The sequence below is a fragment of the Streptomyces sp. NPDC050439 genome (assembly GCF_040655335.1).
Taxonomy (GTDB): Bacteria; Actinomycetota; Actinomycetes; order Streptomycetales; family Streptomycetaceae; genus Streptomyces.
This window is the reverse complement of the sequence record NZ_JBFAJT010000005.1, coordinates 107,553-334,069: the sequence shown is the minus strand read 5'-3', so window position 1 is coordinate 334,069 and position 226,517 is coordinate 107,553. Positions and strand designations below refer to the sequence as shown.

Sequence of the window (226,517 nt, the reverse complement as noted above, 5' to 3'; positions counted from 1 at the left end):
GAAGAGCACCGCCGCCGACAGCGACATCCCGGCGAAGAACTGCGGGGCGCCCGCGTGGCCGAGGCCCCTGGGCGCGTGCACCCAGTTGAACCAGGCGGCCGCGCCCGCGAACGTCCACACCAGGAGCCGCGAGCCGAGCGCCGCGTCGCCATGGCTGGCCTCGCGCACGGCGAGCACGGAGCAGAACATCGCCGCGCCGTCGAGCCCGAACGGGACCAGATACTCCCAGCCGCCGGTGAGGTTGAGATTCTGCCGGCCGAAGCCGACAAGGCCGTGGAAGGAGAGTGCGGCGGCGACCGCCGCGCAGCAGAACAGCAGAACGTACGAGGCCGTTCCGTAGATGGCTTCCTTGCGCCTGCGGCGCTCCTCGCTGCGTTCCCAGGAGTCGTCGCCGGAGGCTCCGGCTGCCGCCTTCTGCCCGGCGCGCTTGCCGCGTGCGAGTACCGCCACCGCCACCAGCATGCCCAGGAGCAGGACGCCACCCGGAAGCAGCCAGTCCAGCGATATGTCGGTCAGTCTCATCTGGGGTCCCTTGCGTCGCGGTAGGGCGTTCGGGCGCCATAGTGGCCCAATCCCGATGACCCCCAGAGGGGTTTTTGGGCAAGAAGACGCCAAGGGGGGTGCAAAGGGGTGCGGCGCGCGCCGTTTTGCTCGAACTGGGGGCCCGGCACGGGAAGTTGAGTTCGATTAAACGGACACGAACGGGTGGTTCAAGGGGGAGGGGGTGCGGTTTCGGCTCGGGCCGAGGCTCGGGTCAGGCGGCCGCGGCGGCGCTGAGGCGCGCGACGCGTTCCGCGTCGCAGGTGCGCGGACAGGTCACGCAGGTGTCCTCGGGGCGCAGCGTGTAGAACATGCAGCAACTCGCGCGGTCCCGCGTCGGCAGGGACTCGCCGTTCGGCCCCCGCAGCTCACGGAACCCCGCCGTGCCCACGTACGGCTTGGTGGCGCCGGGGAGCAGCCGCTCCAGCTCCGTCGTGGCCCGCTGCTCCTCGCCGAGGAGGTGGGCGATGTACCAGAGCCCCTCGACGATCTCGTCCGTGGCGACGCTCCACAGGGCGCGCGAGCGGCGCCGCATCCGCGGCCCGAAGGCGTCGAGGAGCGGTCCCAGGTGCTCGGCGACGGAGGCCCGCACCTCCGCGCGGAGGGCCTCCTCGTCCGGCACGACGCGGGCGCCCGGGAGCGCGGCGGCGGGATCGCCGGGCAGGCAGGCGAAGCCTGTGCTGCGTACGGCGAGGCGGCCGAGGGTGCGCTGGAAGGACACGTTCTCCACGGGGTAGCGCGGCACACGGCGGTGCAGGAACCACGGCATGGTGATGAGGAGGGTGGCGGGCCAGGCGTAGCGGTGCAGCGCGAAGCTCGCGATGACGTCCGGGCGCCCCGCCTGTCCGTAGTCCCGCAGAACCTGCGCCTCGTCCCACGCCATGAACGCGTTGAGGTCGGCCCCGCCCTCCGCGAGCCGGGCGGCGGTGACCCAGCCGTCGCCCTGTGGGGCCTGCTCGCGTTCGCCGAGCTCGGTCACGAGCAGTCCGGGGAACACTTCGGTGAGGCGGGCATAGGCGTCCGCGAGGGCGCTCGGGGCGCGCTTCGCCAAGGTGGGAACGGACATGCGGGGACCACCGAATCACGATCGATTACAGGTAAGCCTAACCTTACCCAGAATGATCGAGGTTTCAACTGCGGGGCTGTCCGCCTATGGTGCCTCTCGTACCTTTCGGACCCGGCGGACTTTGGGGTGGACTCGTGGAGCAGGCCAGAGCGCATGACGCGTACCGCTCCGCCGTCCGTGTGCCGGAGCAGGTGCGGGCGGCGACGGCTCGCGACGCGGCTCGCGGTGAGCACACGCATGGGGAATCGGCCGTACGGGTGCCGGTGCCCGCGCCCCGCAAGACGGTGCAGCGGAATTCGGTGCGCGGCCAGATCCTCGACGCCCTGCGGGACGCGCTCGTCGGCGGCGATCTCGCGCCCGGCGAGGTGTACTCGGCGCCCGTGCTCGGCGAGCGCTTCGGGGTCTCGGCGACCCCGGTGCGCGAGGCGATGCAGCAGCTGGCCATCGAGGGGGCGGTGGAGGTCGTGCCGAACCGCGGCTTCCGGGTCACCGAGCGGAGCGCGCGGGAGCTGGGGGAGCTGGCGGAGGTGCGGGCGCTGATCGAGGTGCCGGTGATGTTGCGGCTCGCCCGTACGGTGCCTGCCGCGCGGTGGTGTGAGTTGCGGCCGCTTGCCGAGGCGAGTGCGGTGGCTGCGGCGGGCGGGGATCTTGCCCGGTACGCGGAGGCGGACCGGGCCTTTCACGGGGCGGTCCTTTCCCTCTCGGGGAACAAGCAGCTGGTGCAGGTGGCGGACGATCTCCATCGGCGGTCGCAGTGGCCCCTCGTGAGTGGGCCCGTCCATGCTCGGCGTGCGGATCTTGTGGCTGACGCGGCGGAGCACATGGCTTTGCTGGAGGCGTTGGTTGTGCAGGATCTGGCCGTTGTCCAGACCCTGGTGCGGGAGCACTTTGCGGGGGCGGGGGGCTAGGTCAGGGCGGTCCCTGCGGGGCTTTCCCCAATCCCACCCCTTCCCGAAACCAGGGGGCTCCGCCCCCTGGGCCCCCGAAAAGATGGCCTCAAACGCCGGCCGGGCTGAGATTTCCCCGAGCCGGGGAAATCTCTAGCCCGTCCGGCGTTTGAGGACGAACTCGGCGGAGTTAAGCCGCAGGCGCCGGTGGTGACAGATGCTGGGCCAGCCAGGACGGGACCCCGCCCATCAGGCGGAAGAGGCGGGCCGCCTCGGCTCGGAGGCGGCCCGCCTCCGGTTCGGGTTCCGTGTCGGCGAGAGCCGCCAGCGCCGGAGCCGTGCCCACCAAGTACCCCAGCTCCTCCCGGATCCGCAGCGACTCCGCGAACCCGTGCCGCGCCTCCGCCAACTCGCCCTCGCGCAGGGCGAGTCCGGCCAGATGGCGCCACGTGAAGGAGAGCAGGAGAGGGTCGGAATGCGCCGTCGCGCCCGCATGCGCCCGACGGTAGGCCGCCCGCGCCGCCTGAGGTGAGTCCGAGATGTGCTCGGCGATGAGGCCCCGGCGGAAGTCGAGCAGGGGGCGTCCCGGCGTGTTCGGGGCGAGGAGCGCCGCCGCCCGCCCCAGTGCCGTACGCGCCTCGTCGGCCCGGTCCCGTACGGCGAGCACCGTGGAGGCGTACGCGAGCTGGCCGCGCTCGCAGGCCGCGGCCCCGCGGTCCTCGTCCCGCACGGCCAGCGCCTCGGCGGTCCGCAGTCCGTCCTCCGCCTCGGCCCAGCCCTCTCCCGTGAACAGGCACCGCTCCACCAGGAGTGAGGTTCTCTGCAGGGCGGGCCCCGGTCCCTCCCGCGAGGCGAGCAGTGCGGCCGCGTCGGTCCAACAGCCGCGCGAGCGCAGCCGCCATACCGCGGTCTGGAGTGGATCGTCCCCTGCAGTCGTTCCGGAACCAGACATGGCGGTATGCGCCACGTTGCCCTCCCCGAGCACGCCATTGAGCTGTTGAGTAGTGGGCGCATCTCAGCATGGATCGGCGCACCCGGCCAAGAGGCTGGGTGAAAGATTTCACAAAGGGCGGGCCATGAAAGGTGTTTGCCGCAGGTCGCCCGTGTCAGCTCATGCGCAGTGCCAGGAAGAAATCGAGCTTGTCCTCGAGGCGCGAGAGGTCACGACTCGTCAACTGCTCGATACGGCCCACTCGGTAGCGCAGCGTGTTGACGTGCAGGTGCAGTCGCGCCGCGCAGCGGGTCCAGGAACCGTCGCAGTCGAGGAACGCCTCCAGGGTCGGGATGAGCTCCGCCCGGTGGCGCCGGTCGTAGTCCCGCAGCGGGTCGAGGAGGCGGGCCGTGAACGCGCGGCGCACGTCGTCGGGGACGAAGGGAAGGAGGAGGACGTGCGAGGCCAGTTCCTGGTGGCCCGCCGCGCAGACTCGTCCGGGGCGCGCCGCCGCGACCCGGCGGGCGTGCCGGGCCTCCTCCAGGGCGCCGCGCAGGCCCTCGGCCGAGTGCACGGACGCGCTGACGCCGAGCGTGAGGCGGCCGTCGCCGTCGAGGCCCGCCGAGAGGGGGTCGCGGACGGACTCCAGGAGGGAGTCGGCAAGCAGGCCCGTCTCCGAGCCGTCGTGCTCCGTGGAGACCGCGGGCAGCGGCACGAGCGCGATCGCCTCGTCACCCGTATGGGCCACCGCGATGCGGTCGGACGGTTCGGGGCCCGCCGACAGGGGGTCGACGAGGATCTCCTCCAGGAGGGACTGGGCCACCGGGCCGCCCTCGATCTCGCCCCCGTCCCACTCCACGCGGGCCACCACGACCTGCCAGTGCGGTGCCGCGCCCAGGCCCGGAAGCAGCACGGGGGCGGCGACCCGCAGGCGTGCCGCGATCTCGGCGGGGGCCGCGCCCGTCTGGACGAGTTCGAGGACTTCCTGGGCGAGTCTGCGCCGTACGGTGCGTGCGGCGTCGCGCCGGTCGCGCTCCACGGCGATCAGCTGGGTGACGCCCTGCAGCAGGTCGAGCCGCTCCTCGGGCCAGTCGCCGGCGTCCGCCTCGACCGCGAGGAGCCAGTCCGAGAGGACCGTCTCGCGGACGTCGCGCAGCGCCGCCGTGCTCGCCGCGGTGGCCGCGGAACCCGAACCGCGCCCACTGCTCCGGATGGGGAACAGGGAGTACGTCGAGCCGTCCACCTGGACCCGGTGAGGGCCCCGGCGCCCCGTACGGGCCGCGGCCAGGTGTTCGCCCGCCAGACGCGCGCACACGGCCGCGGGCAGGGCGGGGCCCGCGGCGCTCGACCCCGCGATGGCGCGGCCCGCGGGGGACAGGACCCAGGCCCGCAGGTCCAGGTCGGAGCCCAGCAGGTCGAGGACGACGTCGGGGCCGCCGCCGGTGGGGCCCGAGGTCATCAGGCGGCGGTGCCGGTCGACGACGGCGGCCAGGTCACCGGCCCGCTCGCCGGACACCTGGCGTACGACGTGCTCGGTGATCGTCGCGAAGGCGACCGACTCGTTCACGGCGAACAGCGGCAGACGGTGCCGGGCGCAGGCCTCGACGATGTCGTCGGGGATGTCCCCGAGCTCGGCCTCGCCCGCCGCGAGCGCCGCCACTCCGGCGCTCGCGAGGGTCCGTACGAAGGGCTCCGTGTCCTTCGCGTCGCGGCGCCAGGCGAGACCGGTCAGGACCAGCTCACCGCCCGCGAGATACCGGCTGGGGTCGCGCAGGTCCGTGGTCATCACACCGCGCACGGTGCGGTCGAGCTCGTCCTCACCGCCGAGCAGCCGCAGGCCCAGCGCGTCGGTGTCAAGGAGTGCGCGCAGCCGCATGGTGGTCGCCGCCGATCTTGTCTCGAATGGGATGTACAGACAGTCCGTGTCTGTCGACTCTGTGTGGACCGGAGCCCCCGTGTCCTGGGGAGCCTCCGGTTTCCAGGGGGAAGCCGCGAGGTTACTGAGGCCCGTTCTTCATACGAATCTACAAGACGCGCGCCTTGGCCAGCCAACTCCTTCATGGTTTCGGTGACTGACCCCATCGGACGCAGGGGCGGTGTACTTGCCCCACTCCGCGTTAACAGCACATGAACGAGCAGTCGAGGGACGAATGGCCCCAGTGGCCGGAACGAAGTCCCTTGAAGCGAACGACCCACGATACGAAGAAGAGAGCCTCATGGACTTCCTTCGCCCCGCCAGCTGGGAGGAGGCGCTCGCCGCCAAGGCCGAGCACCCGACAGCTGTGCCGATTGCGGGTGGCACCGACGTGATGGTCGAGATCAACTTCGACCACCGTCGTCCCGAGTACCTGCTTGACCTCAACCGCGTCGCCGAACTGCGCGAGTGGGCGGTGGGCGAGGAGACGGTCCAGCTGGGCGCCTCGGTTCCGTACACCACGATCATGGAGGAGCTGCGCACCGAGCTCCCCGGCCTCGCGCTCGCCTCGCACACGGTCGCATCGCCGCAGATCCGCAACCGCGGCGGCGTCGGCGGCAACCTCGGCACGGCGTCCCCGGCCGGTGACGCCCACCCGGCGCTGCTCGCCGCCGACTGCGAGGTCGAGGTGGAGTCCGTACGCGGCTCGCGCCTCATCCCGATCGACGAGTTCTACACCGGCGTGAAGCGCAACGCCCTCGCCCAGGACGAGCTGATCAAGTCCGTCCACATCAAGAAGGCGGACGGCCCCCAGCAGTACTCGAAGGTCGGCACCCGCAACGCGATGGTCATCGCCGTGTGCGCCTTCGGCATCGCGCTGCACCCCGAGACCCGGACCGTACGGACCGGCATCGGATCCGCGGCCCCTACGCCCATCCGGGCGAAGGCGGCCGAGGAGTTCCTGAACGCGGCGCTCGACGAGGGCGGCTTCTGGGACAGCAAGAAGATCATCACCCCCTCGATCGCCAAGCAGTTCGCGGAGCTCGCCTCCGGTGCCGCCAACCCGATCGACGACGTCCGCGGCACGGCGAACTACCGCCGGCACGCCGTCGGCATCATGGCCCGCCGCACGCTCGGCTGGACCTGGGAGTCGTACCGCGGCAACGGCCGCAGCACTGAGGGAGTCGCATAATGCGCGTGAACTTCACGGTCAACGGCCGTCAGCAGGAAGCCGACGACGTGTGGGAGGGCGAGTCCCTTCTGTACGTGCTGCGCGAGCGCGTGGGGCTCCCGGGCTCCAAGAACGCCTGTGAGCAGGGCGAGTGCGGTTCCTGCACCGTCCGTCTCGACGGCGTACCGGTGTGTTCGTGTCTGGTCGCCGCCGGACAGGTCGAGGGCCGCGAGGTCGTGACCGTCGAGGGCCTGGCGGACTACGCCAAGCACCGCGAGGACGCCCACCCGGGCGGCGCCTGCGGCTCCGTCTGCGGCGGCACCAGCCTCCAGGAAGCCCGCCAGTGGCAGGCGAAGGGCACCGACGGCCAGACCGGCGAGGGCGGTGAACTCTCCCAGATCCAGCAGGCGTTCATCGACGCCGGCGCCGTCCAGTGCGGGTTCTGCACCCCCGGTCTCCTCGTCGCGGCCGACGAGCTCCTGGAGCGCAACGCCTCGCCGTCGGACGCCGACATCCGTGAGGCGCTCTCCGGCAACCTCTGCCGCTGCACCGGATACGAGAAGATCCTGGACGCGGTCCGCCTGGCGGCCGCCCGTCAGGAAGAGACGGTCTGATCATGGCTGGAACGAAGACCACCACGGGCGCGCCCACCGAAGTCACCCAGAAGCACAACAAGGGCGGCATCGGCGAGTCCACGCTCCGCCCTGACGGCACCCTCAAGGTCACCGGCGAGTTCGCGTACTCCTCGGACATGTGGCACGAGGACATGCTCTGGGGCCAGACGCTGCGCAGCACCGTCGCGCACGCCGAGATCGTCTCGATCGACACCGTCGAGGCCCTCAAGACGCCCGGCGTCTACGCGGTGTTGACGTACGACGACCTGCCGGCCGAGATGAAGAACTACGGCCTGGAGCTCCAGGACACCCCGGTCCTCGCCCACGGCAAGGTCCGGCACCACGGTGAGCCGGTCGCCCTCGTGGCCGCCGACCACCCGGAGACAGCCCGCCGTGCCGCCGCGAAGATCGTGGTCGAGTACAAGGAACTGCCCGTCATCACCGACGAGGCATCGGCGACCGCGCCGGACGCCGTCCTCGTCCACGAGGGCCGCAGCGACGAGTACATCAAGCACGTCCCGCACCCGAACATCGTGCACAACCAGCCGATCATCCGGGGCAACGCCGAAGAGGCCGCCAAGAAGGCCGACTTCATCGTCAAGGGCGAGTACACCTTCGGCATGCAGGACCAGGCCTTCCTCGGCCCGGAGTCCGGCCTCGCCGTACCGGCCGAGGACGGCGGCGTCGACCTGTACGTCGCCACCCAGTGGCTGCACTCCGACCTCGAACAGATCGCCCCCGTCCTCGGCCTGCCCGAGGACAAGGTGCGCATGACGCTCTCCGGCGTCGGCGGCGCGTTCGGCGGCCGCGAGGACATCTCGATGCAGATCCACGCCTGCCTCCTTGCGCTGCGCACCGGCAAGCCGGTCAAGATCGTCTACAACCGCTTCGAGTCCTTCTTCGGCCACGTGCACCGCCACCCGGCGAAGCTGTACTACGAGCACGGCGCCACCAAGGACGGCAAGCTCACGCACATGAAGTGCAAGATCGTCCTGGACGGCGGCGCCTACGCGTCGGCCTCCCCGGCGGTCGTGGGCAACGCCTCCTCCCTGTCGGTCGGCCCGTACGTGATCGACGACGTCGACATCGAGGCGATCGCCCTCTACTCGAACAACCCCCCGTGCGGCGCGATGCGCGGCTTCGGCGCCGTCCAGGCCTGCTTCGCCTACGAGGCGCAGATGGACAAGCTCGCCGACAAGGTGGGCATGGACCGGGTCGAGTTCCGCCAGCTCAACGCCATGTCGCAGGGCACGCTCCTGCCGACGGGACAGCCCGTCGACTCGCCGGCCCCGGTCGCCGAGATCCTGCGCCGCGTCAAGGCCCGTCCGCTGCCGCCCGAGCGCCAGTGGGAGTCCAGCGAGGGCGCCGACGTCCGCGCGCTGCCCGGCGGCCTGTCCAACACCACGCACGGCGAAGGCGTCGTCCGCGGCGTCGGCTACGCGGTCGGCATCAAGAACGTCGGCTTCTCCGAGGGCTTCGACGACTACTCCACCGCCAAGGTGCGCATGGAGGTCATCAACGGCGAGCCGGTCGCGACCGTGCACACCGCGATGGCGGAGGTCGGCCAGGGCGGCATCACCGTCCACGCGCAGATCGCCCGCACCGAGCTCGGCGTCCAGCAGGTGACGATCCACCCCGCCGACACCCAGGTGGGATCGGCCGGTTCGACGTCCGCGTCCCGTCAGACGTACGTCACCGGTGGCGCCGTCAAGAACTCCTGCGAGCTCGTCCGCGAGAAGGTCCTGGAGATCGGCCGCCGCAAGTTCGGCTCGTACCACCCGGCGTGGGCCACCGCCGAACTCCTCCTGGAGGGCGGCAAGGTCGTCACCGACGGCGGCGAGACCCTCGCGGACCTGGCCGAGCTGCTCGAAGGCGAGAGCGTCGAGGTCGAGGCCGAGTGGCGGCACCGTCCGACCGTGGCCTTCGACAAGAAGACCGGCCAGGGCAACGGCCACGTCCAGTACTCGTTCGCCGCGCACCGCGCGGTCGTCGAGGTGGACACCGAGCTCGGCCTGGTCAAGGTCATCGAACTGGCCACCGCCCAGGATGTCGGCAAGGCGCTCAACCCGCTCTCCGTCGTCGGCCAGATCCAGGGTGGCACCACCCAGGGCCTGGGCGTCGCGGTGATGGAGGAGATCATCGTCGACCCGAAGACCGCGAAGGTGCGCAACCCCTCCTTCACGGACTACCTCATCCCGACCATCCTCGACACGCCGACCATCCCGGTCGACGTGCTCGAACTGGCCGACCCGAACGCGCCCTACGGCCTGCGCGGCATGGGCGAGGCACCGACCCTCTCCTCGACTCCGGCCGTCCTCGCGGCGATCCGGAACGCGACGGGTCTGGAGCTGAACAAGACGCCGGTACGTCCCGAACACCTGACCGGGACCTGACCGGCTCCTGTTCCCACGATCTCTCCGGGCGGCGCGCGCCTCCCTCGGGAACGTCACACTTCCTACCGCTCGCGCCGCCCGGAGAACCCCAGTACCGCACCGCTCGCGGTCATCGCAGTACCTGAGCAGCACCCACGCATCACCACGCGTCACCCACGCAGCACCCACGCTCTTCGGAGCCCCAGTTCGTCTCGGGCCGTCCCCCGGGTCGTGCGCCCAACGCAGCATCCCAAATCCCGCAGTCTCCACAGGCCCAACCCTCTTGTGAACCGCCTGTTGCGGGTGCCCCTTTGAACCTTGGGAGTTAGGCACCATGACCCAGCAGTCAACGGAGCCGAAGACCAGCGCGGAGGACGCGGGCAATGGCTCGCGCGTCCCCGCCGGCAGGTCTTGGCTGGACCGGTATTTCCACATAACGCACAGAGGATCGACCGTCGGCCGGGAGGTGCGCGGCGGCATCACCACCTTCATGGCGATGGCCTACATCATCCTGCTCAACCCGGTGATCCTCTCGGTTCCCGACGCCACGGGACACCGCCTCGACGGTGATCAGCTGACCACCGCCACCGTCTTCGCGGCGGCCGCCACCACCATCGTCATGGGCATCCTCGGCAATGTGCCGCTGGCCCTGGCGGCGGGACTCGGCGTCTCCGCCGTGATGGCCTTCCAGGTCGCCCCGGAGATGACCTGGGGCAACGCCATGGCGATGTGCATCATCTACGGCGTCATCATCATCCTGCTGGTCCTCACCGGCCTGCGGACCCTGATCATGGACGCGATCCCGCTGGCGCTGAAGCACGCCATCACCATGGGCATCGGCATGTTCGTCACGCTGATCGGCCTGGTCCAGGCGGGCTTCGTCACCTCCATGCCGTCCAAGCACGGTGACATGGGCGCGAAGCCGATCCAGATGGGCATCGACGACAAGCTCATCGGCTGGCCCGTCCTGTGCTTCGCCGTCACCGTCCTGCTGATCTTCCTGCTGCAGGTCCGCAAGGTCCCCGGCGCGATCCTCATCGGCATCGTCGGCGGCACCGTCTTCGCCGCGCTCGTCCACCAGTTCGCGGGCATGTCCGAGAAGGACTGGGGCCTGAACGCCCCGGAGATCGACGGCTCCGTCGTCTCGTCGCCCGACTTCGGGCTCTTCGGCGAGGTGTCCTTCAGCGGCATCGGCGACATCGGCGGCATCACCGTCGGCGTCATCGTCTTCACCCTGGTCCTCGCCGGTTTCTTCGACGCCATGGGCACCATCATCGGCATCGGCCAGCAGGCCAACCTCGCCGACAAGGACGGCAAGATGCCGGGCCTGAACAAGGCACTGGCGATCGACGGTGCCGGTGGCGTCGTCGGCGGTCTCGCCGGTGCGTCGGGCCAGACGGTCTTCGTGGAGTCCACCGCCGGCGTCGGCGACGGCGCGCGCACCGGCTTCGCGAGCGTGGTCACCGGCCTCGCGTTCACGCTGTGCCTCTTCTTCACCCCGCTCGCGCAGCTCATCCCGACGCAGGTCGCGGCCGCCGCCCTGGTGGTCATCGGCGCGATGATGCTGAGCAACGCCCGGCACATCGACTGGACCGACCAGGCCACCGCCATCCCGGTGTTCCTGACCACGGTCCTGATGCCGTTCACGTACTCCATCACGGTGGGTATCGCGGCCGGTGTCATCGCCCACGTCCTGATCAAGGCCGCGCAGGGCAGGGCACGTGAGATCGGCTGGCTCATGTGGGTGCTCGCCCTCGTGTTCCTGGCCTTCTTCGCGCTCCACCCGATCGAGAACTGGATGGGCGTCAAGTAGCCCCTCCAGGCCCTCACACACCCGTTAGGAGACGGACATGCTGGACATCGCCGAAGAGCTGAACCGGTGGGTCGAGCAGGGACGCGACTTCGCCGTCGCCACCGTGGTGGCGGTCGGCGGCAGCGCGCCCCGGCAGCCCGGTGCGGCCCTGGCCGTCGACTCCGACGGCACGGCCATCGGCTCCGTCTCCGGCGGGTGTGTGGAAGGCGCCGTCTACGAACTGTGCCAGCAGGCACTCGCTGACGGCGAAAGCGTCCTCGAACGCTTCGGATACAGCGACGAGGACGCCTTCGCCGTGGGTCTGACCTGCGGCGGCATCATCGACATCCTCGTCACCCCGGTCCGCGCGGACTCCTCCGCGCGGCCGGTCATCGCGGCCGCGCTCGCGGCCGCCGCTTCCGGCGAGGCCGCGGCCGTCGCCCGCATCACCTCCGGCCCGGCGGAACTCGTGGGCCGCGCCCTTCTCGTACGGTCGGACGCCGACGCCCCTCACGAGGGCGGGCTCGGCGGACATCCCGAGCTGGACCGCACCGCCGCGGGCGAGGCCCGCGCCCTGCTGGACGCGGGGCGCACGGGCACGGTGGAGATCGGCGAGGACGGCTCGCGCTGCGGGCAGCCGCTCACCCTCCTCGTCGAGTCGAGCGTCCCGCCGCCCCGCATGATCGTGTTCGGCGCGATCGACTTCGCGTCCGCGCTCGTCAAGATCGGCAAGTTCCTCGGCTACCGCGTGACCGTCTGCGACGCGCGGCCCGTGTTCGCCACGGCGGCGCGGTTCCCGGACGCGGACGAGATCGTCGTCGAGTGGCCGCACGAGTACCTGAAGCGCACCGAAACCGACGCCCGCACCGTCCTGTGCGTGCTGACGCACGACGCCAAGTTCGACGTGCCGCTCCTCGAACTGGCCCTGCGCCTCCCGGTCGCCTACGTCGGCGCGATGGGATCGCGCCGCACGCACGAGGACCGCAACAAGCGGCTGCGCGAGGTCGGCGTGAGCGAGTTGGAACTGGCCAGGCTGCGCTCGCCCATCGGCCTCGACCTCGGCGCGCGCACCCCGGAGGAGACGGCCCTCTCCATCGCCGCGGAGATCGTCGCGAACCGCCGGGGCGGCAGCGGGGTCTCGCTGACGGGCGCCCACACGCCGATCCACCACGACGGCTCGGGGCGGCCCGCCGGGCGGATCGGGTCCGTGGCCTGACGCGCCCCTGCTGCTACCTTGCGTCACGACTTGATCACTTCGTGACGCAAGAGGAGCATTCGTGAAGGTCGCCTGCGTCGGCGGCGGGCCCGCCGCCCTCTACCTCTCGATCCTGCTCAAGCGGCAGGACCCGTCCCACGACATCACCGTCCACGAGCGCAACCCGGAAGGCTCGACGTACGGCTGGGGGGTCACCTACTGGGGCGGCCTGCTCGACAGACTCCGTGCCGGCGACCCCGAGTCCGCACGCGCCATCAGCGAGCACTCGGTCCGCTGGAGCGACGGCGTCGCCCATGTCGGCGACCGCACGACGGTCCACCACGGCGACGAGGGCCACGGCATCGGGCGCCACCGGCTCCTCGACATCCTCACGAGCCGGGCCCGGTCCCTCGGCGTACGCGTCGAGTTCGAGCAAGAGATCACCGACGCGGCCCAGCTTCCCGACGCCGATCTGGTCGTCGCGGGCGACGGCGTCAGGAGTGCCCTGCGCGAGCGCCACACGGACCACTTCGGCGCCGAGGTCACGCTCGGCCGCAACAAGTACATCTGGCTCGGCACCACCAAGGTCTTCGACTCCTTCACCTTCGCCTTCGTGGAGACCGCGCACGGCTGGATCTGGTGCTACGGCTACCGCTTCAGCGACGAGAGGAGCACCTGTGTCATCGAGTGCTCCCCGCAGACCTGGACGGGCCTTCGCCTGCACGAGGCAAGCGAGGCCGACGGGCTCGCCCTCCTGGAGCGGCTCTTCGCCGGGCCCCTGGACGGGCACCGCCTGATCGGCCGCGCGCAGGCCGACGGCAGCGCGCAGTGGCTCAACTTCCGGACGCTGACCAACCGGACGTGGCACCGCGGCAACGTGGTCCTGCTCGGGGACGCCGCGCACACCACGCACTACTCGATCGGCGCGGGCACGACGCTCGCCCTGGAGGACGCGCTCGCCCTGGCGGACGCCCTGCGGGACAACACCGACCTCACCGCCGCCCTCACGCGCTACGAACGGGAGCGGCGCTCGGCCCTTCTCTCCGTCCAGAGCGCGGCCCGCTACAGCGCCCGGTGGTACGAGAACCTGCCGCGCTACATCGGCCTCGACCCGGCCCAGATGTTCGCGCTGCTCGGTCAGCGCCACTCACCGCTGCTGCCCCACATCCCCCCGCAGCTGTACTACCGGATCGACCGCGCCGCCGAGCAGCTGGAGCCCCTGCGCCGGATGAAGCGGTGGCTGGGCCCGAGGGTCGCGCGGACCCTGCACGGGCGGGTACGGGCCTCGCGGGACTGAACAGGGCGCCGGGCCCTCGCGCTCCTCACGCGAAGGGGCGCGGCGGGGGACCGGAGAGCAGCCCGTCCACGGCCCGCCCGAACATCCGTCGTCCGGCGGCCGCGAGCACCCTGTCGAAGACCGCCGGCAGCCATCGCACGCGCAGTTCCTCCCGCCAGAGCACCGTCGAACCGGTCCCCCCGGCCCGGGGGGACACCTCGATCTCCGCCCACCCCGTCACGAACGACCCGCGCTTCTCCAGCCGACACCGGCCGCCGCCCGCCTCGGCCGGAAGCCACGTCACGACCTCCATCACGTCGTCGAAGCCGACGGGACCGAGCCCGCTGCGGGCGACGAAGACCGTGCCCTCGCCGTGGGGCGGCGGGGTCCGCACGACGACCCGCGTCAGCGGGACCACGTCGGCGTGCCGCTCCCAGGTGGTGAGCCGGCGCCAGACGTCGTCGGCGGGCAAGGATGATTCCCGGTCGATACGGAAGAGAGCCACACGGCGATCCTGCCAGGCTACGGGCGGTAGACCATGCCCGGCTCGGCCTTTCCCGGCGCGAGCAGCTGCGGAACCGTCACGAAGACGTAGCCGCGCTTCTTCAGCTCGTCGATGATGCCCGGCACCGCGGGCACCGTGCCCTTGTAGATGTCGTGCAGCAGGATGATGCCGTCCCGCTCGGTCTGGTCGATGACGCGCTTCTTGATCAGTGCGGAGTCGTTGGTCGTGTAGTCCTTGGCGGTCACGCTCCACAGGACCTCCGAGAGGCCTTCCTCGCGCGAGATCTTGTTGACGTCCGGGTTGGTGCGGCCCTGCGGCGGGCGCATCAGCGTCGGCTTGTGGCCGATCAGCTTCTCTATCGCCTCGTTGGGCCTGCGCAGTTCCTCGCGCGCCTCCTCCGGCGTGATGTCGGTGAGGATCTTGTGCGACCAGGTGTGGCTCGCCACCTCGTGGCCCTCGGCGTCCATGCGCTTCACGAGCTCGGGGTGCTCGGCTATGTGGTTCTTGCCGAGCAGGAAGAAGGTGGCGGGCACCTTCTCCTCCTTGAGGATGTCGAGCAGCCGCGCCGAGTTCTCGCTGGGCCCCGCGTCGAAGGTAAGGGCCACGCACTTGATGCTGCGGCAGTCGACCGTCCCGACCTTTGCCCGGCCCTTCACGCCCACCGAAGGCGCGTCCTTGCGCACGGAGCTGGGGGAGGTGGTGTCCACCTTGGTGCAGCCCGTCAGGGCGACGGCCATGACCGCGGCGGTCATGGCCGTCATGTAAGCGGCTCGGCGGAACCCTGCGGCGGATCTCTTCATCTTGCTTTGTGCAGCGGACATGCGAGCACTATACATAGAGTGTATATACCGAGTGTATAGAGGGGTCCTGACGAGTCCGCTCACCCCGGCTGCGCTGCTCTAGCGGCCGCTCACCAGGCCGTCCATCCAGGCCTCGACCGCGGCGGAGTCGCGCGGCAGACCGGCTGACAGGTTCTCGTTGCCGTCGGCCGTGACGAGGATGTCGTCCTCGATGCGGACCCCGATGCCCCGGTACTCCTCGGGCACGGTGAGGTCGTCCGGCTGGAAGTACAGGCCCGGCTCGACGGTGAGCACCATGCCCTCCTCCAGCACCCCGCCGACGTACTCCTCGGTGCGGGCCCGCGCACAGTCGTGGACGTCCAGTCCGAGCATGTGACCCGTGCCCGCCATGGTGAAGCGGCGCTGCAGCGCGAGCTCGAAGACCCGCTCCGGGTCGCCGTCGAGCAGGCCCCACTCGACGAGCTTGTGCGCGAGGTGCCGCTGAGCCGCGTCATGGAAGTCGCGGTAGGCGGCGCCCGGCTTCACGGCGGCGATGCCCGCCTCCTGGGCCTCGAACACCGCGTCGTAGATCGTGCGCTGCAGCGGGGTGAAGGTGCCGTCGACCGGGAGGGTGCGGGTGACGTCGGCGGTGTAGAGGGTGTGGGTCTCCACCCCCGCGTCCAGGAGCAGGAGTTCGCCGGGGCGCACCGGGCCGTCGTTGTCCTGCCAGTGCATGATCGTGGCGTGCTCGCCCGCCGCGCAGATCGAGCCGTAGCCGATGTGGTTGCCCTCCAGGCGGGCGCGGCGGAAGAAGGTCCCCTCGATCCAGCGCTCGGATGTGGCGACGGCGGTCGCCAACTCCCGTACGACATCGGTGAATCCGCGGACCGTCGAGTCCACCGCCTTGCGCAGCTCGCCGATCTCCCAGTCGTCCTTGACCAGGCGCAGGCCCGAGAGCGCCTCCTCCAGCTCGGCGTCGCGCTCCTCGTCGGTCGTCACCGCCTCCTCCAACCGCGGGTCGTGGCCGCGCACGATGCGGGTCGGCACGCCGGGCGACGCGGCCAGCTCGGCCGGGGCGTCGCGGACGTCGCGGCAGGGCAGGCCGAGCAGCAGCTCGGACTCGGCGAGGCTGCGCCTGCGGCCCATCCACAGCTCGGCCGTCATGCCGGTCCAGAACTCGTCGCTGTCCCGGCTGTCGCGGGGGAGTTGGTACAGGTGCGCGTCATGACCCTCGCCCTCGCCCTCGGCGCGGGGTTCGAGGACGAGGGCGCAGTCCCTCGCCTGGTCGCCGGTCATGTGGACGTAGGCGGAGTACGGGCGGAAGGGGTAATGGTCGTCGTTCGAGCGGACCTTGAGCTTGCCCGAGGGGATCACCAGGCGCTCGCCCGGGAACATCGCGGAGAGGGCGGCGCGGCGGCGCGCCGCGAGCGGGGTCTGCTCGGCGGGACGCAGGTCGCGCTGCTCGGTGTCGGCCCAGCCCGTCCGCATCAGGGCGGAGAGCTCCTCGGAGATCTCGGGATACAGACCGTTCTTGCGGGGGCGGGACGCCTTCTTCTCGCTCATCGGGTTCACCTTTTCTCCCCGTTCCGGGGCTCGTGGCGCAGTGCTCTGGGGCGGTTCCGCCAGCGTAGAGACCCTTGGCCCGTAAGGGAACATGTGACATAGTACTGGCGTGACAAAGCGGCTGACCTGCGATGTTGTGGTGGTCGGCGCCGGGATGGTGGGCGCCGCCTGTGCCCTGTACGCGGCGCGCGCCGGACTCTCCGTCGTCCTGGTGGACCGCGGCCCGGTGGCCGGCGGCACGACCGGATCGGGCGAGGGCAACATCCTCGTCTCCGACAAAGAACCCGGCCCCGAGCTCGAACTCGCCCTGCTGTCAAGGCGCTTGTGGACGGAGCTCGCGGCGGAACCGGGCATCGGCGCGAGCATCGAGTACGAGGCCAAGGGGGGCGTGGTCGTCGCGTCCAGCGGCGAAGGGCTCGCGGCGCTGGGGGAGTTCGTCAGGGGGCAGCGTGCGGCCGGGGTCGACGCCCGGGCCGTCGCGGCCGACGAACTGCACGACCTGGAACCCCATCTCGCTCCTGGGCTGGCGGGTGGCGTCCACTACCCGCAGGACGCCCAGGTGATGCCGTCGCTGGCAGCGGCCCAACTGGTGCGGATGGCAAGGAACGTGAGCGCCGAACTCCGCACGGGGTGGGAGGTCACCGCCGTACTGCGGACCGCGGGCGGCGAGGTGCGCGGGGTCCGCACCGACCGGGGCGAGATCCACGCCCCGTACGTCGTGAACGCGGCGGGCACCTGGGGCGGCGAGCTCGCCGCCCTCGCCGGAGTCTCCCTGCCGGTGCTGCCGCGGCGCGGCTTCGTCCTGGTCACCGAGCCGCTGCCGCGCAGGGTCCGGCACAAGGTGTACGCCGCCGACTATGTGGCGGACGTGGCCAGCGGGTCCGCCGCGTTGCAGACGTCGCCGGTGGTCGAGGGCACGGCGGCGGGGCCGGTCCTGATCGGCGCGAGCCGCGAGCGGGTCGGTTTCGACCGGAGCTTCTCGCTGCCGGTCATGCGGGCGCTTGCGGCGGGGGCGACGCGGCTCTTCCCGTTCCTCGCCGACGTCCGGGCCATGCGCGCGTATGTCGGCTTCCGCCCCTACATGCCGGACCATCTCCCCGCCATCGGGCCCGATGCCCGGGTGCCGGGGCTGATCCACGCCTGCGGTCACGAGGGCGCGGGGATCGGACTCGCCGCCGGTACGGGCCACTTGATCGGCCAGGTGCTGAGCGGCGCGCCACCGGACCTGGACCTGACCCCCTTCCTCCCCGACCGTTTCGACGCCCGCCCGCCCGAGGAGGCGCCATGAGCACACGCACCCCCCTGAAGCTGGTCCGCGCCCGCCCGGGACCACCGCACACCGTCACGTTCGACGGCCGGGAGATCCCGGCCCTGCCGGGCCAGACGGTGGCCGCGGCGCTCTGGTCGGCGGGCATCACGGCGTGGCGCACGACGCGAGGAGAGGGCGCGCCGAGGGGCATCTTCTGCGGGATCGGCGTCTGCTTCGACTGCCTGGTCGACGTCAACGGCCGCCCGAACCAACGGGCTTGCCTGGTGCCGGCGGCGCCCGGAGACGTGATCAGGAGCGGAGGTGGGGACGTTGGGTGACGGCGGCGGTGCTGCGGGACCGGTCCGCCTGGGGTGCGGGGCCGCTTCGGCCTCGGAGTGCCGCGAATCGTGCTCCGGGCAGACTCACCGGCACGTCCCCTCGCGTCTGCTGCCGACTGCGGCTATTCGCTGGTCGCTGCGGGGTAATCGGGTGGGTGGGCGGGAAAGCTTGTTCGTTCGGGGTGGGATGCGGGGCTGCGGGTGGGTGGGCGGGAGAGGCCCGTTCGGCAAGGGGCGGATGCAGGGGGTCGGGCGGTGACGCCGGAGGCAAAGCCGCCCCGCACGCTGGCGGTGATCGGCGCGGGCCCCGCAGGCCTCGCCGCAGCGCTGGCCGCCGCGCAGCGGAACGTACGGGTCACGGTGATCGACTCCGCCCCGCAGGCAGGCGGGCAGTTCTACCGCCAGCCCGCGGCCGCGCTCGGCGCCCGCCGCCCGCAGGCCCTGCACCACCAGTGGCGTACCTGGGAGCGGCTGCGGGACGGCCTCGCGGAACAGATCGGGGCGGGCCGCGTCACCCACCTGACGGAACATCACGTCTGGTTCGTGGAGTGCGTAGCGGGAGGCGGCGGCTTCGCCGTGCAGGCGCTCCTCGGCCCCGAGCAGGAGGAGTCCGTGGCGGTATCCGCCGACGCCGTGCTCCTCGCGACCGGGGGCTACGAGAAAGTCCTGCCGTTCCCCGGCTGGACCCTGCCCGGCGTGCTCACCGCGGGTGGCGCGCAGGCCATGCTCAAGGGAGGGCTCGTCCTTCCGGGCCGCACCGTCGTCGTGGCCGGAACGGGCCCGCTGCTCATGCCCGTCGCCGCCGGCCTGGCGGCAGCCGGCGCCGAGGTGGCCGCCCTCGTCGAGTCCGCAGGGCCCAAGGCCTTCGCGCGGCACGCGGCCACCCTCGCCGCCCACCCGTACAAGCTCGCCGAGGGTGCTCAGTACGTCGCCCAACTCCTCGGCCACCGCGTCCCGTTGACCACCGGACACGCCGTCGTCGAAGCGCACGGCAAGAACGCGCTGGAGGCGGTGACCGTCGCCGCGCTCGACGCGGCGGGGCGGGTGCGCCCCGGCACCGAGCGGCGCATCGACTGCGACACCCTCGCCGTCGGCCACGGCATGCTGCCGCACACCGATCTCGCCGAGGGCCTCGGCTGCCGTATCGACGGAGTGGACGTCGCCGTCGACGCCGAGCAGCGCACCGATGTCCCCGGCGTCTGGGCCGCAGGCGAGGCGACAGGCATCGGCGGCGCGGCCCTCTCCCTCGCCGAGGGACACATCGCCGGACGCTCGGCCGCCGCCCGGCTCCGGGGCAGCGCACCTGACCCGCGCACATGGGCCGCCGCAGCCAAGGCACGTACGAAAGCACGGGAGTTCGCCGCCGCGATCCAAGCCGTGTACGAGCCGCCCGCGCACTGGGCGGAGCAACTGCGCGACGACACCCTCGTCTGCCGCTGCGAGGAGGTTCCCGCGGCGGCGGTCCGCGAGGCCGTCGAGGAACTCGGGGCCACCGACGCGCGGACCGTGAAACTCCTGACCCGGGCCGGCATGGGCTGGTGTCAGGGCCGCATGTGCTCGGCGGCCGTCGCCGGGCTCGCGGGCTGCGAGGAGCGGTCCGCGCGGCGGCCGTTCGCCAGACCGGTACCGCTCGGCGTGCTCGCACAGGCACCCGACGAAGACGAGCAGACCTCCTCCTAGGACCCAGCCCCGCACCGCACTGAAGGGACCTCGCCCATGAACGTGTCCGCAGACAGCCCCCGCCCCTGGCACGGTGTTCTCGTCGCCACCGCCCTGCCCCTGAAAGACGACCTCTCCGTCGACCACGGCAGCTACGCCGAGCACTGCGCCTGGCTCGTCGGGAACGGCTGCGACGGCGTCGTGCCCAACGGATCGCTCGGCGAGTACCAGGTGCTCACCCCCGAGGAGCGCGCCGAGGTCGTGGCGACCGCCGTCGCGGCGGTCGGCGGGAGCCGCGTGATGCCCGGCGTCGCCGCCTACGGCTCCGCCGAGGCCCGCCGCTGGGCCGAGCAGGCCAAGGACGCGGGCTGCGCCTCGGTGATGCTGCTCCCGCCGAACGCCTACCGCGCCGACGAGCGCTCCGTGCTCGCCCACTACGAGGAGGTCGCGAAGGCGGGGCTCCCCGTCGTCGCGTACAACAACCCCATCGACACCAAGGTCGACCTGCAGCCCGAACTTCTCGCGCAGCTGCACGGCGAGGGGTACATCCACGCCGTCAAGGAGTTCTCCGGCGACGTCCGCCGCGCCTACCGCATCGCCGAACTCGCCCCGCAACTTGACCTGTTGATCGGCGCCGACGACGTCCTGCTCGAACTCGCCCTCGCCGGCGCCAAGGGCTGGGTCGCGGGCTACCCGAACGCACTGCCCGCCGCCTGCGTCGAGCTCTACCGCGCCGCCGTGACCGGAGAGCTGACCACGGCCAAGGAGCTGTACCGGGAACTGCACCCCCTGCTGCGCTGGGACTCCAGGCCCGAGTTCGTACAGGCCATCAAATTGTCCATGGACATCGTCGGACGGCACGGCGGCCCCTGCCGTCCGCCGCGGGTGCCGCTGCTCCCGGACCAGGAGAAGGCCGTGCGCGCCGCCACCGAACGGACGGCCGCCGCCGGGCTCGCCTGACGCCTCCGCACGGCCACCTACGAAAGGGCTCCGCCATGCGCAGCAAACTCGTCCTGCACGCGGTCGACTCGCACACCGAAGGCATGCCGACGCGGGTCATCACCGGCGGCATCGGCACCGTACCCGGCGCGACGATGAACGAACGCAGGCTCCACTTTCGCGAGCACCGCGACGACATCAAGCAGCTCCTGATGAACGAACCGCGCGGTCACGCGGCCATGAGCGGCGCGATCCTCCAGCCGCCCACCCGGCCCGACTGCGACTACGGCGTGATCTACATCGAGGTCTCCGGCTATCTGCCGATGTGCGGGCACGGCACCATCGGCGTCGCCACCGTCCTCGTCGAGACCGGCATGGTCGAGGTGGTCGAGCCGGTCACCACGATCCGCCTGGACACCCCGGCGGGCCTCGTCGTCGCCGAGGTCGCCGTCGAGGACGGCGCGGCGAAGGCCGTCACGCTCCAGAACGTGCCGTCCTTCGCCGTCGGACTCGACCGCAAGATCACCCTGCCCGACGGCCGCTCGGTGACATACGACCTGGCCTACGGCGGCAACTTCTACGCGATCCTGCCCCTAGACCAGTTCGGCCTCCCCTTCGAGCGCGGCCGCAAGGACGACATCCTCGCGGCGGGCCTCTCGCTGATGGAGGCGATCAACGCCGAGGACGAACCGGTGCACCCCGAGGACCCGTCCATCCGCGGCTGCCACCACGTCCACCTCCACGCGCCCGGCGCCACCGCCCGTTACTCCCGGCACGCGATGGCCATTCACCCCGGCTGGTTCGACCGCTCGCCGTGCGGCACGGGGACCAGCGCGCGCATGGCCCAGCTGCACGCGCGCGGCGAGCTGCCCCTGGAGACGGAGTTCGTCAACGAGTCCTTCATCGGCACGCGCTTCAGCGGACGGCTCCTGGGGACCACCGAGGTCGCGGGCATCCCCGCGGTCCTGCCCAGCTTCACCGGCCGCGCCTGGGTGACCGGCACCGCGCAGTACCTCCTCGACCCGGACGACCCCTTCCCCGCGGGCTTCGTGCTCTGACGGGCCGGGATAATAGCCACTCGTAGCACGTGACATTGCACCCAGGAGGAACCGTCCCCATGGCCGCCCGGCGCAATCCCGCCCCGTCCGCCGCCCCCGCCGCCCTGCCCAGCCTGGGCGGCACGCGCAGCAGCTACCGCGAACGGGTCGCGGACGCGCTGCGCGCCGCGCTCATCGCGGGGGAGCTGCGCGCGGGCGAGGTCTACTCGGCGCCCACCCTGGCCGTGCGCTTCGGTGTCTCCGCGACCCCGGTCCGCGAGGCCATGCTCGACCTCGCCAAGGAGGGGCTCGTCGACACGGTGCCCAACAAGGGCTTCCGGGTCACCGCGGTCTCCGGGAAACAACTCGACGAGTACAAGCACATCCGCGCGCTGATCGAGATCCCCACCACGGCGGAACTCGCCACCTCGGCGGACCCCGCCGACCTCGAAGCGCTGCGCCCCACCGCGCAGGCGATCGTCACCGCGGCGGCGGACGGCGACCTCATCGCGTACGTCGAGGCCGACATCCGCTTCCACCTCGGTCTGCTCGCGCTCTGCGGCAACGACCACCTCGTCGAGGTGGTCGGCGACCTGCGCAAGCGGTCCCGACTGTACGGACTCCAGGCGCTCGTCGACGCGGGCCGGCTGCAGGCCTCGGCGGAGGAGCACCTGGAGATCCTCGACGCGCTGCTCGCCCGCGACGAGGAAGCCGTCCGCGCGGTGATGACCCGCCACCTCGGTCATGTGCGCGGACTGTGGGCGGCCGAATAGCTCAGGAGTGGTGGTTGGGGATCAGGAACAGATGGATCGACTGGTCCTTCTCGCGGTGCCGCTCGCTCGCCGCGCCCTTCTTGGCCCGGTCGGACACGATCACCACATAGTCGGCCGAGACCCACGACACGCCCTCCGCGGTGCCGTAGACCGTCCGGCCCTTGGCGTCGGTGGGGAGGCGGTAGACGGTGCCTTCGTCGACCTCCCACTTCTTCATGGAGATGCGGCCCACCCACAGCGCCGACGACGCCTGCGACAGCACGGCGATCCGCCCGTCCCGCACGGACACGCTGCTGTAGTCCTCGAAGGGCAGTGACTCGGGCAGCCGGATCGTGGAGGTGTGGATCCAGCGCTTGCCGCCCTGCCGGAAGACCTGGATGCGTCCGCCGCCCGGCGTCCTGCCCTTCTTGCCGCCCGCGCACCGGTTGCCCTCGCACAGCGCCAGGAGGTGCGCCGAACCGGAGCGCTCCACCCACTCAAGGCCCTCCATGCCCTTGTTGGCGTCCGCCACGTCGAAGTCGAGCAGCGTCGAGCCGCACGGACGCAGCTTGTCGTCGAACTCGTGGACGCGGGCGCGGAAGCCCTTGGGCTTGACCGGCTCGGCCTCGCTCAGCGTGAAGTAATGGTCGCGCTTCTCGTCGTGGGCGAGATCCTCGTATCCCTCGTTCGCCTCTGACTTGCCCGTCTTGCCGGACTTCTTCGTCCTGGCGGGCTTGAGCACGCCGTTCTCCGGCGCCTTGGGCGACAGTTCGCTGCTGACCCGGATGAGGGAGGTCAGGTTGTCGCAGACGACGAGGAAGGCGCCGTCCCGGTAGAGGACACCGCTCGCCTCCAGGCGGGAGCCCGCGCCGTCCCCGATCAGGTCCTTGATCTTGGCTTCCTTCACGAGACGGAGCTCGTGCGAACGATCGGGCTTGGCCGACTTCTTCGTTGCGGTCATGAGGGCAGTACCTCCGTCGCGCCGGGGAACGACGCCCCGCTGGCGCCGTTGGGATAGGTCTTGCGCAGCTCGGCGAGCTGTTGACGTGCGTGGTCGTAGCGCATGCGCGTGTAGTGGAAGATCCCGTACGTGAACTGCGAGCCGCGGCTCATCTCCCACTGCCGGTAGCCGGCGCGGTACACCTCGTCGTTGGTGAACTGCCGCCCGGTGAAGGGCTGTCCGTGCGGGCTCGTGGACTCGCCGTAGGCGGCGGACGCGACGAGCTGCCACAGACCGTCGGACCGCCCGGACCCCTCCGCGCCAAGGAGCGCCGCGACCTGTTCGGGGCCGAACTCCGTGTCCAGGAGGTACTCGAGGTGATCGAGGTAGTACTGGCAGAAGTCGTGGTGGCGCAGCAGGTTGGTGAACAGCGGGATGCGTGACTCCTCGTGCGGCGCGTGCGTGATCCGGCAGTAGTTGCGGCTCATCGCCGGCCAGTCGAGCAGGTCCGTGTACTGCCACCGCGTCGAGAAGAAGTCGATGCCCGAGCTGTTGTCGTAGTCCCAGGGGATGAACGTGAAGTACGGGCGGACCATGAAGCCCGTCGGGTCGCCGAGCCGCCCCGCGTTGTAGAGGTAGTAGTTCGACGGCGTCGCGAAGTAGTTGTCCCAGCTGCCGAGCAGGACGTTGGCACCCGCCCAGCGCAGGAAGGCCGGCACGTTCAGTGTCTGCTCGACCGCCTCGCGGAAGGCGTCGGAGGCGAACCGGTCCTCGCCGCCCGCGAGATGGACGCCGTTGATGGTGCGCACCAGAGCCGCGAGGTCGTCGTAGGTGTTGGTGGAGGGATCGTCCTCGTTCGTCTTCAGGCGGTACGTGCGGTCGTCCTCCAGGCTCCCCGCGGTGAAGTACTGCCGACCGCTGTCGGCGCCGTCGGTGCCGGGGCGGTGCTCCAGGGTCGCGCAGCCGACGTCGCCGCAGTACGCCTTGTAGAGGTTGCCCTCCGCGTTCTTGCCGAAGTGGTCCTTCAGGAACTTCTTGTCGACCTGCTCGATGACCGAGTACAGACCCATGTAGCGGTCGTTGAGGTGGAACGTCGCGTACGTGTGCTGCGCCGCCGGGATGCCCGCGCGCTCCAAAAGCCGCCAGGCGACGGCCTCGCGCATCTGCGACGGGTCGTTGTACATCGCCTTGAGGTTGACGCGCTCCATGCCGTAGAGCCGGTCCTCGCTCTCGCCGACCTCGAAGTTGATCTTCCAGGAGCGCTTGGGCGCGCGAGCGGTCATGTTGCCGCTGTTGACCATGGAGAACGCCGCTGTCGCGAGCAGCGTGTCGTTCGGGGCGTTGCTCCTGGCCAGGGTCAGCCGGGCGCCCTGCGGAGCCTCCATCACCTCGTCGGCCGTCAGGACGCCGGGCGGCCAGCCGGTGACCTTGACCTGATACATGTCCTGAGCGAAGAACTCCGCTTTGTTCTCCGCCGAGTCGAGGTACTCGTCGACGATCCGCCCGACCGGGGTGAGCTGTCCGTCCGCGTCGAGAAGGACCAGGCTGCCGTCGGCCGAGGCGCCGGCCAGGTCGCCCTGCTCGGCGAGCAGCAGGTCGTACAACGCGCTGAACTCGGCCTTCGTCCGCAGCGAGGCGTCGGCGGGTCCCGCTGCCGCGTTGGCCCGCTCGGCGAGCCGCCGCCCGGTGCCCGCGGGGAGTGCGGAGACCGCGATGACCTGGTTCTTGAACGCGTCCCGGAACGTGCCCTTGCCGATGGTCCTGTCCACGACGGCCTCCCTGGGATTCCTGGCGTGAACCTTCCTCTCTACGCCCGGCGCGACATGACCGCCAGACCGATATCCGGCCTGGCGGTCACGCGTCGTGGGTATCAGTCGTCGACGGCGTCGAGCACGTCGCCCAGGTCCACGAACTTGAAGCCGGTGGAGGGCCGTTCGGCGTCGCCGGGAGCGTCGTGGCCGTCCTGCACGACGAGCAGTCCGTGCGGGAACGCGGCGCCGAGCGGCTTGTCGAGGACCGCGGCGCCGTCACATTCCTCGGAGCCGTCGAGCGTGGCGGAGGCGGCGGTGACGCGGAAGCCGCCCTCGTACTCGTTGCGGTCCGACACCTCACGGTCGTACGCGGCGAAGGTGTTGTCGCCCTGGCTGGAGGCCAGCAGATAGCCGTCGCCGTCGCCTTCGTCGAGCAGCGTCAGACCCTCGACGTCGGCCTTGAGGCGCTTGCCGCCGAAACCGGGGTCGGCGCCCGCGGTGCACTCCTCGGTCGCGGGGTCGTACGTCGCGGGAACGCCGTACTCACGCACCTTGTCGACCAGCCGGGGCTTGCCGGTCAGGTCGGCGCGCAGCCGCCAGATGCCGACGTCCTCCTGGCCCGCGTAGAGGGTGCCGTCGGCCGGGTCCACGACCATGCCCTCCACCTGCGGCAGTTCACCCGGCTCGCCGCACGGGGTCCATGAAGTGCCGTTCGGCAGGCGGAAGTCGGCGGGCAGGTCGAGGGTGCGGACCTTGCGGTAGCCGACCTTCCCGTCGCTCTTCGGGGTCAGTTCGAGGAGCGCGAGCCGGGTCCGCTCCCGCTGGCTGACCAGTGCGTACGAGCGGCCCGAGGAGGGGTCGGTCCAGGTCGCGAGGCCGTACGCGGTGCGCTGCTCGTTTATCTCCTCCTGCGAGGAGGAGAAGACGGGCGCCGCCGAAGGGTCGGTGACATCGGTGAGCGGGCCGCCGGGGCGTTCGCGGTCGATGCGGTAGACGCGCAGCCGGTCGTTGCCTCGGTCGCTCGTCACGGCCAGGTCGGCGCGGCCCGCCGACAGCCGCATTCCGTGCACCAGGTCGACGTTGTTGAAGCGGCCGGGTGCGTCATCGGGTCCGGGCGCCGCGGGCGCCGGAACGGACTGCACCTCGCGCGCGGAGAGGTCGTACACGCGAAGCCCGCCCTGCTTGGCGGTGGCGACGACCAGGCTGCGGCCCGGGTCGGCGGGGTTGCGCCAGATCGCCGGGTCGTCGGCGTCGGCGTTGCCGCCCGCGTCGTCGTCGTGCAGGGCGGCGGTCTCGGCGCGCGGCTCCACGGCGGGCAGTGCCGTGGCCGCGCGGGCGCCGGGGCTCAGGGGTGCGGTCGCCGCCACCGCCGCGAGGGCCGCGACGAGAGCGAGGCGGGTCAGGGCGGGGCGGGTGAGGATGGCGAAGGAGGGGTGGGGTCTGCGGGGCTCGGCCATGAAGGGATCCCTTTCTGTCATGGGTACCGCAGGACGAATCCACTCTGTGATCTTGCCGTGAAGACTTGGCGTCGGATGGTGCGTCGCCCGGCGGTCCGCGAAGTGAACGGAGTGTGTCGCCGGACACGTACGTGTTCGTAGAATGTGCGACCTCTAACGGCAAGTGGTAAACCGGCTGTTCGAGGTGACGAACGTCTCGGAGAAACGCGGGTCGGCCGAGGCCTCGGTACGGCGCTGTCCACGGCCCGGTGAAGGAGTCCTGCGTGTGAGCCCCGACGCACCATCCGACTGGCCCCGCGAGAACGGGCGTCCGGCGCCGCTGCCGGCCGCACCGTCGTTCCCCGTCGGCTCGTCCGTACCGCCCACGGCGGCCGCGGCGCGCGGCTATGTGCGGTGTGTCCTGCGGTACCGCGCGGGCCGAGGCGAGGGGACGGTCCGCGATCGTGTCCTGACCGACGTCCTCCTCGTGGTCTCGGAGCTGTTCACCAACGCGCTGCGGCACGGCGGCGGTGTCACGCGGTTCGAGGTGAGCACGGAGGCCGACGTCCTGCGGGTCACCGTGGGCGACCGCTCGACCGACCTGCCCCAGCAGCGCCACCCCGCCGACCCGGGCACGAGAACGGGCGAGACGGGCGGATACGGTTGGCCCCTCATCCGCGAACTGGCCACGGAGATCGACCTCGTCCTGGAGCGCGGCGGCAAGCACATCACCGTCACGCTGCCGCTGAACTGAACAGGTCTCAACTGATCCCGGGTTCCCGGTTTGGCCGAACGTACGCGTGGTACCCGTGCGCCCAAAGGGCCAAGTGCCGCAAATCGCCGTGGATGGGGTGAAATCCCCGCAGGGAGGGAGGTGGGGTTCGCATCGCGTGCCCATCGTCATGAACGCACCGGAACAGCTGGAAACGAAGACGCGCATCGCACCAACGGTCCTGGCCGACGCCTGGGTCACCGCGCCACACCCCGTGGTCGTCGCCGACGGCGCGGGCCGGGTCGCGGCCACGAACGAGGCCGTGCGGCTTCTCCTGCCGACCGCGGCGAACGGCACGGCCTTTCACGAGGCCGCACCGCGATGGCTCGCCGACGCGCACACCCGGCTGACCGCGGCGGACCCCCGGGCGGCCGACGGTGCCGAGCCGGACGTCGTACGCGGCGAGATCGGCGAGCGGAGCTACGAGGCCCGCCCCGCCCGGCTCGACGGCACGCACTGGGCATGGTGGCTGGCGGAGGACACGCACCGGCGCACCGCGGAGGACGACCTCCGTGCCGAACGAAGACGTACGGCGCTGCTCGCCGACGCCTCCCAGCAGCTGCTGTCGTCCCTCAACGTCGAGCGGTGCATGGAGGTGACGGCCACCATGGCGGCGGGACACCTCTGCGACGCGGCGACGGTCATCGCGCCGGGCCGCGGCAACGTGCACCCCATGACCAGCACCGGACCGGCGGGGGAGGTCACCCACTCCACCGTGGAGATCGACCTCGCGGAGGTGCCGGGCCTGAGTGAGGCGATGCAGGGCTTCCCGCCGGTGCCCTCACGATGGATCGACCCCGCGACGCTTCCGGAGTGGGCCGTGCCCGCCCATTTCACCGGCCCGGTCTGCTCGGTGCTGATCACCCCGCTGCCCGGCCACGGCGTGCCGGCGGGCGTCCTGATGCTGCTGAGGTCCACCGAGCGCAGCGCGTTCAGCGAGGCCGAGGAAGTCTTCGCCCGGGTCTTCGCCGCCCGCGCGGGCGCGGCCGTCTCCGCGGCACGCCTCTACGCCGAGCAGAGCGCCATCTCCCGCACGCTCATGCGCGACCTGCTGCCGCCCGACCTGCGACCCGTGCACGGCGTGGAGTTCGCCGGGGGATACATCGCCGCGGGCGCCGGAGAGCACATAGGCGGCGACTTCTACGACGTACATGCCGGGCAGACCCCGGAGGACGAGACGCTCGCCGTCCTCGGTGACGTCTGCGGCAAGGGCCTGGAAGCGGCCGCCCTCACCGGCAAGATCCGCAACACGGTGCAGGCGCTGCGGCCCATGGGCCACGACCACCAGCAGCTGCTCAGCCTGCTCAACGAATCGCTGCTGCGGACCGAGCACACCCGGTTCGCGACGCTGGCGCTGGCCTCCGTGGCCCGCCGCGGGAACTCCGTGGACCTGCGCGTCACCAGCGCGGGCCACCCCCCGCCGCTGATCGCCCGCGCGGACGGCAGCGTCGACGAGGCCGACACGAGGGGCACCCTGATCGGCGCCCTGCCGCAGGTCACGTCCAGCACCGCGCATGTCCGGCTCAAGCCGGGGGAGGTGTGTCTCCTGTTCAGTGACGGCATCGTCGAGGCCAAGGGAGGGCCGTTGGGAACGGAGATGTTCGGTGAGGAGCGGCTGTCGCGGGCGCTCTCGGAGTGCTTCGGCATGGTGGCCGAAGCCGTCGTGGAACGGGTGCAGATGCTGGCCTCGCAGTGGGTGGGCCGAGGTTCCCACGACGACATGGCGGTGGTCGCCATAGCCGCCCCGCGCCACCAGCACCTCAGCGCCGTGGACGGACACACCCGAGGCAGGTACACCGGATGATCGCTCCCCTTTCCGATCTGACCAAAGGGCCTGCGCTGGACGTGATGTCCGATCCGCTCGAAGTCGCCCGCGCGCAGCTGTGGGACGACGTGCGCGAGGGCGACGAACTCGCGGCCACCCGCACGGTGCGCGCCGCGGTCGAGGCGGGCAGCGGATACGAGAGCGTCCTGCTCGACCTCATCGCCCCCGTACAGGCGCGGGTCGGCGTCGAATGGGCGGCGAACCGCATCAGCGTGGCCCAGGAGCACGCCGCGACGGCCATCAACGACCGGGTCATCACCCTCACGGCGGACGCCGGTCTGTCGCTCCCGGACACCGCACGGCGACGCGGCCGTGTCACCGTCGCCTGTGTGGACGGGGAGTGGCACGCCCTGCCCGCGCGGCTGCTCGCCGAGGTGCTGCGCCTGCGCGGCTGGCAGGTCGACTTCCTCGGCGCCCACACCCCCACCCCGCACCTGGTGCGGCACCTGCACCACCATGTGCCCGACGTGGTGGCGCTCTCCTCGTCGATCCCGACGAACCTCCCGGTCGCCCATGCCGCGCTCACCGCCTGCCAGGCCGTGGGAACCCCGGTGCTCGTGGGCGGCGCCGCCTTCGGCCCGGAGGGGCGGTACGCCAAGGCTCTCGGCGCCGACGCCTGGGCGGCCGACGCGCGCGACGCCGCCGATCTGCTCGAACAGGGCCTCGCACGGCCGAAGGTGATGCTCCATCAGGCCGTGGACGACCTGCCGCACCTCAGCGACCAGGAGTACTCGATGGTCGCCCGCAGCCGGGGTGAGCTGGTCAGGGAGGTGCTCCGCGAACTGGAGGAGCTCTTCCCGCCGATGGCCCACTACACGGCGCAGCAGCGGCAGCACACCGCCGAGGACATCGCGCACATCGTGGACTACCTGGCCACGGCGCTCTACCTGGACGACGACGGACTCTTCGCCCGGTTCCTCGACTGGACGGCGGACATCCTCACCGCGCGGCACGTCCCCGCCCGCAGCCTCCTCCTCGCCCTGGACGTCCTGGGCCGAAGACTGGCCGACTTCCCGCGCGCCACGCGCGTTCTCGACACCGCCCGCGATGCACTCGGCGCTCGGCAGGCGTGCCCCAGGAGCGGAGAGACCGTATGACACGCCCCGCGTCCCGCCCCGTGCCCCGTCTCGACCTGCGCACCGAGTTCCAGCAGGGCGTCGTGACCGTCCACGTCGGCGGCAGCCTGGAATACGGGGTGACCGACAGCCTCGTCGCCGCCGTAACCGAGCAACTCGACCTGGCCGCCCGCACGGGAGGCCACGCGGTGCACCGACTCGACCTCGAACTCGGGGAGTTGACGTTCGTCGACTCCATGGGTCTGGCGTCCCTGCTGATGGCCCGGCGCGTCACGGACGCCCGCGGTGTCACCCTCCGGCTCAACCGCCGCCCCGACTGCCTGGACCGTCTGCTGCGGGTCACCTGCACCTTCGACCACCTCACGGCCGCCACCGCACCCGGAAACGCCTCGGCGCCCGACCGGGCCGCGGGCGGGTCAGGCACGCCCGACCTGCGGGGCGAGTGACGGACCCAGCAGCCGCGTCATGGCCTCGGCGGCGCGCACGGCGGCGTCCGCGCAGCAGTTGTTGAACAGGACGTGGACCCGCTCGGTCCGCTCGGCGAGCGTGCGCAACCGGGGGACCCACTCGGCGAGTTCGTCGTCGGCGTACGCGTACCGGAAGCGGTCCTCCTTGCTGCCCCGCCCCCACGCCGTACTGCGGCCGTGGAAGCGTACGACGGACAGCCGCGGCGAGGTCACCGGTGCCCCGGGAGGCAGCGCGGACGGCAGTGTCGGGTTCATGTCGACGCCGACCGCCGCCATGCCATGGCCGGCCAGCAGGCTCCTGGTGGCCTCGGCCTGCTCCGCACGCCACCAGTCGGGGTGCCTGAACTCGACGGCCACCGGCCACCCCTGGGCCCGTTGGGCGGTCAGGGCGAGGACCTCCGCGGCCCTGTCGCCGGGCCGCAGCCACGGCGGGAACTGGAACAGCACGCTGCCGAGCCGGCCCGCCTCGCGCAGCGGCTCGATCCCGGCGGCGAACCGCTTCCACACCTCGTCGAGCAGACCCGGGTCCCGGGTCTCGACCGGTCCTCTGTCCCGCAGGTCGCCGGGGAGCGCTGCCGGGCGTGTGGGGTGCCCGGTGAGCAGCGAGAAGGCCTTCACGTCGAACGTGAAGGTGTCCGGCGTGCGTTCGGCCCACAGGTGGCTGTTGCGTTCGCCGGGCAGCGCGTAGTACGTCGAGTCGACCTCGACGACGGGAAACCGCTCGGCGTAGTACCGCAGCCGCCCCTCCGCGTCACGCCGCCCCTTCGGATACCACCCGCTGCGCACGAGCGCCGGATCGGTCCACGAGCACGTCCCCACAAGAATGTCGCCCATGGGACCCCGGTACCCCCGAGGGGCGCGAGCCGGGCATGGCATTTCTCACGTGACCGCCACCGCCCGCCCGAGTAGGGTCGGGGGCTGCGTGAGACCAACGGCCGCACCGGCCCCACCCGGTAGGCCGCGGGCAGTACGGCGGGCCCCTGGGCCCGCACCCCCCACACACAAAGAGTCGCGCGTGCGCGGCCGCAGATCAGGAGCATCAGTGCAGGGCACCCCCCACATAGCCAGCACACCGCATGACGGGCGATTGCCGTCCGTGTCGGCGTACCCGCCGGGCGCCGCAGCCGCGCAACTTCCGGTGTTCATCGACCGATCCGGGTGGCGCAGACGCACGCTGCAGGGCCTCGGGCTGCTCGTGGGCTGCGGCTGCCTCGGGTATCTGCTGTTCGCGGGCACGGTGATCAGCGGGCTCTGGCAGCCCGTCGGCACGCACCCGCCCAGTACGGACGCACCGGCGTCCTCCGGCGCGGGCACCTCCGCGGGCACGTCAACGGACACCTCGGCGGGCAAGTCAGCCCGCTCCTCCAGATCCGACCCGCCGGCCGGAGGCCCGAAGCAGTGAGCGGGGGCGCCGCCGATGTCCGCCGCCCACCGCGCGGACACTGGCTCGTGCTCCTGCTCGTCCTCCTGGTGGTCGCCGTGGCCCTCCTCTTCGAGGGCTGGACGACGCACCAGGTCGATGCCGCGCGCACCAAACCGCCGTGCACCCGGCCGATCCCGCGCGCGGCCGACGACGGGAAACCACTGCTGCGGTTCGGCCCGCAGGGGGTCACCACCGAGGCCATGCCACCGGGCACCGTCGCGCTCACCTTCGACGGCGGGCCCGACCCCGTATGGACGCCGCGCCTGCTCGCCCTGCTGCGCGACCACCACGCGCCGGCCACCTTCTTCGTGCACGGCAAGGACGCGGCCCGGCACCCCGCACTGATGCGGCGCATCCTGCGCGAGGGCCACGAGGTCGGGTCGTACACCTACAGCGGGGGCGACCTCGGCGTCGCCTCGCCGTTGCGCGCCCGGCTCGAACTGTCGCTCACCCAGACCGCTCTCGCGGGCGCGGGCGGCGTCAACACCACCCTGCTGCGGCTGCCGCACACCACTGCCGCGGACACGCTCTGCGGCCCGCAGTGGCCGGCCGCGAGGCGTGCGGCCGAGCAGGGATACCTGGTCGTCGCGTCGGACCGCAAGGACCGCAAGCCCTGGAAAGGCCTGGTGACGCAGCACAGCCAGACCGACCTCGGCTACCGCGAGGCCGAGGAGCTGTTGCGGGACCGCCGGGTGAAGTCGTTCACGACCGTCAGCGGCGGTCTCGGCCGGCCTTCCTTCACCGAAGGGGTCCCCGTCGCGAAGGAGATCGAGGGCCAGGGTCTGATCTGGTCGCAGCGGCTCGGCAAGGCCTTCCTCACCGTGATGGTGTGGACGCTGACCCTCGCGGGCGTACTCGGCGTGCTGCGGATGCTTTTGTTCGCGCTGTTCGCCCGGCTGCACGTGCGCAGACTGCACCGGTTCCGGCCCGGCGCGCCACGGCTTCGCGAGGTGCGGGACCCGGTGACGGTCCTGGTGCCCGCGTACAACGAGGAGGCCGGTATCGCCTCCACCGTGTACTCGCTGCTCGCCTCCACGCATCCGCACTTCCAGGTCATCGTGATCGACGACGGCTCCACCGACGCCACCGCCGACATCGCCGAGGAGATCGACGACCCACGGGTGACGGTGATCCGGCAGCCCAACGGCGGCAAGCCGAGCGCCCTCAACACCGGCCTCGCGCACGCCCGGCACGACATCGTCGTGATGGTCGACGCGGACACCATCTTCGAGCCCGAGGCGCTTGCCCGGCTCGTCCAGCCGCTCGCCCACCCCGCGGTCGGCGCGGTCAGCGGCAACACCAAGGTCGGCAACAGGCGCCGCCTGCTCGGCAAATGGCAGCACCTGGAGTACGTGCTCGGCTTCAACCTCGACCGGCGGATGTTCGAGGTCCTCGAATGCATGCCGACGGTGCCGGGGGCGATCGGGGCGTACCGCAGGGACGCGCTGATGGGCGTCGGCGGAGTCAGCGACGAGACCCTGGCCGAGGACACCGACCTGACGATGGCGCTCTGGCGGGCCGGCTGGCGCGTCGTCTACGAGCAGTCGGCCGTCGCCTGGACCGAAGTGCCCAGCAGCGTGCGGCAGTTGTGGCGCCAGCGCTACCGCTGGTGTTACGGCACCCTCCAGGCGATGTGGAAGCACCGGCACGCCGCGGTGGAGGTGGGCCCCGCGGGACGCTTCGGCCGCCGGGTCATGCTCTACGTCACGCTGTTCCAGATCGTGCTGCCGCTGTGCGCGCCGGTCGTGGACATGTTCGCCCTGTTCGGGGCGCTGTTCCGCGACCCCGTGGAGGCGGCACTCGTCTGGTTCGGCTTCCTCGCCGTGCAGTTGGTGACCGCCGCGTACGCACTGCGGCTCGACCGTGAACGGCTGCGCGTCCTGTGGGTGCTGCCCCTCCAGCAGTTCGTGTACCGGCAGTTGATGTACCTGGTGGTCATCCACTCCGTCACCACGGCGCTGCTCGGCACCCGCCTGAAGTGGCACAGCATGAAGCGGACCGGCACCGCCGACCCGTACCTGGTGGAAGCGCCGCCGGGAATGCCGCCGGAAGCGCCGCCGGAAGAGGCGCGGCCGAGTCTGCAAGGGAGTGGACGATGACAGATGCCCTCCGTTTCGCCGAGCGCCCCAGCTCGCACTACGGACCGCGACGCGCCCACGCCCGGCAGCCGAAGAAGCGCAGGAGACTGCGGCGGGCGGTGCTCGTCCTGCTGACCGGCGCGCTCGTCGCCGCTGGCGGGACCTACGGCTGGGCCGAGACGAGCCTCCAGCGCGAGGTCGACCTCGGCAAGTACGGGAACCGCCCGGCACCCGGCGCGGGCACCAACTACCTCATCGTGGGCTCGGACAGCCGCGACGGTCTCTCGGAGGACGCCGTGCAGGACCTGCGCGCCGGCGGGGGCGGCGGGCGTCGCACCGACTCGATGATGCTGCTGCACACCGGCGCCAACGGAACCAGCATGGTCAGCCTGCCGCGCGACTCCTGGGTCACGGTGCCGGGCCGCCTCGACACGCTGACCGGCAAGACGAAGCGGCCCGAGGGGGACAAACTGAACGCCGCCTTCGCCTACGGCGGCCCCGAGCTCCTGGTGCACACCGTCGAGCGGAACACCGGCCTGCGCATCGACCACTACGCGGAGATCGGCTTCGCCGGTTTCGTGAACATCGTCGACGCCGTCGGCGGTGTCCGCATGTGCCTGGACCGCGACATCAAGGACAAGAAGTCGGGCGCCGACCTGCGCAAGGGCTGCCACACCCTGGACGGCAAACAGGCCCTCGCCTTCGTCCGCCAGCGCCACCAGGAGAGGGAGGGCGACCTGGGCCGGTCGAAGAACCAGCAGAAGTTCCTGTCGACCCTCGCGCACCAGGCCGCCCGGCCCGGTACCCTCTTCGACCCGACGGAGATCGGTCCCGCGATGCGGGCCGGGCTCGACACGCTCATCGTCGACAAGGACATGAGCCTGCAGGACCTGGGCGAGATGTTCCGCGCCGTGCAGAGCGTCTCGGGCGGTCAGGGCACGCGGCTCAACGTGCCCGTGTCCGGCTTCGGCGTGCCCACCTCCAAGGGCAACGTACTGAAATGGGACGCCGAGAAGTCGGCGCGGCTCTTCGCCGCCCTGCGGAAGGACCGCCCGCTGACCCCGCTGAAATGACTCACACCATCTCGGGCTGCGGGTCCGGCGGCCGGAGTGCCGGTGCGGGCTTCGGCTCCCACGCTCCGGTGGTCCGTACGTAGCCGTAGATCACCGAGAGCATCGACAGGATGACGAGAGGGCCGAACACCCACGGGTGGGCGGCCATCTCCATCGGCAGCCAGCGGTACGACACCAGGAGCGCGGCGAAGACGGCCGTGCCGTAGGCGACCAGCTGGACGCCCGACCGGTGCCAGCCGCGGTCGAACGTGCGGAGCCCCGCCTCGACGGTGAGCGCGAACACCACACCGGCGACGAGGTCCACGCCGTAGTGGTAGCCGAAGCCGAGCGTCGCGCTGAGCGTGCAGACCAGCCAGAACGTTCCCGCGTACCGCAGCAGGCGCGGGCCCTTGCGGGAGTGGATGAAGATCGCGGTGGCCCACGCCGTGTGCAGGCTGGGCATGCAGTTGCGCGGGGTGATCCCGTCGTACGTCACCGGGTGCGGGAGGCTGACCGGCGGCAGGGTGTGCGGCCACAGGTCGGCCACCGCCCACTGCACGCCGCCGGTGCCGGAGGTGCCGGGGCCGTAGGCGAAGATCGGCCCGACCACCGGGAAGATCATGTAGAAGGCGGGCCCCAGGAGGCCGATCAGCAGGAAGGTGCGCACGAGGTGGTGGCGTGGAAAGGCGCGGTCGGCCGCCACGTTGCGCAGTTGGTACAGGGCGACGGCGACGGCCGCGACCGCGAGCTGGGCGTAGACCAGGTCGAGCACATAGGTGCTGACCGGCCCGGAGGCCTCGAGCAGCCGCCCCGCCAGCCACGACGGGTTGCCGAGCGCGTGATCGGCCATCGCCACGTAGGGGTCGAGCACGTCCGGGCGGGTCTTCGACGTGATGAGCAGCCAGGTGTCGCCGGTCTTGCGCCCGGCCACGAGCAGCAGCCCGAGCCCGACGCCTTTGAGCAGCAGAATCCGCTCCTCACCGGTGCGGCGCGTGATCGCGAAGACCGCGCAGCCCAGCATCGCCCACAACGCCCCGTTGCCGAAGAACTGCCCCTCGGGCACATCGGCGTCCACCGCCCACCGCACCGCCACGAAGACGACATCGACGCCGACCGCGAACCCGGCGGCGATGAACCGCTGCCGCCAACTGAGCACCACCATCATCAAGGCGAGCCCGCCGTACAACGGCCCCGGCTTGGGCGGAAAGACCACCTCACGCACCTGATTGGCAACCGGCCCCGGCACACCGCCATAACGCCGCGCGGCGATCTCCAGCGCAACGAGAAACACGAGGGCCACCGTGGCCGCGGTGGCCCAGAGGATGGTTCTGCGGCTTATTCGCGGAGATGTCCGCGAAGGCATAGGTATCAATTGTCTGGCCGATTTGGTAGATGGTGGAGCGGTTATGCGGGCGCTGGTCGCGAGGCCGATCATGCCATTGGGCGGACCGGTGGCTACAACCAGTCCCGGCGCTTGAAGATGAAGTACAGGCTGATGCAGACCAGTGCCATCAGGGCGATCGCGAAGGGGTAGCCGAATGCCCAGTGCAGTTCTGGCATCTCGTCGAAGTTCATGCCGTAGATCGTTCCGACGAGGGTCGGGGCGAAGAGGATGGCGGCCCAGGAGGAGATCTTCTTGATCTCCTCGTTCTGTTCGAAGCCCGCCTCCGCCAGCGCCCTCATCTCCGCGTTCTGCTGCTGGGTGACCAGGGTGGAATTGACCGTCAGGATGTCGGTGAGGGCCTGGCGGAAGCCGTCGACGCGTTCGCTGGTGTGCGTGACGTGGTCGGCGACGTCACGCAGGTAGCGCTGGAGTTCCTCGTCGGTGCGGTACTTCGCGAAGCCCGCCATCAGGGAGTGCAGCATGGCCACCAGGGGGCGGGTCGCCCGCTGGAACTCGACCATTTCCCGGGAGAGTTCGTAGATGCGGCGCGAGACCTCCGGGTCGCCGCTGAAGACCTCGGTCTCGATCTCGTCGATGTCGTTCTGGACTCCGGCCACCACCGGGGCGTACCCGTCGACCACCGCGTCCAGGATCGCGTACAGGACCGCCTCGGGGCCGAGCCTGAGAAGGTCCGGGCTCTCCTCCATGCGGCGGCGTACGGCGGTCAGGTCCGGGGCGGCGCCGTGGCGCACCGTGATGACGAAGTCGGGGCCCACGAACACGTGCAGCTCGCCGAAGTCGACCTCCTCCGGGGCGTCCAGGTAGCGGGCCGCGCGCAGGACGACGAAGAGGGTCTCGCCGTAGCGCTCCAGCTTCGGCCGCTGGTGGGCCTCCATCGCGTCCTCTACCGCCAGCTCGTGCAGGTCGAACTCCGCTGCCAGGGAAAGGAGTTCAGCCTCCGTGGGGCGCGCGAGACCGATCCACGCCATGCCGTCCTGCTGCTCGCGCAGCTCCCGGAAGGTGTCGGCGAGGCTCGCGGGCGTCGCGACACGGACCCCGTCGCGGTAGAGCGCTGCCTGTACGACGCTCGCGGGTTCCGGCGGGGAGGGGGGTGCGGGCTCGGCCTCGGGGGTTCCGGGGCCTTCGTTGCCCGCGGCCGAGGAGGCCTTGGCCGGGGCGGTCCACCGCCAGCCGTGCCTCTTCGCGATCGGTGCGGGCCGGGGCCGGCGTTCCGCCATGCTGGCTGCCTCCGATGTCGAACGTGTGTCTAGATGGCTCCGAAGCAGGATATACGTCCCAAAAGTCGCGAGCGTGGCGCCATCTCGACGTGTTTACGGACAGCCGATGTCCGCAAGTCCCGCTAGCGTGCCAGGTATGACGAGGATGCGGGAAAGCCGGCCGGAAATGCAGAAGGCGGAGGCCGCTCGGCTCGAAACCCTGAGGGCGGAGGCCGATCGGCTGGAGGCAGAGAGGGCGGAGGCTGTCGCCGAGGGGCGGGGCGGCAGGACGCGGGCCGGTCAGCGGCCGACTCCCAGGACGCCGGCTGTTCAGCGGCCGACTCCGAGGACGCCGGCTGTTCAGCAGCCGACTCCCAGGACGCCGACCGGTCAGCAGCAGGCCCTTATGGCCACGGCCCCCCAGCCCAAGGCCGACGCGGGCGTCACCGACACCACCGACACCACCGACACCACCGACACAGCCGCCCACCCGCACCCCGCCCCCGTACTCAGCACGCGCGCCCTCAACCGTGCCACACTCGACCGTCAACTCCTCCTGCGCCGCTCGGCCGACCTCTCCGTCGAGGGCGCCGTCACGCACCTCCTCGGCCTCCAGGCGCAGAACGTGAAGCCGCCCTACTTCGCCCTCGCCGCCCGCCTTGAGGGGTTCGACCCCGAGGACCTGTCCGCGCTCCTCGCCTCGCGCGACCTCGTCCGCATCGTCACCATGCGCTCCACCATCCATCTGCACACCGCCGACGACGCCCTCACCCTGCGCCCCCTGGTGCAAGGCGCGCGCGACCGTGAGCTGCACGCCTTCCGCAAGGGCCTGACCGGCGTCGACCTGGCGGAGCTCGCCTCGCTCGCCCGCGCCGCCGTCGAGGAGGAGCCCCGCACGATGAAGCAGCTGCGGGAGATCCTGCTGCCCCGCTGGCCCGACGCCGACCCGCAGTCCCTCGCCGTCGCCGCCCGCTGCTCGCTGCCGCTGGTCCAGGTCACCCCGCGTGGCCTGTGGCGGCGCAGCGGGCAGGTCGCGCTCACCACCGCCGAGCACTGGCTCGGCCGCCCGAGCGAGCCGGTGCCCACGCCCGACGCCACCGTGCTGCGTTACCTCGCCGCCTTCGGGCCTGCCTCGGTCAAGGACATGCAGACCTGGGCGGGGCTGACGCGGCTGCGGGAGGCCTTCGAGCGGCTTCGGCCCCAACTGCGTACCTTCCGCGACGAGAACGGCGTCGAACTCTTCGACCTCCCGGACGCGCCCCGCCCCGACGCGGACACGCCTGCCCCGGTGCGCTTCCTGCCCGAGTTCGACAATCTCCTCCTGTCCCACGCGGACAGGTCCCGGATCGTGCCGACCGAATACAAGGGCCGCACCTGGAAGGGCAACTTCGCCTACAACGTCTTCCTGGTCGACGGCTTCCTGGCGGGCGTATGGCGCGTCGAGGAGGGGGCGGGAGCAGGGAAAAGGACGGAAGAATCGAAGGGCTCCGGCGTCCTCACCATCGAGCCGTTCGGCACCCTGACCAAGGCGCAGCGGAACGAACTCACGGACGAGGCCGAGCGACTGCTGAGCGGGCCCATGTATCCGGCGGCGACCACCACGTACGACATCCGCTTCGGGACGGTCATCGAGCGGTGAGGGGCGGGAGGCGGTGAGGGGCGGGGGACGGGGAGGGGTCTCAGTCCGCCCGGCCCGTCGCCGCGACCGTCACGCCCAGCCCGATCATCGTGACCCCACCGGCACCGCCGATCATCGACAGGCGTCGCTCCGAGCGCGCGAACCAGCTGCGGGCCGCGGACGCCGTAAGCCCCCACAGCGTGTCCGTGACCAGCCCGATGCCGATCGGGACGAGCCCGAGAAGCAGCATCTGCGCGGGCAGATGCCCCGCCGAGTGGTCGACGAACTGGGGCAGCACCGCCGCGAAGAACACGATGCCCTTCGGATTCGTCACGCCGACGAGCGCGCCGTCCAGGACCGTGCGCACATCCGTACGGGCCTCACCGGGAGCCGCCGTCCCCATGGACTCGGCCCGCATCTCCTTGCGGTGCCGGAAGGCCTGCACGCCGAGGAAGACCAGGTAGGCGGCCCCCGCCAGCTTCACCGCCATGAACACCGCGGCCGACCGCTCGACGAGCGATCCGACGCCGAAGGCAACCGCGACGACCAGGACGTACGACCCGAGGAGGTTGCCGAGCGCCGTCGCCATGGCGGTGCGTCTGCCGTGGGCCAGGGCCCGGCCGATCACGAACAGGACGCTCGGCCCCGGGATCACGATGACCAGCAGCGACATGGCCGCAAAGGCGAGAAAACGATCCGTGGACACCATGCCCATCACCCCCTCCTGGCCTCCAGGGCCCGTTCAACCCGCACGGCCGTGGAATCCGCCGTCAGTGTCACCCCGCGATCCGCTCACGGCAACAACCCCACCCGCCGCGCCGCCACCACCGCCTCAAGACGCGTATGCGCCCCCAACTTCCGCATGGCGGAGCGCAGATACCCCTTCACCGTCTCCGGCCGCAGGCCCAGCCGCTCCGCCGTCGCCGCGTTCGTCGCGCCCCCGGCCACGCAGGCGAGGACGTCCACCTCGCGCGGTGCCAGGCCTACCGCGCGCTCCCGGGCGGGCGGCACCGTCGCGGCCGAGGCCAAGCGGCCGCACACCGCCAGTATCTCCGCGCGCAGGGCCGTGTCGGCGATGCGCGGGGCCAGTTCCCGCAGCGCCCCGTGCGCCTCGCGGACCTGCTCCCAGGCTGCCCCCGCGCCCGCCTGCGGCTCCCGCGCCGCCGCGATCAGCGCATGCACCTCGTCCCGTACGACAAGGGCCTGCTCCACGTCCCGCGCGGCCGCCACCGCCGCCGACAGCGTCCGGTCGCCCAGCGGCTGGGCCGAGCGCAGGGCCCCGTACAGCACGCCCCGCACCCTGCGCCGTACGACCACCGGCACCGCGAGCACCGAGCGCAGCCCCTCCGCGGCCACGGCACTGTCGTACTCATGGCTGATGTGCCGCGAGTCGTGGTAATCCGTGACCGCACAGGGGCGCGAGAGCGCGACCGCCTTGCCGCCGAGCCCGTTCCCCGAGGACACCGCGAGGCCGCACAGCGCACGCGTCCCCGTGCCCGTCAGCTCCCCGATCCGCACCTGGCGCTGCCCCTCGACCAGGCCCCCGAAGGCCACCGGCAGCCCCGTGCCGCGCCGCAGCCGCAGCAGCGCGGACCGCATCTCGACCGCCTCGCCTCCGTCAGCCGTCACGCGTCAGCCCTTTCGCTCCGGGACACCCCCGTCCGGGGGTGGTGAGACCTGCATCACGAATTACACGATGTTACGTAGCGTCCGGCAATGACCCCGGCGACGAGGAGAGCACGATGACGACGACGGACACGGCAGGCACCAGTGGCTCCGGTGGCACCAGAGGCACGGAACAGTTCCGCACGGCTCGGGACTTCCTGCTGCGGCACCGCGAGGACTATGAGGCCGCGTACGAGGGTTTCGCCTGGCCGCGGCCCGAGCGGTTCAACTGGGCGCTCGACTGGTTCGACGTCATCGCCAGGGACAACGACAGGACCGCTCTCCACATCGTCGAGGAGGACGGCCCGACCACCCGCCTCTCCTTCGCGCAGATGTCCGCACGCTCCGACAAGGTCGCCAACTGGCTGCGCGCCCAGGGCGTCCGCGCCGGTGACCGCGTCGTCGTGATGCTCGGCAACCAGGTCGAGCTCTGGGAGATCGCCCTCGCCGCGATGAAGCTGCGCGCCGTCGTCATCCCGGCGACGCCCCTGCTCGGCCCCGTCGACCTGCGGGACCGCATCGACCGCGGGCGGGCCAAGCATGTCGTCGTACGCCCGGAGGACGCGTCGAAGTTCGACGACGTGCCCGGCGACTACACCCGTGTCGTGGTGGGCGGCGACGTGCCCGGCTGGATCGCGTACGCGGGCGCGGACGACGCCCCGGAGGCCTTCGAGCCCGACGGCGTCACCCGCGCCGACGACCCCCTGATGCTGTACTTCACCTCGGGCACGACGGCCCGCCCGAAGCTGGTCGAGCACACCCATGTGTCGTACCCCGTGGGTCACTTGGCGACGATGTACTGGATCGGGCTCAAGCCCGGCGACGTACACCTGAACATCTCGTCCCCGGGCTGGGCCAAGCACGCCTGGTCGAACCTCTTCGCGCCCTGGAACGCGGAGGCGACGGTCTTCATCCACAACTACACGCGCTTCGACGCGGGCCGGCTGATGGCCGAGATGGACCGAGCGGGCGTCACCAGCTTCTGCGCACCCCCCACGGTGTGGCGCATGCTGATCCAGGCCGACCTGACCCAGCTGCGGACACCGCCGCGCGAGGTCGTCGCCGCGGGCGAACCGCTCAACCCCGAGGTCATCGAGCAGGTGCGGCGCGACTGGGGCGTCACCATCAGGGACGGCTTCGGGCAGACGGAGACCGCCGTACAGGTCGCCAACTCGCCCGGCCAGGAGCTGAAGCCGGGCTCGATGGGCCGCCCCACGCCCGGCTTCGTCGTGGAACTCCTCGACCCGGTGACGGGCGAGCCGGGAGCGGCGGAGGGCGAGATCTCCCTCGACCTCGCCACGAACCCGGTCGGCCTGATGGCCGGCTACCACGGCGACCCGGAGCGCACCGCGGAGTCGATGGCCGGCGGCTACTACCGCACCGGCGACATCGGCACCCGCGACGCCGACGGCTACATCACGTACGTGGGCCGCTCCGACGACGTCTTCAAGGCGTCCGACTACAAGATCTCCCCGTTCGAGCTGGAGAGCGCGCTCCTGGAGCACGAGGCGGTGGCGGAGGCGGCGGTGGTGCCCGCCCCGGACGCGCTGCGGCTCGCGGTGCCGAAGGCGTACGTCGTCCTCGCCGCCGGACACGAACCCGGGCCGGACACGGCGAAACTGCTCTTCGAGCACTCCCGTGCGGTCCTCGCCCCCTACAAGCGGCTGCGCCGCATCGAGTTCGGGCCGCTTCCCAAGACCGTCTCCGGCAAGATCCGCCGGATCGAGCTGCGCGAGGCGACGGCTGCGGGCTCCGACGCCGAGTACCGCGAGGAGGACTTCCGGTGAGCGAGACAGGTGCGTTGATGAGCGAGCTCTCCTATGCCCACGGCGTGAGTTCCACGCCGCTGCTCGGTGACACCATCGGGCGGAACCTCGACCGGGCCGTCGAGGCCTGGCCGGAGCGGGACGCGCTGGTGGACATGGCGGCGGGGACGCGTTGGACGTACGCCGAATTCGGGGAAGCCGTCGCGCAGTTGGCGCGGGGCTTCATGGGCGTTGGGGTCGCCAAGGGAGATCGCGTCGGCATCTGGGCGGTGAACTGTGCCGAGTGGGTGCTCGTGCAGTACGCCACCGCGCGGATCGGCGCAATCATGGTGAACATCAACCCCGCCTATCGGGCACACGAGTTGGAGTACGTGCTCAAGCAGGCCGGGGTCACGGTGCTGGTCGCCTCGCAGGCGCACAAGTCGAGCGACTACCGGGCGCTCGTGGACCAGGTGCGGCCCAGTTGCCCCGAGTTGCGGTCGGTGCACTACATCGAGGACGGCTCGTGGGACGCGCTGCTGGACGCGGCGACTGAGGTCACGTCGAGTGAGCTGACGCTCCGTGAGGCGGAGTTGAGCTGCGACGACGCCATCAACATCCAGTACACCTCGGGCACCACGGGCTTCCCCAAGGGGGCGACGCTCTCCCACCACAACATCCTCAACAACGGCTACTGGGTGGGCCGGACGGTCGGCTACACAGAGCAGGACCGAGTCTGCCTGCCCGTTCCCTTCTATCACTGTTTCGGCATGGTGATGGGAAATCTGGGGGCCACATCCCACGGTGCCTGCATCGTCATCCCGGCACCGTCCTTCGACCCCGTGGCCACGCTGCACGCGGTGGAGCGCGAGCGGTGTACGTCGCTGTACGGCGTGCCGACGATGTTCATCGCCGAGCTGAATCTCTCCGACTTCGCGACGTACGACCTGAGTTCGCTGCGCACCGGCATCATGGCGGGCTCGCCCTGCCCGGTGGAGGTGATGAAGCGGGTGGTCGCCGAGATGCACATGGAGGAGGTCTCCATCTGCTACGGCATGACGGAGACCTCCCCGGTCTCCACGCAGACGCGCCGCTCGGACGACCTGGAGCGGCGGACCGGCACGGTGGGGCGCGTGCTGCCGCACATCGAGGTGAAGGTGGTCGACCCGGTCAGCGGCGTGACGCTGCCACGGGGCGAGTCCGGCGAGTTGTGCACGCGCGGCTACAGCGTGATGCTCGGCTACTGGAACGAGCCGACGCGGACGGCGGAGGTGATCGACGCCGGGCGCTGGATGCACACCGGTGACCTGGCGGTCATGCGGGAGGACGGGTACGTCCAGATCGTCGGCCGCATCAAGGACATGATCATCCGGGGCGGCGAGAACATCTACCCGCGTGAGATCGAGGAGTTCCTCTACGGCCACCCGAAGATCGCCGATGTCCAGGTGGTGGGGGTGGCCGACGAGCGCTACGGCGAGGTCCCGCTGGCCTGCGTGATCCCACGGGACGCGGACGATCCGCTGACGCTGGAGGAGCTGCGGGCCTTCTGCGCGGGGCAGCTGGCGCACTACAAGATCCCGGCCGGGCTGCGCATCCTGGAGAGCTTCCCCATGACGGTGTCGGGGAAGGTGCGCAAGATCGAACTCAGGGAGCGGTACGGGGCTGAAGCCCACCCGGGCTGAGGTCGCGCCGCATGGCGACGCGGGGCCAGCGGTCGAGGCCGAGCTCGGCCTCGTGGGCGCGGATCTTCCGCAGCCCCGGGGTGAGTTCGGCCTCGGCGAGCACGCGGAACCCGATGCGGGCGTAGTACGGCGCGTTCCAGGGGACGTCCTTGTAGGTGGTCAGGGTCAGGGCCTCGCTGCCTGCCTCGCGGGCGCGGTCGGCGGCGTGCTCGATCAGGGCCTCGCCGATGCGCCGACGCGCCGCCCGCGGGTGCACGGAAACTTGCTCGACGTGTTCCACACCGTCCACCGGCTCACTGAGCAGGTACGCGACGAGACTGCCACCCGCCTCAACGGCCACCCACGCCCGGCCTGCCCGACGAAACCCTTCCAGAACCGCAATACTTGGGGGTTCGTCATCGGCGATCGCACCCATGCCGAGTGCCCGAAAAGGCTCACCCGCGGCACGCTCAACACCCTGAAGAACGGAAAGCTCGTCTGCTGCGACGGGACGGATGTACATGCGCTGAGTATGACGCCCTCGCACCCGCCACCCGCAGATTTCCCCCCGAAGCACGACACGCCGGTTGCCACCGGGCGTCCACCCACCGGTTGCCACCGGGCGTCCACTCGCCGGTTGCCGCCCGGCGGACACCTGCCTGGTCACCCGCGGGAGACCCGCCTGGCCCCTCGGCGGATGCCCCGTCCGGTCACCCGGCGGAGATCCGCCCGGTCACCTGGCGAACACCCGCGTGACACCTGCCTGGTCAGCCGACGGTCACTCGGTGTGGTCGCTGGGTGGATGCCCCGTCCGGTCATCCGGTGGAGTCCCATTTGGTCTCGCGGCGAGCATCTGGCGTGGTCGTCCGACGGTTACTCGGTGTGGTAGCCGGTCGGACACTCCGCCCGGTCACCCGGCGGAGACCCGCACGGTCTCCCGACGGACACCGGCCTGGTCGCTGGACGGAGACCCCGCCCGGTCGCCCGGCGAGTACCCGTCCGGTCTCCCGACGGACACTCCGCCCGGTCATCTGGCGAACGCCCGCCCAGCCACCCGCCTGTCACCCCCCGGGCCTGCTCACCCGACGCCCCCCGGCCCAGTCACCCGAGGCCCCCCGGCCCACTTACCCCGCCGCGATCAGCTCCGCCGCCGCGCTGTTCACCGGCTGTGGTGTGCCCGTGAGGTCGATGACGAATAAGGGGATGGAGAGTTCGTCGGCTCGGGTGCGGGCCCGTTCCTCGTAACCCGCCAGGGAGAAGCAGACGCACGTGACGGAGTCGGACATCGCGCTGAGCCACAGGCATTCCACGTCACGCAGGGTCGTCGGCTGCACGGACGGTTCGACCAAAGCGATCACTCCCCGCGCCGACACCCGTACCCCCGACGGCGCCCGCCTGACCGCTCCCCGGATCTCCGCGTAACCGAGCCACCGCAGGTACAGACCCGCCACCGTCACCGCGTCCCGCGCCGTGCGGACCGGCACCGGCTGGAAGGCGGGCCTGGGCGTGGGCGCCGTCCGGGGGAGCGGGATGTGCGCCGGAGGGGCAGGAGTGGTCGGAGCGGTCGAGGGCGGCGCCGCCGGAGTCTCGGGCTGCTCCGGACCCGTCGGGGAACTCGAAGGCGCCTGTACCGAGCGCACCGGGATGCGCAGTACCGCCCCGCACGCGCACCCCAGCTCCGGCTGCGGCCACTCGCCGCGGCGGCCGCACATCCGGCACCGCACGGTCACCCACTCGTCCGCCCACGTCCGGTCCGTCACCGGCAGCACCGTCGCCCCGCGTGCCACCGGCGGCACCACGGGGGCGCCGCACGCGCAGGGGTAGGACGGCGGGGCGTACACATGATCGCGCCGGCAGACCGGGCACCGTACCGGGACGCCGCTCTCCGTCATCACCCTCACCCGTCACGTCAGTGCTCGCCGTCACCGCTCGACGGTTCGTGACGTCCATCGTCCACCAAGTGGGCTTGATACGGCAGCCAGTTGGGCCAAGAGCAACGTGCCCGCCAGAGTCAGCGCGCGGCGCCGGCTGCCCGGCAGGGGGAGGCCCGCCATGCGCGCGACGGTGCGTGGGGCCGGCCTCGCCGTGGGGTGCCCGGCGAGGCAGGCCGTGACCAGCGGCAGCAGCTCCTGCGGCACGCCCGTCAGGTCCGGGTCCTCGCCTCCGGCGTCGAAGGGCCCGCGCCCCGCCGCCGCGAAGGCGAGGACCGCGCCGAGCGCGAAGACGTCCGAGGGCGGCTTGAGCGCCGCTCCGTGCGCCGTCGCCACGAGCTCGGGTGCCGCGTACCCCGGCCTTCCCAGGTGTCCGGCCCATGCCGCGCAACCGGCCAGGCCGAAGTCGGCGACGCGGGGGCCGTCGGCGGCAAGGAACACATTCGACGGCCGCAGGCCACCATGCACGAGCCCCGCCCGGTGGATGTCGTCGAGCGCCCCGGCGAGGGCGTTCGCCAGCGTCCGCAGTTCCGGGATGGGGAGGAGCGGGCCGCCGAGTTCCCGCACCCGCGTGGCCAGCGTCGGGCCCGCGACGTACTCCGTGGCGAGCCAGGGCACCTCGGCACGCGGGTCGGCGTCGACGAGTGCGGCGACGCGAGGCCCCCGTACCGCAGCGATCGCCTGCACCTCGCGGCCGAAGCGCCTGCGGAACTCCTCATCACGGGCGAGAGAGGCACGCACCACCCGCAGCGCGACCGCCCGCCCCGCCCCGTCGTGCGCGAGGAAGACCCGCCCGAGGCCGCCCTGCCCGAGCAGCGGCCCCACCCGCCAGCGGCCGTGGCTCGGCGTGCCCTGCCCCGCAGGGGACGCGTCCGGTGAACTGGCCACGCTCGACCCCCCCCCGATGGTGTGGCCCGAATTCACTGCTGAATTCAACGACTGGGACGCGCCCCTCGACCGGCCCGGTTCCCGGACAACTCTTGACGGTCTCCACTGCTCCCACCTACATTGCTTCCATATAGCAGAACTAAATTTCCACAATGCGGAAACAGAAGCTCACCGCGGGGCGCGACGGGAGCCGGATCCGCCAGCCGAACCCGCCGGCCGAGAGGTCGGCGCAGCTGTCGAAGCTGTTGTCGAAGCAGGAGAACCCCATGGCTCGTATGACCGCTGTCCGCGCGGCAGTTGAGATCCTCAAGCGCGAGGGCGTCACCAACGCGTTCGGTGTCCCGGGCGCCGCGATCAACCCCTTCTACAAGGCGCTGCAGGAGGGCGGTGGCATCGACCACACGCTCGCCCGGCACGTCGAGGGCGCCTCGCACATGGCCGAGGGCTACACCCGCGCCAACCCCGGCAACATCGGCGTCTGCATCGGTACGTCGGGCCCCGCGGGCACCGACATGATCACCGGTCTGTACTCCGCGACCGGTGACTCCATCCCGATCCTCTGCATCACGGGCCAGGCGCCGACGCACCTGCTCCACAAGGAGGACTTCCAGGCCGTCGACATCGCGACGATCGCCAAGCCGGTCACCAAGATGGCCGTCACGGTCCTGGAGGCCGCGCAGGTCCCCGGCATCTTCCAGCAGGCGTTCCACCTGATGCGCTCGGGCCGCCCGGGCCCGGTCCTCATCGACCTGCCGATCGACGTCCAGCAGACCGAGATCGAGTTCGACATCGACACGTACGAGCCGCTGCCGGTCTACAAGCCGACCGCGACCCGCGCGCAGATCGAGAAGGCCATCACCTTCCTGGTCGAGTCCGAGCGTCCGCTGATCGTCGCCGGCGGCGGCATCATCAACGCCGACGCCTCCGACCTCCTGGTCGAGTTCGCCGAGATCACCAACACCCCGGTCGTCCCGACCCTGATGGGCTGGGGCACCATCCCCGACGACCACGACCTGAACGCGGGCATGGTCGGCCAGCAGACCGGCCACCGCTACGGCAACGCCACGTTCCTGGAGTCGGACTTCGTCCTCGGCATCGGCAACCGCTGGGCCAACCGTCACACCGGCTACAAGCTGGACGTCTACACCCAGGGCCGCAAGTTCGTGCACGTCGACATCGAGCCGACCCAGATCGGCAAGATCTTCGCGCCGGACTACGGGATCGCCTCCGACGCCAAGGTCGCCCTGGAGCTCTTCGTCGAGGTCGCCAAGGAGCTCAAGGCCGCGGGCAAGCTCCCCGACCGTTCCGCGTGGGTCGCATCCCACCTGGAGCGCAAGGAGACCCTGCAGCGCCGCACGCACTTCGACAACATCCCCATGAAGCCGCAGCGCGTCTACGAGGAGATGAACAAGGCCTTCGGCCCGGACACGCGCTACGTCACCACCATCGGCCTCTCGCAGATCGCGGGCGCCCAGATGCTGCACGTCTACAAGCCGCGCCACTGGATCAACTGCGGCCAGGCGGGCCCGCTCGGCTGGACGATCCCGGCCGCGCTGGGCGTCGCCACCGCGGACCGCGACACCCCGGTCGTCGCGCTCTCCGGTGACTACGACTTCCAGTTCATGATCGAGGAGCTGGCGGTCGGTGCGCAGCACCGCATCCCGTACGTCCACGTCCTGGTGAACAACGCCTACCTGGGCCTCATCCGCCAGGCCCAGATCGGCCTGGACATCAACTTCCAGGTCAACCTGGAGTTCGAGAACCAGAACAGCCCCGAGCTGGGCGTCTACGGCGTCGACCACGTCAAGGTCGCCGAGGGCCTGGGCTGCAAGGCCATCCGCGTCACCGACCCGAACGAACTGGGCGAGGCCTTCGAGCAGGCCAAGAAGCTGGCCCAGGAGCACCAGGTCCCGGTGGTCGTCGAGGCCATCCTGGAGCGCATCACGAACATCTCCATGAGCCCCACGGCCGACATCAGCGCGGTCAAGGAGTTCGAGGAGCTCGCCACGGAGCCGGGCCACGCGCCCACCGCCATCCGCCCGCTGAAGGTCTGACGGCAGCACCACAAGGCCCACTGAGGGGCGGTCCACCCGAGCGGGGTGGACCGCCCCTTTAGTGTGTGCGGATGGAAGAGCTGGAGGGGCTGCAGGTCATGACCTGTACGGACGCCACAGCGCTGGACGCCTGGCTGGTCGAGCACCACGCCACCGCGCCCGGCGTATGGCTGAAGGTCGCCAAGAAGGCCTCGGGCCTGGCGTCGGTGACGTGGGCAGAGGTGGTCGAAGTGGTGCTCTGCCACGGCTGGATCGACGGCCGGCGCAGGTCGTACGACGACGTGTACTACCTGCAGAAGATCACCAGACGCCGGCCGCGCGGCCTCTGGTCGAAGGTGAACGTCGAGAAGGCGGAGGCTCTGATCGCCGCAGGGCGCATGCGCGAGGCGGGCCTCGCGGAGGTGGCCGCTGCGCGGGCCGATGGGCGGTGGGAGGCGGCGTACGCGTCCCAGCGGACCGCGACCGTGCCGGACGATCTGGCGGCGGCGTTGGCGGCCAGTCCCGTGGCGCGGGAGACCTTCGAGGGCCTCGGCAAGTCGGACCGGTACGTGGTGTTGCACAGGCTGATGACGGCCAGGACGCCGGCTACGCGGGCTGCCCGCCTGGAGCGGATGGTGGCGAAGCTGGCTTCGGGCGAGAAGGTGCGCTGAGGCCGGCCCTACCCTGCGGGCACGTCGTGGTTGCTCGCGCAGTTCCCACGCACCGGCAGACAAAAAAGAGCGGCGAGTACGGGACCGTCCGTACTCGCCGCTCTGGCTTCGGCGGGAGGAATTTGTAGCCGTCCGACCGCGCGCGACTGGCGGAACATGCATACGCGCTGCCGGACGGAGTCATAGGGGCCCAGGGGGCCAAGGCCCCAAGGCTCAAGGCCCAGGGGCCAGAATCGGCTGGGACCGCGGCGGCCGCGAATGGACCGGCGGGTTTCCCTTCCCTCAGGTCGAGAAGGGAGCCGCCTGACCTTAACCACCGCACTGGCTCGCGAAGCCGCCGCGGTCCTCGTCCGGCCCGTGCATCACGGGACCACCCCTCATCCGGGTCCGTGATGCCGCGGGCGCAGCACCGGGAAACTGACCTCCCGTCAATTCCCCGGCGCAGTCCGGGAGTTCTGTGAGGCTTAGTCCTCGCGCAGGGCGCGGACAGCCTCCTCCACGCGCTTGCCGTACTCGGCGTCGGCGGCGTGGAAGTGCGCCAGGTTCTTCTCGATGACGTCGTCACGGCTGACCTGCGAGAGGCCGCCCGCGATGTTCGCCACCAGACGCGCCTGCTCCTCGGCCGACATCAGGCGGTAGAGCTCACCCGCCTGGAAGAAGTGGTCGTCCTTGGTGTGCAGCGGCGCCTCGTGCGTGCCCGTGTGGCCGTTGACGGCCAGCGGGGCGGAGAGCGGCTGACCGGTCTCGGCGGGGCCGTCGTACGAGTTGGGCTCGTAGTTCTTGCGGTCGCGGCCGTAGGCGTTGGCCGCCATCAGACCGTCGCGGCCGTAGTTGTTCGCGGTGGTCGCCTTCGGGGCGTTCACCGGGAGCAGCGTGTGGTTGACGCCCAGGCGGTAGCGGTGCGCGTCCGCGTAGGCGAACAGGCGGCCCTGGAGCATCTTGTCGGGCGAGGGGCCGATGCCCGGAACGAAGTTGTTCGGGGAGAAGGCGGCCTGCTCGACCTCGGCGAAGACGTTGTCGGGGTTGCGGTCGAGGACCAGACGGCCCACGCGCTGCAGCGGGTAGTCGCTGTGCGGCCACACCTTCGTCAGGTCGAAGGGGTTGAAGCGGTAGTCCGCCGCGTCCGCCGCCGGCATGATCTGCACGTGCAGCGTCCAGGACGGGTTCACGCCACGCTCGATGGCCTGGAGAAGGTCCGTCTGGTGCGAGTTGGCGTCCTTGCCCGCGAGCTCGGCGGCCTGCTCCGACGAGAGGCTGCGTACGCCCTGGTTCGTCTTGAAGTGGTACTTCACGAAGAAGGCCTCGCCCGCCGCGTTCGTCCACTGGTAGGTGTGCGAGCCGTAGCCGTTCATGTGGCGGTACGACGCGGGGATGCCGCGGTCGCCCATCAGCCACGTCACCTGGTGCGTCGCCTCGGGGGAGTGCGCCCAGAAGTCCCAGACGTTGTCCGGCTCCTGCTTGCCCGTGAAGGGGTCGCGCTTCTGGGAGTGGATGAAGTCGGGGAACTTGATCGGGTCCTTGATGAAGAACACCGGGGTGTTGTTGCCGACGAGGTCGTAGTTCCCCTCCTCGGTGTAGAACTTCAGCGCGAAGCCGCGCGGGTCACGGACCGCGTCCGCACCGCCGAGGCTGTCCGCCACCGTGGAGAAGCGCAGGAAGGTCTCGGTGCGCTTGCCGACGGTGTTCAGGAAGTCGGCCGAGGTGTACGCGGTGACGTCGTCGGTCACCTCGAAGTAGCCGTATGCACCGGATCCACGCGCGTGCACCACACGCTCCGGGATGCGCTCGCGGTTGAAGCGGGCGAGCTTCTCGAGGAGGTGCTGGTCCTGGAGGAGGATCGGGCCACCGACGCCGGCGGTGGCTGAGTTCTGGTTGTCGGCGACAGGGGCGCCGGACTCGGTCGTGAGCACACGCTTCGACATGGTGGCGGAGTTGACCTTCCATACGGACTGCTGAAACTGCTGAGGTGTCGTGAGCGTAAGTACGCCTGAACAGCTACGTCAACAGTTTGTTGAAGTTGAGGTTAGGGTTCCGGGCCGCGGCGACGCCTGGGCGCGACAGGACAGGTGTCAGCGCCACCGCGGCCCGGAAGTTGAGGGAGCTCGTGAAGCCTGGGCTTCTTAGAGCTCGGCGCCCGAGAGGCGCTCCACGCCGCGCAGCAGCGCGGAGTGGTCGAGGCCGCCGTCACCCTGCGTGCGCAGCGAGGCGACGAGCTGGGCGACCACGGCGCCGACCGGGAGCGAGGCACCGACATTGCGGGCGGCGTCGGTGACGATGCCCATGTCCTTGTGGTGCAGGTCGATCCGGAAGCCGGGCTTGAAGTCGCGCTTGAGGAAGTTGTCCTTCTTGCGGGTCAGGACGGTCGAGCCCGCAAGCCCCCCGTTCAGGACGTCGAGGGCGGCGGTCAGGTCCACCCCGGACTTCTCCAGGAAGACGACTGCCTCGGCGCACGCCTGGATGTTCACGGCGACGATGAGCTGGTTGGCGGCCTTCACGGTCTGACCCGAGCCGTGCGGGCCGCACAGCACGATGGTCTTGCCGAGGGCGTCCAGGAGCGGCTTGGCCTCGTCGAAGTCGGCCTGCTCGCCGCCGACCATGATGGAGAGCACGGCCTCGATGGCACCGGCCTCGCCACCCGAGACGGGGGCGTCCAGGACGCGGATGCCCTTGTCCTTGGCGGCCTTGGCGAGGTCCACGGAGGTCTGCGGGGTGATCGACGACATGTCGACGATCAGCGCGCCCGACTTGGCGTTCTCCAGGATGCCGTCCGCACCGTACGCGATGGCCTCGACCTGCGGGGACGCGGGCACCATCGTGACGATGACGTCGGCGTCCCTGACGGCCTCGGCGATGGACTTGGCGACGGTGCCGCCGGCCGCGGCGAGGCGGTCCAGCTTGTCCTGCTCAAGGGTGAAGCCGGTGACGGAGTAACCAGCCTTGATCAGGTTCTCGGACATGGGGGACCCCATGATGCCGAGTCCGATCCACGCGATCTTGGGAAGGTTGCTCATGAGGGAGCCTTTCTAAAAGCTTGTCTACGTCGACGAATCGGGTGCTGGGTGCTGGGTGCTGGGTGCTGGGTGCCGGGTGGGCGGGTGGGCGGGTGGGAGACATCCGCCGCGAAGCGGCGGTCTAGCTCGCAGCCGGCAGCCAGCCGAAAGCCTCAGCACTGGGCCGGTCGCCCGCCTTGTACTCCAGGCCGACCCAGCCCTCGTATCCGGCCTTACGGAGCTGATCCAGCAGCTCCTCCAGCGGAAGCGACCCCGTGCCCGGGGCCCCGCGGCCAGGATTGTCGGCGATCTGCACGTGCGCGGTCTGGGCCACGTACTGATCGATGACGGCCGGCAGGTCCTCGCCGTTCATGGACAGGTGATAGAGGTCCATGAGGAACTTCGCGTTACCGAGCCCGGTAAGGGTGTTCACCTTGTCGACCACGGCGATCGCCGCGTCCGCGCTGACGATCGGGCAGCGCGGCGACTCGGGCTTGTTGAGCGCCTCGATCAGCAGCACCGCACCCACGCGGTCGGCCTCGCGGGCCGCCAACGCCAGGTTCTCCAGGGCGAGTTCGTCCTGGACCGCGGGGTCCACGCCCTCCACCCGGTTGCCGTACAGCGCGTTGAGCGCCTTGCAGCCGAGGGACTCGGCGAAGTCCGCGGCGACCGAGAGGTTCGCACGGAACTTCTCGCTCTCCTCGCCCGGAATCGACAGGGCGCCGCGGTCCGGTCCGGGCAGCTGCCCGGCGTAGAAGTTCAGGCCCACCAGCTGTACGCCGGCGTCCGTGATCGCGGCCCGGAGGGCGTCGAGCTCGGACTGCTCGGGGGTGGGGGCGTCGACCCAGGGCCACCACAGCTCGACCGCCGTGAAGCCCGCCGCGGCGGCGGCCGCGGGGCGCTCCAGGAGCGGGAGTTCCGTGAAGAGGATCGACAGGTTCACATTGAAGCGCTGGTCGGAGTATCCCATGGGGCTTCCGCGCTCCTTCCGTATAGCGGAAGTTAATTTCTGTCTGATGGAAGATTGCCGTCGAGGATCCGCCCTTGTCAAGAGGGGGCTGCCGGAAAATCACCCCGCGGCAGTAGGTTGTGCGCGTGCGATTGAGAGTGGAGTTCACGACCGAACCCTTCGACCTGGACGAGGCGCCCGCCCATGCGGTGGTGGCCCGTGACGTCATCCAGGGGGCCGAGCTCGACGCCGTGGACGTCGGCCCCTTCGGCAATACCGCGGAAGGCGGTGCGGACGAGGTCCTGACCGCCGTCGACGCGCTGCTGCGCAAGGCCCTGGAGGCGGGCGCGACCCGCGTCTCCCTCCAGGTGAACGTGCTCGGAGAGTCGGGGGAGGCCGTCGAATGACCGGTGCCAGAGACGACCACGGGCCCTTCGTGGCCGCCGTGAAGCCGCTCGTGGACGCCATGGGCGGCGAGATGGTGCCCCCCGACGAGGCGGGCACCGACGACGTCGTCCTCGCCTGGCGGGGCGAGGACGTGGTCGCCGTGCGCCTGCCGCAGCTCGCGGACTCCCTGGACCACATCCTGCTGGCCCTGGAGCGCAAGCGCGGCATGCCCCTGTCGGACCTCGACCGCAAGGCCAAGCAGGAGGTCGTACGGATACTCGAGGCGCGAGGCGCCTTCGCCGTGCGGCACGGGGTGGAGACGGTCGCCGGCGCGCTCGGCGTATCGCGCTTCACCGTGTACAACTACCTGAACCGTTCCACCTGACCTCACAGACCGCGCAGACCTCGCAGGTCAGAGCGCTCCAGAGGGCCGCCGTCCGTTAACCGGACGGCGGTTTTTGTTTCTCGAAGTTTTCAACAAAGTGTTGACGTGGTGTTTCGGCTGGCGTTAGCTATCCGCAGCCCGTCCAGCACAAGGCCTTACGGCCACGGAGGCACCCGTGACTTCGAGCTCGACGCCGGGCCTTGCCCGGTTCAACGCCTTGCCGGAGACTGCGGCCACCGCCGCTCTCCACGAGGCCTGCGCCTCATCGGCCTGGGGAAGCACACTGCTCTCCCAGCGCCCTTTCCCCACCGTCGAAGCCCTCTTCGCCGCCAGCGACGCCGCCATGGCCGAGCTGACCGCCGAGGATCTGGCCGAGGCGATGGCCGGGCACCCGCCGATCGGACGCCCGAAGCCCGGGGACCCCACGTCGTCGCGTGAACAGCGCGGCATGGCGGGGGCCTCCGAGGAACTCAAGGCCGAGATGCTCGAGCTGAACCTGGCTTACCAGGACCGGTTCGGACATGTCTTTCTGATCTGCGCCACCGGGGCCACCGGTGAGCAGATGCGTGACGCGATGAAGGCACGGATCGGCAACACGGCCGAGGCGGAGCGCGAGATCGTGCGCACCGAACTCGGGAAGATCAACCGAATCCGGCTGACCCGTCTCGTAGAAGAGGACAACGACTGATGAGCACTGACACCACCGCCTCGGTGTCCACGCACATCCTGGACACCAGCGTCGGGCGCCCCGCCGAGGGCGTCGCCATCTCGCTCACCGCCCGCAGCGGCCGTGACGCCGAGTGGGTGGCGCTCGGTGGCTCCGCGACCGACGCGGACGGGCGCTGCAAGGACCTCCCGGCCCTGCCGGAGGGCACGACCCACGTACGGCTCGACTTCGAGGTCGAGACCTACTTCTCCAAGAAGCAAGCCGAGGCGCAGCAGGACGCCCCCCGCGTAAGGGACAGCGGTGCGAGCGACGTGTTCTTCCCGGAGGTGGCGATCACGTTCGCCGTCACGCCGGGCGAGCACTACCACGTACCGCTGCTGCTCAACCCGTTCGGCTACTCCGTTTACCGAGGGAGCTAGCAGACATGCCCACGATTCTCGGCCAGAACCAGTACGGCAAAGCAGAGAACCGCGTCGTCAAGATCACGCGGGACGGCGACACCCACCACATCAAGGACCTGAACGTCTCGGTCGCGCTCTCCGGCGACATGGACGACGTCCACTACTCCGGCTCGAACGCCAACGTCCTGCCGACGGACACCACCAAGAACACGGTGTTCGCCTTCGCCAAGGAGTACGGCATCGAGTCCGCCGAGCAGTTCGGCATCCACCTCGCCCGTCACTTCGTGACGACGCAGGAGCCGATCCACCGCGCCCGCATCCGCATCCAGGAGTACTCCTGGGAGCGCATCGCGACCTCGGACAACAACTCCAAGTTCATCGGCTCGGACGAGGTGAACCACTCCTTCGCCCGCAAGGGCCAGGAGCTGCGCACCACGCAGATCACCTTTGACGGCGAGAACTGGGAGATCATCTCCGGGCTCAAGGACCTCACGGTCATGAACTCCACCAACTCGGAGTTCTGGGGCTACGTCAAGGACAAGTACACGACGCTGAAGGAGGCGTACGACCGCATCCTGTGCACCGACGTCGCCGCCGCCTGGCGTTACAACTGGACCAGCGACGCGGACCGGATGCCCAACTGGGAGAAGTCGTACGAGCAGGCCAAGAAGCACATCCTGCAGGCCTTCGCCGAGACGTACTCCCTCTCGCTGCAGCAGACCCTCTACCAAATGGGTTCGCGCGTCATCAACAGCAGGAGCGAGATCGACGAGATCCGCTTCTCGCTGCCGAACAACCACCACTTCCTGGTGGACCTCGAGCCCTTCGGGCTGAAGAACGACAACGAGGTCTACTTCGCGGCGGACCGCCCCTACGGCCTGATCGAGGCCACGGTTCTCAGGGACGGGGTCCAGCCGAAGATCCCGGTCGACATGACCAACCTCTGACGCGGGACGCGCGCCCCCGTCCGTCCGCAGCGGACGGGGGCGCGCCACACCGGAGGGAACAGCAGCAATGGCACAGCCTGCAAAGGGGCCGGCGAAAGGCCCGCGTTCCACCCCATCGGAGCTGACCGACGGAAGAGCAGACTCGACTCCCGACTGTCACCCGGTGGACGAAAAGCTCCACCCCTCGCGGCTCGTCCCCGCCGCACTCCAGCACATCGCCGCCATGTACGCGGGCGTCGTCACTCCGCCGCTGATCATCGGGCAGGCCTGTGGCCTCGACACCGTGGCCCAGACCCGGCTCATCGCGGCGGGACTGCTGATCGCCGGACTCGCCACCATCCTCCAGACGCTCGGCGTCAAAGGATTCGTCGGCAACCGGCTCCCCTTCGTCAACGCCGCCTCGTCGGCCGGCATCGCGCCCATCCTCGCCATCGCCGAGACCAACGCCAAAGGCGCACAACTCCCGGCCATCTATGGCGCGGTGATGGTCGCGGGCGTCTTCTGCCTCGCAATCGGCCCCTTCTTCGGGCGCCTCCTGCGCTTCTTCCCGCCGCTGGTCACCGGCGTCGTCATCACTCTCATCGGCGTCACGCTGATGCCCGTGCCCGTGAAGTGGGCGCAGGGCGGGGACGACACCGACCCGACGTTCGGCGACATGAAGTACCTGGCGCTCGCCGCCTTCACCCTCGTCGTGATCCTGCTCTTCCAGCGCTTCGGTCGCGGCTTCCTCAAGCAAGTCGCCCTGCTGGCAGGCATGTTCATCGGAACGCTCGCCGCGATCCCGTTCGGGATGGCCGACTTCACCTCCGTGCAGACGGCCCCGCTCGCCGCCCTGCCGACACCCTTCGCCGCCGGAGCTCCCACCTTCCAGCCCGCCGCGATCCTCTCCCTCTGCATCGTGATGCTGGTCCTGATGACCGAGTCGGCGGCCGGCATGCTGGCCCTCGGCGAGATCTGTGAGCGCGAGACCGACGGGAAGACCATCACCCGCGGCCTGCGCACCGACGGCATCGCGACACTCGTCGGCCCCGTCTTCGGCGGCTTCCCGACCTCCGCCTTCGCACAGAACGTCGGCGTCGTCTCCCTGACACGTGTCCGCAGCCGCTATGTGGTCGCCGTCGCCGGTGGCGCGCTCATCGTCCTCGGCGCCTTCCCCGTACTCGGAGCGGTCGTCAACGTGGTCCCCATGCCGGTGCTCGGCGGCGCGGGCATCGTCCTCTTCGGCTCCATCGCGGTGAGCGGCATCCGTACGCTCTCCGAGGCCGGTCTCGACGACAGCTCCAACATCATCCTGGTGGCCGTCGCGCTCGGAGCGGGCATCATCCCGCTCGCCGCGCCCACCTTCTACGCCGAATTCCCGGCCTGGGCGCAGACCGTCCTCGGCTCCGGAATCAGTGCGGGAGCGCTGGCCGCGGTCCTGCTCAACCTGTTCTTCAACCATCTCGGCACCCGCGGCCCCGCCGCCGCGGCACTCAAATCTTCCTAGGGTCATGCCGTGCCCTCCCCCAAGCTCTTAAGGAGCAGGGGGGACCCCCATTGCCACAATCAAGAGAAGGAAGAAGCACCATGGCAGCACCGGCAGACCTGCAGCGCATCGTCATCGAGAACTGTGCCATCGCGACCGTCGACGCCGACGACACCGAGTACGCATCGGGATACGTCGTCGTCGCGGGCAACAAGATCGAGTCCATCGGCGCGGGCAAGGCTCCCGAGGGTCTTGAGAACGTCGTACGCCGTGTGGACGGCACCGGTCACCTGGTGACCCCCGGCCTGGTCAACACGCACCACCACTTCTACCAGTGGATCACCCGCGGCCTGGCCACCGACCACAACCTCTTCAACTGGCTCGTCGCGCTCTACCCGACCTGGGCGCGCATCGACGAGCAGATGGTGAAGGCGGCGGCCCAGGGCTCGCTCGGCATGATGGCCCGCGGCGGTGTCACCACCGCGATGGACCACCACTACGTCTTCCCGAAGAACTCCGGTGACCTGTCCGGTGCCATCATCGGCGCCGCGAGCGACATGGGTGTCCGCTTCACCCTCGCCCGCGGCTCCATGGACCGCAGCGAGAAGGACGGCGGGCTGCCGCCGGACTTCGCCGTCGAGACCCTCGAAGGCGCGCTCGCCGCGACCGAGGAGACCGTCAAGAAGCACCACGACGCCTCCTTCGACGCGATGACGCAGGTCGCCGTCGCGCCCTGCTCGCCGTTCTCCGTCTCCACCGAACTCATGCAGCAGGGCGCCGAGTTGGCGCGCCGCCTCGGCGTACGGCTGCACACCCACGGCAGCGAGACGGTCGAGGAGGAGAAGTTCTGCCACGAGCTCTTCGGCAAGGGCCCCACCGACTACTTCGAGTCGACCGGCTGGCTCGGTGACGACGTGTGGATGGCGCACTGCGTCCACATGAACGACTCCGACATCGCCGCGTTCGCCCGCACCGGCACGGGCGTCGCGCACTGCCCGTCCTCCAACGCGCGTCTGGCGGCAGGCATCGCCCGCGTACCGGACATGTTGAAGGCGGGTGTCCCGGTCGGCCTCGGCGTCGACGGCACCGCCTCCAACGAGTCCGGCGAACTCCACACCGAGCTGCGCAACGCGCTGCTCATCAACCGCCTCGGCGCACACCGCGAAGCGGCCCTGAACGCGCGTCAGGCGCTGCGCCTCGGCACCTTCGGCGGCGCCCAAGTCCTGGGCCGCGCAAGCCAGATCGGGTCCCTTGAGCCGGGCAAGCTCGCGGACCTGGTCCTCTGGAAGATCGACGGCATCGGGCACTCCTCGATCGCCGACCCGGTGACCGCCATCGTCTTCGGCGCGGCGGCCCCGGTCACGCTCTCCCTCGTCAACGGCCGCCCGATCGTCGAGAACGATCGTCTGCTGCACGTCGACGAGGACGCCATCGCCCGCTCCGCGCGGGACGAGGCGCAGCGACTCGCGCGGATCACCGCCGGGAGCTGACACCTGGAACTCCGGTCAGGGGGGACGGCCCTTGACCGGACTTGAGCAGCCGAGCGGGTTGCTCAAGTGCCGCCCCGGAACGTGGCCCAAAGCTTCACGTTCCCGGGGCGGTCAGTACTACCTCACCGCACTACCTGGGCGCACCACTCACAACTTCATACCGAGCAGGTCCTTGCACGACGCATCACCTCCCAGAAGCGAAAAGTGCCGGCAGAGCCGCCGTACTGGAAAACAACCGGAGGAGCCACAGTGGCCACTCAGCCCAGGTTCACCAAGCAAGGCACCACCCCAGGCACCACCCCAGGCAACACCCCAGGCACCACCCCAGACCCATCCGACGTCGACGGCGAGAGCGCCATATCGGGCGAGAACGCCATACATCCCGTCGACCAGAAGCTTCCGCCGCTCAAGATGGCGACGACCGGCCTCCAGCACGTGGCGGCCATGTACGCGGGCGTCGTCGCCCCGCCGCTCATCGTGGGCGCGGCGATAGGCCTCTCCGCGAAGGAACTCACCTTCCTGACCGGAGCGTGTCTGTTCACCGCGGGCCTCGCCACCTTCCTCCAGACGCTCGGCATCTGGAAGATCGGCGCCCGCCTGCCCTTCGTCAACGGCGTCACCTTCGCGGGCGTCGCCCCCATGATCGCGGTCGTCGAATCGACCGACAACAAGGACGACGCGCTCCCGATCATCTTCGGGGCGGTGATCGTCGCGGGAATCCTCGGCTTCATCGCGGCGCCGTTCTTCTCGAAGCTGGTCCGCTTCTTCCCGCCGGTGGTGACCGGCACGGTCATCACGCTCATCGGCATCTCGCTCATGCCGGTCGCCTTCGGCTGGGCGCAGGGGCCGGTTCCGGGAGCCGACGACTACGGCTCGATGAAGAACCTCGGCCTCGCGGGCATCACGCTCGTGATCGTGCTGCTGCTCCGCCGCTTCACCACCGGCTTCGTCAAGCAGATCGCCGTGCTCCTCGGTCTTGTCCTCGGGACGCTCATCGCGATCCCGTTCGGGGTCACCGACTTCAGCCCGGTGGGTGACGCGGACATCGTCGGCTTCCCGACGCCGTTCCACTTCGGCGCACCGCAGTTCGCGGCGGCGGCGATCGTGTCCCTGTGCGTGGTGATGGTGGTCTCCATGACGGAGTCGACCGCCGACATGCTGGCGCTCGGTGAGATCGTGGACCGTCCGGCCGACGAGAAGACCATTGCGGCGGGCCTGCGCGCGGACTGCCTCGGTTCGGCGGTCAGCCCGCTCTTCAACGGCTTCATGTGCAGCGCGTTCGCGCAGAACATCGGCCTGGTCGCGATGACGAAGATCCGCAGCCGGTACGTCGTCGCCGTGGGCGGCGGCTTCCTGGTCTTGATGGGCCTGTGCCCGATGGCGGCCTCGCTCATCGCCGTCGTACCGCGGCCGGTGCTCGGCGGCGCGGGTGTCGTCCTGTTCGGTTCGGTCGCGGCGAGCGGCATCCAGACGCTGGTCAAGGCGAACCTGGAGCGTGACAACAACGTATTGATCGTGGCCGTCTCACTGGCCGTCGGCCTTATCCCGATCGCGGCGCCGGAGTTCTACCACGCGTTCCCGGAGACCGCGAAGATCATCCTCGACTCGGGCATCTCCACGGGCTGTGTCGCGGCGGTGCTGCTGAACCTGGTCTTCAACCACATCGGCAAGCGGGGCGAGGACGACGACGTGACCAACCCGATGGAGCCTGGGGGAGAGATCGCTGAGCAGAGGGTTCACGAGGAGCGCGAGGTGCACAAGGGGTCTTCCCCGGCGGGGGCCCACTGACGTAACGTGCGTGACGCCGCCCGCATCGCGGAAGTTACTTTCCAGTCGGAGTAGTGGTCGGCTCCGCCGCGCGCCTCGTGAACTCCCGCGCGGCGGGGCCGACTTCCGGCGTCACGCACACGGAAGAAGCGCCACCATGAGTTCTCAGCCTCGCCCTGCCGAGAAGGCTGTTGTCCCGGCCGCACCGGACGCCCCGGCCGTCGAAGTCCATCCGGTGGATGAGATCCTGCCGCCGGGCCGGATGCTCGTAGCCAGCCTCCAGCACGTCGCCTCCATGTACGCGGGCGCGGTCTCGGTCCCGCTCGTCGTGGCCGTCGCCGCGAAGATGTCGCCGGGGGACACGGCCGTGCTCATGGGCGGCAGCCTCCTGATGGCGGGCATCGCCACGCTGCTCCAGACGCTGGGCATAGGCAACTTCATCGGGTCCCGCCTGCCGTTCGTCAACGGCGTCTCGTTCGCGGGTGTCGGCGTGATGCTGACGATCATCACGACGCAGGGCGGCGTGGAGGCGGGGATGCCGGTCGTCTTCGGGGCGATCATCGTCTCAAGCCTGTTCGGCTTCCTGGTCAGTTCGTATTTCTCGCGACTCGTCCGCTTCTTCCCGCCGGTGGTGACGGGTTCGGTCATCACCTTGATCGGCGTCTCGCTGATTCCCGTCGCGTACGACTGGATAGTGGACGACTCGTCGACGGGCACGCCGGAGCCGGGCAGTATCGGCCTGGCGGGCGCGACGGTCCTGGTCATGCTGCTGCTCCAGCGCTTCACGCGGGGCTTCCTCAAGCAGATCAGCATGCTCTTCGCGATGATCTTCGGTACGTTGCTGGCGATTCCGATGGGCCTCGCGGACTTCTCCAAGCTGGACGACGCGGCGCTGGTCGGCATCCCCTCGCCGCTCCACTTCGGCGCACCCGAGTTCAACATCCCGGCCATCATCTCGATGTGCGTGGTGATGCTGGTGATCCTGACGGAGTCGACGGCCGACATGATCGCTCTGGGCAAGATCGTCGACAAGGAGGTCGACGAGAAGACCATCGCGCGCGGGTTGCGCGCGGATGCGCTCGGCTCGGCTCTGAGCCCGCTCTTCAACGCCTTCCACGCGAGCGCGTTCGCGCAGAACATCGGCCTGGTCGTCATCTCCAAGGTGCGCAGCCGGTTTGTGGTGGCGCTGAGTGGAGGCATCTTGGTGCTGATCGGCCTGAGCCCGGCGGCAGCGGCACTGATCTCGGTCGTGCCCATGCCGGTCCTGGCGGCGGTCAGCCTCTTCCTGTTCGGCTCCATCGCGGTCAGCGGCATCCAGACCCTACTCCAGGCGGACCTGCACAGGGGCGACAACGCCCTGATCGTGGTGGTCACCCTGGGCGCGGGCCTGGCCCCCGCCCTCTCGGACGGCTTCTACGACGCGTTCCCGGCTTGGGCGCAGATTGTCCTGGGGTCGGGGATTTCTACGGGGTGCTTGCTGGCGGTGGCGCTGAACTTGGTGTTCAACCACTTGGGGGGTGCGGCGCGTTCGGGGGGTGCGGCGTGTTCGGGGAGTGCGGCGTGTTCGGGGAGCGCGGGGAGTGCGGCCGAGGTGGAGGCTGTGGGCACGCACTGAGGTGGGGTGGGTGGCCGGTGGGGGCGCGGGATTCCGACGTGACCCTCGGGACGGCACGTTGATGGCGCATACGTGCCAGACCGGGGTCGGGTGGGCCTGGTGGAGTCGGAGCCATGCCTACATCAACACCGGAGCCGCCGGGCGCGGCGGAGGATGGGCCTGAGTTTGCGCCCGGGTCTGCATCCGCGTCCGTGTCCGCGTCTGAGCCTGCGTGTGCGTCTGGTCCTGTGCCGCCTGGGTCTACATGGGGGCCGGTGTCGGCGGCGGGGCTTGCATCTGGGTCTGTGTCCGGGCCTCTGTCCGCGTCGAGATCCACCAGGCCGCGGTCACCCAAGGCGACGCGCTGGCCCGGCAGTTCCTCGCCTGTGCCTGGGGCTGTCCCTGCGCCTGCGTCGGCCCCTGCGCCCGGGTCCGCTCCTGCGCCTGGGGCTGTCCCTGTGCCTGCGTCGGCCCCTGTACCCGGGTCCGCTCCTGCACCCGCGTCCGTCCCCGCACCCGTATCCGCCTCAACAGACGTATCTGCGCTCGCGGTTGTGTCTGGCTCGGCGGCCGCAACCCCAGCCGCCGTCTCTGCCACAGCGCCCCCGGCCGCCCGGGCTTCCGGGCGTTCGTGGCGAGGGGGGTGGGGTGCTGTGCTGGCCGTGGCGGCGGGGATTTTTGTCATCGTCACCACCGAGATCCTGCCGATCGGGCTGCTCAGCCCCATCGGCGTGACCTTCGGGATCTCGGACGGTACGGCGGGGCTGATGATGACCCTGCCCGGCATCCTCGCCGCCGTCGCCGCCCCGGTCGTGACGGTCACGACCCGACGCGTCGACCGGCGTCGCATGCTGTGCGCCCTGGTGTTGGTGCTCGCCCTGGCGGACTTCCTCGCCGCACTAGCCCCCGGCTACTGGCTGATGATGGTCTCCCGCGTACTCCTCGGACTCGTCATCGGCGCCTTCTGGTCCATCGGCGCGAGCCTCGCGTCGCGGCTCGTCCCCGAGGCGCAGGCCGGCCGGGCGACCGCCGTGATCTTCGCTGCCGTACCGCTCGGCTCCGTGCTCGGGGTGCCGGCGGGGACGTTGCTCGGCCAACTGGTCGGGTGGCGTGCCGTGTTCGCGGTGATGGGTGGACTGACGTTGGCTGTTCTCGCTGCACTCGTGCTGTCCTTGCCGCCTCTGCCGCCGCAGAACGTCACCCGGCTGGGTGTGCTGCGCGAGTTGCTGCGCTCGCGGCGCGTACGGGTCGCCGTCGCGGTGACCTTTCTCGTCGTGACCGCGCACTTCGGTACGTATACGTACGTCACCCCGTTCCTGGAGGACGTGACCGGCGCGAGCCCACGAGCTATCACCCTCTTCCTGCTCGCTTACGGCGCCGCCGGCATCCTCGGCAACTTCCTCGCGGGAGCGTGGGTGAGTCGCGCCCCGCGCGGCACGTATGGCGTTGCTGCGGGGTTGATCGCGGGGGTGCTGTTGCTGCTGCCGGTCGTGGGAGCGGCTGGTGCGCCTGGTGCGTCTGGCGCGTCTGGTGCGTCTGGCGCAACTGGGTACGGCGGTGCGCTCGTGCTGCTTGTGATGTGGGGCGTGGCGTACGGCGCTGTGCCGGTCTGCTCGCAGACGTGGTTCGTGAACGCGGCGCCGCGGGCGCCTGAGGCCGCGTCGGTGCTGTTCACGTCGTCGTTCCAGGCGACGTTCGCGTTCGGTGCGTTGGGGGGAGGGGTGGTCGTGGACGCGGCATCGGTGGGAGTGGTGATGGTCCTTGGCGGGGGCGTTGCGTTGCTGGCGGCCTTGATGGTTGCCGGGGCCGCCCGGTTGGTCTGAGGGTGGCGATTACGGGCCGGGAGTAAAGGGCGCTCCGCTGCGCTACGCGTCGGCTGCGCCGATTCCGCTCCGCTCCACCCTTGACTCCCACCCCTCCACCGCACATGAACCCTGGGCCGGGCGGCCGAGGGGTGAGGCTCCTCGGGACTGGGGGATGGGTGGTGGGGTTTGGGGGCCGGGTGCGGATTGGTTCTTCCGGGTGGGCCGGGAGGGGTGGGGTGCAGGAAAATCCCGTGGGGGTGCCTTGTTGGTGGTGTGGGGGTGGGAAATTTTTGTGGGGGTGTCAGGGGCGGGTTGCGTACGTCAGGAAGCGCCGCCCGGGGTTCGAGTGGAGGGCGAGTTGGGGGCCCTCGGGGTTCTTGGAGTCGCGGATGTGGATGGTGGTGGCGGGGGAGGTGGCCACTTCGACGCAGTCGCCTGATCCACCGCTGCTGTACGTGCACTTGCGCCAGGCGAGAGCCACTTCGACGCAGTCGTCGCCCGAACCGCCGCTGTAGCTCCTCTTGAACCAGATCAGTTCAGACATCACGGGTAACCCCCGACGCTCGCGTTCAGATCCCCGCCGAATCGCCCATGATCACGGTCCGTTACTGTCGCTGTCTACCCTTTGCGCTCGTACGCATACGCAGCGTACGAGTCTGGTTGCTGGTGGGGTGGGGATGCGTACAGCCACGGTGGCCCCATGTCACTGAGAGCCCAAAGCCCCACCCCCGTAGCCACATTCAGGCAACGCCGCAGCTCAACCCCTCGCGGCGCTCGTCTCGCCCGGCGGTTGGCGAGGTACCACCTCGACGAGTGGGGCGTGCCGTACGGCAGTGAGGTGTCGGAGGCCGTCGTGCAGATCGTGGCCGAGCTTGCGGCCAACGCGGTTACGCACGGTCGTGTGCCGGGGCGGGACTTCGAGCTGAGGATGGTGAGGAGTGGGGGTGTCCTTCGCGTTGAAGTTGATGACACCCGGGGGGAGGGCGGGTCCGCGCTTGCGCGGCAAGTAGCGCCGGCCGACGCGGAGTCGGGGCGGGGGCTTCTTCTTGGGGCTGCGCTTGCGGACGCGTGGGGTGTTGTCGAGCGGGGGGTTGGTAAGACCGTGTGGGCGGAGGTTACGTTGCCGTCGCCGGGGCCCTGTCCGTTGCCAGTTTGATGGCCAGGGCGCCTAGGACCGTGCCCATTACGTAGCGCTGGGCTCGGAGCCAGGTCGGGCGGTGGGAGAGGAAGATTGCGATGGTGCCCGCCGCCATGACTATGGCCAGGTTCACGATCAGGCTGATGGAGATCTGGAGGCCGCCCAGTGCGAAGCCCTGGAGGAGGGTGTGGCCCGCGGTCGGGTCGATGAACTGGGGGATGAGCGAGACGTACATGATGGCGACCTTCGGGTTCAGGAGGTTCGTCAGCACTCCCATGGTGAACAGGCGCCTGGGGGAGTCGGGGGCCAACTCCTGGTGGGAGAAGACCGATATGCCGCCCGGCTTGAGTGCCTTCCAGGCGAGCCATGCCAGGTAGGCCGCTCCGGCGAGTTTGACCGCCAGGTACAGCTGGGGGACGGCCAGGAAGACAAGGGACAGGCCCAGGTTGGCCGCCGTCAGGTAGACGAGGAAACCCACGGCCACCCCGGCCAGGGAGATCGCTCCGGCGCGCCTGCCCTGGGTGATGCTCCGCGAGACGAGGTACATCATGTTGGGGCCGGGGGTGAGCACCATGCCGAGGGACACCACTGCGACGCCGAGCACCGCGTTCATTCCGATCATTCTGCAAGCATCGGGCGGCTGCACGGTCCGGCACCAGCGATGAATTCTTCATGTAACCCGTAAGCGTTGCTTCATTGGAGCTCTTCTCATCGGCGCGGGGCCTGTGGTGGGGCCCCGCGCCGATGTGTGGGGGGTGCGGGATCAGTTGATGCGGTACGGGTCTCCGTACACCTTCCACTCCAGTGGCGTGTTCAGGTTCAGGTTGCCGTTGGTGAGGAACACCCGTTGTGCCGTGTCGACTCGGCTCGTGTCCTCGTGGGCCTCCTCCTGCTTCATCGCCCAGACGCGTGCGTCGAGGAACGCGTGGAGGTAGGCCGTCTCGTCGCCGCCCTGGGCCGGCGGCTTGGCCGAACGCAGTGCGCGCTTGCGGATGTTGCGGAAGCTGGTGTTGTCGCCGCCGTCGCCGTGCATGACGATCGCGTCGTAGTACGCGAACTGGCCGAGGACGCCGATGCCGTCCGCCTTGCCCTGTCCGACCGCCGGGTTGAAGTAGACGCGGTCGCGCTCGTCGTTCTGTGCCCGCTGGAACTCGGGGTCGGCCGCGGCCCTTTCCCAGTCGCCCTTGTACGTGGGGTCGAGGCCCTCGTGGGAGTCGGTGCCGTCCACCTCGCGCAGGGCGGGGAGGTACTTGGCGAGGATGTTGCCCGGCTTTCGGCGGGTGTAGAGCTCGACCAGGTCGAGCATGTCGCCGGTGCCCGAGCAGAAGCCGATGATCCCGGCGGTGTAGCCGCGGCCGTCGCCGATGTCCTCGCAGTAGCGGTAGTGCTCCTTCCAGTTGAGGCTCGAGTTCTCCGCGCTGCACACGATCTTCATGGCGATCTCCTTCTTCGCCGGGTCGTCGAGTCCGCTGGCTTTTGCGGTGGGAGTCGCGCCCGCCGTTCGGGTGGCTATGACGGGGCCTGCGATGAGTGAGGCGCCGAGGATCGTGAGCAGGGTGCGGCGTGAGGTGTGGGGCGCCGGGGCGCGGTGGGGGGTGGGCACGGGACCTCCAAGGTGGGGGAGTTCGTCGATCCGACGGTTCTTGGCTCTTCCGCGTACTGTTAGGAAGGTTTACTACCAGAGATCGGAGGTGACGTATACCCGTCAAGGAGGGGGGAGTTGGGGATCTTGGGGAGGGTGGGGTGCTCGGCTAGTTGGTTTGGGTGAGGCGGGCCTGTACTTGAACTGCGACTTTGTACGTGTTCCCTGTGGGGCGGGTCGCGAGGCGGCCTGGGTTGCGGATCCAGCCGTCCTCGATGGCGAACCAGTCGATGGTTTTGGGCGGGCGGTTCTCGGTGAGTGCCGTGCGCAGTTCCTTGAAGTAGGTCTCCCAGCGAAGGTGGTAGAGGCCGCCTACCAGTCCGGCCCACTCCCGGTTGGCGTAGTCGCGCAGGCCCGCGTCCGCCCCGGATCGCGTGCCCCAGACGGTGAGGAGCGACAGCTGGTCGTAGGCGAGGTGCTCCTTTTCTGTCGCGTCCGCGCCCCATGAGCGGGCGTCCGCCACCCAGCGGCCCAGGAGGTGGCGGGAATCCGTGGATGTGAGTTTGTCGAGGAGGGTCATCAGGTCCAGCCAGGTGCGGGTCAACTGGTCGAAGAGGGGCTCGTTGCGTTTGTCGTACGCCTGCTTGATCTGGGGGAGCAGTACCCGGCTGCGGTTGGAGAGCGCCTGGCGTGCCACGTCCAAGAGGTCCTGGCGGTAGGCGGAGGAGTTGCGCAAGGTGCGGCGTACGGCGAGGAGTTGGGTCAGTGCGGGTTCGAAGTCGGATGGGGTGTAGCGCATGGTCTTTGGTGACCAGGCCGCCGCTGACTTCGCGTCCAGGGCGGGGCGTGCGCCGAAGAGGCCGTCCGCGCCCTCGGCCCACTGGTCGGCGCGGGTCGTGCCGTACGCGGTGCGGCGCAGGGTGTCCCAGGCTGCAGCCGCGTGGGGGTCGGCGGCGCCGTAGCGGGAAACCGACCAGTCGGCGAACCAGGTGGGGAGGTCCAAGGAGCCTGTGCGCCACGGTAGTTCGGAGAAGAGCTCGAAGGCTGCCGGGTTGTTGTCCGCCGCCTCCGGCATCAGGGAGATGCCGCGCAGGGCGCTGTTCTTCTTGGTGCGCCACTTCTCGTAGAGCGCCGCCCAGTCGGGGGTGTTGGCGCCGAGTGTGGTGTGGCCGCCGAAGTTCCAGATCGAGCCGAAGGTGTAGGGGGTGTCGTTCCAGTCGGACTCGCGGTCGGTGATCTTCGAGAAGCGGTCGGAGAGGCCGTCGACCACCAGCATGCGTGACTTGTCGACGGCGTCGACGATGGCCTTGGGCGGGTTGCTCTGCCAGCCGAGAATCACCCAGGTGGCGCCCGGGTGCGCGGACTGGAGGGCCTTCTCGACTGCCTTCGCGGCGTCCGGGACCGGGACGTCGCCCGGCTTTCCGCCCTCGTGCAGGAGGTCCATCTTGTACATCGTCGATGAGCCGAAGAGGTCGTCCTGTGCGCGGTAGAAGGCGGCGGCGACCCGGGTGAAGTGCTCGGTGCGCGGGTCGAGCCAGTCAGGTCGCGTGAAGCCGACCCAGTCGCCCTGGGGCACGGTGCGCGCGCCGGGATTCTTCGCGGTGAAGCCGGGCGGGACCGTCCCGAAGTAGCCGGGGAACACCGGGGTCATGCCGAGTTCGCGCAGGCGGTCGGCGATGCGTCGGCCCAAGGTGGCCCGTCGGGTGAGGAGTTGGGAAGAGACGGGGTGCGGGAACGACGACATGTTCTGGAGCAGCCACCATGGCTGGTGGGCCGGGGCCGGGATCCACTCGCGCAGCTCCTTGTCGGAGTAGCCGAACTCCTGGAACACGCGGTGGTAGAGCGCGTCGGCGCCGACGTACACGAGAACCTCGTTGTAGCCGTGCAGTGCGAGCACGTCGATCTCGCGCTCCCAGTACGACCAGTCGTGGTACGCCCCCGTGTAGCCGTCGTTCGTGTCGTTCAGGACGAAGCGGTGGGGGGTGTTGGCGCTGCCCGTCATGGGTTTGTCGAGGCCGGGAAGGCGGTCGGGCAGGCTCAGTTGAGAGCCCGCCCAGGTGATGTTCGCGTGGGTCTTGTGCTTCAGGTAGTGGTGGAGCGCTTTGAGTTGGACTGCGGGATTGCTGCCTGTGACCGTGATGCGGCCATCTCTTCCTGCTACGCGGAAGGTGTCGGCTGGGCCCTCGGTCACGAACGTCAGTTGTTTGTGGTGGCCGGGCAGCAGGCGCCGGGCTGCCTTGAGTGCGGGGGGCGCGGAAGGCGGGGCGCCGTCTGCGGTGGAGCCGGAGCAGGCGACGGCGGCGCCGGTCGTTCCGGCGAGGGCGGTGAGGAAGGTGCGGCGGGCCAGGGGCATGACGTAGGGATACCCTCCCGGATCGGCGGTGCTCGGCATCGGCGGGGCGTGTCGACGGCGCACCACGATGAACCGGGCCCGCATCATGGTCAAGGACGCGCAGGAGCCTTGCGTGAGCCGCCCTAACGGTCTCCGTTTCGAAAGTCGAAGCGCGGTGTTACCGTCGGCGGATGTCCGCACCGCTGCCCGGCCGGCCCACCCCCGCCTCCACCACCGGCCGCCCCCTGATGGCCGCGCTCGACCTGTTCGGGCGGCGCTGGAGCCTGCGGATCGTGTGGGAGCTGCGGGCCGGGCCGATGGGGTTCCGTGCGCTGCGGCAGCAGTGCGACGCCATGTCGTCGAGCGTGCTGCGGCAGCGTCTGACCGAGCTGCTCGAAGCCCGGCTCGTGCATCAACTGCCCGACTCTTCCTATGCGTTGACCGCCCTGGGGCGCGAGGCCCATCAAGCCTTGCTGCCCCTGGACGGATGGGCGCGGCGCTGGGCGGAAGAGGTCAGCGTGAACTCGGCAGCGGATCAGCCGTGAGGGCTTCGCGCATGAGCGACACGGCGGTCCGCAGCGTGCTGAGCGGGCGGATCAGCAAGGTGGCCTCCGTGAGGCGTCCCTGGTCGTCGACCTCCTGCACGAACGCGCCGTAGACGGTCTCGTCCCGGACGCTGCCGTGGAACGTCGTCACGCTGTGCCGTCCGCCGTCCTCGGTGAACTCCTGGACGGGCTCGATCCCGGTCAGGCACTGGCCGAGCTTCGGGAACAGGTGCGCCACGTCGTCCCTGCCGCTGTAATCGGCGACCGGGCTGTGGAACACGACGTCCGGCGCGAGCGGGAGGTCAGCCTTGCCTGGGGCGGCGGGTGCGAGCAGGTCACGTACGTCGAGGCTCATCGGTGTAGGTCCCTCCTGGGCGTGTGATTCGATTTTCGAATCGTACGGGCATGAGGGGCGTCGCGGGAAGTCCATGAGGCCGTCCCCGGAAGTCCAGGTGCGGGCAACTCCGGCGCTGGGTTTGGGACTTCGTCCCACGGCCGTGGGCGTTCCGCCCCGCGTGGTCCGGCTTCAGGTCCCGGCGTCGGCGGTGGTCCATGCCCATAGATGGCCTTGCTCCCGCTGTCTTACGTTCGCAATCGGCGCCGCTCGAAGCTGACATCGCGAGGCGCCCATTCCCTTCGGAGAAAGGCAGCAGATGAAGCGTGTGCACAGGACCGCGGTCAAGGCCGAGATAGTCCGCGAACCCGGGGCGAAGGAAACCACCCACCGGAAACTCATCGATACGCCGGACGGCGCCGACCGCTTCGTCCTCACCGAATTCGAGGTCGCGCCGAACGGCTCCACACCGCCCCATTTCCACGAGTGGGAGCACGAGATCTATGTGCTCGAAGGCTCGATGGGGCTCGTCATGCCCGAACTCGGAAAGACCGAGGAAGTCGGACCGGGCGACGCCATATTCATCCCCCGGGGCGAGCCCCACGGCTTCGTCACGGGACCGGACCAGACCTGCCGGTTCCTGGTCGTCGCCCCCTGCGAGCGGCCCCCGGTACGGAACGTGTTCCTCTCCGAGGACCCGTACGAGTACACGCAGAACCCCGAGTACGTGAGCCTCGTGGAGGGCGGCAGGTGAGCGCCCCGACGGCTGCCGCCCACCGTGGCGCCCTCGCTCCGTACGAGGAAGCGCCGGACCCCGGTCCGCTCCTCGCCCTGAACTTCGGCTTCGCCCGCGCCAGAGTCCTCGGCACCGCCCTGGACCTGGGGGTGTTCACCGGCCTCGCCCGGGGCCCGCGCGCCACGCGGGGGCTGGCCGCCGAGCTGGGCTGCGACGCCGCCGCGCTGCGGGGGCTGCTCGCCGCCCTGGAGGAGCTGGGCCTGGTCGCCGGCGGCGGGGCGGAGAGCTGGACGCTCACCGGCCTGTCCCGTGCCTATCTCGTCGAGGGCGGGCGCGGCTATCTCGGCGGCCACTTCGCCGACGTGCTCGCGGAGTGGGACCGGTGGGGCGGCCTCACCGAGCTGGTGCGCAGAGGCGGGCACGGTGGCGGGGAGCTGGGTAGGCCCGGGAAACGGGGGCTGTTTCCGGGGATGTTCGCCGGGATCTTCCCGGTGGGGGTGCGCACGGCGTTCCGTGCCGTGCGGGAGCTCGGCCTGCGGGACGCGGGCCACGTCCTGGACCTCGCGTCGGGCGCCGGCGAGTGGGGCATCGCGCTGGCCGCCGCCGCCCCGGAGGCACGGGTGGTGGCCCACGACGTACCGGAGCTGCTCGGCGCCGCGCGTGAGCGGGCCACGGAGTTCGGTGTGGGGGAGCGGTTCCGTTTCGTCCCCGCCGACTTCGGTGGGGAACAGGCGCGCCGTATCCCCAAGGCGCCCTTTCCCGCCGGTTGTTTCGACACCGTTGTGCTCGCCCATCTGAGCCGCTTCGCGGGCCCTGACGCCACCGAGCGCCTCGTCCAGGAGTGCGCACGGCTGCTGCGGCCCGGCGGCACCCTCCTGATCGTCGACGTCATGCGCCAGGAGCCGGGGCGGCCCGCCCTGCACCGCCCGATGATCGCGCTCAGCCTCCTGGTGAACACCGGGGCGGGCGGGGTCCAGGAGGAATCCGCGTACCGCGCGGTCATGGAGAAGTACGGCGTGACGGCAAAGGAGTCCGTCACGCCCGGCCTCATCACCGTTCTGACAGGAGAAAGGCGTCAGTGATTCACGTGCAGGAAGCATTGCGAGAAGTGGTGGTCACCGGCCTGGGTGTGGTCAGCCCGGCCGGGATAGGGACGGAAGCGTTATGGGCGACCATCTCGGCGGGGAAGAGCGTCACGAAGCCGTTGTCCGGCATCACGAGTTCGGCGCTCTTCGGGGACTTTGATTTTGTCTCGGGCTCGATCGCCGAGGTCCCCGGATTCGAGGAGCAGATACCGGGGCTCCCGAATGAGGTGCAACGCCTCGACCGGTACACGCAGTTCGCCGTCGCGGCCGCCTACCAGGCCGTACGGGACGCCGGGCTCACCCAGGGGACGTACGACCCCGAGCGCGCCGGCCTTTCGCTGTCCACGGCCGTCTGCGGCACCCCGAAGATGGAGGAGGAGTTCCTGAGGGTCACCGACGAGGGCCGTAAGCCCGTCGACCCGGCCAAGGCGGGCCGCGACCTCTACCTGGCATCCATGTCGAACACCCCCGGCACGGTCCTCTCGGCGCTGCTCGGCATGCGCGGCCCGTGCGTGACCCTGTCCACGGGGTGCATCGGCGGCGTCGACGCGATCGGCCACGCCTATGAGGCGATCCGCCACGGGGAGGCGGACGTGATGATCGCGGGGGCCACGGAGGCGCCCATCACCCCGGTGACGGTGGCGTCCTTCGAGATCATCAACTGCCTCTCGCGCGCCCACGGCGACCGCCCCGAAGCCGCGTCACGCCCGTACGACGCGGGGCGCGACGGCTTCGTCCTCGGCGAGGGCTGCGGCATCGTCGTACTGGAGTCGCGCGAGCACGCCGACCGGCGCGGCGCCGCGCCCTACCTGACGGTCGACGGCTTCTCGCACACCTCGAACGCCGCGCACATGACGGATCTGCTCTCCGACGGCGAGGACCTCACCCGCGCCATGACACAGGCCGTCGCGGAGGCCGGCCTGCGTCCCGAGGACATCGACCACGTCAGCTCGCACGGCAGCTCCACCCCGCAGAACGACACCTGCGAGACCAGCGCCCTCAAGCTCGCCCTCGGCGAGCGCGCCCGGCAGATCCCGGTGAACTCGGCCAAGTCGATGGTCGGCCACGCCCTGGCCGCCGCGAGCGCCATGGAGATCGTGCTCTGCGCCCTCGCGGGCAAGCACTCCTTCGTCCACCCGACCGCCAACTACGAGACCCCCGACCCCACTTGTGACCTCGACTACGTCCCGGGCGAGGGCCGCCCGTGGCACGGCGAGGCGATCCTCAAGGGCGCCAGCGGATTCGCGGGGCTGCACGCCGCGCTCGTCACGCGGGCCGTGCGGGAAGGGGCGCACCGATGAGCGTCGTCATCACCGGCATCGGCGCGGTCACGCCCGCAGGCACCGGCATCGACCCGCTCTGGGACAGCGCATGCGAAGGCATCCCGCGGGTCGCCGCCATCGACCGCTTCGACGCCTCGGAGTACGCCACGTCGGCGGCGGGCCAGTCCGACTTCGACGCGGGCGCCGAACTGCCGTCCCGCTTCGTCAAGCGCACCGACCGCTTCACGCACCTGTCCGTGCACGCCGTGCGCCAGGCCCTCGCGGACGCCCGGATCACCGTGGGCGGAGAGGCGTCGGCCGAGCGCACCGGGGTCATGGTCGGAAACATCCTGGGCGGCTGGGAGTTCGCCGAGCGCGAGCTGCGCCACCTGTGGACCGACGGGCCACGCGCGGTCAGCCCCTACCAGGCCACCGCCTGGTTCCCGGCGGCGCCACAGGGCAACATCTGCATCGACCAGGGGATCAAGGGCCCGGCGCGCACGTTCGTCGCCGACCGGGCCAGCGGTGCGTACGCGCTGATCGGCGGGGCCGAGGCGCTCCTGCGTGACCGCGCGGACGTCGTGATCGCGGGCGGCGTGGAGGCACCCCTCTCGCCCTACGGCTGGCTCTGCATGGAGACCAGCGGCCTCGGCGCCAAGTCCCGCGGCTCGCTCGCCCCGCACGAGCTGTACCGGCCGTTCGACGCGGGCCACGGCGGCAGCGTCTTCGGCGAGGGCGCGGTGTTCCTGGTCATGGAGCGCCGCGAACACGCCGAGCGGCGCGGGGCACGCATCCTGGGCGAGCTGGCCGGCTGGGGAGTCAGCACCGACGGCTACATGCCGTACTACACCGTCGAGCCGACCGGGCAGGTGCTCGGCCGCGCCATGCGGACCGCGACGGAGCGCGCCGGGATCTCCGGCGGTGACATCGCGGCGGTCTTCGCACACGGCTCGGGCATCCCCTTCGAGGACGTGACGGAGGGCTACGCGCTGCACGAGGCGTTCGGCCCCTCCGTGGCGCGCCAACTCCCGGTGACCGCGCCCAAGTCGGGCTTCGGGCACCTCCTGGGTGCCGCGGCGCCCGCCGACGCGGCCCTCGCCCTGCGGGCGATGCGCGACGGGGTGCTGCCGCCGACGGTGAACCTGGACCATCCGGCTCCCGGGATCGACCTCGACCTGGTCGCCGGGCAGGCACGTCCGGTCGGCGACTGCGAGCACACGCTGGTCGTCTCGCGCGGTCTCGGAGGTGTCAACGCATGTCTGTTGCTGAGGCGTTGAACGCGCGGGGCGCTGTGCCCCGGGCGGCCGGAATCCGGGCGGTGGGCATCGACGTCGTCGACGTCGAGCGCCTGCGCGCCATGACCGAACGGCGTGGACAGCGGCTCGCGGAGCGCTTCCTCACCGTCAACGAACTGGCCTTGTGCGACGGCGCGTCGCCCCGCCACCGGGCCTCCCGCATGGCGGGCCGCATCGCCGCCAAGGAAGCCGTGCGCAAGGCGCTCGGCGGCCACGGCGAAGGCCTCGGCTGGCGGGACGTCGAGATCGGCCGCGAGGCGTCGGGCGCACCGGTGCCCCGGCTGACGGGCCGGGCCGCCGAGGCCTTCCGGCGCGCCGGCTACAGCGGGCTGCACGTGAGCATCTCGCACGAGGCGGGCGTGGCCGTGGCGATCGCCGTCGCGGTGGCGGACTGACGGCAGTCGACCACAAGACCCATCACCTTGAGGAGCAAGTGAGTCACATGGACATCCGCGAGAACGTCGTCACCGTCATGCGCGGTGCCGGATTCGAGGGCGAGGAGCTGACCGACGACCGGCGCCTCGCCGAGGACCTCGACATCGACTCGACCGAGCTGGTCGAGATCGTCGTCGCCCTTGAGCAGCACTTCGGCGTCAGCATCGACGCCGACGCCGAGGGCGGCTTCCGCACCGTCGGGGACCTCGTCGACCGCGTGGGGCGCCTGCTGCCGGCAGGCGCCGCCACGGTGGGGAGCTGACACGATGCCCAGGATCGAGAACAGCGTCGTGATCGAGGCCGACGCCCCGCGCGTCTTCGACATCACGAACGACATCGGCCGCTGGCCCGACCTCTTCGACGAGTACCGGCACGCCAAGGTGGTCTCCCAGGAGCGGGAAGGCCGCTGGACGGAAATCCTCTTCGAGCTGACCAACCCCGAGGGCGCTACGTGGAGTTCGTGGCGCCTTCTGGACCACCGCGAGCTGACGGCGGTCGCCGAGCGGCGCGATCCGCTCTTCCCGTTCCGCTACATGCACCTCAAGTGGAGCTACCGGCAGGTGCCCGAGGGCACCCTGATGACCTGGGTCCAGGACTTCGAGGTCGACGACGCCTTTGATGTCCCGCTGCCGACCGTCGTGGAGCGCATGCAGCTGCACACCCGGCAGAACCAGGCGGGCATCAAGCGGAAGATCGAGTCCGGGGCCTGAGTCCCCCGTGCCCATCGCCGTCACGGGGGTCATCGCGATGGACCACCTCATGACCTTTCCCGGCCGGTTCCCGGAGCGGCCGGGGGCTCCCCGGGCCCGGGAACAGCCGGGGGCGCGCCGGCCACACGTCGCGTCGCTGGCCTTCCTCGCCGAGCGGCTTCGGATACGCCGGGGCGGCGCCGCCGCCGACCTCGCCTACGGTCTCGGCCTCCTGGGGCTCGACCCGGTCCTGGTCGGCGCAGTCGGCTCCGACTTCGCCGACTACCAGGTGTGGCTCAAGCAGCACGGCGTCGACACCGAGTCCGTCCTCGTCGTACCGGGCGAGCACACCGCCCGGTACGTGTGCGCGACCGACACGGAGGGGGAGCGCATCAGCACCTTCCGGCCGGGGGCCATGCGGAACTCGGCCACCCTCTCGCTGCGTCAGGTCGCGGAACGCACGGGCGGCATCGGTCTGGTGGTCGTCGAGCCGGGCGATCCGGCGGCGATGCTCCGGCACACCGCGGAATGCCGTGCGATGGGGCTGCCGTTCGTGGCCCACCCCGCTTGGCAGATCGGCGGGATGGGGCGTACGGATCTGAAGTACTGCGTCTCGGGCGCGAGTTGCCTCGTCACCGACGAGGGCGAGGCGGCGCGGCTGAGGGAGCGCACCGGCTTGAGCGGTCCGCGGATTCTCGAACGGGTCGGGGTGTGGGTGACCACGCTCGGCGCCGCCGGGGTGCGGATCGAACGGGCCGGCCGTGAACCGTCCCTCGTCCCCGCCATCGGCTCGGTCACCGTGGCCGAGCCGAGCGGGGCGGGGGCCGCGCTCCGGGCGGGCCTCGTCGCCGGGATCGCCCGGGGTGCACCGGTCGGGCGGGCCGCCCAACTGGGGTGCGCGCTGGCCTCGTTCGCGCTGGAGACCTCCGGCACGCAGGAGTACGCGCCGGACGTACGGCGCCTCCTCAACCGGGTCAGGGAGGCGTACGGGCAGAGGGCGGCGGTCGCGATCCGCCGCCTGCTCACCTACGCCCCGTAAGGCGTCATCGACCGAAGAATCCAGCCAGAGAGAGGGGCCGACCATGTACGTGGACCTGAGTATCCCCATCGACCGCCGAGCGCCCGGCGTGGAGTTCGAGCAGTGGCTCCACCAGGACGGCATCCGCCACCTGTCGCGCAGGATCAGGGCGCTGCCGGGGGACAGCCGCGCGGACCGGCGGCGCAACTACTGGCGCTGGCTGACCGGCGCCCGCAGGCTGCGCGCACGCGATGTGCCCGGCGGCTGCTTCCTCTCCAACGAGTTCTACCGGATGTCCGTGCACCAGGGCACACACGTGGACGCGCCCTTCCACTACGGCCCCGAGTGCGCGGGCCGGCCCGCGAAGAAGGTGCTCGACCTGCCCCTGGAGTGGTTCCGCGGGCCGGGTGTCGTCCTCGACGTACGGGAGTGCGGGCGCGGGGGGCGGGTTACGGCCCGCGACGTCAAGAAGGCGTTGCACGCGGCCGGTTCGGAGGTGGGGCCCGGGACGGTGGTGCTCTTCCGCACCGACGCGGACCTGCGTCTGGGCACGCCCGCGTACTTCACGGAGTCCACCGCCATCACGCCCGAGGCGGTCGACGAGCTCCTTGATCTCGGGGTGAAGGTGCTCGGCACGGACTGCTGGAGTTTCGACGGGCCCGCCCGCGCGATGGTGGAGAACTTCTACGGGACCGGGGACCCCGCGGCTCTCTGGCCCACGCATATCCATGGCAGGAAACGCGAGTTCATCCAGATCGAAGGGCTGGCCCGCTTGCGGGACCTCCCGCAGAACGGCCGCCCCTTCACCTTCATGGCGTTCCCCATCGCCCTTGCCGACGCGGGCGCGGCATGGTGCAGGGCCGTCGCCGATTTACCGGAACCGCATTGAACGGGTCAATTGCCCGGAAAATGGGGACGAGTTCCCGAGCGGTGTCAGGGAGATGGCCGTCCGGTGCGTCACGGGTCCGTCGCGAGTCCTCCGGGGCTTCCCAGGGAGCGTTTCGCGTACAGGACGGTCTGGACGCGGTTCGGGGTGCCCAATTTGGCGTAGATACGGCTCAGATAGTTGCGCACGGTCTTCGGGCGAATGCCGAGAACGGTGGCGATGCAGTCGGTCTCGTGGTCGTCGGCGACCATGGACAGGATCTGCCGCTCGCGCTCCGTCAGCGTCGACAGGGCCGCGTCGTCGCCGCGGTGGCGGCCCGCCATGAGCTGCAGGATCGGGCCCGCGGTGGCCGCGGTGAACGCGGCGCCGTCGCGGTGCACGGCGAGAAGCGTCCCGCGCAGTTCGGCCGCGTCGATGCTGCGGGAGAGATAGGCGTTGGCCCCGGCCACGAAGGCCTCGCGCATATAGACCGGCTGCTGGTTGGAGGAGAGGATGACGATGCGCACGTGACCGGACTCGCGGCGAATGGCCCGGATCGCGTTCATCCCGCCCGTACCGGGCACGGCGAGTCCCATCACGACGATCTGCGGGCGCTGCCTGCGTAACTGCTCCAGTGCGGTGGCCGCGTCATGGGCCATGGACACCACAGAGAATTCCGTAAAGCCGTCGAGAAGCTTTCGGAAGCCTTCGAGCACGAGTTGTTCGCTGTCGACGAGCAGGATCTTTATCGATGACATGATGGCCCCCGTTTGGCTGATTTCCATCGTCGACGAATTATCCGCCTGAACCGATGCTACACCACTCGCACAAAGGTTCTTTCGGTGAATAGTCAATAGAGAAGGCAGGCCTGCGCGGGTTATATCGGAGTCACAGATTCCTTTCACGGGCTGATCGGAATTCGCTTGAAATCAATAGGGAGGTGGGGCTGGCGAGGTGGCGTGGGATCGCTCGGCGTAGTCATCGGAGCGATGGCGCATGATCGCGCCAACATCTGTCACATCAGGGTCAGTTGGGCGCATTGACATCCGATGTATTCGACCCTACGTTCCCGAGCGACCCGTCAACCTCAGGGAGCCGCCCCCATGCGCACACAGCTCAGCCGCACCCGGCGCAGAGTCGCCGGGACCGCCCTGCTCCTCGCCTCGGCCCTCGCCGCGACCGCCGTACCCTCCGCGGTCGCCGCCCCGACGGAACCCCCCGCCGCGACCTCCCCCACGGCCGAACGGCCGGCGTCCACCGGCCCCGGAACCGACCACGCCACCGACGACCCCTTCACCGCCGACCGCACCAACTGGTGGCGGCAGGACCGCTTCGGGATGTTCATCCACTTCGGCGCGTACTCCAACCTGGAGGGCGAGTACAAGAAGGCCGACGGCTCCGTGTGCCGTGACGCCGAGTGGATCCAGCGCCAGTGCGACATCCCGAAGGCCGAGTACGAGAAGCAGGCCGCGGCCTTCGACCCCGCCGACTTCGACGCCAAGGCCGTGGTCAAGGCGGCCAAGGACGCCGGAATGCGCTACATCGTCATCACCTCGAAGCACCACGACGGATACGCGATGTGGCCCACGAAGGTCAACGACTGGAGCCTGCGCGACCACTCGTCCTTCGACAAGAACCGCGACATCCTAGCCGAGTTGAAGAAGGCATCCGACGACGCGGGCATCAAGTTCGGCTTCTACTACTCGATCTGGGACTGGCACGACCCGGACTTCCCCGACCCGGCCACCTTCCCGAAGTACGAGAAGCGGATGCGCGCCCAGCTCAAGGAGCTGGTCGACACCTATGACCCCGCCCTGCTCTGGTTCGACGGCGAGTGGGACACGGACAAGCCCCACAACCCCTGGACGGCGAAGGACGGCGAGAAGCTGGAGGCCTACCTCCGTGACCTCGACCCGGACCTGATCATCAACAACCGCGTCGGCAAGCGCCGCGTCGTCGACGGCGACTACGGCACCCCCGAGCAGGAGATCCCCGGCGCCCCGGTCGACGGCCAGCTCTGGGAATCCTGTATGACCCTCAACGGCCACTGGGGCTTCGCGCGCTACGACACCGACTGGAAGTCGTCGGCGACGCTGGTCAGGAACCTCCTCTCCACGACGTCCCGCAGCGGCAACTACCTCCTGAACGTCGGCCCCGACGCCCGCGGCCGCGTGCCGCAGCCCTCCGTCGACCGCCTGAAGCAGATGGGCGACTGGCTGCGTACGGCAGGCCAGGGCAACGCGGTGTTCGGCGCACGCTTCGGCGGGCTCGTCGAGGAGCCGTCCTGGGGCTCGGTCAGCCGCAAGGGCGACAAGCTGTACGCGGCGGTCACCCGGTGGCCCGCGTCCGGCGCCGCCCTGCACCTGAAGGCGCGTACGGACTTCGACGTCACCTCGGCGCGGGTGCTCGGCAGCGACCAGAAAGTGGCGGTCACCAGGTCCGGTGACGGCTTCGACCTGAAGCCGTCCGGCGCCGCCACCAACGACACCGCCACGGTCATCGAGCTGAAGGTGGACCCGGGCCCGACCGCCCGCCCCGGCAAGGGCAAGGGCCTGAAGCAGGAGATCTTCGACAACGCCGAGCTGAGCGGCACCCCGAAGATCACCCGCACCGACCGCTCCATCAACCACGCCTGGAAGTACGAGGGCTCACCCGCGGCGAGCATCCCCTCCGACCGGTTCGGCGTCCGCTGGACCGGCACGCTGGAGCCGCGCCGCTCGGAGACGTACACGCTGACGACCGTCTCGGACGACATGGCGCGGGTGTGGGTCGACGGCAAGCTCGTCATCGACTCGTGGACGCCGCACGAGCCGAGGATCGACAAGGCGCAGGTCGCCCTCACCGCGGGCAAGCGGCACTCGATCAAGGTCGAGTACGCGGAACAGACCGGCGAGGCCCACATGAAGCTGCTCTGGTCCAGCCCCGGTCAGGAACAGCAGATCGTGCCGGCGTCGCAGTTGTACGCGCGCTGAGCGAGCCGGGCCCCAAGTCCCGCGGAGTCAGGACTTGGGGCCCGCCCCGCGAGGACCAACGGCAGGCACCTTCCGTTCCGCGAATTGGGCAGTGTGGATCGACGTCCGACTGGGCAGACGACCGTTCGTCGATCCCTGACCTCCCAGGTCAGGCGGTTGATGACAGCCATTGCCGAACAAGAGAGTGACTGCACCGTGAGCGCGCCCGAAGCCCCCGAAATACCGGCACCGCCAGCTCCGGAGGCCGTGGCCCGGCACCGTGCGCTCTTCCGTGCGATCCACCGCCGCAAGAATCCGCGGCTGCGTCAGTCGGACATCACGGTCACCGAAGAGGCCCAGGTGCGGCGGGCGGTGAAGGCCACCGCGCTCGGCAATGCCATGGAGTGGTACGACTTCGGTGTCTACGCCTACCTCGCGGTGATCATCGGCAAGGAGTTCTTCCCCTCCGGCAACGACACCGCGCAGACGCTCTCCTCGCTGGCCACGTTCGCCGCCGCGTTCCTGGTGCGCCCCATCGGCGGCATGGTCTTCGGGCCGCTGGGCGACCGCGTCGGCCGCAAGAAGATCCTCGCGCTGACCATGATCATGATGTCGACGGCGACCCTGGCGATCGGCCTGATCCCGTCCTACGCCACCATCGGCGTCTGGGCCCCGGTCCTGCTCGTCCTCTGCCGCATGGTGCAGGGCTTCTCCACGGGCGGTGAGTACGGCGGCGCCGCGACCTTCATCGCCGAGTACGCGCCGGACAAGCGCCGCGGATTCTGGGGCTCCTTCCTGGAGTTCGGCACCCTGATCGGCTACACGGTCGCGGCGGTCCTGGTGACCGCGCTGACCATGGGGCTCAGCGACGACACCATGCAGTCCTGGGGCTGGCGCATCCCGTTCCTGGTGGCGGCGCCGCTCGGACTCATCGGCCTCTACCTGCGGCTGAAGCTCGACGAGTCGCCCGCCTTCCAGAAGATGGCGGAGGCGGAGAGCGGGCCGGCCGCCGAGCGCCAGAAGAAGTCCCTCAAGGACTCCTTCTTCGGCCAGTGGAAGGCGATGCTGCTCTGCATCGCGCTGGTGGCCGCGTTCAACATCACCGACTACATGCTGCTGTCGTACATGCCGACGTATCTGACGCAGCTCGGCTTCGGCGAGACCGGCGGCCTGATGTCCATCGTGGTCGTCATGCTGATCCTGATGGCGCTCATCAACTCCGTCGGCCGCCTCTCCGACCGCATCGGCCGCAAGCCGGTCCTGATGGCGGGCTCGGTGGGCTTCTTCGTCCTTGCCCTGCCGGCCTTCCTCCTCATCAAGCAGGGCGGCACGGTCGCGGTCTTCTCGGGCCTGCTCATCCTGGGTCTTGCCCTGGTCTGCTACCTGGGCGCCATGTCCTCGTCGCTCCCGGCCCTGTTCCCGACGGACGTGCGCTACGGCTCCCTCTCCATCGGCTTCAACATCTCGGTCTCGCTCTTCGGCGGTACGACCCCGCTGGTGGTCGCGGCACTGATCGGCGCGACCGGCAACGACCTGATGCCCGCCTTCTACACGATGCTCGCGGGCCTGGTCGGCATCATCGCGGTGGCCGCGATGAAGGAAACGGCCCGCAAGCCCCTGGAGGGCTCCCCGCCGTCGGTCGCGACGCCCGAGGAAGCCCGCGCACTGGTGGCGGCCCAGCGCCCCTGACCGTCACGCACTCTCATCGGCGCCCGTCCTCCAGGGCGCCGATGGCCTCGGTCAGCCACTTCTTCTCCTCCGTGCCGGTGGCGCGCGCGATCCGGAGCATGCCCTGACGGAAGAGGTCGGGCGTCTCCTCCGCCGCCACCGGCTTTCCGTCGCGGTAGAAGAAGCTCGCCGGTGTGTCGAGGAAGGCCTGGCGGCGGCGGAGCACGGCGGCCTGCTCGGCCGGGTCCGGGAGGTGGCGCAGGAACGCGAGCAAGGTGAAGAAACGCTGCCCGTCGGTGATTTCGGCGTCCTTGGGGGCGCGGAGCCTGGCGAGGAGTTCGTCTCGTCCCGCCGCGGTGAGGGAGAGGATGCGGCGCGGCGCCGCGCTCTTGCCCGGTTCCGTGCGCTGCTCGACGAGACCCGCCTTGACCAGGCGGGTGATCGCCGGATAGAGCGCGCCGTCGCTCACTGGCCGGATGTGGCCGCTGAGGCCCTGGATGCGGGACTTGAGGTCGTAACCGTGCAGGGCCTCCTCGTGGAGAAACCCCAGGATCGACAGCTCCAGCATTGAGTTGAGCCCCTTCCGCGTACGCGCCCGTCGTCGGGTGTGCCCTTGTCCGGCCGTGCGGTTGATGCTATCTCTTTCCGCTGTACCTCGAATCGAGGTACAGCGGAAAGAGGGGGATGGATGGCAGGCGCGGCAGCACCACCGATGGACCACAGGCGCAGACTGGTCGCACTCGCGTACCCGGTCTACTTCGAGCTGCTCGCCGGGGTCACGGCAGGAATCATCAACATGGTCTGGGTGGCCCGGCTCGGCGGAGCCGCCGTCGCCGCGGTGGCCGTCGCCACGAACGTCGAGAACCTGCTGCTCGGCGTCATCCTCATGGCCGGGTCCGGTACGACGGTCCTGGTCGCGCGGGCCAGGGGAGCGCGGGACCCGGCCGCGACACGGTCCGCGGTGCGCGGCGGCTGGGCCCTGTGGGCACTGATCACACCGGTCGTGGCCGTCGGCGGCTATATGTGCCGGGAGCCGCTGGCCCGGTTGGTGCTCGGCGGAAGTGACGGGGACGCGCTCGCCCTGACGACCGGCTACTTCGCGATCGCGCTGCCGGGCATGGCGGTCTACTTCGCCACCAGTGTCGTCGACGGAATCCTCAAGGGCGCGGGCGACACCCGCACCCCGATGCGTCTCGCCCTGCTGGCCAACGGCCTCATCCTCGTACTGGACCCGCTGTTCATCCTCGGACTCGGACTCGGGGTGCGCGGAGCGGCGATCGCCACGGTCATCGGCCGGACGGCGGCTCTGATCTGCGGACTCGTGGCGCTGCGCCGCCGGATGCGCGAGGAAGCGCGCGATCAGCCGCAGCCGGTCCGCGACCGGCGGACCGGTTCGAGCCGCGTGAGCCGCGTGAGCCGCGTGAGCCGCGTGAGCCGCGTGAGGCGCCTGGCCGCCGACGCGCGCGCCACGGCGGCGACAGGGCTTCCGATGTCCGCCGACTTCGTGCTCCGCATGACGGGCGCCCTCGCCCTGATCGCGGTCGTGGCCAGGATCGGCGTGGGCGAAGTGGCCGCGTACGGGATCGCGACGAAAGCAATGTATCTGGCGACGATGGCCTTCTACTCCGTGCGCCAGGCCGCGGCCATCCACACCGCCCATCTGCTGGGCACCGGCAGTGACGAGCGGCGGGCCGTCGGGCGCCAAGCGGTGCTCGTCGCGGGGGTGTTGGGCGTCGGAGCCGCCCTGCTGCTGCTCGCCGCAGGGCCATGGATCATGCGGGCGTTCGGAGCCGAGGGCGAGGTGGCCGACGCGGGGGCGCTCTATCTGCGTTGCCTGGGGCCGTACTTGGTGCTGCTGGCCTGCTTCATCGCCCTGGGCGGGGTGTTCGAGGGCAGCGGCGGGAGCCCGGCCCTCGCCCGCATCACGGGATGCGGGGTGGTGGTGCAACTGGGCCTCGCGTACGCCCTGTCGGGCCTGGGGCTGCCGGGTGTCTGCCTGGCCATGGCGTTGTCCATGGCCGTGCAGTGCGCGGCGGTCGGGCGGCTCTACCGGCGTGCGGGGCGTACGGCTTCGGGATGCCCCGCACGGCGCGAGCCGCGGTCGGGCGGTGCCGGGGTCAGTCGCAGAGGCGGCGCGTGGTGAGGGAGCCGCCCGCGTTCTCGTCGTCCGTGCCGAGGGCCGCGAGGTCGGAGCCGGGAACGCACTGCAGCGCCTCGATCTTGTAGCCCTCGAACGTGTCCAGGAGTTCGGGCGACTCGGAGACCGAAAGAAGCACCCCGCCGTCGCGGGTGACGGTCAGCTTGCCCGCGTCGCTCACGGCGGAGTCGAACGGGCCGTCGTCACCGGCGTCGGACGCCGAACTGACCAGAAGGCGGCCCGACTTGGTCACCTCGATGTCCGAGGCGTGGCGCACCTCGCCCTTCGGGTAGGGCGCACGGAGCGTCGCCTTCTGCACCTCGCCGAACTCGGAGTCACCGTAGGAGCTGATCGAGAACGGGGCCGCGTACAGCGTCGCGGGGCGGTCCGTGCCCTCGCCCCGGTCCGCCCAGACCGCCGCCATCTTCCCGTTCCGTTCGGTCAGGGTGAAGCTCTCGAAATTGTCGCCGGCGCCGATCGCGGGCAGCGGTGTGATGTCGAGGACCTTCGCGGCCTCCCCGGCGTCGGTCAGCTTGACGTGGTAGGCGATCCCGCGGCTGGCGACGGCCACGAACTCGTCGGTCGTGCCCGGCACCGCGTCGACCGCCTCCAGGTCCACGGGCTCGATGCCGTCCTGCCAGGTGATCGCCGCGACCTCGGCGGGGCGGCCGACGCGATGGGTCACCTCCGCGATGCGGTTCTCGCCGGGCCGCTTGTTGTCGCGCACGACGAGAGCACGAAGATGATCACCCGAACGGTAGGTGACGGCGAGGCCGCTGATGCCGGACTTCACGTCGTCCCCGACCTGGTGCCACCGGCCGGCCTCCGGCTGCGCCGTGGACAGACCGGTGCCGAACACCATGGCAACTCCCGCGCCCAGTGCGGTCATTGCGGTCAGAAGGGTCTTACGCATGGTCAGGGACCTCTCGCTCGATGTGCGACGCGCGTAGATTTTCACGGCTCGCCGGACCGTAATGGCCCGGCCGACCGCGAGGCAAGGGGAGTACCTGGTTCGGTCTAACCAGCGGACGGGCTCACGCCGTCGTGGGCTCGCGGTGTTCCTGCTCCCGCTCGCGTCCGACGGTGCCGACGGCGGTCGTCGCCTCGCGCCCGGGGCGCAGCAGCGTCACCGCCAGGGCGAGGCCCGCGGCCGCGATGCCCGTGGCCACCCAGAAGGCGAGGCGGTAGCCGTCGGCCGTGGCCGCCACGGTCTGCCCGCCGTCCGCGAGCAGGTCCTCCGTGCGTCCGGCCGCCAGCGTGGTCAGTACGGCGAGCCCCAGCGAACCGCCCACCACCTGCGTGGTGTTGAAGAGCCCGGAGGCAAGACCCGCGTCCTCCTCGCGCGCCCCGGACATCGCGAGCCCCGTCACGGCGGGCATCGCCGCCGCGAACCCGGCGCCGAGCAGCAGCATCGCGGGGAGCACGTCGACGACGTACGACCCCTCGGCGGGCAGCCGGCCGAGAAGGGCGAGGCCGGCCGTGATGAGGACGAGCCCGGCGAGCAGCGAGCGGTACGGTCCGAAGCGGCCGATCAGCCGGGCGGACAGGCCCACCATCAGGACACCGATGGCGACGGGCGCGGGCAGGAACGCGAAGCCCGTCTGCAACTCCCCGTAGCCGAGCACGCGTTGGAAGTAGAGCGCGCCGATGTACTGGAAGCCGTACATGCCCGCGATCATCAGGATCTGCACGGCGTTGGCGCCGGTCAGGGTGCGGGAGCGGAAGACGCGAAGCCGCAGCAGAGGGCGGGCCGCGTACTGCTGCCGCACGGCGAAAGCGGCGAACAGGGCGAGGGAGAGGGCGGCGAGCGCGAGCGTGGCGGGCGTCCCGTGCTCCGCGGAGCCGACGATGGTGTAGACGGTGAGCATCAGGGCGCCGGTGACGAGTGCCGCGCCCGGGTAGTCGGCGCCCCCGGCCAGGCCCGTGCCGCGGTCGGCAGGCAGGACGCGTACCGCGGCCACGAGTGCGACGACCCCGACCGGCAGGTTGATCAGGAAGATCCAGTGCCAGTTGAGGGCCTCGGTGAGCGCACCGCCCAGGAACGTGCCGAGCGCGCCGCCCGCGGCGCCGACCGCGCTGAACACCGCGATGGCTTTGGCCTGTTCACGCGGCTCGGGGAAGAGCGCCACCAGCATGCCGAGCACGACGGCCGAGGTCATCGCCCCGCCGACCCCCTGCACGGCGCGTGCCGCGATGAGCAGCCCCTGGTCGGTGGCGACCCCGCACAGCACGGACGCCGCGGTGAACACGGCGAGACCCGAGACGAACATCCGCTTGCGGCCGATGAGATCACCGAGCCGTCCGGCGAGCAGGAGCAGGCCGCCGAAGGCGATGAGGTAGGCGTTCACGACCCAGGCGAGGCCCGGTGCCGAGAAGCCGAGATCGCTCTGGATGGCCGGCATCGCGACGGTGACGATGTTGCCGTCGATGATCGTCATCAAGAGGCCCGAGGACAGCACGGCGAGCGACGCCCGGCGGGAACGTGAGGGGGTGGACGGTTTCTGGACCCTGGCCTCGGACATGATGAAAACCTCCATGAACTGCATAGGTGCACGACTTGTAACGGGGCTCATCGTGCGTGACCATGGAGGCCGGGAGAAGGAGGAACTTCAATGTCCCAAGGGAACACGGGTGTTACGGCGCAGGTCGTGAACGCGCAGGCGTGCCCGCTGCGCGAAGTTCTTGACAGGGTGGTGGGGAAATGGAGCATCCCGATCCTGGTCGCGGCGGCCCACGGCCCCATCCGCTTCACGGAACTGGAGCGCAGCATCGACGGCATCAGCCGCCGCATGCTGACGCTGACCCTGCGGAATCTGGAGCGCGACGGCCTGCTCACGCGCACGGTGCATCCGACGGTCCCGCCGAAGGTCGAGTATGAACTGACGCCGGTGGCCGAGGAGTTGCACGGCACGCTGCTGACCCTGACGGGCTGGGCCGAGCGGCACCGGGTGACGATCGCGCAGTCACGGGCGGACTACGACGAGAAGCGGGGGCTGGTGGAGGCCTGACCCCGAGGTGCCACCCCGAGGCCTGACCCCCGCCTCGGACGGCCGCGGGGCGGAAAGCCGGTCAGAGGCCGAGCAAGCCCGGATCGCTCGCCAGCGCCCGGAAGTACTCGCGCGGATCGGCCACCATCCGCCGTTCGTTCAGGTCCAGGAGGCCACCGACGGCCAGCACCTCGGCGGCCTTCGTGCCGTCCGCTTTGCGCACATGCTGCTCGATGCGGAACGTCTTGCGCTCACCCCAGATGAACTCGCAGGTCACCTCCACCTCGTCGCCCGCGCGCAGCTCGCTGAAGTACCGGATGGTGTTCTCCAGGGCGACGGGCCCCACCCCCTTGGCGAGCAGATCGGCCTGCTCGATCCCGGCCGCGCGCAGCACCGACCAGCGGGCGTGCTCGGCGTACTGCAGGAAGACGGCTTGGTTCAGATGGCCCTGCGCGTCCGTCTCGTACCCACGGACGCTGATGCTCACGGAAAACGGCTCCGACACGACATTCCCTTCAACGGTTCTTCACGGTCACTTCTATGCCCGGCCTCTTCGGGGCGAGGCGAGGAGATAGCGCGCGCCACCGGCCCGCTCGGCATGCTCGCTGACCTGCCAGCCCGCCGCCTCCAGCGCGCCCGCACAGGTCCGCAGGCCCTCCGGTGACGCGTCGTGCACGGCGACGGCCTCGGGCTGCGGGGTCGCGCCCACCCGATAGCCGTCGGGCCCGGGCCGGCAGCCCGCGGCCTCCAGGGCGAGGGCGGCGGCCTGCACCAGATGCGTCCGCTCCCAGGCACACGGGCGGTCCCGCGCGCCGTCCGGGTTGGTCATGCGGCGCATTTCCAGGAGGCCTTCCCAGGCGCTGCGTACGTCGCGTGCGCGGGCCGCCGGTCTTTCGGTGTCCGGCGGCGGCGCGGGCTCGGCGCCGGTGCGGGCGGCGAAGAGGCCGGACGGAGCGGGGGCGGCCGGGGGAGGGCCCGGGGCCTCGGCGACGGGTTCCTGTGCGCCTTCCCGCAGGCGATGGCCCGTGGGCGTCAGGAAATAGGCGTGCGGCGGACGGGGGTGCCGGAAGGCGAGGCGGTGCCGCACGAGCCCCGCCAGCTGTGCCTCGCTCCCGGTCAGCCGTCCCGTCGCCGGGTCGGCGGCCTCGATGATGCGCCGCTGAGCGGCTGTCGGAGGCTTCGTCATGCGCCCACCTCTTCCCCAGGTCCTGCTGCCTGGTTCCGATAGTGCCTCGCGCCACTGACAACGGCCGCGGAACGTCGGCTGTCCGCGGCCCGGCGGCTCAGCGAATGGTGCCCGTGGCGGGGTCGACCACCTTTTCCACGACTAGTTCGAGCGTGCGCCGGTCGTCGTCGGCGCTGCCGCGCTCGTCGGGCGTGCCGGGGTACGTGTCGAGCAGCACGTCCGTGGCGCCGAGCTCGGCCAGCGTCTCCAGGTCGGCCCGGAGCTGGTCGGGGCTGCCGTGCCCGAGGGGGCGGTCGGCCGTGTCCGGCTGCGCGGTGAGCTTGAGCTGGAGGCGGGGCACGAGGTCCGGCGTGGGGCGCCCGGCGGCCTCGGCCTCCGCCGCGATGCGGGGCAGCGCTGTCCGCAGGACGTCGAGGGTCGGCATGAACGGGTGCCAGCCCTCGCCGAGGCGGGCAGCGCGGCGCTGGGCGGCGGGGGAGTTGCCGCCGACCCAGACGGGCAGGGGCGTCGCCGGGGCGGGGGCGTTGCGGATGTCCTCGTAGGCGACGTACCGGCCCTTGAAGGAGGTCGTCTCCTCGGCCCACGCGGCGCGTATCGCGGTGAGGTACTCGTCGGTGAGGGCGCCGCGCTCCTCGAAGGGGACGCCGAGGGCCTCGTACTCGGCGCGGGACCAGCCGACACCGGCGCCGAGGATGAAGCCCGCTTCGTTGAGCTGGTCGATGTTGGCGGCGAGGCGGGCGGTCTGGAGCGGGTGGCGGTAAGGGATGACGGTGATCGTCGTGCCGAGACGCAGCCCCGGTACGCGGCCCGCGAGATGCGCGGCGAGCACGAACTGGTCGTAGAAGGGGGCCGGATAGACCGAGTGCACGTCGGGGGTGACCGTGATGTGGTCGGAGATCATCGCGAGGCCGAACCCGAGGTCACGGGCGTCGGTCGCCTGGCGGACCAGGGAGTCGGGGGTGGTGCCGGAGCCGAAGTTGAGGAGATTCACGCCGTATCGCATGGCGGCAAGTCTTGATGATCTTCGGGGTGTGTGTCGAACCGAGTCGAATCGATTCGAACCGAGGGCAGGCCCCGTCCGGGCCGGCCGGGGAAACCGGCAGGCCCGGACCTCTGTCGCTCGTGCTACTTGCTCATGGCGAAACGCATCAGGGCCTGCTCGTCGCCCTGCTTGATCTTGCCGGTCTCGTTGATGACCTGGAGCTTCCAGGCACCACCCTCCCGGACCGCCTTGGCCACGGCGCAGCCGTTGTCGTTCGTGAGCAGGCTCGGCCAGATGTCGGCGACCTGCTGGGTGCTGCCGCCCGTGGCGTCGTACACCTTGAAGCTGATGTTGCGCGCGTTCTGGAAGGCGCTGCGCTTCTTGTACGCGGCGGCGACGAACACGATGGACGTGATGTTGTCCGGCACGCGCTCGAACTCGACGGTCACCGTCTCGTCGTCGCCGTCACCCTTGCCGGTCTGGTTGTCGCCGCTGTGCACCAGCGAGCCGTTGCCCAGCGGGTCGAGCGAGTCGAGGCCCGCGAGCCGCACCGGGTCCGCACCCGCCATCGCGATGGCGATCAGGTCGAGGTCGGTGCCGGCCTTCTGCCGGAGCTTGCCCAGAACTCCACCGCTGCTGCCGACGGTGGGGTCCCACGACACACCTATGGACAGACGGGTCACGCCGCCCAGATCCGCCGGTCCGTCTTCCTTCTTGAGCGTGATCATTCGCGATCCTTCTTGGTGGTGAGAGCTGTGGTGAGAGAGCTTTATGGGACAGAGTGTGCCTGGTTTTACGGACGAATGTTCCAGCTCGCCACCACTGGGCGGCCGTGCTCCGTGCTGAGACGGCAGACCGTCCCCGTCGCCAACTGGAACAACGCCCCGCCCGACACCGGCAGTCCGAGGCGCCGCGCGGTCAGCACGCGCAGGAAGTGGGAGTGCGCGAAGAGGACCACGCTGCTCTCGTAGTTGGCCAGCGCGGCGTCGACCTTGGCCAGCATCCGGTCGGCCCGCTCGCCGACCTCTTCCGGGGTCTCACCGGGGTGCTCGGCGGGGCCCGGGGCCACTCCGTCCGTGAACAGATACCAGTCGGGGCGGGTGCGATGGATCTCCACCGTCGTGACCCCCTCGTACGCCCCGTAGTCCCACTCGCCCAGGTCGGGGTCCACCCGGGCGTCCGGGAACCCCGCAAGCTCCGCCGTCTCCCTGGCCCGCTTGCGGGGGCTCGTGAACGCCGCCCCGATCCGGAACCGCCCCACCAGCGGTGCGAGCCCCCGCGCCTGATCCCTGCCGTTCTCGGTGAGCGGGATGTCCGTCCAGCTGGTGTGCCGGCCGTTCATCGACCACTCGGTCTCGCCGTGCCGGACGAGCAGCAGGTCACCCATGGTGCGGAACTTCCTGTCTTTCGGGGGTCTGTCGGGGGTCTGTCAGGGGTCCATCGAGGTCTGTCGGTGGTGGCCGGACCGGCGAAAGGCCGGTCCGGCCACCACCGAGACTAGATCCCCGCAGGTACGCGCGGCGGGCGGCCCGACCCGCGCGTCAGGCAGTAGCCCCCGATGCCCGCCAGGGCGCCGAGCACGCCGCCGCCCGCGGTCCACAGCCAGCGCGACGACCACCAGGCCGACGCCCAGCCGTCCTCCGGCTCCCTGGACTCCGCCGCCATGTCGGTGCCGATGCCCGGCACCAGGGGCTTCGCCAGCGAGCCGTCCACCGCCTGCGCGCCGCCCGCGTCGCTCGACGTCACCTTCGTCTCGGCCCGCATCGGAAGACCCAGGTCGTCCGCCTTGAGGCCGGTGACGGTCAGACGCGCGTAGTACGTGCCGGGCAGCGGGTCGTTGGCCCACGGCTCGGCCGACGCGCGCACGGTGCGCAGCGTGCAGGACAGCTCGACCGCGGCGGCGTCCTGCGCGACCGTCTTCGTCTGCGCGCCGAACCGGCACGCCTGGCGGCGCCGCAGCCCGTCGTACACGTCGACCTGCCAGGTGGAGTCGCCGTGCCTCGCGGCGTCCTCGGGCAGCTTCACCGTGGCGTGCACGGTGGGGCGCTGTCCGATGTCCGCGGGGAACGACCAGTACAGGTAGTCGCCGGTGGAAGCCTCCGCCGTCGCCTCCTGGTCCAGCTGGATCGGTGTCGCCGTACGGAAGGACGTACCGGCCTCGGTGGGCGCGGCGGACTTGTCGTCACCGTCGTCGGCACCGTCGGCGAAGGCCGCTCCGGCAGTCCCGGTCAGGGCGAGCAGCGCGGCACCGGCCAGCAGGCCGGCCCGGCTCAACACACGTGTCGTACGCATCAGTTGGTCCTCCAGACCGCGAAGCGCCAGCGCGAGAGCCAGCCCCAGACCAGACCGGCGACGAAGCCGGTGAGGATCAGTGTGCCGAGCAGCCACCAGCCGTTGCCGAGACCGAAGGACGCCACGTCCGAGGCCTCGTCGGGCGCGTCCACCAGATCGACGGCGAGCTCTACGGGGAGTCCCGGGGTCGTCTTGACGGAGGAAGGTGCCGAGTAGGAGTTGCTGACCTGGAGGCACACGGTCTCGGCGGCGGGCTCGCCGCCGTCGTCACCCTCGCCCTCGTCGTCGTCCGACTCCGGCTTCGGATAGCGCAAGCCGGTCGAGATCACGTCCGTACGTCCGTCGCCCGCCTCGGAGCCCCGCACGATCTCGCGGCCGTGCACGGTCGAGGCCCGCAGAAGGACCCCGTAGTCCTTGTTCACCGCGCGGTCGGCGCCGACGCTGACGGAGGCGCGCAGCTCCTGGCCGGGCCTGACGTCGACGCGGTACCAGCGGTGCTCGCCGAACTTCTCGCGGTCGGTGTAGACACCGGCCTTCAGTTGGGGGGCGTCGGTGCACTGGGCTGCGCCCTTGGTCGCCACCGGAGTGGCGACGGGGTCCGCGGCGCGGTCCACCAACTGCTTGACCCGGCCCGAGAGTTCATCGGTGTGCCGCACCGATGTGTACGTCCCGCCGGTGGCCTCCGCGATGCAGCTCAACTGGTCGCGGGTCTTGGCGTCCGGCACCAGGCCGAGCGTGTCGATGGTGAGATGGATGCCCTCGGCGGAGATCTTGCGGGCCACCTCGCAGGGGTCGAGCGGCTGGCAGGTGTCCTCGCCGTCGGAGATGAGGACGATCCGGCGGCTGCGCTCCTTGTTGTCGTCCTTGAGGTCGTCGGCCGCCTTCAGGAGCGTGGGGCCGATCGGCGTCCAGCCGGTGGGCGCGAGCGTGGCCACCGCGGTCTTCGCCTCGGTGCGCCCCGCGCGGTCGAGCTCCGCCACCGGGTAGAGGAGCTCGGTGTCCTTGCACCCCGTCTTGCGGTCGTCGCCGTGGTAATTGGCGCCCAACGTGCGTATGCCGAGCTGTACTTCGTCCGGCGTGGCGTCGAGCACCTCGTTGAACGCCTGCTTCGCCGCCGCCATCCGGGACTTGCCGTCGATGTCGCGGGCGCGCATCGAACCGCTGACGTCGAGGACGAGCTCGACCTTGGGCGAGGGCTGTGCGGGTTCGTCGTCACCGGCGGAGGAGGCGGCGGCGGGGCCCGCCGTGCCGAGCCCGGCGGTCAGGGCGGCGAGCAGGGCGAAGGCCCAGGCCGCCGGCCGATGTCTTGTGATCATCGCCGGATCTTATTGATCTTGGCGTGCATACCCAAACCGGCGGATGGGTATGACCCTTCACCGCCTCAGCCCAGGCACCGGCTCACCGCCTCAGCTCGCGGCCCCCGAACGCCCCGCCGCCGTCGGCCTGCTTCCACCACGTCTCCAGCGCCGTCTGGTCCATCGTGTGCCAGGCCGGTGTCTCCTCGACGAGCGCGTGGCCGAGGCGCCGTCCCAGATCGACCATCGCCGCACCGGCGACGCTGCGGTCGGTGTCGTAGGTGTCGAGTGCGTCCGCCCAGGTCGTGGCCGTGGCGAAGGCGGACTCCAGGACCGTCGCGTCCTGCAGTGCCTTGACCGCGCCCGCCCCGGTGTGCGGCCGGGCGACGGTGGCCGCGTCGCCGGTCAGGAGCACGCGGCCCTTGGTGTAGCGGGGCGCCGTGTAGTCGTACATCGGCTGGAGGAAGAGCTCGGCGGGGGTGGTCGTGCGGATGAGGTCGCCCCAGTAGGGCGGCAGCAACTCGTCGCACACGTACGTGAGATGCGAGGCGAGGGCCTGCGTGAGCCCGCCGGGCGGCAGGCTGGTGGGGGCGGTGAGGCGCAGGTCGAGACCGAGTCCGAGGTCGAGGCCCGGTGGCGGTGCCGTATAGAGGACCCAGTTGACGCGGTGGCCGCCCACCCCGTCGGGGATGCGGTAGACGATGACATGACCGCCGGGGAAGACGACGTACGCGCAGTCCTCCTGGGCCCACAGCCCCGGGTCCGGCAGCCGGTCGGCCGGGAAGGCGCCGCGCCAGGCGAGGTAACCGGCATACGCGGGACGGACGCCGGCGAACACCCCCGCACGGACCACGGAGCGGTAGCCGTCGGCGCCGATCACGAGGTCGAAGCGCTCGGTGCCGTCGGCGGTGACCACCTCGGCGCCCGCCGGGTCACCGGCACCCGCCGCGCCCGTTCGCACCTCGTCCACCGCCACGCCCGCGCGGAAGCTCACGGAAGCGGGCACGCGACCGCGCAACTCACGCCACAGAGGACCCCAGTTGTACGTGCGGAAGGCGAACGGCATCGCCCCGATCTCCTGCCCGAGCGGGCCCGCCGCCGACCCGCCCCGCACATACCAGCGGCGCCGCTCCAGCTGCACCCACGGCATGTCCGCGTCCAGGTATCCGGCGGAATCCAGCTCCGCGTAACGGGAGTTGTGCACCGCGAGCCCGACCCCGCGGTCCGCCAGACGTTCCGCCGCCCGCTCGTACACGGTGATCTCCGCGGCGCCACCGCGGTGTGCGGCGAGTGCGGCGGCGCATCCGGCGATGCTCCCGCCCACGACGGCGACCCTGCCTCCACGCATCATCGCGCCATCCTGGCAGCAAGGGTGACCCGCTGTCAGTGCAGGGACACCCCACGTCCGGCGAAGAACGGTTCGAAGTCCGAAAGTGACAGGTCCGCCGTCCGTGTCCCGGCGTCGATCCCCGACGGGTTGTGCAGATGCAGACCGCCGTCCGCGGAACGCCCCGTGACCAGCACCAGGTGACCGCCCCGGCCGGGGGACGGCCGGTGCGGGCGGCGGATCTCGTAGTGCACCGAGACCATGACCGAGCGCCCCTCGTCGAGCAGGCCGGTGATCTCGTCCACCGTGAGGTGCCGGTGGACCGTGGCGTTGACGCCGTGCACGTCGCGTACGTACTCCGCGAACGGGGCGTAGATCAGCCCGCGGATCGTGCCGCCCTCACCCTCTGCGGACTCGGTGTACGCGCCGTACTTCAGCGCGCCGTCCCGCAGCTCGAAGAGCGAGGGCGCGGACGGGCCGAGCGCCATCCGCAAACAGGTCAGGCCGCACAGGTGGCCGCACCAGCGCGCGTAGTCGTCGAGGGTCGCGGCGCCCGATTCCGCCCAGGCCGGGTCGGCCGCGCGGTCGAACCCGTCGTACACGATGGGCCCGACGAGATCGGGCGAGGCGAACTGGGTCAGGGAAGGGACCTGGCAGGCGGAACAGAGAGACACACGACCCCCGTCGTCCGGTGGCGTCACCGGTCACATCACTGGCGGTACCCGCTGAGGAAGCGGCCGATGCGGCTGATCGCCGCGTCGAGGTCGTCAGCGTATGGGAGCGTCAGGATGCGGAAGTGGTCGGGGCGCGGCCAGTTGAAGCCCGTGCCCTGCACGACCTGGATCTTCTCCTGGAGCAGCAGGTCGAGGACGAACTTCTCGTCGTCGTGGATGGGGTGGACCTTGGGGTCCAGGCGCGCGAAGGCGTAGAGCGCGCCCTTGGGCTTCACGCACGAGACGCCGGGGATCTCGTTCAGCTTCCGCCACGCCATGTCGCGCTGCTCGTACAGCCTGCCGCCCGGCACGGTGAGCTCGTGGATGGATTGCCGGCCGCCGAGTGCGGCCTGGATGGCGTACTGGGCGGGGGCGTTCGGGCACAGGCGCATGGAGGCGAGCATCGTCAGGCCCTCCAGGTAGCTCTTCGCATGCTGCTGCGGGCCCGTGACGACCAGCCAGCCCGAGCGGAAGCCCGCCACGCGGTAGGTCTTGGAGAGCCCGCAGAAGGTCAGCACGACGAGGTCCGGGGCGAGCGCGGCGACGCTGTGGTGCACGGCGTCGTCGTACAGGATCTGGTCGTAGATCTCGTCGGCGAACACCATCAGGCCGTGGCGGCGCGCGAGGTCGAGGATGCCCTCCAGGATCTCCTTGGGGTACACCGCGCCCGTGGGGTTGTTCGGGTTGATGATCACGACGGCCTTGGTCCGGTCGGTGATCTTCGACGCCATGTCGTCCAGGTCGGGGTACCAGTCCGCGGACTCGTCGCACGTGTAGTGGACGGCCTTGCCCCCGGAGAGGGTCGTCACGGCGGTCCACAGCGGGAAGTCCGGGGCGGGGATGAGGACTTCGTCGCCGTCCTCCAGGAGGGCCTGCACGGCCATCGTGACCAGCTCGGAGACGCCGTTGCCGAGGAAGACGTCGTCCACGGAGACCTCGTCGAGGCCGAGCGCCTGATAGCGCTGGGCGACGGCGCGGCGGGCCGAGAGGATGCCGCGCGAGTCCGTGTAGCCGTGCGCCTGGGGGAGCATCCGGATCATGTCCTGGACGATCTCCTCGGGCGCCTCGAAGCCGAAGAGCGCGGGGTTGCCGGTGTTCAGGCGCAGGACGCTGTGGCCCGCCTCCTCCAGGGCGTTGGCGTGCTCGATGACCGGGCCCCGGATCTCGTAACAGACCTCGCTGAGCTTGCTGGACTGCCGGAACTCCATGCGCTGTGCCTCCCGTGACGTGAGTTACTTGGTTTTACCAAGCGGGAGCTTGGAAAGTCCAACAACTTGCATAGACTGTGCCGCATGGGTCGCATGCCACCTGCCGCCAGGTCCCGCCGAAGCTATGACCAGTACTGCGCCGCCGCCCGCGCCCTCGACGCCGTGGGCGACCGCTGGACCCTGCTGATCGTCCGGGAGCTCCTGGCCGGCCCGCGCCGCTACACCGATCTGCACGCCGACCTGCCGGGCGTCAGCACGGACGTCCTGGCGTCCCGGCTCAAGGACATGGAGCGCGAGGGCCTGACGACGCGCCGCCGCCTCCCCCCGCCCTCGGCCGCGTACGTCTACGAACTGACCGAGCGGGGCCGGGAGTTGCTGCCGGTCCTCCAGGCGCTCGCCGCCTGGGGAACCCCCGCCCTCCAGGAGCGCGCGCCGACGGACGCGGTCCGCGCCCACTGGTTCGCGCTGCCGCTGCTGCGGGTCCTTGCGGGGCTCGGGGTGGAAGGGGTGGTCCAGGTCCGCCTGGACGAGGGGGAGTTCTACGTACGGGTGGGAGGTGCCGCCGAGTCGTACGGCGACGGGGCCGCCCCCGAAGCCCCCGACGCGCTCCTCACCCTTGACGCGGAGGCCTGCGTCGAGGTGGGCCGGGGCGCGCTGACGGTCGCCGAAGGGGTGCGGGCGGGCCGCGTCGAGGTGTCCGGCGAGGGCATCCTCGCGAAGGCCCTGCGCGCGGGCTGAACCGGCGAAACCGGATCGTGGTCGCAGCGGCCACCCGCATACAGTTGCCGTGTGCTGCGAGAAGTGACTGCTGTCCGGTATGTGAACCCGCTGCGGACCGGGGGCTCCGTGCCCGGCGTCGTCGAGACCGACGACCTGGGGACGTACGTCGTGAAGTTCACCGGTTCGGCGCAGGGCCGCAAGGCGCTGGTCGCCGAGATCATCGTCGGTGAGCTGGCCCGCCGCCTCGGCCTGCGCTTCCCCGAGCTCGTCCTGGTCCACTTCGACCCGGCGGTCGCGGCGGACGAGCCGCACCAGGAGGTGCAGGACCTGCTGCATGCCAGCGCCGGGCTCAACCTCGGCATGGACCTCCTGCCGGGCGCCGTGGACTTCACCCCCGAGGCGCTCGACGTGGACCCGCTGGAGGCGGGCAAGGTGGTGTGGCTTGACGCCCTCACCGCGAACGTCGACCGCACGGTGCACAGCTCGAACCTGATGATCTGGCCCACGTCCGGCCTCCAGCAGCCACGGCTGTGGCTCATCGACCACGGCGCGGCCCTGGTCTTCCACCACCGCTGGGGCGCGTCGGCACCGGACAAGGTCTACGACTTCCGCCATCACGCGCTGGGCGGGTACGGACCGGACACGCGGGCCGCCGACGCGGAGCTGGCGCCGCTCGTCACCGAGGGGATGCTGCGTGAGGTCGCCGCGCTCGTGCCGGACGCGTGGCTGGCCGATGAGCCGGGGTTCTCGTCACCCGACGAGGTGCGAGCGGCGTACGTGGACTTCTTGCTGGCCCGCGCGCGGGCCTCGGCGGAGTGGCTGCCGGTGGACTTTCCCAGCCGGGGGGAGCTGGCCGCGGCCGATGCTCGGCGCGCTGCCGCCACCGAGCGGGGCCGACCGGCCTGGCTCAAGCGGGTGCCCGATCTGCACGGGGAGCCTGCGGCCGAGCAGGACTGGTCGCGGCACATCGGTTAGTACGTGCGGGCCGTCGAGGGCTGGTCGCGCAGCCCCTGAACAGCAAAGCCCCCGGCGCTGTGCGGTGCCGGGGGCCTTGCCTGCGGTACGGGCGAACGTCAGCGCAGCTGCTCGTATGCCGGGAGGGTCAGGAAGTCCGCGTAGTCCGCGTCCAGGGAGACCTGGAGGAGGAGGTCGTGGGCCTGCTGCCACTTGCCGGCCGCGAAGGCCTCCTCGCCGATCTCGGCGCGGATGGCGTCCAGTTCGGCGGCGGCCACCTCGCGGGCCAGGTCCGCCGTCGCGGTCTGGCCGTTCTCGAAGACGACGCCCGCGTTGATCCACTGCCAGATCTGCGAGCGCGAGATCTCGGCGGTGGCCGCGTCCTCCATGAGGTTGAAGATGGCGACGGCGCCCAGGCCCCGCAGCCACGCCTCGATGTAACGGATGCCGACCTGGACGGCGTTGACCAGGCCGTCGTACGTGGGCTTCGCGTCGAGGGAGTCGATGGCGATGAGGTCGCCGGGGGCGACGCTGACGTCCTCGCGCAGGCGGTCCTTCTGGTTGGGCTTCTCGCCCAGGACCGCGTCGAACGACTTCATCGCGATCGGGACCAGGTCCGGGTGCGCGACCCAGGAGCCGTCGAAGCCGTCGCCGGCCTCGCGGTCCTTGTCGTTCTTGACCTTCTCGAACGCGACCTTGTTGACCTCGGCGTCCTTGCGGGACGGGATGAACGCCGCCATGCCGCCGATCGCGTGCGCGCCGCGCTTGTGGCAGGTGCGGACGAGGAGTTCGGTGTACGCCCGCATGAAGGGTGCGGTCATCGTCACGAGGTTGCGGTCCGGCAGGACGAACTTCGAGCCGCCGTCGCGGAAGTTCTTGACGATGGAGAAGAGGTAGTCCCAGCGGCCGGCGTTCAGGCCCGACGCGTGGTCGCGGAGCTCGTAGAGGATCTCCTCCATCTCGTACGCGGCCGTGATCGTCTCGATGAGGACCGTGGCGCGGACGGTGCCCTGCGGGACGCCGACGTAGTCCTGCGCGAAGACGAAGATGTCGTTCCAGAGGCGGGCCTCCAGGTACGACTCCGTCTTCGGGAGGTAGAAGTACGGGCCCTTGCCGAGCTCGATGAGGCGCTTGGCGTTGTGGAAGAAGTACAGGCCGAAGTCGACGAGCGCGCCGGGGATCGGGGTGCCCTCGAACTGCAGGTGGCGCTCGTCCAGGTGCCAGCCGCGCGGGCGCATGACGACGGTGGCGAGCTCGTCGGCGTCCTTGAGGGAGTACGACTTGCCGCTGCGGTCGTCCGTGAAGTCGATGCGGCGCTCGTAGGCGTCGGTGAGGTTCAGCTGGCCCAGGATCACGTTCTCCCAGGTGGGGGCCGAGGCGTCCTCGAAGTCCGCGAGCCAGACCTTGGCGCCCGAGTTCAGGGCGTTGATGGTCATCTTGCGGTCGGTCGGCCCGGTGATCTCGACGCGGCGGTCGTTCAGGGCGGCCGGGGCCGGGGCCACCTTCCAGGAGTCGTCCGCGCGGATCGCGGCGGTCTCGGGAAGGAAGTCGAGCGTGGAGGTGCGGGCGATCTCGGCGCGGCGCTCGGAGCGGCGGGTGAGGAGCTCGTCACGGCGGGGCGTGAAGAGCCGGTGCAGCTCGGCCACAAAGGCGAGGGCCGCGTCGGTGAGGACCTCCTCCTGCCGCGGCAGAGGCTCCGCGTCGACGATGGCCAGCGGGGACTGCGCTGGTGCGGACATGAGCTGTCACTTCCTTCAGCGAGCTTCACAGGTGGTGCCGCGGCGGCCGCCGGGCATTCGCAGTGACACTCAGTGCCACAGGAGCCGAGATACGGCCGTGGACCCCACATGAGGGAACGGGTGCTTCTGAACAGTGGATACTAGTTTCCTCATAGTGGAAGTTCAATCGTCTGTTGATGTCGAGATTCTCTTCATCGACAGAACGTGTCGCTGAGTGCCATGCCGGTCACTCAAGGTGGATCAGGTCGGCGGGTGTGTCGATGTCGTACGCCTGGGCCACGTCCCCGCACTCGACGAGTGTGATTTCTCCCGTGTGTTCCTTCAGATAGGCGCGTGCCCCGCGGTCACCTGTCGCGCTCGCCGCGATGCCCGCCCAGTGGTCGGCGCCGAAGAGCACCGGGTGCCCGCGCTCGCCGTCGTACGCGGCGGCCGCGAGGGTGGCGGGGGAGCGGTAGGCGGCGTGTACGCGGGCCATGGCGGCGGGGCCGATGCCGGGCTGGTCGACGAGGGAGATGAGGGCGGCGTCCGGGGCGTGCGTGGTGTCCCCGGCGTCGCGGAGTGACGTCAGCCCGGCTCGCAGCGAGGAGCCCATGCCTTCCGCCCAGTTGGGGTTGTCGATCAGCACGCATCCGGGGAGGTGAGCCTTCTCCCGTACGACATCGGCGTCCGCGCCGAGCACCACGTGCACGCGCGTGCAGCCGCCCTCGCGCAGTACGCGGACCGCGTGTTCCACGAGGGGGCGCCCCTGGTGGTCGAGCAGCGCCTTCGGCCGGCCGCCGAGGCGACGCCCGCCGCCCGCGGCGAGAAGAAGTCCGGCGATCATCGGATTCGTCATGGCTCCTGCATACCGCACCCTGCGCGTGCAGTCCCGGCGGCCGGGGGCCTCCTGGTGACGGAGGTGGCGTGTTCCGGCCATAAAGTGGCGCGTCCTGCTTCTCGTGGCGTTTACTGGCCCGCGGCCCTCAGGCGTCTGACCAACGCCGTCCGGGGTCGGCAAGATCTGAACGAGTACGTACGCACGACATCGTGCGAGGGGGAGAGCTGTGTTGCGGAGCGTGGGGCAGAGGCGAGTGACCGGCAGAGACGAGGATCCGCGCGTCGCGGAGTTGGGCACGGCGGTGTCGCGACTGCGCCGTGAGCTCGCCGCGCATCCGGCCGAGTTTCCCGACCGGGGCATCGCCGAGGACGAGCTCGCGGCGCTGGCCGCGATGGCCCGGAGCGGCGCGCCTGAGGTACCGAGGCTGCGACGCTCGCTGCTTCTGGTCGCGGGGGCGATCGGCTCGGTCAGCGCGTTGGCCTCGGGGCTTGCCGCGGTCAGGGGAGCGGTGGAGCTTTTCGGGGACGGGGGGTAGGCCGCCTGGCCTTGGCCGGCGTATATCACCGGCTCCGCCGAGTTCGTCCTCAAACGCCGGACGGGCTGAAACCCCTGTCCCCGGGCGTGCTGCTGGAAACCCCCGTCCTCCCGTCCACCAGCTCCACCACCCTGTCTGCGACCGCCAACCGGGCCCGGTCGTGAGTGACCAGGACCGTTGCCGTCTTCCACTCGCGTGTGAGGCGGCCCAGTAGGTCGAGCACCTCGGCGCCCCGCTCGTGGTCCAGTGCGCTGGTCGGCTCGTCGATCAGGAGTACCTCGGGCTCGTTCATCAAGGCTCGTGCGATGCCCACCCGTTGGCGTTGGCCGCCCGAGAGTTGGTGTGGGCGCCTATGTGTGTGGCCCGCGAGGCCGACCGTGGCCAGCAGCTCCCGGGCTCGCTTCCTGGCCCCGCCCCCGCGTCCGTCCAGGTGCGCCATGAGTTCCACCTGCTCCAGCGCCGTCAGTGAGGGAAGCAGGTTCGGTTGCTGGAAGACGATCCCCATCCGCCGCCGCCTCAGCTCCGCACGTTCGGCCGCCGACAGCGACCCCGTCTCCGTGCCGCCCACCATCACCCGGCCCTCGTCGGGAGTCACCAGCGTTGCCGCCACGGCCAGCAGGCTGGACTTTCCGGAGCCTGAGGGGCCGACGACCGCCGTCAGGGTTCCGGCGGGGACGTCCAGGGTGACGCCGTCCAGTGCGGTGAGGCGTCCATCGCCGTCGGCGTACGTCAGCGTGATGTCTTCGAGGGACAGACTCATCGGGCACTCCCCAGCGCGGTCAGCGGGTCTACGGCGGTGATCCGCCGGACGGACAGGCCCGCGCCGAGCGCCCCGAGGGCGATCATCACGGCGGCGGGCCACAGCACGGTCGGCGGATCGAGCACGAAGGGGACGTCCCCGCCACTGATCGCGGAACCGACCACCGCCGCGATCCCCGTCCCAAGCGCCGTCCCGGCGGCCAGCATCAGCACGGCCTGGCCGAGCGCGTCCCTGAGCAGATACGGCGTCGACGCGCCCAGCGCCTTCAACACCGCGATGTCACCGGCCCGTTGAATCGTCCACACCGTGAAGAACGCTCCTATGACGAGGGCGGAGATCACGAAGAGGAAGCCACGCATGAGCTGCAGAGACCCGTTCTCCGCCTGGTAGGAGCCGATCGCGGTGAGCGCGCCGTCGAGCGTCCTCGTCTCCGTGCCCGCCGCCTTGTCGCCGGCCGTCGCATCGAACCCACCGCCGGTCCGCAGCGCGATGACCGTGGCCTGCTCCTCCAGCGACGTACCCCGGTGGCCGAGCCCCTGCCAGTCGTCGAGCGCGGTCCATACGACAGGCGTGTGGCTGTACGAGGCGTCCGACGCGACCCGCGCGACCCGCTCCTCCACCCGGCTCCCGCCAAGACGCACCGTGTCCCCGGCGCCGACCCCGAGGTCCGCCGCGGCCTTCTCGGAGAGCACGGCCTCACCCGGCGCGACCCCGGCCGGCGCGATCCCGGAGTCCGGCTCGACTCCGAACGCGGACACCGCTGCCGAGCGGTCGCCCGCGGTGGCGTTGAGGGTGCTGATGCCGATCGGCTCGGCGGACCGTACCCCTGGCTGCGCCGCCCACCGCTCCCAGGCGCGCTGTTCCAGCTGGGAACTGGTGAAGGAGACGGACTGGCCGGCCGGCGGCGCGGCGAACGCGAGGTGGTCGGCCGGGAGGCCGGTGATCGCGGAGGTGTTCTCCCTGGCGAGCCCGGTGGTGAGCCCGGAAAGTAGCCCCACGAGCAGAGTGATGAGTACGACGACGGCCCCCATCAGGGCGAACCGCCCCTTGGCGAACCGAAGGTCTCTCCATGCGACGAACATGCCCCCACCCTGCTTCCGCGCGCACGCCCAGGGCATCGCGCCACAGCACGCTTCACCCGAATCGAAGGGGGGAGCCCACGATCAACCTTTTGGTTGAGGGGCCTCGGGGCAGCTCCGCATACGCTGGAAGGTCCGATGAAAGGCCCGATGAAAAGCTCGATGAACACCTCCGAAGCTGCCGAGCCCCTGGCGGGCCCGCGCCGGCCCACCCCCGTCACCCTCGTCCTGCGGCTCTGCCTGCACGCCCTGCTCGCGGGGCTGCTCGCGCTCGCCGCCGTGCGGGCCCTGGCCGACGGAGCACCGCGGGCCGGGGCTGTCGTGGCGGCCGTGCTCGTCGTGGGCGGCGTCTACGTGGCGGGCACGCTCAGCCCGGCCGTGGCGCGGTCGCAGCGGGCGGCAGCGGTGTGGCTCGGCGTGCTCGGCCTGAGCTGGGCGGCGCTGCTCGTCCTGTCGCCGGACGGGCTGTGGACGGCCTTCCCCCTGTACTTCCTGCAGCTGCACCTGCTGCCCGTGCGCTGGGCCCTGCCCGCCGTCGCACTGACCGCCGCTGCCGCCATCGCCAGTTTCGTGGCGCACGGCTCGCCCCTGTCGCCCGGCAGCTTCATCGGGCCGCTGCTCGGCGCGGCCATGGCGGTCGCCACCGTCCTCGGGTACGAGGCGCTGTACCGGGAGAGCGAACGGCGCCGCCACCTGATCGACGAGCTCATGGCCACGCGGGCAGAGCTCGCCGCCGCCGAGCGCACCGCGGGCACCCTCGCCGAGCGCGAGCGCCTCGCCCGCGAGATCCACGACACGCTCGCGCAGGGCCTCTCCTCCATCCAGCTCCTGCTGCGCGCCGCCCAACGCGCGCTGCCCGCGGGGTCGCCCGCCGCGCCGCACATCGAGCAGGCCCGCGCCGCCGCGCAGGACAACCTCGCGGAGGCCCGGCGCTTCGTGCGCGCCCTCAGCCCGCCCGACCTGGAGCACGGCTCCCTGGCGGGAGCCCTTGAGCGGCTCTCCGCGTCCGCGTCGCCCGGCTCCGCCCTGCACGTCCAGTTCACGGTGAGCGGCACACCCACCGAGCTGCCCACCCCGTACGAAGTGGCCCTGCTCCGCACCGCCCAGTCCGCCCTGGCCAACACTGTCCGGCACGCCGCCGCGGGGCGTGCCGAGATCACCCTGAGCTTCATGGACACGTCGGTGTCCCTGGACGTCGTGGACGACGGCCGCGGCTTCGACCCGGCGTCGGCGCCCCGCGGGGACGGCGGCTTCGGGCTGCCCGCGATGCGGGCGCGCGCCCGGTCCCTCGGCGGGACGCTGAGCGTGGAGTCGGCGCCGGGCCAGGGGACGGCCGTCGCGGTCACCCTGCCGCTTCCGACGGGGGCCGTCCTGACGGGAGCCGGTCCCACGAGGGCCGACCCTGCGGATGTCGGTCCGTCGGGGGCCGTTCCGGCGGGGGAATTTCCTACGGAGGCCGGTCCGCCGAGCGGCGCCCCGGCGAAGGCCAGACCGACCGGGGTGGGCTCGACGGCCTCCGCTCCGACCGCCTCTGCCCCGACGGAGGACGGGCTGTGAGCGCCGGGATTCCGGAGCCCATCCGGCTGCTCCTCGCGGACGATCACCCCGTCGTCCGCGCCGGACTGCGTGCGGTGCTCGACACCGAGCCCGACTTCACCGTCGCGGGGGAGACGGCGACGGCCGAAGCAGCGGTGACGCTCGCCGCGACCGGCGGGTTCGACGTCGTCCTGATGGACCTTCAGTTCGGGGCGGGCATGCACGGGGCGCAGGCCACGGCCGCGATCGCCGCCGAGCCGGGCGCGCCCCGGGTGCTCATCCTGACGACGTACGACACGGACGCCGACATCCTCGCCGCGGTCGAGGCGGGGGCCGCCGGATACCTCCTGAAGGACGCGCCGCCCGAGGAACTCGCCGCGGCGGTGCGGACCGCGGCCGCGGGGCAGTCCGCGCTCGCTCCCGCCATCGCCCACCGCCTCATGGACCGGATGCGGGCGCCCGGGGAGGCCCTGACCGGGCGCGAGCTGGAGGTGCTCAGGCTGGTGCGGGAGGGGTTGTCCAACCTGCAGATCAGCAAGCGCCTCTTCCTGAGCCAGGCCACTGTGAAGTCCCATTTGGTGCACATCTACGCCAAGTTGGGCGTCGACTCGCGCACGGCGGCGGTAGCCGTGGCGACGGGGCGCGGGCTGATCCGGGGCGGCGCGGGCTAGGGCCCTTCTGACGGATCTCTGTGGCGTCGCGACGCCCGGCACGCACTCTCGCCGCACGGCGCAAAGGGACAGGTGGCTCCGCCACATGACCCTTCACACCGCGCGCCGAGCGCACGCACCGAACGCCGCTCCTTCTCCCACGGAGATCCGTCAGAAGGACCCTAGTCAGGATCCCGCGATGCTTTCCAGCATGCGCTGCTGGTGCCGGTGGCCGATCGTCTCGTAGCCGATCACCGTGACGAACGGGGCGAGCATGACGACGAGCAGGCACACCGCGATCGCGACACCGGCCGCCGAGAGCAGCACCGCCACGGCGAGCACGGCGAGCGTGAGGCCGATGAGCAGCAGGTGGAAGCGGTCCGTGGCGGAGAGCAGCAGGGTGTGCAGGAGATAGACCATCAGCAGGTAGAGACCGACGGGGAGGGCCAGGGACAGGACGACGGCGACCTCGCCGATCTTCGCGTGGTGTTCCAGGTACAGCCCTGCCACGTGCAGCCCCGCGCCTGCTCCGGCGATGCCGACGTAGAGGGGGATGTGTCCGTAGCCGAAGAGATATCCGCGGTTGCGGCGGTGGGTGAGGATGTCTCCGAAGGGGGTGGCGAAGTACACCCACCACATGCCGAAGGTCAGACCGACTCCGGCGACGACGACGGCTACGGCGTTCACGCCCCACTGCGTGCCGTCCGCGCCGCCCAGGAGTTCGCCCGACGAGGCGATGGTGCCGACGACGCCTTCGCCGAGGGTGATGATGGCGAACAGGCCGTAGCGTTCGGCGACATGGTGGGGGTGCCAGGGGGTGCCTCCCGCGCGGCCCTGGGTGAGGAGCGGCAGCGCGAGCTCCAGCACCCCCAGCACGACGAAGGCGGCCAGTACGGCGGCGAGCGGCAGCTCGGTGAAGCCGACGACGATCCACCCGGCCTGGGCGATCACGGTCCAGCGGATGTTGGCTGTCCCGACCTTGTGGAAGGAGGGAGAGTCCCGGCTCGCCCGCCACCACTGCGCCACCATCGCGATCCGCATCACGACGTAGCCGATCACCATGGCCCGCAGTTCGAGGTGGTCGCCCGCGTCGAGGGAGTGGAACATCGCCGGCAGGCCGAGCGAGAACACGACGACGCCGATCATCTGGAGCATCGTCAGGGCGCGGTAGAGCCAGTCGTCGGTGGCGAAGGCGGAGGCGAACCAGCTGAAGCTGATCCAGGCGACGCTGATGGCGAACATGGCGAGCAGGAACGCGAGGGTCGCCTGGCCGGCGTGGCCCTCGGCGAGCATCTCGGCGAACTGGGACGCGGCGGTGCCGACGGCGACCACGAAGGTCAGGTCGAACAGCAGCTCGAGCGGTGAGGAGGCCCGGCCGTGTTCCTCCGGGTCACGGCCGGTCATCGGTACCAGGCGGTGCGCGAGACCGCTCCGGCCGGCGGCGCTGGTTGCTTCGGAGTCACTCATGCGCCGCATGATGCCTGACTTGGCGTCACCGGCCGGGGGGCGCCGCGCGGCGCCGAAGCATTCGGTGGGACTACGCGGCAGGACCCGAGCTGGCCAGCGCGGCGGACAGTTCCACCGCCACCTCCTGAAGGACCGGGACGATCTTCTCCACCGCGGCCTCGGTCACGCGGCCCGCCGGGCCGGAGATCGAGATGGCGGCCGCCGTGGGGGAGTTGGGGACCGACACCGCCAGGCAGCGGACCCCGATCTCCTGTTCGTTGTCGTCGACCGCGTAGCCCGCGCCGCGGACCACCTCGAGCGCGTCGAGGAAGCCCTCCGGGGTGGTGATCGTCTTCTCCGTGGCGGCGGGCATCCCGGTGCGGGCCAGGAGCGCGCGCACCTCGTCCGGCGGGGTGTGGGCGAGCAGGGCCTTGCCGACGCCCGTGGAGTGGGGGAGGACCCGGCGGCCCACCTCGGTGAACATCCGCATGGAGTGCTTGGACGGCACCTGTGCGACGTACACGATCTCGTCGCCGTCGAGCAGCGCCATGTTCGCGGTCTCGCCGGTCTCCTCGACCAGGCGCGCGAGGTAGGGGCGCGCCCAGGTGCCGAGGAGGCGCGATGCCGATTCGCCGAGGCGGATCAGGCGCGGGCCGAGGGAGTAGCGGCGGTTGGGCTGCTGGCGTACGTAGCCGCAGGCGACCAGGGTGCGCATCAGGCGGTGGATCGTGGGCAGCGGGAGGCCGCTGCTCGCGGAGAGCTCGCTCAGACCGACCTCGCCGCCTGCGTCCGCCATCCGTTCGAGGAGGTCGAAGGCGCGCTCGAGGGACTGGACACCACCGCTGGCAGCGGGCGGCTTGGAGGCGGCGACTTCGGTGGAGGCGTCGCTGGCGCTTGACGTCGGCACGGCGCAGTCCTTTCGGGGCTGACGGGCAAGGCAGCAGCCTACCGGGCGGTTCTTCGCGAGGTCCCTCTGCGGCCCTTGCGTCATCGCCGGTCAGGGCCGTCCAGGGACCGGTCGGGGAGCCTTTGTCCGCTTCTCCGCCGTCACGCCCGGTGATCGTTGGACGGCCCGGTTGTGCGTAGCTACGTTCTGGCCTGTGGAATTCTAATTCCACTTTGTGGAAACGTCCAGTGTGCTCGGGATGGCCTCTTGACGGTTCGGGGTCGGCCGTGAAGACTCGTTCAACAGAACGTTGAATTCCGTTTAGCGGAAACGAATGGTCTGTGTAGCGGAAAAGAACGAACACACAAGCAACAGCGAAGAGAGGGCGTTGAGGACGTGGACGTAGAACTGGTGCTGCGCTCGACCCGCGTGATCACCCCGCAGGGAACCCGCGCCGCGTCGGTCACGGTCTCCGGGGGGAAGATCGCGGCCGTACTCGCACACGACGCCGACGTACCGGCGGGGGCCAGGGTCGAGGACTTCGGGGACGACGTCCTGCTGCCCGGCCTCGTCGACACGCACGTCCATGTGAACGACCCGGGCCGCACGGAGTGGGAGGGCTTCTGGACCGCCACCCGAGCCGCGGCCGCCGGCGGCATCACCACCCTCGTCGACATGCCGCTCAACTCCCTGCCGCCGACCACGACGGTCGACAATCTGCGCACGAAGCAGGACGTGGCCCGCACCAAGGCGCACATCGACGTCGGCTTCTGGGGCGGCGCCCTGCCGGACAACGTCGGCGACCTCAAGCCCCTGCACGACGCCGGTGTCTACGGCTTCAAGTGCTTCCTCTCGCCGTCCGGCGTGGACGAGTTCCCGCACCTGGACCAGGACCGCCTCGCCACCTCCATGGCGGAGATCGCGGGCTTCGGCGGGCTGCTCATCGTGCACGCCGAGGACCCGCACGAGCTGGACGCGGCCCCGCACAAGAGCGGCCCCAAGTACACGGATTACCTGGAGACCCGTCCGCGCGTCTCCGAGGACGTCGCCATCGAGGGCCTCATCGGGCTCGCCAAGCGGCTCGGCGCCCGCGTCCACGTACTGCACCTGTCGTCCTCCGACGCGCTGCCCCTGATCGCCGCCGCCAGGCGCGAGGGCGTCAAGATCACCGTCGAGACCTGCCCGCACTACCTCACGCTCACCGCGGAGGAAGTCCCGGACGGCGCCAGCGAGTTCAAGTGCTGCCCGCCCATCCGCGAGGCCGCCAACCAGGACCTGCTCTGGGACGCGCTCGCCGACGGCACCATCGACTGCATCGTGACGGACCACTCGCCGTCCACCGCCGACCTCAAGACCGACGACTTCGCGACCGCGTGGGGCGGCATCTCCGGCCTCCAGCTGAGCCTCCCCGCGATCTGGACCGAGGCCCGCAAGCGCGGCCACAGCCTTGAGGACGTGGTGCGCTGGATGTCGACGCGCACCTCCGAACTGGTCGGACTCGACCAGAAGGGCGCCATCGAGGCCGGCCGCGACGCCGACTTCGCGGTCCTCGCGCCCGACGAGACCTTCACCGTGGACCCCGCGGCGCTGCAGCACCGGAACCGAGTCACGGCGTATGCGGGCAAGACCCTCAACGGCGTCGTGAAGTCCACCTGGCTGCGCGGCGAACGCATTCTGCACGGCGGCGAGTTCAGCGAACCCGCAGGCCGACTTCTGGAAAGGAACAACTGACACCGTGACGGCGCAGAACATATCCTCTTTGGCTTCCTTCACCGGCGACGCGAGCCCCTACGGCGGCGGCGACCCCTACGCGGACTACCGCACCGCGGACTTCCCCTTCACCCAGTACGCCAACCTCGCCGACCGGCAGCTCGGCGCCGGTGTGATCGCCGCCAACGACGAGTTCTTCGCGATGCGCGAGAACCTCCTCCTCGCGCACCCCGCCGTGTTCGACCCCGAGCACTTCGGTCACAAGGGCAAGGTCATGGACGGCTGGGAGACCCGCCGCCGCCGTGGTGTCTCCGGCGAGCACCCGTGGCCCACCGCCGACGACCACGACTGGGCGCTCGTACGCCTCGGCGCCCCCGGCGTCGTGCGCGGCATCGTCATCGACACCGCCCACTTCCGCGGCAACTACCCGCAGGCCGTGTCCGTCGAGGGCACGAGCGTGGACGGTTCGCCGACCCCCGAGGAACTCCTCTCGGACGACGTGAAGTGGACGACCCTCGTGCCCCGCACGGCAGTCGGCGGCCACGCGGCCAACGGCTTCGCCGTCGACCTGGAGCAGCGCTTCACGCACCTGCGGGTCAACCAGCACCCGGACGGCGGCGTCGCCCGCCTGCGCGTCTACGGCGAGGTCGTCGCCGACCCCAAGTGGCTCGCCGCGCTCGGCACGTTCGACGTCGTGGCCCTGGAGAACGGCGGCCAGGTCGAGGACGCGTCCGACCGCTTCTACTCCCCGGCCACCAACACCATCCAGCCGGGCCGCTCCCGCAAGATGGACGACGGCTGGGAGACCCGCCGCCGCCGCGACAACGGCAACGACTGGATCCGCTACCAGCTGGTGGGCCAGTCCGAGATCCGTTCGATCGAGATCGACACGGCCTACCTCAAGGGCAACTCGGCCGGCTGGGCCGCTCTTTCGGTCCGTGACGGCGAGGACGGCGAGTGGGTCGAGGCGCTGCCCCGCACCCGCCTGCAGCCCGACACCAACCACCGTTTCGTCCTGGACGCCCCGGTCGTCGGCACGCACGTGCGCATCGACATCTTCCCGGACGGCGGCATCTCGCGCCTGCACCTCTTCGGTTCGCTGACCGAGGCGGGACAGAACCGCCTGACGGCACGTCACCAGGAGCTGGGCGGCTGAACCGGAGCCGCTGAGGCCCGCTGAAGAACGTGGGGCGCACCGGGTGGCAAGCCCCGGTGCGCCCCATCACCATGCCCGCGCGCCGTTACGCGGAGTGCCCGCCGTCGACCACGAGCTCCGCGCCCGTGATGAACGAGGCGTCCTCACCGGCGAGATAGGCCACGAGCGAGGCCACCTCATCGGCTGAGCCGAACCGGCCGAGCGCGGCCGCCGCCTTCTGGGGCTCGGCGAACGGCCCGTCCACCGGGTTCATGTCCGTGTCGATCGCGCCCGGGTGGATCACGTTCACAGTGATCCCGCGCCCGGCGAGCTCCCGCGCCAGGGGCTTGGTCATGCCGGAGAGCGCCGCCTTGCTCATCGCGTACAGCGTGCTGCCGCCCCCGCCCACGTACCGGACGAGCGCCGATCCGGTGGAGATGATCCGGCCGCCGTCGGCCAGCCTGCCGGCCGCCGCCTGCGAGGCCAGGAAAACCGCGCGTACGTTGATGTCGAGCACCCGGTCGACGTCGGCGAGCGCCAGGTCCTCGATGGGGCCGAGCACCCCGATGCCCGCGTTGTTCACCAGGATGTCCAGGCGGCCCAGGTCGTCGGCCGCGCGCTCCACGGCTCCCGCGGCGTCCCCGGGGTCCGCCGCGTCGGCCTTGACGGCGAACCCGCGCCGTCCCGTCGACTCGATCTTGGCGACGACATCGAGAGCGGCGGCCTCTTCCTTGACGTACGTGATCGCGACGTCGGCGCCCTCCTGGGCGAGCCGCAGCGCGATCGCCGCGCCCATGCCGCGGCTGCCGCCGGTGACGAGAGCGGTCTTGCCGGTCAGAGAAGACATGTCCTTCAACCTCATTCGCGTGGTTATGGTGCGTGATGCCTGAGAAGTGCTTGTGGGTTCAATGAAAGCGGGCGGCGTGCTCCGTCGCTGGCGGGAAATGGACACCGCTTTTCCGGCGGGGGGGATACGGTGATCGACCGCGTGAGAGCCGCCGAAGTCTCCACATCGCCGCATCCGTTGGAGACCGTGCCCGTGTCGACGCTCACCGTTCCCGCCGCGCCGCCCGCGGCGCGCCGCGCCTGGCTCACCGACCTGCCCGTCCTGCTCGTGGCCGTCGTCTGGGGCGCCAGCTATCTCGCCGCCAAGGGCATCACGACGACGCACACGGTCGTCGCCGTCCTGGTGCTGCGGTTCGCCGTCGTGTTGCCCGCGCTCGTGGTCGCCGGATGGCGCGGCCTGCGCGCCCTGACGGCGCCGCAGTGGCGCGGGGCGGGAGCGCTCGGCCTGGTCCTGAGCGGGATCTTCCTCCTGGAGACGTACGGCGTCGTCCACACCTCGGCGACCAACGCGGGCCTCATCATCAGCCTCACCATGATCTTCACCCCGCTCGCCGAGGCCGCGGTGACGCGGAAGAGGCCGCCGCGCGCCTTCCTCGCCGCGGCCGGGCTCTCCGTGCTCGGAGTGGTCCTGCTGACCCAGGGCGGCGGCTTCACACGGCCCTCGGTGGGCGACGGCCTGATCTTCCTCGCGGCCCTCGCGCGCACGGTGCACGTCCTTGCGATGTCCCGGATCAAGGCGCTCCGGGATGCCGGAGACTCGGCGTCGCTCTCGCTCACCACCGTCCAACTGGGCACCGCTGTGGGCGTGTTCGCGGTCCTCGCCGCCGCGGGCACCGGCGCGACGCCCTGGAACGTGGCCGCGGACTTCGGCGCGCGCGAGTGGGCCGGACTGCTCTTCCTCTCCGTGTTCTGCACGCTCTTCGCCTTCTTCGTGCAGATGTGGGCGGTGCGCAGGACGTCCCCCTCGCGCGTGAGCCTGCTGCTCGGCACGGAACCGTTGTGGGCGGCCGCGGTGGGGATCGCGCTGGGCGGGGAGCGGCTGGGCGTGGTGGGTCTGGTGGGGGGTGTGCTGGTTCTGGTGGGGACCAGCTGGGGCCGCGGGGTGCGGTGATACCTTCCGGGGTCGATCACACAGGGGGAGCCCATGAACGAGTACTTCGAGCAGGATTTCGCCGCGGCCGCGGAGAAGCGCCGTATCTGGGGCGCGGCGCTGTTCCTCGCCGCGGGCATCATCTGGGCCGTGCTCGCCTGGCAGTTGATGGTGCCGTTCAGCGACGGGGACGACGACTCGTCGAGCAGCCGCAAGTGCCAGTCGGTGCTCTTCTACGAGGGCGACGCCCCGACATGGCACGACTCCACGTGGGAGGACTGCCGCGCGCAGCGCCGGTGGCCCGAGATGCTGGGCTGGCTGGGGCTCTCGGTGCCGCTGTCGGTGGCAGGCGCGGTGCTCTGGACCGGCGGGACCACCAGTCTGCGGATGCGGGAGTACATGGCGCAGCACCGCATCGCCGCCGCGAAGAGCGCGGCCGCCGACGCGAAGAAGGACTGACGAAGAACCGGCGGCGCTCGGTTAACTCCCGGAAAATTCACCGCACTTGGCGTTGACACCACGACCTCTACGCGCGTCACACTGGTCGCATGCGAATCCCCCCACGAATCGTGAGCATCACCGCCCTTGCCGCCGCCCTGCTCGTCGGCGGCCCCGTCGCCGCCTCCGCGAGCGCGGTCCCGGACCACCACGCCCCCGTCTCGACGGCGTACTCCATCACCGCCGTCGGCGACATCTGCTACTCCGCGCTGCCCGCCCAGGCGCACGACACCCTGGACCTGATCGAGGCGGGCGGCCCCTACCCGTATCCGCAGGACGGCACCGTCTTCCAGAACAGGGAAGGCATCCTGCCCTCCCAGGGCTCCGGCTACTACCACGAGTACACCGTGAAGACACCGGGCTCACCGGACCGCGGCGCCCGCCGCATCGTGACCGGTGAGAAGAACCAGGAGGACTACTACACCGCCGACCACTACGAGTCCTTCGACCTGGTCGACCACTCCTGCTGAGCCCACCCGGTCGGCACGGTGCTCACCGGCCGGTCTTCTTCCGGCTCTCCGCGACCGCGAACAGCGCGAGCGCCAGCACGATCAGCGTGACGCCCGCGTAGATCTCGTGTCCGTCGAGGAACCCGATCCGCCGCACGATGCCCCAGCCGCGCAGCCGGCCGGTCAGCTCGTGCACCAGGGTGACCACGCCCTGGATCAGGAGAAGGACGGCGAAGACCGCAAGTACCTGCTTCATGCCGAAGAGCCTCGCCCCCTGGGCCCCCCACGCACATCGGCCACGGGGCGAGGACTCTTCCCCCGGCACCCTCCCAAAGTCTCCGTGTGCGCGACTTTGGTAGTCGATCGCACCCGGAGGGCACCCGGCACCCCCGGCAGTGCGTAGATTTGTCGACCATGAGCGGCAATCAGCCCCCGTCGGACCCCTCGGCCTCCCTGTCGAGGCGTCCCTGGGCGCTGCCCTCGGCCGTGGCCGCCGAGTTCGACCCGGACCACACGGCACGCGAGGGCAAGCGCGGGCCCCGGCGGACCGCGCGCGACTGGCTGGTCGACTTCGCCTGCTTCTTCGTGGCCGTCGTCATCGGCATGGTGGGCGCGGACGCGGTCAGCAGCAACCCGAACGTCTCCAGCGGTGCGGCCGACGTCGACCAGCTGATCGGCGCCCTGGCCTGCGCCGCCGTCTGGCTGCGCAGGCGCTGGCCGGTCGGCCTCGCCGCCGGTCTGGTCCTGGTCAGCCTGGTCTCGGACACCTCGGGCGGCGCGGGCGCCGTCGCGCTGTTCAGCCTCGCGGTGCACCGGCCCTTCCGGTACGTCGGCTGGATCGGCGGGGTCTCGATCTGCCTGATGCCGTTCATCTACTGGATGCGGCCCGACGCCGACCTGCCCTGGCTGGTCGCCGTCCTCATCGGCATGCTGATCAACGCCTCCGTCATCGGCTGGGGCATGTTCGTGCGCTCGCGCCGCCAACTCCTGCTGAGCCTGCGCGACCGCGCGATCCGCGCCGAGAACGAGGCGGCGCTCCGCGCCGAACAGGCCCAGCGCCTCGCCCGCGAGTCCATCGCCCGCGAGATGCACGACGTGCTGGCCCACCGGCTCACCCTGCTCAGCGTGCACGCGGGCGCCCTGGAGTTCCGCCCGGACGCGCCACGGGAGGAGATCGTCCGCGCCGCCGGAGTCATCCGGGAGAGCTCGCACGAGGCGCTGCAGGATCTGCGCGAGGTGATCGGCGTCCTGCGCGGCGGCAGCGGCGACGGCGAGGCATCGGGCCGGCCGCAGCCCACCCTCACCGCCCTGGAGACCCTGGTCGCCGAGTCGCGCGACGCGGGCATGAAGGTCGCGTTCGACCACCGCGTCACCGACCCGGCCGCCGTGCCCGCCGCCGTGGGCCGCACCGCCTACCGCATCGCCCAGGAGGGCCTGACCAACGCCCGCAAGCACGCCCCCGGCGCCGAGGTGACCGTCTCGGTGTCCGGCGCCCCCGGCGAAGGCCTCACCCTGTCGGTGTGCAACCCGCCGCCGCCCGGCGACGTGCCGGACGTCCCCGGTTCCGGCCAGGGGCTGATCGGCCTCACCGAACGGGCCACGCTGGCGGGCGGCCGCATCGAGCACGGGCCCGCGCGGGACGGCGGCTTCCGCGTCGACGCCTGGCTGCCGTGGGACGCACCCTCCGCTCGCGCCGACGGGCTGTGAGGGCGGCACCCGCCCGACCCGTCCGGCGGGCGTGATCGAGGTCCTGGGATCTCGTTACTGTGGGCCCATGAACCCGATCCGCGTGCTTCTCGTCGACGACGACCCGCTGGTCCGTGCCGGTCTGTCCTTCATGATGGGCGGCGCGGACGACATCGAGATCGTCGGCGAGGCCGCGGACGGCTCCCAGGTGGCTCCGCTGGTCGGCGAACTCCGCCCCGACGTCGTCCTGATGGACATCCGCATGCCCACGATGGACGGTCTGGCGGCGACAGAGGCCCTGCGCAAGCGCCCCGACGCACCCGAGGTCATCGTCCTCACCACGTTCCACGCCGACGAACAGGTGCTGCGGGCCCTGCGGGCGGGAGCGGCCGGCTTCGTCCTCAAGGACACCCCGCCCGCCGAGATCGTCGCGGCGGTAAGGGCGGTCGCGGCGGGGGAGCCGGTGCTGTCCCCCACGGTGACGCAGCAGCTGATCACCCGGGTGACGGGCGTGGATCCCCAACAGGGCCGCCGTGAGCGGGCGTTGGACCGCCTCGCCCTGCTGGGGGAGCGGGAGAGGGAAGTGGCTGTCGCGGTGGGCCGGGGCGCGTCGAACGCGGACATCGCGGCGGAACTCTTCCTGAGCGTGGCCACGGTCAAGGCCCACGTCTCCCGCGTCCTGACGAAGCTGGACCTCAACAACCGGGTGCAGATCGCGCTGTTGGCGCATGACGCGGGGCTGCTCGACGAGGTCGAGTAGCCCCGTGAGGCGCCGGGATCGGCCGTGATCCGCCGGACGGGATCAGCTCCCGTCGATCTCCGCCATCCGCACCAACCGCCCTTCCCTGCGCGACAGTTCGCACGCCTCGGCCACGCGCAGCGCCTCCAGTGCCTCCCGCCCGTCGCACGGGTTGGTCCGTTCGCCGCGGACCACGTCGACGAACGCCGCGAGCTCCGCCTCGTACGCGGGCGTGAAGCGTTCGAGGAAGCCGGGCCACGGCTTCCCGGGGGGCGGCGGGCCCGAGGGCTCCACGGACGACAGGGGAGTGCGGTCGTCGAAGCCGACCGCGATCTGGTCCTCCTCCCCGGCCAGTTCCATCCGTACGTCATAGCCCGCGCCGTTGCACCGCGTGGCCGTCGCCGTGGCGAGTGTGCCGTCGTCCAGGGTGAGGACAGCCGCCGCCGTGTCGACGTCGCCCGCGTCGCGGAACATGGAGGGACCGGCGTCCGACCCGGTCGCGTACACCTGAGTCACCTCGCGGCCCGTGACCCACCGCAGCATGTCGAAGTCATGGACCAGGCAGTCGCGGTAGAGCCCGCCGGAGAGCGGGAGGTACGCGGCCGGCGGCGGCGCCGGATCGGAGGTCATCGCCCGGACGGTGTGCAGCCGCCCGAGCCGCCCCGACCGCACGGCCTCGCGCGCCGCCGCGTACCCCGCGTCGAACCGGCGCTGGAAGCCCAGTTGCAGCACCGTGCCCGCGGCCTCGACCTCCCGGAGCGCGGCGAGCGTACCGGGCAGGTCGAGAGCGATGGGCTTCTCGCAGAAGACCGGAAGCCCCGCACGCGCCGCCTTGCCGATCAGTTCGGCGTGCGCGGAGGTCGCCGCGGTGATCACCACCGCGTCCACGGCAGCCGTCCGGCCGCTGCCCGTGAAGACGTCGTCCACCGACGGCACGGAGGCCGCGCCGATCCGCGCGGCCAGCCCGGCGGCGCGCCCGGCGTCCGCGTCGGCGACGACCAGTGACTCCACCTCCGGATGCCGCTGCAGAGCCGCTGAGTGAAATGTGCCGATACGGCCCGTTCCGATCAATCCGATGCGCATGGACCAACCCTCGCGACGCCCCGCGATCCTGTCAATCCTTTGTCCGGACAACAGAACTTCAGAACTTCCCGTCATCATTCCCTGCGACTACGCTCGCCACGTGCCCAAATCTGCCGACAAACCAGCCGTGGACCCGACCGTCTCGCTCCAGCTCGGCGTCGACCGCAGCAGCCCGGTCCCGCTGTACTTCCAGCTGTCCCAGCAGCTGGAGGCGGCGATCGAGCGCGGTGCCCTGACCCCGGGCACCCTGCTCGGCAACGAGATAGAGCTGGCCGGACGCCTCGGGCTCTCCCGCCCGACCGTCCGTCAGGCCATCCAGTCCCTCGTCGACAAAGGACTGCTCGTGCGCCGCAGGGGCGTGGGCACCCAGGTGGTGCACAGCCAGGTCAAGCGCCCGCTGGAGCTCAGCAGCCTCTACGACGACCTGGAGGCGGCGGGCCAGCGCCCCGAGACCCGCGTCCTGCGCAACTCCGTCGAGCCCGCGTCCGCCGAGGTCGCGGCCAGCCTCGGCATCGCGGAAGGCGACGACGTCCACCTCGTCGAGCGGCTGCGTCTGGCCCACGGCGAGCCCATGGCGTGCCTGCGCAACCACATCCCGTCCGGGCTGCTCGCCCTGGACACCGCACACCTGGAGGCGACCGGCCTCTACCGCCTGATGCGGGCCGCGGGCATCACCCTGCACAGCGCGCGCCAGTCCGTGGGGGCCCGCGCCGCCACCGCCGGCGAGGGCGAGCAGCTCGGCGAACCCGCGGGAGCCCCGCTGCTCACGATGCAGCGCACGACCTTCGACGACACCGGACGCGCGGTCGAGTTCGGCTCGCACATCTACCGGGCCTCGCGCTACTCCTTCGAGTTCCAGCTCCTCGTACGCCCGTAATTGCAGACCGGCCGGACATACGTCGGCGGGGCCGCGGTGCATGTGCACCGCGGCCCCGCCGCAAGGGAGGTCACGCGCCGGAGGACTTCTCGGCGGCCTCGGTCTCGGTGGAGGCGCCGGCCGTGGTGAGCGTGCCGCCCGCCGTCTCCAGGTGGGCCCGGACGAACCACTGGAACTGTTCGAGGGCCCGCAGCTGCTCGATCAGCAGATCCTCGGTGGCGGGGTCGATCTCGCCGACCTTCTTGATGGCGGCGCGCACGTCCTGGATGACGCCGGTGTAGACGAGGTCCAGGGCGCCGAGGTGGGCTATGGCATCGGCGCGGCCCACGCTGTAGTCCTCCCACGTGCGCTCCTTGACCAGGGCGCCGGGGGTGCCGTACGCGATGCCGCCCAGGGCGGCCAGGCGCTCCGCCGTGTCGTCGGCCAGGTCACGGACCCGGTCGACCTGCGGGTCGAGCATCTGATGCACGGCGATGAAGTGCGGGCCGACCACGTTCCAGTGCACGTGCTTCAACGTGAGGTGGAGATCGTTGAGCGCGTGCAGGCGCTGCTGCAGCAGCTCGATGACCGTGCCGGCCTCCCGCACCGTGATGCCAGGGACGGTGTACTTGGGGGTGGCCTCGGAAGTCAACGGAATGCCTCCTGTCTCGTATGTCCTGTACGGGCTTATGTCCACCTGGTGCCCCGGGTGGACGCCGCTACACCCGCACCTGCCCGGAAGGTCCGAATCGAGGTCAGTCGTCGGTCATCAGCCCGGCGCGGAGCTTGTTCACGACGCGGGTGATCAGCCGGGAGACGTGCATCTGCGAGTAGCCGAGCTCGTCGGCGATCTGCTGCTGGGTCTGCTCCTCGACGAAGCGCAGATGGATGAGCGTGCGGTCCCGCTCGTCGAGCTCCGCGATCAGCGGGGCGAGGGAGTGGAAGTTCTCGACGAGCTCGAAGGACCGCTCGTCGACACCGATGAAGTCGGCGAGCATCGTGTCGGACTCGTCGTCGGCGCCGTTGACCGCGGCGTTCAGGGAGATGGCGTTGTAGCCGTTGGAGGCCTTCTGCGCCTCGGCCACCTCGGAGGGCTTGAGCTGCATCAGTTCCGCCAGCTCGGCCGTCGTGGGCAGGCGGCCCAGGCGGGTGCGCAACTCCTCGGTGGCCTTCGACAGTTCGAGACGGGCCTCCTGAAGGCGGCGCGGCACGTGCACGGCCCAGGAGGTGTCGCGGAAGAACCGCTTGATCTCACCGGTGATGTAGGGGACGGCGAAGGAGGTGAACTCGACTTCGCGGGTCAGCTCGAAGCGGTCGATCGCCTTGATCAGGCCGATGGTCCCGACCTGGATGATGTCTTCCATCTCCTGCTGGCCCCGGTGCTTGAACCGGGAGGCCGCGTAGTGCACGAGGGAGAGGTTCATCTCGATCAGGACGTTGCGCACGTACTGGTACTCGTGCGTGCCCTCCTCGAGCTGCGTGAGGCGGTCGAAGAAACGCTTGCCGACCTCCCGCGCGTCCCTCGGCGCGATGGAGGAGGGGTCCGTGTACGCGCGTTCAACGAGGTCGTCTCCGGCCTTGGCGACCGGCTCCTGCGTCTGCTCCTGCGCCGCGGTGATCATGCGTTCCGCTCCTTGTTAAGTTCGAAACTTCCTTCGGCGTCGGCCCGTGTACCCCACCGATCGACACCCACACACACTCATTTCCGACTCATTTTTTTACCGCATAAGTCCCGTGGTGCGGATGTTTGCCGGGCGGCTCGGCGGTCAACCGGAGTGACAGCACACGTAGTCGATGCCAAGGAGCGTGAGCGGCCATGACCGCCAACGAGAAGGCCAAGGCGAAGACCGAGCAGGTCACCGGTGCCGCGAAGAAGGCCGCCGGACGCGCCGTGGGCAACGAACGGCTCACCGCCGAGGGCCGGGCCGAGCAGAAGAAGGGCGACGCCCGACAGGCCAAGGAGAAGACGAAGGACATCGGCAAGCACTGACCTCACCGGTCACGCAAGCGCCGCAGGGGCGGCCCCGTCTGACGGGGCCGCCCCTGCTGCTGATTCCGGCTCGCCTGATACCAACTGGCCAACGGTCGTAAGAATGTTCTGACAAATCCATTGACGCTGCCGCGCGCCCGCCGCTAGAACTCCCACCAGCCGCACTCGGGCGGCCGGGAGAAGAGGTGGTCCCACCATGCGCAGTCCCACCATGCGTACAGCGCGTACGGCGCGCACGGCAGCAGCTCTCGTGGCGGTGGTCGCGCTCGCGGCCGGGTGCAGCGGCTCCGGCGGCAAGGACGACGAGGACAAGTCGGGTGACGGCGGGGGAGACGGCAAAGGCGTGAACACGCCCCGCCTCAAGATCGCGATGGTCACGCACTCCGGCGAGGGCGACACCTTCTGGGACATCGTGCAGAGCGGCGCCAAGCAGGCGGCCCGCAAGGACAACGTCGAGTTCCTCTACTCCAACGACAAGGAGGCCAAGGGACAGGCCGAGCTCGTCCAGTCGGCGATCGACAAGAAGGTCGACGGCATCGTCGTCACGCTGGCCAAGCCCGAGGCGATGAAAGCGGTCCTCGGCAAGGCCGAGGACGCCGGGATACCGGTCGTCACGATCAACTCCGGCGGCGAGTTCTCCGCCGACTTCGGCGCCCTGAGCCACATCGGCCAGGACGAGTCCGTGGCGGGCGAGGCGGTCGGCGACGAGCTCACCGAACGCGGCAAGAAAAAGGTGCTCTGCGTCATCCACGAACAGGGCAACGTCTCCCTGGAGCAGCGCTGCGCGGGCGTGAAGAAGACCCTCAAGGGGTCGGTCGAGAACCTGAACGTCGAGGGCACCAACGCGCCCAACGCCCAGTCCTCCATCAGTGCGAAACTCCAGGCGACCAAGGGCATCGACGCGGTGGTCACGCTCGGCGCGCCGATCGCCGCCCTCTCGGTGAAGGCCAAGGAGGACTCCGGCAGCAAGGCCGAGGTCGCCACCTTCGACCTGAACGCCGAGGTCGTCAAGCGCCTCAAGGCCAAGGAGGTCGGCTTCGCCGTGGACCAGCAGCCCTACCTCCAGGGCTACCTCGCCATCGACGAGCTGTGGCTCTACAAGACCAACGCGAACGTCCTGGGCGGCGGCAGGCCCGTCCTCACCGGACCCGCGATCGTCACCGAGAAGGACGTACCGAAGCTGGAGAAGTACACCGCCCGCGGCACCCGATGAACACATGCGTGATCCGCGTGGTCGATACTTGGGCGGCTGGGGCCGGGGATCCGGACCGGCCTCACCGAGGAGCAGAGCTAGAAGGGCACGGCGTCGTGGCAAGGGTTCAGACAGGGGTACGTGCGGTGGGCGCCGTGCTGGTCGCGGTGCTCGGGGTATCCCTCGCGGGGTGCAGCAGCACCGGTGGCAAGCGGGCCGAGGACGCGCGCAAGGCGGCAACGGCACGCGGCAAGGCGGCGGTGAGCACGCCGGAGTGGACGTTCGGCATGGTGACCCACTCGGGTGACGGTGACACGTTCTGGGACATCGTCCAGGAAGGCGCCGAAGAGGCGGCCCGCAAGGACAACATCAAGTTCCTCTACTCCCACAACGCCGAGGCCCAGCAGCAGGCCCAGCTGGTGGACTCGTACATCGACAAGAAGGTCGACGGCATCATCGTCAGCCTGGCCAAGCCCGCCGCGATGAAGGGCGCCCTGGCCCGCGCGAAGAAGGCCGGCATCCCGGTGATCACCGTGAACTCCGGCTCCGCGGAGTCCAAGGAATTCGGCGCGCTCACCCACATCGGCCAGGACGAGACGATCGCGGGCGAGGCCGTCGGCGAGGAGCTCAACAAGCGCGGCAAGAAGAAGGCGCTCTGCATCCTGCACGAGCAGGGCAACGTCGGCCACGAGCAGCGCTGCGAGGGCGCCAAGAAGACCTTCGACGGCAAGATGCAGAACCTGTACGTGACCGGCACGAACATGCCCGACGTGCAGTCCTCCATCGAGGCCAGGCTCCAGTCCGACAAGTCCGTCGACTCGGTCGTCACGCTCGGCGCGCCCTTCGCGGACACCGCGGTGAAGGCCGCCGACAGCGCGGGCAGCAAGGCCGAGGTCGACACCTTCGACCTGAACGAGAAGGTCGCGGCGGGCCTGAAGGACGGCACGCTCGGCTTCGCCGTCGACCAGCAGCCCTACCTCCAGGGCTACGAGGCCGTGGACCTGCTCTGGCTCTACAAGTACAACGACGACGTACTCGGCGGCGGCAAGCCGGTCCTCACCGGACCGCAGATCGTCACCAAGAGCCAGGCCGCCAAGCTGGAGGAATACGCGAAGCGAGGGACGCGATGACAGCCACAGCCCCGGCGCCCGCGCCATCCCCGGGCTCCCCGGACACGAAGACGGACGAGCGCCTCCTGAAGGCCTCGCCGCTGAAGAAGCTGATGGGCCGCCCGGAGCTCGGCTCCGTCGTCGGCGCCATCGCCGTCTTCGTCTTCTTCTCGGTCGCCGCGGACAGCTTCCTGCAGGCCACCAGCCTCGCCACGGTGCTCTACGCGGCATCGACCCTCGGCATCATGGCGGTGCCGGTGGCGCTACTCATGATCGGCGGCGAGTTCGACCTGTCGGCGGGCGTCATGGTGACGACCTCCGCGCTCATCTCGTCGATGTTCAGCTACCAGATGACGGCGAACGTCTGGGTCGGCGTGCTCGTCTCGCTGCTCGTCACCCTCGCGATCGGCGTCTTCAACGGCGTGATGCTGACGCGCACCGACCCGCCGAGCTTCATCATCACGCTCGGCACGTTCTTGATGCTGACCGGCATGAACCTCGGCTTCACCAAGCTGATCAGCGGCACGGTCTCCACGAAGTCGATCGCCGACATGGAGGGCTTCACCTCCGCCAAGGACGTCTTCGCCTCGACGATCACCATCGGCGGCGTCGACTTCAAGATCACGATCCTCTGGTGGCTCGGCCTGATCGCGGTCGCCACCTGGGTCCTGCTCCGGACCCGCGTCGGCAACTGGATCTTCGCGGTCGGCGGCGGCGAGGAGGCGGCCCGCGCGGTCGGCGTCCCGGTCGCCGCGACGAAGATCGGCCTCTACATGGGCGTCGCGTTCGGCGCCTGGATCTCGGGCCAGCACCTGCTCTTCTCGTATGACGTCGTCCAGTCCGGCGAGGGCGTCGGCAACGAACTGATCTACATCATCGCGGCCGTCATCGGCGGCTGTCTGATCACCGGCGGCTACGGCTCCGCGGTCGGCGCGGCCGTCGGCGCCCTCATCTTCGGCATGGTCAGCAAGGGCATCGTGTTCGCCGAGTGGAACCCGGACTGGTTCAAGTTCTTCCTCGGAGTGATGCTGCTCCTGGCGACCCTGCTCAACCACTGGGTCCGCAAGCGCGCGGAGGCGACGAAGTGAGCACCGAATCGACCGCAGTCACCGACGCCGTGCCGGAGCCCGGCCGCACCCCGCTCGTCGAGCTCGACGACGTCAGTAAGTACTACGGCAACATCCGCGCCCTCGAAGGGGTCTCCCTGGAGGTCCACGCGGGCGAGATCTCCTGCGTCCTCGGCGACAACGGCGCGGGCAAGTCGACCCTCATCAAGATCATCGCGGGACTGCACCAGCACGACGCCGGGTCCTTCCGCATCGAGGGCGAGGACGCGAAGCTCAGCACGCCGCGCGACGCCCTGAACCACGGCATCGCCACGGTCTACCAGGACCTCGCCGTGGTCCCGCTGATGCCGGTCTGGCGCAACTTCTTCCTCGGCTCCGAGCCGACGAAGGGCGCGGGCCCCTTCAAGCGTCTCGACGTCGATCTCATGCGCGAGACGACCCGCGCGGAGCTCCTCCGCATGGGCATCGACCTGCGCGACGTCGACCAGCCCATCGGCACCCTGTCGGGCGGCGAGCGCCAGTGCGTGGCGATCGCGCGCGCGGTGTACTTCGGCGCGAAGGTCCTCGTCCTGGACGAGCCCACCGCCGCGCTCGGCGTCAAGCAGTCGGGCGTCGTCCTGAAGTACGTCGCCGCGGCGCGGGACGCGGGCCTCGGAGTGGTCTTGATCACCCACAACCCGCACCACGCCTACCTGGTCGGCAACCGCTTCGTCCTCCTCAAGCGCGGCACGATGTTCGGCAGCTACGCGCGAGACGAGGTGACCCTCGACGAACTGACCCGCCAGATGGCGGGCGGCTCCGAACTGGACGACTTGCGCCACGAACTGGAGAAGAGCTGAGCAGGGCCCCGTCAGGGGCGCGGGGAACTGCGCGCTCAGCCCAGGCCGGCCTGCGGACGAAGACGAACAGGCGGAAGCAGGACAGGCCCCCGGCACACCGTTGAGCCACAGGTCCAGCGCAATGGCACAATCGTGCCGATGAGCACCTACCGCGATCTCGCACACCGCGGCTCCGCCCGAGCCACCGTCCTGCGGACCGTGGGCACGCGTGAGCGCCGATCACATCTGACGGCGCCCCGGGTGCCCACCGTCGGCATCGACATCGGCGGCACGAAGGTGATGGCGGGCGTCGTCGACGCCGACGGCAACATCCTGGAGACGCTCCGCACGGAGACCCCGGACAAGTCCAAGAGCCCCAAGGTCGTCGAGGACACCATCGTCGAACTGGTCCTGGACCTCTCCGACCGGCACGACGTGCACGCGGTGGGCATCGGCGCGGCCGGCTGGGTCGACGCGGACCGCAACCGCGTCCTGTTCGCCCCGCACTTGTCCTGGCGCAACGAACCCCTGCGTGACCGCATCTCCGGCCGCCTCGCCGTGCCCGTGCTCGTCGACAACGACGCGAACACCGCCGCCTGGGCGGAGTGGCGCTTCGGCGCCGCCCGCGGCGAGGACCACCTGGTCATGATCACGCTCGGCACCGGCATCGGCGGCGCGATCCTGGAGGACGGCCAGGTCAAGCGCGGCAAGTTCGGTGTGGCGGGGGAGTTCGGCCATATGCAGGTCGTCCCCGGCGGCCACCGCTGCCCGTGCGGCAACCGCGGCTGCTGGGAGCAGTACAGCTCCGGCAACGCGCTGGTCAGGGAGGCCCGCGAGCTCGCCGCGGCCGACTCGCCGGTCGCGTACGGGATCATCGAGCGGGTCAAGGGCAACATCCCCGACATCACCGGCCCCCTGATCACGGAGCTGGCCCGCGACGGCGACGCGATGTGCGTCGAGCTCCTCCAGGACATCGGCCAGTGGCTCGGCGTCGGCATCGCGAACCTCGCGGCGGCGCTCGACCCGTCCTGCTTCGTGATCGGCGGCGGCGTGTCGGCCGCCGACGACCTCCTGATCGGTCCGGCGCGCGACGCCTTCCGCCGCCAGCTGACCGGCCGCGGCTACCGCCCCGAGGCCCGTATCGCCCGCGCCCAGCTGGGCCCCGAGGCGGGCATGGTGGGCGCGGCCGACCTGGCACGACTGGTGGCCCGCCGCTTCCGCCGCGCCAACCGGCGCCGGGTGGAGCGCCACGAACGGTACGAGCGGTACGTGGAAGCGCGCCGCACCAACGACCGCACCTCTCAGGGAACCCAGTAAACAGATGACCGTCCCCCGCCAGCCCTCGTCCCCGGACTCCGCGGACTCCCCGGATCCCGCCGACGAGGGTGGCCGCCCCCGCGAGGGCCGCCGCCACATGCTCCGCCGCCGCTGGCTGACGGCCACGATCATCGTGCTCCTGATCGGTGTGCCGGCCGGCTATCTGGTGATCTCCGCGAACCAGAGCCGCAACAGCGGTCGTGACAAGGAGGCCAAGTACTCCGCGACCGGCCTCACCGCCGGCTGGCCCTCCAAGGTGCAGCGCCGTCTCTACGACGTGCCGATCCCGCACTACTCCAGGGAAGTCGCCTACTACGAGACGAACAACTGGCGCACCAGCCGTCTGTACGCCCAGTTCCTGACGAGCAACGAGGGCCTGGACAAGTTCCTCAAGCAGATCGGCTCGAGTACCGAGGAGCTGGAGAAGAACGACATCACCATCAGCAAGCGCGACCGCAAGGTGGTCGGCTGGGAGTTCACGGACCCGGGCCCCTGGCTGGGCCTGACCCATGTGCAGAAGGACCCGGTGCCGACCCTGGACGTGGTGGTGAACCGCGTCAACGCGGAGCACCCGATGGTCTATGTAGTGTCTACGACAACCCCGTAACTGGCGTGTTTCATCGGCGAGTTGCCCGAGGGGCGGCTCGTACGATGGCGCCCATGATCTCCAGAGAGACGTCCGCAGGGACATCCGAAGAGGAGTACGACAGACGCCGGCGCGCCCAGTGGTTCGCGGGGGAGGCGCGCGCGGACGGGGTGGCGCGCAGGGACATGCTGCGGCTGCTCGCGGCGGCGGGGGCCGCGGCGACGCTGCCGGTGACGCTGGGCGCACCCCGCGCTCAGGCGGCCGAGTCCGCAGTCGCGGCCGGGATCGTGAAACCGCTCCCCGATGACCGCTTCACGATCCGCGGCACGAACGCGGAGACGAAGTTCGAGGCGCTGGCGCGGACAGGCTTCCACACCCCCGCGTCGCACTTCTTCGTGCGCAACCACACGGCGACGCCACGCCTGGACGCCAAGACGTGGAGCCTGCGGATCTGGGGCGACGGCCTGAAGGGCGGCAGGACCACAGAGTTCACGCTCGCGGACCTCAGACGCCTCCCGTCGACGACCCGCACCGCCTTCGTCGAATGCGCGGGCAACGGCAGAAGCTTCTTCACCACCCAGCAGGGCCAACCGGCCTCCGGCACGGCCTGGACCCTGGGAGCGATCGGCAACGCGCGCTGGCGCGGCGTGCGCCTCTCCGAGGTCCTGCGCCGGGCAGGCGTCTCCCGCCACGCGGTGGACGTGATGCCGAGCGGCCTGGACGCGGAGTACGTCACGGACGACGGCACGAATCTGGGCCGGGTCCGCCGCCCGCTGCCGCTGGCCAAGGCGCTGGACGACGTGATCCTGGCGTACGAGATGAACGGCGCCCCGCTCCCCGCGGACCACGGCCACCCGGTGAGGGTCCTGGTCCCGTCGTGGGTGGGCATCGCGTCGATCAAATGGGTGGGCGACATCGAGGTCTCGGCCACCCCTCTCTACTCGCCCTGGAACACGCAGTTCTACCGCCTGTTCGGCGAGGCGTACCCCCCGGAGGGCAGCGCCCCGCTCACCCACCAAACCCTGAAGTCCGCCTTCGAACTCCCCTGGAACGCAAGCCTCCCGGCGTCCACGACCCACCACCTCACCGGCCGCTCATGGTCGGCGACGGGCGCGATCACCCGCGTGGACATCAGCACGGACGAGGGCCGCACCTGGCACCCGGCCCGCCTCAAGGACACCCCCCACCGCGCCACATGGACCCGCTGGACCACCCCCTGGCACCCAAAAACCCCAGGCCCGACGACACTCCTGGCCCGCGCCACGGACACCACGACCCACACCCAGCCGAAGACGACGACACACAACACCCAGGGCTACCTGTTCGACGCGGTGATACGGCATGCGGTGAGGGTGGTGTGAGAATGCTGGTCGGCCAACCGAGGGAGCATCGCAGGTGCGCGTCCTGATATCGCCGTCCTACGGCAGTCCCGAGACGCGTCGGCACTGGGCCGACACCCTCGCGCAGCAGGTGGACTTCACCGACGCCCGGTACGCCGAAGCGCTCACCGCTCAGCAGCGGACAACGCTCTTGGAACTGCACCCGCAAGGCGCTGCCCGGTTCTGGGGCGCCACGCCCAGCCACGACAAGAAGATGCAGGATGTCGACACCGGGGATGTGGTGCTCTTCACGGGAGAGAACCGCGTGCGGGCAGTGGGCGAGGTAGGGGCAGTCTTCCGGAACCGCGATCTGGCCGACCGTTTGTGGCCCCCGTCCCCGGACGGCAAGAGCTGGCACACCGTCTACTCACTGCTGGATCTCGCCGACGCCTCCATTCCGTACGCCGACCTCAATCTGGCGATCGGCTACAAACCAGCGCACAACTTCCCCGGCCAGATGGTGCTGCGGAACGAAAAGGCACGCTCGGTGCTTGAAGAGTTCATGATCACTCCGGGGACGGAATGGAGCCGGGGAGCGCAGGACGCCGCGCCGCGCGTCGACGAACAAGTCCGGCAGGCCGTCCGCATCGCCGCGCTGGAGGAGCAGCGCACCCGACGGACCTCGTTCAGTCGAAGCAGGCGCCTCGTGGTCGTCAATCGCCACGAGTCCAGCCTCGTCAGCGAGTTCAGGCAGCACCTCTTGGCCGAGGGGCGCACAGCGGTTCGTTTCTACTGTCCCGGCGGCATCAGCGATCTCTACGTGACCGATGACAGCGGGTCCGAACTGATAGAGGCCAAAAGCAACGCCGGTCACACATACGTCCGTGAGGCGCTGGGGCAGTTGCTGGACTACGCACCGCACAGCCCACAGGGAGCAGACCGCCTCAGCGCACTGTTCCCGGACCGCCCGGCCACGGGGGACGTCGCTCTGCTGCATCGCTACGGAGTCGATTGCGTCCACCGCGTGGCTCGGGGGGTCTTCAAGAAGTCACCGGCGCCGAAGGGGTGCCGGGACCGGATGCGTGAGATGTGGTCGGGGCGAAACCAGTGAGCGCAGGGCCGAGGGTGACTAGGCGGCGTCTGTGGGCTTCGTGCGCCCGGCTTGGCGCACCACCAGAGGCGTGACCACGGTCGTATGGAACCGGTCGACTGCGGAGTCCACACTGCGGATGAAGCCGGACTCGGCGTTCCCTCGCGTGTTTCCCACGCTCTTGGAGAGAGAAAGCCGGAAGCCGGTGATGCGTTCGGATCCCGCCGGGAGCAGTTCACCGGGTTCGGGACGCAGCCGCTCCAGCGTGCCACGCGGTCCTGCGGCCTCGCCCTCAAGGAGGGTCTGGACGTGCAGATCCGCAGGCGCCTCACTGAGCTGCTTCATCAGACGCTTCACCCAGGTGAGCGGGTAACCCTGGTCCGGTGCCGGGATCTCGAGGGACGTCCTCAGCTTGCCCAGTCGAAGATCGGCGCTGATTGCCAGGACGCCGGGTGCTCCGTCGACACGTACCTCGGCGTGCAGTCGCCCGTCCTCGCACAAGCGGTTCGCCAACTCCGCGCGGCGTGACTGCGGGTCGGTCCCGCGCTTGGCGCGCTGCATGGGTACGACCTTCGCGCCGAGTTCGCCGCCGAGCCGCAGACAGACCTGTCTGATCAGGCGCTCCCAGCTCTCCACTACAAGAACGGTGCGTGGATCGCCGGGGCAGAGAGTCTCGTCGTCGATGCCCTTGCGCACGGGGACCCAGGCCGGCCCCATGTTCTGGAATCCGTGGCACCCGGAGTTCTCGTGCTGGAGATAGTGGAGCAGCTCCTGCAACAGCCATGCGTGGGCCTGATGCCGTACCCCTTCGTGCCGAATCAACATCTGGGCCTGATGCGCCACTTCGGCCCAGGAGAGGTGCCAGAGCGCGACCTTGTGTTTGCGGCGCCCGTCGATCTTGACGTCGACGAGTGGGCTTCCCTCCAGGGCCACGTCGTTGGAGATGGTGATGACGGCTTCATACGCACGTCGGGCGGCGATGTCCATGTAGTCCTGGATCTGCTCGGCCCTGAGGGAGTTCCCATTGGTCTTGGTCTCCACCAAAGCCGTCCACAGCCGCCCGGCGCGCTCGACGCGAATGACTCCGTCCGGGCGCTTCGGATTCTCCCCGTGCGGGAGAGTGACTTCCGTGAACGTCTCCATACGGCCTGCCGGGGCCCCGAAGGCGGCGGTGAGACGACGCCCGAACTCGGGAACCTGGGTCATCACGGACAGCAGGATCGACGTGGCCCTCGTCTCGCGCTCCTTGTCGCTCTTCAGCGATGCCGCGGGGAAGAGCCGTGCGGCTCGCCATGAGTCGTTCTCCGCCAGGGAGACCTTCGGGGCCTTGGGAAGCGTGACCTTCTTCTTGGCCGTACGCAGGCGGCGGGCGGGGGCAGGCACGGGTGATTCCGGTGTGGGATCAGGTGCGGCCACCGGTTCTTCTGTGGTTGGAGCAGCTTCGGCCGTCGTCTGTGGGGGAGCGGGTTCCACCGCCTCATCCACTGTCTCGTCCGCGGCTTCCTGGTCGTCGTCCTCGTCGATGTCGATGCCGTAGTCGGTGGCCAACCCGGCGAGGCCCGTGTCGTAGCCCTGCCCTACGGCCCGGAACTTCCACTCGTCGTTGCGCCGGTAGATCTCGCCGAAGACGAACGCACTCTCCACGCTCGCGTCCGTGATGGCAAAGCGGAGTACGGCGTCACCGGATCCGTCCGTAAGCGTGAGGCGCAGGTCCTCCAACTCGCCGAACTGGGCGCGCTGGTGACGGCTCGCGGCGATGACGATGCTGTCGACATCGGCCGGGAGAGCGCTGAGGTCCAGCTGGATCCGGTCCTCGTTGCCGTTCTCCGTCGGGGTCAGCCCCAGAAGATGGACGCTGCCGTCCGCCGCGGCCGGGTTGTTGTAGAAGAAGAAGTCGCCGTTGCTGCGAACCTTCCCTTTCTCACTCAGCAGCAGCACGGATACATCTGCATCGCCGTGGCCGGTCGGGCTGCTCCAGCTCAGGCTGATGATGACGGAGTCTGCGTTGTCGCTGAGAGCGGACAGAGACGCGTTGGCACCTTTGATGATTTCATGCAAGGCGATCCCCCCACGGGATGGCAAGGCTGTAAGGACGCGGCCATACAGCCTTTGTTGGGCACGAGATGAAGCTCTCCCCAAGAGCTTGCGGCGAAGCCTACTCGCCTTGCTTGTGTCGCCTGGCCTGAACGGGAAGAACGGAGCACCCGGCGACGGGACGTCGCCCAGGCCGTTCAGGCCGCCCAGGCCCGCAACAGAGCGGCGCCGCCCGAGAAGCATTCCGTCGGGGACCGATATCGACTCGAGGGTATTCGTGACGGGGCCGCGCGGAAATTGGAACCTTTTCCGCTCGGACGGAAACGCTCCGCCCATAGGGGACCCGAAATGGATGGCGCTGACGGAATGAAGTAGTGCGACTTCCTCTAATCCCGGCCTTGGCGGCGGAATCCCTGGTGAGGTTGAGGGGACGCGCCCTCATACACGGCCGCCGCCACCCCCAAGTCCTCCCAGGCCATGCCCGCGGACTTGAACAGGCGTGGGCGTTCACCGGGGAGCTGGACCTCGCCGCGTACCAACTCGTCCAGCGTCCGCAGGTTCTTGACGTCGAAGGCGCCGGTGGCCGTCGCCAGGACGATGTCGCCGCATTCCCGTAGGGCGACCTCGTGGGATTCCGCCACCACCAGCGCGCGGGCCGGGAGTTTTTCGTCGACCTCTCGGGCGTCCGGTTCGTGGGAGCCCACCGCGGCCACCGTCGCGTGGGGCGGGAGCAGGGTGCTGTCGAAGAGGGGTTCGCGGGACGTCGTGCAGCAGCAGACCACGTCGGCGGTCGCGACGTCCGCCGGAGTCGCGGGCGCCGCCGAGAGGCCCTCCTTGCGGCATCGGTCGACGAAGGCCGCCACGCGAGCGGGGGTGCGCGCCACGACGTCCACGTGGGTCAGCGTCGGACGTACCGCGCGGACCGCCTCCACATGGCCCCAGGCCTGCGGACCGGTGCCGAAGACCAGGAGGCGGCGGGCGTCCGGGACCGCCAGGTGTTTGATCGCGGCGCCCGACACCGCGGGGGTCCGCAGGGAGGTGAGCGCGATGCCGTCGAGGAGGGCCAGGGGTGTGTGGGTCGTGCCGTCCAGAAGGAGGTACAGGCCCTGGACGCGGGGGAGATCGCGTGCCGTGTTCTCCGGGGTGACCGTGGCGATCTTCACCCCGGTGTACGCCCTCGTGGCGGACGGCATCAGGAGGAGCTGGCCGCCGGGTACGTCCACCACGCCGCGCGGCGGCTCCGCCTCCGGGTCCAGGCCCGCCCTGAGGACGGCCTCCACCGCCTCGATCGCCGCGGACATCGGGACGTACCGGGCCATCGCATCGGCGTCGATGTAGGGCGGAGCCTCACTCATCGCTGGTTCCTTTCGGGGGCGGGCAGTTCAGGAGCATCTGCTTGTATCTGCTCGCATTTGTCGCGCGCAATCCCGTGAAGATCCCGTGACGTGGACAGCTGTCCCTGCGAGAGCTTGTGCACCCTCTTACTCGCGCGTCAGCTCCGCCCGTTAGCGTAGAGCGGTGAGCGAGACGACTACCCCTGCCCTCCAGTACCGCTTCGACGGCCCCGAAGACGCCCCCGTGCTGATCCTCGGCCCCTCGCTCGGCACCACCTGGCACATGTGGGACCGGCAGGTGCCCGAGCTGGTCAAGCAGTGGCGGGTGTTCCGCTTCGACATGCCCGGACACGGGGGCGCCCCCGCGCACCCCTGCGGCTCCGTCGGCGACCTTGTGCAGCGGCTTCTCGTCACGCTCGACGAGGTCGGCGTGCAGCGCTTCGGGTACGCGGGCTGCGCCTTCGGCGGCGCGATAGGGGCCGAGCTCGCCCTGCGGCACCCGCAGCGCGTCGCCTCCCTGGCGCTGATCTCCGCCTCGCCCCGCTTCGGCAGCGCCGACGAGTTCCGCCAGCGCGGGGTGATCGTACGGAGCAACGGCCTCGACCCCATCGCGCGCACGTCCCCCGACCGCTGGTTCACGCCCGGCTTCGCCGCCGCGCAGCCCGCCATCACCGACTGGGCCGTACAGATGGTGCGGACCACCGACCCGGGTTGCTACATCGCCGCCTGCGAGGCCCTGGCCGCCTTCGACGTGCGTGCCGAGCTGGGCCGGATAGGAGTGCCCACCCTCGTCCTGGTCGGGTCCGAGGACCAGGTCACCGGGCAGGGCGAGGCCCGTACCCTCGTCGCCGGCATCCCCGACTCCCGCCTCGCCGTGGTGCCGGGCGCCTCCCACCTCGCCCCCGTCGAGCAGCCCGCCGCCGTCACCGACCTTCTCGTACGGCACTTCTCCACCGCCTGGCAGCTCGCACCCGACGCCACCGGGACGCACGCGGCGATCAGCGCGACCCCGGCCAAGCCGGTGCTCGCCCCGCCGCCGCCCGTCTTCCCGGTGGCCGAGATCGGGCCCATGGAGCAGCCGGAGGCCGTGGGCGACGGCCGCCCCGACCTCTACGAAGCGGGGATCAAGGTCCGCCGCGAGGTGCTCGGTGACGCGCACGTAGACCGCGCGCTCGCCGCGGCCGACGACTTCTCCACGGACTTCCAGGAGCTCATCACGCGCTACGCGTGGGGCGAGGTCTGGAACCGCCCCGGCCTGGACCGGCGCTCCCGCAGCTGCGTCACCCTGACCGCGCTCGTCGCGGGCGGCCACCTCGACGAGCTGGCCTTCCACACCCGCGCCGCCCTGCGCAACGGCCTCACCGCGCAGGAGATCAAGGAAGTCCTTCTCCAGGCGGCCGTCTACTGCGGTGTCCCCGCGGCGAACTCCGCCTTCAAGGTCGCCCAGGCCGTGATCCGCGAGGAAACCACGCCCCAGGAGTGAGGCGTAGCAGGATGGGGTGATGACGACTGCCGCGAAGCGCATCAAGCTCACCAAGAAGACGCACGCCTGTGTCCGCCTGGAGCGGGACGGCCGGAGTCTGGTCATCGACCCGGGCGGCTTCAGCGAACAGGACGCGGCGCTCGGCGCCGACGCGATCCTGGTCACGCACGAGCACCCCGACCACTTCGACGAGGAGCGGCTGCGGGCCGGTCTGGAGGCCGACCCCGCGGCCCAGATCTGGACCCTGCGCTCCGTCGCCGAGAAGATCTCGGCGGCCTTCCCGGGGCGGGTGCACACCGTCGGGCACGGCGACACCTTCGAGGCCGCCGGATTCGACGTACAGGTGCACGGCGAGCTGCACGCCGTGATCCACCCGGACATCCCGCGGATCACCAACGTCGGCTATCTGGTGGACGGTTCGGTCTTCCACCCGGGCGACGCCCTGACCGTCCCCGAGCAGCCGGTCCAGACGCTGATGCTGCCGGTGATGGCACCCTGGAGCAAGATCTCCGAGGTCATCGACTACGTGCGCGAGGTCAAGCCGCAGCGTGCCTATGACGTCCACGACGCCCTGCTCACGGACCTGGCCCGGCCGATCTACGACTCGCAGATCGGGTCCCTCGGCGGCGCCGAGCACCTGCGGCTCACGCCGGGGGAGTCCGCCGATCTGTGACCGGCGATCTGTGACCGCCGATCTGTGACCGGCGACCTGTGACCGGCGATCTGTGACCGGCGGGCCCGGCACTGTCAGTGGCGTTCGGTAGGTTGGGAAGCATGCGCATTGCCACCTGGAACGTGAACTCGATCACCGCTCGGCTGCCCAGGCTCCTCGCCTGGCTGGAGAGCAGCGGTACGGATGTGCTGTGCATCCAGGAGACCAAGACCACCGCGGAGCAGTTCCCCGCCGCCGAGCTCCGCGAGCTCGGGTACGAGTCGGCGGTGAACGCGACAGGGCGGTGGAACGGCGTCGCGCTGGTCTCCCGCGTGGGCCTCGAGGACGTGACGACGGGCCTGCCCGGCGGCCCCGACTACGACGGGGTCCAGGAGCCGCGCGCCATCTCCGCCACCTGCGGTCCCGCCCGCGTCTGGTCGGTGTACGTGCCCAACGGCCGCGAGGTGGACCACGCGCACTTCGCGTACAAGCTGCGGTGGTTCGAGGCGCTGAAGTCCGCGGTCGCCGCCGACGCGGCGGGCTCCCGCCCCTTCGCGGTCCTCGGTGACTTCAACGTGGCGCCGACCGACGCGGACGTGTGGGACCCCGCCCTGTTCGAGGGCGCCACGCACGTGACCCCCGCCGAGCGCGCGGCACTCGCGGCACTGCGGGAAGCGGGCCTCTCGGACGTCGTGCCGAGGCCCCTGAAGTACGACCACCCGTTCACGTACTGGGACTACCGCCAGCTCGGCTTCCCCAAGAACAGGGGGATGCGCATCGACCTGGTGTACGGGAACGAGGCGTTCGCGAAGGCCGTGTCGGACTCGTACGTGGACCGCGAGGAGCGCAAGGGCAAGGGTGCTTCGGACCACGCGCCGGTCGTGGTGGACCTGGACGTGTGACCGTGTGAGCGTGTGTGCGTGTGAGCGTTTGACCCGTCGGTGACGGCCGGGGAAGCCTCCCCGGCCGTCACCGACGCCCACTCTCCCTACGGCTGAAGCAGCCGCAGATCCACCGACTCCGCGATCGCGGCGAGCCCCGCGTCCCCGGGATGCAGATGGTCCCCGCTGTCGTACGCGGCCAGCATCCGCGCCGGGTTCGCCGGATCCCGCAGCACCGCGTCGAAGTCCAGGACGGCGTCGAAATCGCCACCGCCGCGCAGGTAGTCGTTGACCTTCACGCGTTCCGCGTCCGCCGCCGCCGTGCACAGGGACTCGCCCTGGCAGGGTGCGATGGTCGCGGCCACCACGCGCAGGCCCCGCGCATGGGCCCGCCCGGAGATCTCCCGCATGCCGGCGATCACCTGATCCGCCGACGCGCCCCACCGCACGTCATTGACGCCTTCGAAGACGACGACCGTACGGGCCGACGTCTGGGCGAACACATCTCGGTCCAGGCGGTGCAGCGCGCTGATGCCGCCCGTGTCGGTGGAGACACCGTCGCCGGGGTAGCGGTCCGCGACCACGCGGTTCGCCGAGATCCCCTGGTTCAGGACGCCGAAGCGCGGGACCTCGTCCTGCTGGAGCAGCCGCGTGGCGAGGACGTTGGGCCAGCGGCGGTTCGCGTCCTGCGTCGACTTCACGCCGTCCGTGATGGAGTCGCCGAGCAGCACCACCGACCCGGGCCCGCCGCCCACGTCGACACCCGTGAGCAGCGGCCAGGTCGTGATCGTCGACGTGTACGCCGCCGGGGAGCCGTCCGCCGCGTGGTCGCCGGGGCCGCTCACGTACGAGCGCTGGATGGCCTGGCTGTGCACGGGCGCGGCCGTCACCGTCTCCGGGAGGTGGAAACTCACCAGGAGATTGGTGTCCTCGGGTACGTCGAAGGCGAGCGGATCGCTGAACGCCTGTGCCCCCGCGGGGATTTCGGTGCCCGCCTCGCCCCGGAAGGACAGCGGCCGCGGCTCGCCCCGAGCTCCCGCCCCGGACTCCTGCACCGCCACCGTCGCGCTCCCGATCCGCACCGGGGCGGAGGCGAAGGTGTTGTCGAGCCTGATCCGCACCCGAGGCCCACCCGTGCTGGTGTGGACGACCAGTCGCACGGTCCGGTCGGTCCACGGGCCCACCGCCGTGTAACCGGCCGTCGACGTCGACCAGCTGCCGGTCCACCCCTTGGCCGGCTGCCGCACGGAGAGCGCGAAGACGTGCAGATCCGGGGCGCCCGGATCCTTGGGCAGGGTCACCGAGGCGACCTCGCGCCCGCGCGCCACCGGCACGGTCACCACGTACAGCCGTGTCTTCTCGGCGAGTTGGCCGCCCGGGGTGTTCACGTGCGGCAGCGCGACCGCCTTCGTGGCGAGCGGACCCGAGCGCCAGTCCGGCGCCGTCAGGCGGTACGTCCCCTTGCCGCCGTCCCGGTAGCGCACCGTCCCCGTACCGCTCGCCTCGCCGCCGGTGCCCGCGACCAGGAACGCCAGGGCGTCCCCGCGCCCGCGCACCCGCACGGACTGCCCGTCGGCGCGGACGTTGTCCTTCTCGCCTGCGGCCGTGCGGGGCAGGGTGAGGCGTGCGCCGTCCACGGCCAGCGAACGGCCCGGGGTCCAGCCCGCCGCGTCGAGATCCCGCGCCGAGAGCGAACCGCCCGAGCCGTCGAAGTCCGCCTCGCCGGGCCGCGCGTCATCGCTGATCGCCCGGTTGTCGAAGAGCCGCTCCAGGGGGAGCGGCCCGGGTCTGTGCGGGGCGGCCTGCGCCGTCGCCGTCGCCACGGGCATGGCGCCGCCGATCACCGCGAGTACGGCGGCCGCACCCCAGATACGTGAGATACGCGAGGTACGCGAGCTGCGTGGGCGCACACCAGACCCCTCCCTTTGGCTGAAGCTGACGTGACGACAGGTGCGCCATGAAGCTAAGGAGGCGGGAGAGAAGCGTCAATGAGGTGCGCGTGAACATGACCCGAACTCACCGCGATGCCGCAGTGGGCAGGGCAGCGCGGGCGCGTACGAAGTCGGCAGCCACAACAAACCGCCTCAGCTGTTTGTCACGAGTGATCCGCCTCGTGCCTCCTCGTCACTCGTGGCCGCCGCAACCGTCCCCGCACCCGAACGGGGTGAGGCGCGTCAGCGTCTCCGGAGCAGCAATGCACGGGAGTTGAAGGCTCCAGAACCTGCCGAGCGAGTGCCGGGACAGCCACTGGAAGTCGTCACGGCCCAGGACTTCGAAGCCGACGGTCGCCGCCACCACGGCGGCCACGATGCTCTGTCGCGAGGTGCCGGGTGAGAGCGCGTCCTCCCTGGCCGCCTCGGCGAGCAACCGCTGGACGCAGAGCTGCCACTCCTGCCGCAGATCGGTCCGGCCGCCGCCATGTCCCGCGCAGTTGAGTCGGAAGCCGGCCTTGACCACGGGGTCGGAGCGAAGGAGTTCGGCAAGCGTGTGAGAGGTGTCGATCAGACACTGGAGGGGCGAGGTGCTGGCGCGGTAGACACGCCGCGCCGCGTCCCGGAGCGCTCCGGAGGCCTGGCTCACCACCTCGGTGGCCAACGCCTCCTTGTTGTCGAAGTGGAAGTACAGCGCCCCCGAGCTGACGCCCACTTGACCGCTGACACTCGTGAGGTTCGTGCGTGTGAAGCCGTGCCGGTCGAAGGCGTGGGCGGCCGCGACGATCAGCTGCGATCGCGTCCGAACGGCCCGTTCCTGCTTGGTCATGAGGGTTCCTGGTGATTCTCGGGCGGGTGGTCGAAGGGTGGCCCTGGCCGTGGGCAGGGTGAGGTCGGCAGTCCCATGAACATTATTAAAACCGCCAAGCGCGTTTGCTTTCTACGGCATGGAGGAACCTCGCCGCAGCGCCACAGGGTCCGGGAGTGCCAAAGCCCCTACAGGTGGCGGCAGTTCACTCGCATATGTCCAGATTGGGTCTGATGGTGGCGCGCGTGTTGACGTGTCCGCCGTCTTTGACAAACCGGCGCCAAGGTTTGTAAAGTCCTCCCCGACTTGACGCGTTGACGCGAGGTAGTAGCTGAGCTGCATCGATCGAGGGGGAAGAACGATGAATCAGAGTGCGGCAAGCCTTCTGGAACCTCATATATCGACCTCACGCGACATGGGGGCGTCCGTGCTGGTCCGTTCCGCAGGCGTCACGGGGCGAGATGCTCGTGGCGCGTCCGACGTGTGGCGTGTGCTGGTCGCCGAGAACAACGTCGACGACGCCAACAGCCTGGTGAGGGGGCTGCGCAGGCACAGCCACGAGGTGGAGCACGTGACGACGGGCCGCGCGGCTCTGGCTTCCTACGGGACGGCCGACCTGATCCTGCTCGATCTCGAACTGCCCGACCTGGACGGGCTCGAGGTCTGCCGGGACATCCGGCAGGTCAGTGACATCCCGATCATCGCCGTCACAGGCCGCGGCAGCGAGCTCGACCGTGTGCTCGGCCTGCAGGCAGGCGCCGACGACTACTTGGTGAAGCCTTATGGATTCCGGGAGTTGATGGCCCGTATGGAGGCCGTCATGCGCCGCGTCGTCCGGCGGCCGGCGTCCACCGCCGGTGCCATCTGCCACGGGCCTCTGAGCATCGACGCGGGAGCCCGCCAGGTCAGCCTCGAAGGTCGGTGCATCGAGGTCACGCGCAAGGAGTTCGACCTCCTGTACCTGCTCGCCTCGCATCCCGACACGGTCATCCCCCGCAAGCAGCTCATGCAGCGGGTCTGGGGCGACTCGTGGTCCCGCAGAACCGTCGACACCCATGTCAACAACTTGCGCAACAAGCTTGGTTACAGCGGATGGATCATTACCGTCCGAGGAGTTGGATTCCGGTTCGGGCACGAATGACGGCCGATCAATTCCTTACCCGGCCCCGGAATTCGCCGAGAGACCTTCGGAGACGACAGTGACGCACGGCACCGCCGCCCGCCCGGCCACGAACACCCTGTGTGAGGGCGACGGTTGCAAGTACCGCGTGGCGTCCGGCGCGGGGCGTCGCATCGCCCTGCGGGGGCAGCACTTGTGCCCGGTGTGCCGGGAGGAATTCTCCGTACAGCTTGGTCGGCTTCCCGGGCTCTACGAGGAATGCGGGGCCGTGTGGGGTGGCGGCACGCCGCAATTCCCGTCCGACCGGACAAGCGGTGGATCAATTCCGGGAATTCCTTCCCATGACGCCGCGGCCGATGTGCGCACCTCGATTCTCGCCACGCTCGGTTCATGGTGCCGACTTGTCGCCGAAGAGCAGGGCCTTTCCGTTCCCCGAGGCTCCGTCGTGCCGCTCTGTGCTTTCCTCGTCCGTCACGTCGACTGGCTCGTCGCCCACCCGGCCGTCGCCGAGGCGACCGCGGATGTCGCGGTGCTCGCCCGCCGGGCACGCCTGATCGCCCACGAGGAGCGGCTGCGCACGGTCCGCGTCGGCCCGTGCGCGACGCAAGGCTGCCAGGGGCAGCTGACCGTTGACGTCGATGCTCCGGTCATCTTGGCCACCGGGATCCGGTGCGACCAGAACGCCGAGCACGTCTGGGGGCGGCAGGAATGGGCGGAGCTGAGCCGGAGGCTCACCCAGGTGCGCGAGCAACGCGTCGGCCGCATCCCCGACTTCGAGCAGAACGCACGCGACAGCTTCAGGAAGCGCACGCGAGGCACGGTCTGATCCGCCTTCCCCAAGAACCTCACTCCCTTCACAAGGCCCGGTCGGCAGCCGCCGATCCGGGCCTTTCCGCACGCTCCGACTGACCTGCCGTCCTGACCGGCATTTGACATTCCGCTGACCCTTCACTGGTATTCCCTTTCGCGGATCCGTCGGCTTCCCGAACCCATTCATGACGCAACTTCACCAACGCATGACATGGGAAATCTTGAAACGGACTCCCTGGGCGAAGAAGCTTGTGAATAGCTTCCGCTGCTCTTTGCCGAGCTGCCGGGTAGGGATTCGACGATACCCAAGGAGATGCGTATGGATGCTGCAGTGATTGTCGTGGGGACGGGACCGGCCGGACTTGTGCTCGCCGGTGAACTGCGACTCGCGGGAGTCGATGTCATTGCCCTTGAGCGTCTGCCGGAGCCCACCGGCGAGTCCCGCGGGCTCGGCTTCACCGCCCGCACGATGGAGGTGTTCGACCAACGCGGGCTGCTGTCCCGCTTCGGTGATCTGGAGACCAGCGACGTGGGCCACTTCGGCGGCCTCCCACTGGACTTCGGGGTCCTCGAAGGCGCGCAGCAAGCGGCCAAGTCCGTCCCGCAGTCGCAGACCGAGGCCGCGCTCGAGGCCTGGGTGAAGGAACTCGGGACGGATCTGCGGCGCGGTCATGAGGTGATGTCCATCGACGACGACGGTGACGGCGTCGAGGTGGGCGTGCGCGGCCCCCGGGGTGAATACACCTTGCGGACCTCCTACTTGGTCGGCTGTGACGGTGGGCGGAGCTTGGTACGCAAGACGGGCGGCTTCGACTTCCCCGGCACCGCGTCGACCCTGGAGATGTTCCTCGCCGACGTGGAGGGGCTCGACCTCGAACCCCGCATGATCGGCGAGACGTTCGACGACGGCATGGTGATGGTCGGCCGGCTGCCGGGCGGCATCACGCGCCTCGTCCTCTGTGAGCGCGGAACCCCGCCGCGCCAGCGACTGGGCTCTCCGTTGTACGACGAGGTGGTCGTCGGCTGGAAGCGGGTGACGGGCCAGGACATCTCGCACGGCAGGCCGGTCTGGGTCAGCTCCTTCGGAGACGCCTCCCGGCAGGTCACCCAGTACCGCCGCGGCCGGATCCTGCTCGCCGGGGACGCCGCGCACATCCATCTGCCCGCCGGTGGCCAGGGCATGAACACCAGCATCCAGGACGCCATGAACCTCGGCTGGAAGCTCGCGGCCGTGGTGCGCGGCAAGGCGCCCGAAGGTCTGCTCGACACCTACCACGACGAGCGGCACCCCGTCGGACAGCGGCTGTTGATGAACACCCGCGCCCAGGGGCTGCTGTTCCTCAGCGGCTCCGAGGTGCAGCCGCTGCGCGACGTCCTGGGCGAGCTCATGCAGTACGAGGACGTCAGCCGCCACCTCGCGGGCATGGTCAGCGGTTTGGAGATCCACTACGACGTCGGCGGCGGGCGGCACCCGCTGCTCGGCCGTCGGATGCCCGACCTGGAGCTGACGGGCGCCGGCTCCAGGACCCGTGCCGCCGAACTGCTGCACCCCGGCCGGGGTGTGCTGCTCGACCTGGCGGACAACGCCGTGCTGCGGGGGAGAGCGGCGGGCTGGGCGGACCGTGTGGACGTGGTGACCGCAGACCCGCACGGCCTGACCGGCGACAGCCCGCTCGTGGGCACCACAGCCGTCCTGGTCCGCCCGGACGGCTACGTCGCCTGGGCCGCCCCCGGCAGCCACGACGACCTGCCCATGTCCCTGGAGCGCTGGTTCGGCCCGTCCCGCCAGGCGGCTCGGCCGGTCATGGCCAAGCGCTTCTACAACTGGGAGGCCTCCCAGTGACGGGTCGCCGCGTCGTCATCACGGGGATCGGTGTCGTCGCCCCGGGCGGCATCGGGACCAAGAACTTCTGGGGTCTGCTCAGCGAGGGCCGCACGGCGACGCGCGGCATCACCTTCTTCGACCCGGAGCCCTTCCGCTCCCGGGTCGCCGCCGAGATCGACTTCGACGCCGAGGCGCAGGGCCTGAGCCCGCAGGAGATCCGGCGCATGGACCGCGCCGCGCAGCTCGCCGTCGTGGCGACGCGCGAGGCGGTCGCCGACAGCGGCGTGGAGCTCGGGGCCCACGACCCCCACCGCGTCGGCGTGACCATCGGCAGCGCGGTCGGCGCGACGACGGGGCTCGACGAGGAGTACCGCGTCGTCAGCGACGGCGGCCGGCTCGGGCTCGTCGATCACGCGTACGCGGTGCCGCACCTCTACAACTTCCTGGTGCCCAGCTCGTTCGCGGCCGAGGTCGCCTGGGCCGTCGGCGCCGAGGGCCCCTCCACCGTGGTGTCCACGGGCTGCACCTCCGGCATCGACTCGGTGGGCCACGCGGTGGAACTCATCCGCGAGGGCAGTACCGACGTCATGATCGCCGGGTCGTCGGACGCGCCGATCTCACCGATCACGCTGGCCTGCTTCGACGCGATCAAGGCCACCACCCCGCGCCACGACGCACCCGGGGAGGCATCACGGCCCTTCGACAACACCCGCAACGGGTTCGTCCTCGGCGAGGGCTCCGCCGTCTTCGTCCTCGAGGAGCTGGAGAGCGCGCGGCGCAGACACGCCCACATCTACGCCGAGATCGCGGGCTACGGGGCGCGCAGCAACGCGTACCACATGACCGGTCTGCGGCCCGACGGCGCGGAGATGGCCGAGGCGATCCGGGTCGCGCTCGACGAGGCGCGGATGAACGGCGACCAGATCGACTACATCAACGCGCACGGCTCCGGCACCAAGCAGAACGACCGGCACGAGACCGCGGCCTTCAAGAAGGCCCTCGGCGACCACGCGTACCGCACGCCGGTGAGCTCCATCAAGTCGATGGTGGGCCACTCGCTGGGCGCGATCGGCTCCATCGAGATCGCCGCGTCCGCGCTGGCCATGGAGTACGACGTGGTGCCCCCGACCGCCAACCTGCACACCCCCGACCCGCAGTGCGACCTCGACTACGTGCCGATCACGGCGCGCGACCAGCGCACGGACACGGTCCTGACCGTCGGCAGCGGGTTCGGCGGATTCCAGAGCGCCATGGTGCTCGCCAACCCCGAGAGGAAGGGCGCATGACAGCCTCCGCCGTGGTCACGGGCCTGGGCATCGCAGCCCCCAACGGCCTGGGCACAGACGACTACTGGGCGGCCACCCGCAGCGGCAAGAGCGGCATCGGGCGCGTCACGCACTTCGATCCGACGCCCTACCCGGCCACGCTCGCGGGCGAGGTCCCCGGCTTCGTCGCCGAGGAGCAACTGCCCAGCAGGCTCCTGCCGCAGACCGACCGGATGACGCGCATCGCGCTCGTCGCCACCGACTGGGCGCTCGCCGACGCGGGCGTCGAGCCGGAGAAGATGTCCGAGTACGACATGGGCGTCATCACGGCGAGCTCGTCGGGCGGCTTCGAGTTCGGGCAGGGCGAGCTGGAGAAGCTGTGGGGCAAGGGCAGCCAGTACGTGTCCGCGTACCAGTCCTTCGCCTGGTTCTACGCCGTCAACAGCGGCCAGATCTCCATCCGCAACGGCATGAAGGGCCCGAGCGGGGTCGTCGTCAGCGACCAGGCGGGCGGCCTCGACGCGCTCGCCCAGGCACGCCGCCAGATCCGCAAGGGCACCAGCCTGATCGTCTCCGGGTCCATCGACGCCTCCATCTGCCCCTGGGGCTGGGTGGCGCAGCTGGCCGGTGGCCGGCTCAGCACCGAGGACCAGCCGAACCGCGCCTACCTGCCGTTCGACGCCGACGCCGCGGGGCACGTGCCCGGCGAGGGCGGCGCGATCCTCGTCGTGGAGGACGAGGAGGCCGCCCGCAGGCGTGGCGCGAAGATCTACGGCTCCATCGCGGGGTACGGCTCGGCCTTCGACCCGAGGCCGGGCAGCGGACGCGAGCCAGGACTGCGCAAGGCCATCGAGATCGCACTCGCGGACGCCGACGTGGCCCCCGAGGACGTCGACGTCGTCTTCGCGGACGCCGCCGCCGTGCCCGAACTCGACCGTGTCGAGGCGGAGGCCATCAACGCGGTCTTCGGCCGCGGCGGAGTCGTCGTCACCGCGCCGAAGACGATGACGGGACGGCTCTACTCGGGTGCGGCCCCGCTGGACGTCGCCGCCGCGCTGCTCGCCATCGACGAGGGCCTGATCCCGCCCACGGTGAACGTCGCTCCCGACGCCGCCTACGGCCTCGACCTGGTCGTGAACCAGCCGCGCCCCGCTGACGTGCGCACCACGCTCGTCCTCGCCCGCGGACAGGGCGGCTTCAACTCGGCCCTTGTCGTCAGCGCCGCCCGCGGCCATGCGGATGCGAGGCGTTGACCATGCCGTCGCACCACCTGGATCACCGGCTGGACAGCCAGGTCATCGTCGTGGGCGCCGGTCCCGTGGGCCTGATGCTCGCCGGGGAGCTGCGGCTCGGCGGCGCCGACGTCATCGTCCTGGAGAGCAGAAAGGCCCCGACAACGGAGTCGCGGGCCTCCACCCTGCACGCCAGGACCATGGAGATCCTCGACAGCCGCGGCCTCCTGGAGAAGTTCGGCACCCCGCCGAACGAGCCCCGCGGCCACTTCGGCGGAGTCCCGCTCGACCTGACGCTGCCGAGCCCCTACCCCGGGCAGTGGAAGGTTCCGCAGACCCGCACCGAGGAGGTCCTCCAGGAGTGGGCCCTGTCCCTCGGCGCGGATCTGCGGCGCGGGCACGAGGTGCGCGCGCTGTCCGTGGAGGACGACCACGTCGAGGTCGAGGCGGCGGGGCCCGAGGGCGCCGTGCGGCTGCGCGCCCTGTGCGTCGTCGGCTGCGACGGCGAGAACAGCGCCGTGCGCCGCCTGACCGGGGCCGACTTCCCCGGTACGGACGCCGGGCGTGAGCTCGTCCGGGCGGACGTCGACGGGATCGACGTACCCAACCGGCGCTTCGAGCGACTGGAGAAGGGGCTCGCCATCGCGGCGCGCAGGGACGACGGCGTCACGCGCGTCATGGTGCACGAGTTCGGCCGCCCGGTCGGCGCGCGCACCGGCGAGCCGTCGTTCGACGAACTGTGCGCGGTGTGGCGGCGGGTCACCGGGGAGGACATCAGCGGCGGGACCCCGCTGTGGATCAATTCCTTCGGCGACGCGAGCCGCCAGCTCGCCCGGTACCGCGAGGGGCGGGTGCTCTTCGCCGGTGACGCGGCGCACCAGCAGATGCCGATCGGCGGCCAGGCCCTCAACCTCGGCCTCCAGGATGCCGTCAACCTCGGCTGGAAGCTGGCCGTCCAGGTCGCGCGCAAGGCGTCGGACGGTCTCCTCGACAGCTATCACGAGGAGCGGCACACGGTCGGGCAGAGGGTCCTGACCAACATCAAGGCCCAGGCCATGCTGCTGCTCGGCGGCCCCGAGGTGGAGCCCGTGCGGGCGGTGGTCGGCGAACTCGTCGCGAGCCGCTGCGGACGGGAACACCTGGCGGGCATGATCTCGGGTCTCGACGTCTGCTACGACGTCGGAGAGGGCCCATCCCCGCTCTTGGGGGCCCGCCTTCCGCACACCGAACTCGCCGTTCCCGAGGGCCTGGTGACGACGACGTCCCTGCTGCGTACCGGCCGAGGTCTGCTCGTCGACCTGCGCAACGACCCAGAACAACACCCCGCTGTACGGGAGTTGAGCGCGCCTTGGCGCGACCGGGTCATCGTCACGGCGGCCCGTGCGACGTCCGGCACGGAACTGGAAGACGCCGGCCTGGTCCTCGTACGCCCCGACGGACATGTCGCCTGGACGGGCACGGAAGCGGACGGTCTGCGTGCCGCTCTGAAGCGCTGGTTCGGGACGACACAAGCCGCCACATCAGCCGACCACAGGAGGAACAGCATGAGCAGGCTTGAAGGAAAGACCGCCCTGGTCACGGGATCGAGCCGCGGCATGGGCCGCGCGACGGCCCTGCGCCTCGCACGCGACGGCGCACTGGTCGCCGTGCACTACACCAGCAACAAGGAGGCCGCCGAGGAGACCGTCGCCACCATCGAGAAGGAGGGCGGCCGGGCCTTCGCGATCCGCGCCGAACTCGGCGTCCCGGGAGACGTGCACGAGCTGTTCCTGGGCCTGGAGGAGGGCCTCAAGGAGCGCACGGGGTCCACGACGCTCGACATCCTGGTCAACAACGCCGGCGTCATGGGCGGTGTCGCCGCGGAGGAGACCACCCCGGAGGCGTTCGACCGTCTCTTCGCGGTCAACGCGCGGGCGCCGTTCTTCATCATCCAGCGGGCGCTGAAGAACCTGCCCAGCGGCGGCCGCATCATCAACATCTCCTCCGGCCTGACCCGGTGCGCCAACCCGTCCGAGATCGCCTACGCGATGACCAAGGGCGCGGTGGAGCAGCTGGCCCTGCACTTCGCCAAGCACCTGGGCCCGCGCAACATCACGATCAACAGCGTGGCACCCGGCATCACCCGCAACGGCACCCCCGTGTTCGACATACCCGAGGCCGTCGAGCAGATGGCGGGCCTCTCCGCCTTCAACCGGGTCGGCGAGCCCGAGGACATCGCCGACGTCGTCGCCTTCCTCGCCTCCGACGAGGCCCGCTGGATCACCGGCTCCTTCGTGGACGCCACCGGCGGCACCCTCCTTGGCTGACGTGACATCCACGACCACGGCCGCGCCCCCTGCCCGCGCGGCCTGGAGCCCTCGCCTGTGGGGCCTGGTGATCGTCCTCGCGGGCAACATGCTCGTCGACGCACTCGAGGTGTCGGTGATGGTGGTGGCCGTGCCGTCGATCGGCGCTGACCTGCGTCTCACGCCCGCTGCCGCGCAGTGGACGATGACGGGTTTCGCCGTCGGTTTCGGCGGTCTGCTGCTGTTCGCGGGACGCGTCGTGGCCCTGCTCGGCCGACGGCGCGTCTATCTGTGGGCGCTGTTCGGCTTCGCGGCCGCCTCGCTCGTCGCGGCGTTCGCCGGTGATCCGGCGACGCTGCTCGCCACCCGCGTCGTCAAGGGATTCTGTGCGGCGCTGACCGCGCCGACCGGCCTCGCCATCATCGGCGCCATCTTCACGGCGGGGCCAGGCCGGGACCGGGCGGTGTCGGTGTACTCGCTCTTCGGGGCGTGCGGCTTCACCGCCGGGCTCGTCCTGTCGGGACTGCTCACCGAGGTGGGCTGGCGCTGGACCATGGTGTTCCCGGCTCCGGTCGTCCTCGTACTGCTCGTCCTCGGCCGGACGCTGATCCCCGGTGACATGGACGCGCGCGTCGAAGGGGGCCTGCGCAAGGGGCAGTTGGATTTACCGGGGGCGCTCGCCCTCACCGGCGGGCTCCTCGCCGTCGTCCTCACGGCCGTCACCGCCGCGGAGCGGGGATGGGCCGACGCGCGGACCCTGGACGCGGCACTGGCGGCCCTCGGGCTCTTTGCGGCGTTCCGCATCGCCGAACACCGGGCGGCGCGGCCGCTGGTGCGGGCCACGCTGCTCCGCGACGGGCCGCTTCTCCGCGCGTCCGTGGGCGCGGCGGCACTCAACGGCTCCTTCCTCGGGCTGCTCTTCGTCGTCACCCACCAGTGGCAGGCGGCACAGGGCTGGGGGCCGCTGCGGACGGGCCTCGCGCTGCTGCCCGCGAGCGTGCCCCTTGCCTTGACGGTCCTTTCGTCGGGTCGCATGGTGCAGCGGTTCGGCGCAGCCCGGCTGATCGTCCTCGGCGCCACCGCGCCCCTCATCGGATACGTCCTGTACCTGCGGGACCCCGCGCACGCGACGTACACCACCGGAGTCCTGCCCACGCTGCTCCTGGTGGGGGCCGGCTTCGTGTGCGCCTTCGCGGCGCTCAACACGCAGGCGACCGCGGGCGTCGCACCCGCCGAGCGCGGCCCCGCCGTCGCGACCTACCAGACGGCGGTGCAGACCGGCGCCGTCCTGGTGATCGCGCCGACCGCCGCGCTTCTGACGGCGTACGGCAGCCGCCCGGCGATGGTTCTGGTGACCGGGGTCGGCGCGCTGGGGCTGCTGGCCGCGCTGAGGGCTCCGCGCCGATCGTGAAGTCCGCGCGACCTCAGGGCAGTTGAGGAAACCCCCACCTACGCCACCACACATCCAAGAGAAGGACATCTCCATGCCCAAAACCATGCTGGTCACCTGCGCCACCGGCAACGTCGGCCCGCACGCCGTCGCCGAGCTGCAGAAGACCGGCGTCACCGTCCGTGCCCTGGTGCTCAAGGACGACCCGAACATCGGCCGCCTCCCGGAGGGCACCGAGATCCACTATGGGGACCTCGCCGACCCCGACAGCTTGGACACCGCGCTCGACGGCGTTGACGGCGTCTTCTGGATGTGGCCGTTCTTCGCCCTCGACGTCACCACCGCACCCGCCGTGCTGCGCAAGATCGAGGCGCGGGCGAGCCGTGTCGTCGTGGTCTCCTCGGTCGGCGTGCACATCGGTCTGGAACCGGTCGACAACAACTGCCACGCGTATCTGGAGGCGCTCGTCGAGAAGACGACCCTTGACTGGACGTTCCTGCGCACCACGGGCTTCCACGCCAACGCCCTGGGCTTCGCCGGCCAGATCCGCCAAGGCGACGTGGTCCACTTCCCCTACGGCGCCGCCACCCGCACATCTGTCCACGAGGGCGACCTCGCCGCCGTCGGCGCCGTCGCACTCACGAGTGAGGGCCACACGGGACGGAAGTACCTGGTGTCCGGGCCGCAGCAGCTGTCACAGGAGGGCCAGGTCCGCGTCATCGGCGAGGTCATCGGCCGGGAGCTCCGCTGGCAGGACATCGAGCACGACGCCGCCCGCCGGGCCATGGTCGACACCGGCTGGCCACCCTCGTACGCGGAGGGCGCACTCGACTACTTCGCCATGCTGACGAAGGAGCCCGAGGTCGGGTCCACGGCCGTGGCCGACGTCACAGGGCGCCCCGCCCGTACGTTCCGCCAGTGGGTCGAGGAGCGGGCGGACGCGTTCCGTTGACCCCGCACCGGGGTCCGGTTTCCGGGCGGTACTCAACGAATGACAGAACCTCGGTCAGGCCAGGGTCAATTCCGGGCGACGACAGTTGACGCGGTTGCCGCGCACGAAAGAGGCTTTGGCAGCTGCCCTCGCTTATCGGCTGCCCTCGCATTGTCCACGCCGGCCGGAGTCCATCCAATCGGTGGCGCGGTCACGCAGGCCTCGCAACGAAATTCCGTACTCGGGAGAAGAGTTAATGCGCGTCCTATTCATCAGCACTCCTTCCGCGAGTCATTTCACCCCGCTCGCGCCCCTCGCCTGGGCGCTGCGCGGCGCCGGACACGAGGTGGTGGTGGCGGGGCAGCCGGACATCGACGAGACCGTCCGCGCCTCCGGGCTCGTCGGTTTCCAGACCGGTGCGGCGTTCGACGGCGAGGCCTATCTGCTGGGGGGCCTCGAGCCCTGGCAGCGCCCGCTGGACGTACGCCCCCGCAGCGCGCTGCGGGTCGACGGCTACGCACACGCGTGGTCGGTCCACGCGAGGCGGGTGGTCCGCGACTACCTGGACTTCGCGCGGTCCTACCGTCCCGATCTGATCGTCGGCGACCCGCTGGAGTACAGCACCCTGATCATCGGCAGGGCGCTCGACGTGCCGGTCGTCCACCACCGCTGGGGCGTCGACAGCCTGGCGGGTGCGGCGCGCGGCTTCGCGCGGGAGCAACTGCGGGAGCTGTGCGCGGAACTCGGCGTGGGCGCCCTGGCCGACCCGGCCGTCCTTCTCGACCCCTGCCCGCCGTCGCTGCAGATGCCGGACGCCGAACCGGGGACGCCGATCAGGCATGTGGCGTACAGCGGCAACTGGGGGCTGTCCGAGACGTTCCCGTGGGAGGCGCGGCAGGACGGTGTGCGCCGCGTCGGTCTCTCGCTCGGCGGGACGCTGCGGCTGAACGGCACCGGATTCGTCATCCGCCTGCTGCGGGCCATCGGTGAGATACCTGACATCGAGGTGCTCGCCACGGTGCCCGCGGAGTTCGAGGGCTTGGTCGGCGAGGTGCCGGGCACCGTCCGCTGCGTCGGTGCCGTGCCGCTCGGCCTGCTCCTCGAACAGTGCCGGGCCGTGGTGCACCACGGCGGCTCAGGCACCTCGATGACGGCGACGCTCGCCGGGCTTCCGCAGCTGGTGCTGCCGCAGATCGCCGACCACTTCGGCTGCGGCGACCGCCTCGCGGGTCGTGGCGCCGCCGTCTCGCTGGAGACCGCTGAGTCGCAGGACTCGCCCAAGCAGCTGCGGGACGCCCTGACCGAGCTCCTCGACGACCCCCGGTACGCGGCTGCCGCAGGGCGGCTGCGCGCGGAAATGCTGCTGATGCCCAGCCCGGCCGCGGTCGTCGCGGACCTGGAGAACCTCTGAGGAGCTGGAGCCGAAGTGCGCATCACCGAGCTGGAGATTCCCGGGGCCTTCGTCATCACCCCGGAGCATCTGCGGGACGAGCGTGGATCGTTCTACGAAGCGCTGCGGACCGAGGAACTGGAGAAGGCAGCGGGCCGCCCCTTCAACACGCGGCAGATCAACTACTCGGTCTCCCGCCGCAACACACTGCGGGGCATCCACAGCGTCACCAACCCGCCGGGGCAGGCGAAGTTCGTCACCAGCGTCCGCGGAGTCCTCCGGGACATCCTGGTCGACCTGCGCCTGGGGTCGCCCACGTACGGCCGCCACGTGAGCAATGAACTGGACGCCGACGCGGGAACCTCCGTGTTCGTTCCCGAGGGCGTCGGTCACGGCTTTCTCACCCTCACCGACGACGCCTGCATCTGTTACCTCCTTTCCACGGCCCATGTGCCGGGCACGCAGGTCGACATCAATCCGCTGGACCCTGAACTCGCCCTGCCCTGGGGCTTCACCGAGCCGCCGTTCATCTCGGACAAGGACGCCAAGGCGCCGACCGCGGCCGAGGCCGCGGCCGCCGGACTGCTCATGCCCTACGAATAGCACGGACGCGAAATCCACTCGGAATTGAGTCAGCTGCGAGTACCGAAACGAGGAGGACGTATTCATGAAAGCACTTGTGCTGTCGGGCGGGTCGGGCACCCGCCTGCGCCCGTTCAGTTATTCGATGCCCAAACAGCTCATTCCAATAGCCAACAAGCCGGTGCTCCAGCACGTCCTGGAGAACATCCGGGATCTCGGCGTCACCGAGATCGGCGTCATCGTCGGAGGCGGTGCCGAGCAGATCGAGGCGGCCGTCGGCGACGGCTCCGCCCTCGGCGTCCGGATCACGTACATCCCGCAGGAGAATCCCACCGGACTCGCCGCCTGCGTCGCGCTGGCCCGGCCCTTCCTCGGGGACGACGACTTCGTGATGTACCTCGGCGACAACATGCTCCCTGATGGCGTGGGGGAGATCGCCGGGCAGTTTGCGACGGACCGCCCCGCCGCCCAAGTGGTCGTCTACAAGGTGGCCGACCCCACCGCCTTCGGCGTCGCCGAACTGGACGCCGAAGGGCGCGTGACCCGCCTGGTCGAGAAGCCCAGGGAGCCGCGCAGCGACCTCGCCCTGATCGGCGTCTACTTCTTCACCCCGGCCATCCACGAGGCCGTCGACTCCATCGAGCCCAGCGCGCGCGGCGAACTGGAGATCACCGACGCCATCCAGTGGCTCCTCACCCACGGCGCCGACGTGCGCGCCAGCCAGTACGAGGGCTACTGGAAGGACACCGGCCGCGTCGACGACGTGCTCGCCTGCAACCGCAAGCTTCTGGACGGCGTGAAGCCCGACGTCGCGGGCGAGGTCGACGCGCAGAGCGTCATCACCGGCCAGGTCGTCGTGGAGGCCGGTGCCCGCATCGTCCGCTCCACCGTCGAGGGCCCGGCGATCATCGGCGCGGGAACGCTGGTGGAGGACAGCCGCGTCGGCCCCTACACCTCCATCGGCAAGGACTGCGTCCTGCGCGGCACGCACATGGACGCATCCATCGCGCTCGACGGTGCGACGGTCACCGAGGTCCGAGGTCTGCACGGTTCGGTGATCGGACGGTCCGCGACCGTCGAACAGGCGGCCCAGCACCGGCTCGTAGTCGGTGACCACAACAGCGTAGAGGTGGCAGCATGAAGGTCTTGGTCACAGGCGGAGCCGGATTCATCGGCTCGCACTATGTACGCACCCTTCTGCAGGACGAGTATCCGGGCTGGGAGGGCGCCGACGTCACCGTCGTCGACAAGCTCACCTATGCGGGCAACCGCGACAGCCTGCCGGCCGACGACCCCCGCCTGACGTTCGTCCAGGGCGACATCCTCGACGGTGATCTGCTGCGCCAACTGCTGCCCGGCCACGACGCCGTGGTGCACTTCGCGGCCGAGTCGCACGTCGACCGTTCCCTGGAATCGGCCGCGGAATTCGTCCGCACGAACGTGCTCGGCACCCAGTCCCTGCTCGAAGCGGTCCTGGCCAGCGGTGTCGAGCGTGTCGTGCATGTCTCCACCGACGAGGTCTACGGCTCCATCGACGAGGGCTCCTGGACCGAGACCTGGCCCCTGGCGCCCAACTCCCCGTACGCCGCCTCCAAGGCCGCGTCCGACCTGGTCGCCCGCTCGTACTGGCGCACCCACGGGATCGACCTGTCGATCACCCGCTGCTCCAACAACTACGGGCCCTACCAGCACCCCGAGAAGCTCATCCCGCTCTTCGTGACGAACCTTCTCGCCGGGCTCACCGTGCCGCTCTACGGGGAAGGCGCCAACGTCCGCGAGTGGCTGCACGTGGACGATCACTGCCGCGCGATCGCCCTCGTGCTGAACAAGGGTGTGGCCGGCGAGATCTACAACGTCGGCGGCGGCAACGAACGCACCAACCGCGCCATCACCGAGCGGCTGCTCGAACTCACCGGCCGGGACTGGTCCAGCGTGCGCCGTGTCCCCGACCGCAAGGCGCACGACCTGCGTTACTCGCTCGACGAAACCAAGATCGCGGAGCAGCTCGGGTACGCACCGCGCGTCTCCTTCGAGCAGGGCCTGGCCGACACCGTGGCCTGGTACCGGGACAACACCGAATGGTGGCAGCACTCCAAGGCAATCGCCGCGGACCGGGCTTGACGGAGCATCACCTCAGGAAGGGCACGACATGAGCCTGCACACCGAACTCGTCATGGACGGGGTGCGCAAATACCACCGGGACGTCGAGAACGAGAAGCGCTTCGTTCCCGGCACCACCGAGATCTGGCCGTCCGGCGCCGTCCTCGACGAGGAGGATCGGCTCGCCCTGGTCGAGGCGGCCCTGGACATGCGGATCGCGGCGGGCAAGAGCTCCCACAAGTTCGAGTCGCAGTTCGCGCGCAAGCTCAAGCGGCGCAAGGCTCACCTGACGAACTCCGGCTCGTCGGCGAACCTGCTCGCCACCTCGGCGCTCACCTCACACCTCCTGGAGGACCGGCGCCTGCGCCCCGGCGACGAGGTGATCACGGTCGCGGCGGGCTTCCCCACGACCGTGAACCCGATCCTGCAGAACGGCCTGGTGCCGGTCTTCGTCGACGTCGAGATCGGCACGTACAACACGACGGCCGACCGGGTGGCCCAGGCCATCGGCCCCAAGACCAAGGCGATCATCATCGCGCACGCGCTCGGCAACCCCTTCGAGGTCGCCGAGATAGCCCAACTCGCGGACGAGCACGACCTGTTCCTCATCGAGGACAACTGCGACGCGGTCGGCTCGACGTACGACGGCCGGCTCACCGGCACCTTCGGTGACATGACGACCGTCAGCTTCTACCCCGCGCACCACATGACGATGGGTGAGGGCGGCTGCGTCCTGACCTCGAATCTGGCGCTCGCCCGGATCGTGGAGTCGCTGCGCGACTGGGGCCGCGACTGCTGGTGCGAGCCGGGCGAGAACAACAAGTGCCTCAAGCGCTTCAAGTACCAGATGGGCACGCTGCCTGCGGGCTACGACCACAAGTACATCTTCTCGCACGTCGGCTACAACCTGAAGGCCACCGATCTGCAGGCCGCGCTCGGTCTGACCCAGCTGGCGAAGCTCGACGACTTCTGTGCCGCACGCCGCAAGAACTTCAAGCAGCTGTACGACGGTCTCGAAGGCCTCCCGCACCTGATCCTGCCGCAGGCGACCCCGCGCAGCGACCCGAGCTGGTTCGGGTTCGCCCTCACTGTGCCGCCCGAAGCACCCTTCACCCGAGCCGAGCTGGTGGACTTCCTGGAAGGCCGCAAGATCGGCACCCGCCGACTCTTCGCCGGGAACCTCACTCGCCATCCGGCCTACATAGGCCAGCCGCACCGCGTCGTCGGCGAGCTGACCAACAGCGACATCATCACGGAGCAGACCTTCTGGATCGGCGTCTATCCCGGCCTCACCGAGGAGATGCTCGACTACGTCATCTCCTCGTTCAAGGAGTTCGTGGGAGCCCGTGGATGACCATGGAAATTGTCGGAAACGGCTTCCTTGCCCGGAACCTCAGGCCCATCGCCGACCGCCACCCTGACACTGCCGTCCTCGCGGCCGGTGTCTCCTGGGCGGGCGGCACATCGGACAGCGACTTCGCCCGGGAGGCCGAGCTCCTTGCCGAGGTGGCCGAGCGGTGCCGGACCACCGGGCGCCGGCTGCTGTTCTTCTCCACCGCGTCCACGGGGATGTACGGAGAAGGAGGCGTCACCGGACGTGAGGACAGCCCCGTCACTCCCTGCACCCCGTACGGGGCGCACAAGTTCGCACTGGAGCGTCAGCTCAAGGCCTCCGGGGCGGACTATCTCATCCTGCGCCTCGGCCACCTGGTGGGGCCGGGGCAGCCGCCGCACCAGCTGATGCCCTCGCTGCTCCGGCAGGTCCTCGAAGGCGTGGTCCGTGTCCTGAGGGGCGCCACCCGCGACCTCATCGACGTCGCGGACGTCGTGACGATCATCGACTGCCTCCTGGAGCGCGGCGTCCGCGGCGAGACGGTCAACGTGGCCTCGGGAGAGGCGGTGCCGGTGGACCACATCGTCGACCACCTCCAGGAGCGGCTCGGCCTGGACGTCGATCGCGAGTACCGGGACGCCGGGGCGCACCACGTCATCTCCACCGAGAAGCTGAGGCGGCTCGTGCCCGAGACGGCCCGGCTCGGTTTCACCCCGACGTACTACCGGCAGGTCCTCGACGCCTTCCTCGACTCCGCGGGCGTCGGCCGAGGGGCCGCCGAATCCACGGTGTCCTGACCCCCGCCTCCTTTCCTGACCGCCGCGTCCCCGATCCCGCAAGGAGTGAGCCATGTACGCCCCACCCTGCAGACCGACCCCCCGGCCAACCACGCTGACGTCGCGCGACGACCCGGCCGTCGCGCACCGCATGGCGCGGTCGGCCGCGACGGCACAGGGCACGCGACTGCGCACGGACGACTTCGCCGACTGGCTGGACGAGCGCCGCCGCGCACACCACTTCAAGATCGACCGCATCCCCTTCAGCGGTCTGGACGGCTGGTCGTTCGAGGCCGCCACCGGGAACCTCGTGCACCGCAGCGGCCGCTTCTTCACCGTCGAGGGCCTGCACGTCACTCGCGACACCGGCCCGCACCGCGAGTGGTACCAGCCCACCATCAAGCAGCCCGAGGTGGGCATCCTCGGCCTGCTGGTCAAGGAGTTCGACGGGGTCCTGCACTTCCTGATGCAGGCCAAGATGGAGCCCGGCAACCGCAATCTGCTCCAGCTCTCGCCGACCGTCCAGGCCACCCGCAGCAATTACACCAAGGTGCACAAGGGCGCCGACGTGAAGTACATCGAGTACTTCACGCAACCGGACCGCGGCCGGGTCATCGCCGACTCGCTGCAGTCCGAGCACGGCGCCTGGTTCTTCCGCAAGAGCAACCGCAACATGATCGTCGAGGCCGTCGACGACGTCCCGCTCGACCCGGACTTCTGCTGGCTGACCCTCGGCCAGATCGGCGAACTCCTGGGCCGCGACAACGTCATCAACATGGACACCAGGACCGTCCTCGCCTGTGCGCCGCTGCCGCAGGAGGACGAGGGCGCCCTGCACTCGGACACCGACGTCCTGTCCTGGTTCACCGCCGAGCGCGCCCGCCACGACGTCCACGCGGAACGCGTTCCGCTGGACGAGGCGAGCGGCTGGAAGCGCGGCGACATGTCCATCGACCACGAGGGAGGCCGGCACTTCAGCGTGGTGGCCCTGCGCGTGGAGGCCGGCAGTCGAGAGGTGACCGGCTGGACCCAGCCTCTGTTCGAGCCGCACGGCATCGGTGTCACGGCCTTCGTGACGCGCGAGATCGGGGGAGTGCCGCACGTCCTGATGGAGGCGCGCGTCGAGGGCGGCCTCCTGGACACGGTGGAGCTCTCGCCCACGGTCATGCACACCCCTGGCAACTACGCCCACCTGGAAGGCGAGTACCGCCCGCCCTTCCTCGACCTGGTCCTGGCCGCGACCCCCTCGCAGATCCGGTACGAAGCCGTGCACTCGGAGGAAGGGGGCCGCTTCCTCAACGCCGAGAGCCGCTACCTCATCATCGACGCGGACGAAAAGACGGTTCCCGTCGAGGCACCCCCCGGCTACTGCTGGATCACCCGTGATCAGCTCAACTCCCTCCTGAAGCACGGTCATTACCTCAATGTGCAGGCCCGCACCCTGCTTCTCTGCCTCAATGTCCTCGCGGGGCGGTCCTGATGGCGGACAACGGCGTACGCGTCGGTCTGCTGGGCTGCGCGGACATCGCCCGGCGGCGCATGCTGCCCGCGATGGCGGCCATGGACGGCGTGCACATCGCTGCGATCGCCAGCCGGAACTCGGACCGGGCCAAGGAACTCGCCGAGCCCTACGGCGCCGAGCCCGTGCACGGGTACCAGCGGCTGCTCGACCGCGACGACATCGACGCGGTCTACCTCCCGCTGCCCGCCGCCCTGCACGCGGAGTGGACCGAGGCGGCGCTGCGCGCGGGAAAGCACGTACTCGCCGAGAAGCCGCTGACGACCGACCTGGAGAGCTCCCGCCGACTCGTCACGCTGGCACGGGAGTCGGGGCTCTTCATGATGGAGAACGTGATGTTCGTCCATCATCCGCTGCACGACGCGGTGCTCAAGCTAGTCGCCGACGGCGCCATCGGTGAACTGCGCGCCTTTCAGGCCGCGTTCGCCATCCCGCGCCTTCCGGATGACGACATCAGGCACCGAGCGGACCTCGGCGGCGGCGCCCTCTGGGACACCGGTGTCTACCCGGTCCGGGCCGCCCTGCACTTCCTGGGGGACGGCCTCGAAGTCCGCGGCGCGCTGCTCGGCCGGGGCCAGGGCCGTGAGGTCGACACCTCGGGGCAGGCGCTCCTGGGCACACCCGGCGGCATCGGAGCCCGGTTGATCTTCGGGCTCGACCACGCCTACCGGTCCTCGTACGAGCTGTGGGGGAGCGAGGGCCGCATCACCGTGGAGCGCGCGTTCACGCCACCCGCGGACTTCGTGCCGGAGATCCACGTCGAACGCCGCTCCGGGACCGAGGTGATCGAGCTGCCGCCCGCGGACCAGGTCGCCCGCACGGTCGCGGCCTTCGTGGAGGGCGTGCGAGCACGGTCCACCCCCGATCCCGTGTGCCTGCGGCAGGCGGAGCTGCTCGACGGGGTGCGCCGGGCCGCAGGTGACCTGGCCTAGCGTCCCTGGCTCGGCAGGTCGCCGGGCCACTCCTCAACTCCGCTCTGTTCAGCGCTGATTGCTACCGCCTCCGGAAAGGGCGACTACCTTGAAGCAGAACGAGATCCGCCGCCTTGACCGGGTGATCATCCGTTTCGCCGGTGACTCGGGTGACGGCATGCAGCTCACCGGCGACCGGTTCACTTCGGAGACGGCGTCCTTCGGGAACGACCTCTCGACACTGCCGAACTTTCCCGCCGAGATCCGTGCTCCTGCCGGGACACTGCCGGGTGTCTCCTCCTTTCAGCTGCATTTCGCCGACCACGACATCCTCACGCCGGGTGACGCGCCGAACGTCCTGGTCGCGATGAACCCGGCCGCGCTGAAGGCGAACCTTGCGGATGTTCCCCGCGGGGCCGAGATCATCGTCAACACCGACGAGTTCACGCCGCGCGCGATGCAGAAGGTCGGCTTCGCCGAATCGCCGCTGAGTGACGGGTCATTGGACGCCTTCCAGGTGCATCCGGTGCCGTTGACGACGCTGACGGTCGAGGCGTTGAAGTCGTATGGCCTGTCGCGCAAGGATGCGGGGCGCAGCAAGAACATGTTCGCGTTGGGTCTGCTGTCGTGGATGTACCACCGGCCGACCGAGGGCACGGAGAAGTTCCTGCGGACGAAGTTCGCCAAGAAGCCGGACATCGCCGAGGCCAACATCGCTGCGTTCAGAGCCGGTTGGAACTTCGGTGAGACGACCGAGGACTTCGCGGTCTCGTACGAGGTCGCTCCGGCGACCAGCGCCTTCCCGGCCGGGTCGTATCGGAACATTTCGGGGAACCTCGCCCTGTCCTATGGCCTGATCGCAGCGGGCCGGCAGGCGGATCTGCCGCTCTACCTGGGCTCGTACCCGATCACTCCGGCCTCGGACATCCTGCACGAGCTGAGCAAGCACAAGAACTTCGGTGTGCGCACGTTCCAGGCCGAGGATGAGATCGCGGGCATCGGGGCGGCGCTGGGTGCGGCTTTCGGCGGCTCGCTCGCGGTGACCACGACGTCGGGGCCCGGTGTGGCGCTGAAGTCGGAGACGATCGGCCTGGCGGTGTCGCTGGAACTGCCGCTGCTGATCGTGGACATCCAGCGCGGCGGCCCCTCGACCGGACTGCCGACCAAGACCGAGCAGGCCGACCTGCTGCAGGCCATGTACGGACGCAACGGCGAGGCACCGGTGCCGATCGTGGCACCGAAGACGCCGGCGGACTGCTTCGACGCGGCACTGGAGGCGGCCCGGATCGCTCTGACCTACCGCACCCCGGTGTGTCTGCTGAGCGACGGCTATCTGGCCAATGGCTCCGAGCCCTGGCGCATCCCGGAGCAGGCACAGCTGCCAGATCTGCGCGTGCCCTTCGCCTCCGGGACGAACCATGTACTGGAGGACGGCACCGAGGTCTTCTGGCCCTACAAGCGCGACCCGGAGACTCTTGCGCGCCCTTGGGCGATCCCCGGCACGCCCGGTCTGGAGCACCGCATCGGCGGCATCGAGAAGCAAAACGGCACCGGCAACATCTCCTACGACCCGGCCAACCACGACTTCATGGTCCGCACCCGCCAGGCCAAGATCGACGGCATCCAGGTGCCCGACCTCGAAGTCGACGACCCCGGCGGCGATGCGCGCCTGCTGGTCCTTGGCTGGGGCTCGACCTATGGGCCCATCACCGCGGCGGTACGCCGCCTGCGGGCCGCCGGACACAGCGTGGCGCAGGCCCATCTGCGCCACCTCAACCCCTTCCCCCGCAACCTGGGCCAGATCCTCCGCGGCTACGACCGCGTGGTGATCCCGGAGATGAACCTCGGGCAGCTCACGACCCTGATCCGCGCCCGCTACCTCGTCAACGCCCAGTCCCACACACAGGTCAACGGCATGCCGTTCAAGGCCGAACAGCTCGCCACCGCCCTCCAGGAGGCCCTCGATGCGCGCTGAGGCACTCACCCTCATCCCCAGAACCGACATCCCCCTGGCGGCCAAGGACTTCAAGTCCGATCAGGAGGTGCGCTGGTGCCCCGGCTGCGGTGACTACGCCGTGCTGGCGGCCGTGCAGGGCTTCATGCCCGAGCTCGGCCTGGCCAAGGAGAACATCGTCTTCGTGTCGGGCATCGGCTGCTCAAGCCGCTTCCCGTACTACATGAACACCTACGGCATGCACTCCATCCACGGCCGCGCCCCCGCCATCGCCACCGGACTCGCCACCTCGCGGCGGGACCTGAGCGTGTGGGTGGTCACCGGGGACGGCGACGCGCTGTCCATCGGCGGCAACCACCTCATCCACGCCCTGCGCCGCAACGTCAACCTGAAGATCCTGCTGTTCAACAACCGGATCTACGGCCTCACCAAAGGCCAGTACTCCCCGACCTCCGAAGTCGGCAAGATCACCAAGTCGACGCCGATGGGCTCCCTGGACGCGCCCTTCAACCCCGTCTCCCTCGCCATCGGCGCGGAGGCCAGCTTCGTGGCACGGACCGTGGACTCCGACCGCAAACACCTCACCTCCGTACTGCGCGAGGCCGCCGAACACCCCGGTACCGCGCTGGTGGAGATCTACCAGAACTGCAACATCTTCAACGACGGCGCCTTCGAGGTCCTCAAGGACAAGCAGCAGGCCGAAGAGGCGGTGATCCGCCTGGAGCACGGGCAGCCCATCCGCTTCGGGGCTCCGCTGGAGAGCGGCCTCGGCTCCAAGGGCGTCGTACGCGACCCGGCGACCGGCGATCTCAAAGTTGTCCCGGTCACGTCCGAGACCGAGTCCCAGATCCTGGTCCATGACGCGCACTCGACCTCGCCGACGCTGGCCTTCGCGCTCTCCCGCCTCGCCGACCCCGACACCCTGCACCACACCCCCATCGGCGTCCTCCGCAACGTCGAGCGGCCGGTCTACGACACCCTGATGTCCGATCAGCTCGACACCGCCATCGAACAGAACGGCAAGGGCGACCTGGCCGCGCTGCTCGCGGGCGGCGACACGTGGACCGTCGTCGGCTGAAGGCACCTCATGAAGACGTTCCGCTCGCTCGCCGTACGCAACTTCCGTCTCTTCACGGCGGGGCAGGTCGTCTCCGTGGCGGGCACCTGGATGATGGTCGTCGCCCAGGACTGGCTGGTGCTTTCCCTGAGCGACGACTCCGCCACCGCCCTGGGCATCGTCACGGCTCTGCAGTTCACGCCGCTGCTGCTGCTCACGCTCTACGGCGGGCGACTCGCCGACCGCCACGACAAGCGGCTCCTGCTCACCGTCGCGAACGTCGTGTCGGGTCTCTTCGCGCTGCTCCTGGGGCTCTTGGTGCTCGGTGACCGGGCGGTCCTGTGGCACGTCTACCTCTTCGCGTTGGGCCTCGGCATCGTGAACGCCCTGGAGATTCCCACGCGTATGGCTTTCGTGAGCGAGATGGTCGGCGCCGATCTGCTGCCGAACGCGTCGGCGCTCAGCGCTGCGTACTTCAATGTGGCCCGCATCGTGGGACCCGCCCTCGCCGGCCTCCTGATCAGTCGCCTCGGCATCGGCGAGGTGATGGCGCTGAACGCGGTGAGCTACGCGTCGACCGTGGTGGCTCTGCGCATGATGCGACCCGAGGAGCTGCACAGGCCCCTACGTGCGGCGTCCCGCGCGCGAGTCGTCGACGGGCTTCGTCATGTGCGGAGCCGCCCGGATCTCATGCTGCCGCTGGCGCTCGTCGCGGTGATAGGCGTGTTCGGTTTCAACTTCCAGCTCACGCTGCCGCTGCTCGCCAAGACCGAGTTTCACTCCGATGTCAGCGCGTTCGGCCTGCTCACCGCGGCCCTGGCCGTCGGTTCCCTCGCGGCTGCGGTCGTCACCACCGCGCGTCGCGGGCGCCCCACGAGCCGTACGGTCCTGGTGGCCGCGCTCGGTTTCGGCGTCCTGGAGACGGCCACCGGCCTCGCGCCCTCCTACCCGGCGGTCGTGGTCCTGCTCGTGCTCACCGGCTTCGCGACGGTCTGGTTTGCCCAAGCGGCCAACCACCGCGTTCAGCTCGGCACGAGCCCGGAGTACCGCGGCCGGGTGATGGCGCTCTACACCCTGGTCTTCCAGGGCTCCACACCGCTCGGCGCCCTGTTCGTCGGCCGACTCAGCGAGGAGGCGGGCGCGCGCTCGGGGCTCTACGTCGGCGGGGTCGTCTCCTGCGCGGCGGCCGTCGCCGCGCTCCTGGCCGACAGGGGGCGGCAACGCTCCGGCGTCAAATGCCCATCCGGGCGCCGATGCCGTCGAGCACACAGTCCAGACCCGACTCGAACTTGGCCTGTGGGTCTCCGAAGTGGCCGCCGGCCAGAGCACTGCGCTGATACGTGGGGTACCGGCCGGTGCCCACCAGCCAGGTGAACTCCGGGGCCATGGCCAGCTTGACGTCGTCACTGTGCGTCCAGCCCTGCCCCTTCATGAGGAGCTGCATGGACACCTCGGTGTACGAGCTGCCGTACACGTACGCGTTGACTGTCTCAAGCACGGCCATGCTCAGCTTGGGGCCGAGGCCAGCGGCATCCAGTGCGACGAGCGCGTGCTCGGTGACGGCGAGGCGGTTCGGGGTCGGGGCGAACATGGCCCTCGGTGAGGAGAGCTGGGAAAGCCACGGGTGCGTGAGCACCAGCTGGCGGGTGTTGATGGCGAGCACCCGCATCGTCTCGCGCCAGTCGCTCGGGTCGTCGGGGACCTTCAGTTCGCCGTAGACCGTGTCGACCATCAGCTCAAGGACGTCGTCCTTGCCGGACACATACCGGTACGCCGCCATCGGCGCGACCTCGAGTTCGGTGGCGAGCCGTCGCATGGTGACGGCCTCGATCCCCTCCGCATCGGCGATCGCGACCGCGACCGACGCGATCCGGCCGGGCGAGAGTGCGAGGGCGCGCGGTGCGGCCACCGGCCGCTCCAGCCGCTCCCACAGGGAGATCCTTTTCTTGTCGCCGACCTCGCACTGAGACGTGGTGGGGGACTGCTTCTCTCTGGCCACGGGTGTGGCCTCCTTCCCGTTCACCTGCATACAGCGTATCAGCCGTAGACAACGTACACGCCGCTGTGTACGTTGTATTTGCCGCTGGATACGTCGTACACAAACGATCGGGTATTCCGCTGTACGCGGCCCGTGTCCACCACATTCGATTGGGGAGTCGCGATGGCGACCACAGAAGCCGGAGAACCGGACACCAGGGCAAGCGAACCAAGGTCCCCGGCGCGCCAACGGTCGCTCTACTTCGGTGTCTTCGGGCTGATGCTCGGCATGTTTCTCGGCATGCTCGACGGCTTGATCGTCGGCACCGCGCTGCCCACGATCGTGGGCGACCTGGGCGGTCTCGACCGGCTCTCCTGGGTGGTGACGGCCTATTTGCTCGCCACCGCCGCCTCCACACCGATCTGGGGGAAGCTCGGCGACATGTACGGCCGCAAGGGCTCGTTCATGACCGCGGTCGTGATCTTCCTGGCCGGCTCGATGCTGTCGGGGGCGGCCCAGGACATGAACCAGCTCATCGCTTTCCGGGCCGTCCAAGGACTCGGAGCGGGCGGCCTGATGGTCGGCGCGCTGTCCATCATCGGCGTACTCGTGCCGCCGCGCGAGAGCGGCAAGCTGCAGTCCATGCTCGGCGTGATGATGCCGGTGGCGTACATCTCCGGGCCGCTCATCGGCGGGTTCTTCACGGACCATCTGAGCTGGCGCTGGGTCTTCTACATCAACGCACCCCTCGGGGCGATCGCCCTGGTCGTGGTGGGCCTCGGCATCCGGCTGAATCGTGAGCGCTCCAAGGCGAAGATCGACTACTCGGGCGCGACGCTCCTCGTCACCGGCGTCCTGGCGCTGACGCTGCTCTCGACGTGGGGCGGCAACAACTACGAGTGGATCTCACCGGAGATCGTCGGGCTCGCCGCCGTCGCGGCCCTGTCGTTCGCCTGGTTCGTACGGGTGGAGAAGCGGGCCGATGAGCCGCTGATCCCGCCGCGGCTGTTCGGCGACCGGAACTTCACCGTCGTACAGGTGCTCAGCTTCCTTGTCGGCGCGGTGATCTTCGGCGCGACCAACTACCTGCCGCAGTACATGCAGTTCGTGCAGGGGATGTCGCCGACCGCGAGCGGCATGCTGCTGCTGCCCCTGATGTTCGGCATGCTGGCCGTGCAGATCACCGTGGGCCGGCTGATCAGCAAGACGGGCAGGTACCGCATCTACCCGATCCTCGGCGGGGTCTTCAGCGTGGCGGGCACCCTGGTCCTGCTGTTGCTCCGGGTGGACACTCCGGTGGCCCTGGTCTCCGGCCTCACCCTGGTGCTCGGCCTCGGCCTCGGCTTCATGATGCAGAGCACGGTGCTCATCACGATGAACAGCGCGGAGCCCCGCGACATGGGCGCGGCAAGCGGCTCCGTCACGCTGATCCGTACGCTCGGCGGCTCGCTGGGTGTCGCGGCCCTCGGCGCGGTGTACGTGAACAACCTGGCGGAGGAGCTGACCGCCCGGCTCGGCTCCGCGGAGGGCAAGCAACTGTCCGAGGACGGCAACAGCATGACTCCCGAGCTCTTGAAGGCCATGCCGGACCGGATCCGGGACGCCTACGAGGCGGCGGTCACCAGCGGTCTGCAGGGCACCGTCATCGGTGCGGCAGCCCTGGCGGTGCTCATGTTCGGGATCTCCTGGCTGATCCGCGAGGTCCCGCTGCGGACGGAGACCGGGCAGGAGCCCGGGGGCGCGACGGAGGAGGCGGAGCATGCGGAGAAGGCAGGGAGCGCCTGACGGACACTCACGGTGTTTCAGGTCCGGTGTTCCGCGGTCAGCCGCTCCAGGACGGGGACGATGTCGTGCGGGCTCGGTGTGGCGAGCATGTCCTGACGCAGACTCCGGACGCCGTCCAGAAACGACGGATCGTCCAGGATATCGACGAGCTGCTTGCGCACGGTGTCCACGTCGAAGGGGTCATTGTCGATGACCAGGCCCGCGCCCTGTTCGGCGATGTAGCGTCCGATGTCGGTGACGTGCGGTCCGTCCTCCGCGCAGACGAGCTGCGGGACCTGGTGCGCGACGGCGGCGGCGAACGTCCGGCCGCCGCCGTGGTGCACGACGGCCGAACAGGTGGGCAGGAGCAGGTCGAGGGGGACGTACTCGATGACGCGCACGTTGTCCGGCACGGTGCCCACGTCGGCGAGCTGCGAGTCGTCGAGCGTCGCCACCACCTCGATGTCCAGGCCGGACATCGCCTCCACGAGACCGGAGAGCGGAAACCTGCCGGCCCCGGCAAAGGACTTCCGCATGCTCACTCCTGCGGACAGCGCCACGCGTGGCCGCTGCGGCGCCTCCCAGAGCCACTTGGGGAGCGCGGCGGAACCCGTGAACGGCACCGACCGGACCGGTACGTAACGCAGGTCCACGGGCAGGCGCATCCGCGTCGGCATGGGGTCGATGCTCCACTGGCCGACCAGCAGGTCCTCGGAGAACTCGAGCCCGAACCGACCGAGTGAAGCGCGCATCCGCTCGGCCATCGGGTCAGAGCTGGAGCCGGACTCCACACCGGTGAGCCGCAACTGCTCCCGGGTCCAGCCGATGTCGTCGACCGACCACAGGAAGCGGGCGTGCGCGGCACCGCTCGCGCGGGCGGCGACGGCACCGGGAAAGAACATCGGGTCCCAGATGACGAGATCGGGGCGCCAGGAGCGGGCGAAGGCGACCAGGTCGTCCATGGACGTGGTCCCGGTGGGCGCGGAAGGCGGGACGGTGAAGAACTTCATGAACGCACTCAGCAGGGGGCGCGGAGGCAGCGGCTTGCGCGCGTGCCACGGAGGGGACGTGTCCTGAAGGGCGTCGCCGAGCGCAGTGAGCAGGGTGGTGCCTGCCTCCGTCTCCTCGGCGATCCCGGCCAGCAGGCCCTCCTCTCCGATGGGGACACACGTGAGACCGGCTCCGGTGACGGTGTCGACGAGCTCCGGGGGAGTGGCGACCCGGACCTGGTGCCCCGCGCCGATCAGTGCGCCGGCCAGCGGGACGGCCGGATAGAGGTGCGCCGTGGCCGGCACCATCGCGAACAGTGTTTTCATGCCAGATCTCCGTTGGCGGGTGGCGGGTGGCGGGTCAGAGCCGTTCCAGCTCGCGGACCACGTCGGAGGGAAGGGGCAGCCCCGCGATCTCCCGCGCGAGCACGCGCGCGCTGCGCCGGAAGGAGGCGTCGCCCAGGATTCTCTCGGCGGCCGCAGCGGTGTCCCGCGGACTGTCCTGGCCCGGCACAAGGGTCAGGGCGGAGCCCTGGGCCGACAGCCGCCGCGACGTGGGGATGGCCAGCGGGCCGTTGGGAAGCACGAGTTGGGGAACACCCGCGTTCATCGCTGTCATCATGGTGACCCCGCCCCCGTGATGGATCATGAGGTCCGTGGTGGGCGCGACGACGTCCAGCGGGAACCAGCCAGACCGGATGGCCGGGGATTCGGCGCGCAACTCGGCGGCGATGTCCTCCGGTGCCGCGACTACCAGCTCCACGTCCAAAGCGCCGATGGTCTTCGCCATGTCGCGCAGGAAGGTGAAGCTGTTGTCGTGGCCACGGAGCGAGGCCCTGCTCCCCGACGTCAGACAGACGCGGGGCCGGTCTCCCCTGGCGTACATCCAGGGTTCGAGGATCTGCTGCTGATTGCCGGGCCTCCAGCGCATCAGCTGCGCCGGGGGCGCGCCCGGAGGCCGCAGTGCCGGTGGGCAGATGTCGATGAGCAAGTCGGGCTCCGGAAGCCGGTCGAGGCCCATCTCCCTCAGTTCGGGACGGAGTTCCTCGTCGGCGCCGGGGTGGATCGTGTCCGCGTCGGAGATGTCCCACGCCTGGCGTACGACGGGGATGCCGAGGCGTGCGCCGAGCAGTCCGGCCGCGTACGACATCGTGCCGCCGACCACGAGGTCCGGCCGCCAGTCATGTGCCAGGTCGATGAGCGGCCCGAAGTTGGCGGCGGCCATCCGCGCGAAGGCCCGTCCGGCGAACGGGCCCCCCTCGGCGGGGTCGGTGGGCAGGGTGAGCTCACGTCCCGACCGGTCCTTGCCGATGAATTCCCACAAGGGGCGTTCGGTCAGGGGCACGGCCGGCAGCCCGACACCCACCACGGCGGGCATGGCCTGGGCGTGAGCCGCCATGAAGACCTCGTGGCCGCTGTTGCGGGCCGCGGTGGCGAGCGGTGCCAGGGCGTAGACGGTCGCCGAACTGCCGGAACCGACAAAGAGAATGCGCATGAGGTGTCCCACCCTTGAGGCCGGTGAACCGGCGGTGATCTTCTCTACTGGGCTCGGCGGCCGGTCTTCGCGAGCTGCTCCAGGTCGGTGACGACACGCGCAGGCGACGGCATGCCCTCCATCTCCGCGCGCAGTTCGTGGGCGGCCTTGGCATATCGGGGCTCCGTGAGCAGTTCGGTGAAGGAGTCCCGCAGCGACCGCGGGTCGTTCTGCGCGTCGGCGTCGTCCAGGGCGATGCCCGCACCCGAGTCGGCGATCCGGTCGCCGTGCGCGAACTGGTCGGCGAACTGCGGCAGCACGAGCTGCGGCAGGCCGAAGGCGGTGGCGGTCATCGCCGTGCCCGCGCCACCGTGGTGGACGACCGCGTCGCAGGTGCGGAGCAGCAGGTTCAGTGGCACCGGGTCCACCAGACGCACCGAGCCGGGCAGTGGTCCGAGATCGTCGCGATGACGGGCGTCGACTGTCGCGAGCACCTCGACGCCGGGCCGGTCGCCGAAGGCCTGAAGCATGCGGCGGACCAACGGCACACCGTTCATGTCCAGAGTGTGGCCGCCGAGCGTCACGGCCACCCGGCGCACGCCGGGATCGGCACGGTGGTGAGCGAGCCACCGGGGCAGCCCGCCGTTCCCGTTGTACGGCACGTGCCGGATCGGGGCTCCCGTGGTGGTGGCGGGCAGTTGTAGCGAGGGCGGGCAGGGGTCGAGCACCAGGTCGGGGCCGGGCAGCTCCGCGAGGCCGAGCCGCTCGCACATCGACCCCAGGGCCTGTCGCGCCCGGGTGTGCGCGAGGTCCGACATGGGGTCGACCCCCCACCGGTGGCGCACGACCGGGGCGCCGGTCAGCGTCCCGACGATCGGTGCGCTGAACTCCAGCGGATCACACACCACCAGGTCGGGGCCGAAGAACCGGGCCATCTCCAGGTAGGCCTCGCAGAGGTAGCGGGTGTGCAGGGACCAACCTGTACCGGCGCCCGTCATCCCCTTCTCGATGTCGGCGCGGGAGGCGCTCTCGATGGGGCGCCTGCCGTCCTTTGCGGCACCGGAGAGGAAGTCCTCCACGTGATAGGCGGGCCCGATGCTCACGCCGTTCAGACCCGCGGCCGCGACCGCGGGCAGCACATCGGGCTGGCCGGCCACCAGCACCTCATGACCCGCGGCCCGCAGTGCCCAGGCCAGCGGGACCATCGGGGTGAAGTGCGTCGGGACGGGGGTGGACATCAACAGAACGCGCATCGGGTCTCCTTGGGTGGCGGTGGAGCTCTCAGTCCGCGGGGCGCCGACCCCAGGCGGTGACCAGCAGAGCCGTCAGGTCCCTTGCGGCGGGCGTGCCGAGAGTGCCCAGGAAGTCGGCGAGCTGTTCGGCCGTCACCAGGCCGCTGTCGACGAGGTTCTGTCCCTCCTGCCGCATCCGCAGCCCGATCAGTTCGTCGTCGGCCGGTGACTGCCCGGGGCCCGCGGCGGTGAGGTGGGTGCCGACCGAAGTGAGGCCGGTGCGGGTCAGGGCGGCGGGCAGCCCGCGCGCCCAGCTCATGTCCGCGCCGACGGCCTTCATACGGTCCACGTAGCCGCGCAGCAGAGCGCGGCCGACGGCGGTGGGTGCTTCGTCGGCGGGCATGTAGTAGAAGTCGCCCACGACCAGCCAGCCGCCCGGCGCCAGCCAGCCGCGGGCCCGCGCGAGTGCGGCGTCGGGGTCCCGCAGGTGCTCGAGCGTGGCGCGCGTGAAGACGAGGTCGAACGAGTCCGGCGGGAATTCCAGTTGGTCGATGTCGGCCTGCCGGACGGTCAGGTTGGCGGCGTGCCCGGCGTCGAGGAACGTCGTGTCGGCGTCGACGGCGAGCACGCTGCCGCGGTGCGCCCGCTCGGCGAGCCACCGGCTCATCGAGCCGGCCCCGGCGCCCAGTTCGAGGCAGCGCCAGGCCGGATCGAAGGGCAGGCCGTCGAGGACCTCGGCGGACGAGGGGTCGTACTTCTTCTCGAAGAGCCGGAGCTGGCCGAGCGGGGACATGACTCCGGTGGTCAGCGAGCCCGTACTTCCTGCACCCGCCGCCGGCCCGGCCGCCCCCGCGTAGGCCTGTTCCTGCCTCGTGCGGTTCGCCGGGGCGTCCACGCCGGCGCGCAAAGAGTCCTCGGTCAGCCACTGCGGTGGGTTGACGAAGGACGTGTGCGACACGACACCGGGCCGTTCGGACAGGGTGCGCAGCGGGCTGTCGGCAGGGCAGCTCTCGGCCGCGGCGGCATGGTGCTTCTCCTCGGCCCACTCGACGCAGCTGACCACCGTCGTACCGTCGGGGCTCAGGTGGAGCCGGGCCGAGAGGAAACCCTCGCGCCCGCCGACCCACCCCCGCATTTCTGCGGCGAGCAGGTCGACGAGCGCCTGGGCCGTCTCGGCCGCGTCGGTGCGCAGCTCCTCGCAGACGACGTGACCAACGGGCGGGCAGCTGACGGGGGTAGACGTCATGACCGCCTCCTCCGGCGGTGTCACTTGCGGTGCCGCGCGGTCAGTTCCTCGAGCACTGGCACGATGTCGCCGGGGCTTGGGACGGCCGCGGCCTCGTCGCGCAGCTCTACCGCACCCTGAAGGAAGGACGGCTCCTCCAGGAGGCGCACGATCCCCTCCCGTAGCCGCTGCGGGCCGAACTCCACGCTGTCGACGACCAGTCCCGCACCCCGCTCGGCGAGGTGCCCCGCGATCGCCTTCTCGCCCCAGAACTCCATCGGCACCACCAGCTGCGGCACGGCGTGGGCCACGGCGGCCGCGAACGTCCCGCCGCCGCCGTGGTGCACCACGGCCGAGCAAGAGGGCAGCAGCAGATCGAGCGGGACGTAGTCCGTCATGCGTACGTTGGCGGGGATCGGCTTTTCCGACGCGTACCGTTCCGCGTCCAGCGTCGTCACCAGCTCGATGTCCAGGTCGGCGACCGCGTCGAACAGCTCGGGCAGCGTGACACCGCTCTCCTGGAACAGCTGCTGGCCGCGCCCTCCCACGCCCAGGGTCAGGCACACCCGGGGCGCGCGCACCGGCTCGCGCAGCCAGTCCGGCAGCGCGGACGTCCCGTTGTAGGGCACCCGGCGCACCGGCACCTGGTCAACATCGAGCGGGAGACGCAGGCCGGGCAGTGTCGGGTCGATGGTCCACTGGCCGAGCAGCAGTTCCTCCTCGAAGGCGTACCCGAACTTCTCCAGCATGGGCGCCATCAGGTCGGTCACGGGGTCCGCCTCGGTGGGCCTGGCCGCGAGCCGCTCCCGCGACTTCGCGCGCAGCCAGGCGATGTTGTCCCGGCCCCACAGGAGGCGGGCGTGCGCGGCGCCCGATGTCTTGGCGGCGACCGGGGCGGCGACGCTGAACGGGTCCCAGATCACGAGGTCAGGGCGCCAGCTCTCGCAGAACGCGACCAGGTCCTCCAGGGCGCCGCGGGACACGTGGAGCCGGCTCAGGGTCTCGGCCCACTTCCGGGCCCACAGCTCGCCGTCGCCGTTGTCCTCGCCCACGTCCAGGGAGAGCTGGGAGTTGAGGACGTTGAGCATGTCGGGGTTGGTGGCGAACTCGATCACACGGGTGAGCTGTTCCGTGACCCCGACCGGCACCGTCGTGAGCCCCGCGGCGCCGACGGTGTCCGTCATGCCGGGGTGCACGGCCACCCGCACCTGGTGGCCCGCACCCTGCATCGCCCAGGCCAGCGGCACGATCGGATGGATGTGGGACACGCCGGGGAAGGGCACGAACAGGACACGCATGCCCGTCTGTCGCGCCACCGCCCGCGCCACGGGCGACACGGCGGTCGTCACGTCACCACCCAGCTGGTCGCGCAGCGAGTCCTCCAGTGAATGCCGGGGCTGCCAGCCGAGCACGTCGCGGGCCCGGGAGATGTCCACCTGCTGCCACTCGGCCCCACCGACACCGGCCCCCTGCTCGGCGGGCCGCTCACGTACCGCGTCCGGTACGCCGCCGAACGCGACGAGCCGCTCCACGAGATCCCGCACCGGGACGGCCTCTCCCCGGCCGATGTTGAAGACCCGGCCCACGGCCTGCTCACCCGCGTCGGCCACGGCGAGCACCGCGTCGGCGACGTCGCGCACGTCCACGTAGTCGCGGCGGGCGACGAGCGGGGTGACCTCGAGCGGCGCCGGCACCTCAGCATCCCTTGTGTGCCGCGCGACGTGGGCGGAGACGAGGCCGAGCAGACTCGTGGGAGGGGTGGCGGGGCCGCAGACGTTGACGATCCTGAGCACGGCGGCCCGCAGCCCGTCCTCGCGCACGGCCTTGAGGACGGCCTGCGAGCCGAGCAGCTTGGTGCGCCCGTAGGCGGTGATGGGCGCCGTCTCGTGGTCCTCGGCGGTGCTGGTGCCCTCGGGCGCGGGACCGTACTCGTGCACCGTGCCCAGTTGGATGAGCAGCGGTCCGTGCGCGCAGCGGGCCACCGCGTCGGCGAGCCGGGCGGTGAAGTCGGCGTTGATCCGCCGCATGCCGTCCTCGTCGGACTGCCAGGCGATCCCCGCCGCGTTCACCACGATGTCGGGGCGGGTGTCGGCCAGCAGCCGGTCCAGCCGCGCGGGCTCGGCCGCCGCCAGATCCAGGGTGACGGACGAGCCGTCGCCTGACGCGTTCCGCGCCACGCGTACCGTCTCGATGCCCGCCGCCTCGAACGCCGCCGCGATCCGGCGGCCCAGGAACCCGGTGCCGCCGAGTACGAGTGCTCTGCGCTCTGTGCTCATGTAGATCCTCCTCGGAAGGGCCGCCGGGAATCCACGCGGCCGGAGATGACACAAGTGAGGGGCGCGCGGTCTCCCACGCGCCCCTGACCTGAGGTGGGTGACGTCAGACGATGTACGGGTTCCGTACGCGCGCCTCGCGCAGTACGTCGGCCCACCACACGAGCCGGTCGAGCAGCTTCTCGGCGGCGGCGTCGCTGCCCTCGGGGCTGACCGGCTCGCCCTCCTTCTCGAAGTCCGCCCACGCGTTGTGGAAACTGAGCGACTCCCGCACGGTCATGGAGTGGACCTCGGAGAAGATCTGGCGCAGGTGCTCCACAGAGCGCAGACCGCCGCCGACACCGCCGTAGGAGACCAGGCCGACGGGCTTGGCCACCCATTCGGCGCGGAACCAGTCGATGGTGTTCTTGAGCGATGCCGGAACGGCGTGGTTGTACTCGGGCGTCACGACGACGAACGCATCGGCCTTGACGAGCCGCGCCTGGAGACCGCTCCATACGGCGGCGACCTCCGCGGGCGCCTGCTGGCCGAAGGCCGGCATCTCCAGCGGCAGCGGGTGGTCGAGGAGGTCGATGACCTCGGCATCGACGTCCCCGTGCAACTCCGCCTGCCCGGCAAACCATTCGGCCACGGTGGTACCGAACCGACCACCGCGGACGCTGCCGATGATGATGGCCAGTTTGATCGGCTTCTCAGGCATGCATAAACCTCTCGGGACGTGAGTGCCACAGGCAGTGGGCTGGCGGCTGGCATCAACGGTCTTCGGGCCGCTGATGGGAGTCAACGCACTTCACCTGGAATTGACACAGCTCTGTCCTGGTCTGATCCCTGGCCGTGTGGGGCTACTGGCCGACGCGCTCCCGCAGTTCCCCGCCGCGTGGCCGGATTCGCATCATTCCGTGATCAACTGACGCAAGTTACATTCGTTGGACCGGGGGAGCAGAGGCACCCTCACGGAGAGGCCGATCATGAACATCTCCTTCTTCGGCAGGTGGCGCAGGCAGCAGTCCGCCGACCGGAGCCCAGGACTCGCCACGGCGTTCGGCGAGGATCCGGCCGGGGTGGCCGAACTCCTCGCCGAATGCGAGCTGCTGCGCTCCCAGGCGGCCACCGCCGGGCTCGAACTCGACGATTCCCCCGCCTCGTTGACCGCGCTCGACCAGCTCCTGCCGCGTTGGCGCGATGATCCCGAGCTGTTGCCGTGGCTCGGCAACGACGCGGGGCTTTACCTCGGTTCGGTCATCGTCCGTGTGGTGCCCGGCGCCACCTGGCACGTCTGGCCCGGCGGCAGCCCCGTCGTGCTGCTGGCGTCGGGGCGCGAGATCCAGGTGGTCGAGGCGGGGCTCGACTGGGCGGTGACGGGTGCTCCCGAGCTGTCCCAGGTCTACGCGGAGGCGTCGGAGGCGTAGCCGCGGGATGACGTAACTGGAAATACGGTTAATGCCCATACGTGCGTGTCGTCCAGTAAGTCCCGTTTTCGCGTGGATAGTTTGCGCGGACCGACACCGCCGAGAGTGGGCAGGGCAGGGCATGGCCGTCGATCCGCTGATCGAGCTGCGTGATGTGAACAAGTACTACGGGGAGCTGCATGTCCTCCAGGACATCAACCTCACCGTCGGCAAGGGGGAGGTGGTCGTGGTCATCGGCCCGTCAGGGTCGGGGAAATCCACGCTCTGCAGAACGATCAACCGGCTGGAGACGATCCAGTCGGGAGCCATCGCACTGGACGGGCAGCCACTTCCGGAAGAGGGCAAGGCGCTGGCCTCGCTCCGTGCCGACGTGGGCATGGTGTTCCAGTCCTTCAACCTCTTCGCACACAAGACAGTGCTGCAGAACGTCGCCCTCGCGCCGGTCAAGGTGCGGGGCAGGAAGAAGGACGACGCCACGCGGCGCTCCCGCGAGCTCCTGGAACGGGTGGGCCTCGCGTCACAGGCCGACAAGTACCCGGCACAGCTCTCGGGCGGCCAGCAACAACGTGTGGCCATCGCCCGCGCGCTCGCCATGGAGCCCAAGGTGATGCTCTTCGACGAGCCGACGTCGGCCCTCGACCCCGAGATGATCAATGAAGTGCTCGAGGTCATGCAGGCCCTCGCCCGCGACGGCATGACCATGGTCGTCGTCACCCACGAGATGGGCTTCGCCCGTTCGGCCGCCAACCGTGTCGTCTTCATGGACGCCGGCCGCATCGTCGAGGACCGGGCCCCCGAGGACTTCTTCAGCAACCCGGAGAGCGACCGCGCCAAGGACTTCCTCTCCAAGATCCTGAAGCACTGACGGGAGGCCCGCCATGATGCGTACGACACGTCTGCTCGCGGCGCTCGTCCTCGCCGCCTGCGCCGCGACCGCCTGCGGCAAGGAGGGCAGCCCCCCGGTGAAGGGGCCGCAGCCCGACGAACTGCCCGAGTACCAGGTGGCGAAGGGATTCACGCTGCCGGACTCCGGCTCCTGGAAGAAGGCGAAGCGGCGCGGTCACCTCGTCGTCGGCGCCAAGGAGGACCAGCCGTTCCTCGGCGAGAAGAACCCCGCGACCGGCCAGTACTCCGGGTTCGACATCGAGATCGCCAAGATGGTCGCGGCCTCGCTCGGCTTCGAACCCAAGACGACCACCTTCAAGACGATCGCGTCGGCGAACCGCGAGACCGCCCTGCAGAACGGGCAGATCGACTACTACGTCGGCACCTACACCATCAACGACCTCCGCAAGAAGCTCGTCGGCTTCGGCGGCCCCTACTACATGGCGGGACAGGGCCTCCTCGTGCGCACCGACGAGGACGACATCAAGGGGCCGCAGGACCTGGACGGCAAGAAGGTCTGTTCGGCGGCCGGGTCGACCCCCTACCAGCGCATCCAGAAGGACTACCCGAAGGCGATCCTCGTCGCGTACGACACCTACTCGGTCTGCGTCGACAACCTGCTGACCTATCAGGTCGACGCCGTCACCACCGACGACGCCATCCTGATCGGGTACGCGGCCAAGGTGCCCGACGAGCTCAAGGTGGTCGGCAAGCCGTTCTCCAAGGAGCCCTACGGCATCGGCGTGCCCAAGGGCGACAACGCCCTGCGGTTCGCCGTCGACGACGCGCTGGCCGCCCGGGAGAAGAACGGCGACTGGAAGAAGGCCTACGACGCCACCCTCGGCCTCTCCGGGGTCCCGGCGCCGAAACCGCCCGCCATCGACCGCTACCCGGCGAGCTGAGGAGGCGTCGTGGACGTACTGACAGACAACTTCTCCACCTTCGGCAAGGGGTTCCTCGGCACCGTCGAACTCACCGTGTACTCCTCGATCCTGGCCCTGGTGCTCGGCTTCGTGATGGCGTCGTTCCGGGTGGCACCGGTCGGCTCCTTCCGGGCGTTCGGCACCGCCTGGGTGACGGTCCTGCGCAACACCCCGCTGACGCTGCTCTTCTTCGCGGTGCTGCTCGGACTCCCGCGCTTCGGACTCGTCCTGCCCTTCAAGGTGTTCGCGGTCCTCGCGCTGGGCTGCTACACCTCCGCCTTCATCTGTGAGGCACTGCGTTCGGGCATCAACACCGTCCCCAAGGGCCAGGGCGAGGCTGCCCGCAGCCTGGGGATGTCCTTCGGGCAGACGCTGTCGATGGTCGTGCTCCCGCAGGCCTTCCGGTCCGTCATCCCGCCGGTCGGCTCCACCCTCATCGCCCTCGCCAAGAACTCCGCCATCGCGGGCGCGTTCAGCGTCACCGAGCTGCTCGGCACGTACAAGACGCTCAGTGAGCTCGGCTACAACATCATCTGGACGTTCGTCTGGATCGCCGTCGGCTACCTGATCATCACCCTCGCCATCAGCGCCGTGTTCAACGTCCTCGAGAAGCGCTGGGGAGTCGCCCGATGAAAGCCCTCTCCCACGAGTCCACCGCCCTCTACGACGTGCCGGGCCCCAAGACCGAGCGCCGGCACCGGCTCTACGGCCTGCTCTCCACCGTGGTCCTGCTCGCCCTGATCGGCTGGCTCGTCTACCTGCTCTTCGACACCGACCAGTTCACCGCGACCAAGTGGACGCCCTTCGAGTACAAGGGCATCCAGGAGCTCCTCCTCAAGGGCCTGGGCAACACCCTCAAGGCCTTCGCCATCTCGGCGGTGCTCGCGCTCGCGCTCGGCGGACTGCTCGCCATGGGGCGGCTCTCCGACCACCGTCCCGTGCGCTGGCTGGCCACGCTTCTCGTGGAGTTCTTCCGCGCGATGCCGGTCCTGGTGATGATCTTCTTCGTCTTCGTGGCGCTGAAGGTCCAGCCGCTGCCGGCCCTGGTCACCGGACTCACGCTCTACAACGGCTCGGTGCTCGCCGAGGTCTTCCGTTCCGGCGTGAACTCCGTGGAGCGCGGGCAGCGCGAGGCGGCGTACGCGCTCGGGATGCGCAAGACACAGGTCATGACGCACGTCCTGGTGCCCCAGGCCGTGCGCGCCATGCTGCCCGCCATCATCAGCCAGTTGGTGGTGGCGCTCAAGGACACGTCGCTCGGCTATCTGATCACCTACGAGGAGTTCCTCCACGCCGGGAAGCTGATCGCGTCGAACCTCGACTACGATCTACCTTTCATCCCCGTGGTTCTGGTGATCTCGCCGATCTACATCGGGATGTGCATGCTGCTCTCGTGGTTCGCCCAGTGGGTGTCCAGACGACAGCGGCGCAATCCCAAGACCGAGGCCGCGGACGTGGCATCGGCCGAACCAGGGACGCTGCTGCCGGGTCCGCAGTAGCTAAAGGGGCCAGGGCCCACCCGGCAGCAGCCGGTGATCACTGTTCGCGCAGCGGGACCGACACGTACGACGGGTCGGACGCGGGCGAGGAGAAGGTCAGCTGCGCGCCGGACGGGTTGTGCTCGATGTAGAGCGGGTCGACCGTGTCGACCACCAGGGCGAGCTTGTGTCCTGCCGGAACGTCGTAGGCCGTGGAGAACAACTCCAGGTCCACGCCGAACGGCTTGCCGGGAGTCTTGCCGTGGAAGGTGTACGGCGCGTTGCTGACCAGCTTGCCGAGGCCGAGCGGGCCCACGTCGTAGAGGTACGCGACGAGGGTGCCGCTCTCCTTGGTGCTGGTGAGCGTGGTGTGCAGCTTCGCCGTCCCGCGCACCCGCTGGGCCGTGTCGTACTTCTCGGACTGCCAGACGCCCGCGTACCGCCGCGGCAGCAGCGGCATCGAGGCGACCGGCGGGGTCTTGAGGAACTGGTCGAGGGCGTTGGAGAGCAGCACCGTGCCGCCGTTGGCGCCCGAGTCGACGTTCGTGCGGAGCGTCGTGGTGCCCGCCAGGTCGATCTTCTTCTTCGTCGCGCCGACGGACTTCCAGTCGGGGTAGCCCTCGTAGCCGCCCGTGGAGCGGGACTTGAGCTGGACGGGCTGCTCGGTGTCGACGCCGTTCTTCTCGCCCTTGAGGTAGCGGTCGAACCAGCGCTGGGTGGAGGTCCAGGTGTCGTTGGGCAGGCCGAGCAGGCCGGTCAGTTCGGCGGTCGCGTGGTCGCCGGGACGGAATTCGAGACGCTTGGGGCCGGTCAACTGCTCGTAGAACTCGGCGTATTGGTTGGGCGGGAAGATCGTGTCACCCCAGGCGTTGCCCAGCATGACGGCCGCGCCGTTCTTGTTGATCTGGTCGATGTAGGTCGCGGGGGAGCGCTTGGCGCCCCAGGCGATCATCTCGTCCTCCTGGTCCAGGTTGGACGCGAGGAAGTCCTTGAGGGTCTGCTGGAGTTCGGGGCTCGGGCGGCCCGTGAGGATGCCCGCGCCGCCGAGCAGACCGGCGGCCTGGCGGTGCTGGGTGCGGCCGCTGTAGATCGAGTCGATGAGGTCGCCCCAGCCGCTGAGCGCGGCCACGGCCTTGATCCGCTTGTCGTGGCCCGCGGCGAGCAGACTGATGCCCGCGCCGTACGAGACGCCGCCCATGCCGATCTTCCCGGGGTCGGCCGGGGTGTTCTCCAGGGTCCAGTCGATGACCTTCGAGGCGTCGGCGATGTCCTCGGGGCCGCCGGTCTCGATCTCGCCGCCGGACTGCCAGAAGCCGCGCGAGTTGTAACTGACCACGACATAGCCGGAGTTGGCGAGTTTCTGGGCCTGCGCGACGTACTCGACCTGGGGCATGGCCCAACTGGTGGGCAGCACGATCGCCGGGAACTTCTCTCCGGTCTTCGCGCCCCTGGGGGTGAAGACGTTGGCCTTGAGGATCGTGCCGCCGTCACCGGGGATGTCGACGAAGCGTACGTCCGCGGCGCTTGCCGCCCGTGGAGCGGCCGCCGGGGCGGCTTGGGCTGCCGGGGCGAGGCCGAAGGCGGCGCCGGCGACGAGCGTCGCCGACACGGCGCCCACGGTGGTCGTACGCAGAGCCTTGCGCGGTTGTCCCACGGGTCACTCCTTACTCGTGCAAGCAAAGTGACCCGACGGTAACCGCGTCGGCTTACCGGTGGTAACCCGTCGGTAAGTTACGCACCGGTAACGATTGTTGAGCTGTGTACCTTCCCGGCGGGCCCCAGTTGGGCGCGCTCAGTTCAGCGCGCTCTTCGTCTGCCAGTCGGACCAGGAGATGTTCCACTCGCCGTAGCCGTTGCCCGGGTCGGGCACGCCCTTCGAGCCGCTGCCGGAGACCTCGAAGGGGTCGCCGACCTGGACCTGGCCGTAGAGCCACGAGGCGTCGCCGTCGCTCATGCCGATGCAGCCCGAGCTGTGGTTGGTGTTGCCGAAGAACCGGGCGTTCCAGGGGGCGGCGTGCGCGTACATGCCCGACCAGGTCAGACGCATCGAGTTGTCGACCATCTTGTCGTAGGCGTCGCCGAGGCCGACCGTCTCGGAGCGCATGTTGATCGTGCCCTCCTTGGCCATCAGGACGGACGTGCCGCCCCAGGACGCCTTGTCGCCGCCGGGGGTGCCGGCCGACATCGGAACGGTCTTCACGCTCTTCCCGTCACGCACGAGCGTGGCCTGCTTGCTGTCGAGGTCGACCTTGACCTGCTGGCTCTTGCCGACCGTGAAGCCGGTCGCATAGTCACGGACGAACCAGCCGCCGTCGGTGCCCGAGTCGACGCCGCCGAGGCGGGCGTCGAGCTTCACCTTCGTTCCGGACTCCCAGTACTCCTTGGGGCGCCAGTCGATGCGGTCCTTGCCGTCGTAGTTCTTGATCCAGCCCCAGGACCCGGTCGTGTCGTTCGAGGTCGTCACCTTCAGGTGCTTCTCGACCTCCGCCTTGTTCTTCACCGGGTGGTCGAAGACGACCGACAGGGGCTGCGCGACGCCGACCGTGGTGTCCTTGCCGGGGGTCAGGGACAGCTTGTTGACCTGCTCCGGGGCGGCCGTCCTGAAGGAGGCCCGCGCGCTGGTGCCCTCGTCCGTCGTCGCCTTCACCTTGTACGAGATGCCGGGCACCGCCTTGCGGTCCGAGGTCCAGGTGGTGCCGTTCGCGGCGACCTCGCCGGTGAGCTTCGCGCCCTGCGCGTCGGTCACCGTGACCTGCTTCAGCCTGCCGTCGGCCAGTTTCACCTTGACCGGGGAGCCCGCCTTGGCCTGCTTGCCCTGCAAGTTGACGGATATGTCCGGCTTGTCCGCAGATGTGTCGGCTGATGCGGGGGAGCTGCCCGAACAGGCGGTCAGGGTGGCGGTCAGCGCCGCCAGGCCCGCGGCCGTGACCGCGGCCCCGGTGTGGCGGGAGCGTATCGGGCGTCGGCGACTCGGCGAGCTCAGGGGCCTCAAGGGAACGTACCTCCGTGCGAATGTGGAACTGCACGGTGAGAGGGTCAAAGGTCCCGGTGGGTTGCCTCTTGCCCCGAATTTCCCGACTAGGTCACAGAGGCGGCGTATGAGCCGGGCGCGGCCGTCGGCGCTCGGTGAAGTCGCGGCTACTTGGCGCGATGGGACGCGCGCGGTGGAGCGGGCGCCGGAGCCGGGGCCTGCGCGGCGCGCGTGACGTCACCGACGAGCTCGACGACGTCGGCACCGTACGCCTGCGAGTTGACGACCTTCAGGAGCAGCACGAAGGTGTTGCCGCCGTGCTTGCGGGCGAGGCGCTCGTGGTTGCGCGCGAGATAGCGGGTCGCCGCCTGGTTGGTGATCGCGCGCTGGCCGCAGAAGAGGAACACGGGTCTCGCCTCCTGGCCCTGTCCCGCGGTGAGCCGCGCGAGGATCACGTACTCCGCGATGCCGCCCTCCATGCGGTGGCGCTCGCTGCCGATCTGGAAGGCGCCGCGGTCCGGGCCCGGCTCCGGATCGGTGTTGACGCGGACGCCGGGCAGCAGGGAGTGCATGTGCGCGGCCATGCGGCGGTTGACGGTCGGCGAACCGACGCAGAATTCCGTGCGCTCGCCGAAGCTCTGCTGGGCGGCGTCGTGCGCGACGAGCTGGGCGTGCGCCCCGCAGTCCTTGATCAGCGCGGCCAGTTCGAGCAGCGCGAACACGTCGTGGCGTACGACGGTGAGCTCGGGGCCGCCCGCCTCGCGGTTGACCACGAGCAGCGACTCGGAGTTGTCGGGCAGCCCGAAGAAGGCCTGCTTGCGGCGGAGCTTGCGCCGCCAGAGGTAGGTACGGGCGAGCCAGCCCAGCACGGCACCCAGGCCGGCCGCGATCAGGCCGAGGACGATGTTGCGCACGTCTTCAGTCATGGGGGCGCATGCTAGCGGTCCCTAGGACCGGTGTTCGAGGGGGTCCTGACGTGGACGGGACAGCGAAGTTACGCTGCGCGGACGGCTGTTGACTGGAGGTACGGATGCGTCGTGCTGTCGTACGGAATCTGACGCTATTGGCGGTCGGAGGGGTGTTGGTGTCGGTCGGAGCGGCCGCGCCCCCTTCGTTCCCGCGCTCGGCCGAAGCGGCCTCGTCACCCCGTGCATCGACCCCGGAGAAGGTGCCGGTGGCCGTCGGCTCCGGCGGTGCCGTCTCCAGCGTCGACGCGGACGCGTCGGCCGCCGGGATCGAGGTCTTGCGCAAGGGCGGCAACGCGGTGGACGCGGCGGTCGCCACGGCCGCCGCCCTCGGCGTGACCGAGCCGTACTCCGCGGGTGTCGGAGGCGGCGGCTACTTCGTCCACTACGACGCCAAGAGCCGCAAGGTGAGCACGATCGACGGCCGCGAGACGGCCCCGCGCACGGCCGACTCCGGCCTCTTCCTGGAGGACGGCAAACCGATCCCCTTCGCGGACGCCGTCACCAGCGGCCTGGGCGTGGGCACGCCCGGCACCCCGGCGACCTGGCAGTCCGCCCTGGACAAGTGGGGCAGCAAACGGCTCGGCACGCTCCTGAAGCCCGCCGAGCGTCTGGCGCGGGGCGGGTTCACGGTGGACGGCACCTTCCGCTCGCAGACCGAGGCGAACCAGGCGCGGTTCGCCGACTTCCCCGACTCCGCGAAGCTGTTCCTGCCCGGCGGGGCGCTGCCCGTGGTCGGCTCGACGTTCAAGAACCCCGACCTCGCGAAGACGTACGAGCAGCTGGGACGCGAGGGCGTCGGTGCGATGTACCGGGGCGGCATCGCCAAGGACGTCGTACGGACCGTGAACAAGCCGCCCGTGGACCCGGCGTCGGGGCGGGTGGCCAGGCCCGGCGACCTGTCGACGAAGGACCTCAAGGCGTACGCGGTGAAGCGGCAGGCGCCGACGAAGACCTCCTACCGGGGGCTCGACGTCTACTCGATGGCGCCCTCGTCCTCCGGCGGCACGACCGTCGGCGAGGCGCTCAACATCCTTGAGCGGACCGACCTCTCGAAGGCGTCCAAGAAGAAGTATCTGCACCGGTTCATCGAGGCCAGCCGGATCGCCTTCGCCGACCGCGGGCGCTGGGTGGGCGACCCCGCCTTCGAGGACGTACCGACGAAGGAACTGCTCTCGCAGAAGTTCGCCGACTCGCGGGAGTGCCTGATCCGCGACGACGCGGTCCTGAAGAGCCCGCTCGCGCCGGGGAACCCGCGGGACCCCGCCTCCTGCAAGGCGGGTGACAAGGCCGCCCCGACCACGTACGAGGGGGAGAACACCACGCACCTCACGGCGGCCGACAAGTGGGGCAACGTCGTCGCCTACACCCTGACCATCGAGTCGACGGGCGGCAGCGGCATCACCGTGCCGGGGCGCGGGTTCCTGCTCAACAACGAACTCACCGACTTCTCCTTCGCGCCGGCCGACCCGGCCGTGCACGACCCGAACCTGCCGGGTCCGGGCAAGCGGCCCCGCTCCTCGATTGCGCCGACGATCGTCCTGGAGAAGGGCAAGCCGCTGGTCGCGCTGGGATCGCCCGGCGGTGCCACGATCATCACCACGGTGCTGCAGACCCTGACCGGGTTCGTCGACCGGGGCCTTCCGCTCGTCGACGCGATCGCGGCGCCGCGCGCGAGCCAGCGCAACGCCGCCCAGACCGAGCTGGAGCCGGGCCTCTGGGAGAGCCCGCTGCGGGCCGACCTGGAGACGATCGGGCACTCCTTCAAGCAGAACCCCGAGATCGGCGCGGCCACCGGGGTGCAGCGACTGCCCGGCGGGAAGTGGCTCGCCGCCGCGGAGAAGACGCGTCGCGGCGGCGGCTCGGCGATGGTGGTACGGCCGCAGTGAGGCGGGGGCGGGCGGGCCGGTGAGGCCCGCCCGCCGGCCGTCCGTCCTACGGAGTCACAGGGCCGTCAGGATGCGCGGTCCGTCGTTCGTGATCGCCACCGTGTGCTCCGCGTGGGCCGCGCGGCTGCCGTCGTTCGTGCGCAGGGTCCAGCCGTCCGGCGCCGGGTGGTAGTGATCGCTGCCGCTCGCGATCACCATCGGCTCGATGGCCAGGGCCATGCCGTGCCGCAGGGGCATGCCGCGGCCCGCGCGGCCTTCGTTCGGAACGCCCGGGTCCTCGTGCATGCTGCGGCCGATGCCGTGCCCCCCGAAGCCTTCCGGGATGCCGTAACCCGCTGCCCTGCACACCGTGCCGATCGCGTGGGCGATGTCGCCGATGCGGTTGCCCACGACGGCCGCGGCGATGCCCGCCTCCAGGGCGCGCTCGGCGGTCTCCACGAGGCGTACGTCCTCGGGGCGGGGCGTGCCGACGATGAAGCTGATCGCCGAGTCGCCCGCCCAGCCGCCGAACTCGGCGCCGAAGTCCGCGGAGAGCAGGTCGCCGTCGCGCAGGCGGTAGTCGGTCGGGATGCCGTGCACGATCGCGTCGTTCACCGAGGCGCAGAGCACCGCGGGGAACGGAGTGGGGGCGAAGGAGGGGCGGTAGCCGAGGAAGGGCGAGGTCGCGCCCGCGTCCCGCAGCACGGCGTGCGCCACCTCGTCCAGTTCGAGCAGCGAGACGCCGACGCCCGCCGCCTCCCGTACCGCCGTCAGGGCCTGGGCGACGATCCGGCCCGCTTCGCGCATCGCGTCGATAGATGTGTCTGTCTTGAGTTCCACCATGCCAATAACTATACCGGTATGAGAATGGGTTTCTGTGCGGGGACGGACTAGACTGGCCGCATGGTGCGGACCCCCCTGACCCCTGAGGAGCGCGAGCGCGGCGAGCGGCTCGGCCGTCTCCTGCGTTCGGCGCGCGGCGAGCGGAGCATGGTGGAGGTGGCCGCGAGCGCCGGGCTGTCCGCCGAGACGCTCCGCAAGATCGAGACGGGCCGGGCTCCCACGCCCGCGTTCTTCACCGTGTCGGCGCTCGCGGTGACGCTCGGCCTCTCGCTGGACGAGGTCGCCGAGACGTGCGCGCTGGTGCCGCTCGCCCCGGCCTGAGGCCGCACTCCCGCAGCCCTGCTCACGAGGCGGGCAGCGGCGTGTGAGGTGCTGTCGGGCGGCCGGAAAACCGCGTGTAGTCGTCCCGTAACACGTCTGGTGTTATCTTCCGGACCTGAAGACTCCTGGCTCCATGGGGCGGTGCTGGCTCGGATGGCAGTAGGACAACTCCCTGATCAGGTCCGGGAGTTCGCGAGGTACCTGAGAGACCTCCTGGCGCGCCTGGACCCGGGCGCCGGGTGGTGCGGTGTGTTCTGGTCGCGTGACCCCGAGGGGATGCAGGCCTGCCTGGATGGCTCGGAAGTGCCCCCCTGGGACGTCGTGGAGGCGCTGCTGCACGATTTGGCCGCGGGGTACGGGGCGCAGGCCGCCGAGCGCGAGACGGAGCGGGCGAGGGCTCTGCACACGGCCTCGCTGGCCGCGTACGACGCGCGTCCCGGGGGCCGCGACCTGCTCGGCGAGCGCCTCGACATGATGCTCACCGAGCAGCGCTTCGCCGTGGAACGGCAGGTGGAACTGGGCTACTCCCTCGCTGCCGCGGACACACCGGACGAGGTGGAGCGGCTCAACCGCGACCTGGCCTGGGTCCGCGACGACCACGAGCGGGCCACCGCGCGGTGCGCGGAACTCCGGCAGCGCATCGAGCGATTGGACCGGGCGGACCGCCCGCAATGGGTCGACCTCGGGACTCCGCTGTCGGACGACTTCGCGGCGGTGGGGGCGGACGACTTCGCCGACTCCGCTGACTACGACGAGCAGCCACGGAACGCCTTCGGGGCGCCTGCCGCGGAAGACTTCGGAGTCGGTGGTGGCGGCCCTGCCGACGCGCCCGTCGACCCAAGCGCCCGCGTACCGGAGTTCGGTGCCGCACCGGACGGGCAGGACATCCAGACCCCCGATGCGCGCACCCTGTCGGCCGACCCCGCGGCGCGCCCCGAGGAAACCCCCGTCCCCAAGCAGGGCCGCAAGGCACGGGACACGTCCCGCCGTCCGCGCCGGCCCCGCGGCGCCCGGTTCGCGGGGTTCTCCGGGGCGGACGACGGGGGCGCGGACGCGCCCGCGGACGGTTCCGGCGCGCGGACGGCCGCGCAGCCGCCCGCCGCGAACAGCCCGCGCGGCGCGCGGTTCGGGAGCACCGCCGACGAGCCGGACGACAGCGCGCGCCGGGACGCCGCGGAGCCGGACCACGATGCCGAGCGGGCCACCGCCGAAGCCGTCGCCGCGCTCATCAGGCTCCGTGGCGAGGGCCGCAGCGGCGAAGCGCACGGCGTACTCGTCGAGGCCGCGGGCTGGCCCGCGCGGCGCCTGCCCGTGTTCGCCGGCGAACTGCACCGCGCGGGGCTCGGCGCCGACTGGTCGACGCTGCTCTGGGAAGCCGCGTCGCTGCCGCCCGACCGGCTCGTCGCCCTTGCCGACGCCCTCGCCGGGGCGGGCCGCGCCGACGACTGCCGCAAACTGCTGCGGCAGGGAGTCTCCCGGCCCGCCCCGGAGATCGCCGAAGCGGTGCTCGCGCTGATCGACGCGGGCCGCGAGCGCGAGGCCCGCGCCCTGCTCGACGCCTACATCCGCGTACGGACCCCCGAGGACACGGCGGGCTGCGCGCACACCGATCCGTACCGCCTCATCCCGCTGCTCCTCCAGGCGGCGCAGGGGGTTTCGGACGAGCGCCACTGGGACCTCGTACACGCACTGCGTGTGGCCGGATTCAGCGCCTGAAGCACCTGACGCGCCGGTTGCGTCTGCGCGTTCCGCGCCGCTTCTCGCCCGCTTGGGTGCGAAACATGATCGACTCCGCCGGTTCACGGCGATGGTCTTGCCCAGCCCGTCGGGGAGGCTTACGTTTTCCTGTCTACGCACCAAGTCTACGGGCGTAGAGGCTCTCTGACGTCCCGTCGAAGGAGCAGCTCATGGCCAACGTCGTACGCGCCGCACTGGTCCAGGCAACCTGGACAGGCGACACCGAATCCATGATTGCCAAGCACGAGGAGCACGCCCGCGAGGCGGCCCGCCAAGGTGCGAAGATCATCGGCTTCCAGGAAGTGTTCAACGCCCCCTACTTCTGCCAGGTGCAGGAGCCCGAGCACTACCGGTGGGCCGAGCCGGTGCCGGACGGGCCCACCGTCACGCGGATGCGGGAGCTGGCCCGTGAGACCGGCATGGTCGTCGTCGTCCCGGTCTTCGAGGTGGAGCAGTCCGGGTTCTACTTCAACACCGCCGCCGTCATCGACTCCGACGGCTCGTACCGCGGCAAGTACCGCAAGCACCACATCCCCCAGGTCAAGGGCTTCTGGGAGAAGTACTACTTCAAGCCGGGCAACGCGGGCTGGCCCGTCTTCGACACCTCGGTCGGCAAGGTCGGCGTCTACATCTGCTACGACCGCCACTTCCCCGAGGGCTGGCGCCAGCTCGGCCTGAACGGCGCCCAGATCGTCTACAACCCCTCCGCCACTTCCCGCGGCCTCTCCGCCTACCTCTGGCAGCTGGAACAGCCCGCAGCGGCCGTCGCCAACGAATACTTCATCGCCGCCATCAACCGCGTGGGCGTCGAGGAGTACGGCGACAACGACTTCTACGGCACGTCGTACTTCGTCGACCCGCGCGGGCAGTTCGTCGGCGAGACCGCGAGCGACAAGGCCGAGGAACTCGTCGTCAGGGACCTGGACCTGGGCCTGATCGAGGAAGTACGCCAGCAGTGGGCGTTCTACCGGGACCGCCGCCCCGACGCGTACGAAGGACTGGTGCAGCCGTGAGTGACCTCCACGCCCGCCACAAGGCCGTCCTGCCCGAGTGGCTCGCCCTCTACTACGCCGACCCGCTGGAGATCACCCACGGCGACGGCCGCCGCGTCTGGGACGCGGACGGCAGGCAGTACCTCGACTTCTTCGGCGGCATCCTCACCACCATGACCGCCCACGCGCTGCCCGAGGTCACCAAGGCGGTCGCCGAGCAGGCCGGGCGGATCATCCACTCGTCCACGCTCTACCTCAACCGGCCGATGATCGACCTCGCGGAGCGGGTCGCCGGCCTCTCCGGCATCCCGGACGCCCGCGTCTTCTTCACCACGTCGGGGACCGAGGCCAACGACACGGCCCTGCTCCTGGCCACCGCGCACCGCCGCTCGAACCAGATCCTGGCGATGCGCAACAGCTACCACGGCCGCTCCTTCACGGCCGTCGGCATCACCGGCAACAACTCCTGGTCGCCCACCAGCCTCTCGCCGCTCCAGACGCTGTACGTCCACGGCGGCGTCCGCGGCCGCGGGCCGTACGCCGCGCTGAGCGACGCCGAGTTCATTGAGGCCTGCGTCGCCGACCTCAAGGACATGCTCGGGCAGGCGCGCGGGGGAGTGGCGGCGCTGATCGCCGAGCCCGTCCAGGGCGTCGGCGGCTTCACCTCGCCACCGGACGGGCTGTACGCCGCGTTCCGCGAGGTCCTGTGGGAGCACGGCGTCCTGTGGATCTCGGACGAGGTGCAGACCGGCTGGGGACGCACCGGTGACCACTTCTGGGGCTGGCAGGCGCACGCCGAGAACGGCCCGCCGGACATCCTGACCTTCGCCAAGGGCATCGGCAACGGCATGTCCATCGGCGGTGTCGTGGCGAGCGCCGAGGTCATGAACTCCCTCGACTCCAACTCCATCTCGACCTTCGGCGGCTCACCGGTCACCATGGCGGCAGGCCTCGCCAACCTCACGTATCTCCTCGAACACGACCTCCAGGGGAACGCGCGGCGCGTCGGCGGTCTGCTCATCGAACGGCTGCGCGCCATCTGTGCCCAGCTGCCCGTCGTACGCGAAGTGCGCGGCCGGGGCCTGATGATCGGCATCGAGCTGATCGACCCCGAGACCGGCCAGGCCAATCCCCGGGCGGCGACCGCCGTGCTCGAAGCGGCCCGTGAAGGCGGCCTCCTGATCGGCAAGGGCGGCGGCCACGACACCAGCGTCCTGCGCGTCGCCCCGCCGCTCTCGCTGACCGTCGCGGAGGCGGAAGAAGGGGCGTCGATCCTCGAACAGGCGCTGCGGAGCGTCTAGTTCACGTATACGCGGGCGAGTATGAACCTGCGTTCGAGCATGAAAGGGAGCGCCCCATCATGAGTACCCGCACCCTGATCCGCGGCGGACTCGTCGTCACCGCCGCCGAAGAGACCCACGCCGACGTGCTGATCGAGGACGGCAGGATCGCCGCGCTCGCCGCCCACGGCTCGGGCGCCGCCGAGGCGTGGACCGCGGACCGCGTCATCGACGCCTCCCACAAGTACGTGATCCCGGGGGGAGTCGACGCGCACACGCACATGGACTTCCCCTTCGGCGGCACCTTCTCGTCCGACGACTTCGAGACGGGCACCCGGGCCGCGGCCTGGGGCGGCACCACCACCATCGTGGACTTCGCCGTGCAGACCAAGGGACAGGCGCTGCGCGCGGGCCTCGACGCCTGGTACGCCAAGGCGGACGGCAAGTGCGCGATCGACTACGGCTTCCACATGATCCTCTCGGACGTCAACGAGCGGACCCTGAAGGAGATGGATCACCTCATCGAGGAAGGGGTCAGCTCCTTCAAGCTCTTCACCGCCTACCCCGGAGTCTTCTTCAGCGACGACGGCCAGATCCTGCGGGCGATGCAGCGGGCCGCCGTCAACGGCGGACTGATCATGACGCACGCGGAGAACGGCCTCGCCATCGACGTCCTGGTGGAGCAGGCTCTCGCGCGCGGCGAGACGGACCCGCGCTATCACGGAGAGGTGCGCAAGTCGCTCCTGGAGGCGGAGGCGACGCACCGCGTGATCAAGCTCGCCCAGGTGGCGGGCGCGCCGGTCTACGTGGTGCACGTGTCGGCGCAGGAGGCGGTGGCCGAGCTGGCCAGGGCCCGGGACGAGGGCCTGCCGGTGTTCGGGGAGACCTGCCCGCAGTACCTGTTCCTCTCCACGGACAATCTCGCGGAGCCGGACTTCGAGGGCTCCAAGTACGTCTGCTCGACCCCGCTGCGGCCGCGCGAGCACCAGGCGGCGCTCTGGCGCGGCCTGCGCACGAACGACCTCCAGGTGGTCTCCACGGACCACTGCCCGTTCTGCTTCGTGGGGCAGAAGGAACTGGGCCGCGGGGACTTCTCCAAGATCCCGAACGGCCTGCCGGGCGTCGAGAACCGCATGGACCTCCTCCACCAGGCCGTCGTCGACGGGCACATCAGCCGCCGCCGCTGGATCGAGATCGCCTGCGCGAGCCCGGCCCGGATGTTCGGCCTGTACGGCAAGAAGGGCACGATCGCGCCGGGCGCGGACGCGGACGTCGTCATCTACGACCCGGCCGCCGAGCAGGTCATGTCGGCGGACACGCACCACATGAACGTGGACTACTCCGCGTACGAGGGCAAGCACGTCATGGGCCAGGTGGAGACGGTCCTGTCCCGCGGTGAAGTCGTCATCGACCAGCGGAAGTTCACCGGCCACGCCGGGCACGGCGCGTACGTCCCGCGCGGCACCACCCAGTACCTCGGCTAGGAGAGGCGACGCACCATGGACTTCGGACTCGTCCTGCAGACTGATCCGCCGGCCGCGCAGGTGATCAGCCTCATGAAGCGTGCCGAGCGGAACGGCTTCCGCTACGGCTGGACCTTCGACTCGGCCGTGCTGTGGCAGGAGCCCTTCGTCATCTACAGCCAGATCCTGGCGAACACGGACCGTCTCGTCGTCGGCCCGATGGTCACCAACCCGGGCACGCGCACCTGGGAGGTGACGGCCTCCACGTTCGCCACGCTCAACGACATGTACGGCAACCGCACCGTCTGCGGCATCGGCCGCGGCGACAGCGCGATGCGGGTGGCGGGCCGCACCCCGAACACCCTCGCCCGGATCAGCGAGGCCATGAAGGTCATCCGCGCCCTTGCCTCGGGCGAGGAGGCGGACCTGGGCGGCACCACGGTCCGCTTCCCCTGGATCGGGCAGGACGCCCGACTCCCCGTCTGGATGGCCGCGTACGGACCCAAGGCGCTGAAGATGGCGGGCGAGGAGGCGGACGGCTTCATCCTCCAGCTCGCCGACCCGTATCTGACGGAGACGATGGTCAAGGCGGTCCGCGACGCCGCCGCCGCGGCGGGCCGCGACCCGTCCTCGGTCACGATTTGCGTCGCGGCGCCCGCGTACCTGACGGAGGACGACTCACCCGCCGCGCTTGCCCACGCCCGCGAGCAGTGCCGCTGGTTCGGCGGAATGGTCGGCAACCACGTCGCCGACCTGGTGGCGAAGTACGGCGAACACTCGGACCTGGTCCCCGAGGCCCTCACCGAGTACATCAAGGCCCGCGAGGGCTACGACTACTCCCACCACGGCCGCGCCGACAACCCCGACACGGCCTTCGTCCCCGACGAGATCGTGGACCGCTTCTGCGTCATCGGCACGGCACGACAACACATCGCGAAACTGGAGGAGTTGAAGCGCCTGGGGGTCGACCAGTTCGCCCTGTACGCGATGCACGACGCCCGCGAGAACGTCATCGAGGGCTACGGCGCGGCGGTCATCCCCGCCCTGTCGTGAAGGGCCCCACTCCGAGGGTGGATCTCGGTCAGCCGAACTGGCCGACCTTGTAGTCGCCCGCCGGGTGCTGGGTGAGGACGTTCAGGCGGTTGAAGGCGTTGATGAGGGCGATGGTCGACACCAGGGCGGCGAGCTGGTCCTCGTCGTGGTGCTCGGCGGCGTTCGCCCACACCTCGTCCGGCACGCCACCGGCGGCGTCCGTGATCCTGGTGCCCTCCTCAGCCAGCTCCAGGGCGGCCCGTTCGGCATCGGTGAACACCGTGGCCTCACGCCAGGCGGCGACCAGGTGCAGGCGTTGCTGGGTCTCTCCGGCGTGCGCGGCCTCCTTGGTGTGTATGTCGACGCAGAATCCGCAGCCGTTGATCTGGCTGACGCGGAGCTCGACCAGCTCCCGCGTCGCGGCCGGCAGGGTCGACTCCAGGAGCGACCTGCCCGCGAGGGCGATGTGCTTGACGGCGCCGGCCGAGACCGGATTGGCGAGGAAGTCGAGACGGGCCTGCATGGTGATCTCCCTGTTTCTGTTTCTGGTCCTGGTCGGCTGGTCCATCCGGTGGGTGGACCGGCTGTTCGCGGGATCTTCTTCGTCCCAGCAGTACCGACGAGGCAGCCCCGCGAAATGTGAGACGCGGGGGACGACGTCACATTTCGCGGGGCTGTCTCGTCGGACGTCGCAGAGGCGGTTCCGTCGGATGCGGGGCGGCTGACGCGGCAAGGGAGTGGCGGCACCATGGGGACCCAGTTCGAGCCCGGAGAGGGACGCGTCGACGCGAGCCTGAGTGCGGTCATGGGCGAACGGCGGCAGTTGATCAACCTCGCGTACCGGCTCCTCGGGTCCCTGGCGGACGCCGAGGACGTCGTACAAGAGGCCTACGTCCGCTGGTACGCGATGTCCCCGGGCCAGCAGGAAGCCATCGAATCGCCCGGTGCCTGGTTGACGAGGGTCGCCGGACGCATCTGCCTCGACCAGCTCCGCTCGGCACGGGTCCGGCGCGAGCGCTACGTGGGCGAGTGGATCCCGGAGCCGCTGCCCGATCGCACGGAGTGGGCCGACGGGCGGCAGGGCGGGGCGACCGCCGACCCGGCCGACCGGGTCACCCTCGACGAGTCGGTCAACATGGCCTTCCTGATCGTGCTCGAATCGATGACCCCGGCCGAGCGCGTCGCGTTCATCCTGCACGACGTCTTCCGCTACTCCTTCGCGGAAGTGGCCGAGATCGTCGGCCGCAGCCCGGCGGCCTGTCGTCAGCTGGCGTCATCGGCGCGCCGCCGCACCCGTGCCTCGCACGTGCCCGCCACTTCGGCGGCCCGGCGCGCCGCCGTCGTCAAGGACTTCAAGCACGCCTGGGAGACCAAGGACATCGCCGCGCTCATCGGCGTACTCGACCCCGATGCCACAGCACTCGCCGACGGCGGCGGACTGGTCAACTCCGCGCCGCGCCCCCTCACGGGAAGCGAGGAGATCGCGCGTCACCTGGTCGCCGTCTCCGTCTTCGTCGACGGGCAGGAGTTCGACCAGACGATCCTGGAACGCACGGTCAACGGCCAGCCCGGCCTGGTGGTCCAGCACGACGGCATCACCACGTCCGTGCTGGCCTTCGACGTCGAGGGCGACCGGATCACGCGCCTGTGGGCGGTGCGGAACCCCGAAAAACTCAGGCCCTGGACGTCGTACGGTAAAGTGATGAATTGAGCCAAGGTGCTCTGTTGAGCGGTCGAACGCTCAACCATCAAGCAGGCGACGGTGATCGCCGAGGCCGGAGAGGTGGGGGCAAGGCATGGGTCAGGCTGTGCGCGCCCCCCGAGTCGTACGCGTCGACAACTCCGCCCGCGACAGCGTGCCTGATACCTACGGCACCATGACGAGCGACCCGCGCCGCTGATGTGCTGACCGGGGCACCGACTCCAACTCCGGATCTCCCGCGCCCAGTCGTCGTCTTCCGCCTGCCCGGCAGTGTGCGTGCCGCTCACCCGCGCGCGCCGCCGTGTGTTGCCTTCGCCGCCTCGCGCGGCCCGCTCCCCAGCCATCGAACCCGTCGAGGGAGAGCTGATGACCACCCAGGAGATCCCCGAGCAACTGCTCGACGGCTACGCCGACATCCTCACCCGCGCCGCCGCGACCGGCCGCCGTCTGACCCGCGAGGAACTGACGTCGCGCCGGGCGCTCGGCGCGCAGGCCGCGCACGCCGGATACACGTGGCGTGTCCTCATACGCGAACACCTCAGCGCCACCCGGATCCACCGCCCCGCGGCCGGCGACCCGGACCACCTGCTCGCGACCGCCGAACAGGCCATCGACGCCTTCGCCGAGGGCTACGAACACGCGCAACGTCTCGTCGTACGCCAGGAAGAAGCCGCCCGCCGCGAGTTGATCGACGACCTGCTGTACGGCCGAGGGGACCTGGGCCGGCTCGGCGCACGGGCCGAGCGGTTCGGTCTGCGGCTGTCACACGCGCACGCCGTCGCCGTGGCGGAGGGGCCCTGCGCCTACGACGAGACCGACCCCGTGTCGCGGGACGTGGAGAACGAGATGGTCGGCCGCTTCGGCGACCGCCACATCCTGCTCACCACCAAGGACGGACGCCTCGTCTGTATCGCCCCCGCCCACCAGGACGAGGTCCTCACCCACTTCGCCAAGCGCGCGCACGCCGCCACCGACGGCGGCCGCATCGCCATCGGCCGGCCCCAGCCGGGCGCGGCCGGCATCGCCCACAGCTACGAAGAAGCCGTCAGCACCCTGGAACTCGCGACGCGCATGGGCTTCGACGAACCCGTGCTGCGCGCCGCCGACCTCCTGGTCTTTCCCGTGCTCGCGCGTGACCGGCAGGCCTTGGTGGAGCTGGTGCTCAACACGCTCGGGCCGCTGGAGGAGGCGCGGGGCGGCGCCGAGCCCCTCCTGGACACGCTGATGGCCTACTTCGACACCGGGTGCGTGGCGGCCCAGGCAGCGCGTGAACTGTCGTTGAGCGTACGAGCACTCACGTACCGCCTGGAACGCATCCGCGCCCTCACCGGCTCCGACCCCGCCGACCCCCTGGACCGCTACACCCTCCAGACGGCGGTCATCGGCGCGCGGCTCCTCGGCTGGCCTGCCACCTCACTGTGAGGTGGCGGGGGCGGGTCGGTCCGGGTCAGTCCGTTACGTCGATCTTGCCGTTCAGTTTGGCGGCGGCGGCGGCCGGGGCGGCGGGTGCGGGGGACATGCCGCCGGTGATGCCCTTGAGAAGGCCGGCCACGTCGACTCCCGTGGTGGAGCTGAGGAGTTCCATGCCCTGGGCGACGTTGTCGGCGACCGTGCGGGAGAGGCTGCTCGCGCCGTCCGTGGAGATCACGGTCATCTTGTCGATCGCGCCGAGCGGTTCGGACGCCTTGGCCACCACGGCGGGCAGCACCTCGACGAGCATCTGCAGCACCGCCGCATCGCCGTACTGCGCGAACGCGTCGGCCTTCTTGCGCATCGCCTCCGCCTCGGCGGCCCCCTTGGCGCCGATCGCGGCAGCGTCTGCCTCACCCTCCAGGCGTACGGCGTCGGCGAGCGCGGCTCGCTGAGCCTTCTCGCCCTCACCGGTCAGACGGGCCCGCTCGGCGTCGGCCTCGGCCTGCTTGACCAGGGAGACACGGCGGGCCTCGGCCTCCTGCTCGGCCTGGTAGCGCGCCGCGTCGGCGGGCTTGCGGATCTTCGTGTCCAGCTCGCGGTCGGTCAGGGCGGCCTGCCGCTGGGCCACCTTCTCCTGCTCGGTGAGGACCTCCTGCTGGCGCGCGGCCTCGGCGAGCGGCCCGGCGGCCCCGGCACGGGCGGATGCCTCGTCGGTCTCGGCCTTGATCTCGGCCTGCTTGAGGGAGAAGGTCCGCTGGGCGACCGCGATCTCCTCCTCGGCCTTCAGCCGGGCCTGCTCGGCGGCGCGGCGCGCCACGGCCTCGGCGATGTCGGCCTCTTGCTTGGCGCGGGCGGCCTCGGGCCGGCCCAGGTCCTCCAGGTAGGAACCCTCGGTGGTGATGTCCTGGATCTGGAAGGCGTCGAGGACCAGGCCCTGCCCGGACAGGCTCGCCTCGGCCTCCTCGGCGACCTGCCCGGCGAACGCGGCGCGGTCGCGGATGATGTCCTCCACCGACATCCGGCCCACGATGGAGCGCAGCGCGCCGGAGAGCACTTCCTGGGTGAAGCCGACTATGCCGCCCTGCTGGGCGAGGAATCGCTGCGCCGCGGCGCGTATGGAGTCCTCGGTGCCGCCGACCTTGACGATCGCGACGCCCTCCAGGTTCGCCTTCACGCCGCGCAGCGTGACGGCGCCGCGCACCGCGATCGGGATGTGCCGCGAGGAGAGGTCGAGCGTGAACTTCTGCTGCACGAACGGCACGACGAACACGCCGCCGCCCACCACGACCTTCTGGCCGCTGTTGTCGGTGAAGATCCGGCCGGTGTCGGGATCGGTGGACTTCTTGCCGCGCCGCCCGGTCACGATGAAGGCCTCGCTCGGTCCCGCGACCTTGTAGCGGGTCACGACGACGAGCGCGAGCAGGACGAGGAGTACGACGACTCCGATGACGGCGGTCAGGACTGGACTCATGGTGAATTCCCCCCTGCCTCCCCAGGGGCGGCAGATCGGTGATGTCGTGCGTGTCGTGTGGTGCTTCGTGTGCCGTGCTTCGCGTTTCGTGGGCCTCGGGTGCGGTGGCGCGCTGGCGCGCTGGTGCGGTTACGCGGGGGTCAGCGCTGTACGGGGCGGACCGCGACCGAGGTGGGCGACAGGGCCGCCTCCACCCAGATCTCGGTGCCGCGCGTGACGGCCTCGCCGCTCTTGGCGGCGAACTTCACCGGCTGCCCCGCCAGTTGGAGCAGCACCTCGCCGTACCCGCCCACCGGGATCGCGGTGACCACGGCGCCCGCGGTGCCCACGAGGTCGTCGCCCCGCGGAGTGGCCGCGGTCTGATCCCGCATCAGGGCGCGGCTGAACCTCCACGTCAGCCAGCCCGCACCCACACCGACGGCCGCCCCGACTGCGGTCGCGCCGCCGACTCCGAGCCCGGTCGTGCCGAGCACGATCGCCCCGCCGAAGCCGAGCATGGACACGAATCCGGCGACGACCGGAAGGGACAGCAGCCCGTCGAAGAGTCCGTCGAGGACCCCGACGCCGTCGAAGAGCCCTTCAAGGACCCCGTCGAAGACGAGAGAGAGGACCAGCAGAGCGATTCCCGCGATGCCAAGTCCCAGGAAAACGGTCACCTGAGCACCTCCTCAACTTGCCGGATGTCTCGGTGAGGTGGGAATCGTCGCAGGTGGGAGGGAAGGCGCACATTGCCGTGTTCCGGCAGTCATCCACGCTTTTTCATGCCGGTCCCGGTCCGGCGTGCAAGCCCTTCTACGTGTCGGCCGCGTCCGTCCGGGGCCGCGTACGGCGACCGAGGAGTTCGGCCAGGCCCTGGCGGGTGGCGGCCAGTACGACGCGGTCCTGGGGGCGCAGCACGTATCCGGGATGGAGGTCCCAGACGAGACCTGCGGGATGGTCGGTGCCGTCGTCGGGCCGGGGGGCCGTCAGGTCCGGGAGGCGTTCGTCCGGAGCGGCGGAATCCAGGGCGATGACCCGCCGGACCCCCGGCCGGAATGCTTCGGCGATGGTCCGCCCCTCCAGCTGGGGGTGCCCGGCGACATCGACGGCGGCGAACAGCAGCACGCGCCGTTCGACGGGTATCGCCCCCAGGATCTGCCGCCCCATCATGGCCCCGGCGAACGCCGGGGCGGCGAGGGTGGAAACGCTGCGGCTGCGTGTGAGGGCCTGCGGGTGGGCCGCGCGCAGGGTGCGGTAGACGGCGGTGGCGAACGTGTCGTCGTACAGCCGCAGGGCCACGCGCACATTGGGCTTGATGGAGCGGGCGTACAGGGCGGCCTCGAGATTCGTCGTGTCGACGCTGGTGAGGGCGAGCAGCGCGTGGGCGCGGTGGATCTTGGCGGCTTCCAGGACGCCTTCGTCCGTGACGTCGCCGACGACCGTGGGGACGCGCAGGCGGCGGGCGAGCGGGATGCCGCGGGCCTCGGGGTCCTCCTCGACGCAGACGACGGGGATGCCGAGCTCGCGGAGGCGGGCCAGGACACGGCTTCCGACCTTGCCGAGGCCGAGCAGGACGACGTGACCGTGCAGCCCTCGTGGCGGGCGGCGCAGGGAGGACGCGGTGCGGAAGGTGCCGAGCGCCTCCAGGACGGCGGCGAACAGCACCGGCAGGAGAAGCAACCCGGCCAGCCCCGCGAGCAGTTGCAGGATCTGCCGTGCGGTGGATTCCCCGAGCGCGGGGTCGTCGATCGCGAACAGATCGAGCAGGGTCAGATAGGCGGCGTGCAGGGGGTGGGTGTCGATGGTCACCCAGTTCGCCACCGCGAGGCCGAGGACGCAGGCCATGAGCCCGGCAACCGACCAGCGCAGGCGCGCAGAGAAGAGCGAGCCGAGCGGTAGGCCGCGCCCGGCAAGGGGGCCCGGCGGCCGGTCCGGACCCGCGTGCGAGACGGCCTCCAGGACCACGGTGCCCCTGCCGGTGGCGGAGGTGACGGTGCGGTCGTCCGGCAGGAGCAGGGGCCCGTCCTGGCCGCCGTCGTCCGAACCCTCGGCGCCCGCTGGGTCGTTCGTGGTCGACGAGAGCAGGGCGAGCGTGCACAGGCCGGGGTCGGCGACAGCGCCGTGGCGCGGCGGGTCGCGCTCCACGGCACGCAGGAGCAGCCCGTCGGCCTGGACGACCTTGCTGGTGCCGGCGACAGCGGTGGCGGCCAGGGCGGGGGCCGCGGTGTCGGCGTCGGAGAGGACGGTGGTGGAGGCGTTCACCTCCGACGGATCCAGGCCGGGGGAGGCGACCGCCGCGGCCTGGTCGAGGAGCTCCTCCAGGTGCTGGCCCAGCTTGCGGTTGTAGAGCCGGATCACTATGCGCAGCCGGGGGCTGAGACGGCGGGCGACGAGCGCGGCGTGGATGTTGGTCTCATCGTCGTCGTACACCAGCGCCAGCGCGGCGGCGTCGTGCACCCCCGCTTCGACGAGCGCCGCCTCGTCGGGCTCCGGCGCCTCGAGGACCCGGGGAACCTCAGGCCGAGCCGCCCCGCCCCCACCACCGTCCCCGCCGCCCGGCGTACCGGCCGCCCGTGTCATGACGGCCTGCATCCGGCTGAGCAGGGCGGCCGCCCGCGCCCGTCCCGCCGACCCTGCCCCCGGACCGTCGACCCGCGGCGCGGACGGGACGACGACGGTCACCTGCTCGCGGTACAGCGAACGCAGCTCGGCGGCGAGGCGTTCGGCGAGCGCGTCGTCACCGCACACGATCATGTGGCCGCTGTGCGGCGGCTGCTGCGCCTGCCGGGGGAGCGCCGGGCGGGATAGCGCCTGACGGGACGGCGGGTGATGCGGGAGCGGGTGACGCGGGAGCGGGGCCCCGTCCTCCGGATGACGGCGAACGGGCTGCGGGTTCCCGTGGCTCACGACTCGTCCTCCCCTGCGCCGGCGCTCGATGGCAGCGACGCACCACGATTGATCATGCGGACCAAGGTAGTTGGGGTACGCGGCTGGCGCGATCCGGCCCACCGGGCGCAAGATTGTCGGCACCGCCGCTCGGCGAAACTGGCGGGGACGCCACATCTGAGGACTCTCAAGCACCTGCCGGTACCAGCACCACCACCAGTACCTGACCTGAGTTGACCCGCCTTCATCCGCGGTGACCCGAGTAAGGAGCCTGGGCATGAATTTCGGACGTGTGCCGCAGACAGAATCACCCGCCGCGTGAGCGGCACCGACCCCACGGGGCCGGCCGCCGCGGACCAGGGCGACACCTCCCAGACCGTCGCCGACGACGGCCGCGTCGAACTGCGCCCCGGAGCCTTTCCGGAACACAGCCGCTTCGCCAACGACGACCTCAAGCCCATCCCCCTCTCCGAACGCCACTGGGGCACCTACAACTTCGCAGCCCTCTGGGTCGGCATGGCCCACAACATCCCCTCCTGGACACTCGCCTCGGGCCTGGTCGCACTCGGCATGGACTGGCGCCAGGCCGTTTTCACCATCGCCGCCGCCAACGTGATCGTGCTGCTGCCGATGCTCCTGACCGGGCACGCGGGCCCGAAGTACGGCATCCCGTTCCCCGTCCTGGCCCGCGCCTCCTTCGGTCTGCGCGGGGCGAACCTGCCCGCGCTGATCAGGGCCGCCGTGGCCTGCGGCTGGTTCGGCATCCAGACCTGGATCGGCGGCCAGGGCATCTACGTCCTGCTCGACCAGGTCTTCGACGGTGCGTGGAGCGACGAGTCCCGCATCGGCGGCTACCCGTGGCCACTGTGGCTCTGTTTCGTCCTGTTCTGGGCCCTCCAACTCGCCATCATCTACCGGGGGATGGAGGCGCTGCGGCGCTTCGAGAACTGGGCGGCTCCCTTCGTGCTCGTCGGCGCCGTGGTGCTGCTCGTGTGGATCGCGGACAAGGCGGGCGGCTTCGGTCCGCTGCTCGACCAGCCGTCCACGCTGGGCTGGGGAAGCGAATTCTGGCCGGTGTTCTTCCCGGCGCTGATGGGCATGATCGGCTTCTGGTCCACGCTGTCCCTGAACATCCCCGACTTCACCCGGTTCGGGAAGGGACAGCGGGCGCAGGTATGGGGCCAGACACTCGGGCTACCAAACGCCTGCGGAAGCCACCGCTAACGTGCCAGCATGAGTCATGCGCCACGACCCCGCTGATCCTCAACTCGCCTGCATATATATCCGCATGAGCGAAGACCGCGAAGGTGGCGGCCTCGGCATCGAGCGGCAGCGCGAGGACTGCGAGGAACTCGCCGCCCGGCTCGGCCTCACCATCGTCCAGATCTACCCGGACAACGATCTCAGCGCCTACAGCGGCAAGCCGCGCCCCCAGTACCGGCTCATGCTCGAAGCCCTCAAGCAGGGCGCATTCGGCACCGTCCTCGCCTGGCACACCGACCGCCTCCACCGCTCCCCGAGCGAGCTGGAGGAGTACATCGACGTCTGCGAACCCCGCTCCATCCAGACTCTCACCGTCAAAGCCGGAGCACTGGATCTCACTACCGCGACCGGCCGGATGATTGCCCGCCAGCTCGGAGTTCAGGCCCGGTACGAAGTCGAGCGGATGGTCGAGCGGCAACGCCGAGCGCGGGACCAGAAGGTCCAGCGAGGCGAATACTGCGGCGGCCCCCGGCCCTACGGCTGGGACACGGACGGAACCACCCCGATCCCGGCGGAGATCGACGTCATCCGCGAAGCGGCCGAACTCGTCCTCGCTGGCGGTTCCATCCGGGCCCTGGCCGCCGACCTCAATGCGCGAGGCCTGCTCACCAGTCAGGGCGCTCCGTGGGAAGGCGGCAGCCTGAGCCGCATGCTCAAAAGGCCGCGCACCGCAGGCATCATCCAGTACCGCGGTGAGGAGGCCGGGTCAGCAGAGTGGGAAGGGGCTCTCGATGAGCCGACATGGCGGAGCGTGCGCGCGATCCTCGACGATCCCTCGCGTATCCCTGCGGCCTCGAATGTACGCAAGCACCTAGGCAGTGGCCTGTACCTGTGTGGCGTGTGCGACGAGGGGCTCACGTCCTTCTCGAAGGGCAGAGGGCGGCCGACGCAGTACAAGGACCGGAAGAACAACCACGTCGTGCGGAGCATGGAACTCCTCGACAAGTGGGTGGTGTGGAGCCTGCTCCGGCGGATGGAGGAACCGGACGCGGCCGAGGTGTTCGCCCGCCCGGAGTCGGACGCGCTGGACTTGAAGGCCACGCAGGCGTCACTGGTGAAGGCGCGCGAGAGCCTCGATGCGCTTGCGGGTGCGTTCGGTGCGGGTGAGATCGACATGCAGGAATGGCGCATTGCTCGTGAAGGGGCGCGAGCGAAGAAGGCTGAGGCCGAGGCGATCCTGTCCTCGGCAGTCCGGGTCAACCCCGTCGCTGATCTGCTGACGTCCGACGACAAGGCGGCCGCTTGGACGGCGTGGGACCTGGCCCGGCAGCGGGCGGCCATCGACTGGGCGATGACGGTCAGGGTCCTTCCGGCGAGGACTGGGCGGCAGAAGGGTGGCGGGTACTGGGACCCGGACGCTGTCGACATTGTGTGGAAGCAGTGACAGCGCCCCCAGCACGGGTTCTTGGTGCTGGGGGCGCCGGCGGCCGGATGCCGTGGCCTGGGAAGCCGTACGGGCATCGGCCGGTTCGTGGGGGGAATCGGGTCCCACTCTTTGATGACGCTTGCTGCTAGGCAAGAGTCTGCCGACTCCATCACTCGAACGTGTGTTTTATCTTTCGCGGCCTTGTGCGTGGCCGAAATCTGCGTAGTCAAATGTACCAACGTTGGTACAGACAACGATCAAGGCCGCGACCAGCGTTAATGCGTGCCAACAGACCCGATGCCCGAGTGGGTGCCAACCGCCCGACGCGACATCGGAGACCGCATCCGAGCTGCCCGCACCGAGCGCAAGCTCTCGCAGGAGAAACTCGGCGAGATGACGGGCCTGGATCGCAAGACGGTGAACCGGATCGAACAGGGCGCCCACGCGACATTGATCGACCACCTGCTCCTCATTGCCGACGCCCTCGACGTGCCGCTCCGCGACCTCGTCTAGCGAGGGAAGGGCTGCCGGGGCTGAAGCCGCCGGCAGCCCCCGCCGCGCACCAGTTACGTGCACCGCCCCGGCTGTGTCCAATACCCGACACGCTCCATGCGGGCCTTCGCCCTCCGGACGATCTGCCGTGTCGCCTCATGCGTCGGGCCGAGCGGCGTACAGACCGGGCAGATCCACGTTCCGCTCCACTCGCGCTCAGTTTCGAGCGGAGGGCCTTCGTGCTCCGAGCAGACACTCCCGCCCGTCAGGCTGCGGGAGTTGTCCTTCGGAGGGCGGAAGACCGGCGCGGTCTCGTCAGCCTGCGGTGACGCTGGCATCACGGAGCTCGTCCTCGGTCGCCCGGAACTCGTCGAACTCACCGGCGATCACCCCATCGAAGAACTTGCTGATCTCCAGCCGGGACATGTACAGCACCGGCGAGTTGGTGTCCTTGTCGTCGCTGATCGCGACCATGCGGGTGCCATCCGGGATGCTGTGGTGCGGGTGCCCCACCGCATCGGGTGCTGCCGCGAGGATCACGCACTCCTTCAGGATCGGGTCGAGGTCGGTCCGGCCGGCCTTCCGCCAGTCCAGACCGGGCGCGGTGTGCTGCTCATAGAAGATGGTGGTCCGTCCGTTCGTGAGCGTGCCCATAAGGAACCTCCAGTGGTGGTGGATGGAACGGGCAACCCTCGCCCCGAGGTGATGAGCGCGGGGCACTGCGCTCTTCGGGGCGAGGGGTTCTGCGTCACCTGCCGTCGCGGCGGGCGTTCATGGGGGGAGTCGCCGCGGTGCGGGCCGCTTGCAGGGCCCTGCGTATCCGGCGGCCGTCCTCGCACGGCCTTTCTCTGCGGCACCGAGGGCAGGACTCGATGTGCGCCAGCTGAGCCTGATAGACCCTCTGTGCGTCGGGCGCGGCCTGACTCGGGACTACGGCGTTCACTGCTCTGTCCCCCTCGCCGCGATGCACGCGAGGGTGATGAGCGCGTCCACGGCGTCCGGCTCGCACAGATCGCCAACGGCACGCGGAGGCACAGCCCAGAAGGTGCCGGGCGGCTCCCGTCGGTCGAGGCGCGGCACCCCCAGGAAGGTCCCCTCCGCCAGCAGCGGTGCGACGTCCTGGTGCTCCCACACGTCCCTACGGTGAGGGCGCATCACGGGGTAGTAGGTGCCGCCCATCGAGCGGCCGTCGAAGATGACGGGGCCGTCAAGCAGCTGCTCAAGACCCGCCGCAACCTCACCGGGAGTGCGGCTTCCGACGGCGGAATGGACGAGCTCCTCAGACAGGCGGGGTGCGACGAACCGCCGACCAAGCGGAAGAATGGCGACGCCCACCTCGGACCATTCGCGCCAAGCGTGTGCGGGCTGCTGCTGCGCCCTCGCCAGCCACTCTGCGGCTCTCTGTCTGTGCTGCGCGTCCACCGTCTGCCCCTGCCGTCATCAGTGTCGATCAGGTCTAAGACCAGGGTGATGACGTGCAGGGACGCTAACTGTCACTCCTCAGTGACAGTCGATGTCAAAGACCAAACCACGAGGTCATGTGGCCCAAAGCTTCGGGAGTCCGGCGTTGCTGGTGCACGAGCTCCTCGATCGTCGCACGCGCTCCCGGGTGGTAGCGGGTCTGCTGTGGCGCCAGCTCGCGTGCCTTTCGGATGGACTTGAGCGCAGCCTCGCTGTGGCCGGTCTCCATCTCCGACCGCCCCCGGTCGATCCAGACGTGGGCCCGGCGGGAAGTGGGCCAAGACGGGGGCATGTGAATCTGCTTGGCCTTCTCCACCGCCATCCCGTACTGCCCCATCTCGGTGAGCGCCGACAGCTCGTGCGCTGCCCAGTTTGTGGGCCCGAACGACAGCCAATGCACCTCCTCTGCCTCGCCAACCCTGTCAACGATCCGTTTGGCCTCGTCGAGGTGGGTGTTCACCATGCCCTCGTCTTGAGCGCGGGCGGCGATGACGGTAGCCCCAAGGTGCAACTGCCCGGCGACCGCGAGCGACTCGCGGGTCTCCTCCCCCTGGGACAGGATCCGGTGGCCGGCGTTCACCAGGCGTAGCCCGATGGTGTGCTCGCCCTCACGGTGGTAGACGAGACCGCGCATGTACTGACGGACCGCGGACAGTACGGGGTCGGAAGCCCGCTGTGCAGCCCACTCCATCCGGTCGAGCGCGATGGTCGACAGGTCGTAGAACCCCAACTTCACGGTGACGTCGTGGGCCGTGCGGTACGTGGAGCCGAGCGCAGCCCACAGTTCGGCAGATGGCGTGCGGTAGGCCGCGGTCGTCAGCTCCGCGACCAGCTGAGGCAGCGTGCGCGCGGCCGTGTTCAGATGCGTTGCGCGCACCTGCTCACACAGCCTGGCTGCGGCCTCGACGAGTTGAGGCGTCTCGCGCGTGGCGACGTCGGGGTCTGCACCGAGGTCGTAGAGGTCGAGGGACTCGCGGATGGGACGGATCAGCTCGGCGAGCCGGTCCTGTTGCAGTTCGGTCATGTACGGCTGTCCTGTCAGGGCGGTGACGTCAATGTGCAGCGCCCGTGCGACAGCCGACACTAGATCCGGACTCGCAGCCTTATGCCCACCCTCGACCTGGTGGAGCATGCTGTACGAGTACGGGATCTTCATGGCGAGGCCATGCTGCGTCAGACCAGCGATCTTTCGCTGGTGCGCGATTCGGGCCCCGGTGTGGTCGTCTCTGGGCATACTGGAACTCCGCTCCTGGCTCACCACTTGGAACGGTACTCGCGCTACGTGGCGCTGGTCTGGCGTCTGCCCCTGATCCATCTGGATCGGGGGCAGTTGCATGTGGCCAGCTGAGCAGGGTGGGATGACGTCATGACCTCACGCACCCTGTATCTGTTCGGCTCGGCGGCTCCTCCGGTCTTTCAGGTGGCCGAGGTGATCGAGGCGGCGCAGGCGGAAGGGTGGGAGGTCTGCCTCGGGTTGACGCCGACCGCCGCCCGGTGGCTCGATGAGAGCCTCGATGACCTTGCCGAGCTGACCGGGCATCCGGTGCGCTGCGAGTACAAGCTGCCGGGTGAGCCGGACGCGTGGCCCAAGGCGGACGTGATCCTGTTTGCCCCGGCGACGTTCAACAGCCTGAACTCGTGGGCGCTCGGGATCACCTCGTCCTTCGTGGTCGGCGTCGTCGCCGAGGGCATCGGAAAGGGCATCCCGACCGTGGCGATGCCGTGCGTGAACGCGGCCTACGCCACACACCGGGCACTCGACCGCAGCGTCACAGAGCTGCGCGAGCAGGGCGTCACGGTCCTGTACGGAGAGGGTGGCTTCGAGCCCAACCCGCCCGGCTCTGGGGGCCCGAAGGCGTACCCCTGGGGTGTCGCACTCGGTGCCGCGAGGGAACGCGTCGAGGCATGACGAAAGGGCCCCCACCGCCCGAAGGCGATGAGGGCTCACTCAGTACTGCCTTCGAGTCGGATCAAGGGCCGCAGCCTGCGGACTATCAGGATCAGGCCCCGGAGGCGGCGCACCATCCCGACGGCAGATCAGGGCGTCCGGGTCGGACGCCGGCGCCTGCAGCGAGTAGCCCGCCGGGCACGTCTGCCCATCACGGCCCGGCTCGCCCGCGGGACCCCGCTCTCCCGCCGGACCAGCCGGACCCGGCTCACCCTGCGGACCCGGAGGACCAGCCACGCCGTCAGCCCCCGGGGCGCCCTGCTCCCCGTCCGATCCCGGCTGACCCACGCCGTCCTCGCCAGCACTTCCGTCTGCACCATCCGCACCAGGGGAACCGGAGGGGCCTTCCTTACCTGGCTTCCCGGCGTCACCCTTCGCGCCCGGCGGGCCCGGAATTGGCACAGGCACCTCCGCACGCGCCGGTAGATCCTCGATCGCCCTCGACGGGTCCGGAGCCACCGGCGTCTGCCCTCCGGCCTTGACCTGCTCACGCAGGGCGCGCACATCCCCGGCCAGCGTGCTCACCGCGGTGCCACGAAGATCCGCCTCACGGATCGCCTGCTCCCGCGTGTTCGACTCACGATGGATCATCAGCAGCGCCAAGGCCAAGCCGCCACCCAGGAACAACAACGCAGCAGTGATCCACAGCAGATGACGGCGCCGGTACAGCACCCGCTCGGTCCGCTTCACGGCGTACCTCCGAGATGCGTGACGAGCGCCTTCAACCGTGCGACCTCCGCTCGTTCCGCGGCCAACTCCGCGCGCACTGTCGCGAGATCCGCCCGCAGCTCCTTCCGCTCCTCCTGGAGCTCGTTCGTCAGGCTGCTGAACCCCGTCACCGCGGTTCCCTCCCGGGTCGCCCGGTTCGCGCCCCGCTGTCCGTACATGGCGGCCGCCGCAGCCACCGGCCCCGCCACCAGAGCAGCTATGGCCGTGAGCATGGCGGCGTCCATGCCACCTCCAGAGCGCGCGCATCGGACAGGATCAAGCTCCCTGCGGAGCAGCGGGCTTGATGGGGCTGGTCTCCTCGATCGGCAGGGCCGGGACGGGCGCAGTGACCTCGCGGTGCAGCAGCAGCGCGACGAGGCCCTCGACGCCGAGCATCCACAACGCCTGTGTCTCTGCGGCCATGTCCAGCCCGAAGGCGAGGAAGATTGCGAGAACGCCTTGCGCGAGGTTCACGATGGCCGCGCCGACCGCGCCCGACTTCAGAACGATCGCAGTGAGGAAGGCGACAAGCAGGGAGAGAGCGGCCATGATGGCGCCCTGCTCCTCGGCGCTGACGTCGAGGCCGTAGGCCGCGGACAGCTTCAGCACGATGGCGATGAAAGCCAGGATGTAGACCGGTTCTCTACCGAAGATCTTCATGGGTCTGGGTCCTTTCAGGTGTCGGATCGAGGGGCGTCGAGGGCGGCCCGGACTGCGCAGTCCTTGGCCTCCAGCACCTTGCGGAGCGCGGCCGTCAGCTCGGGCCCGTCGGGGAGTTCGCCCACCAGGCGGTGAGCGAGGTCGCCGCACAAGCGGCTCACCTGGGCGAGGTGCTCGGGCAGATGGTCGCTGGTGAAGAAGCCGAGCAGGTGCTCGGTGGCCGGGTGACGTAGGGGATCGGACATGCGGGTCCTCCTCAGGAGGTGACGGTGAATCCGTGCTTGTTGCCGAGCCGGGTGAGGGAGTCGCGGCCGGGGATGCCGTCGGCGGGCTGGCCCGGCTTGCGACCGACGTATCCGCACTCCTCCTGCCACTCCGACATCGCGTCCTTGGTGTCGGTGCCGTAGTGCCCGTCGAGCCGCTTCTTCGACAGGAGCCCCTCATCGACGAGAGCGGCCTCGAAGATGGCTGTGCCCTTGTACGTGACGGGCGTGCCCGCTGCCTTCGGGTCCTTCTGAGCTGCGGCGATGAGCTTGGACAGCGAGACCGTCGGCTTCTGCGGCAGAGGCAGCGGCGTGCCGGGCGGCTTCGCTCGGAGACGCTTGGCCACCCGCTTATGCACGTCCGCCCAGTCCATGCCCGGCCCGCGCGGGTCGACCTTCCCCGGCTGCCAGTCCAGGTGACGCAGCGCGGAGCGGGCACTCCAGCCGTGGCGGCGGCACAGCGCGGCGATGACGCGGACGATCGCCTCGATCTGCACGTCCGGCCACGGGTCCTTGCCGTCGCCGAGGTTCTCGCACTCAAAGCCGTAGAAGTGCCGGTTGCCGTCGACGCTCGCCTCGTTGTCGGCGGGCGGGGCCTTCTCCGCGATGACCGCGGCGAGGACGTCGGGGTCGCCCAATCCGGCGTGGTTGGCGCGGCCGTAGCCGACGACGTGGACGCGGCCGTCCTTGGTGATGACGCCGTGGCACAGCGGGCCGGGCAAGGCGGCGTGCCCGTCACGGCAGATCGTGACGGTGGCCGCACTGCCCTTGCTCACGGTGTGGTGGATCATCACCCCGTGTACGGGACCCCACGGGCCACGGCTGTTGCGGTTGTGGTGCTGCCAGTCGCCGACTTCAAGGACGTTCAGGCCCTCATAGCGGAGCGCGTCGACGAACGATCTGGGGGACAGGGGTTCGGCCATGTCAGACCTCCGGGTGAATGGCGAGCTTGAACTCGGCGAGCGTGAGCTTTCGGGGCGTGAGGTCGTCGTGGCAGACCTGAAGAGCGATCGGCGTCTTGGGGTGCACGAACATCTGGTGCTGATACGTGGACCGCTGGCGGCCCGGTGACGGCGGCCGCTCGTCCGTCGCCGTCGAGTCCCACCCCGTCGTCAGATCCAGCGGATCCCGCACCAGGCGCGCGCCGAGCTCCCGATAGCCGCCGGCCTCCCACTGCGCCATCGCAGTAAGCACGCCCCACCCGTCGGCCGCAGGCCAGATCAGTCCGGCCCGGTCGTCCTCGCGCCACGCCTCAACGGTGTGCCCATCGGACTGGGCAACCTGGTGCATGCGGTGGACGTCGTACGGCTCCAGGGCACCGAACGGGAACCGCACCGTGGTGTAGATGCCCGGCTTGATGACCTGCGGGGTGTCGACTTTCAGGGAGCACACGAGGACCGTCATCGCAGGCTCGTCGCGGAGATCTCGTTGCGGACCAGCGACACCGATACGTCCCCGGAGTCGCCCTCCAAGCGCTGTGCGAGATCCTCGATGATCTCCGTCGCGGTCGTGCCGGGCAGAGGCCCGCCGACCCCGTCAGAGATCATCACGGTCATCATGCAGGCCGTCTCGTTCGGGCCGTCGGCCTGGATCTTGTAGTGCGGGTACGACAGTTCGGGCATGCCAGTTCTCCTAGGCCAGTCGTCGAATGTGCAGGGAGGACCCGGCCGCCACGCGGGTTGCGGTCGCGTTGGATACGGCCTGCGCCCATGCGAGCGCGAGGGTGCCAGCGCCTACCGTCGTAAGGACGCTCTCCTCAGTGGCGATGCACTGGTTGGAGGCGCTGTTGCGGGTGCCGTAGCGGACCGCGGTGGCGAAGGCGTGGACACCGGAGCGGTGGTATCCGCCGTCTGCGGCGGACGCAGTCGCTACGCCGCCCGCCAGCGTCCAAGCGGCTCCTGCCGCCGAGCGCACCCCCGACGCGGACGCCGGCACCGTCCACTGCGTCTGGAACTGCGCGGCATCCAGCGCGGCGAAGTGGATGTAGAACACCACGTGATAGGTGGCGTTCGCCTCCAGGGCCGCCGTGAGGTCAGGGTCGTCGGCGACGGTCGTGGTGGCGGCCCGGTCGAGGTTGGTGACCTTGGTGTAAATGTCGGGCTGCGAGCTCTGCAGGAGCTGACCGGTCAGCCGCTGGCCCGCGTAGATCGCCGGGTATCTGGACACGCGAACCTCCTAAAGAGCGGCGAATGCCGGGGTGTTGGCGACGGACACGGCAGCGCCGAGGGCCTGCGATTTGACCACCCGGTTCTGCGAGCGGCGCACCGAATACACCTGCGGGTTGATCACGTCGAAGCGGGCGTAACGGATCTCCACCGTCGCCAAGTTGGTGTTGCCGGTGGAGCGGATGCTGCGGGTGCCGATCTGTGCCGCAGCGGAGAACGTCGCGTCGGTGCCCTCGATGTGCCAGACGCCCGGCTCGCCGTCGGTCGCCCGCCACGCCTTCGCCCGGAACGTGGTCCCGCTGCCCTGGAACCGCACCCGCACGAAGGTGCCTGCCACGTGGGTGAACGGCAGGGTGTACGACACCCCGATCCCCGCGCCGACCCCGGCGATCTGCGAGCGCACCGTGAGGAGGATCGCGCCCGTCGTGCGGAACTCCAACCGCGCCATGTACATGTTGTTCGCGTCGACCATCCGGGCTGTCGGCCCGCCGTACAGCGAATCACCCGAAGCGACCGCCGACGTCGTCACGTCGCAGTACAGATCAAAGTCCGGGTGCACCGCCGTCACCGAGGTACGGCGCGAGATGTCCAGCGTCGCCAGGATGTGCGTCGCGTACGAGGCGGCGACGTTGTAGTCCGAGGCCGAGCCGCCGCCCACCTGAGTCCAGGTGAGCCCCGAGTCGGAGATGCCCCACGCGCTCGCCGCGGTGCGGCCGAAGTCGTCGTACAGGAAGCTCGACTTCTTCCGGGCGATGCGCGGCGCCCACACGTAGTAGATGTCCGAGGCCGCCGGCGTGCCGCCGTGCCGCACCCGCACCACCGCACGCGAGGCGAGCGCAGGGGCCGTGAAGTCCTGCTCCAGGTACGACCACACCGACGAGGCGACCGTCTGCCCGGTGCCGGTGACAGCGCTGATCAGGGTGCCCGCGGCGTTGTACCAGTCGACGCAGATCTGCATGTCAGCCCAGCCGTTCGCCGAGAACATCCACGCACCGAGGGCGTACACCGCGCCCGGTGTGATCGTCCCGACGGCGGTCATCGTGCCCGTGGCCCCACCCGTCGCCGAGCTGCCGTTAGGCACGATCCGCATCGAGCCCAGAGCGCGGGCGTGCGGGTGCACGTAGGTCTGCGACCACGAGAAGCTGCCGTTGGAGACCGTCCAGCCGGAGATGTCCGTCTCGAAGAACGGATTCAGCGTGACCAGGGTCGACGGGCCGAGGACCGTCATGACCTCCCCGCCCACCCGCCAATCGAACGGCGAGTCCCGCACATACGGCGTCCATGGGGGGCCCGCCGTCGTCACCACCGTCGCCGTCGTCTGCGACGACGTCAGCGGCTCGGCGAGCGCGGACCCGTCCGTGTCGGTCCACTGCATGAACTCGCGGAAGCTGGAGGCGGTGTAGGCGTCGCCGACCCACGCCACATCCCACGGCGAGGCAGGCGTGCAGTTGAAGTCGAGATTCCACGTGAACTGATCGAGGTTCTCGCTGTACCCCTGCACCATCAGGTCAAGGTCGTCCGGCTGCACCAACGCCCACGGCTTCAAAATCTTCATGCGGTCGCCGATGTCCACCGCCGCAGCGGCCTCCACCAAGTGCGGCGCCTTCGCCAGCATCATCCGCACGACCGGATAGCGGGTCTCGTCCACCGTGCCCACGTGCAGCTGCCAGCCCGCGTGATCGGAAAGCTGCGAGTCGTAGGCGACATTCAGGGTGACGCTGTCCGGGTAGCGGCCGATGCCCGCCGGCGGCGAGGCGGCAGACATCGGGCCCGACTCCAACGTCCGCCGTGCCGAGCTGCCGTTGGTGCGCTGCACCGTAACGTCGTTGCGTGGCTGCTGATCGTCGTCCGTCGGTTCGAGCGGCGAGACCAAGCCGTCGTTGCCGGTGTAGTCCAGCGTGAGCGCTGCGGCCTGGTTGTAGAGCGAGACGTGATCCCGCAGCCGTAGGCCGAGGAAGGAACGCTCCTCGGTGAGGATGCCCTCGTCGCCCGCCGCGGCCTCCCGCATCAGTTCCAGGACGGTCGACTGTCCCTGCACGCCGAGGCGCTGGTCGGACGTGGAGTGGCTGTAGGCGGGGATGCCCTCCTCGATACCGAGGCGCTGGATGCGGCTGGACGCGCTCTCCTCCCTCCAGCCGATCATGGCGCTGATGGTGCCCGCGTACGCGGTGCTGCTGCTCGCGACGGCGACGTGCCCGATCGCGGTGCCGTCCAGCAGCCCGTCCTGCCCGATCCGTACGTCGGTGGCGGAGCCTGCCGTGTACCCGGCGAGGGTGCCGCTGAGTGAGGTGGAGGTGGTGGCCGCCAACCTGCTCTCGTCGATCTTCAGGACGATGAGACGCCAATCGATGTTGGCGCCGTTCTGCGTCATCTCGATGCCGATATGCCGCGGTAGGCCGTTGATCGCGAAGGTGCCGAAGCCCGACGACAGGATCTGTGTGCCGTCCGCGTCGTAGGCCCGTAGGTCGAGGCTGCCAGCCGTGTTGACGAAGAGAGACCACGTCTTGGCGGTGCCCGTCATGGCGACACTGAAGATGCGGTCCGTGCCTGTGACGCCGCCCGCGGGCACAGCGGCGAAGAAGCGCAGGAAGGTGAAGGACGTCGCCGTGTAGGGGGCCACCTTCACCCGGGTCACGCCAAACGTGAACGTGGGCAGCGCAGCACTCGCAACCCAGTCCGAGTAGCCCGCCATCGTCACGCCGGTCGCCGGGACGGGCATGGCGGGCTGGCCGTCCAATGCGGACGCGAAGGTGGTAGCGGCGGCCTCGTCCTCCATCGGCCAGTACGACACGATGCTCGTGCGAGACGGGTTGGTGAACTCCCTGAACATCGCCGACCGTGTCGGCACGGTGCCCTGCGTCAGACGCCGCATGACGCCCGACGCCTCGACCTGCGTCACAAGATCATGCTTGGACTCCCACCGCGGGGACCACGAGGTCACCTCGCCCGCGAACCGCACCCGCCGGTTGGTGATCGAAGCGGCGCCCGCCACCGTCCACGTCCGTCCGGGGCTGTCCGCGAAAACGGTTGTGCCCGCCGCCTGCGCGTTGAAGCGGGGCTGCGCCACGACCGTGCCCCACAAGCCGTTCCGGACCTCCGCCGCATGCACACGGCCCGTCGGCAGGCGGAAGTTGAAGTTCGTCGCCTGCCCGATCCGCAACGGCGCCGTGCTGTTGAAGATCGACGTGACGCCAGCCCCGGTCACCGGGTCGCCGAGCTGCGTCCACGGCGCATCGAGGTTGTCCGCGGTGAAGAACCGCACAGTCCAGCCGCCCGCGCCGTTGTTCACGTCCAGCGTCACCCGCACCGCCAGACGGCCACCCCCGCCCGGGACGACCGGCGTCGCCGTCGAGGCCGCCGAGAGGGACGTCGATCCGTCCGGCGACCATTCCAAGTACACGCTCCCCTGCCGCGTACCGAGGAACCACGACTTCTGGCTCAGGCCGTTGAATTTTCCGACCATCTCGACGCTCTCAGCGATCGTCGAATCGACCGGGGCAATCCAGTTCGCCCACGACGCGTCGAGCCGCACGTCCAAGTCGCCGACGATGTCCAGCGCCGCAGCGTCCGGGGTCTCCGCGTAGTCGCCGCCCCCGCCCGGCAGATCCAGATACGTGCTGCCCGTCAGCACGGACACCCTCAGCGGCGTATTGCGACCGAGCTGACCGTAGTGCGGGCCCACCGGGTTCTTCGGCGAGTACGCACCGCTGTTGTTGTCCAACACCAGAGAGCAGCGTGAGGACTCCACCTGCTGGCTCTCGTCCGAGCGGCCCCGCTGGATACGGATCGCCGTCTCGTACCGGACGTCACCCGAGACGTCCACCCACACGGAGCCCACGAGCAGCTCAGCTTTGATCGCGAAGGGCATCTCAGTCGACCTTCCCGAACGTCGCCTTCAGCCCGCCCCGCGAGCGGACCGCGTTGCGCACCGGGTCGATGATGACCTCGCCCAACTCCTTGTTGCCGAGGCTGAGCTGAATCACGATGGGCCGCTCCGAAGCCGAGCCCGCCGCCGCGCCTCGGCCGCCGATGGGCTGCGGGTTGGTGTGACGCTTCGGCAAATTGAGCATCGACGCCCACGGCGCCGCCGCCTTACGCAGCGAATCCGGATTCGAGTACACCCGCGACCCGACCGGCAGATCTGCCAGCTCGGGGCCCTGCTCACCCACCCACGTCAGACCCGACCGCGGGCCACCCGCCGCCGCAGCACCGACCACACCGCCGGTGGCCTTGCGGCGGAAAGCCCGCTCGATGCTCTTCTCCATCGCCTTGGCGAGCTTGTCCATCGCCTTCTCCAGGCGCTTCTGCTGCGACGTCAGCGCCTTCACGGCCTTGTCCGCAGACTTGATCGCCGACGCATACATGACGTCCGCGGCCGTCTTGCCCGCACTCGATGCGCTGCTGCCGATCTGCCCTTGCAGCTTGTTCATGGAAGCGATCTCCGACTTCGACGCCGTCATCAGCGCACCCGCCGTCTGCAGACCCCCGCCATCGATGCCGGCCTCCGCGATCTGCGCGATCAGATCCTTCGAAAGGCCTTTCTTCTGCAGGCCCTTCAGTGCCGACGCGAAAGCGGACGCCTGGTCACGGGAGCGGGTCAGCCCGGCCATGACAGAAGCCTTGGTGATCGGGGCGTCGCTGCTGCCGCCCCTCGTGATGTTCGCCGAGGAGAGGACGTTGGACTTGACCGAGTCCCGCAGCTGCGACGCGCTGTTCTTCAGGTCGTCAAGTTTGCTCTTGGCTTTCTCCAGCGACTTGTTGACCGTGGAGAGGCTCTTCTCGTGCTTCAGCAGGCTTTTGCCGTACCGGTCGAGCTGCCGCAGCAGACTCCGCTCGGTCCCGCCGTGCGTGCTCTTCATGATCGTGCCGCGCCACTGGTTCAGCGACGACACCAGCGAAGAGCGAGAGTCCGGGTCGCCGAGACCGCGGCGGATCTCCGACAGTCGGCCGCCCGCCTTCTGCCCGAAGTGGGAGACCGTCAGATCACTCCACGCGGCCTTGCGTGCCGCCCGCTCCGACTTGGACACACCGCCCCTGGCGAACTTCTCCAGGCCGTACCCGAAGCGGTCGGCCACCTCCTCCAGGATGGCCAGCGAGCGGGGCCGCTTGCCCTGCGCGAGAGGAATGTAAGCCTCCCCGCCGGTCTCCGGCTCGGCCCACACCCGCAAATTGGGCTGCGCGATCTCGGCGACGTGGTTCTCCATGCCGCCGTCCGCGTACGCCTTGCCGTAGATGTTGCCGTCCGCGCTGCGGCCCGCCGTCGACCCGAGATACGTGCCGGACGGGATGCTCTTGTGCCCGGTGATCCGGTAGTGGGTCGTGACGGTGATCGTCTTGGAGAACAGGGAGGCGACCGCAGCCCGCACGCCCTTCACGCCGGCCAACGCGCTACCGGTCTTCGCGCTGACGGTGACCTTGCCGTTCGGCAGACGCTTGACCCGGTAGCCGAACCCTTCGAGGATCTTCTCCGCGCCCTTCGACAGCGTCTTCAGGGTGACGCTCTTGGAGCCCGGCGACCTCTTCACCGCGGCGTTGAAGGACTTCAGACCCGCGACAGCGTCTTCCTTGTCCATCTTGAGCTGCATCCGCTTACTCGGGATCTTCAAGATCTGATCAGCGAGCGCCACCGCCTGCTTTCGCGTCAGGCCCATAGCGTCGGCCTGCTTGATCAGCTCGCCGCGGCCCCGCTTATACACGCCGTTCGCCGCCGACCAAGAACCGGTGGACTGGCGGGCCTGCGCTGCCGCTTCATCCGTTTTCGCTGCCAGATCGTTGAGCGCGCCCGCCGCGGTGCGAGCGGCGTCGCTGTTGAGGTTGAGCTTCCCGCCAGTCATCGACAGAGCGGAGCCGTTCGCCCGCGCTGCCTTCGCGGCTGCGTCGATGGCCCCCTCGAAGCCGATCATCCCGCCGAGGCCCGCACGCTGAACATCGTTAAGGGCCTGAATACTCTGCCTCAGCCCATCGGCCGCAGCCTTCTGCCCGGCCAGCTTTCCTTGCGTGGCCTGCGCCTGCGTCCCGAAGAGACCCATCGACTCGGCGGCCATCTTCGCCTCGAACTTGGCGTCCGCGATCGCGTCACGGTAATCGTTCGTGTGCTTCTTGAACTGCGACATATCGCCGCCGCCAGCTTTCCAGGACCGCTTGAGCAGATCGAACTGTTTGGCCGCTTCCTTCGGGTTCCCGGAGCGCACCAGGCCGGCCATGCTTTTGTCCCAGGCATCGACATTTTTCGTCGCTGTCGATATGCCGGGTCCCTCGGCGATGCCCACCCACGAGCCGAAGTCGGAGACGAGCTGCGCCACCTTGTTGTTCGAGGCGCCCTTGGACACCATCGCGATGGACTCGCTCATCTCCGTGAAGTTCGTCTTCAGGGCGCCGGTCACTTTGCCGGTGCTCGTCAACGTCTTCAGCGACGACGACAGGGCGTCCACCTCGACCGCAGGCTTCGCGCCCGAAAGCTCGTGCATCGCGATGACCAGGCCGCCCACGACGCCGAGTGCGAGAGCCGCTTTGCCGCCCGTCGAGAGCGTGCCGAGCGCGGCGTTCATCCCTGCGATGCCGCCGCCCGCGGCAACGAACGCTGCCTGCAGAGCCGTTGCCCGCGCTGCGAGCGTGCCCATGCCTGCACCGGCTGCGCCGATCCCCGCGCCAGCCAGCTTGATCAGCTTGAAGGCGGTGTACACCTGCAGCAGGTTGGCGATGAGAGACGCGGGTACCGCCGACACCAGCTGCGCGAACGCATTGACGATGGTGAGCAGGCCAGGCCCGGCCTGCGCCGCCGCGTCCAGCACATGCAGCAGCGTCTCCGACAGAGCCTGCAAGGTTTCCTTGACCTCAGGGCCCGTCGCCCGCGCGTACTCCATGACCTCCGTGAAGGGGCCCGATGCGTTGCCCTCGGACAGGACCCGCATGAAGTGCACAGCGCTGTCGGTCGCCCGGTCGAGGGTGCGATCGGTGAAGTCCTCCAGCGTGCCCGACAGGCGGTCGAATCCCGGGGTCTCGATGGCCCCGCCCGCCACCGTGGTCAGTCGGGTCAGCTGGTCGGAGGCGCTGCGGGCCAGCGGGGTCAGCCGGGGCAGGAGCGCCGTGGTGATCTGGAGGCCCTGCTCGACGGGCTTCATGGTGAAGCTTGCCGTCTGATCCGACCAGCTCTTGAAGGTGTCGGAGAGGACCATGTAAGCGCCGGCCGCGCGCTGCGTCGCCGCAGGCATCGACGCGAGCTGACGCTGCACGTCGGCCTGCGCCTTGGCTGCCGCCTGCGAGCCGACCCCGGATGCCTTGACCGCGTCCTGGTACTTCTTCTGCGCCGCAGCCGCTTCCGCCATGGCGCCGATCTGCGGGACCACCGCAGCAGTGAACGCCGCAGCCGCCAGCCCCGCCGCACCGAGCCCCGCCGCGATCGGCACGGCCTGCGCCGCAATCGGGATCATCGCCGGGGCCAGGGAGACCAACGACCCCTTCAGCCCGTCGACGGCCCCGCCGGACTTTCGGGCGTTGGCCGTCATCCTGTTGATGGAGGCGTTCACCGCGGTGATGCCGGGGCCAGTCTGGTCGCCGACGCGCACGACGATTGTCACGTCATCCGACATCGCTCATCCCCTCCTCCCCAGGTGTGCCGCCGAGTTCGACGATCGCCAGCAGGCGTAGTAGCTCCGGGTCTTCCCGGGTCAGTTGCGAGGGCAGGCACCGGAACCGTTCGCACAACGCCAGTACCTGCCGCGCATAGATCAGCTCGCGAGGCTCTCGGAGGGCACTTCCATCGGAATCGACGCCTCCAGGGACGGCCCGCCATCGGGCGAGGCGCTGTCCAAAGGGGCGGGCACCCCGGCGATCGCCTCACGCCAGGCGTTGATGACGGTCAGGTTGAAGTCGAGTTCCTGGGCCATGACCCCGTCGAGGCCCACCGGGACGGGGCCCTCGTCCCCTTCGACGTTCCACTCGATGAGCTGCGCGGCGAAAATGTCCAGCATCGCTTTGATGCCGCCCTCTCCTCCCTCTTCGAGTGCCGCGTCGAGGGCGAGGGCCTGCCCGGTGTCGACGTGCCGCAGCTTCACCCGCAGCCCATGCATGTCCGGGTCAGGGTGGTCGCTGAAGTCGAGGTCGTAGACCTTGCGCTTGGGGCGGTAGCCGCTCACGTTGCCGCCTCTCAGGACCACGTCGGGACGGTGCCGTCGGCAAGGACGCCGGGCACCGCGAAGGTGAGCTCTCCGGAGTCGGAGCGCGAGAGGGGGTAGTCGGTGAACAGGCACTCGTTGTTGAGGGTCTGTCCGGACACAGCGAGGGACACGGTGCGCAGGACGCTCGTCGAGGGCACCGTCTTGAACACGTCGTGCGACATGTTCGACGCGTCGTTGAAGACGCCGTTGAACGTCACGCTGAAGTCGGCGAGCAGGAGCAGACGCTCCATTGCCGACTTGTCGATACCCGTCACGTCCTGCACCGCGCGCGGAGTCGCAAACTGCAAGTTCGTGAAGTCATTCTTGATGGCCCGAGGGGTGCCCGCCGCGTCGTCGACGCTGGCCGTGGTCCACCCGAGGCCGCTCTCCTTGGCCATGGTCAGCCCTCCTTCTGCTGGTCGACGAGACGGAGTTGGTGCTCGCCGAAGTCCTCCACCCAGTCCTGCGGACGGGTGTGCGTGCGGGTCCTGCCGGTGGGGTTCTCGCGCCAGTCCCCATCACGGACGGCGTAGATCTCCCGGCGGGTCTTGTGCTCGGTGAAGCAGCGCTGCCCGCTGTCGAAGCGGAAGACAGTGACGCCGTCGGCCCGCTTCATCTCGCGGAACGTCCGGCCGGACGACTGCCGGATATAGGCGGCCTGCATCGTGCCGAGCGGTGTGCTCTCGTCGATGGCGGACTCCCACCCCTGCCGCCACGCCGCGCATCCCACCTGCTGGCAGGCGGCCTTGACCGCCGTGTCCTGCGGGCTGGTGATGCTGTACGTCTGGTAGGCGCCGGCCGGAAGGAGCAGCCGGTCGACTCGGTTCATCTGCATCAGAAGGTCACCGCCACGTCGTTGCGTGCCACCGAGACGGCGAACACGGCGTTACTGAAGGTCCCGGTCGTCACGGCGCGGAGGTAGCGCTCGACGGTCTGCCCGCGTGCGGTCTCGATGCGCTGCGAGGTGACGCCGGTGGCTGCGGAGAAGCTGCCGCCGGTCACGTCGGCCCACGTGTCGCCGACGCCGTTGTCCGAGCTCTCCTGGAGCTTGACCGTCACCGACGTGCCGGTGAACGCGAACACGTGCAGGTACGCCTGAAGGCCGAACAGGGACGCACCGTTGAACAGGGGCGGGCTACCGACGCCGAAGTCCACGCCGGTGCCGTTCCCGGCGACGGAGTCCGTTCGCTTCCCAGCTGTCAGGGACTTGCCCCACTCCAGGCCGTACGCGTTGGCCTGCGCCTCGACGGCGAACGTGAACTCCCCGGAGTCGCCGCGGGTGCCGTCGTATCCGATCTGCTTGGCGACGATGTTCGCCGAGGCCCCGCCGAGCGCCGTACCGCGGAAGTACGCGGCCACGACGTCGGTGGTGGGCAAAGTCTTCAGACGGGCGTGCGCCTGGTCGGGCAGGGTGCCGGGGTTGAAGAACGCTGTCATCTGAAGGCGCCCGTCGCGAAGGCCGCCCTTGCGCTCCGGCGCGTACTTGTCGATGCCGGTGAACTCCAGCGCGGCCGGTCCGCCGCCCACGTTGCCGATCGCGTTGATGTCGCCGGACAGGTCATAGCCCGCGATGTACAAGTTGTCGCCGAGACCACTCTGCTTGCTCATCTATGCCTCCTCCTCCCAGAGGTCGTTGACGATCAGGGGCACGGTGAGCGTGGCCACCCGGTACGTGGTGCTGTCGAAGCGGGAGAACCCGAACTGCGCGGCCAGGCCCGTCCCATGCGCGCCGCGAACGTCGACGTTGCGGACGTTCCCGCCGAAGTCGAAGTCGCCGGCGTACGCAGTCATCAGGGCGTCCACCGCCCCGGTCACGGCGATGTCGACGTCGTCCTCCGGCTGCGTGTCCGCGGGCATGAGGACGCGGCCGGTCAGCTCCAGACGCCCCGACGATGAGCGCAGCCCGGACGCAGCCGGAACGGGGCCGACGCGGGCCACCCACAGGGCGTAGACCAAGCCGGAGCCCGGCGCCGATACCGGCTCGTGGCCCAGCACCTGCTCGAACCGGCCAAGGCCCTGTGCGTGCGACATAGCCACGCTGCGGTAGGTAAGGAGATCGAGGGGCACGGCGATCACATCCGTCCCGTGTAGCGGCGCAGCAGCCGTTCGCCGATGCCGACCTTGCGGGCGTTGAGCCGGTCGCGAGTGACGAGCCAGTGGTCGTAGCCCTTGAACTTCGTCGCCGGATAGTTGCGGGAGCCGACACCGGCCAGCCACGGCCCGTAGACCATCCGAGAGTCAGTGATCTTGTTGCCGCCCTCGACCGTGATCCGCGTTGCATAGACCGGGGTCTGCGTCTTCAGGACCCGGTCGAGCTCGGCAAGGAGGATCGTGCGTCCCTCCTCGGCGAGCCGACGCTCCAGCCGGTCGACGTACTCACTCGCGACACGTCGCGCCCGCCCGTCGAACATGGGGCCGCTGCGGCTGGTGGACACATCGAGGCGCATGATCACACCGCCCTGGTGCGGGCCTTGCGGCCATATGCGGTGTACACGCGGGCGCGCAGATCGGCGAGTCCCTTGCCGGACGCTTCGCGCTCCGACTCCCCGGACCCGGCAGTCCGCGCGTAGGCCGAGCGGCCCTGCATGAGGTCGACGAGGGCCTCGGCGAGGCACAGCTGCCGAACGCTGCCGGGTGCATCCCAGCGGGCCACCGGGGCGCCGCTGCCGTGGGCGGCCGCACTGGTGCCCAGTGCGCCGCGCTGCACGGTCAGGGTGCGCGGCGCCCAGATGGCGGCGCCGGTGGTGTGCGGGGCAATCGGGGAGCCGTCCCACGCGCGGCGCACCAGGAGCGTGTTCCCGGCGATCTCCTCGACGAGCATCCGCTCCCCGTCGATGAGGATCATCTCCCCGGCGGCGAACGCGGCACCGCTCCCCACGGGCACGACGATGTTGTTGTTCTGGTTCGTGAGGTCCCCGGCCAGCGTCTGCCCGGTGTCGAGGAGAGACCGGCCGGTGACGATGACCCGCTCCCCGTCGATACGCAGCAGCGAGCCCACACCGACCGCGGCCGAGGTGGCAGCGTCCACATCGACCCCGGACTCCGAGGAGTCGAGCGCCTCGACCGTGGCACCGGCAGGCGTCTCGTCGTCGCGATAGCCGTACAGGCCGAAAATGCTGACGTCCCGCTGAGTGGTGGGCCCGCCCCCGAACGCGGCAGAGGATCCGATGTTCAATTCCAGGTGCGTGAAGGGCGGCTCGTCTCGCCCGTCGGAGCGGCGCAGGAAGTAGTCGGCCGGGTCGAGGACGCTGCCGCCGCTGGTGAGGGTGGTCACGGAGATGAGGTCATTGCCGTCCAGCCACAGCCGCCAGGCCGGTGCGCTCTGCCTCGAAGGCCAATCCCACGTACGGGTGGCCAGCGTCGGATAGAACACACGGTGCGTCAGCCCGAACAAGGACTCCGTCGCATCCGCCAGCGCGCGATCGATCCGCGCGTTCGAGCGGGCCGTCTCCTTCACATCGAGCTCAGCCTTGACCTCTTCGCGGGTCGCGTACCAGGGCTGCACGGTCACCGCCCCCCGTTCACGGAGACGTGACCAGTCCGGCGGCCGCCCACGCCCCACGTCGAGCCGTCGAACGAGCAGTACAGCTGCCCGCCCGGCCCGCTACGCAGCGGTTCCCCACAGTCGGGGCAGGCCGCAGGTGTGCGCTCGCGGTCCTCGCGGGCCAACTGCGCACCCTCGTGCAGGATGTCGAGCAGCCCGTACAAGCCGCTGCGCTCCGCGCCGCCCGGGTTGTCCGCCTGCTGCGTGCCCAACACGGTTGCCCTACCGATGAGCCCGCCGTACGAAGCGCCAGCGAACCCAGTGACCAGGGACGGTGAGACCGCCGAACCGGCGAGCCCGCCGAACGTGGCAGCTGCGGAGCCTGCGACGGTCCGCACGCCGGCCGCGTTCCCGGCCAGCGGGCCGCCCGCGAGCGCGGCGGTGCCTACGACCTTGCGTGTGCCGTTCGCCGCTCCGGTGAGGCCGCCGTGCGAGCTGGCCGCGCTTCCGGACACTTTCCGTACACCCGATGCCGCGCCCGCGAGGCCGCCGAACACGCCGTCGGCGGTGCCGGTCCCCGCCGCGGTGATGTCCCCGGCAGAGAAACTGTCGTAGCGGATCGAGGACACCGCGTCCGAGCGGACGCCCACGGTCGTTCCGGTCGGGACGGCGGTGTCGGTGACCGATACGCGCTCGACGCCGTTGACGAATGCTTTGATCGTCGATCCGACGGCCTGCACCCCGGCGACGTCGCCGGGTGAGGCAGCGGCCGCGTAGGAGCCGATGAAGCTGAACTCCTCGCCGACGACGGAGAAGAGGTTCCAGCTGCTGCCGTTGTTGCGCCACAGGTAGCCGCTGGTGAGGTCGAGGTTCCCGCGGCACCACACGCCCTGGCTCGCCGACGCGGTGGCAGCGATGGTGACCTGAGCAAAGTGATCGCTACTCGCCATTGCGCCGGCAGCGCGCAGGAGGATCGTCCCGCCGGTCGACCCCGGGCTGAGCTGGGTGGAGATGATCGACCAGTCGCCTGACACCTCAACCCATCCCGCCCCCAGGCTGCTGGAGTCGCCTCGGTTGAAATCGTCACTGAAGCTCGCCACGGTCGATCACCTCCTTCCGCTGCTGGACTGCTCGATGGGTGGTCAGGACGCGACCGGGACCGTGAGGACGAAGCTCCCGGCCGGAATGGTGAAGCTGTCGCTCGTGGTGACCGCGTTCGCGGTGACCGTGCCGGAGCCGCCGAAAGCCCCGCCGGACGACGCGGACCACTGGGACCAGTGCGTGTAGTCCTCCGTGCCCGCGACGTTCGTCCACGCCGCGTCCGCGCTCGACGCCTTCGAGGCGCCAGACGCCGACGCGAACGCGGGGTTCTTGCGGGTCGTCTCGGCCGCCGCGTTGGCCGTGCCGTTCGCGCCGGGCGCGCCCGTGTGCAGCTTGAACCACGGGTACGCGATGACCTGCGCGTCGAGAACCGCGTTCGCCGCGGCGGTCGAGAAACCTTCGGCCATGACTTACTCCGCGGTGCTCTGGCGCCGACCGCGGGTGCGCCGCTGCTCGGCAGGTGCAGGGGTCTGGTCGTCTGTCGTCGGCTCGCTGGCCTGTTCCTCGGTGCTGGACTCCGCCGTCTCCTCGCTGGCCTGCTCCTCGGGAGCGGGCCCGGCGGTCGCGGGGTCCAGTTCGACCCGGTGCTCGCTCACGACAGCGACCTCCGTGTCCGCGATGGACGGCCCGCCCTGCGTGCTGATCTTCGGCATGGTCTCCTCCTCCGGTTCAGGTGCCGGCGGCCACGGGGTGACCGTCGGCATGTCGAGGCCGCATCCGGTGCACACCAGGCGCGGCCGCTCCAGTACTCCCGGTGCGGCGGTGCGCAGGTGCACCCGCCGCTCACGCCCCTCGTACGTGCAAGCGGTGTTGCCGCAGGCGACGGTCACCGACGGCAGCACAGCGCCGCCCGGCTTCTCCGCACGCTCTGTGCTCCCGCACTGCGGGCACTTCTCGGCACCCACCGTGTACGTGGTCGTGCAGTCCGCGCACGTCTGTCCGGCCATGTCAGGCCGCCGCCACGGACGCGCCGCCGTCCAGCGGGATGTAGGTGAGTTCCCACTTCACGGACCCGGTGTTCGACGCGGCGCAGTCCAGCAGGATCGAGCCCGGCTTCAGCACGATGGGCTGCGCCGGGACCTTGTTGGACGGCAGGAAGTTGAGGGCGTCCTGCATGGCCGTTCCCGGTGTACCCGTGACCGAGTACAGAGTGCCGACCGCGTCCGCCGTGATGTCGAGGACGGCGCACAGATCCTGCGTCGCCCCGGCATCGGCCGGGTCGAACGTCAGCTTGGTGTTGTCGGCCTGCGTCTGGATGACCGTGGTCACCTCGCCGATCAGGCTGGTGACAAGCACCTTCCCGCCGGTCACCGTGAACAGTGCGCCCGCGGTGCTCTGGGGGAGCGTCGCGGTGGCGCGCTGCACCTTCACGCCGCACAGCAGCGCACGGAGCTGATCGCCCTGGATGAGAGTCGACATGATCAGACCCCCATCGCGGGCAGGTTCTGCGGGGCCCGCTGCGTCATCAGGTCCCGCTGCACGGCGCGGACGGTGCCCGCGCCGGTCGAGGTGACCTTCACGTACTTGAAGCCGTCCGACAGCGACGTGCCCTCGATCTCGAACACCGCCGCCTGCTGCGTTGCCGCCGCCGCCGTGACGACCGTTGCGGCAGCCGCCTGTGTGCGGCGCGTCCAGGCGTCCACGCCAGTGCCTGTGTTCGTGTGGTACTCGGTGACGACCGCGAGGTTCTGCGCGCCCGTGCCCGCAGCGTCGCGGGCCTCCTGCAGCGTGTACGTGTCCCCGGCAGCACCGCCGAGGTAGCACTCGAAGAGAATCCCGGACGCCTCACGCATGTTGATCCACACGCCGTCCGCGGCGGGCGTGCTGTTGACCAGCCTGCCCAGTGCCTTCTGACCCATGGGGGCCTCCTGTCTGTGTGTCCTGTCGGGGCGACACTGCCGACCCGGTGGGAGCCGCCGCCGGGGCGTAACTGCCAGCGGCGGCCGGGGTGTTACGCGCGGTCTGCGATCTCGACGAACGGGGACAGAGCGGGGCCGCCGTTGGCAGGGGTGACCGGGTTCTTCAGCCACGGGCGGCCGTCGACGCGCTGGATGATCCGGTACGCGGTCTGGTCGTTGCCGAACTTGTACTCGGTGCTGGAGTCGGCGCTCATCTGCTGACGGTCACCGATGAGGTAGTACGAGAGGTCGACGAAGCTCAGGTCGGAGCGGTCGCCGAGGCGGCCCGCCTTCTCCGACACGACGAGCGGGCGCCCGAAGATCGTCATCGGGGCGGGCCCGGCGACGTTGGTGAGCATGACCGGGCCGCCGCCGGTGCCCACCGACAGGGCCATCGTGTACAGCTCGGGGATCGCCTCCGGGGAGCACACCCAGATGCCGCGCGCGAGCGACGACGGCAGCATGCGCGAGTACATCTTGATGACGTTCTCGACGACGATCGTGTCCGCGCCCTGCCCGGACTCCTTCGCGACGGCGACGCCGGCGGTGTTGCTGGAGCCGAGGAACCCGGAGGGCTCACCGACACCGGACCCAGCCATGAACGCCAGATCCTCGAAAAAGGCGAGCGCCTGCGGCCACAGGGTCTCGATGAGCGCGGCGAACGAGATGAGGGAGTCCTGCAGCAGCTCGTTGGGAACGAGCGCGAACCCGGTCAACTTCTTCGCGTCGAGGACGGCCCGGCCGAACTTCGGGTTCGACTCGATGAGGGCCGCGCCTTCCTCACCCCAGAAACCGATCATGCCGCCGAAGACAGAGCCGACGTTGGTCGTCGAGTCGATCATCGGAAACTGAACGCGGGCCGTCTCCATCGGAACGACCGTGGCCCGGGGGCGGACAACCGCCATCTCCAGGGCGAGCTGCAGCAGCTGGCTACGCAGCACCTCCGGGACGAGGAACCCGCCCTCGGCCGGGACGACGCTGCTGTACGCGTTGCGGATCTCCTCCATCTTCGCGCGCTGGCCCGCGTCGGGGTTGCGGTGCCAGGCGTGGCGGAAGAAGTCCGCGGCGTTCTCGAACTTGCCGTCCAACGCTGCGCCGACGGCCTTCGCGTTGTAGGCGGTGGCCTGCCGGTGAGACGTCATCATCGTCGCCGGGCGGGTCTGCGGGTCCAGGTTGAGGCGCTTGATGGAGTTCCTGATGGACCCCTTGTCGGCGTCCGGGTCGTTGTCACGCAGCAGGGCCGCGAGCTGCTTCTGCGTCTCGGTCTCGATCTGCCGCTGGAGCTCGGTGCCGTCGCCCTGCTGCCGGTTGGCGTACTCGTCGATGAAGTCCGCGAGCGCCTTCGGGGTCTCCATGATCTGCTTGGCGCGCGCCGGGTCGGCGAGCATCTCCGCGAGTTCGTCGCTGTTGCGCGGCGCGGTCAGAGTGGGTGCCACTGGTGCCTCCTTCAGGCTGTCGCCGCGCGGGGCGACGCTGGTTCGGTCAGATGGGATGTGAGCTCGGCCCACGGATCGGGGGCGGTCTGGCTGAAGCGAGCGACGGCAGCCGCCCACTCGTCCACGGGCTCCGGCTCGGCCGGAGGTTCGTCGTCGACAGGCGCGGGTTCCTCGGCGGGAGCGGGCTCCGGCTCCGGCTCCTGCTCGGGCTCGGCCTGCTCTTCCGGCTCGATCGGGCCAGGCTCACCCGCGGCGGCACGCAGCTGCGCCGCGACCTCTTCGCCGACCAGCGAGCGAATGTCCTCGCTCAGGCCAGCAACCGGCTGCTGCGGGCCCTGGTAGCCGTACGCGGCGAGGTCGAACGCCCGGTGCATCTCGGGCTCCGGCTCGTCTTCCTCGGGCTCGGCTGACGGCTCGCCCGTCTTGGGTGCCTTGGTCGCCTCGTCGGCGAGACCGTTGTCGACGGCGTCCTCGGGCAGGTACCAGGTCTCCGCACGCATCCGCTCGCGCCACTGCTCCCGGGTGCCGCCCGCGCGGGCCGCGTAGGCGTCGGCGATGTTGTCGCTGAGCAGGTCGAGGAGCTCCTCCATCTCGGCCATGTCGGCGGCGTTGCCGAAGCAGAGCCCGGCCGCGTCGTGAATCATGATCATCGAGTTGGGAGCCATCTCGATGCGGTCCCCGGCCATCGCGATCACGGAGGCGATGGACGCGGCCACACTGTCGACCTGGATGGTGACGTTCGCGGGGTGGGCGCGCAGCGCGTTGGCGATGGCGATGCCCTCGAAGACGCTGCCACCAGGGGAGTTGATCCGCACGCGCATGCGGGGCGCGGTGATGCCGCGCAGCTCCGCGACCAGATCGTCAGCAGTGCAGCCGAACCAGCCGCCGATCTCGTCGTAGAGCATCACCTCGGCCTCGTCGGGGTCGGCCGCGTTGGTGATGCGGTACCAGGACTGCGCCTCGATGCCGTGCTGCTCGCGTTGCTTCGTGGCCCGCTCGCGCTGGCTGGCCGCGACGGAGGCGAGCTTCGGGGGAAGGGTGATCATTCGTCGTCCCTCGTCTTCTTCCGCTTCACGACCTTGCAGCGGCACTCGTTGCCGTGCTCCGCACCCACGCACTTCACGTAGCCGGACCCGCCGGGGTAGTCCTTGTAGGCCGCAGCTCGATTCCGGTAGAGCGTGCCGTCGTTGTCCGCACACGGCTCGCAGGTGTTGTCGTCGATGTGCGCGACGGCCTCCCACCGCATCGCCGCCTCGATGTCGCCACCGGTGAGGCCAGCAACCGCGTCGGCCCACGCATCAGCGGGCTCGTCCTCGACCGGCTCGGGCTCAGGGGGCGTGTGCTGTTGCGGGAAGACAGGCGCGGGCTTCGTAGGGGCAGGGACACCCAACGGCAGGTTGGCGCCCGCTCGGTTGAGGATCTCCCGCGCCTCGTCCCACGTGATGCATACATCGACGCCCAGATAGATCGACTGGATCATGTCGCCGAGCTCACGCGGGCTGATCGTGCCATCGCCGCCGACCGCAGGCGACGCCTCCATCTCCGGCAGACCGACCGCGGACAAGATCCCCTCAGGCGCCCACATGCCAGTCTCAGCAAGGGCCTTCGCCGCGTTCGCGCGGGCAGTCAGCTGCGCCGACTCGGTCTCGGTGTCCGGCGGAACCGGGTTCTCGTAGTCGAACTCCAGGCCCTGTGTGCTGGTCCCGTACATGGGCAGCAGCTCGTGATTGAGGGCGGCCTTGATGCGCTCCAGGCGCGGGACGGTCAACTGCTCCGCGAACCACGCCTTCGAGGCCACAGCCGTAGCGCGGTTCACGTCCTCGACATCACCGATGGCGAACTTGGGGATGCCGTACGCCTCACGGATCGACTCCCGTGTCGCGCCGCGCAGCTCGACGAACTGCATGTCCCGCTGCGACAGCTTCCGGTCGACCCACTTGCCGTGCTCCAGGATCGCGACCCGGTGCGCGTTCGCCACGCCCCGGTGCTGCTCGTTCCACCGCTCACGCAACTGGTCGAACTCGTCATCCCCCAGCACGCTAGGCACCTCGATGATCCCGCCAGGCTCTGCCGAGTTCATGAAGAAGCTGCGGGACCACTCGGCCGCGTACCGCGAAGTGTCCAGGTCAGGGAGGATCGACAGCACCGGCGACAGACCGCGGTACGGGTCCATGGGGTTCGGCCGGCGCAGCTGGATGACCTCGTCGAGTTCCAGGGGGATCCGCTCACCGTCCGGCGAGATGTAGACGTACCCGGCGAGGAACTTCTCCTGTGAGGGGACCGGCATCATCCGGTCCGGGCGCACGGGCCACATTTCGAGGGGGAGGTTGAAGCCCTTGGCGCGGGCGATGACCCACCAGGTTTCGCCTGTGAGGTCGTAGTGCTGGGTGGAGGACTCGACGAACTCCTGCCGCGGCATGAAGCTGTTGGGCTTGTTCCACAGGTCGAGGGCGGCGTGTGAGGTGACCTCGACGCGGTCTTCCTTCTTGCCGGACTTGGCCTTGCGCCACAGCTTCCACTCGACGAGGGCGGTGGCGTTGCTGGTGCGGTCGACGATCGCGAAGAGGGTTCCCGTCTCGGTCATGGCCTGCATCTGCGCTTCGGCGTCGCGGCGTTGGCCGTAGGCGCCGTAGGTCGCGGAGCGGCTGACGAAGGGGACGGGGAGGTCTGCGGTGCGGGTGCGGAGGGTTCCGGCTGCGTTGGCGAGGGCGCCGAAGAGGGTTTTCCCCACCGGTCACCCCCTTCTCGTCAGTCTCTGTCGAGCACCCACTGGAGTACGCAGGTGAGGACTCCCCCGGACACGAGACCCACCCCGGTTCCGTAAATACTCCAGCATCCTGCTGTGATGAGTGTAAATCCTGTTGTCAACATGAACGCTGGCCGCAAATCTTTCAGCTTCAGGGTCTTCGTCATCACAGCCACCTCAGTCGTGTCCGCCCCACCAAATCCCGCGCCGCGACCATGTACCGGCCCGCATCCATCCCGTGATCGTTCTCCTTCAGTGGGACCTCCGGCGACGTGCCGCCCGGCTTGACCGCCCACACGTAGCCGGTGATCTCTTCCTCCGTGCTGCACGGCTTCTTCGCTTCATCGAGCGCAGGGTCCCGCTCAACCAGCGCATCGCGCATGAGGAACA

General features: G+C 70.2%; 209 protein-coding genes and 2 pseudogenes (2 of these 211 cut by a window edge). 113 read left to right on the top strand and 98 right to left on the bottom strand.

Annotated features, from left to right (window positions below):
- Together AB0I66_RS22665 and AB0I66_RS22660 are read right to left on the bottom strand one after the other, a co-directional pair.
- Positions 1–522 carry the 5' portion of a DUF2637 domain-containing protein gene (locus AB0I66_RS22665; protein WP_363209724.1) on the bottom strand. It extends 549 nt beyond the left edge of the window, so 522 of the gene's 1,071 nt are visible here — the first part of the coding sequence; its start codon is at positions 520–522; its stop codon lies off the left edge, out of view.
- A gap of 232 nt (positions 523–754) precedes the next feature.
- Positions 755–1,606: a (2Fe-2S)-binding protein gene (locus tag AB0I66_RS22660; RefSeq protein ID WP_363209723.1), complete on the bottom strand. Its 852-nt coding sequence runs from the start codon at positions 1,604–1,606 to the stop codon at positions 755–757.
- A gap of 134 nt (positions 1,607–1,740) precedes the next feature.
- Between AB0I66_RS22660 and AB0I66_RS22655 the strand changes: the two genes are divergently transcribed.
- Positions 1,741–2,514, top strand: coding sequence for a GntR family transcriptional regulator (locus AB0I66_RS22655; RefSeq protein WP_363209722.1), 774 nt, complete (start codon positions 1,741–1,743; stop codon positions 2,512–2,514).
- 169 nt (positions 2,515–2,683) lie between these two features.
- On the opposite strand, the gene AB0I66_RS22650 is transcribed toward AB0I66_RS22655, so the two are convergent.
- A complete protein-coding gene (locus tag AB0I66_RS22650) occupies positions 2,684–3,445 on the bottom strand; it encodes a hypothetical protein (RefSeq protein ID WP_363209721.1) in 762 nt (253 codons plus the stop codon).
- Positions 3,446–3,599: 154 nt separating this feature from the next.
- Positions 3,600–5,300, bottom strand: a complete 1,701-nt coding sequence (locus tag AB0I66_RS22645; RefSeq protein WP_363209720.1) for a PucR family transcriptional regulator ligand-binding domain-containing protein — start codon at positions 5,298–5,300, stop codon at positions 3,600–3,602.
- Between the two features lie 340 nt (positions 5,301–5,640).
- Between AB0I66_RS22645 and AB0I66_RS22640 the strand changes: the two genes are divergently transcribed.
- From AB0I66_RS22640 to AB0I66_RS22615, 6 genes are all read left to right on the top strand, one after another.
- On the top strand, positions 5,641–6,531 hold the full coding sequence (locus AB0I66_RS22640) for an FAD binding domain-containing protein (RefSeq protein WP_363209719.1): 891 nt from the start codon (positions 5,641–5,643) through the stop codon (positions 6,529–6,531).
- On the top strand, positions 6,531–7,124 hold the full coding sequence (locus AB0I66_RS22635) for a (2Fe-2S)-binding protein (RefSeq protein ID WP_363209718.1): 594 nt from the start codon (positions 6,531–6,533) through the stop codon (positions 7,122–7,124). The genes AB0I66_RS22640 and AB0I66_RS22635 overlap by 1 nt, the downstream gene beginning before the upstream one ends.
- A 2-nt stretch (positions 7,125–7,126) precedes the next feature.
- Positions 7,127–9,517, top strand: a complete 2,391-nt coding sequence (locus AB0I66_RS22630; protein WP_363209717.1) for a molybdopterin cofactor-binding domain-containing protein — start codon at positions 7,127–7,129, stop codon at positions 9,515–9,517.
- 313 nt (positions 9,518–9,830) lie between these two features.
- Positions 9,831–11,309, top strand: a complete 1,479-nt coding sequence (locus tag AB0I66_RS22625; protein WP_363209716.1) for an NCS2 family permease — start codon at positions 9,831–9,833, stop codon at positions 11,307–11,309.
- A gap of 37 nt (positions 11,310–11,346) precedes the next feature.
- Positions 11,347–12,504, top strand: coding sequence for an XdhC/CoxI family protein (locus AB0I66_RS22620; protein ID WP_363209715.1), 1,158 nt, complete (start codon positions 11,347–11,349; stop codon positions 12,502–12,504).
- A 61-nt stretch (positions 12,505–12,565) separates the two neighbouring features.
- Complete coding sequence (locus tag AB0I66_RS22615) at positions 12,566–13,780, top strand: FAD-dependent monooxygenase (protein ID WP_363209714.1); 1,215 nt, start codon at positions 12,566–12,568, stop codon at positions 13,778–13,780.
- Positions 13,781–13,805: 25 nt separating this feature from the next.
- Here AB0I66_RS22615 and AB0I66_RS22610 read toward each other — a convergent pair whose 3' ends face one another.
- The 3 genes from AB0I66_RS22610 to AB0I66_RS22600 form a co-directional block, all read right to left on the bottom strand.
- Positions 13,806–14,264 (bottom strand): SRPBCC family protein, encoded by a 459-nt coding sequence (locus AB0I66_RS22610; protein WP_363209713.1) that lies wholly within the window; start codon positions 14,262–14,264, stop codon positions 13,806–13,808.
- A 17-nt stretch (positions 14,265–14,281) separates the two neighbouring features.
- Complete coding sequence (locus AB0I66_RS22605; RefSeq protein ID WP_363210050.1) at positions 14,282–15,025, bottom strand: polysaccharide deacetylase family protein; 744 nt, start codon at positions 15,023–15,025, stop codon at positions 14,282–14,284.
- A 138-nt stretch (positions 15,026–15,163) separates the two neighbouring features.
- On the bottom strand, positions 15,164–16,606 hold the full coding sequence (locus tag AB0I66_RS22600) for an aminopeptidase P family protein (RefSeq protein ID WP_363209712.1): 1,443 nt from the start codon (positions 16,604–16,606) through the stop codon (positions 15,164–15,166).
- Positions 16,607–16,715: 109 nt separating this feature from the next.
- On the opposite strand from AB0I66_RS22600, the gene AB0I66_RS22595 reads away from it, so the two are divergent.
- The 6 genes from AB0I66_RS22595 (at position 16,716) to AB0I66_RS22570 (ending at position 22,601) form a co-directional block, all read left to right on the top strand.
- Complete coding sequence (locus AB0I66_RS22595; protein ID WP_363209711.1) at positions 16,716–17,894, top strand: FAD-binding oxidoreductase; 1,179 nt, start codon at positions 16,716–16,718, stop codon at positions 17,892–17,894.
- Positions 17,891–18,193 (top strand): (2Fe-2S)-binding protein, encoded by a 303-nt coding sequence (locus AB0I66_RS22590; protein WP_363209710.1) that lies wholly within the window; start codon positions 17,891–17,893, stop codon positions 18,191–18,193. The genes AB0I66_RS22595 and AB0I66_RS22590 overlap by 4 nt, the downstream gene beginning before the upstream one ends.
- A 255-nt stretch (positions 18,194–18,448) precedes the next feature.
- Positions 18,449–19,873 carry an FAD-dependent oxidoreductase gene (locus tag AB0I66_RS22585; RefSeq protein WP_363209709.1) on the top strand — a complete coding sequence of 475 codons (1,425 nt, stop codon included), beginning with the start codon at positions 18,449–18,451 and terminating at the stop codon, positions 19,871–19,873.
- Positions 19,874–19,909: 36 nt separating this feature from the next.
- Positions 19,910–20,812 (top strand): dihydrodipicolinate synthase family protein, encoded by a 903-nt coding sequence (locus AB0I66_RS22580; protein WP_363209708.1) that lies wholly within the window; start codon positions 19,910–19,912, stop codon positions 20,810–20,812.
- 35 nt (positions 20,813–20,847) lie between these two features.
- Positions 20,848–21,849 carry a proline racemase family protein gene (locus tag AB0I66_RS22575; RefSeq protein WP_363209707.1) on the top strand — a complete coding sequence of 334 codons (1,002 nt, stop codon included), beginning with the start codon at positions 20,848–20,850 and terminating at the stop codon, positions 21,847–21,849.
- A 59-nt stretch (positions 21,850–21,908) separates the two neighbouring features.
- On the top strand, positions 21,909–22,601 hold the full coding sequence (locus AB0I66_RS22570; RefSeq protein WP_363209706.1) for a GntR family transcriptional regulator: 693 nt from the start codon (positions 21,909–21,911) through the stop codon (positions 22,599–22,601).
- A gap of 1 nt (position 22,602) precedes the next feature.
- Here AB0I66_RS22570 and AB0I66_RS22565 read toward each other — a convergent pair whose 3' ends face one another.
- The 3 genes from AB0I66_RS22565 to AB0I66_RS22555 form a co-directional block, all read right to left on the bottom strand.
- Positions 22,603–23,541, bottom strand: coding sequence for a hypothetical protein (locus tag AB0I66_RS22565; protein WP_363209705.1), 939 nt, complete (start codon positions 23,539–23,541; stop codon positions 22,603–22,605).
- Complete coding sequence (locus AB0I66_RS22560) at positions 23,538–25,289, bottom strand: CotH kinase family protein (protein ID WP_363209704.1); 1,752 nt, start codon at positions 25,287–25,289, stop codon at positions 23,538–23,540. Before AB0I66_RS22560 ends, AB0I66_RS22565 begins: the two co-directional genes overlap by 4 nt.
- Positions 25,290–25,390: 101 nt before the next feature.
- A complete protein-coding gene (locus tag AB0I66_RS22555; protein WP_363209703.1) occupies positions 25,391–26,728 on the bottom strand; it encodes a phytase in 1,338 nt (445 codons plus the stop codon).
- A 265-nt stretch (positions 26,729–26,993) separates the two neighbouring features.
- Between AB0I66_RS22555 and AB0I66_RS22550 the strand changes: the two genes are divergently transcribed.
- From AB0I66_RS22550 to AB0I66_RS22535, 4 genes are all read left to right on the top strand, one after another.
- On the top strand, positions 26,994–27,461 hold the full coding sequence (locus AB0I66_RS22550) for an ATP-binding protein (RefSeq protein ID WP_363209702.1): 468 nt from the start codon (positions 26,994–26,996) through the stop codon (positions 27,459–27,461).
- 148 nt (positions 27,462–27,609) lie between these two features.
- Entirely contained in the window at positions 27,610–29,283 is a 1,674-nt protein-coding gene (locus tag AB0I66_RS22545) for a PP2C family protein-serine/threonine phosphatase (RefSeq protein WP_363210049.1), read from the top strand.
- A 44-nt stretch (positions 29,284–29,327) separates the two neighbouring features.
- Entirely contained in the window at positions 29,328–30,401 is a 1,074-nt protein-coding gene (locus AB0I66_RS22540) for a cobalamin-dependent protein (protein WP_363210048.1), read from the top strand.
- Positions 30,398–30,826, top strand: a complete 429-nt coding sequence (locus AB0I66_RS22535) for an STAS domain-containing protein (RefSeq protein ID WP_363209701.1) — start codon at positions 30,398–30,400, stop codon at positions 30,824–30,826. The genes AB0I66_RS22540 and AB0I66_RS22535 overlap by 4 nt, the downstream gene beginning before the upstream one ends.
- Here the strand turns inward: AB0I66_RS22535 and AB0I66_RS22530 are convergent.
- Positions 30,797–31,681, bottom strand: coding sequence for a DUF72 domain-containing protein (locus tag AB0I66_RS22530; RefSeq protein WP_363209700.1), 885 nt, complete (start codon positions 31,679–31,681; stop codon positions 30,797–30,799). The genes AB0I66_RS22535 and AB0I66_RS22530 overlap by 30 nt on opposite strands.
- Positions 31,682–31,889: 208 nt before the next feature.
- On the opposite strand from AB0I66_RS22530, the gene AB0I66_RS22525 reads away from it, so the two are divergent.
- From AB0I66_RS22525 to AB0I66_RS22515, 3 genes are read left to right on the top strand one after another with little or no spacing between them, the layout of a single operon-like run.
- Positions 31,890–32,249, top strand: a complete 360-nt coding sequence (locus tag AB0I66_RS22525; protein ID WP_363209699.1) for a hypothetical protein — start codon at positions 31,890–31,892, stop codon at positions 32,247–32,249.
- Entirely contained in the window at positions 32,246–34,369 is a 2,124-nt protein-coding gene (locus AB0I66_RS22520) for a bifunctional polysaccharide deacetylase/glycosyltransferase family 2 protein (RefSeq protein WP_363209698.1), read from the top strand. The genes AB0I66_RS22525 and AB0I66_RS22520 overlap by 4 nt, the downstream gene beginning before the upstream one ends.
- Complete coding sequence (locus AB0I66_RS22515) at positions 34,366–35,421, top strand: LCP family protein (RefSeq protein WP_363209697.1); 1,056 nt, start codon at positions 34,366–34,368, stop codon at positions 35,419–35,421. The genes AB0I66_RS22520 and AB0I66_RS22515 overlap by 4 nt, the downstream gene beginning before the upstream one ends.
- Before the next feature lies 1 nt (position 35,422).
- Here AB0I66_RS22515 and AB0I66_RS22510 read toward each other — a convergent pair whose 3' ends face one another.
- Positions 35,423–36,763, bottom strand: a complete 1,341-nt coding sequence (locus tag AB0I66_RS22510) for a phosphatase PAP2 family protein (RefSeq protein ID WP_363209696.1) — start codon at positions 36,761–36,763, stop codon at positions 35,423–35,425.
- A gap of 92 nt (positions 36,764–36,855) precedes the next feature.
- Positions 36,856–38,022: a magnesium and cobalt transport protein CorA gene (locus tag AB0I66_RS22505; RefSeq protein ID WP_363209695.1), complete on the bottom strand. Its 1,167-nt coding sequence runs from the start codon at positions 38,020–38,022 to the stop codon at positions 36,856–36,858.
- A gap of 385 nt (positions 38,023–38,407) precedes the next feature.
- Between AB0I66_RS22505 and AB0I66_RS22500 the strand changes: the two genes are divergently transcribed.
- Complete coding sequence (locus tag AB0I66_RS22500; protein ID WP_363209694.1) at positions 38,408–39,640, top strand: winged helix DNA-binding domain-containing protein; 1,233 nt, start codon at positions 38,408–38,410, stop codon at positions 39,638–39,640.
- Between the two features lie 40 nt (positions 39,641–39,680).
- On the opposite strand, the gene AB0I66_RS22495 is transcribed toward AB0I66_RS22500, so the two are convergent.
- Together AB0I66_RS22495 and AB0I66_RS22490 are read right to left on the bottom strand one after the other, a co-directional pair.
- Complete coding sequence (locus AB0I66_RS22495; RefSeq protein WP_363209693.1) at positions 39,681–40,328, bottom strand: LysE family translocator; 648 nt, start codon at positions 40,326–40,328, stop codon at positions 39,681–39,683.
- Positions 40,329–40,411: 83 nt separating this feature from the next.
- The gene (locus AB0I66_RS22490) at positions 40,412–41,248 is read right to left on the bottom strand and encodes a helix-turn-helix transcriptional regulator (RefSeq protein WP_363209692.1); all 837 of its coding nucleotides are present in this window, start codon (positions 41,246–41,248) and stop codon (positions 40,412–40,414) included.
- A gap of 113 nt (positions 41,249–41,361) precedes the next feature.
- Here AB0I66_RS22490 and AB0I66_RS22485 point away from each other — a divergent pair, with 113 nt between their 5' ends.
- Together AB0I66_RS22485 and AB0I66_RS22480 are read left to right on the top strand one after the other, a co-directional pair.
- Entirely contained in the window at positions 41,362–43,071 is a 1,710-nt protein-coding gene (locus AB0I66_RS22485; protein WP_363209691.1) for an AMP-binding protein, read from the top strand.
- 17 nt (positions 43,072–43,088) lie between these two features.
- On the top strand, positions 43,089–44,711 hold the full coding sequence (locus AB0I66_RS22480; protein ID WP_363210047.1) for an AMP-binding protein: 1,623 nt from the start codon (positions 43,089–43,091) through the stop codon (positions 44,709–44,711).
- Here AB0I66_RS22480 and AB0I66_RS22475 read toward each other — a convergent pair.
- The 3 genes from AB0I66_RS22475 to AB0I66_RS22465 all read right to left on the bottom strand — a co-directional run bounded on the left by AB0I66_RS22475 (position 44,674) and on the right by AB0I66_RS22465 (position 47,509).
- Positions 44,674–45,213, bottom strand: coding sequence for a GNAT family N-acetyltransferase (locus AB0I66_RS22475; RefSeq protein WP_363209690.1), 540 nt, complete (start codon positions 45,211–45,213; stop codon positions 44,674–44,676). The genes AB0I66_RS22480 and AB0I66_RS22475 overlap by 38 nt on opposite strands.
- Positions 45,214–45,814: 601 nt before the next feature.
- Positions 45,815–46,582: a hypothetical protein gene (locus AB0I66_RS22470; protein ID WP_363209689.1), complete on the bottom strand. Its 768-nt coding sequence runs from the start codon at positions 46,580–46,582 to the stop codon at positions 45,815–45,817.
- Positions 46,583–46,612: 30 nt separating this feature from the next.
- Positions 46,613–47,509 carry a serine/threonine-protein kinase gene (locus AB0I66_RS22465; protein WP_363209688.1) on the bottom strand — a complete coding sequence of 299 codons (897 nt, stop codon included), beginning with the start codon at positions 47,507–47,509 and terminating at the stop codon, positions 46,613–46,615.
- A 266-nt stretch (positions 47,510–47,775) separates the two neighbouring features.
- On the opposite strand from AB0I66_RS22465, the gene gcl reads away from it, so the two are divergent.
- Both gcl and AB0I66_RS22455 read left to right on the top strand, forming a co-directional pair.
- A complete protein-coding gene (gene gcl, locus AB0I66_RS22460) occupies positions 47,776–49,563 on the top strand; it encodes a glyoxylate carboligase (protein ID WP_363210046.1) in 1,788 nt (595 codons plus the stop codon).
- 71 nt (positions 49,564–49,634) lie between these two features.
- Entirely contained in the window at positions 49,635–50,213 is a 579-nt protein-coding gene (locus AB0I66_RS22455; RefSeq protein WP_363209687.1) for a YdeI/OmpD-associated family protein, read from the top strand.
- Between the two features lie 464 nt (positions 50,214–50,677).
- Here the strand turns inward: AB0I66_RS22455 and AB0I66_RS22450 are convergent, their stop codons facing one another.
- The 3 genes from AB0I66_RS22450 to AB0I66_RS22440 form a co-directional block, all read right to left on the bottom strand.
- Complete coding sequence (locus AB0I66_RS22450; RefSeq protein ID WP_363209686.1) at positions 50,678–52,135, bottom strand: catalase; 1,458 nt, start codon at positions 52,133–52,135, stop codon at positions 50,678–50,680.
- A 198-nt stretch (positions 52,136–52,333) separates the two neighbouring features.
- Positions 52,334–53,224: a 2-hydroxy-3-oxopropionate reductase gene (locus AB0I66_RS22445; protein WP_363209685.1), complete on the bottom strand. Its 891-nt coding sequence runs from the start codon at positions 53,222–53,224 to the stop codon at positions 52,334–52,336.
- 121 nt (positions 53,225–53,345) lie between these two features.
- Positions 53,346–54,173 carry a TIM barrel protein gene (locus tag AB0I66_RS22440; RefSeq protein WP_363209684.1) on the bottom strand — a complete coding sequence of 276 codons (828 nt, stop codon included), beginning with the start codon at positions 54,171–54,173 and terminating at the stop codon, positions 53,346–53,348.
- A gap of 125 nt (positions 54,174–54,298) precedes the next feature.
- Between AB0I66_RS22440 and AB0I66_RS22435 the strand changes: the two genes are divergently transcribed.
- From AB0I66_RS22435 to AB0I66_RS22390, 10 genes are all read left to right on the top strand, one after another.
- Positions 54,299–54,559, top strand: coding sequence for a hypothetical protein (locus AB0I66_RS22435; protein WP_363209683.1), 261 nt, complete (start codon positions 54,299–54,301; stop codon positions 54,557–54,559).
- A complete protein-coding gene (locus tag AB0I66_RS22430) occupies positions 54,556–54,924 on the top strand; it encodes a helix-turn-helix domain-containing protein (protein WP_363209682.1) in 369 nt (122 codons plus the stop codon). The genes AB0I66_RS22435 and AB0I66_RS22430 overlap by 4 nt, the downstream gene beginning before the upstream one ends.
- Before the next feature lie 175 nt (positions 54,925–55,099).
- Positions 55,100–55,612 (top strand): 2-oxo-4-hydroxy-4-carboxy-5-ureidoimidazoline decarboxylase, encoded by a 513-nt coding sequence (gene uraD / locus AB0I66_RS22425; RefSeq protein ID WP_363209681.1) that lies wholly within the window; start codon positions 55,100–55,102, stop codon positions 55,610–55,612.
- Entirely contained in the window at positions 55,612–56,010 is a 399-nt protein-coding gene (gene uraH, locus AB0I66_RS22420) for a hydroxyisourate hydrolase (protein WP_363209680.1), read from the top strand. Before uraD ends, uraH begins: the two co-directional genes overlap by 1 nt.
- Positions 56,011–56,015: 5 nt before the next feature.
- Positions 56,016–56,939, top strand: coding sequence for a factor-independent urate hydroxylase (pucL, locus tag AB0I66_RS22415; protein ID WP_363209679.1), 924 nt, complete (start codon positions 56,016–56,018; stop codon positions 56,937–56,939).
- 67 nt (positions 56,940–57,006) lie between these two features.
- Positions 57,007–58,425: a nucleobase:cation symporter-2 family protein gene (locus AB0I66_RS22410; protein WP_363209678.1), complete on the top strand. Its 1,419-nt coding sequence runs from the start codon at positions 57,007–57,009 to the stop codon at positions 58,423–58,425.
- A gap of 80 nt (positions 58,426–58,505) precedes the next feature.
- The gene (locus tag AB0I66_RS22405; RefSeq protein ID WP_363209677.1) at positions 58,506–59,894 is read left to right on the top strand and encodes an 8-oxoguanine deaminase; all 1,389 of its coding nucleotides are present in this window, start codon (positions 58,506–58,508) and stop codon (positions 59,892–59,894) included.
- A 411-nt stretch (positions 59,895–60,305) separates the two neighbouring features.
- Positions 60,306–61,682, top strand: a complete 1,377-nt coding sequence (locus AB0I66_RS22400; protein ID WP_363210045.1) for a nucleobase:cation symporter-2 family protein — start codon at positions 60,306–60,308, stop codon at positions 61,680–61,682.
- A 136-nt stretch (positions 61,683–61,818) separates the two neighbouring features.
- Complete coding sequence (locus AB0I66_RS22395) at positions 61,819–63,276, top strand: nucleobase:cation symporter-2 family protein (RefSeq protein ID WP_363209676.1); 1,458 nt, start codon at positions 61,819–61,821, stop codon at positions 63,274–63,276.
- 632 nt (positions 63,277–63,908) lie between these two features.
- Entirely contained in the window at positions 63,909–65,078 is a 1,170-nt protein-coding gene (locus AB0I66_RS22390) for an MFS transporter (RefSeq protein WP_363209675.1), read from the top strand.
- A 283-nt stretch (positions 65,079–65,361) separates the two neighbouring features.
- On the opposite strand, the gene AB0I66_RS22385 is transcribed toward AB0I66_RS22390, so the two are convergent.
- Positions 65,362–65,604, bottom strand: a complete 243-nt coding sequence (locus tag AB0I66_RS22385) for a DUF397 domain-containing protein (RefSeq protein ID WP_363209674.1) — start codon at positions 65,602–65,604, stop codon at positions 65,362–65,364.
- 156 nt (positions 65,605–65,760) lie between these two features.
- On the opposite strand from AB0I66_RS22385, the gene AB0I66_RS22380 reads away from it, so the two are divergent.
- Positions 65,761–66,216, top strand: coding sequence for an ATP-binding protein (locus tag AB0I66_RS22380; RefSeq protein ID WP_363209673.1), 456 nt, complete (start codon positions 65,761–65,763; stop codon positions 66,214–66,216).
- Here the strand turns inward: AB0I66_RS22380 and AB0I66_RS22375 are convergent.
- From AB0I66_RS22375 to AB0I66_RS22365, 3 genes are all read right to left on the bottom strand, one after another.
- Positions 66,176–66,820 carry a LysE family translocator gene (locus tag AB0I66_RS22375; protein ID WP_363209672.1) on the bottom strand — a complete coding sequence of 215 codons (645 nt, stop codon included), beginning with the start codon at positions 66,818–66,820 and terminating at the stop codon, positions 66,176–66,178. The two genes, AB0I66_RS22380 and AB0I66_RS22375, sit on opposite strands and share 41 nt — an antisense overlap.
- A 141-nt stretch (positions 66,821–66,961) precedes the next feature.
- Positions 66,962–67,801 carry a chitosanase gene (locus AB0I66_RS22370; RefSeq protein WP_363209671.1) on the bottom strand — a complete coding sequence of 280 codons (840 nt, stop codon included), beginning with the start codon at positions 67,799–67,801 and terminating at the stop codon, positions 66,962–66,964.
- 148 nt (positions 67,802–67,949) lie between these two features.
- Positions 67,950–70,133: an alpha-N-acetylglucosaminidase gene (locus AB0I66_RS22365; protein ID WP_363209670.1), complete on the bottom strand. Its 2,184-nt coding sequence runs from the start codon at positions 70,131–70,133 to the stop codon at positions 67,950–67,952.
- Positions 70,134–70,303: 170 nt separating this feature from the next.
- On the opposite strand from AB0I66_RS22365, the gene AB0I66_RS22360 reads away from it, so the two are divergent.
- Complete coding sequence (locus AB0I66_RS22360) at positions 70,304–70,657, top strand: helix-turn-helix domain-containing protein (RefSeq protein ID WP_363209669.1); 354 nt, start codon at positions 70,304–70,306, stop codon at positions 70,655–70,657.
- Here the strand turns inward: AB0I66_RS22360 and AB0I66_RS22355 are convergent.
- On the bottom strand, positions 70,626–71,012 hold the full coding sequence (locus AB0I66_RS22355) for a nuclear transport factor 2 family protein (protein ID WP_363209668.1): 387 nt from the start codon (positions 71,010–71,012) through the stop codon (positions 70,626–70,628). The two genes, AB0I66_RS22360 and AB0I66_RS22355, sit on opposite strands and share 32 nt — an antisense overlap.
- A gap of 298 nt (positions 71,013–71,310) precedes the next feature.
- Between AB0I66_RS22355 and AB0I66_RS22350 the strand changes: the two genes are divergently transcribed.
- Genes AB0I66_RS22350 through AB0I66_RS22310 form a run of 9 tightly spaced genes read left to right on the top strand, consistent with a single transcriptional unit; the run spans position 71,311 to position 78,400 of the window.
- On the top strand, positions 71,311–71,745 hold the full coding sequence (locus AB0I66_RS22350) for a cupin domain-containing protein (protein WP_363209667.1): 435 nt from the start codon (positions 71,311–71,313) through the stop codon (positions 71,743–71,745).
- Positions 71,742–72,809, top strand: a complete 1,068-nt coding sequence (locus AB0I66_RS22345; RefSeq protein WP_363209666.1) for a class I SAM-dependent methyltransferase — start codon at positions 71,742–71,744, stop codon at positions 72,807–72,809. Before AB0I66_RS22350 ends, AB0I66_RS22345 begins: the two co-directional genes overlap by 4 nt.
- On the top strand, positions 72,806–74,113 hold the full coding sequence (locus AB0I66_RS22340; protein WP_363209665.1) for a beta-ketoacyl-[acyl-carrier-protein] synthase family protein: 1,308 nt from the start codon (positions 72,806–72,808) through the stop codon (positions 74,111–74,113). Before AB0I66_RS22345 ends, AB0I66_RS22340 begins: the two co-directional genes overlap by 4 nt.
- Positions 74,110–75,351, top strand: a complete 1,242-nt coding sequence (locus tag AB0I66_RS22335) for a beta-ketoacyl-[acyl-carrier-protein] synthase family protein (protein WP_363209664.1) — start codon at positions 74,110–74,112, stop codon at positions 75,349–75,351. The genes AB0I66_RS22340 and AB0I66_RS22335 overlap by 4 nt, the downstream gene beginning before the upstream one ends.
- Positions 75,330–75,764: a holo-ACP synthase gene (gene acpS / locus AB0I66_RS22330; protein WP_363209663.1), complete on the top strand. Its 435-nt coding sequence runs from the start codon at positions 75,330–75,332 to the stop codon at positions 75,762–75,764. Before AB0I66_RS22335 ends, acpS begins: the two co-directional genes overlap by 22 nt.
- 47 nt (positions 75,765–75,811) lie before the next feature.
- Positions 75,812–76,066, top strand: coding sequence for an acyl carrier protein (locus tag AB0I66_RS22325; RefSeq protein WP_363209662.1), 255 nt, complete (start codon positions 75,812–75,814; stop codon positions 76,064–76,066).
- Between the two features lie 4 nt (positions 76,067–76,070).
- Complete coding sequence (locus AB0I66_RS22320) at positions 76,071–76,514, top strand: SRPBCC family protein (protein WP_363209661.1); 444 nt, start codon at positions 76,071–76,073, stop codon at positions 76,512–76,514.
- 7 nt (positions 76,515–76,521) lie between these two features.
- Positions 76,522–77,532 carry a PfkB family carbohydrate kinase gene (locus AB0I66_RS22315; RefSeq protein WP_363209660.1) on the top strand — a complete coding sequence of 337 codons (1,011 nt, stop codon included), beginning with the start codon at positions 76,522–76,524 and terminating at the stop codon, positions 77,530–77,532.
- A gap of 43 nt (positions 77,533–77,575) precedes the next feature.
- The gene (locus tag AB0I66_RS22310; RefSeq protein WP_363209659.1) at positions 77,576–78,400 is read left to right on the top strand and encodes a cyclase family protein; all 825 of its coding nucleotides are present in this window, start codon (positions 77,576–77,578) and stop codon (positions 78,398–78,400) included.
- Between the two features lie 68 nt (positions 78,401–78,468).
- On the opposite strand, the gene AB0I66_RS22305 is transcribed toward AB0I66_RS22310, so the two are convergent.
- The gene (locus AB0I66_RS22305) at positions 78,469–79,134 is read right to left on the bottom strand and encodes a response regulator transcription factor (protein ID WP_363209658.1); all 666 of its coding nucleotides are present in this window, start codon (positions 79,132–79,134) and stop codon (positions 78,469–78,471) included.
- A gap of 345 nt (positions 79,135–79,479) precedes the next feature.
- Here AB0I66_RS22305 and AB0I66_RS22300 point away from each other — a divergent pair, with 345 nt between their 5' ends.
- Both AB0I66_RS22300 and AB0I66_RS22295 read left to right on the top strand, forming a co-directional pair.
- On the top strand, positions 79,480–81,348 hold the full coding sequence (locus tag AB0I66_RS22300) for an alpha-L-fucosidase (RefSeq protein WP_363209657.1): 1,869 nt from the start codon (positions 79,480–79,482) through the stop codon (positions 81,346–81,348).
- Between the two features lie 195 nt (positions 81,349–81,543).
- Positions 81,544–83,016: an MFS transporter gene (locus AB0I66_RS22295; RefSeq protein ID WP_363209656.1), complete on the top strand. Its 1,473-nt coding sequence runs from the start codon at positions 81,544–81,546 to the stop codon at positions 83,014–83,016.
- Between the two features lie 13 nt (positions 83,017–83,029).
- Here the strand turns inward: AB0I66_RS22295 and AB0I66_RS22290 are convergent, their stop codons facing one another.
- Complete coding sequence (locus AB0I66_RS22290; RefSeq protein WP_363209655.1) at positions 83,030–83,563, bottom strand: PadR family transcriptional regulator; 534 nt, start codon at positions 83,561–83,563, stop codon at positions 83,030–83,032.
- 120 nt (positions 83,564–83,683) lie between these two features.
- On the opposite strand from AB0I66_RS22290, the gene AB0I66_RS22285 reads away from it, so the two are divergent.
- Entirely contained in the window at positions 83,684–85,138 is a 1,455-nt protein-coding gene (locus AB0I66_RS22285; protein WP_363209654.1) for an MATE family efflux transporter, read from the top strand.
- Here AB0I66_RS22285 and AB0I66_RS22280 read toward each other — a convergent pair.
- Entirely contained in the window at positions 85,113–86,045 is a 933-nt protein-coding gene (locus AB0I66_RS22280; RefSeq protein ID WP_363209653.1) for a hypothetical protein, read from the bottom strand. The two genes, AB0I66_RS22285 and AB0I66_RS22280, sit on opposite strands and share 26 nt — an antisense overlap.
- 121 nt (positions 86,046–86,166) lie before the next feature.
- Complete coding sequence (locus AB0I66_RS22275; protein WP_363209652.1) at positions 86,167–87,654, bottom strand: MFS transporter; 1,488 nt, start codon at positions 87,652–87,654, stop codon at positions 86,167–86,169.
- Positions 87,655–87,744: 90 nt separating this feature from the next.
- On the opposite strand from AB0I66_RS22275, the gene AB0I66_RS22270 reads away from it, so the two are divergent.
- Positions 87,745–88,140, top strand: a complete 396-nt coding sequence (locus AB0I66_RS22270) for a helix-turn-helix domain-containing protein (protein WP_363209651.1) — start codon at positions 87,745–87,747, stop codon at positions 88,138–88,140.
- Between the two features lie 61 nt (positions 88,141–88,201).
- Here the strand turns inward: AB0I66_RS22270 and AB0I66_RS22265 are convergent, their stop codons facing one another.
- The 10 genes from AB0I66_RS22265 to AB0I66_RS22220 all read right to left on the bottom strand — a co-directional run bounded on the left by AB0I66_RS22265 (position 88,202) and on the right by AB0I66_RS22220 (position 97,122).
- Complete coding sequence (locus tag AB0I66_RS22265; protein ID WP_363209650.1) at positions 88,202–88,624, bottom strand: acyl-CoA thioesterase; 423 nt, start codon at positions 88,622–88,624, stop codon at positions 88,202–88,204.
- Between the two features lie 33 nt (positions 88,625–88,657).
- Complete coding sequence (locus AB0I66_RS22260; protein ID WP_363209649.1) at positions 88,658–89,305, bottom strand: hypothetical protein; 648 nt, start codon at positions 89,303–89,305, stop codon at positions 88,658–88,660.
- A 97-nt stretch (positions 89,306–89,402) separates the two neighbouring features.
- Positions 89,403–90,308, bottom strand: a complete 906-nt coding sequence (locus AB0I66_RS22255) for a TIGR03619 family F420-dependent LLM class oxidoreductase (RefSeq protein ID WP_363209648.1) — start codon at positions 90,306–90,308, stop codon at positions 89,403–89,405.
- A gap of 122 nt (positions 90,309–90,430) precedes the next feature.
- Positions 90,431–91,015, bottom strand: a complete 585-nt coding sequence (locus AB0I66_RS22250) for a TerD family protein (RefSeq protein WP_363209647.1) — start codon at positions 91,013–91,015, stop codon at positions 90,431–90,433.
- Between the two features lie 65 nt (positions 91,016–91,080).
- A complete protein-coding gene (locus AB0I66_RS22245) occupies positions 91,081–91,674 on the bottom strand; it encodes a histidine phosphatase family protein (RefSeq protein WP_363209646.1) in 594 nt (197 codons plus the stop codon).
- Between the two features lie 110 nt (positions 91,675–91,784).
- Entirely contained in the window at positions 91,785–92,579 is a 795-nt protein-coding gene (locus AB0I66_RS22240) for a hypothetical protein (protein WP_363209645.1), read from the bottom strand.
- Positions 92,579–93,895 carry a VWA domain-containing protein gene (locus AB0I66_RS22235; protein WP_363209644.1) on the bottom strand — a complete coding sequence of 439 codons (1,317 nt, stop codon included), beginning with the start codon at positions 93,893–93,895 and terminating at the stop codon, positions 92,579–92,581. Before AB0I66_RS22235 ends, AB0I66_RS22240 begins: the two co-directional genes overlap by 1 nt.
- An 82-nt stretch (positions 93,896–93,977) precedes the next feature.
- On the bottom strand, positions 93,978–95,225 hold the full coding sequence (locus AB0I66_RS22230; protein WP_363209643.1) for an FAD-dependent monooxygenase: 1,248 nt from the start codon (positions 95,223–95,225) through the stop codon (positions 93,978–93,980).
- Positions 95,226–95,257: 32 nt separating this feature from the next.
- Positions 95,258–95,875 (bottom strand): C39 family peptidase, encoded by a 618-nt coding sequence (locus AB0I66_RS22225; RefSeq protein ID WP_363209642.1) that lies wholly within the window; start codon positions 95,873–95,875, stop codon positions 95,258–95,260.
- Positions 95,876–95,910: 35 nt separating this feature from the next.
- Positions 95,911–97,122, bottom strand: coding sequence for a pyridoxal phosphate-dependent aminotransferase (locus AB0I66_RS22220; RefSeq protein WP_363209641.1), 1,212 nt, complete (start codon positions 97,120–97,122; stop codon positions 95,911–95,913).
- 93 nt (positions 97,123–97,215) lie between these two features.
- Here AB0I66_RS22220 and AB0I66_RS22215 point away from each other — a divergent pair, with 93 nt between their 5' ends.
- A complete protein-coding gene (locus AB0I66_RS22215) occupies positions 97,216–97,860 on the top strand; it encodes a winged helix-turn-helix transcriptional regulator (protein ID WP_363210044.1) in 645 nt (214 codons plus the stop codon).
- Positions 97,861–97,911: 51 nt separating this feature from the next.
- Complete coding sequence (locus AB0I66_RS22210; protein WP_363209640.1) at positions 97,912–98,817, top strand: HipA family kinase; 906 nt, start codon at positions 97,912–97,914, stop codon at positions 98,815–98,817.
- Between the two features lie 98 nt (positions 98,818–98,915).
- Here the strand turns inward: AB0I66_RS22210 and aceB are convergent, their stop codons facing one another.
- Entirely contained in the window at positions 98,916–100,535 is a 1,620-nt protein-coding gene (gene aceB, locus AB0I66_RS22205; RefSeq protein WP_363209639.1) for a malate synthase A, read from the bottom strand.
- 226 nt (positions 100,536–100,761) lie between these two features.
- Positions 100,762–101,370: a nucleotidyltransferase family protein gene (locus AB0I66_RS22200; protein WP_363209638.1), complete on the bottom strand. Its 609-nt coding sequence runs from the start codon at positions 101,368–101,370 to the stop codon at positions 100,762–100,764.
- Positions 101,371–101,578: 208 nt separating this feature from the next.
- Here AB0I66_RS22200 and AB0I66_RS22195 point away from each other — a divergent pair, with 208 nt between their 5' ends.
- Entirely contained in the window at positions 101,579–101,887 is a 309-nt protein-coding gene (locus AB0I66_RS22195) for a DUF5955 family protein (protein WP_363209637.1), read from the top strand.
- 49 nt (positions 101,888–101,936) lie between these two features.
- Here AB0I66_RS22195 and AB0I66_RS22190 read toward each other — a convergent pair whose 3' ends face one another.
- Together AB0I66_RS22190 and AB0I66_RS22185 are read right to left on the bottom strand one after the other, a co-directional pair.
- Positions 101,937–102,647 (bottom strand): ABC transporter ATP-binding protein, encoded by a 711-nt coding sequence (locus tag AB0I66_RS22190; protein WP_363209636.1) that lies wholly within the window; start codon positions 102,645–102,647, stop codon positions 101,937–101,939.
- Entirely contained in the window at positions 102,644–103,729 is a 1,086-nt protein-coding gene (locus AB0I66_RS22185) for an FtsX-like permease family protein (RefSeq protein WP_363209635.1), read from the bottom strand. The genes AB0I66_RS22190 and AB0I66_RS22185 overlap by 4 nt, the downstream gene beginning before the upstream one ends.
- Before the next feature lie 159 nt (positions 103,730–103,888).
- Between AB0I66_RS22185 and AB0I66_RS22180 the strand changes: the two genes are divergently transcribed.
- Positions 103,889–105,283: a histidine kinase gene (locus AB0I66_RS22180; protein WP_363209634.1), complete on the top strand. Its 1,395-nt coding sequence runs from the start codon at positions 103,889–103,891 to the stop codon at positions 105,281–105,283.
- A gap of 8 nt (positions 105,284–105,291) precedes the next feature.
- Complete coding sequence (locus AB0I66_RS22175; protein ID WP_363210043.1) at positions 105,292–105,933, top strand: response regulator transcription factor; 642 nt, start codon at positions 105,292–105,294, stop codon at positions 105,931–105,933.
- A 165-nt stretch (positions 105,934–106,098) separates the two neighbouring features.
- On the opposite strand, the gene AB0I66_RS22170 is transcribed toward AB0I66_RS22175, so the two are convergent.
- Positions 106,099–107,379 (bottom strand): low temperature requirement protein A, encoded by a 1,281-nt coding sequence (locus tag AB0I66_RS22170; RefSeq protein ID WP_363209633.1) that lies wholly within the window; start codon positions 107,377–107,379, stop codon positions 106,099–106,101.
- 70 nt (positions 107,380–107,449) lie between these two features.
- The gene (locus tag AB0I66_RS22165; RefSeq protein WP_363209632.1) at positions 107,450–108,265 is read right to left on the bottom strand and encodes an IclR family transcriptional regulator; all 816 of its coding nucleotides are present in this window, start codon (positions 108,263–108,265) and stop codon (positions 107,450–107,452) included.
- 375 nt (positions 108,266–108,640) lie between these two features.
- Between AB0I66_RS22165 and allB the strand changes: the two genes are divergently transcribed.
- Positions 108,641–109,975: an allantoinase AllB gene (gene allB / locus AB0I66_RS22160; RefSeq protein ID WP_363209631.1), complete on the top strand. Its 1,335-nt coding sequence runs from the start codon at positions 108,641–108,643 to the stop codon at positions 109,973–109,975.
- A gap of 19 nt (positions 109,976–109,994) precedes the next feature.
- A complete protein-coding gene (alc, locus tag AB0I66_RS22155; protein ID WP_363210042.1) occupies positions 109,995–111,110 on the top strand; it encodes an allantoicase in 1,116 nt (371 codons plus the stop codon).
- 85 nt (positions 111,111–111,195) lie between these two features.
- On the opposite strand, the gene AB0I66_RS22150 is transcribed toward alc, so the two are convergent.
- Complete coding sequence (locus AB0I66_RS22150) at positions 111,196–111,936, bottom strand: SDR family oxidoreductase (RefSeq protein ID WP_363209630.1); 741 nt, start codon at positions 111,934–111,936, stop codon at positions 111,196–111,198.
- Positions 111,937–112,128: 192 nt separating this feature from the next.
- Here AB0I66_RS22150 and AB0I66_RS22145 point away from each other — a divergent pair, with 192 nt between their 5' ends.
- From AB0I66_RS22145 to AB0I66_RS22135, 3 genes are all read left to right on the top strand, one after another.
- Positions 112,129–113,046, top strand: coding sequence for a DMT family transporter (locus AB0I66_RS22145; protein ID WP_363210041.1), 918 nt, complete (start codon positions 112,129–112,131; stop codon positions 113,044–113,046).
- 33 nt (positions 113,047–113,079) lie between these two features.
- Complete coding sequence (locus tag AB0I66_RS22140) at positions 113,080–113,484, top strand: hypothetical protein (RefSeq protein WP_363209629.1); 405 nt, start codon at positions 113,080–113,082, stop codon at positions 113,482–113,484.
- Between the two features lie 89 nt (positions 113,485–113,573).
- Positions 113,574–113,993, top strand: a complete 420-nt coding sequence (locus AB0I66_RS22135) for a ribonuclease (protein ID WP_363209628.1) — start codon at positions 113,574–113,576, stop codon at positions 113,991–113,993.
- A 22-nt stretch (positions 113,994–114,015) separates the two neighbouring features.
- Here the strand turns inward: AB0I66_RS22135 and AB0I66_RS22130 are convergent, their stop codons facing one another.
- Complete coding sequence (locus AB0I66_RS22130) at positions 114,016–114,228, bottom strand: hypothetical protein (protein ID WP_363209627.1); 213 nt, start codon at positions 114,226–114,228, stop codon at positions 114,016–114,018.
- A 158-nt stretch (positions 114,229–114,386) separates the two neighbouring features.
- On the opposite strand from AB0I66_RS22130, the gene AB0I66_RS22125 reads away from it, so the two are divergent.
- Positions 114,387–115,679: a histidine kinase gene (locus tag AB0I66_RS22125; RefSeq protein ID WP_363209626.1), complete on the top strand. Its 1,293-nt coding sequence runs from the start codon at positions 114,387–114,389 to the stop codon at positions 115,677–115,679.
- 67 nt (positions 115,680–115,746) lie between these two features.
- Positions 115,747–116,418, top strand: coding sequence for a response regulator transcription factor (locus tag AB0I66_RS22120; RefSeq protein ID WP_363209625.1), 672 nt, complete (start codon positions 115,747–115,749; stop codon positions 116,416–116,418).
- Positions 116,419–116,460: 42 nt separating this feature from the next.
- Here AB0I66_RS22120 and AB0I66_RS22115 read toward each other — a convergent pair whose 3' ends face one another.
- Complete coding sequence (locus AB0I66_RS22115) at positions 116,461–117,480, bottom strand: Gfo/Idh/MocA family oxidoreductase (RefSeq protein WP_363209624.1); 1,020 nt, start codon at positions 117,478–117,480, stop codon at positions 116,461–116,463.
- A 127-nt stretch (positions 117,481–117,607) separates the two neighbouring features.
- On the opposite strand from AB0I66_RS22115, the gene AB0I66_RS22110 reads away from it, so the two are divergent.
- On the top strand, positions 117,608–118,357 hold the full coding sequence (locus AB0I66_RS22110) for a GntR family transcriptional regulator (protein WP_363210040.1): 750 nt from the start codon (positions 117,608–117,610) through the stop codon (positions 118,355–118,357).
- 70 nt (positions 118,358–118,427) lie between these two features.
- On the opposite strand, the gene dps is transcribed toward AB0I66_RS22110, so the two are convergent.
- Together dps and AB0I66_RS22100 are read right to left on the bottom strand one after the other, a co-directional pair.
- Entirely contained in the window at positions 118,428–118,988 is a 561-nt protein-coding gene (dps, locus tag AB0I66_RS22105; protein ID WP_363209623.1) for a DNA starvation/stationary phase protection protein Dps, read from the bottom strand.
- A 103-nt stretch (positions 118,989–119,091) separates the two neighbouring features.
- A complete protein-coding gene (locus AB0I66_RS22100) occupies positions 119,092–119,958 on the bottom strand; it encodes a SigB/SigF/SigG family RNA polymerase sigma factor (RefSeq protein WP_363209622.1) in 867 nt (288 codons plus the stop codon).
- 194 nt (positions 119,959–120,152) lie between these two features.
- Between AB0I66_RS22100 and AB0I66_RS22095 the strand changes: the two genes are divergently transcribed.
- The 9 genes from AB0I66_RS22095 (at position 120,153) to AB0I66_RS22055 (ending at position 128,845) form a co-directional block, all read left to right on the top strand.
- The gene (locus AB0I66_RS22095) at positions 120,153–120,326 is read left to right on the top strand and encodes a CsbD family protein (RefSeq protein WP_363209621.1); all 174 of its coding nucleotides are present in this window, start codon (positions 120,153–120,155) and stop codon (positions 120,324–120,326) included.
- A gap of 196 nt (positions 120,327–120,522) precedes the next feature.
- Positions 120,523–121,539, top strand: a complete 1,017-nt coding sequence (locus AB0I66_RS22090; RefSeq protein ID WP_363209620.1) for a sugar ABC transporter substrate-binding protein — start codon at positions 120,523–120,525, stop codon at positions 121,537–121,539.
- A 125-nt stretch (positions 121,540–121,664) separates the two neighbouring features.
- Positions 121,665–122,648: a sugar ABC transporter substrate-binding protein gene (locus tag AB0I66_RS22085; protein ID WP_363209619.1), complete on the top strand. Its 984-nt coding sequence runs from the start codon at positions 121,665–121,667 to the stop codon at positions 122,646–122,648.
- Positions 122,645–123,715, top strand: a complete 1,071-nt coding sequence (locus AB0I66_RS22080) for an ABC transporter permease (RefSeq protein ID WP_363209618.1) — start codon at positions 122,645–122,647, stop codon at positions 123,713–123,715. Before AB0I66_RS22085 ends, AB0I66_RS22080 begins: the two co-directional genes overlap by 4 nt.
- Positions 123,712–124,533: an ATP-binding cassette domain-containing protein gene (locus AB0I66_RS22075; protein WP_363209617.1), complete on the top strand. Its 822-nt coding sequence runs from the start codon at positions 123,712–123,714 to the stop codon at positions 124,531–124,533. The genes AB0I66_RS22080 and AB0I66_RS22075 overlap by 4 nt, the downstream gene beginning before the upstream one ends.
- Before the next feature lie 138 nt (positions 124,534–124,671).
- Complete coding sequence (locus tag AB0I66_RS22070; RefSeq protein ID WP_160508012.1) at positions 124,672–125,829, top strand: ROK family glucokinase; 1,158 nt, start codon at positions 124,672–124,674, stop codon at positions 125,827–125,829.
- 4 nt (positions 125,830–125,833) lie between these two features.
- Complete coding sequence (locus AB0I66_RS22065; RefSeq protein WP_363209616.1) at positions 125,834–126,436, top strand: sugar kinase; 603 nt, start codon at positions 125,834–125,836, stop codon at positions 126,434–126,436.
- Positions 126,437–126,489: 53 nt separating this feature from the next.
- Entirely contained in the window at positions 126,490–127,776 is a 1,287-nt protein-coding gene (locus AB0I66_RS22060; protein ID WP_363209615.1) for a sulfite oxidase, read from the top strand.
- A 34-nt stretch (positions 127,777–127,810) separates the two neighbouring features.
- Entirely contained in the window at positions 127,811–128,845 is a 1,035-nt protein-coding gene (locus AB0I66_RS22055; protein WP_363209614.1) for a hypothetical protein, read from the top strand.
- A gap of 18 nt (positions 128,846–128,863) precedes the next feature.
- Here the strand turns inward: AB0I66_RS22055 and AB0I66_RS22050 are convergent, their stop codons facing one another.
- Both AB0I66_RS22050 and AB0I66_RS22045 read right to left on the bottom strand, forming a co-directional pair.
- On the bottom strand, positions 128,864–130,882 hold the full coding sequence (locus AB0I66_RS22050) for a TerD family protein (RefSeq protein ID WP_363209613.1): 2,019 nt from the start codon (positions 130,880–130,882) through the stop codon (positions 128,864–128,866).
- Positions 130,883–131,244: 362 nt separating this feature from the next.
- Positions 131,245–132,213 (bottom strand): ornithine cyclodeaminase family protein, encoded by a 969-nt coding sequence (locus tag AB0I66_RS22045; RefSeq protein ID WP_363209612.1) that lies wholly within the window; start codon positions 132,211–132,213, stop codon positions 131,245–131,247.
- Positions 132,214–132,376: 163 nt separating this feature from the next.
- Between AB0I66_RS22045 and pcaC the strand changes: the two genes are divergently transcribed.
- The 3 genes from pcaC to AB0I66_RS22030 all read left to right on the top strand — a co-directional run bounded on the left by pcaC (position 132,377) and on the right by AB0I66_RS22030 (position 135,229).
- Positions 132,377–133,675, top strand: a complete 1,299-nt coding sequence (gene pcaC, locus AB0I66_RS22040; protein WP_363209611.1) for a 4-carboxymuconolactone decarboxylase — start codon at positions 132,377–132,379, stop codon at positions 133,673–133,675.
- Positions 133,676–133,715: 40 nt separating this feature from the next.
- A complete protein-coding gene (locus tag AB0I66_RS22035; protein ID WP_363210039.1) occupies positions 133,716–134,348 on the top strand; it encodes an MBL fold metallo-hydrolase in 633 nt (210 codons plus the stop codon).
- 101 nt (positions 134,349–134,449) lie between these two features.
- Positions 134,450–135,229, top strand: coding sequence for an exodeoxyribonuclease III (locus AB0I66_RS22030; RefSeq protein ID WP_363209610.1), 780 nt, complete (start codon positions 134,450–134,452; stop codon positions 135,227–135,229).
- A gap of 86 nt (positions 135,230–135,315) precedes the next feature.
- Here AB0I66_RS22030 and AB0I66_RS22025 read toward each other — a convergent pair whose 3' ends face one another.
- Positions 135,316–137,037, bottom strand: a complete 1,722-nt coding sequence (locus AB0I66_RS22025) for an SGNH/GDSL hydrolase family protein (protein WP_363210038.1) — start codon at positions 137,035–137,037, stop codon at positions 135,316–135,318.
- 295 nt (positions 137,038–137,332) lie between these two features.
- Positions 137,333–137,968, bottom strand: a complete 636-nt coding sequence (locus tag AB0I66_RS22020) for a ScbR family autoregulator-binding transcription factor (protein WP_363209609.1) — start codon at positions 137,966–137,968, stop codon at positions 137,333–137,335.
- Between the two features lie 340 nt (positions 137,969–138,308).
- Here AB0I66_RS22020 and AB0I66_RS22015 point away from each other — a divergent pair, with 340 nt between their 5' ends.
- From AB0I66_RS22015 to AB0I66_RS21925, 19 genes are all read left to right on the top strand, one after another.
- The gene (locus AB0I66_RS22015; protein WP_363209608.1) at positions 138,309–139,088 is read left to right on the top strand and encodes a response regulator transcription factor; all 780 of its coding nucleotides are present in this window, start codon (positions 138,309–138,311) and stop codon (positions 139,086–139,088) included.
- A 424-nt stretch (positions 139,089–139,512) separates the two neighbouring features.
- The gene (locus AB0I66_RS22010; RefSeq protein WP_363209607.1) at positions 139,513–139,893 is read left to right on the top strand and encodes a hypothetical protein; all 381 of its coding nucleotides are present in this window, start codon (positions 139,513–139,515) and stop codon (positions 139,891–139,893) included.
- 303 nt (positions 139,894–140,196) lie between these two features.
- Entirely contained in the window at positions 140,197–141,720 is a 1,524-nt protein-coding gene (locus AB0I66_RS22005) for an FAD-dependent monooxygenase (protein WP_363209606.1), read from the top strand.
- Entirely contained in the window at positions 141,717–142,988 is a 1,272-nt protein-coding gene (locus AB0I66_RS22000; RefSeq protein ID WP_363209605.1) for a beta-ketoacyl-[acyl-carrier-protein] synthase family protein, read from the top strand. Before AB0I66_RS22005 ends, AB0I66_RS22000 begins: the two co-directional genes overlap by 4 nt.
- On the top strand, positions 142,985–144,220 hold the full coding sequence (locus AB0I66_RS21995; RefSeq protein ID WP_363209604.1) for a ketosynthase chain-length factor: 1,236 nt from the start codon (positions 142,985–142,987) through the stop codon (positions 144,218–144,220). The genes AB0I66_RS22000 and AB0I66_RS21995 overlap by 4 nt, the downstream gene beginning before the upstream one ends.
- 2 nt (positions 144,221–144,222) lie before the next feature.
- Positions 144,223–146,505 (top strand): SDR family oxidoreductase, encoded by a 2,283-nt coding sequence (locus tag AB0I66_RS21990; RefSeq protein ID WP_363209603.1) that lies wholly within the window; start codon positions 144,223–144,225, stop codon positions 146,503–146,505.
- Between the two features lies 1 nt (position 146,506).
- On the top strand, positions 146,507–147,895 hold the full coding sequence (locus AB0I66_RS21985; protein WP_363209602.1) for an MFS transporter: 1,389 nt from the start codon (positions 146,507–146,509) through the stop codon (positions 147,893–147,895).
- Positions 147,896–147,968: 73 nt separating this feature from the next.
- Positions 147,969–148,826 (top strand): NAD(P)H-binding protein, encoded by an 858-nt coding sequence (locus AB0I66_RS21980; RefSeq protein ID WP_363209601.1) that lies wholly within the window; start codon positions 147,969–147,971, stop codon positions 148,824–148,826.
- 235 nt (positions 148,827–149,061) lie between these two features.
- Complete coding sequence (locus AB0I66_RS21975; RefSeq protein WP_363209600.1) at positions 149,062–150,216, top strand: nucleotide disphospho-sugar-binding domain-containing protein; 1,155 nt, start codon at positions 149,062–149,064, stop codon at positions 150,214–150,216.
- Positions 150,217–150,231: 15 nt separating this feature from the next.
- Positions 150,232–150,798: a dTDP-4-dehydrorhamnose 3,5-epimerase family protein gene (locus AB0I66_RS21970; RefSeq protein ID WP_363209599.1), complete on the top strand. Its 567-nt coding sequence runs from the start codon at positions 150,232–150,234 to the stop codon at positions 150,796–150,798.
- 64 nt (positions 150,799–150,862) lie between these two features.
- Complete coding sequence (locus AB0I66_RS21965) at positions 150,863–151,918, top strand: glucose-1-phosphate thymidylyltransferase (protein ID WP_363209598.1); 1,056 nt, start codon at positions 150,863–150,865, stop codon at positions 151,916–151,918.
- Complete coding sequence (gene rfbB, locus AB0I66_RS21960) at positions 151,915–152,898, top strand: dTDP-glucose 4,6-dehydratase (RefSeq protein WP_363209597.1); 984 nt, start codon at positions 151,915–151,917, stop codon at positions 152,896–152,898. The genes AB0I66_RS21965 and rfbB overlap by 4 nt, the downstream gene beginning before the upstream one ends.
- Positions 152,899–152,926: 28 nt before the next feature.
- Positions 152,927–154,231 carry a lipopolysaccharide biosynthesis protein RfbH gene (gene rfbH / locus AB0I66_RS21955; protein ID WP_363209596.1) on the top strand — a complete coding sequence of 435 codons (1,305 nt, stop codon included), beginning with the start codon at positions 152,927–152,929 and terminating at the stop codon, positions 154,229–154,231.
- Positions 154,228–155,007 (top strand): NAD-dependent epimerase/dehydratase family protein, encoded by a 780-nt coding sequence (locus tag AB0I66_RS21950; protein WP_363209595.1) that lies wholly within the window; start codon positions 154,228–154,230, stop codon positions 155,005–155,007. The genes rfbH and AB0I66_RS21950 overlap by 4 nt, the downstream gene beginning before the upstream one ends.
- 52 nt (positions 155,008–155,059) lie before the next feature.
- Entirely contained in the window at positions 155,060–156,466 is a 1,407-nt protein-coding gene (locus tag AB0I66_RS21945; RefSeq protein WP_363209594.1) for an NDP-hexose 2,3-dehydratase family protein, read from the top strand.
- The gene (locus AB0I66_RS21940) at positions 156,466–157,437 is read left to right on the top strand and encodes a Gfo/Idh/MocA family oxidoreductase (protein ID WP_363209593.1); all 972 of its coding nucleotides are present in this window, start codon (positions 156,466–156,468) and stop codon (positions 157,435–157,437) included. The genes AB0I66_RS21945 and AB0I66_RS21940 overlap by 1 nt, the downstream gene beginning before the upstream one ends.
- 88 nt (positions 157,438–157,525) lie before the next feature.
- Positions 157,526–159,391 (top strand): 2-oxoacid:acceptor oxidoreductase subunit alpha, encoded by a 1,866-nt coding sequence (locus AB0I66_RS21935; RefSeq protein WP_363209592.1) that lies wholly within the window; start codon positions 157,526–157,528, stop codon positions 159,389–159,391.
- Entirely contained in the window at positions 159,381–160,448 is a 1,068-nt protein-coding gene (locus tag AB0I66_RS21930; RefSeq protein ID WP_363209591.1) for a 2-oxoacid:ferredoxin oxidoreductase subunit beta, read from the top strand. The genes AB0I66_RS21935 and AB0I66_RS21930 overlap by 11 nt, the downstream gene beginning before the upstream one ends.
- Before the next feature lie 9 nt (positions 160,449–160,457).
- Positions 160,458–161,801, top strand: coding sequence for an MFS transporter (locus tag AB0I66_RS21925; RefSeq protein WP_363209590.1), 1,344 nt, complete (start codon positions 160,458–160,460; stop codon positions 161,799–161,801).
- Here AB0I66_RS21925 and AB0I66_RS21920 read toward each other — a convergent pair.
- A pseudogene (locus AB0I66_RS21920) lies at positions 161,734–162,096 on the bottom strand (TetR/AcrR family transcriptional regulator C-terminal domain-containing protein); the annotation flags it as partial. The gene AB0I66_RS21925 and the pseudogene AB0I66_RS21920 overlap by 68 nt on opposite strands.
- Positions 162,097–162,588: 492 nt before the next feature.
- Between AB0I66_RS21920 and AB0I66_RS21915 the strand changes: the two are divergent.
- Entirely contained in the window at positions 162,589–164,190 is a 1,602-nt protein-coding gene (locus AB0I66_RS21915; protein ID WP_363209589.1) for an MDR family MFS transporter, read from the top strand.
- Between the two features lie 17 nt (positions 164,191–164,207).
- Here AB0I66_RS21915 and AB0I66_RS21910 read toward each other — a convergent pair whose 3' ends face one another.
- The 6 genes from AB0I66_RS21910 to AB0I66_RS21885 form a co-directional block, all read right to left on the bottom strand.
- Entirely contained in the window at positions 164,208–165,485 is a 1,278-nt protein-coding gene (locus AB0I66_RS21910) for a nucleotide disphospho-sugar-binding domain-containing protein (protein WP_363209588.1), read from the bottom strand.
- A gap of 34 nt (positions 165,486–165,519) precedes the next feature.
- The gene (locus AB0I66_RS21905) at positions 165,520–166,653 is read right to left on the bottom strand and encodes a glycosyltransferase (RefSeq protein WP_363209587.1); all 1,134 of its coding nucleotides are present in this window, start codon (positions 166,651–166,653) and stop codon (positions 165,520–165,522) included.
- 44 nt (positions 166,654–166,697) lie between these two features.
- Positions 166,698–167,885 (bottom strand): nucleotide disphospho-sugar-binding domain-containing protein, encoded by a 1,188-nt coding sequence (locus tag AB0I66_RS21900; RefSeq protein WP_363209586.1) that lies wholly within the window; start codon positions 167,883–167,885, stop codon positions 166,698–166,700.
- Positions 167,886–167,913: 28 nt separating this feature from the next.
- Positions 167,914–169,110, bottom strand: coding sequence for a methyltransferase domain-containing protein (locus AB0I66_RS21895; RefSeq protein ID WP_363209585.1), 1,197 nt, complete (start codon positions 169,108–169,110; stop codon positions 167,914–167,916).
- A 20-nt stretch (positions 169,111–169,130) separates the two neighbouring features.
- A complete protein-coding gene (locus tag AB0I66_RS21890; protein WP_363209584.1) occupies positions 169,131–171,365 on the bottom strand; it encodes an activator-dependent family glycosyltransferase in 2,235 nt (744 codons plus the stop codon).
- A gap of 103 nt (positions 171,366–171,468) precedes the next feature.
- Positions 171,469–172,062: an NAD(P)H-dependent oxidoreductase gene (locus AB0I66_RS21885; protein ID WP_363209583.1), complete on the bottom strand. Its 594-nt coding sequence runs from the start codon at positions 172,060–172,062 to the stop codon at positions 171,469–171,471.
- A gap of 268 nt (positions 172,063–172,330) precedes the next feature.
- Between AB0I66_RS21885 and AB0I66_RS21880 the strand changes: the two genes are divergently transcribed.
- The 5 genes from AB0I66_RS21880 (at position 172,331) to AB0I66_RS21860 (ending at position 176,078) form a co-directional block, all read left to right on the top strand.
- The gene (locus AB0I66_RS21880) at positions 172,331–172,771 is read left to right on the top strand and encodes a DUF6278 family protein (RefSeq protein ID WP_363209582.1); all 441 of its coding nucleotides are present in this window, start codon (positions 172,331–172,333) and stop codon (positions 172,769–172,771) included.
- A 121-nt stretch (positions 172,772–172,892) separates the two neighbouring features.
- The gene (locus AB0I66_RS21875) at positions 172,893–173,636 is read left to right on the top strand and encodes an amino acid ABC transporter ATP-binding protein (RefSeq protein ID WP_363209581.1); all 744 of its coding nucleotides are present in this window, start codon (positions 172,893–172,895) and stop codon (positions 173,634–173,636) included.
- A 16-nt stretch (positions 173,637–173,652) separates the two neighbouring features.
- Positions 173,653–174,558: a glutamate ABC transporter substrate-binding protein gene (locus AB0I66_RS21870; RefSeq protein ID WP_363210037.1), complete on the top strand. Its 906-nt coding sequence runs from the start codon at positions 173,653–173,655 to the stop codon at positions 174,556–174,558.
- A gap of 9 nt (positions 174,559–174,567) precedes the next feature.
- Complete coding sequence (locus tag AB0I66_RS21865; protein ID WP_363209580.1) at positions 174,568–175,212, top strand: amino acid ABC transporter permease; 645 nt, start codon at positions 174,568–174,570, stop codon at positions 175,210–175,212.
- Entirely contained in the window at positions 175,209–176,078 is an 870-nt protein-coding gene (locus tag AB0I66_RS21860; RefSeq protein ID WP_363209579.1) for an amino acid ABC transporter permease, read from the top strand. The genes AB0I66_RS21865 and AB0I66_RS21860 overlap by 4 nt, the downstream gene beginning before the upstream one ends.
- 37 nt (positions 176,079–176,115) lie before the next feature.
- Here AB0I66_RS21860 and AB0I66_RS21855 read toward each other — a convergent pair whose 3' ends face one another.
- The 3 genes from AB0I66_RS21855 to AB0I66_RS21845 all read right to left on the bottom strand — a co-directional run bounded on the left by AB0I66_RS21855 (position 176,116) and on the right by AB0I66_RS21845 (position 179,954).
- A complete protein-coding gene (locus AB0I66_RS21855) occupies positions 176,116–177,711 on the bottom strand; it encodes a CocE/NonD family hydrolase (RefSeq protein ID WP_363209578.1) in 1,596 nt (531 codons plus the stop codon).
- A gap of 138 nt (positions 177,712–177,849) precedes the next feature.
- Entirely contained in the window at positions 177,850–179,013 is a 1,164-nt protein-coding gene (locus AB0I66_RS21850) for an Ig-like domain-containing protein (RefSeq protein ID WP_363210036.1), read from the bottom strand.
- Between the two features lie 182 nt (positions 179,014–179,195).
- Positions 179,196–179,954 (bottom strand): hypothetical protein, encoded by a 759-nt coding sequence (locus AB0I66_RS21845; protein WP_363209577.1) that lies wholly within the window; start codon positions 179,952–179,954, stop codon positions 179,196–179,198.
- A 104-nt stretch (positions 179,955–180,058) separates the two neighbouring features.
- On the opposite strand from AB0I66_RS21845, the gene ggt reads away from it, so the two are divergent.
- On the top strand, positions 180,059–181,882 hold the full coding sequence (gene ggt / locus AB0I66_RS21840) for a gamma-glutamyltransferase (protein ID WP_363209576.1): 1,824 nt from the start codon (positions 180,059–180,061) through the stop codon (positions 181,880–181,882).
- A gap of 54 nt (positions 181,883–181,936) precedes the next feature.
- On the opposite strand, the gene map is transcribed toward ggt, so the two are convergent.
- Positions 181,937–182,704, bottom strand: coding sequence for a type I methionyl aminopeptidase (gene map / locus AB0I66_RS21835; protein ID WP_363209575.1), 768 nt, complete (start codon positions 182,702–182,704; stop codon positions 181,937–181,939).
- Positions 182,705–182,764: 60 nt separating this feature from the next.
- Here map and AB0I66_RS21830 point away from each other — a divergent pair, with 60 nt between their 5' ends.
- The 6 genes from AB0I66_RS21830 to AB0I66_RS21805 all read left to right on the top strand — a co-directional run bounded on the left by AB0I66_RS21830 (position 182,765) and on the right by AB0I66_RS21805 (position 189,550).
- Positions 182,765–183,025 carry a helix-turn-helix transcriptional regulator gene (locus AB0I66_RS21830; RefSeq protein WP_363209574.1) on the top strand — a complete coding sequence of 87 codons (261 nt, stop codon included), beginning with the start codon at positions 182,765–182,767 and terminating at the stop codon, positions 183,023–183,025.
- Between the two features lie 153 nt (positions 183,026–183,178).
- Entirely contained in the window at positions 183,179–184,741 is a 1,563-nt protein-coding gene (locus tag AB0I66_RS21825; RefSeq protein ID WP_363209573.1) for a hypothetical protein, read from the top strand.
- A gap of 191 nt (positions 184,742–184,932) precedes the next feature.
- Positions 184,933–185,775 carry a nitrilase-related carbon-nitrogen hydrolase gene (locus tag AB0I66_RS21820; protein ID WP_363209572.1) on the top strand — a complete coding sequence of 281 codons (843 nt, stop codon included), beginning with the start codon at positions 184,933–184,935 and terminating at the stop codon, positions 185,773–185,775.
- Positions 185,772–187,055, top strand: coding sequence for an aspartate aminotransferase family protein (locus AB0I66_RS21815; protein ID WP_363209571.1), 1,284 nt, complete (start codon positions 185,772–185,774; stop codon positions 187,053–187,055). Before AB0I66_RS21820 ends, AB0I66_RS21815 begins: the two co-directional genes overlap by 4 nt.
- A 59-nt stretch (positions 187,056–187,114) precedes the next feature.
- The gene (gene hydA / locus AB0I66_RS21810) at positions 187,115–188,518 is read left to right on the top strand and encodes a dihydropyrimidinase (RefSeq protein WP_363209570.1); all 1,404 of its coding nucleotides are present in this window, start codon (positions 187,115–187,117) and stop codon (positions 188,516–188,518) included.
- Positions 188,519–188,533: 15 nt separating this feature from the next.
- Positions 188,534–189,550 carry a TIGR03842 family LLM class F420-dependent oxidoreductase gene (locus tag AB0I66_RS21805; protein WP_363209569.1) on the top strand — a complete coding sequence of 339 codons (1,017 nt, stop codon included), beginning with the start codon at positions 188,534–188,536 and terminating at the stop codon, positions 189,548–189,550.
- A 28-nt stretch (positions 189,551–189,578) separates the two neighbouring features.
- On the opposite strand, the gene AB0I66_RS21800 is transcribed toward AB0I66_RS21805, so the two are convergent.
- Positions 189,579–190,052, bottom strand: a complete 474-nt coding sequence (locus AB0I66_RS21800; RefSeq protein WP_363209568.1) for a carboxymuconolactone decarboxylase family protein — start codon at positions 190,050–190,052, stop codon at positions 189,579–189,581.
- Between the two features lie 225 nt (positions 190,053–190,277).
- Between AB0I66_RS21800 and sigJ the strand changes: the two genes are divergently transcribed.
- Together sigJ and AB0I66_RS21790 are read left to right on the top strand one after the other, a co-directional pair.
- Positions 190,278–191,240, top strand: coding sequence for an RNA polymerase sigma factor SigJ (gene sigJ, locus AB0I66_RS21795; protein ID WP_363209567.1), 963 nt, complete (start codon positions 190,278–190,280; stop codon positions 191,238–191,240).
- A gap of 357 nt (positions 191,241–191,597) precedes the next feature.
- Positions 191,598–192,653 carry a helix-turn-helix domain-containing protein gene (locus tag AB0I66_RS21790; RefSeq protein WP_363209566.1) on the top strand — a complete coding sequence of 352 codons (1,056 nt, stop codon included), beginning with the start codon at positions 191,598–191,600 and terminating at the stop codon, positions 192,651–192,653.
- A gap of 25 nt (positions 192,654–192,678) precedes the next feature.
- Here the strand turns inward: AB0I66_RS21790 and AB0I66_RS21785 are convergent, their stop codons facing one another.
- The 3 genes from AB0I66_RS21785 to AB0I66_RS21775 form a co-directional block, all read right to left on the bottom strand.
- Entirely contained in the window at positions 192,679–194,115 is a 1,437-nt protein-coding gene (locus AB0I66_RS21785) for an SPFH domain-containing protein (protein WP_363209565.1), read from the bottom strand.
- A gap of 140 nt (positions 194,116–194,255) precedes the next feature.
- Complete coding sequence (locus tag AB0I66_RS21780; RefSeq protein WP_363209564.1) at positions 194,256–194,771, bottom strand: hypothetical protein; 516 nt, start codon at positions 194,769–194,771, stop codon at positions 194,256–194,258.
- A gap of 136 nt (positions 194,772–194,907) precedes the next feature.
- Positions 194,908–196,848: an NAD-binding protein gene (locus AB0I66_RS21775; RefSeq protein WP_363209563.1), complete on the bottom strand. Its 1,941-nt coding sequence runs from the start codon at positions 196,846–196,848 to the stop codon at positions 194,908–194,910.
- Between the two features lie 450 nt (positions 196,849–197,298).
- On the opposite strand from AB0I66_RS21775, the pseudogene AB0I66_RS21770 reads away from it, so the two are divergent.
- The 3 genes and pseudogenes from AB0I66_RS21770 to AB0I66_RS21760 form a co-directional block, all read left to right on the top strand.
- Positions 197,299–198,180 (top strand): annotated as a pseudogene (locus AB0I66_RS21770) (cytosine permease); the annotation flags it as partial.
- Between the two features lie 40 nt (positions 198,181–198,220).
- Positions 198,221–199,627, top strand: coding sequence for a recombinase family protein (locus tag AB0I66_RS21765; RefSeq protein ID WP_363209562.1), 1,407 nt, complete (start codon positions 198,221–198,223; stop codon positions 199,625–199,627).
- 264 nt (positions 199,628–199,891) lie between these two features.
- Positions 199,892–200,122 carry a helix-turn-helix transcriptional regulator gene (locus AB0I66_RS21760; RefSeq protein WP_363209561.1) on the top strand — a complete coding sequence of 77 codons (231 nt, stop codon included), beginning with the start codon at positions 199,892–199,894 and terminating at the stop codon, positions 200,120–200,122.
- Positions 200,123–200,416: 294 nt separating this feature from the next.
- On the opposite strand, the gene AB0I66_RS21755 is transcribed toward AB0I66_RS21760, so the two are convergent.
- The 3 genes from AB0I66_RS21755 to AB0I66_RS21745 form a co-directional block, all read right to left on the bottom strand.
- A complete protein-coding gene (locus tag AB0I66_RS21755; RefSeq protein WP_363209560.1) occupies positions 200,417–200,755 on the bottom strand; it encodes a DUF397 domain-containing protein in 339 nt (112 codons plus the stop codon).
- Between the two features lie 285 nt (positions 200,756–201,040).
- A complete protein-coding gene (locus AB0I66_RS21750; RefSeq protein WP_363209559.1) occupies positions 201,041–201,523 on the bottom strand; it encodes a hypothetical protein in 483 nt (160 codons plus the stop codon).
- 94 nt (positions 201,524–201,617) lie between these two features.
- Complete coding sequence (locus tag AB0I66_RS21745; protein WP_363209558.1) at positions 201,618–202,796, bottom strand: helix-turn-helix transcriptional regulator; 1,179 nt, start codon at positions 202,794–202,796, stop codon at positions 201,618–201,620.
- A 132-nt stretch (positions 202,797–202,928) separates the two neighbouring features.
- On the opposite strand from AB0I66_RS21745, the gene AB0I66_RS21740 reads away from it, so the two are divergent.
- Positions 202,929–203,471 carry a flavoprotein gene (locus AB0I66_RS21740; protein WP_363209557.1) on the top strand — a complete coding sequence of 181 codons (543 nt, stop codon included), beginning with the start codon at positions 202,929–202,931 and terminating at the stop codon, positions 203,469–203,471.
- Positions 203,472–204,196: 725 nt separating this feature from the next.
- Here the strand turns inward: AB0I66_RS21740 and AB0I66_RS21735 are convergent.
- The 25 genes from AB0I66_RS21735 to AB0I66_RS21615 form a co-directional block, all read right to left on the bottom strand.
- Positions 204,197–204,463 carry a hypothetical protein gene (locus AB0I66_RS21735; protein ID WP_363209556.1) on the bottom strand — a complete coding sequence of 89 codons (267 nt, stop codon included), beginning with the start codon at positions 204,461–204,463 and terminating at the stop codon, positions 204,197–204,199.
- 31 nt (positions 204,464–204,494) lie between these two features.
- On the bottom strand, positions 204,495–204,878 hold the full coding sequence (locus AB0I66_RS21730) for a hypothetical protein (RefSeq protein ID WP_363209555.1): 384 nt from the start codon (positions 204,876–204,878) through the stop codon (positions 204,495–204,497).
- Between the two features lie 14 nt (positions 204,879–204,892).
- Positions 204,893–205,123, bottom strand: coding sequence for a hypothetical protein (locus AB0I66_RS21725; protein WP_363209554.1), 231 nt, complete (start codon positions 205,121–205,123; stop codon positions 204,893–204,895).
- 11 nt (positions 205,124–205,134) lie between these two features.
- The gene (locus AB0I66_RS21720; RefSeq protein WP_363209553.1) at positions 205,135–206,064 is read right to left on the bottom strand and encodes an N-acetylmuramoyl-L-alanine amidase; all 930 of its coding nucleotides are present in this window, start codon (positions 206,062–206,064) and stop codon (positions 205,135–205,137) included.
- A 1-nt stretch (position 206,065) separates the two neighbouring features.
- On the bottom strand, positions 206,066–206,545 hold the full coding sequence (locus tag AB0I66_RS21715) for a hypothetical protein (RefSeq protein ID WP_363209552.1): 480 nt from the start codon (positions 206,543–206,545) through the stop codon (positions 206,066–206,068).
- Positions 206,542–206,763: a hypothetical protein gene (locus tag AB0I66_RS21710; RefSeq protein ID WP_363209551.1), complete on the bottom strand. Its 222-nt coding sequence runs from the start codon at positions 206,761–206,763 to the stop codon at positions 206,542–206,544. The genes AB0I66_RS21715 and AB0I66_RS21710 overlap by 4 nt, the downstream gene beginning before the upstream one ends.
- A 10-nt stretch (positions 206,764–206,773) precedes the next feature.
- Positions 206,774–207,307: a hypothetical protein gene (locus AB0I66_RS21705; protein WP_363209550.1), complete on the bottom strand. Its 534-nt coding sequence runs from the start codon at positions 207,305–207,307 to the stop codon at positions 206,774–206,776.
- A gap of 9 nt (positions 207,308–207,316) precedes the next feature.
- Positions 207,317–211,174, bottom strand: coding sequence for a hypothetical protein (locus AB0I66_RS21700; RefSeq protein WP_363209549.1), 3,858 nt, complete (start codon positions 211,172–211,174; stop codon positions 207,317–207,319).
- A 1-nt stretch (position 211,175) separates the two neighbouring features.
- Positions 211,176–214,895 (bottom strand): phage tail protein, encoded by a 3,720-nt coding sequence (locus AB0I66_RS21695; protein ID WP_363209548.1) that lies wholly within the window; start codon positions 214,893–214,895, stop codon positions 211,176–211,178.
- A gap of 138 nt (positions 214,896–215,033) precedes the next feature.
- Positions 215,034–215,462 carry a hypothetical protein gene (locus AB0I66_RS21690; RefSeq protein ID WP_363209547.1) on the bottom strand — a complete coding sequence of 143 codons (429 nt, stop codon included), beginning with the start codon at positions 215,460–215,462 and terminating at the stop codon, positions 215,034–215,036.
- Positions 215,453–215,860, bottom strand: a complete 408-nt coding sequence (locus AB0I66_RS21685) for a hypothetical protein (RefSeq protein WP_363209546.1) — start codon at positions 215,858–215,860, stop codon at positions 215,453–215,455. The genes AB0I66_RS21690 and AB0I66_RS21685 overlap by 10 nt, the downstream gene beginning before the upstream one ends.
- A 2-nt stretch (positions 215,861–215,862) precedes the next feature.
- Positions 215,863–216,297: a hypothetical protein gene (locus AB0I66_RS21680; RefSeq protein WP_363209545.1), complete on the bottom strand. Its 435-nt coding sequence runs from the start codon at positions 216,295–216,297 to the stop codon at positions 215,863–215,865.
- Positions 216,297–217,070 carry a hypothetical protein gene (locus AB0I66_RS21675; protein WP_363209544.1) on the bottom strand — a complete coding sequence of 258 codons (774 nt, stop codon included), beginning with the start codon at positions 217,068–217,070 and terminating at the stop codon, positions 216,297–216,299. The genes AB0I66_RS21680 and AB0I66_RS21675 overlap by 1 nt, the downstream gene beginning before the upstream one ends.
- Positions 217,071–217,499 carry a hypothetical protein gene (locus tag AB0I66_RS21670; RefSeq protein WP_363209543.1) on the bottom strand — a complete coding sequence of 143 codons (429 nt, stop codon included), beginning with the start codon at positions 217,497–217,499 and terminating at the stop codon, positions 217,071–217,073.
- A gap of 35 nt (positions 217,500–217,534) precedes the next feature.
- Positions 217,535–217,909, bottom strand: coding sequence for a hypothetical protein (locus AB0I66_RS21665; protein ID WP_363209542.1), 375 nt, complete (start codon positions 217,907–217,909; stop codon positions 217,535–217,537).
- 2 nt (positions 217,910–217,911) lie between these two features.
- On the bottom strand, positions 217,912–218,973 hold the full coding sequence (locus tag AB0I66_RS21660; protein ID WP_363209541.1) for a hypothetical protein: 1,062 nt from the start codon (positions 218,971–218,973) through the stop codon (positions 217,912–217,914).
- Positions 218,970–220,046, bottom strand: coding sequence for a hypothetical protein (locus AB0I66_RS21655; RefSeq protein ID WP_363209540.1), 1,077 nt, complete (start codon positions 220,044–220,046; stop codon positions 218,970–218,972). The genes AB0I66_RS21660 and AB0I66_RS21655 overlap by 4 nt, the downstream gene beginning before the upstream one ends.
- A 42-nt stretch (positions 220,047–220,088) precedes the next feature.
- Positions 220,089–220,454 (bottom strand): hypothetical protein, encoded by a 366-nt coding sequence (locus AB0I66_RS21650; protein ID WP_363209539.1) that lies wholly within the window; start codon positions 220,452–220,454, stop codon positions 220,089–220,091.
- Between the two features lie 3 nt (positions 220,455–220,457).
- On the bottom strand, positions 220,458–220,994 hold the full coding sequence (locus AB0I66_RS21645; protein WP_363209538.1) for a hypothetical protein: 537 nt from the start codon (positions 220,992–220,994) through the stop codon (positions 220,458–220,460).
- Position 220,995: 1 nt separating this feature from the next.
- Positions 220,996–221,466, bottom strand: a complete 471-nt coding sequence (locus AB0I66_RS21640) for a hypothetical protein (protein ID WP_363209537.1) — start codon at positions 221,464–221,466, stop codon at positions 220,996–220,998.
- 2 nt (positions 221,467–221,468) lie between these two features.
- Positions 221,469–221,906 (bottom strand): hypothetical protein, encoded by a 438-nt coding sequence (locus AB0I66_RS21635; protein ID WP_363209536.1) that lies wholly within the window; start codon positions 221,904–221,906, stop codon positions 221,469–221,471.
- A 92-nt stretch (positions 221,907–221,998) separates the two neighbouring features.
- Complete coding sequence (locus tag AB0I66_RS21630; protein ID WP_363209535.1) at positions 221,999–223,381, bottom strand: phage major capsid protein; 1,383 nt, start codon at positions 223,379–223,381, stop codon at positions 221,999–222,001.
- Positions 223,382–223,392: 11 nt separating this feature from the next.
- A complete protein-coding gene (locus AB0I66_RS21625; protein ID WP_363209534.1) occupies positions 223,393–224,427 on the bottom strand; it encodes a head maturation protease, ClpP-related in 1,035 nt (344 codons plus the stop codon).
- The gene (locus tag AB0I66_RS21620; RefSeq protein ID WP_363209533.1) at positions 224,424–226,112 is read right to left on the bottom strand and encodes a phage portal protein; all 1,689 of its coding nucleotides are present in this window, start codon (positions 226,110–226,112) and stop codon (positions 224,424–224,426) included. The genes AB0I66_RS21625 and AB0I66_RS21620 overlap by 4 nt, the downstream gene beginning before the upstream one ends.
- Before the next feature lie 181 nt (positions 226,113–226,293).
- Positions 226,294–226,517 carry the 3' end of a phage terminase large subunit gene (locus AB0I66_RS21615; RefSeq protein ID WP_363209532.1) on the bottom strand. The gene runs 1,114 nt beyond the window's last position, so 224 of the gene's 1,338 nt are visible here — the last part of the coding sequence; its start codon lies beyond the right edge, outside the window — the gene reads right to left on this strand; it ends in the stop codon at positions 226,294–226,296.

Excerpts from the sequence above, each read along its gene's own strand:
- AB0I66_RS22660 (WP_363209723.1), bottom strand. The coding sequence starts at position 1,606 with ATGTCCGTTCCCACCTTGGCGAAGCGCGCCCCGAGCGCCCTCGCGGAC.
- AB0I66_RS22650 (WP_363209721.1), bottom strand. The coding sequence starts at position 3,445 with ATGTCTGGTTCCGGAACGACTGCAGGGGACGATCCACTCCAGACCGCG.
- AB0I66_RS22645 (WP_363209720.1), bottom strand. The coding sequence starts at position 5,300 with ATGCGGCTGCGCGCACTCCTTGACACCGACGCGCTGGGCCTGCGGCTG.
- AB0I66_RS22640 (WP_363209719.1), top strand. The coding sequence starts at position 5,641 with ATGGACTTCCTTCGCCCCGCCAGCTGGGAGGAGGCGCTCGCCGCCAAG.
- AB0I66_RS22635 (WP_363209718.1), top strand. The coding sequence starts at position 6,531 with ATGCGCGTGAACTTCACGGTCAACGGCCGTCAGCAGGAAGCCGACGAC.
- AB0I66_RS22630 (WP_363209717.1), top strand. The coding sequence starts at position 7,127 with ATGGCTGGAACGAAGACCACCACGGGCGCGCCCACCGAAGTCACCCAG.
- AB0I66_RS22625 (WP_363209716.1), top strand. The coding sequence starts at position 9,831 with ATGACCCAGCAGTCAACGGAGCCGAAGACCAGCGCGGAGGACGCGGGC.
- AB0I66_RS22620 (WP_363209715.1), top strand. The coding sequence starts at position 11,347 with ATGCTGGACATCGCCGAAGAGCTGAACCGGTGGGTCGAGCAGGGACGC.
- AB0I66_RS22605 (WP_363210050.1), bottom strand. The coding sequence starts at position 15,025 with ATGACGGCCATGACCGCCGCGGTCATGGCCGTCGCCCTGACGGGCTGC.
- AB0I66_RS22600 (WP_363209712.1), bottom strand. The coding sequence starts at position 16,606 with ATGAGCGAGAAGAAGGCGTCCCGCCCCCGCAAGAACGGTCTGTATCCC.
- AB0I66_RS22590 (WP_363209710.1), top strand. The coding sequence starts at position 17,891 with ATGAGCACACGCACCCCCCTGAAGCTGGTCCGCGCCCGCCCGGGACCA.
- AB0I66_RS22580 (WP_363209708.1), top strand. The coding sequence starts at position 19,910 with ATGAACGTGTCCGCAGACAGCCCCCGCCCCTGGCACGGTGTTCTCGTC.
- AB0I66_RS22575 (WP_363209707.1), top strand. The coding sequence starts at position 20,848 with ATGCGCAGCAAACTCGTCCTGCACGCGGTCGACTCGCACACCGAAGGC.
- AB0I66_RS22570 (WP_363209706.1), top strand. The coding sequence starts at position 21,909 with ATGGCCGCCCGGCGCAATCCCGCCCCGTCCGCCGCCCCCGCCGCCCTG.
- AB0I66_RS22565 (WP_363209705.1), bottom strand. The coding sequence starts at position 23,541 with ATGACCGCAACGAAGAAGTCGGCCAAGCCCGATCGTTCGCACGAGCTC.
- AB0I66_RS22555 (WP_363209703.1), bottom strand. The coding sequence starts at position 26,728 with ATGGCCGAGCCCCGCAGACCCCACCCCTCCTTCGCCATCCTCACCCGC.
- AB0I66_RS22545 (WP_363210049.1), top strand. The coding sequence starts at position 27,610 with ATGAACGCACCGGAACAGCTGGAAACGAAGACGCGCATCGCACCAACG.
- AB0I66_RS22540 (WP_363210048.1), top strand. The coding sequence starts at position 29,328 with ATGTCCGATCCGCTCGAAGTCGCCCGCGCGCAGCTGTGGGACGACGTG.
- AB0I66_RS22535 (WP_363209701.1), top strand. The coding sequence starts at position 30,398 with ATGACACGCCCCGCGTCCCGCCCCGTGCCCCGTCTCGACCTGCGCACC.
- AB0I66_RS22530 (WP_363209700.1), bottom strand. The coding sequence starts at position 31,681 with ATGGGCGACATTCTTGTGGGGACGTGCTCGTGGACCGATCCGGCGCTC.
- AB0I66_RS22515 (WP_363209697.1), top strand. The coding sequence starts at position 34,366 with ATGACAGATGCCCTCCGTTTCGCCGAGCGCCCCAGCTCGCACTACGGA.
- AB0I66_RS22510 (WP_363209696.1), bottom strand. The coding sequence starts at position 36,763 with ATGCCTTCGCGGACATCTCCGCGAATAAGCCGCAGAACCATCCTCTGG.
- AB0I66_RS22505 (WP_363209695.1), bottom strand. The coding sequence starts at position 38,022 with ATGGCGGAACGCCGGCCCCGGCCCGCACCGATCGCGAAGAGGCACGGC.
- AB0I66_RS22500 (WP_363209694.1), top strand. The coding sequence starts at position 38,408 with ATGGCCACGGCCCCCCAGCCCAAGGCCGACGCGGGCGTCACCGACACC.
- AB0I66_RS22495 (WP_363209693.1), bottom strand. The coding sequence starts at position 40,328 with ATGGTGTCCACGGATCGTTTTCTCGCCTTTGCGGCCATGTCGCTGCTG.
- AB0I66_RS22485 (WP_363209691.1), top strand. The coding sequence starts at position 41,362 with ATGACGACGACGGACACGGCAGGCACCAGTGGCTCCGGTGGCACCAGA.
- AB0I66_RS22480 (WP_363210047.1), top strand. The coding sequence starts at position 43,089 with ATGAGCGAGCTCTCCTATGCCCACGGCGTGAGTTCCACGCCGCTGCTC.
- AB0I66_RS22475 (WP_363209690.1), bottom strand. The coding sequence starts at position 45,213 with ATGTACATCCGTCCCGTCGCAGCAGACGAGCTTTCCGTTCTTCAGGGT.
- AB0I66_RS22470 (WP_363209689.1), bottom strand. The coding sequence starts at position 46,582 with ATGACGGAGAGCGGCGTCCCGGTACGGTGCCCGGTCTGCCGGCGCGAT.
- gcl (WP_363210046.1), top strand. The coding sequence starts at position 47,776 with ATGGCTCGTATGACCGCTGTCCGCGCGGCAGTTGAGATCCTCAAGCGC.
- AB0I66_RS22455 (WP_363209687.1), top strand. The coding sequence starts at position 49,635 with ATGGAAGAGCTGGAGGGGCTGCAGGTCATGACCTGTACGGACGCCACA.
- AB0I66_RS22450 (WP_363209686.1), bottom strand. The coding sequence starts at position 52,135 with ATGTCGAAGCGTGTGCTCACGACCGAGTCCGGCGCCCCTGTCGCCGAC.
- AB0I66_RS22445 (WP_363209685.1), bottom strand. The coding sequence starts at position 53,224 with ATGAGCAACCTTCCCAAGATCGCGTGGATCGGACTCGGCATCATGGGG.
- AB0I66_RS22440 (WP_363209684.1), bottom strand. The coding sequence starts at position 54,173 with ATGGGATACTCCGACCAGCGCTTCAATGTGAACCTGTCGATCCTCTTC.
- AB0I66_RS22430 (WP_363209682.1), top strand. The coding sequence starts at position 54,556 with ATGACCGGTGCCAGAGACGACCACGGGCCCTTCGTGGCCGCCGTGAAG.
- uraH (WP_363209680.1), top strand. The coding sequence starts at position 55,612 with ATGAGCACTGACACCACCGCCTCGGTGTCCACGCACATCCTGGACACC.
- pucL (WP_363209679.1), top strand. The coding sequence starts at position 56,016 with ATGCCCACGATTCTCGGCCAGAACCAGTACGGCAAAGCAGAGAACCGC.
- AB0I66_RS22410 (WP_363209678.1), top strand. The coding sequence starts at position 57,007 with ATGGCACAGCCTGCAAAGGGGCCGGCGAAAGGCCCGCGTTCCACCCCA.
- AB0I66_RS22405 (WP_363209677.1), top strand. The coding sequence starts at position 58,506 with ATGGCAGCACCGGCAGACCTGCAGCGCATCGTCATCGAGAACTGTGCC.
- AB0I66_RS22400 (WP_363210045.1), top strand. The coding sequence starts at position 60,306 with ATGGCGACGACCGGCCTCCAGCACGTGGCGGCCATGTACGCGGGCGTC.
- AB0I66_RS22395 (WP_363209676.1), top strand. The coding sequence starts at position 61,819 with ATGAGTTCTCAGCCTCGCCCTGCCGAGAAGGCTGTTGTCCCGGCCGCA.
- AB0I66_RS22385 (WP_363209674.1), bottom strand. The coding sequence starts at position 65,604 with ATGTCTGAACTGATCTGGTTCAAGAGGAGCTACAGCGGCGGTTCGGGC.
- AB0I66_RS22380 (WP_363209673.1), top strand. The coding sequence starts at position 65,761 with ATGTCACTGAGAGCCCAAAGCCCCACCCCCGTAGCCACATTCAGGCAA.
- AB0I66_RS22375 (WP_363209672.1), bottom strand. The coding sequence starts at position 66,820 with ATGATCGGAATGAACGCGGTGCTCGGCGTCGCAGTGGTGTCCCTCGGC.
- AB0I66_RS22365 (WP_363209670.1), bottom strand. The coding sequence starts at position 70,133 with ATGCCCCTGGCCCGCCGCACCTTCCTCACCGCCCTCGCCGGAACGACC.
- AB0I66_RS22360 (WP_363209669.1), top strand. The coding sequence starts at position 70,304 with ATGTCCGCACCGCTGCCCGGCCGGCCCACCCCCGCCTCCACCACCGGC.
- AB0I66_RS22355 (WP_363209668.1), bottom strand. The coding sequence starts at position 71,012 with ATGAGCCTCGACGTACGTGACCTGCTCGCACCCGCCGCCCCAGGCAAG.
- AB0I66_RS22350 (WP_363209667.1), top strand. The coding sequence starts at position 71,311 with ATGAAGCGTGTGCACAGGACCGCGGTCAAGGCCGAGATAGTCCGCGAA.
- AB0I66_RS22335 (WP_363209664.1), top strand. The coding sequence starts at position 74,110 with ATGAGCGTCGTCATCACCGGCATCGGCGCGGTCACGCCCGCAGGCACC.
- acpS (WP_363209663.1), top strand. The coding sequence starts at position 75,330 with ATGTCTGTTGCTGAGGCGTTGAACGCGCGGGGCGCTGTGCCCCGGGCG.
- AB0I66_RS22325 (WP_363209662.1), top strand. The coding sequence starts at position 75,812 with ATGGACATCCGCGAGAACGTCGTCACCGTCATGCGCGGTGCCGGATTC.
- AB0I66_RS22320 (WP_363209661.1), top strand. The coding sequence starts at position 76,071 with ATGCCCAGGATCGAGAACAGCGTCGTGATCGAGGCCGACGCCCCGCGC.
- AB0I66_RS22310 (WP_363209659.1), top strand. The coding sequence starts at position 77,576 with ATGTACGTGGACCTGAGTATCCCCATCGACCGCCGAGCGCCCGGCGTG.
- AB0I66_RS22305 (WP_363209658.1), bottom strand. The coding sequence starts at position 79,134 with ATGTCATCGATAAAGATCCTGCTCGTCGACAGCGAACAACTCGTGCTC.
- AB0I66_RS22300 (WP_363209657.1), top strand. The coding sequence starts at position 79,480 with ATGCGCACACAGCTCAGCCGCACCCGGCGCAGAGTCGCCGGGACCGCC.
- AB0I66_RS22290 (WP_363209655.1), bottom strand. The coding sequence starts at position 83,563 with ATGCTGGAGCTGTCGATCCTGGGGTTTCTCCACGAGGAGGCCCTGCAC.
- AB0I66_RS22285 (WP_363209654.1), top strand. The coding sequence starts at position 83,684 with ATGGCAGGCGCGGCAGCACCACCGATGGACCACAGGCGCAGACTGGTC.
- AB0I66_RS22280 (WP_363209653.1), bottom strand. The coding sequence starts at position 86,045 with ATGCGTAAGACCCTTCTGACCGCAATGACCGCACTGGGCGCGGGAGTT.
- AB0I66_RS22275 (WP_363209652.1), bottom strand. The coding sequence starts at position 87,654 with ATGTCCGAGGCCAGGGTCCAGAAACCGTCCACCCCCTCACGTTCCCGC.
- AB0I66_RS22270 (WP_363209651.1), top strand. The coding sequence starts at position 87,745 with ATGTCCCAAGGGAACACGGGTGTTACGGCGCAGGTCGTGAACGCGCAG.
- AB0I66_RS22260 (WP_363209649.1), bottom strand. The coding sequence starts at position 89,305 with ATGACGAAGCCTCCGACAGCCGCTCAGCGGCGCATCATCGAGGCCGCC.
- AB0I66_RS22255 (WP_363209648.1), bottom strand. The coding sequence starts at position 90,308 with ATGCGATACGGCGTGAATCTCCTCAACTTCGGCTCCGGCACCACCCCC.
- AB0I66_RS22250 (WP_363209647.1), bottom strand. The coding sequence starts at position 91,015 with ATGATCACGCTCAAGAAGGAAGACGGACCGGCGGATCTGGGCGGCGTG.
- AB0I66_RS22245 (WP_363209646.1), bottom strand. The coding sequence starts at position 91,674 with ATGGGTGACCTGCTGCTCGTCCGGCACGGCGAGACCGAGTGGTCGATG.
- AB0I66_RS22240 (WP_363209645.1), bottom strand. The coding sequence starts at position 92,579 with ATGCGTACGACACGTGTGTTGAGCCGGGCCGGCCTGCTGGCCGGTGCC.
- AB0I66_RS22235 (WP_363209644.1), bottom strand. The coding sequence starts at position 93,895 with ATGATCACAAGACATCGGCCGGCGGCCTGGGCCTTCGCCCTGCTCGCC.
- AB0I66_RS22230 (WP_363209643.1), bottom strand. The coding sequence starts at position 95,225 with ATGATGCGTGGAGGCAGGGTCGCCGTCGTGGGCGGGAGCATCGCCGGA.
- AB0I66_RS22220 (WP_363209641.1), bottom strand. The coding sequence starts at position 97,122 with ATGGAGTTCCGGCAGTCCAGCAAGCTCAGCGAGGTCTGTTACGAGATC.
- AB0I66_RS22215 (WP_363210044.1), top strand. The coding sequence starts at position 97,216 with ATGCCACCTGCCGCCAGGTCCCGCCGAAGCTATGACCAGTACTGCGCC.
- aceB (WP_363209639.1), bottom strand. The coding sequence starts at position 100,535 with ATGTCCGCACCAGCGCAGTCCCCGCTGGCCATCGTCGACGCGGAGCCT.
- AB0I66_RS22200 (WP_363209638.1), bottom strand. The coding sequence starts at position 101,370 with ATGACGAATCCGATGATCGCCGGACTTCTTCTCGCCGCGGGCGGCGGG.
- AB0I66_RS22190 (WP_363209636.1), bottom strand. The coding sequence starts at position 102,647 with ATGAGTCTGTCCCTCGAAGACATCACGCTGACGTACGCCGACGGCGAT.
- AB0I66_RS22185 (WP_363209635.1), bottom strand. The coding sequence starts at position 103,729 with ATGTTCGTCGCATGGAGAGACCTTCGGTTCGCCAAGGGGCGGTTCGCC.
- AB0I66_RS22180 (WP_363209634.1), top strand. The coding sequence starts at position 103,889 with ATGAACACCTCCGAAGCTGCCGAGCCCCTGGCGGGCCCGCGCCGGCCC.
- AB0I66_RS22170 (WP_363209633.1), bottom strand. The coding sequence starts at position 107,379 with ATGAGTGACTCCGAAGCAACCAGCGCCGCCGGCCGGAGCGGTCTCGCG.
- AB0I66_RS22150 (WP_363209630.1), bottom strand. The coding sequence starts at position 111,936 with ATGTCTTCTCTGACCGGCAAGACCGCTCTCGTCACCGGCGGCAGCCGC.
- AB0I66_RS22140 (WP_363209629.1), top strand. The coding sequence starts at position 113,080 with ATGAACGAGTACTTCGAGCAGGATTTCGCCGCGGCCGCGGAGAAGCGC.
- AB0I66_RS22135 (WP_363209628.1), top strand. The coding sequence starts at position 113,574 with ATGCGAATCCCCCCACGAATCGTGAGCATCACCGCCCTTGCCGCCGCC.
- AB0I66_RS22130 (WP_363209627.1), bottom strand. The coding sequence starts at position 114,228 with ATGAAGCAGGTACTTGCGGTCTTCGCCGTCCTTCTCCTGATCCAGGGC.
- AB0I66_RS22125 (WP_363209626.1), top strand. The coding sequence starts at position 114,387 with ATGAGCGGCAATCAGCCCCCGTCGGACCCCTCGGCCTCCCTGTCGAGG.
- AB0I66_RS22120 (WP_363209625.1), top strand. The coding sequence starts at position 115,747 with ATGAACCCGATCCGCGTGCTTCTCGTCGACGACGACCCGCTGGTCCGT.
- AB0I66_RS22115 (WP_363209624.1), bottom strand. The coding sequence starts at position 117,480 with ATGCGCATCGGATTGATCGGAACGGGCCGTATCGGCACATTTCACTCA.
- AB0I66_RS22100 (WP_363209622.1), bottom strand. The coding sequence starts at position 119,958 with ATGATCACCGCGGCGCAGGAGCAGACGCAGGAGCCGGTCGCCAAGGCC.
- AB0I66_RS22095 (WP_363209621.1), top strand. The coding sequence starts at position 120,153 with ATGACCGCCAACGAGAAGGCCAAGGCGAAGACCGAGCAGGTCACCGGT.
- AB0I66_RS22090 (WP_363209620.1), top strand. The coding sequence starts at position 120,523 with ATGCGCAGTCCCACCATGCGTACAGCGCGTACGGCGCGCACGGCAGCA.
- AB0I66_RS22080 (WP_363209618.1), top strand. The coding sequence starts at position 122,645 with ATGACAGCCACAGCCCCGGCGCCCGCGCCATCCCCGGGCTCCCCGGAC.
- AB0I66_RS22070 (WP_160508012.1), top strand. The coding sequence starts at position 124,672 with ATGAGCACCTACCGCGATCTCGCACACCGCGGCTCCGCCCGAGCCACC.
- AB0I66_RS22065 (WP_363209616.1), top strand. The coding sequence starts at position 125,834 with ATGACCGTCCCCCGCCAGCCCTCGTCCCCGGACTCCGCGGACTCCCCG.
- AB0I66_RS22060 (WP_363209615.1), top strand. The coding sequence starts at position 126,490 with ATGATCTCCAGAGAGACGTCCGCAGGGACATCCGAAGAGGAGTACGAC.
- AB0I66_RS22045 (WP_363209612.1), bottom strand. The coding sequence starts at position 132,213 with ATGAGTGAGGCTCCGCCCTACATCGACGCCGATGCGATGGCCCGGTAC.
- AB0I66_RS22030 (WP_363209610.1), top strand. The coding sequence starts at position 134,450 with ATGCGCATTGCCACCTGGAACGTGAACTCGATCACCGCTCGGCTGCCC.
- AB0I66_RS22025 (WP_363210038.1), bottom strand. The coding sequence starts at position 137,037 with ATGCCCGTGGCGACGGCGACGGCGCAGGCCGCCCCGCACAGACCCGGG.
- AB0I66_RS22020 (WP_363209609.1), bottom strand. The coding sequence starts at position 137,968 with ATGACCAAGCAGGAACGGGCCGTTCGGACGCGATCGCAGCTGATCGTC.
- AB0I66_RS22015 (WP_363209608.1), top strand. The coding sequence starts at position 138,309 with ATGAATCAGAGTGCGGCAAGCCTTCTGGAACCTCATATATCGACCTCA.
- AB0I66_RS22005 (WP_363209606.1), top strand. The coding sequence starts at position 140,197 with ATGGATGCTGCAGTGATTGTCGTGGGGACGGGACCGGCCGGACTTGTG.
- AB0I66_RS21995 (WP_363209604.1), top strand. The coding sequence starts at position 142,985 with ATGACAGCCTCCGCCGTGGTCACGGGCCTGGGCATCGCAGCCCCCAAC.
- AB0I66_RS21990 (WP_363209603.1), top strand. The coding sequence starts at position 144,223 with ATGCCGTCGCACCACCTGGATCACCGGCTGGACAGCCAGGTCATCGTC.
- AB0I66_RS21980 (WP_363209601.1), top strand. The coding sequence starts at position 147,969 with ATGCCCAAAACCATGCTGGTCACCTGCGCCACCGGCAACGTCGGCCCG.
- AB0I66_RS21975 (WP_363209600.1), top strand. The coding sequence starts at position 149,062 with ATGCGCGTCCTATTCATCAGCACTCCTTCCGCGAGTCATTTCACCCCG.
- AB0I66_RS21965 (WP_363209598.1), top strand. The coding sequence starts at position 150,863 with ATGAAAGCACTTGTGCTGTCGGGCGGGTCGGGCACCCGCCTGCGCCCG.
- rfbB (WP_363209597.1), top strand. The coding sequence starts at position 151,915 with ATGAAGGTCTTGGTCACAGGCGGAGCCGGATTCATCGGCTCGCACTAT.
- rfbH (WP_363209596.1), top strand. The coding sequence starts at position 152,927 with ATGAGCCTGCACACCGAACTCGTCATGGACGGGGTGCGCAAATACCAC.
- AB0I66_RS21950 (WP_363209595.1), top strand. The coding sequence starts at position 154,228 with ATGACCATGGAAATTGTCGGAAACGGCTTCCTTGCCCGGAACCTCAGG.
- AB0I66_RS21945 (WP_363209594.1), top strand. The coding sequence starts at position 155,060 with ATGTACGCCCCACCCTGCAGACCGACCCCCCGGCCAACCACGCTGACG.
- AB0I66_RS21940 (WP_363209593.1), top strand. The coding sequence starts at position 156,466 with ATGGCGGACAACGGCGTACGCGTCGGTCTGCTGGGCTGCGCGGACATC.
- AB0I66_RS21930 (WP_363209591.1), top strand. The coding sequence starts at position 159,381 with ATGCGCGCTGAGGCACTCACCCTCATCCCCAGAACCGACATCCCCCTG.
- AB0I66_RS21925 (WP_363209590.1), top strand. The coding sequence starts at position 160,458 with ATGAAGACGTTCCGCTCGCTCGCCGTACGCAACTTCCGTCTCTTCACG.
- AB0I66_RS21915 (WP_363209589.1), top strand. The coding sequence starts at position 162,589 with ATGGCGACCACAGAAGCCGGAGAACCGGACACCAGGGCAAGCGAACCA.
- AB0I66_RS21910 (WP_363209588.1), bottom strand. The coding sequence starts at position 165,485 with ATGAAAACACTGTTCGCGATGGTGCCGGCCACGGCGCACCTCTATCCG.
- AB0I66_RS21905 (WP_363209587.1), bottom strand. The coding sequence starts at position 166,653 with ATGCGCATTCTCTTTGTCGGTTCCGGCAGTTCGGCGACCGTCTACGCC.
- AB0I66_RS21900 (WP_363209586.1), bottom strand. The coding sequence starts at position 167,885 with ATGCGCGTTCTGTTGATGTCCACCCCCGTCCCGACGCACTTCACCCCG.
- AB0I66_RS21895 (WP_363209585.1), bottom strand. The coding sequence starts at position 169,110 with ATGACGTCTACCCCCGTCAGCTGCCCGCCCGTTGGTCACGTCGTCTGC.
- AB0I66_RS21890 (WP_363209584.1), bottom strand. The coding sequence starts at position 171,365 with ATGAGCACAGAGCGCAGAGCACTCGTACTCGGCGGCACCGGGTTCCTG.
- AB0I66_RS21885 (WP_363209583.1), bottom strand. The coding sequence starts at position 172,062 with ATGCCTGAGAAGCCGATCAAACTGGCCATCATCATCGGCAGCGTCCGC.
- AB0I66_RS21880 (WP_363209582.1), top strand. The coding sequence starts at position 172,331 with ATGAACATCTCCTTCTTCGGCAGGTGGCGCAGGCAGCAGTCCGCCGAC.
- AB0I66_RS21875 (WP_363209581.1), top strand. The coding sequence starts at position 172,893 with ATGGCCGTCGATCCGCTGATCGAGCTGCGTGATGTGAACAAGTACTAC.
- AB0I66_RS21870 (WP_363210037.1), top strand. The coding sequence starts at position 173,653 with ATGCGTACGACACGTCTGCTCGCGGCGCTCGTCCTCGCCGCCTGCGCC.
- AB0I66_RS21860 (WP_363209579.1), top strand. The coding sequence starts at position 175,209 with ATGAAAGCCCTCTCCCACGAGTCCACCGCCCTCTACGACGTGCCGGGC.
- AB0I66_RS21845 (WP_363209577.1), bottom strand. The coding sequence starts at position 179,954 with ATGACTGAAGACGTGCGCAACATCGTCCTCGGCCTGATCGCGGCCGGC.
- ggt (WP_363209576.1), top strand. The coding sequence starts at position 180,059 with ATGCGTCGTGCTGTCGTACGGAATCTGACGCTATTGGCGGTCGGAGGG.
- map (WP_363209575.1), bottom strand. The coding sequence starts at position 182,704 with ATGGTGGAACTCAAGACAGACACATCTATCGACGCGATGCGCGAAGCG.
- AB0I66_RS21830 (WP_363209574.1), top strand. The coding sequence starts at position 182,765 with ATGGTGCGGACCCCCCTGACCCCTGAGGAGCGCGAGCGCGGCGAGCGG.
- AB0I66_RS21825 (WP_363209573.1), top strand. The coding sequence starts at position 183,179 with ATGGCAGTAGGACAACTCCCTGATCAGGTCCGGGAGTTCGCGAGGTAC.
- AB0I66_RS21820 (WP_363209572.1), top strand. The coding sequence starts at position 184,933 with ATGGCCAACGTCGTACGCGCCGCACTGGTCCAGGCAACCTGGACAGGC.
- hydA (WP_363209570.1), top strand. The coding sequence starts at position 187,115 with ATGAGTACCCGCACCCTGATCCGCGGCGGACTCGTCGTCACCGCCGCC.
- AB0I66_RS21805 (WP_363209569.1), top strand. The coding sequence starts at position 188,534 with ATGGACTTCGGACTCGTCCTGCAGACTGATCCGCCGGCCGCGCAGGTG.
- AB0I66_RS21800 (WP_363209568.1), bottom strand. The coding sequence starts at position 190,052 with ATGCAGGCCCGTCTCGACTTCCTCGCCAATCCGGTCTCGGCCGGCGCC.
- sigJ (WP_363209567.1), top strand. The coding sequence starts at position 190,278 with ATGGGGACCCAGTTCGAGCCCGGAGAGGGACGCGTCGACGCGAGCCTG.
- AB0I66_RS21790 (WP_363209566.1), top strand. The coding sequence starts at position 191,598 with ATGACCACCCAGGAGATCCCCGAGCAACTGCTCGACGGCTACGCCGAC.
- AB0I66_RS21785 (WP_363209565.1), bottom strand. The coding sequence starts at position 194,115 with ATGAGTCCAGTCCTGACCGCCGTCATCGGAGTCGTCGTACTCCTCGTC.
- AB0I66_RS21775 (WP_363209563.1), bottom strand. The coding sequence starts at position 196,848 with ATGATCGTGTGCGGTGACGACGCGCTCGCCGAACGCCTCGCCGCCGAG.
- AB0I66_RS21765 (WP_363209562.1), top strand. The coding sequence starts at position 198,221 with ATGCGCCACGACCCCGCTGATCCTCAACTCGCCTGCATATATATCCGC.
- AB0I66_RS21755 (WP_363209560.1), bottom strand. The coding sequence starts at position 200,755 with ATGGGCACGCTCACGAACGGACGGACCACCATCTTCTATGAGCAGCAC.
- AB0I66_RS21745 (WP_363209558.1), bottom strand. The coding sequence starts at position 202,796 with ATGCCCAGAGACGACCACACCGGGGCCCGAATCGCGCACCAGCGAAAG.
- AB0I66_RS21740 (WP_363209557.1), top strand. The coding sequence starts at position 202,929 with ATGACCTCACGCACCCTGTATCTGTTCGGCTCGGCGGCTCCTCCGGTC.
- AB0I66_RS21735 (WP_363209556.1), bottom strand. The coding sequence starts at position 204,463 with ATGGACGCCGCCATGCTCACGGCCATAGCTGCTCTGGTGGCGGGGCCG.
- AB0I66_RS21730 (WP_363209555.1), bottom strand. The coding sequence starts at position 204,878 with ATGAAGATCTTCGGTAGAGAACCGGTCTACATCCTGGCTTTCATCGCC.
- AB0I66_RS21725 (WP_363209554.1), bottom strand. The coding sequence starts at position 205,123 with ATGTCCGATCCCCTACGTCACCCGGCCACCGAGCACCTGCTCGGCTTC.
- AB0I66_RS21720 (WP_363209553.1), bottom strand. The coding sequence starts at position 206,064 with ATGGCCGAACCCCTGTCCCCCAGATCGTTCGTCGACGCGCTCCGCTAT.
- AB0I66_RS21715 (WP_363209552.1), bottom strand. The coding sequence starts at position 206,545 with ATGACGGTCCTCGTGTGCTCCCTGAAAGTCGACACCCCGCAGGTCATC.
- AB0I66_RS21710 (WP_363209551.1), bottom strand. The coding sequence starts at position 206,763 with ATGCCCGAACTGTCGTACCCGCACTACAAGATCCAGGCCGACGGCCCG.
- AB0I66_RS21700 (WP_363209549.1), bottom strand. The coding sequence starts at position 211,174 with ATGCCCTTCGCGATCAAAGCTGAGCTGCTCGTGGGCTCCGTGTGGGTG.
- AB0I66_RS21695 (WP_363209548.1), bottom strand. The coding sequence starts at position 214,895 with ATGTCGGATGACGTGACAATCGTCGTGCGCGTCGGCGACCAGACTGGC.
- AB0I66_RS21685 (WP_363209546.1), bottom strand. The coding sequence starts at position 215,860 with ATGGCCAAGGAGAGCGGCCTCGGGTGGACCACGGCCAGCGTCGACGAC.
- AB0I66_RS21680 (WP_363209545.1), bottom strand. The coding sequence starts at position 216,297 with ATGCAGATGAACCGAGTCGACCGGCTGCTCCTTCCGGCCGGCGCCTAC.
- AB0I66_RS21675 (WP_363209544.1), bottom strand. The coding sequence starts at position 217,070 with ATGAGCAAGCAGAGTGGTCTCGGCGACAACTTGTACATCGCGGGCTAT.
- AB0I66_RS21665 (WP_363209542.1), bottom strand. The coding sequence starts at position 217,909 with ATGCGCCTCGATGTGTCCACCAGCCGCAGCGGCCCCATGTTCGACGGG.
- AB0I66_RS21650 (WP_363209539.1), bottom strand. The coding sequence starts at position 220,454 with ATGGCCGAAGGTTTCTCGACCGCCGCGGCGAACGCGGTTCTCGACGCG.
- AB0I66_RS21645 (WP_363209538.1), bottom strand. The coding sequence starts at position 220,994 with ATGGCCGGACAGACGTGCGCGGACTGCACGACCACGTACACGGTGGGT.
- AB0I66_RS21640 (WP_363209537.1), bottom strand. The coding sequence starts at position 221,466 with ATGTCGACTCTCATCCAGGGCGATCAGCTCCGTGCGCTGCTGTGCGGC.
- AB0I66_RS21635 (WP_363209536.1), bottom strand. The coding sequence starts at position 221,906 with ATGGGTCAGAAGGCACTGGGCAGGCTGGTCAACAGCACGCCCGCCGCG.
- AB0I66_RS21625 (WP_363209534.1), bottom strand. The coding sequence starts at position 224,427 with ATGATCACCCTTCCCCCGAAGCTCGCCTCCGTCGCGGCCAGCCAGCGC.